The sequence below is a fragment of the Paenibacillus sp. FSL H7-0331 genome, from assembly GCF_001956045.1.
The window spans coordinates 230687-461372 of sequence record NZ_MRTH01000003.1; the positions used below are offsets into that span (position 1 = coordinate 230687).

Sequence of the window (230686 nt, forward strand, 5' to 3'; positions counted from 1 at the left end):
GCTATTTTGAGAGCATCCCGGGAGAAGTGGTGGATTCCGCCCAGATTGACGGCTGCGGTGAGGTCCAACTGCTCATGCGTATCATACTGCCATTGTCTCTTCCGATGTTGGCTACGCTGACGTTATTCTACGGGGTGGGCTACTGGAACATGTTCATGAGCGTTATTCTTTACATCAATAAGACGAATTTACAGAATCTTACTGTTATCGTTCAAGGGATGCTGCAAATTCAGGGGAATTTCAATGTGTCGGCCATGGATATGATGCAGCAGCAGGAAATGGTATCAGAAAAGCTGAAAGCGGTTGGGGTTATGGTTATGGTTGTGCCCATGCTGGTAATATACCCATTCCTGCAGAAGTATTTTGTTAAAGGTATTATGCTTGGTTCTATCAAGGGATAGCGACAAAAATGAAATCAATTATAGATTGAGGGGGATTCCACATGTCTGGACAAACATCCACATTAAGAATGAAGAACACGTTCGTACTGGGACTGTCGGCGGTACTGGCAGCAGGGGCAGTTGGTTGCAGTCAAAATGAAGAGGGGGCAAAGGGACAAGCCGAAGGAAAAGCCACAATTACCGTTTCCAACTATGACAGGGGCAATATTCCCGCAGTGGAGGGAACGGTTGAGGACAACCGTTGGACCAAGTGGATCAATGAGCATTCTCCTGTTACGGCCATGTATGTGCCGGTGTCCCGGGCAGAGGCAGTTAAGAAGCTGAATGTGTTGTTCGCATCAGGCAGTGCACCGGATATTGTCAATGATTATGATACGGGGTTCCGGAATTCTTTGTACCAACAGAAGCAATTGATGCCTCTGGACGATTACTTGAAATATGCGCCTGAATACCAGAAGCTGCTGGATAAGTACCCCCAGCTTCGCAAAATAGGCACCAAGCCGGACGGCAAGCTATACGAAATCGGCAAAATTAATGAGCCCCATCTGCAGAGTGTAGCCTTTATTCGGATGGATTGGCTGAAAAAGCTGAAGCTGGAGGTTCCGAAAACCACTGACGAATTGCTTGTCGTACTGAAAGCATTCGTTGAGCAGGACCCTGACGGCAACGGGAAAAAGGATACTTATGGAACCAATATGAGCTACACCTCGGACGGTATGGTGGATTCCATGTTCGGTTCGTACGGCTGGAAAATCTCCAATGATGACAAAATTATTAGGAATTGGGATAATACTCTGGAGTCTCTTAGATTCAAGAAAAGGTTATTTGAGGAAGGACTTATCGATAAGGATTACCTGGCGGACAAGAATGGAGCCAAAGCCAAGCAGGATTATCTGAACGGAAAAATAGGTGTTTATCTTCCTCCTGTTGTCGGCAACTGGTTTGAGAGTACGGTAACGGACCTCAAAACGCTCCGCAAGGTTGTTCCAGAGGCGGAGATTGCGCCGATGGCGCAGCCCAAGTCTCCCATGGGGCAATTCGTTCATCATGTGGTCAATCCGGTTCAAATGACCACGGTGATCAATGCCGCGGCCAAGAATCCCAAGGCCGCTATGGAATATATTAACTTCATCCTCAAGCCGGAGACCAGTCTGATTCTGAAAAAAGGAATTGAGGGAGAGCATTGGAAAAAAGGTGCGGACGGTTTTCCCAAGGTCATAGATCCTGCGAAGAATGCCAAGGAACTGGATTGGGCCATGGACTACTCCATGTTCTACTCGATCCCCGAGAATCCGCTTCTGATTTCAACCACTGCATTCGATGTGAGTGATCCTGACCAGAAGGCCGGTCTGGACATGCTGAAGAAAGCTGATGAGTTCCTGCTTAATCCCGAGGCCCAATATCCCGCGCTGAGTCATTATGAACATATGCCTACCCTGTCGAGCGAGTTGGTAGTGATCAATACCAATGTCGACAAGGAAATGAAGGACATCTATGCCAAGGGCATTATCGGCGGGGCCAATTATACCCCTGAGCAGGCCGTTGCAGATGCCAAAGCTGCCTGGGAAAGAGGAGGCGGCAAACAGATTGAGGAATTCATGAATACCTGGTATAAAGAAAATAAGGACAGAGCCTTCCTGGGTAAGGATATCCTGGAGTTGGTCCGCTCCCAACATAAGTAAGCTCTGAAGGACCTGGAATAGGATGAATGTGGACTTGGTTCGGCAAACGCCGGGCCAAGTTTGTTTTCGGAACATTTTAGGGTCCGGGCCGATACAAGAACAAGGATTGTCTAATAGGATTTCGGAATTGAAGAGTGGGACTGGCCCCAGGGTGTCGGTCTTTATGTCTGTACAAGCTGCAGAAGTATTACAGCGATCACCGCTATTATGAAGCTTATAAATAATACGAGTAGACCGGACCGGAACGAGACACGCTTCTTTCCTACGTAGACAGGTAAAATGAAAACCTTGTTTGCTTGGGAGGAAGCGTTTTATAATACAATATGAAATTCAAGGGGGGGAGCCGACTGCATCCGACAAACTGGCCGGGGTATATAGCCGGAAAAATAAAGGGCAGCTTCAAGATCAAACTGATCGTGCTGCTCTCGTGTATGGTAACACTTGCCTTTGCCTTGGCAGGCTGGATGGTTTACCGGTCAAATATCCAGCTAATGGAGGATGAAATCAGCAAGCAGTTCTCCATCGCCAACGAACAGGCTTTGGCCAGACTGGAGATGTCCTTCCAGGAAATCAACCGGGTATCCCAATCCATTATCCTGAATCCGTCCATCGAACTGTTTCTCAGGCAGAACATCGTTCCCGTAAGCGATTCCTACACCCAATTCAAGAACCGCAAGTATGTGGAAGAGCAGTTGAATATGCTGCTGGTGGATGCGCCGTCCATCCGTTCCGTTTTCCTGTACAATGAGAACGGGGAAATGACGGTTCTTTCCAAAACCGGTGCGTCGGGAGAGCCGGGAACAGATGACTTGAACAGGTTGATGGAAAAGCTTAAGCCCCATCGGGGGAATATGGTCTGGGGCCGGGCTGAGGCGGCCAGCACCATTGATCAGGACGGCCACAGAACGGTTCTGGTTGCTGCCAGACGGATGCTCAATGAGAAGCTGATCCCGTACGGCACCATGGTGATGGTGATGGAGGAAAGCCTGGTTTCCAAGGTGCTGCGGGATCTTACGGAGAACGGCAGCGGCAAGGTGCTACTGCTGGAGCCTATGGGCGGTATGCTCTACTCCAATACCGACCAGAGCGAGATGGAACAACTCTTGCAACTGACAGAGGCAAATTATCCCCGTTATGTCAAAATGAATGGCATCACCTATCTGTTTGTCCGCCACGAGCTGATTCCTGTAGGCTTCACCCTATACGGAGGGGCTTCTTTGCAGGAGATACAGAGGAAAAATAAAGACATCATCCAGGTATTGGCATTTGCCGGAATCGGCGTGATCCTGCTCAGTGCACTGCTTATTACGATTTCCACCCGGACGCTCCTGACTCCTCTGGCCCATCTGATGCAGGGACTGCGTACGCTGCGTTCCGGTGATTTCACGGTCCGTATCAGAGTGGATTCCGGTGATGAGCTAGGCTACATCGGAGACAGCTTCAACAGCATGGCGGAGCAAGTGAGCGAGCTGATCAATAAGGTATATTTGGCCCAGATCAGCCAGAGGGAATCGGAGCTGAAGGCCATCCAGGCACAGCTGAACCCCCATTATTTGCACAACCTGTTCAATGAGCTATATTGGAAGCTGTACAGCAACGACCAGGAGGAGGCGGCGCTTCTGATCAACGCCATCTCGGAGATGTTGAAGTATTCCCTTAAATCTATCCAGACAGATACGACTCTTGGCGAAGAGCTGCATCAGATCCGCAATTACATCAAGATCCAGACAGAGCTGTTCACCGGCGAGATTGAATCCATTATTCAAGCTGAGGAGTCCCTGCTGAATCTGCGGATGATGCGATCCCTCTTGCTGCCGGTGGTGGAAAATGTTTTTGTGCACGCTTTCCGTGATATGGAGAAAGACCGGGTGCTGCGGATTAAAGCGTTCCTGTTAAAAGAGGCGCTGCATATCGAGGTGGCTGACAACGGATGCGGCATGGATAAAGAAACCCTGAGAACCTTGACAGAGGCGGAGGCTGTACTGCCGGACGGCAATAAGACGGGAATCGGCTACAAAAGTGTGCTGCGGCGCATTCAACTGGTATACGGACCCGCATATGGAGTGGAAATTACCAGCAGTAAAGGGAAAGGAACGCTTGTTCACATGACGCTTCCTATTAAATCCGGGACATTGGGGAGTCATGAGGAGGGGAACGGATGAAGGGCAAGCTGTTTATTGCAGAGGATCAGCCCAACTTCCGCAAGGGGCTGCTGAAGCTGGCGGGGAAGCGGTCCGCCGAGTGGGTGGTGACAGGGGAAGCGGCCAATGGCCGGGACGCCTTGTTAATGATGGAGAAATGTGTCCCGGATCTCTTGCTGACCGATATCCGGATGCCCCATATAGATGGTCTGCGGCTGGCAGAAGAAATCAGAAGCCGCGGCTGGCTGACGAAGATTGTGATTGTAACCGGATTCAAGGATTTTTCGTATGCCCAGTCCGCCGTCAAGTTCGGGGTGCTGGACTTTATCACGAAGCCTTGTGTGGAAACGGATATATTAAGCGTACTCGACCGGATTTATGTGCAGCTGATTGAAGAAAGCCAGTCCCAGCTCTTGTTGGAGGGCTGGAAGCGCCAGCATGAAGACAGCGAGCTGCGCTCGGCTATTATGGGTATGCCCTGCAGCGGCGAAGAGGTGGAGGCTCTGCTGAAGCGGATGACGCAATGCGAGCTGCATTTTCTCCGTATTCCTATCTATTTCCCCCCGGAGAAGCATTATTCCGTCCAGGATGTGCCGCTTTTGCAGTTTGCTTTCGCCAATATTGCCGGGGAGCACTTGAATAAATGGTTTCCCGGCGGCTTTCGACTGTTTCCCTTGAACGCATCGGAGTGGGCTTTGTTGGTGGACCGGAGTGCTTCCCGGCCGGATACATCCCCCTCATGGATGCAGATACTCACCGATTCGGTCCATCATTATCTGAGGCTGGCTCTTGAATGCAGCGGACAAGGACTATGCACCAGCACGGAGGAATTGGGCCAGGGCTACAGACGGTATTGCCGGGAAGGGGACAGGGACCACGGTTCTGCCAATGAATCACTGCTCAACCAGACGGCTCTTTACGAGAAGGAGAAGGAAATTGTAACCTGGCTTATGTCGGAGGATAACAGCCGGCTGAGCCGGGAGCTGCAGGAGCAAGCCGTCCGGATCAGCCATTTGCCCCCGCAAACCGCCAAGATCGAAGCACTGCTGCTGGCTGCTGCCATTCTCCGGCTGGTGCAGGTCCAGTTTCCCGAATGGCAAATGGCCGTGCGCCCCATAGAGTGGGATTCTGTCTACAAGTGTGCGACGCCGGAGGATATTGCGGCATGGCTGCAGGGATACATCCATGAATTCCTGCAGTCCCACAATAACTGGCTTGCCAGCAAGAATGATAATCCGGTCAAGCAGGCCATCCGGTTTATTGAAGAATCATACATGGGGGTATGCAGCTTGGCCGAGGTGGCGGCCCATGTCCATCTCAACCCCAGCTACTTCAGCAATTTGTTTAAAAAGGAAACCGGGGAAAGTGTAACCGGCTATATCCAGAACCTGCGCGTACGGAAAGCGAAGCTTCTGCTGAAAAGCACAGATATGAAGATATTCGAAATTTCCGAGGCTACCGGCTTCAACGACTCCAATTATTTCACGCATATGTTCAACAAAATAGCGGGAGTCTCCCCCAAAGAATACCGTAAGCAGATGGCCGGCCAATGACACTCTATGGGTTTCGTTTACGGATACCAGTAATATATGTGTCTTGATGACCACCAAACAAATGTTCAACAATCAAATCTCATGCAAGGCTGCCAATTGACTCGGCAGCCTTTTGGAATGAGGGTAAATCAGCAACTAATTATTTTTAACATGAAAAAAGGGGTTATATAGTGTATGACACCTATAGATCGACATTAAGTCCCCCACTGTGAAAACTCAATACTTATATAAGATTCTTCAAATGACACAAAAGTGCCAACAAAATAGGAGACAAAGTTTGAAATGAGCCTTTCTTTATAAACAAGTGAGGAATATGATAGGAGGACTTCGTGCTATATATGAGCAGAGTCTTTTTATATAAATGTTCAACTTCATTCAGCAATTCAACGTCAACTTGGGCAATGGAGTGCTGCTTTGCCTAGCTACATCAAGGCTTGTTTACCAATGTCATGCTGCGAAGGTTGAGTTAATAACTGATAAATTACGATTATACATAAGATCTATGCTATATTGACATTAAAAGCGAGTAATGATATAAAAATAGAGAATAGCACTCAAAGGCTGAGAGTGCTAATCTATTTTTGTTCGATACTCAAAGGAGAGATTCAAATGGAAAAAAAGCAGTTTCAGGCAGAATCCAAGCGATTATTGGAAATGATGATCAATTCCATTTACACACAAAAAGAGATATTTCTCAGAGAGTTGATTTCCAACGCGAGTGATGCCATCGACAAGATTTATTACAAAGCATTAACAGACGATAAACTGGTCTTCGACAAAGACAGCTACTATATCAAGGTTACGGCCGACAAAGCGAACAGAACACTAACGATCCGCGATACCGGAATTGGCATGACCAAAGAAGATCTTGAAAATAATCTTGGGATCATTGCCAAGAGCGGTTCCCTTGCTTTCAAAAAGGAAAACCAATCCAAAGATGGTCATGATATTATCGGCCAGTTTGGCGTTGGATTTTATTCCGCTTTTATGGTGGCGGATGTAGTTACCGTCATCAGTAAGTCTTTATATGAGGATAGCGCCTATAAGTGGGAGTCGACTGGTGCTGAGGGCTATACAATTGAAGCGTGCGATAAGGATTCCGTCGGTACGGAGGTCATCCTGAAAATCAAAGACAATACAGAGGATGAGAGCTTCGACGAATACTTAGAAGAATACCGCTTAAAAGCAATTATCAAAAAGTACTCCGATTTCATTCGCTACCCGATCAAGATGGACGTGAGTGGCAAAAGACTGAAAGAAGGAAGCGAAAGCGAGTTCGAGGACTACCAGGAAGAGCAGCATGTGAACAGCATGGTTCCGATCTGGAGAAAAAACAAAAGCGAGCTGACACCTGAGGATTACGACAAGTTTTATGCGGAAAAGCATTACGGCTTCGATAAGCCACTCAAGCATATTCATATCAGTGCGGATGGAGCGGTGGTGTACCAGGCTATTTTGTTTATTCCCGAGAGCACGCCTTTTGACTTCTACTCCAAGGAATACGAAAAAGGACTTGAGCTGTATTCCAACGGCGTGCTGATCATGAACAAATGCGCCGATTTGCTTCCAGATTATTTTAGCTTTGTCAAAGGGATGGTTGATTCCGAAAGCTTGTCGCTTAACATTTCCAGAGAAATGCTGCAGCATGACCGCCAGTTAAAGCTGATTGCCAAGAACATTTCGAGCAAAATCAAGAGCCAACTGCAAAGCTTGCTGAAGGACGAAAGAGAGAAGTATGAACAATTCTACAAATCGTTCGGCAGACAGCTCAAATACGGAATTTACAGCGATTATGGCAGCCACAAGGATGTATTGCAGGATTTAGTTATGTTCTACTCGTCGAAAGAGAAAAAGCTGGTAACTCTGGATGAATACGTAGCAAGAATGCCGGAGGAGCAAAAATACATTTATTATGCATCCGGTGAATCGAATGAAAGAATTGAAAAGCTTCCACAGACAGAGCTTGTGTCCGATAAAGGCTATGAAATCTTGTATTTCACTGACGATATCGATGAATTTGCCATTAAAATGATTATGAAATATAAAGACAAGGAATTCAAATCCGTATCCAGCGGCGATCTGGGCATTGAAGTAGATGATAATGAGAAGGATACAGATGCCGAGAAGAACGACAATCAAGCATTGTTCGAGCATATGACAAGCTTGTTGAACGGTAAAGTAACCCATGTCAGAGCATCCAAAAGACTCAGAACGCATCCGGTTTGCTTGTCTACAGAAGGCGAGCTCACGATTGAGATGGAAAAAATATTACAAGCGATGCCGAACAATCCAAATGTAAAAGCAGATAAAGTGTTGGAAATAAATGTGAACCATGCCGTGTTTGAATCCTTGAAGGACTCCTATGAGAAGGATAAGGAGAAGCTGAACCTGTATACGGCATTGTTATACAATCAAGCCTTGCTTATCGAAGGACTACCGATTCAGGATCCGGTGGAGTTCACAAACGATATTTGCAAAATTATGGTTTAATAGGTGTGGAACAATGAAACGGCAGAAATGCCGTTTTTTTATCCAGATTCAGTGGGATAGTATAACTATAAAAGGAAAGGTTATACATAAAGAATCAGGACCAGCGAAAGGCGTGATTACATGTTCAGCAACCATACAGTTTCGGGATTTAACATCAAGAATCTGCTGAAATTCAGAAACAGTCCTTTACATTTTTTAACCGAAATTCGCGAACTGGGTGATATTGTTGAGATTGGTCACAGAGCTAATCGTAAAATGTTTGTTTTGAATCATCCGGATTTGATCAAAGAGGTTCTGGTTAACAAGGCTTCGAGCTTTCGTAAAGGAAAAGGATTGCAGATTGCCGGTAAATTTTTGGGGCAAGGATTATTAACAAGTGAAGGTGACACACATAAACGCCAGCGGCGGTTGATGCAACCTCAGTTTCATGCCAAGCATATATCTACTTTTGCAGGTGTGATGGTCGAGCATACGAAACAAATGCTGGATACCTGGGTCAACCAGGAAGATAGAAATATACATCGGGATATGACGGAATTAGCTCTGGAAATCATAAATAAAACGATGTTTGGTCATAATCTGACTGAAGATGTAGATCAAATAGGGGAAATCATCGAGGCGGGAAGCCGAAGAAATATTCAACAAGCCAAAAGTGTGATCAATGTGCCTAAGTTTTTTACCAAAAAAGCAGACGATAGACTGCAGGAATCACAAGGCTATCTGAATCGAATTATTTATTCAATGATAGAAGCAAGGCGCAAACAACCGGATGAAGAGCATCAGGATCTGTTATCTCTGCTTCTCGCAGCCAAGGATGAAGACGGTACCCGGATGACCGACCAGGAAATTCGCGACCAGCTCATTACGATCTACATAGCAGGGCATGAAACAACGGCGAACACGTTGTCCTGGACCTGGTTTTTGCTAGCTCAGAACGATGCCGTCGAAAAAAAGCTTTGGGCTGAACTGGATGAAGTATTAGGAGGCAACTCACCCAGTTTATCCGATATTCCCAAACTCAAGTACACGAACCAAATCATTCAAGAATCGATGCGACTGTATCCGGCCGCGTGGATGATTGGGCGGGAAGCCACAGATCCCGTGGTGATAGGCGGGATGGATATTGCTCAAGGCGATACGATTTTTATGAGCCAGTATGCGATGCACAGGAACCCTAAATATTTTGCCAATCCAGATCAATTCAGCCCTGAACGCTTTGATCATGATTTTCTGAAAACCATCCCTGCATACGCTTATTTTCCTTTTGGAGGAGGTCCAAGGGTTTGCATAGGAAATAACTTTGCACTCATGGAAGCGGCAATTATTGTGGCTGTAGTAGGTCAAAGATACAAATTACAGCTGTTGGACTCCCATTCGGTTAAACCCGAGCCCTTAATTACTTTGCGAGTACAAGGCGGCTTACCGATGAAGGTTATTGAAAGAACTCCACGTGCTTAAACTACATGGAAAACTCTTTTCCTAAATAAACGTCAGGTGCAGTCAGATAGACTTCGCGCACAACCACATTTTGAGGTTGATTGAGGACATAGAGAACTGCTTTGGCGATATCGTCTGCACTCAAAAATATTTGACCCATGGCAGCATGAATACGTTCGAGCAGTGCATCAGGTAGATGCTCGTCTTTCTTGATTTCCACATCGATGCCAAGCTTGCAAGCAAGCTCTTGAATCCGCGCCGGGTCAACGCTTCGTCCAAAATTTGTCGCAACAGCGCCTGGCATAATATTGCTTACCCGGATGGGTTCGTCCGCCAACTCGTGTGTTAATGCTTCACAAAGGGCATTTACCATATGTTTGGTAGCGCTATAAAAATCTTTGCCTGGTTCTTTAGCATTGCCTGAGGAGATATTGATGATGTGTCCGACAGCGGCATCAGGATGCTGACGCATTGCACGAATAGCTGCTTGTGACCCCGCCAACAGGGCCATAATATTGACATCGATCATCTCACGCCAAATATCGGGATCAGCTTCAGCGATTTCCCCATGCAGGTGCAAACCGGCATTGTTGACCATAACGTCCAATCTTCCTGTTTGCTGTGCAGCTTGCTGAACAAAATGCTGAAGCTTCTCGATATCGCGAATATCAAAAGCGCTGATACTTGCGCGGCCCCCCGTTTTTTCGATTTGATCACGTATAAGCTCCAGCTTTTCCTCGTTCCTTCCTGTCATGTAGACATGCATTCCCGCTTGAGCCAGATGAATTGCTATAGCACGTCCGATTCCGCTTGAGGCACCTGTGACGATGGCTGTTTTTATATTTGACAAGTGGATCACTCCTTTTTGGTATATTAATAATAATCAACACGTTGTTGATTTACTTGATTGATGTTTATTATAATGTAAGTAATTTTGACTTACAATAATCACAATTACGCTGAATGTTCCATAATAGACAGGAACTCCGGTTCTGTTTATTAACAGCGTACATGACTTGGAAGGATTGTGTTTACACATGGAAAAAGCCAATGATCTGAGAGTTATACGAACCAAAAAGCTGATCGAAGATGCCTTTCTGACCATTATGGAAGAGCAAGGGTCCGAGGGTGTGACAGTCAGGAGCTTATCGCAAAAGGCGGGGATCAATAGAGGAACCTTTTATTTGCACTATCAGGATATTTACGATTTGATGGAAAAGTTGGAGGATAGCCTGATCGAGGGAATGAATAGCCTTTCCCATCAAGAAGATCCAAGAGATCTCATGAGTCTTGACACTGATAATGAACCTTTCCCCATGATCATGTCCTTCTTTGATTATTTGAACTCCAACCCACGCATGTTCAAACTCGTGTTTGATCCCCAAGTGCCGAGTTTCGGCCGTAAGCTGACTTCCTTGCTGCATGACCGGATGTATGCCAAGATCCCGCAGGAACTGATTGATTCCCACACACAAACGATGCCGCCTGAATATCTTATTGCTTATTTTAGCTCTGCCTATTTCGGAATTATTCACCATTGGTTTGCATCGGGAATGGAACTTCCCCCACGGGAAATGGCATTGATGATAACTCGGTTGATTCGACATGGCCCCTTGGTAACGGCGCTGCAGGGGTTTGAGAAGTAGAGAACACGATACTTTTGAATTGACAGTTTACTGATTTGAAAATATAATCAATAATAGGAATAACGTTTTAGCAAACTATTAGAAAGAAGGATACTTATATGGAGCAGCCTGCAAATCTTATCGTTGACGGTGTCTGGCCGACTATGGTTACCCCTTTTACGGAGTCAAATGAAATCGATTTCAAAGCGTTGGAAAAGCTTATTGAATGGTATATTGCCAAAGGGGTTGACGGCTTATTCGCCGTGTGTCAGTCAAGTGAAATGTTCAAGCTCTCTCTGGAGGAGAGAGTGCAGCTAGCCGGATTCGTCAAGAAGCAGGCAGCTGGCAGAGTGCCGGTGATCGCTTCCGGTCATATATCCGATTCCATTCAGGATCAGATCGAGGAAATTAAAGCGATTTCCGCGGTGGGAATCGATGCTTTTGTAATGGTGAGCAACCGACTGGCAGCACAGGATGAGTCGGATGACGTATGGAAGCGTAATGCGGAGATTATATTGGCGGCTGTGCCTGATGTAGCGTTTGGCATTTACGAATGTCCGTTTCCTTACAAAAGATTGATGTCGACCGAATTGCTTGCCTGGTGCGCATCAACTGGGAGATTTTTGTTCCTGAAGGATACCTGCTGCGACGTGGAGCAAATTCAAGCTAAATTAGATGCAGTTAAAGGAAGTCAGCTCAAAATTTTCAATGCGAATTCAGCAACTTTGCTGGAAACTCTAAAGATCGGCGCAGCAGGTTTTAGCGGGATTATGGCGAATTTTCATCCGGATCTGTATGCATGGTTGTTTAACAATTGGAACAAGGACACGGACAAAGCGGCTCTGGTTCAGAGCTATCTGGGAGTTTCCTCGATGATTGAGCATCAGTTGTATCCATTGAATGCCAAATACTACTTGCAGCAGCAGGGGCTGGGCTTTACGCTTCAATGCCGTGCGAGGAATCAGGAAGATTTTATAACGAAAGAACGACTTGTTATGGACCAGATGCAGCAGCTGGATCAGTGGTTAGGCTTATTCGTGAACGGGCAGGCTGCTGTTGCGAATTCTATAGCGAAGTAGGCTGAGTAGGGCAGCAATCATTCTTAATCCAAGGAAATCCCATAATCGAAAAAAACAAACAGCAGAACCGTCGATGACGGAACTGCTGTTTTTGTCTTGTAACCAACCATCAGGAACATTTGGCAAGTTGCTTGAGCAGTTGCCTAACGGCTGTTAAATTCTCCACAGGATTGCCTGATGACCAGATGAGGCTCGAACATACGTGCGGCGGGTGGAACAACCTGATGATGCAGGACATCGACGATCATCTGAAAGCAAGCCTTGGCCATCTCCTCGACCGGAAAATGAATCGTGGTTAATGGAGGAACGGTGAAGCGGGCGATTTCATTGTCATCGTGTCCAACAAGCTCCATATCCTCAGGAACGCCTATTCCTGCTTCTCGCAGGGCTGCAAGTACACCAACAGCCATTTGATCACTAAGTACGAATAAAGCTGTAGGTCGATCTTCAGAAGCCTGGAGCAGTGCTTGTGCCGCCTGATAGCCGCCTTCCTCCGAGAACTCCCCTTCCGTAATGTGGACAGGATTAATCGAAAGTCCAAGAGCCGCTGCCTTATCAACAAACCCCTGCTTACGGTACTGGATGGCTCTGGATGATACTCTCGGAACGATGACACCTGCATGAGTGTGACCTCTGCTTGTAAACAAACGGGCAACCTCCTGCCCTGTATGCTCATTATCTACATTAATCGTACAAAATTTATCGGAATACCGCTGATACAGCACAACAGGAACCAGAAGCGGTGTCGTTTGCAGAAAGGCCTCATCCTCATCCGTAGCATTCGCAATAATCGCTCCATTGAAGCGGGTACCGGTGACAAGGCTTTTGACGTCTTGAATCCGGCCTCCGACATAAGGTTGAACTAACAGCTCATACTCGGTTTCCTGCGCGTGCAGACTCTCCTGAATACCTTTTAAATATCGACCGATCAGTGAAGCGCGTGTATCCATGGTCCAAAATAAGGCAATGATCGGAGCGACCGTTTCTCCACCACTGCGCAGACGACGAGCCGAAATATTAGGACTGTAGTTAAGCGCCCGGGCTGCTTCCAAAATCCGTTGTTGGGTTGCTGCCGAGATCCGAAGTGCGGTTCCCTTTCCATTCAAAACGAGTGAAGCCGTGCCTTGGGAAACCTGTGCAAGCTTGGCTATATCTTTAATACTGGACAGTGTGCTCACCTCTATTCACTGTAATACTTATTATTCGTATTATAGCTTAATTTGCTTAGGGATTGAACTCTGTACAGTACCATGATAAAATTTGCTTCATAGACCCGAAAATGAGGGATCCTCGGTATGAATAAGAAGGAAGCAGAATTCAGCAATTTAGTGAAAGCGTTTCGAAAACGACATATGGGTAAAGGACCGCGTGAAATCCGGACCACCTTTTGCAAGCAGTGGGCAATTTGTGAGATGGAAGGCAACTTGTCCCCGGTGGAAAAGTTCATCGCCACAGGAACGGATGGTAAGCAGGTATTGCGCACAGCGCGTACCGAAATGGTGAAAGATATTTATCGCAATCACCCGCCGATAGAAATGGAACAACTGCTAGGGGCCAAATTTGTCGAGCTGTTCGTAGATATCGATCTGGAAAAGGATTTTGGGATGTCGATATTTGTGTTCGATCAGGATATTGAAAGCAAGTTTTCATTAAAATAAATAGTTGAAATCGTCATAATTGCATACATGTGCCGTTGGCACTTGGCAGCGATCCTGCTCAAGACTAACAGCCGCATCAGAACCTTTATTTTTTGTACCAACAAAAAACAGAGGGACTGCTGCGGCTTTTTTTGTGAATGTATTGGCTTTGCTGATCATTCTGAATGAAATCAAGGAGGTAATCAGGTTGGGTAAAACACAACATACGGGACCCATTAAGCTCCCCAAACGACTGGATCCGAAGCTGTGGGTGAGTAAAGTTCCCTTCGGATTAGGGCAAGTCAAACCACATCATATTAAAGAATCATTGAAGATTGCCTGGGAGAATAAAGATCAACTGCCATATGCCTATCGAATATTGACACAAGGTGTGTGTGATGGCTGTGCACTCGGTGTATCCGGACTGTATGACAGGACGCTTGCAGGGCCGCATGTATGTACGACCCGTCTTAACGTTCTGCGTCTTAATACGATGCCGGAGATCAAACCGGAGGTACTGCACCAGGATATTGCAGAGCTGCGGACTATGGACAGTGCAGCCCTACGCAAGCTGGGGCGAATTCCGTATCCGCTGATACGCAGGCCTGGGGAGAACAGATTTTCCAGACTTCCATGGGATGAGGCCCTAGAGCTGATCGCCACAAAAATTCGAGCTATCGATCCTAAGCAGCTTGCTTTTTATTTGACAGGACGAGGCATCACTAATGAGTCCTATTACGCTGCAGGCAAGGTTGCACGCTTGCTGGGAACGAATCATATAGACAACGCCTCCAGAATCTGCCACTCACCTTCCAAAACAGCGCTCAAGCGTTCCGTCGGAATCGGGGCTTCCAGCTGTAATTATAAGGATTGGATTGGTACTGATGTGCTCGTGTTCTGGGGCAGTGTAGCCGCTAACAATCAACCGGTATCGACCAAATATATGTACGCGGCCAAGCGCAAAGGCACCCGGATTATCGTCATTAACCCATATCATGAGCCGTCGATGGATCAATATTGGATCCCTTCTATCCCAGAGTCTGCGTTATTTGGTACCAAGCTGACCGATGACTTTTATCAGGTTCATATTGGTGGGGATATCGCTTTTATGAACGGTGTGATGAAGCACTGGTTTGAGATGGAAGAAGCGAGTCCAGGCTCTGCGGTAGATCATGCCTTCATTCAAGCGCATACGAACGGTTATGAACAGCTGAAGGCTCATGTCAGGGAGCAGGATTGGGAGCTGCTGGAACGCTCATCAGGACTGAGCCGTGAACGCATGCTGGAATTTGCCCGTTTGCTGGCTGCGGCGAAATCAGCTGTATTCGTTTGGAGTATGGGGCTGACGCAGCATCGTTTTGGTACGGACAACATTTCACAGGTGGCGAATTTGGCCTTGCTGCGAGGATTTCTGGGCCGTGAGTTTTGCGGGTTGATGCCCATCCGCGGACACAGCGGGGTACAGGGATCAGGAGAAATGGGTGCAGATCCGTTCAGCCTGCCTGGCGGCGAATTCAGTGCGGATGGTATTGCACGTATGGAACGGGTATGGGGCTTCGAGCTGCCCAAATGGCAGGGGGATATTGTCGGAGTCTCGTTGGAGAATTCGATGCTTCCTGATGACCACGAGCGTAAGCTGAAGCTCTTCTATACGTCAGGAGGAAATTTTCTGGAAACGATGCCTGACCCCGATTTCGTTCGCGAATGTTTGGAAAATGTCGATATTCGGGTGCATCAGGACATTGTGTTGAATACGTCTACGCTTGCTGAAGCGAGGGAGGCCGTGATCGTATTGCCTGCGATGACTCGCTATGAGCAGCCTGGAGGTGGAACCTCGACATCCACAGAGCGGATGGTCTATTATTCACCGGAAATCAAAGGGCCGAGAGTCAGTGAGGCACGTGCGGAGTGGGCCATCTATGCTGAGCTTGCAGCCAGAGTAAATCCAGAGTATGAACGATTGGTCGCTTTTCGCAATGCAGAGGATATTCGACGTGAAATTGCTGCTGCCGCTACGTATTATGATGGTATTCAGCATTTATCCGAGCGTGGCGATGTATTTCAATGGGGCGGCGCCTGGCTTTGCGAGGATGGAGTGTGCCCGACGTCGGATGGCCGCGGCAATCTGATCCCCATCGAACAACCTGAGCTTCGTAAGCCGGAAGGGCATTTCCGTGTCACCACCCGCCGCGGTAAGCAGTTTAATTCGATGATCTATAGTGCCACCGATCCTTTTAATGGAGCCGACCGTTACGATGTGCTGATCAATCCGCAGGATGCCGAAGCGCTGCAGCTTAAAGCGGGTGATGCTATCGTAGTATATAACCAATACGGATTGCTTCATGGGCGGGCGAAGCCGGTTCCGATTCAACAAGGTAATATTGAGGTTCATTGGCCTGAAGGCAACAGCCTGATTCCCAAAGGTGTCTATGAAGCTCACGCAGGCATACCTGAATATAATACAGCTGCGGTTGTAGAAAAGGCGGAAACGTTTCATGCCCTTAAAGACACCAAATACGTGGAAAAACGAGTGATGGAGCTGGAAACGGAAATGGGGTGAAGTCGAATGGGAATGGACTTTATGGATGATTTTCCAATAGAACAACCAGTAACGGCCACATGGCGTATACTGAAGTATTCCGATGGTCAATTTAACGAGCGGGAAGACGTAGTGGCTTCTGAATATCCGCTTACTGTTCGAATAGACGGGGAGGAGTTTGCCACCATCGTATGCAGTCCTTCGGATCTGGAGGATATGGCGATTGGCTTTCTTGCCTCTGAGGGGGTTATTCGCGTCATTGAGGACATCCGAACCTTAAAGCTGAATGTGGAGCGCGGTTTTGTGGATGTTGAGCTCATGGTTAAGCAAAACACCAGCAAGGATTCGTATAACAAGAGATTCATTGGCTCTTGCTGCGGGAAGAGCCGGCAGTTTTATTTTCATAATGATGCGAGAACAGCCAAAACGATTCCATTACGGACCCGTATTAGTGCTGTACGCTGTCTGGAGCTGATGAATCAGCTTCAGCAAGCTTCCGCTGAGTTTCATCATACCGGAGGCGTGCATAATGCGGCTCTATGCAGTGCTGACAGCGCTGGAGCGCCTGTCTCACTTGTTCGTTCAGATATAGGCAGACATAATGCACTGGATAAAATTTTTGGACAATGCATCAGACATCGCATCCCACTTCAGGGGAAGGTTATTGTATTTAGTGGAAGAGTATCTTCCGAGGTGCTGCTCAAGGTAGCCAAGATTGGTGTAGGTATACTGCTGTCCAAGTCGGCACCGACAGGGTTGGCGCTTGAGCTTGCTCATGACCTTGGTATTGCGGTAATCGGTTTTATTCGTGGACAGTCCTTTAACGTGTATACCCATTCGGAACGCTTGGAAATCGATAATTAAATTTCCTTTAGCGAAAAAAATGATGTGTTCGGTGTCAAGGTCAAGATATGTTGATTAATTGAAAAAATCGACAAGAAATGTCCTGAAACGATTATATATTTACTGTAAAATTAAACATAGGCGATGAGCTTTAATCGGATCCTGCATTCTCGGGGGTTCCTTCCGTCTTCTTGTGATAAACATACCCTAAGGAGGTATTGTAATGACCGCATTTGGTTGGTGCATGCAGATCGAGCATGCTGAGGAGCTTCAAAGATATGGTTATGATTATATTGAATGTTCGATTGCTCCCTTGTTGAGTCAGGATGATGAGGCTTTCAAGAAAGCGTTACCTTTGTATATCAATAGCCCACTTCCGGTCAAAGCCTGGAATGTGTTATTTCCCGGAGATATTAAAGTCGTAGGTCCAGAAGCTAATGAAACCATTATCACGAATTATTTGGCCAGAGCCGTAGATACAATGTTTCAAGCAGGATCGTCCATTTTTGTATTTGGAAGTGGAAGATCACGCAGCATTCCAGAGGGGTGGGAGCATGCGCGTGCGGAGGAGCAGTTATTAAGGCTGCTAAGGATCATTGCAGAGCAGGTTAAGGGAACTAATCTTACGCTGGCAATCGAGCCTCTAAACACCAAGGAATCGAATGTGATCACGAGTGTAGCTGAAGGTGTGCATTATGCCAAGCAAATTAATGATCCCGCTATTCGTGTATTGGCTGATTTTTATCATATGGATGAAGAATCTGAGCCATTGGAAACCATTGTCGCTCATAAGGATTGGCTGTCCCATATTCATATTGCCGACACGGGACGTCTGTCTCCCGGAACAGGTCAATATCCGTATGAACGCTTTGTGGCGCAATTGAAGGCTGCAGGCTATAACGGCATGGTGTCGGCAGAATGTACGGTCAAGGATCGCGCCCAAGAGCTGCCGGCTTCCCTAAGCTTTATGAAAGAGCAGTGGTCGAAATAAACGAATCCAAACTTCCATATAATAGCTACAAAAAAGAAGTCATCGTTGTGATCAACGGTGGCTTCTTTTTATATTCTTTTTGATTTTAGGATTTACTTAACCAAACGCGCATAACAGAAAATAATTGCTCTAAATTGATCGGTTTACTAATATAATCGGAGGCGCCAGCTTCCAGACATTTTTCACGATCATATTTCATCGCTTTGGCTGTGAGCGCAATAATAGGCATCTCATTCAGCTGCTCATCCCGACGAATATGTCTCATCGTCTGGTACCCATCCATCTCCGGCATCATAATGTCCATCAAGACAATGTCAATCTCCTTATGGAGATCCAGCATATCCAGACACTGCCTTCCATTATGAGCCGTGAATACACGCATACCCTGCATTTCGAGGGCCTTGGTCAAAGCGAATATATTTCTGACGTCATCGTCCACGACCAGTACCTGCTTACCGCCAAAAATCGATTGATGGATCACGGCAGGCTTGGTCTCAGGAATGATCAGGTTATCGATAGCCGGGGCTTCAGAAGGAGCCTCAGACAGCTCCAAGGCGCTAACGGCAGTAGCCGAGGATTCAGCATACATCGTAACCATCTCCATCGATGAAGGATTGTGAAGGCAAGGTATATAGAGTGTAAATGTACTTCCTTTACCTTCTTCACTTTCCAAAGCGATACGGCCACCAAGTAAATTTGCAAATTCACGGGATATCGACAAGCCGAGTCCGGTTCCCCCATATTTGCGTTCTGTTTTCCCGTCAACCTGCTGGAACGCTTCAAAAATCAGCATACGTTTGTTAACAGGAATACCGATGCCTGTATCCGATACCGAAAAGGCAATGACATTGGCTCTGCTTGCATCCGGCAGCGCAATATTGGCTTCAAGCGGATCTGCCTTTCGAATGGACAAAGTGACAGCTCCACTTTCGGTAAATTTGAAGGCATTTGATAACAAATTTTTCAGTATTTGCTGCAGCCGCTGTTCATCCGAGAAAATCAAAGAAGGAAGTCCAGGATGTTGAATAATACGGAATTGCAGGTTGCGCTGCTTGGCAATTGGTGTGAAATTGCGCTCCATAACATCAGGAAGCTCTGTCAGATTGACAGCTGCAATCTCGATCTCGAGCTTTCCAGCCTCAACCTTGGATAGATCAAGAATATCATTAATCAATGACAAGAGATCATTCCCGGAGGAATTAATAATTCTTGCATATTCCTGTTCATCGGCATTTAGCGTACCATTTGCATTTTCAACTAAAAATTGGGACAAAATAAGCAGACTGTTGAGCGGTGTACGCAGTTCATGAGACATATTAGCCAAAAATTCCGATTTATATTGAGAGCTTTGCTGCAACTGCTCGGCATACAGCTCGAGTTCTTTCCTGGCCTGCTCCACCTCAAACGATTTTTGTTCGGCAAACAGGTTCTGTTCTTCCAGATGCTCATTCGTGGAACGCAGTTCCTCTGTTTGCACCTGTAATTCTTCTGCTTGTGTCTGCAGCTCTTCCGTCTGTGCCTGTAACTCCTCGGCCATGGTCTGAGACTCACTGTATAAATTTTCGATTTCCGTACGACTGGCCGCATTGTGCAGTGTGACTCCAAAAGGCTCGGCAATTTGTTCAAGAAGCTCTCGTTGAAGCTTGGTAAATTCGTTCAAGCTGGCCAGTTCCATGACAGCAAGCACATTTTTTTCGAAAATAATGGGTGCCACTATAATTTGTTTAGGTGCTGTATGGCCCAAGCCTGACGTGACTTTAATATAATCGTCCGGTAATTGATTCAATATCAGAATTCGATTTTCCGATGCGCTTTGACCAACTAGACCTTCACCCATTCGGAAGCTTTCCACACCTACACCATCTGCTTGCCCAGCATAAGAGGCGAATCGGATCAACAGATCTTTTTTATCCGCGATCTTACGTAAATACAAGACTCCATAGTGGGCTTCGACTAAACCGGCGATTCTATTGATGAAGGATTGAGTTAGCAATTTCATTTCGGTCACACCTTGAAAAGTTGTTGCCATGTCCGTAATTTGGGTGTTGATCCAATTTTGTTCTTCAAGCTTGGACAACAGTTCGTTCGTAATCTCAGCGAGATCGCCAACCTCATCCTTTGTTTTCACTTCAACCCGCATGGATAAGTCACCCTTGGAGGTCGCAATATGTTTGATCGAGCCTGTGACTTGCTTGATCGTATTAACGATGGAACTGGATGTGATTAGAGCGATTAGCACAGCGATAGCGGATACTACAATCCATATGGTGTTTAATATCGAAAGAAGTACTTCATTATCACGGATGAGTTGTTGACTCCGCGCCTCGGTAAAGGAGAGCTCAGTGCTTCGAAAGGCTGCAAGCTGGGAGCGCAGCTGATCCGTATATTTTTTACCGATATCTAATTTGTAAAATTCAATGATTCCCGAGTTATTATTATCCTTTTTCATCGATAATACAGGATCTCCCGCTTCAGCGATCCAAAGCTCAATGTTGGTTTTTATCTTTTCCAGATTTTGCACCTGTCTGGGATTATCCATAATCAACTGACGAAGCTTATTATAGTTTTCTTTCCAACTGCTATACCCATTATTATAAGGGATCAAATACTTGGCATCTCCGGTTATGACATAACCGCGCTGGCTATCTTCCATATCCAGTAAGTTTTTTTCAATATCATTGCTAAGATTATGAACCTGAAAATCGTGTCCCGTGATATATTCTCTATCTACTTTCATCGACATAACACGATCATTAATTAAAATTATGGATATGCTAAGGCCAATAAGTACGATAAGATAGCCCAGTATAATTTTTGTTCTTAAATTGAATCTTACTTTGCTGAACAAACTGTAAATACCTCCCCTTGAAGCCTGCATCGAACTGAACAACATATTTAAACCGTTTAATAGTTAGAATTTCAAGCTTAACTCTATCATAAAAGCGATGGGTATAAAAGCTGAATTTCAAAGTTTCCAATGGCAGGATATAATCAAATACTCCGATATAATAAGTAAATGGAACCATCTCTGCTGTCCAGGGAATGGTTCCATTTATGTTTGCGCTGTAACTTTTCTTTATGTTCTCTCAGAGTTGGTGTTATACGTGCTGCAGGGTCAAGTCCATTCCAGCTTAAGCGATTAAGCTCGGGATTGTATTTCCCTTCGCGTGCCTGCTTTTGACGAATTTTTTTGGCTTTACTAAGTGCCATTATGGCACCTCCTTCATTAAGAATGATTCTTCTACTAGTATACTAAATTTGAAGATATTTTGTAACGAAAGAGTTTGACATTTTTGCAACGTTACGGTGAATCGGTTGTGTTCGACAATTCGTTTTGGTAATCTAATGAAAGATTGCTGCAAACAATAGACCCATTCGGGAGTGAGTACGTTGTCCTACGATTTTTACTATTGGCTGATTATGGGTATCGGATTTATTATTCCAAATTTGGCAGGGGTGGGGCTGATGTGGAAGACACAGAAGCTGCTCATGTCTTCAGTGGTTTCACTAGCTATCAATTTGATTATATTCGCAGCAGCTAGTTTATGGTGGGCTTCTTTATTTGTCGGATTTCCACGTACTTTTGGATTGGCAGGCTATGGTATTGCATTTGTGAACATTGAAGTGCTGCTGCTGTTCACTTTGATTATTATGAGAAAGAAAAGTACTTGAGTCGTCTTTGCATCTGTTAAAAGTATACGAAAAACTCCCACATCCCTAACTATATAGGTGTGTGGGAGTTTTTAGGTTCATGATATGTTGATTCTTCGTTAAGCTCTTAGAAAGAAGCGGCAGCAGCTTTAGCTTTTTCCAGACCTTCTTCAATAATGGCTTGACCACGATCCGGGAACTGGTTATGTCCTTCGACAACAACAGTAGTAGGATTTTGAACTCCGAAGAAATTAAAGATCGTTTTAACATAGTTCAGGGACATTTCGATTGCAGCGGCAGGACCTTCGCTGTAAACTCCGCCACGTGCGTTCAGCAATGCAACTTTTTTGTCGCTAATCAAGCCTTTAGGGCCTTCAGCTGTGTAGGCAAATGTTTTGCCTGCTTGTGCAACATACGTCAAATACGTCAATAATTGTGCAGGAACCGTGAAGTTCCATAGTGGGAAAGCAACAACGATTTTGTCAGCTGCAAGGAACTGCTCCAAATATTTATTAACATTGTCGGCTTTTTCCTGCTCGGTTCCTGTTAATTCGTAACCCTTGCCAAGCTTGAAGAGGCCAGTCAATGTATCTACATCGTAGTATGGCAATGTTTCATTAAAAAGATCCAGTTCTTCAATATCGTCATTGGGGTTAGCTGCTTTGTAGCTTTCCAAAAATGCATAATATAATTTGACGCTTACTGCTTGATCAACCGGACGTCCATTAGCTTTAATAAATAATACTTTTGACATAAGTATGATGCCTCCTGAAATTAAATTAACTTACTTTACTTTAGTATGATATTAAATTAGCTTACGTTTGTCAAGTGACTAATAATTAATAATTTGCGAAGGATTTTTGAAATAATCATTGGAAACAATAAAAAAAGCTCCTGATCGGAGCCTATTCGTCGAAGATACATCCGTGGTTTACATGTAGCTTTTCTTATCTCTAAAAAAAGAGCTGATCGGATTACTCCGAAGCTCCTTTTTTGGTCAGGTAAGACTTGAATTTTCTTTCGCGGGCCTCCCAGCGAAGCACGGATATAAAAAATCCGATTGAAGCAAACACGATTAGCCGAATGTATAACCAGGACATTTGAAAGGTATGCTGTGTCAGCCATTCCATTCCTGTAATTATGGCAGTTACTGCGATTCCCCAGGTTAATATACCAAAATACATGACATACTTGCCTTTGCCCATGGTTCTTCTTTTGCGCCACTGAGTGGCTTGTTGTTCGTTCATTTCGTTCATAAAGCTGCTCCTCCTGAGTCGGTCTCGATCCATTCATTTCGTTACTTGGAGTTATTCGCTATTGAGCGCTCGAAGTCCTCCTGCATGTAAGTTGTTCACAGAGGTTGGTCTGCGTTAGACAGCTCTCGCGCGGTCGGGTGAGAATGGGGTCAGATCGATTGTGGTTTGCTCTCCCAGAATCAGTTGTTTAATTAGCTTGCCTGTAGCAGGGGCTAATAAGATCCCATTGCGGTAGTGTCCCATTGCAACCGTTAAGCCAGGAGCTTGAGTAGATGTTCCCATAAACGGCAGTCCATCTCTTGTACCCGGACGCAGACCTGCCCAGGTGCTGACAAGCTCAGCTTGTTCTAACGACGGCAGCAGCTTGACGGCTTTGCCGAATAAATCACTTACCACATTCACATGACAGCGTTTGTTAAAGCCTGCTTCTTCTTGGGTAGCTCCAATAATCATGCTTCCATCGAGCTTCGGTACGATATAACAGCCTTGTGTAAATACGGTGCCTTGTAGGACAGGCGCTTCGGTTCTCACCGATATACACTGCCCTTTAACTGGAAATATCGGAAGCTCCAGGCCAAGTGGATCAGTTAGAGATGATCCCCAGGCTCCCGCGCATATAATGACATGATCGGCGTATAAGGAGCCCTCGGCTGTTCGCACACCTTCGATGCGACCCTGACGTTCTATCAGCCCAAGTACAGGTGTCCATTCACGAATTTCGCAGCCAAGCTTGTGAAGGCCTGCTTGCAGCGCTTTGGCGAGCTGTACGGGATGAATTTGATGGTCCTGAGCAAAGCGAAGGCCACCCAGAATGTGTGGGGAAATACCTGGTTCCATAGCAAGCATCTCCGATGTGCTTAACCACTCGGCATTCTGAATCCATGGGAGGCGGCTTTTCAATTCCTGCTCGTCGTCGGTGTGAAGTGCGGCACGCAAAATTCCTTGAGCTATGTACTGTGGCGAAATCGCGCTGATTTGATGAATTTCCTCGCTCCAATCACGATATAATTGTTGGCTCAGACGGCACAGCTCGTAGAAGGCACCAGGATGATGTGTCTCTACCTGTGCTCCCAGCATGCCTGCGGCAGCTGTTGAGGCTTCCTGATTCAATGCCCCTTTATCCACTAGGGTACAGCGTATTCCGCTGCGGGCAAGCTCCCATGCTATCGTGCAACCTATAATACCGCCGCCGATAATGATTGCGGATGTAGACCTGGTGTTCAATATTAACCTCTCCTTGGGCTGTATTGGGAAACATTCAATGCTTCTCGATAACGGATGATTTGTTGAGCGGGCTCGGGATGCAGCAGGATGGATGACAGCAGGGCAATACCACTGCATCCTGTCGACAGCACTTCCTCAACTCGGGACACCTCAATGCCGCCAATTGCAATAACAGGGATCGGACTAGCAGCAACAACAGCAGCCAGGGTGGCAACACCACGGGGTGCGAGTCCGGCCTTGGAGTTCGATTCATAGACATGGCCATAGAACACATAGTCGGCTCCATGCTTGGCTGCGTGTACCGCCTCCTCGGCTGAATGGACAGAGCAGCCTATACGGACGGCCGCGGGCATAATCTGGCGGCTTTGCTGAATGGTCAGACTATTATATCCAAGCTGGACGCCAGGGGCTTGTACGGCGAGAGCCGCATCCAGCCGATCATTGATATAAATGGCAGATTGGGCGAATAACGGCTTAAGAGTTGTGTACCATACTGTCAGCTCGTGAGCGCTGCGTTGTTTTTCCCGTAAATGAAACATATCAATAAGCTCAGTCGGGCACCTGGAAGCAATGGCTGCTACTTCGTCAAGTTCCTGCTGAGCTGTAGTCAGGACATGAAGCTCATGCTTTCTTATGGGAAGCACTTCCTTTGGCGGCAATCGATTTAGGACCATCATAACGCAGCCTATGCAGACCGTCAAAGCGTTTGAGAAAGTTGTCATAAAATGCTCAATAAGCTGCTGACTTGACGGTGGGAAAACAGACCTATACACTTTATGATAAGAGTAAGACATGTTAACCTGTAATAGAAGTTATTGGTTGTGAAAACAGACCTTATGAGCACGCACTAGAAGGAGAGAATAAATGTGGACCAAGTCTTTAAAGCACTAACCATTGCAGGCTCGGACAGCGGTGGTGGAGCGGGCATTCAGGCTGATTTGAAAACTTTTCAAATGCTTGAGGTTTATGGAATGTCAGCGATTACAGCTGTAACCGCACAAAATACACTCGGAGTTCATGGTATTTATGATATTCCTATTGAAGGTATAGCGAAGCAAATTGAGTCGGTTATATCGGATATTGGCGTTGATGCGCTCAAGACCGGCATGCTGTCGCAGCCTGAAGTCATTGAACTGGTCGCGGATCTGGTGACTAAGCATAAGCTGAGTAAGCTCGTTGTTGATCCGGTGATGATTGCCAAGGGCGGTGCTGCGCTGTTGGCTGAGCATGCACAGGATGCGATGCGCAAGCGATTACTGCCGTTAGCGGCGCTGGTGACGCCGAACATTCCGGAGGCAGAGGTCATTATCGGGATGGAGATATCCTCATTGGATACCATGAAGGAAGCAGCGGTTCGAATTGTTGAACAATTTGGTTCAGCAGCTGCGATTATTAAAGGAGGGCATCGAATTGGCGATCCCACCGATGTCTTATATGACGGAAAGCAGTTTCATTTTTTCACCGCAGAACGTTATGAGACACGCCATACCCATGGAACAGGCTGTACATTCTCAGCTGCGATTACGGCTGAGCTTGCCAAAGGCAAGACCTTGACTGAAGCGGTACAAACAGCCAAAACCTTCATCACACTGGCAATTCGACACGAGCTTGGTATTGGTGGCGGACACGGACCTACGAATCATTGGGCTTATTGGCGTGAAGCACAGACTCATTCGGGTTTGCAGGCAAAGGAGCAAGGGAAATCATGAGCTATGAATATTTGATGCAAGCAGCCATGTTAATCATTCTGATGCTGGCCAGTTTTCCGGCTATCATGCTGTGGTCCAAATGGAGAAATAAGAAACGGAGATAAAACCCATGTATTATGTCAATCATGAACAAATTGATTTGCGACTGAAGTTTATTCCCACACTGATCGCGGCATGTGAGCAGCTGGAGAAAGTCTGGGAGCTGACACCATCATCCGAAAGGCTGCTGCTGCATCTGGCCCAGGAACGTATTCTGCATTTATCGATTGAGACCATTACCGACGTCGGCAGCTTGTTAATTGATGCGTTCATGATGCGGGATGCCAGCAGCTACGAGGATATTATTGAGATTCTAAGGGATGAGCGTGTATTTGAAGCAGATACAGCCGCTGTTTTTCGCGAGTTGGTACAGCTTCGGAAGTCGCTAGCGCAGGAGTATGCCAGCTATCCCCGAGAAACTCTTCACCCACTGATCGGTGCGCTCCCATCTGCACTTGCCATTTTTGAAGCTGTGGTTCCCGCGTTTATTAGCCGTGAGCTGGTATAAGAATCCTTAGGAACTGCTGCCGCTGATCTTGTGAGAAAACTGGAAAGTTATGATACTTTTTAGTATAATAATTTACTTATAGCTGATTTTCATATACAATCTATTTATGAGCAGGATTGTCAGGTGAACACGACAGTAAACAATAAGGCGGTGAGACTAAGTGACCCAGGAATTTGATATGTCGACACGTAGAGTCGTACTGACCATGTTGAAAACCAAAGGACCTTTGGCTGTCAGCGAAATAGCCAAGCAGCTCGGAATTACGGAAATGGCTGTACGCCGGCATTTGAATACACTGGAACGCGATGGTCTGATCGAATCGAAGCTGGTACGCCAAGCGATGGGAAGACCGACGAATTTATATTCGCTGACGGAAAGTGCAGATGAATTATTTCCGAAGAATTACTATAATTTGACATTAGATCTGTTAGGTGAGCTTGTGGAAGAAGCAGGCGAAGCCAAGGTACAGCTGTTATTTGAACGTCGTAAGGAAAAGATGATTGATCGCTATGAAGAGCAAATGCAAGGCAAAGAGCTCGGGGATCGGGTTAAGGCGCTGGCGGAAATTCAGAATGCAAATGGTTACATGGTAAATTGGTCTGCTGACGAGGATGGTACCTTTGTCATCAATGAGCACAATTGTCCGATTTCTCAGGTAGCCAATCAGTATAATCATGCTTGCCATTGTGAACTGATGATGTTTGAGACTTTGCTTGGTGCCGATGTCAAGCGTACGGAATGCTTGGTCAAAGGCGGACTCAAATGCTCGTATTCGATACAAGCCAAATAAAAACGATCTCCCGCACATAATTAGCGCAGGAGATCGTTTTTATTTTAAGGTATGATGACGGTCTGGTTACTTCACCCACACATTAGCTGTCAACGCTGCTGCTTTGTCACGAATCCATGAGAAATTACCAGCGGCAATTTCCTGCAAATTGATCAAAGACCCGCCAATTCCCAGACCATAGCAGCCCGCTTGTATAAATTGCCCAATGTTGGCCTCATTAACCCCGCCTACGGCTACCATCGGGATGTGATTAAGTGGTCCTTGAAGCTCTTTGATATAGGCTAATCCAAGGCTCGCTCCCGGGAATATTTTCACTGCGGTTGCGCCTGCTTTCCATGCCTTGACGATTTCAGTTGGCGTCATGGCTCCCGGGAAAATTGGAACCCCTTGCTCTACAGCATAACGAATAACATCCTCATCCGTGTTTGGGGTGACTATGTAGGAGGCACCTGCCTCAATCGCTTGCTTCGCGTCTTCCATATCGAGTACGGTTCCCGCACCTATGTACATGTGATCGCCGAACTGCGCTTGCAGCTTGGTAATCATCGATAAGGCCCCAGACGTATTCAATGTTATTTCCATAGCTCGGATCCCGCCATCCAGCAGCGCTTGAGACAGATCGTTAATATGACGTTCCTCCACCCCACGAACTATCGCTATAATCCGCGTTTTTTCAATCCATTGTAAACCTTGTTCACGATTCATGCTACCATCCACCTCATCCACAAGTTATGAGTCTATTATGCCACCTTTTGCACGAACAGGCTATTGCTCCACTAAACAAATTTGAGAAATGTGTGTCAAATCGCTGGGCTGCTACCTATAATGTAGTATTCCATAGGCATTCGTCCTGGGAAGCTGCTTGGAAGGGAGGTCCGGATACATGGATTGGCCATTAATCGTTAGCTTAGCAGTGCTCACAAGCGTGATGGTGATTGGAATTGCCCTACTCTTATGGATTGAAGTTCGTCGAGCCATCCGCAGGTCGTTAGCGATGATGGAGCGGATGGAGGCACAGATGAAGGGTACGCTGGAAGACACCCAACAGCTGATCCAAACCACGCAAAGCCTGACAGTTGATATCCAGCGCCGTTTACATGCAGCAGATGGAATTATGCAGGCCATTCAGAGCACGGGTGAAGCCTCTGCGAGTCTATCCAAGTCTATTAAGGGGATATCGGGGGTGTTGTCCAATTCGATAACAGAGGCCCATGCTACTCTTCAAAATGAGCAAGATACGGTGCGTAATCTTATCGCCATGACGACTATGGGTGTGGAGCTGTGGCACAAATGGCAGTCTCGGAAACCTTCCAAACCAAGCTCACCTACGAATGAACAACAGTGAAGGAGATGATCAGTTTGACAACCAATAACAGAAACAAGGATTTGTTGATCGGAGCGGTAGTAGGTACTGTATTGGGAGCAGTGACTGCACTGCTCTTTGCTCCCAAATCAGGCAAGGAGTTGAGAACGGATATTGCGGATGGTGTGCAGCAGGTTTCTACCAAGACCCAGCAGGCTGCAGAGTCGATTGCCGATAAAACGAAGCAACTGGCTGGTACCTTAAATGAAAAAACACAGCTAGCCGCGCAAACAGTGAGCCGCCATACATCGGAATGGTCCGAAAAAGCAAAGGAAACGGCATTGTCCTGGAAAAATAAAGCTTCATTGTCCATCACGGAAGGGACAACGGAATCCACGGAGAACGAGTTAACGACTCAGGACGAGTCTAAAGTAAGCTAGGTACACAAACCCGTTAGCAAAGCCTGGTTGGCCCCCACAACAAAAAGACATGGTTCCAGCAGCGCCACTTCGTTGCCGTATCCGTGTCTTTTTATTGTAAGGCTCAAAATCACCATTTGGAGGCATCAATCTTGCTAGGGTCTAGACCTTCCCAAATATTACGTATCGGGGCCGAATTGGGGTTATCAAAAACGAGCCATGCCGTAGGCAAATACCGTTCGCCATATTCACTGGAAGGACGGTTTACAATCTTATTGTCATGGACTAGAACTGTAGAGGAGCCACCATCCAGATTAGCAGCTGTCACCGCACCTTTTTCCAGAAATATTTGTTGAATATCATAGAGCGTGGCACCGATACTGTAGCCGGGCTGTCTGCCATCAATAATGGCAAACATGATCGTGCCATCTGCTTTTTGTGCCATCGCGGTCCGTGGTGCAACGCCCCAGCCGTCCGCCTGACTCTTGATCTGGCCCACACCGTTAACGATAAACCGCGGTGCAAACGTAACCGCCTCCTGAACGCCCATTTGCAGCAGCTCACTTGGCTTGTATTTACCAGCAATCATCCGACCTTCCTTATCGATCGCCACGATATGATTCGCTGTATTCATGTCGCCATCGTTATAAAAAATCTTACCGCCTGAAATGACAATCCCGGTTGGCTGAAAGCCATTTCCTTTCCATTCCGGATCGACGAAGCCGCCTGCATTCACACCAGCAACCGCACCGAGACGCTGAACCATGGAGGATACCTTCTCGCCTTTGCCTGCTTTACCGGGAACACCTATTCTAAGCTTTTTGGCGTCGTTGACAATCAACAGCTTGCCTTTGAAATTTTTCCCTTCGATCGGTTCGATTTGGACAAGCGGCTTTTTTTCGACAACTTTGGTTTCCACGGGCTTGTTCACCTGGACAAGCTTTTGATCCTTGATTTCGGCAAATTTATCAAATTGCTTCCAATAACTGTCGACACGTTTGTTAAGCTCTTCCTGACCAATCAAATAGACGGCCCAATGCCGATGCTGAGTAGAAATTAGTGTGTCAGCCATCATATAACGAAGATTGGAGCCCGACTCTGTCAAAAAGAACCATAAACTGAACATCATCCCAAACATCATTAGCACGATAGAGGTATACAAGGTTAATGTGAGGATAACAGAGTTGCTTTTCTTTTTTACCTTCTTTTTGACGCCCCTTAATGCAGTTGTTGCTGCCATGTTCGATTCCTTTCCTTATCTCTATACTATGATCACTAATTAGTAGACGAAAAAAAATAGAAAAAAGTTTCAGTACAAGACCGCACACTTTTTTCTATGATTCAGATGATAGACAGTTGTTTATTTTCTCTAAGCAAAATTTCAAATTCATCAGCCGAAATCGGCTTACTGAACACATAGCCCTGAATTTCATCACAGCCTCGCATAATTAAAAAATCGAGCTGTTCCTTTGTTTCGACACCCTCTGCAAGGGATTTGATTTTTAATTGCTGAGCCATGGCAATAAGTGCCGTAACGATAGCGGCATTTTCCTCATCAAAGGTCACATCTCGGATGAACGATTGATCGATTTTGAGCGTATGTACTCGAAATCGCTTCAGATAGCTGAATGATGAGTAGCCGGTGCCAAAATCATCGATAGAAATAAAGACACCCATGGATCGCAGCTTTTGCATCGTTTCAATAATATAAGGGACGTTCGTCATAGCGACATTTTCTGTAATTTCCAGGCAGAGCAATGATGGATCAAGGCCCGTTTCCTCCAGAGTGTCCTCAATGATTTGAACAAACTGAGGCTGATGGAATTGTATGGCTGAAATGTTGACAGAAACACGAAGCGGGTGGTTACCAAGCGATTGCCACTTTTTATTTTGAATGCAAGCTTGCCTCAGCACCCAATTGCCTATCGGAATAATAAGGCCGGTTTCCTCGGCCAGCGGTATAAATTCAGCAGGAGAGACCATTCCCCATTCCGGATGAAACCAGCGGATGAGCGCCTCCATACCGAATATTTCACCATGGCTCAAATCGACAAAGGGCTGGTAATATACGTGGAATTCGTTACGCTCCAGTGCTTTACGCAAATTAATTTCCAGACTCAATCTGTGCATAGAGCGTTTGTTCATTTCCGGATGATAGTAATGGTATGAATTCCCACCTTTCTCTTTGGAACGATACATCGCAATATCCGCATTTTTCAATAAGGTTTCTGCATCCGTACCGTCGTTCGGATAAAGACTGATTCCGATGCTGGCTGTCACAAACAGTTCCTGCTCTTCGAAAATAAAAGGTTCCTTGAGCAGCTCCGGAATCCCTTTGGCAAATTGAGCGGCTTCATCCATGCTGGCAATATTAGATAATAATACAATAAACTCGTCTCCGCCGAAGCGTGCAACAAGATCTTTATCCAGAACGTAATCTTTAAGCTTATTGGATAAAGCATGAAGGAGCAGATCGCCAACATGGTGCCCAAGTGTATCGTTAATCACTTTGAAACGGTCCAAATCGAAGAAAATAATAGCCATTTTACCGTTGGTTCGTTCTGCTTCGGCGAAGCTCCTTTTAAGTCGCTGATCAAAATGCAATCGGTTTGGTAAATTGGTGAGAGCGTCGTGGTAAGCCATATGTACGATCTTTTCTTCTGCACGCTTGCGTTCGTTCACGGCACGGATCGTTGCATAAGAACGAAGCAGTTGACCATCCTGAGTCTCGCTGATGATTTTTTCAAACAATTGATCATGTTTTTTGGGATTGTGTTCAGCAGAGCTCGGATCCGATGTACGAATGAGCTGGATCACATTCTCCACATGTTCGCGGTGAATACGGGCCGTAGAAGCTACTTTGTACTTATTACGGTCCTGCTTGTTGAGATAGACGATGCCTTTCTTATTGTCATATTCCGCCACATGATTCATATTGACGATATTGGCATTATCCAATAATCGAAAGCCATCCTCAAACAGCCATTCCTCCAAATTGTCGAATGAGAAGTCAAGGTAATACTGATGTTCTTGGGTATGAATAATAATTTCACGATCACGAATTTTGTCGATTTTGACAACTTCGCTGGAATCAATAATCAGTATTTCTGACCCTCTCTTGCCATCTCGCGTGACGGGAATTTTCTGCATAAAGACTCAGCTCCATAAGAGAAGGATTTGATAGCACAATAGGGGCCGCGGCAAAGCGCAGCCCCTACATGTTACAATAACACATTATTTTTTCAAAAGCTCTTGTGGAGTTTCAGGACGGTGCCCAATCCAGGAGTTTGTTGTTACAAATACAGCAGCCAATGCCATCAGAATCATATTTGCAACAATAGCCAATTTTATTTTCATATTATGTACACCTCCTTTCTATAATATCTCTTAACTTGTATGCAGGCTGCGTTGTCAATATGGCTTGTATAAAAAAAGCTGAAGTTAATACTGTAGATTGAAATATAAGATTGCTTAGAACCAACATAATAGCAACCCCTTTCAACAAAGGGTAAAATTTGGGGTCAAGACTGCTCATATTTTGTATATCATTAGGTGCAGTTCTGTAATAAATAAGAATCGATATCAAGTCTATGAATAAGTAATAGTAATTAAAAGTAAATGTCGAAAATCCGACACAGATAAAAATGAAGACTGAAAAGATACAACAAGATAACGAAGATGAAAGGTGAAGACCGCCAGTAATAGATCGTATAGCTACAAAAGCAATAATTCCCACCAGGCAAGCAGTGAAATGTCCAGCGAATGCAGAGATTAACAAAGAGATAATTACTGCCGTTGTTGTATTTATAAGCAAGCTCAATGCATATTTTAACACTGCCTCAGAGCCTGCATTAGCATTGTACTTACGAATTGACTTGGCAATAGATTCAGAATAATAGTCGATAAAGTTCATCTATTGGACAACCTTTCACGTCGATTCTTCCAAAGCTTTCTATTATGTTTGTAAGCCAGATATATTCCTATTAAGAAAATGAAGCCAATAAAAATTGGAATGGCAATGTATACATAGGATACTTTAAAAGCTAAAACTTCCACCTGTAAGGCAATGACAGCAACAACCAAAACGCCGGAAAGATAAAAATTGTAGCCCTTCAAGGCATCATTACTAGTTGTGTGAAAGCCGAGCTTGTATCTCTGTAGCGGATATACGAGTAATAGTATAATTACAGTAACAATTAAATCAAACATAACGAACTGAGTAATAGAGGTTTTGAGCATTTGTTCAGAAAACAGGTTGAAATTGGACCCAATGGAAAGTACGAAACCTTCAATTGTAACAACAGCTGCAGTACCTATTACACAAAGTAATAAAGAAAAAATTAAAGGCAATCTGAAAAGGAGAGTAATCAGAATAATTTCTGTTATTAGTACAGGTAAGGTAGCAAACAAAGTTTCGTCAATAACATCTCTGATAAACACGGATAGTAAAGCCATAACAAAAGCAATAAAAAAAACTTTGTAAAGTGAATATCGGAAATAAATTCTAAACATGGATAGACAAAGTAATACCGTAGCAGAGAACTCTACAGTAGAGAAAATGATCTTCATTAGCAGCAGCATTTACTAGCACCTCTATCACTATTTTGATATTCATGATTGTAATGGCATAAGAGATTTGGCGTAATAGGAAACATTTCTCAATAATTAAGTTTAGTTTAATATACTCTTGTTAACTTAACAAGTAGAATTTTGTCGAATAAAACGTTTTCATAAGACTTAACCTTTCAAAGTTCTTACTAACAAAGATATATAATTTAAAGCAGCATGAATAAGCATCGCGGTGACAATTGTGCCGCTCTTTTTGTAGACGTAACAAAGTACCATACCTGTAATAAAATAAGCACCTAATCTTTCGATACTAAAATGTCCCATAGCAAAGATAGATGAAGATACAATTGAGCCTATCCAAAAAAGATTTTTGTTGTTAAAATAACCGAAAATGATTTTTCTGTAGGCAATTTCTTCAATAATAGGAGCAACAACAACGACATAAAATGGCATGACAAGATAATTTTGGATAAGATCATCAGTTATGATTTGTGAATTCCCAATAAGCAAAGCGTTGGCTGCATGAGCAAACATACAATATTTAAGACCATTAAATGCCCATTTATACATCTCATGATTTCGTAATAGTGTATTGAAATCGGTGTTTTGAACTTCTTTTCTCAGCATAAATAGAAACACGATGCAACTGCTTATAGGAAGTAGGGAAACCGTATATTTATTAAGAAAAAAGACGACTGGACCTGGACCGACAAATATGAAAAAGATAGCAAGTATTAGAATATATTCTTTTTTCAATCCAATGCTCCTTATGTATGTAAGTAGGGGAAGCAATATTGAAGTCGAGACATCAGAAGTTAATCCATTAATTCACTTTTATAACTGTAATGCAGTACAAAAGCAAGCAAGGTTACAACTGCAATCGCAATAACAAAAAACATTTCATTCCAGAAAAAAATAGAAAGACTAACCAGGCTTAAACATATGATGCCTGTCATGGCGCTGAAATGAAGCTTGCTTAGCACTTCTGCTGTTTTAGGCTTTTGTATAGCAGACCTTGAGGAAATAAAGGTAAATCCCCACCTAAACTTCACCATAATACAAGCTAACAGAATATTAAAAGCAGCAACCCAGGCGCCTTGGACAACATATTCATTTTGAGTTACTGTTAAAAACTCATTGTAGTCAAATTGTACCATGATAGCGTTATAACTGAACTCTATAAACAAACCGTAAACAAACGTAATACCGATCATGAGGATACTTTGCAGAAATCGTACCTTGAAAAATAGCAGCAGGCACAGCAAGAAAAACAGCGGTTGGATTATAGTGATTAAATAAACAATTTTCCAGCTTTGTAATAAGGCTCCTACATTCACCATAACGAAAGTTCCTGCTGCAATCGGGATTAAATAGGAACGTAAACGCATTCGGAAAATTACAAGAGAAAGAATATACAATGAAGGCCAAACCAGAAAATGGATCATATATTCCGGTATGTGGTCAGTAGTAAACATATAATTCCCCCTTTTAAAGTTGCTGATTTGCTTTTGTTACTAAATAATTAGTTGACTAGTCATGAAACTCTCTTTTATAACTGTAATGAAGAACAAAAGCAAGAATTGTAGACGTAGATGTAAAGATGAACAAAAACATGTCTTTCCACAAATACACAGATAAACTGATCATGCTAAACGAAGCAAGGAAAATTAAAACACTTAAGTAAAGCTTGTTTTGTATGATCATGGCACTTGAATGAATTTTACTGTTTCTAGTTGATATAAAGGTAAAGCCCCACCTACTTCGTATAATCAAGTAGGTTGTCATGTAATTGATAAACGACACCCAGAACCCTTGCATGATATATTCATCTCGCAGTATATGCAAAAAATGTTGGTAGTTGAATTGAGCTACGATCATATTGTAAACAAACTCTGCAGATATAGAGTAAACAAATACCAAACCGATCATCATAATGCTGTGGAAAAATTTGAAACGAAACACAACCATCAGGCAAAATAAAAAAGCTAACGGCTGAATGATTGTTAGTAGGTAAATTATTTCCGAAGACTGCAGCAAAGCGGCAACAGGCGTCATAATGCAGGTACTTACAATAATTGGAATTATATATTGTTTTAACTGCACACGAAACAATGCGAGGGCCAGTACAAAAAAGGAAGGCCAAACCAGAAAATAAATCAAATATTCCAGTATTTTTTCAATAGCCAATATTCGGTTCCCCCGTATGAATAATTTTTTTGGTTTCATTTTGTTAGCAAGAATGAAGTACCGAGCTTCTGGACTAATCAAGGAGTTCTCTCTTATAACTAAAATGTATAACAACGGCGAGTATTATAGAAGTAGCAGAAAGTACTACTACAAGCAGTTCGCTCCACAAATAAAGGCTTAAACCAATCATGCTAAGAGGAAAAATAATGACCATCGCACTTAAATACAGCTTATTTTGAATATTCAATGTCCCAGAACGGATTTTACTGATTCGTGGGGAAATAAAAGTAAACCCCCATCGAGCTTTTATTATGATATAGATGGTCAAATAATTGATAATGGCCATGAAAATACCCTGCATAATGTATTCATCTTTGGATATTTGTAGAAACTTTTCGTAATCGAATTGAGCTACGACAACATTGTAGCTGACTTCTAAGAAAATATTGTAGATGTATACAAGACCAAGCATAATGATGCTGTGAAAAAACTTGAAACGAAATACGACCATCAGGCACAATAAAAAAACCAATGGTTGAATAATGGTTATTAAATAAATCAATTTTGAAGCCTGCAGCAAGGTGGCAGTAGGGGCCAAAATACAAGTAGACACTACAATTGGCAATACATATTGCTGTAATCGTATACGGAATAATGCAAGGGCTAACATAAAAAAGGTAGGCCAGACCAGAAAATGGACAAGGTACTCCAGCGCTTGTTCAATAGGAAACATATAGATCCTCCGACTCATTATTTTGGACCTTGTTGCTATCTATTCCATAGCTTCCCTACGATAAGCCTCCCTGATCACGACAAACCACAAAATAATAACCACTATTTGCAGAGTCATAGCGATGTGGGTATTGAAATAAAAGAGAGAAAAGCTGGACAGCATCAGGATGACAAGTGTAACGAAAAAGGTCGGCATCATCCGTTTGTTTTTTCGTACAAAAGCTTCTGGTTTGATCGAGTGGCGCGGAATAAACGTAAAGCCCAACCGATATTTGATGACCATCCAACAAAGGAACAGGTCAATAAAAATGATCAGAATGGCCAATGCAATATCTGTACTCTGTATAGCGACTAAAAAATCGATCGATTGCAGCCTGGCTGAGGCAAAATTCAAGACAGCCTCAAGGCTGAAATTGATTAAATAGGAGGTTATGGTAATGATGATTGCATAGAACCAATGAAGTCTGAATATAAGCCAGTAGCACAATATAGCGCTAATGGGCTGCACCGTTGTAATTAAATATATTTTATGATGAATTTGCAAGAGGACTGATATGTAATCCAACAGTATGGATGATGTAATAATTTGCGCCCAATAGGACCGCAGCTTTAAACGAAATAATACCAAGCCAAGAGCCAGCAGGGATGCCCAGCCGAAGAAGAAAAAGATTGCCAGCTCAACAATCATTATGCTTAGCCTTTATTACGGGCAGGAGAGATCGATGCTTCTTTGCCGCTTGTTTTGCCAAATGAGAATTCAAGGCTGGACTGATTGTTGTTGGCTACATGCCGTACAATAAGATCGTGGTATTTGCGCTGACGGGTAGCTGATATCGTGACACAAACCCCTTCACCTGAGGCATCAAAATATAAGAAACCGTTGCGTTCGTCGTATTTGCGGATATTATGAAAATTCACATAGAGATCAGAATCAATCTTTTTGAATCCACTCTCTTCCAAGGTATCCAGGAAATCGCTGAAGTCTCTTAATGAATCAATGCTTTTCTTTAATCGGGCTTGCTGATCCGCATATATAATATCTCTCATACCAATTTCGATGTAGTACACATGGCTCAGATCGACCTCAATATCAGGGGTAGCCGCGTCAGGCATCAAATCGTGCTCTTCAAGATGCCCGGCTTTAATCATCAGTTCCTTATAGGGGTAGCCGTATGCGTTGGATAGCTTTTGTAAGGTATCGGGGGATGGCGTTATTTTTTCATTGGTGGAACGGTTTTTTTCTAATTCCAAATCACGTATATACGCATGCGATAATCCGCTTTTTTTGGCTGCCTCTCTCAGGGAGATGGAACCGCGCAAACTTTCAAGAAATTTGCCAAAATTAGGGATAGCTTGTCCCATTAAAATCACCTCTTAATCGTTATTGTAAGGGAGCCTGTATAGAAATGAAATAGGTTGATGCGAAAATGTCGGAAGTTATTTTTATTTTCTCACATACTGCCAGTAAATTAAAGTAAACCTTGACGTAATGTAGTATAAATACTACATTTATCACAGGGGGAGCAATACCTGAATCGGGAGGGGGATACATATTGAAAGACAAAAGCATGAAGCGTTGGAGCACCTATGAGCCCTTTTTTATTGAGTTTAACGGATACAAAATTGCTGATATTGTCGTTACCAGTCATGCCCTGTCCCGATGGTCGGAACGAGTGGATAGCGACCAAGGCAATATCGACTATATATGCACCTTCTTATGGGAGGTATTGAAAAACAATCGAATCCAGCCCTATTACGATAATGAAAAAGAAGTATATTTGATCGATGATGATTTGGCCGTGGTATCCGAATTTATGGTGCTCAAGGATGAAACGGATATCACGGGCAAACCTTTGCATAAAATGATTATTGTTACCTTTTTGGGACGTTTGTCGGAAGATATTCAGCTTCGCGATTTGAAAGCGTATTACTCCTGGCTGCGGCATTCAAGGCGGATGACACTGGTGAAGCATGGCAGAAAACGAAAATGAACAAAAGGGTTGTACTTTGTGGGAATGCCGATCGATTATTCATTGCAATCATAAGGGTTGGTGGTTTGGTCCTGCCGGTATTCAGACGGTGAGCGGCCAAACCACTTTTTAAATTGCTTGGAAAAGTACAGTGCATCTCCGAAGCCGACGGATGAAGCGACCTGCTCCACAGTCAATGTATCCTGCAGCAGCAGTCGTGCACGCTCCATCCGTATTTTCAGCAGGAAATTCATGGGTGACATTCCTGTGTGCTGCTTGAACATTTTTGATAAATGAGTGCGGTGATACCCAAGGCTTTGTGCCATTTGTTCGATGGATATTGGCTGATTGTGCTGGAGAGTCAGCCAACGGATCGCCTGTTCAATTTGCTGCTGAATCCCTGACGCCTCTTCCTTCGGAACGTTGGTCTCATGATGGGATTGAGCATATTCGGCAAGGATCAGCCGCAGATAGCCTTGGGACTGCAAATCACTATTGGGAAGCCGCGCCTGCAGCTTGTGATCCAATTGATGAAATAAAGCATTGAGCTTTCGGTGCTGCTTGGTCATATTCACGGGTCGGTGTTGTGAAAGACCCAGCATATTCAAGTATTCATCAGCCCGATTGCCCTTGAAGCCTATCCAACGATAGCTCCACGGATTCAATTCATCCGATTCATAGCTGACTAATTCCCCGGGAAATATAAAAAAGCTGCCCCCACGCTCCAGATGATAGTCCTGCCCCATACAGCGAAAGGTTCCTTCACCCGATACCACATAATGCACCAAGTAGTAGTCAAGCACCTGTGGCCCTACCTTGTGCAGTGGATTCGTCTGAGCATGCCCGCTAAAAAGCACGGATAACTCCCCTTTACTGGGATGCGGATTGAATGAGACATGATGATGATGTGAACTCATGTGGAACACCTCGATTGATTTTGATATGATGAAGTGTACATACCTATATTAGAAGGAAACAAGGAGCGCTGAACGATGGGCTGGAATCGGTTTATTAAAGAAAATGGACTACATATGTCTTGGATTGTTGCAGTAATGGCTATGTTTGGAAGCTTGTACTTTTCAGAGGTTCTGAACTACCTGCCCTGCAAGCTGTGCTGGTATCAACGAATATTGATGTACCCATTGGCGATTATACTTGGGATTGCTGCCGTTCGCAAGGATACGAAGCAGTTTATCTATGTACTTCCTTTAAGTATATGGGGGATGGGGATTTCGCTGTATCATATCTTGATGCAAAAGACTTCCTGGTTCAAGGAAGCAGCAACTACGTGTGGGCCTGTTCCGTGTGATGTTGACTATATTAATTGGCTTGGTTTTATTACAATTCCTGTGCTGGCTTTTATGGCTTTTACATTAATTACAATTATTCAACTTGCTCTATGGTCTGCAGTTCGTAAAGGCTAACGACAAACGCACTACATTTATCCATGTAAAAATGGTTTGTCTCCATATGCATTCCCGGTTTCTTGACGTATAGTTCTAGTTAAGGTTATGAACTTATTCAATGAACTGGGAGGCTGTTACGATGTCCAAGATTACATTTTTAGGTGCAGGTAGTACCGTATTTGCCAAAAACGTGTTGGGTGACTGTATGATGACCCCTGCTTTGCAAGGCTTCGAATTGGCTTTGTTCGATATTGATGCCGAGCGTCTGAAGGATTCCGAGAACATGCTGAATAATTTGAAGCAATCGATCGGTAGTACATGCAACGTGAAAGCGTATTCGGATCGCAAGGAAGCGCTGCGCGGAGCCAAATATGTAGTTAATGCCATCCAGGTTGGCGGTTACGATCCTTGCACAATTACAGATTTTGAAATTCCGAAGAAATATGGTCTGCGTCAGACGATTGCGGATACGCTTGGGATAGGCGGGATTTTCCGTAATCTGCGGACACTACCCGTGATGCTGGATTTTGCCAAGGACATTCAGGAGGTTTGCCCGGATGCCTGGTTCTTAAACTATACGAACCCGATGGCAGTTCTGACGAACGGGATGAATACGTATGGCGGTGTCAAAACCGTAGGTTTGTGTCACAGTGTTCAGGCGTGTATGCCGCATTTGTTCAAGACGCTTGAGATCGATACGGAAGGCGTGCAAACCAAAATCGCCGGAATCAACCATATGGCCTGGCTTTTGGAAGTGACCAAGGACGGTAAGGATCTGTATCCGGAAATTAAACGCCGTGCCAAAGAAAAACAAAAAGAGCAGCATACGGATATGGTGCGTTATGAGCTGATGTTCCGTTTTGGCTATTATGTAACTGAATCCTCCGAGCATAATGCCGAATACCACCCTTATTTTATTAAGAAAAATTATCCGGAGCTGATCGAACGCTTCAATATTCCACTCGATGAGTATCCACGTCGTTGTATCCGTCAGATCGAAAAATGGAAAACGATGCGTGAAGAGCTCGTTAACAACAAAAATTTGGAGCATAATCGTTCCAAAGAGTACGCTTCCTTCATGCTCGAGGCTATGGAAACCAACAATCCGTTCAAAATTGGCGGTAATGTGATGAACACGGGCTTAATCACGAACTTACCTCGTGAGGCTTGCGTTGAGGTGCCTTGTCTGGTCGATTCAAGTGGTGTAACTCCGACTTATGTAGGCGATCTGCCTCCACAGCTGGCTGCCTTGAACCGTACGAACATCAACACTCAATTGTTGACATTGGAAGCGGCGATTACCGGTAAAAAAGAGCATATTTATCATGCGGCTATGCTGGACCCGCATACGGCTGCCGAGCTGTCGATGGATGATATCGTAGCGATGTGTGACGATCTGATTGAAGCGCATGGTAATTGGTTGCCGAAATTCGTGTGAAGAGATGAAGTGCGGTGAATATGGGGTGCTGCGCGGCCGTGCTCAAAAAGGCAGTTCGCTGCAGAGAAAGGGGATGCCTCCGGTCGCTGTTGAAATCGTGAATTTTGAATTTAGGGTTACGGTATATTCACGATTTCAAAGGCGAACGCTACGCTCCTACAGCATACCCCTTTCCCTTCCGCTATCCTTTTTGAACACTACGGCTGCTTCGCTGTATATTCACCGCACTTCGGGTGAGGGAAGTAGGAAGAGAAAAGATTAAAAACCAAAAAGGACCCTCCGAGAGAAATATCGGAAGGTCCTTTTGGCACATTAAAGGGCATGACAAAAGAGCAGAAAATGACTTGCTATCGCAGAAAAATGAAAGCAGCTATCACAACTATAACGAGGCAGACGATCAAAATAATCAGCTTGCTTTTTTGAGGCTTGGTCGTGCTGTCCTTGACTAAAGCATTTCCTTCAGTACGACTGGCGAACGTTCCGCAATACTTGCAAGGAAGGTGTTCCTCAACGATCTTCTCATTACATTTTGAACAATATAGCGCCTCCATTTGCATCACTCGCAATCTGATGGGATTTTGTCAAATGACATTAGTCCTCTATATGTATGGAGCCACATTTGATTTAATAAATACTAAGAACGGAACAATGGAGCGGGGACATATACCGAATTTCGATGGAACGTGAGCCTCTAAGCTGTTTTTCACAACAATTTCTTTATGCCTTACTCTTGGAATGTTATGATGAATGAAAGCGAATAACCTACGAATGGAGCGAACCTACATGATGAAGAAACGAAGCCGCGCAGGCGCTGCAGCTTTGACGATAATCCTGTGCGGTACTTTGCTTGCAGCTTGCACAGGGACAAGCGGTTCGAATGAGTCGGCGCAGCAAACCGAAACCGGCAAGCCAACACCTTCCGGGGCTGAAGCGATTAAAGATACGAAGCCTACGCCTGCCCCGGAGCCGGTACAAGCTCCCATGGAGCCGTCACCTATACAGCCGCCGGTGGAATCACCAACTGCTCCAGTTGAAGCACCTGCGCAGCCACCGCTCAAGCAGCCGAGTAATCCTGCAGCCGCCATTGTAGGCAATGGGGGAGACAGCGGATACGGAGCCTCTGGCAGTACTACCGTAGCTGCGAATACATATAAACCGCGGCAGCCAATCACGAATGATCGTAAGGATTATTCATGGTACTATATGAAGCAGCCGAAGGGGAAGGTCCCGAATTTTCCTAATGAAATCAATCAGTACACGGATAACATGAAGGCATTATGGGTCGGAACCGGTAAGAAAGTATACTTAACGATTGATACGGGCGGTCCGATGGGCGATACAGAGCTCTTGATCAAATCGCTGAAAGATAATAATGCCAAAGCCAACTTTTTCATTGCTGGATATAACGTCAAAAAAGATCCGGATTTCGTCCGTAGACTGGTCGAGGATGGACATCTGGTTGCCAACCATACGATGACGCACACGGATATGAATTTACAGACAGACGAGCAGGTCAAGAAGGAAATTCATGATTATGAAAAGCTGTATAAAGAAGTGACGGGCCAAGAGATCCAGCCGTACTTCCGTTTTCCTTACGGTCGCTATAATATGCATTTGTTAAGTATGGTGTCGGATATGGGCTATACCTCAGTATTTTGGTCAACGGCAATGAAGGACTGGGTACCGCGTGCTAATGGAGCAGATGATCCATATAATGATATTATGGGAAATCTCCATGATGGCAATATTGTGTTGATTCATCAAGGCTCCCCTGAAAATATTGAAGCGTTGGATCGGATTATTAAAGGGATACGTAAAGCTGGCTACGAGCTTGCCTTATTGACCGATATTCAGCCTCCAGGTAGATAATTGGAGCGGACAGGGTCATCCTTGCGGTACGTTTTGACTTCCTGCAACATACTTTATTTAGAGGTATGCGGTATATATTCATATACAAAGGAAGCGAATATTCGTGCAGCAAGCGATAGCCATACTGGATTCCGGAGTGGGTGGGCTTACCGTAGCCAGAGAAGTAATGCGTCAGCTCCCCAAAGAGCGAATCTGCTATTTTGGCGATACCGCCCGCACACCTTATGGACCCAGATCTTCAGCGGAAGTTATTCAGTTTACACATCAGATTGTCGATTATCTTATGCTCTTTAATCCGAAAATGGTCGTAATCGCATGCAATACAGCGACAGCCGTAGCATTGGACGAAATCCGTTCCCGCCTATCGATTCCCGTAGTGGGCGTTATTCATCCCGGTGCCCGTGCTGCAATCAAAAACACGAAAAGCGGTAAGATCGGCGTTATTGGAACTGAAGGCACGATTAAAAGTAAAGCCTATGAGCTGGCTCTGCGCCAACTATCACCGCATATTCAGGTGTCGAGCCAAGCCTGTCCCTTGTTTGTGCCTTTAGTGGAAAAGGGATTGTTCGAGGCCGAGCAGACGGCAGCTGTAGTTAAAAGCTCATTGCAGGAGCTAAGTAATGTACCGATGGATTGTCTGATTCTTGGCTGTACGCACTACCCCTTTTTGATTAAACCGATCTCGGAAGCGATGGGGCCACAGGTAGCACTTATCAGCTCCGCAGATGAAACGGCGAGGGAGATCAGCGCGATTTTGTACCATAAAGGGATGTTGGCGACGACAGAAGAAATGCCAGTACATCAATTTTTTTGCAGTGGAGATCCATGGATGTTCAAAAAAATAGCACAAATTTGGTTGAATGATCAAATTGGAGTCATGCCCGTCATTTGGCGATCTCCAACAATTTTATGAGACAGCGATTCGGGAGCCATAAGCTTTCGGATCGTTTCTTAATGAGAGGGTGCATATGGATGAACGAATTTGGTAAAGGTCTTGATTATGCGGGGATGGTTATGGACATTCTACAGCTGAAAGAGCACTATCCTTTTCTTGAGATCGGATCGATCGGCCGCAGTGTCGAAGACAGGGACATCCCGGTACTAAGAATCGGCTGCGGTACCAGGCACATTCATTTTAATGGGGCCTTTCATGCGAATGAATGGATTACCACATCGCTGCTCATTCGGTTTATTCGTGAATATGCAGAAGCTTATGCGCATGGTAATTCGGTGCAGGGAGTTGATGCCAAGCAAATGTTTGATCAAACCTCATTATGGGTCGTGCCGATGGTTAATCCAGATGGGGTGGAGCTTGTCTTAACCAAGCCGGAGGATCAGCAGCGACACGAATTGTTGGAATGGAACGGCGGGTCTACCGATTTCTCAGGCTGGAAGGCCAATATTCATGGCGTTGATCTGAATGATCAGTTTCCTGCTAACTGGGAGTTGGAGCGGACGCGTCGCCAAGTAGCCAATCCGGCATCCCGGGACTATAGTGGGAGCTCTCCCTTATCCGAGCCGGAAGCGAGAGCTATCGAGGCATTTACAAGAGAACGGGACTTTGCGATGGTGATAGCCTTTCATACGCAAGGCGAGGAAATTTACTGGAATTACAATGATTATGAGCCTGTTGAATCGGAAGCAATCGCTGAGCGTTTTGCCCAGGTAAGCGGTTATAGGGCAGTGAAGCTGACGGGCAGTGACGCCGGGTATAAGGATTGGTTCATTCAGGAATTTCGCAGGCCGGGCTTCACGGTAGAAACGGGCCTCGGAATCAACCCACTGCCTTACTCACAATTGGACGATATGTACGGGAAAGCTTCAAAAATTATGGTAGAGGCACTCAAACTGTAATTCCTGCAACCCCGATTCGGCTGCTGCGTATATGAAGTATACAGGCTGGCAAGCCTACAGTAGTTGAAGCCAGCAGCCTGGATTATATCAAAGGGGGACCATACCATGTGGAGACGTTTGCTTTCATTTCGAAATTGGGGTCATGTATTCCAGAGAATCATACCACTCCTATTTTCCAGTAAAGTACCGCTGAGAGAAAAGCTGCTCTTTGTCATACCCGCTGTCGTATACTGGGTTGCCCCTGATTTGCTTCCTTTCCTGCCGGTTGATGATATTGCAGTTTCCTTGCTGCTGATGAATTTTTTCACGGATCGCGTTGAACGCAAGTACGCTGTGAAGTAGCTTGTAGTATAATGGAATAAGCTAATGCAGGCGTTATCGCCTTAGTGATTCACAGCCAATAGGGAGGATTTAAAGCTATGAATGAGAAAATCGTCATTCGCAAAACGGGCAAACAATTATTAGAGCAAATGGATACAACTGAGGTTCCACAGGATGGAATCGCGATATGGCAGTTAGGACAGGAAAGCCTGGTTATAAAAAAATCGGGATTCATCATCTACTTTGATCCCTATCTGTCAGCTTCACCCGCGCGATCCTTTGCACCTCCAATTCAGCCGGAGGAGATTTACAACGCGGACTATGTCATTATCACTCATCATCATTCGGATCATCTGGATCCGTTAACCTTAAAAGATCTTGCGATCCGCTCCCCGCAGGCGATGTTTATTTGTCCGGCACCTCATATGGAGCGAATTGTGGACGCGGGTATTGGTCGTGAACGGATTATACCGGCACAAGCAGGAATCAAGTTCGAGCTGGCTTCCGGCATCACCGTTATACCTGTAGCTTGCAAGCACGAGCAGTACATAACCGACGCTGATGGCAACCATTTCTTTTTGGGGTATGTGATTGATTTTAATGGACTTGTATTTTATCATGCAGGGGATGCAATTGCGGATCAGGAGCTGGAGGATGCGCTGAAGCCGCATCAGATCGAAATCGCTTGTATGCCCATAAACGGTCATGACTGGCGGCGTCTGCGCAATCATATTTACGGTAATATGACGTTTCGTGAAGCTGCAGATATGGCGGCTGAGATCGGAGCGGAGATGATCATTCCGATGCATTATGATATGTTCGCCAGCAACACGGAAAACCCGGCTTATTTTGTCGATTACCTGCTGCGTTATTACCCGATGTTAAAATTCAAGATGCTGGCCCCGGGTGAGCGGATGCTGTATTTGACAGAGCGGTAAGAAATGGATATACATAGAGCCCAGCGATTTATGCTCACTGGGCTCTTTATTTATTGATTTATTCACCTTCAGGCCAGCGAATCCAGCGCTGCAGATATCCCTGCTCGTACAAAGCTTTGATGGTGATGATGAGGATAGGAGAAAGTATCAGGCCGGATATGCCAAACAAGGAGAGAGAAATGATCATGAAGGACAGCATCGTAAAGGCAGATACACCAAGCGAGTCTCCTGTGATTTTGGGTTCCATAATTTGTCTGACCATGATGACGACACCAAGTATGATGCATAACCAGATCGCAAGCGTCGTCTGTCCGACAATGAACAAATAAATGATCCACGGGATGAACAGGGTAGACACGCCGAGCAGCGGCAGCACATCAAATACGGCCGACAGCAGAGCAATCGAAAAGGCATTGTCTACTCCGAGCAGCAGCAGCGAAACAAAAATAACGATAAACGTTAAGCTGATGAGCTTGCTCTGAGCTTTCAGGTAGCCGATGATTCCGAGCAGTACGTTTTCACGCAAAAAGGTGAACGCGGCTTTGAATGTTTTGGGTGTTTTATCACGGGCCATTCTTTTCCAGGTTTCAATCTCTATGCTTAAAAAGTAAGCCAATATAATCGCAATCACGAAATTGACGACAAAGGTGGAAAAGCTGGTCAGCATGGAGAACGTACTGGTGAGTAATTGCCCTGCCAGCTGAGAAGCCTTATCTGCAATCTCTGTCGAGTACTGCGTTATTTTATGTATCACATCATCCGGGAGTGCGTCCATCCTGTTGCGCAGAAATTCTGTTTTCAGGATCAGCTGCTTTTGCATAATAGCTGAATATTCGGGCAAGCTGGCTTTAAGGCTCAGAATTTGGCTCGTAAAAATAACTCCGACACCGGCGATAACACCGAGAATGACGAGAATAAACAATCCCGTTGAAATGGCGGAGGCAATACTTTTGCTTAAACCACGTCTATGTAAAAAGCGAGCCAAAGGCTCAATAATCAGGTAAATCACAAGAGCAAGAAAAATCGGTGTGGCAATCTGATACAAATAACTGAACAGCAGCATGAACAAATAAATGGTTATGAGCAGCAAAGCAATATCAAACACGGTTTTCCAATATTTTTGGTAAAACGCTATCATCCGGTCACCTCGTCATACAGGGGAATAGGGGGACTAAGTCCATTTGGCGGACCAAAGCTTCATTTCTTTCAAAATCTGGTGGAGATCGTGGCCTTTCGGTGTCAAGGTGTATTCAACAGTGACAGGCACAGTAGGGTAAGCTGTTCGTTCCAACACGCCTTGCTCCTCCAGATGACGCAAGGTTTCGGTTAGCGATTTGGGGCTGACGCCATTGATTTTCTTTTGGAGTACACCAAAGCGTTTGGTTCCGCCGAACAATTCGCGCAGCACGAGAAAGGACCATTTGCCACCGATGGCATCCAAGGTTCTTTCAATGGAGCAATCAATGTACACGGGTTGTTTAGGGACATAATTACTTCCAGCTTCTGCGAGTTTATTATTGGTTTCATTTTCTAAGAGAGACATATGTACCATCCTTCCTGTTATTAAGGGATTACCTCAAGGTTACTAGGTATATTTCCTGTAATAATATGAATAAAAATTCACTACTTCCCATTTTAAAGAACTATGGATAAAATAGCAATAGCAGCCAGGTTCCTATGGATCCGAATCTGTAAACTATCAAAGGAGTGTCACATTGTGAGCAAAAAAACGATTATTATTACCGGAGGCAGCGGCAAAGCTGGCGTTTGGCTGGTAAAGCATTTTATAGAGCAGGGCTATGAGGTTATCAATCTGGACTGGAAGCTTCCTGATGAGCCTTTGTGCCGTACGATTATTATAGATTTGAATGATTTGGGTCAGGTTCATAATGCACTGGCACCATTCAGTGGCACCAACCGCAGTCAAGTCGAAGGTATTGTCCATTTTGCAGCTATTCCACAGGCTTATACGCATACGAATGATGTTTGTTTCCGCAATAACGTCATGAATACGTATAATGTGCTGGAAGCAGCAGCGAACCTCGGCATTCAGAAGGTTGTACTTGCCTCAAGCGAGTCTTCTTACGGTATGGTATTTGCCAGTGAATATTTTGCGCCGCAGTATTTGCCTGTTGATGAAGCGCATCCACAGCTTCCTGAGGACAGCTACGGCTTGTCCAAAGTTGTGAATGAGGTAACGGCCGAAGCTTTCCATCGCCGTACAGGTATGCAAGTAATTTCGTTTCGCTTGGGCAATATTCTTATTCCTGAAAGCTATGCAACGATTCAGGCCAAATTCGCGGATACGGAAGGCAGAAAACGGATTTTGTGGTCGTATATTGATGCCCGTGATGTCGCCAGTGCTTGTCGCCTTGCGATAGAAAAAGACGGACTTGGCGTGCAAGCGCTTATTCTGGCTGCTGACGATACCTCTTCGGATCGGGATACACAGGAGCTGGTAGCCGCACATCTGGCACAGGTTACGGATATTCGTGTTCCTTTGGAGGGTCGTATAAGCTTGCTGTCCAATGCCAAAATCAAGCAAGTGCTCGGCTGGGAGCAGCAGATTTATTTTATGGATCAGTTGTAAAAGGAACTGCTGCCGTATCTCCATTGGAGCAGAAATCTGGTCCATTTGCAAGTTAACCGGTGAACACAATCAGATGAAGGGTCTTCCCAATAGGGTGGCCCTTTTGCTGATCTGATCAGATACGAAAGGAGAAGTGGATGACATCAAGCTGAGTGTGTTGGATCTTGTTCCAGTAATTGGTGAGGTCAGTGCATCCTTTGCTCTGCAGAAGGCGCTGCAGCTGGCTCAAACCGCTGAACGCTTGGACTACCATCGCTATTGGGTGGCTGAGCATCACGATATGGTCGGCTTGGCCTGTACATCCCCGGAGGTGCTGCTTGCTCATATTGGTGCATTGACGAAGCGAATCCGGCTTGGCTCAGGTGCGCTGCTGCTGCCGCATTACAAGCCAATTAAGGTGGCAGAGAGCTTTCATCTGCTGGCAACCTTGTACCCCGAACGCATTGATCTGGGGATTGGGCGGGCACCTGGGGGTTCTGCACATGTGACCATGGCTTTAAGTGGCAATTTTTTGGACAATCTTAGACAGCTGCCTGACTCGCTGCAAGCCTTAATGGAGCTGCTGACCCACACCTATCGGCAAGACGGTGAACCCGTATTGGCACGGCCAATTCCAACAGAAGCTCCCGAGGTATGGATGCTCGGTACGAACCATAAGAGTGCCACTTACGCAGCACAATATGGTACGGGATATGTATTCGGGCAGTTTATGAGCGACAATGATGGGGTCGAGATGCTCTCAGTCTATCGTCAGCAATATGTGCCATCCGCTCTTTCTTCGAGACCACGTGCAATTGTTGCCATAGGCGTAATCTGTGCAGAGACCGAAGAACAGGCCGGACAGCTCGCCCTTCAGTCGGCAAAAGCATTCAACCAGGCTGAGCAGCGGGAGGAAGTGAGTGCTGCATCCAAGCGCAAGCTGTTGGTCGGAACGCCTCAGCAGATCAAAATCGAGCTGGAGCAGCTTGGACAATTAAACGGTGTGGACGAGTTTCTGATCGTTACCCCTATACCTGACTATCAACATCGGCTGCGTTCTTTTGAGCTGCTGGCCGAAGCTATGTTATAGATGAACAATCATTTTATGAATTGACGCTATCAGACTCTCCGCATTACAATAGTTACAATTCATGCTCGGGCAGCTGTTAACGGGAACCTGCATCGGGCATGATGTGTAATAAGAAGCGAGAGAGGGTGCGAGATGGCGCAAGTGCTGAACCGGATACAGAACTACCTGCTCGGAACAAGTCTCCAACAGAAGCTGATTCTGCTGATTCTTCCGCTATCCATTATCCCGTTATCCATTCTGGGAACCTTCTCCTACTATAAATCCTCGCAGGTCGTTCAAAAGCAAGTGTGCCAGACGATTTTGGAAAGCTTATCCCAAGTCAATTACAGCCTCAACTATTTTGTCAAAGATATCGAGCAGCTTACCATGTACATTTACAGTAACCGCGAAATTCAGGATGTGCTCTCCAAAGACGGTGGGCGCTCCTTGGTGGAAAAGCATCAGGACGAGAAACGGATCAATGATATTCTGGACACGTTCCTGGGCTTTAAAAGCTGGAATATTGCGATATATTTGCTGGGCTCCAATGGAGATCGCTATTTTACCGGCAAGCTATTGCCGAACCAATATGATGATTACAATGTAAATTGGGGATTGTTTCGCAAGATGCGGCTAGCGGGCGGGAATATCATTTGGGACACGCACTATAGTATGAAAAAGCTCGAGGATTTCGGTATTGTACTGAGCAGCGGCAGACTGTTAAAAAAGATCGAGACGAGCCAGCCGCTTGGTTACATGGTCGTCGATATTATGGAGGACGCCCTGGCGGACAAATACAATAAGGCTCAGCTCCAGCCCGGTGGACAAATGCTGCTGCTGGATCGCAACGGCTACGTGATCTCCAGCAGTCCGTCCAAGCATATCGTTGGGACGAAGCTGAACGAGCCTTATTTGGAAAATGTGCTTGCCGGAAACAAAGGTTTTTTTGAGCTGGACAGCAAGAATGCTCCTGCGACCATGGTCATTTATGATACCTCGGAAATTACCGGATTCAAGATGGTTAGTGTCGTTCCTGTAGCTGTTCTGACCAAGGAGAGCAGCAGCATCCGTAATCTGACGTATTTTATTGTCATTATGCTCGGTGTTGTCTCATGCTGGCTCGCTTATGTGCTATCTGTCACCATTACCCATCCGCTCCGGAAGCTGAGATCCCTGATGTATCTGGTGGAGAATGGCAATATGGAGGTGTCCTTTCGGTCCAGGTACAGAGATGAAGTCGGACAGCTCGGAATCAGCTTTAACAAAATGGTACAGCGGATCAAACAGTTGATCGATGAGGTGTATACCAAGCAGCTCATGGTGCAGGAGGCTGAAATCAAGGCGATTCAGGCTCAATTTAACCCGCATTTTTTGTATAATGCACTGGATTCGATTAATTGGATGGCCCGTATTCACAAGATCAACGATATTAGTCAGACCGTGGTTTCACTTGGCGAGCTGCTGCGGTTCAGTATACGCAAGGGACAGCCTTTCATTCAGGTACAAGAGGATATGCAGCAGATTCGTAATTATTTGGTCATTCAAAAAATGCGCTACGGCGAAAAGCTGGAAGCGGAATTAATTATCGATCAAGACATTGAAGCGCTCTATACCCTGAAGCTGCTCATTCAGCCGCTGGTGGAGAATGCGATTACCCATGGGCTTGAGCTTAAGCCGGGCAAGGGGCATCTGCGGATTCATGGTTCACGTGTGGGAGAGCGTGTTCGCCTTGAAGTGAGCGACGATGGAGTAGGTATAACACCGGAAACGGTGGAGCTGCTTCTACACGGCAAGTTCGAATCCAATGATGAGCATAATACGGGAATCGGACTTCATAATCTGAAGCGACGGCTGGAGCTTTATTTCCATTCCAACTATCGTTTTGACATCGAAAGTAAGGCGTTGCAGGGGACCAAGGTCATTATTGAAATTCCTGTAATGCGCACAGCAGGGGAGGATTGTCATGTATAAAGTGGTCATTGTCGAGGATGAATGGCTTGTTCTGCAAGGATTGAAGCTGACGATTCCGTGGGAGGACATGCATTGCTCGATCATCGGTGAGGCAAGTGACGGGGTGACGGGTCTGGAGGTTATACAGCAGGAGCAGCCCGATATATTATTGACGGACATTCGGATGCCAGCGATGGACGGGATTCAGTTAGCTGAAAAAGCAGCCCTGCTGTGGCCAAAAATGAAAATCGTGTTTCTTACGGGATTTGATGATTTTACTTATGCCCAAAAAGCAGTAAAGCTGGGAGCCGCTGACTTCGTGCTTAAACCAACCAATGCAGATGAACTGATTCGTGTCATCGGACGCATCACCTCCAAGCTGGATGAGGAGAAGCAGCGGCAATCGCTGCAGGAACGTATGGAGCTGCGCTACAGCTGGGAGCATCCGCTAATTTTGGAGAAAATGCTCTATGATTTGCTGCTGGATTATGCCGGAACGATGGAGAAGGAGTGGCTGTTGGAGTACGGGGGATCCTCATCGGAGGAATTTTGCTCCTATCGGGTATTGCTGCTGCAGCTTGATGGTTTGCATACGAGCGGGGCGGCTGGAGAACAGCTGAAACAGGGGATTAAAGAGCAAATGGCCGTGCTGTCGACCTTGCCTGCGGTGAGAATACACGAAAACCGTTATGCTTTAGTCGTTAACCGAATTATAGACCGAGCTCCGCTAACCGAATTGCTGGATCAGTTGTCTCCGCTCCTGCCCATTATTGCAGAAAGCCATGTACTGGGCGCAAGCGAACCCTGTATCAGTATCGATCAGCTTCCGACTGCTTATCAACAGGCGATGAGCGCCTTGTATCAAACGGTATTTGTCGGTCAGGAGCGCATGATCTGGTTTGAGGATATGGATCGGCAGCAGGATCATCTTCGTGCCAATTATACGAGACTGGAGGAACTGATCGATCTGGTCAAATGGGGAAATCCTGCATCCATCAAGGAAATGACAGAGCTCTGGTACAGCCAGCTTATTCATCGTCATACGGATGGCTTGGAAGCTAGAAGGCGTTTTTTTGAATATACGGTGACGCTGTATTCGCTGCTGCTGCGAGATTCAGAGCTTCGTGGCATCGTACTGGACAGCAGCTTTACGCTGGCTTCGGCTGAACGGGTGGAGGAGACACTGGATTTGTCACTGAAACGGCTGAATACTTCACTATTCGAATGGAACCGCAAGTATACCGAGCAGTCGGACACTCAAAAGAAAAGTGGATTCGAGGAAATTGAAGCTTTCATTCAAGCTCATTATGCCGAAGATATTACCCTTCAGAGCATCGCAGAACGCCATCATATGAGTGAAAGCTATTTTAGCCGATTGTTTAAAAAACAGGTGGGTACCAGCTTTCTTGAATATATAACCCAGATTCGGATGCGGCATGCAAAGGAGCTGCTAACGAATCCGAGATTGAAAATATACGAGGTCTCCGTTCAGGTAGGCTATCAGGATTCACGTTACTTCAGTCAAATTTTTCGTAAATATACCGGAGAAACACCGACAGAGTTCCGCAAGCGGCTCGGGATTGAGAGTTTACCGTTGTAATAACCGCCTATATAGGCTATGTCCGGCCCTTGGGCCGGTTATTTGCGTTTTTTTGTGTTTTATAAGGGGAACGCTAGACGGAAAGAGTGGATTTACTGCGAATGAAGTGGGCAAAAATTTCAACAACTGAGCAATTTCATCACATTGAAAGCACTTTCATCAGTCGATATAGTAGTACTAGAAGTAAAACGCTTTCAAACTAATAGGGGGTTATACACAATGAGAAAAATGGTAACCAGTATTTTGGCATCACTGCTTTTGGTCGGTTCATTAGCGGGCTGTGGCACAACGGAAACACCAAGCGCCAAACCGGCTGAGGGGGCAGCGCCTCAACCTGCCGCACAGCAGCCAGCAGCCAAAACAGGCGGTAAGCTGACGTTGTATTCACCCAATGCAGCAGAGGTTAACAACCCGATCGTAAAGGAATTTCAGGACCGTACGGGGATTGAAGTGCAGCTGATTGCTGGAGGCACGGGAGATTTGCTGAAACGTGTTCAGGCAGAAGCGGCTAATCCACTCGGGGATGTATTCTGGGCAGGCGGTGCTGATTCGCTGGAAGCCTACAAGAAATATTTTGAACCGTACAAAACGAAGGAATTCGATAATTTATCTCCGCAATATGTGGATAAAACGAATGTGTGGACACCGTTTGCAGCCTTGCCGATGATCATTATGTACAACAAGGAATTGGTGAAAGCGGGCGAGGAACCGAAGGGCTGGACGGATCTGACAGATCCGAAATGGAAGGGCAAAATTGCATTTGCCGATCCGGCCAAATCCGGCTCCTCCTACACACAGCTTATTACGATGCTTACAGCAAACGGGAAAGACAACGGCTGGGGCTTTATTAAGAAATTTGTGACCAACCTGGATGGAAAAGTGTTATCCGGCTCCGGTCTTGTGTACAAAGGTGTAGCGGATAAGGAGTTTGCACTCGGCGTGACTCTGGAAGAAGCGGCGCTGCGGTATGTTGAAGGTGGAGCAAAGGTCGGAATCATTTATCCGGTTGAAGGCACCTCGTCAGTACCTGATGGCGCAGCGGTGATCAAAGGCGCCAAAAATATGGAGCAAGCCAAGCAATTTATCGACTTTCTGGTAGGCAAGGATGTACAGGCGCTGATTCAAAAAGAATTTAAACGCCGTTCTGTCCGTAAAGATGCAGAAGCTGTGAAGGGAATTGCTGAGGCAAAAGATATCAAGCTCGTCGATTATGATTTTGACTGGGCGGCAACCAAGAAAGACGACAACATTAAACGTTTTGGTAAAATTGTTACTGGACAGGAATAACAGTCATTATAATTAACATTTATATAACATTAAATGAAACATTCTTCTAAAATACTAACGAATCATGACCGTTAAAGGTTGAAATGTCTATATTCGTGGACGTTTCGACAATAATTTAAACAATTTAGAAATTTTATCTCATTTAAAGTTAGTATATCTGACATTATAGTATGAAGTAGAAATCAAATCTGCTTTTACTAACTGGAGGATACACAATGAGAAAAATGTTTACAAGTGTTCTTGCCTCACTGTTGCTTGTAGGAACTTTGGCGGGCTGTGGAACGTCGGAAACCCCGAAATCGAAGGAGGGAGCTGCGCCTCAGCCTGCGTCTCCATCGACAGCTTCCAAGGCGGGCGGCAAGCTGAATCTGTATTCTCCTAATGGAGCCGAGGTGAACAACCCGATTCTAAAAGAGTTTCAGGATCGTACGGGCATTGAGGTACAGCTGATTTCAGGAGGTACAGGAGACTTGCTGAAGCGTGTGCAGGCTGAAGCAGCTAATCCGCTTGGTGATGTATTCTGGGCAGGCGGTGCTGATTCCTTGGAGGCCTACAATAAATACTTCGAGCCTTACCAAACAAAAGAGTTCGACAATCTCGCACCGCAATATTTGAATAAAAGCAATGTCTGGACACCGTTTGCGGCCTTGCCGATGATTTTTATGTATAACAAAGAGCTGGTGAAGGTCGGGGAAGAGCCGAAGAGCTGGAACGATCTGCTGGATCCGAAGTGGAAAGGCAAAATTGCTTACGCGGATCCGGCCAAATCCGGCTCTTCCTATACACAGCTGGTCACGATGCTAACAGTGAACGGCAAAGATAACGGATGGGATTACGTTAAAAAGTTTGTTAAAAACCTCGATGGCAAAGTATTGTCCGGCTCGGCTTTAGTATATAAAGGTGTGGCGGATAAGGAATTTCCAATCGGTGTTACGCTGGAGGATGCAGCTCTCCGTTATGTCGAGGGTGGTGCACAGGTAGGCATTATTTATCCTACGGATGGAACCTCGGCTGTTCCTGATGCCGCCGCAGTAATCAAAGGCGCCAAAAATATGGAGCAGGCGAAGCAGTTTATTGATTTTCTGGTAGGCAAGGATGTACAGTCGTTGATCCAAAAGGAATTCAAGCGTCGATCCGTCCGTAAGGATGCTGAAGTGGTGAAGGGCATTGCAGAAGCGAAGGATATCAAGCTGGTTGACTACGATTTTGACTGGGCAGCTACCAAGAAAGACGACAATATCAGACATTTTGGAAGAATCGTAACTGGGCAGGAATAAGACATTTTGAAAATTAACGGTGCCTTGCTTGAACGGTGGAGGCACCTTTCTTTTAGATAATGGAGGGTTATAGCTATGCAAAAAATTGTATTCGATCATGTGACCAAATATTTTGGGGACTCCAAGGCAGTCAATGACGCTCATCTGACCATCCAGGAAGGTGAATTTTTTACCTTGCTTGGTCCGAGTGGATGCGGGAAAACGACCCTGCTGCGCACGATAGCCGGTTTTTATCGTCAGGAAGAAGGGGATATTTACTTCGGTGAGCGCAAAATCAATGATATTCCTACGCATGAGCGAAACATTGGGATGGTATTTCAAAATTACGCGATTTTCCCTCATATGACGGTTTTTGAGAACGTCGCCTATGGGCTGAAAGCACGTAAAGTGAACAAGAAAGAAACGGAACAGCGCGTCATGGAAGCATTGGAGATGGTGCAGCTTCAGCATTTGCGTGATCGTGTTCCTTCCGATATGAGCGGCGGTCAGCAGCAGCGGATTGCATTGGCTCGGGCCATTGTCATTCGTCCTGGTTTACTGCTGATGGATGAGCCGTTGTCCAACCTGGATGCCAAACTACGAATCAAGATGAGATCGGATATCCGCATGCTGCAAAAGGAATTGAATATCACGACGATTTACGTAACCCATGATCAGGAGGAGGCACTGGCCGTATCCGATCGAATTGCAGTTATGAGTGAAGGAAAAATACAGCAAATCGCTCCTCCAGAAGATATATACGCTTATCCCGCGAATCAGTTCGTAGCCAATTTCATCGGCACCTCCAATTTTATCGAAGCTCATTGTCATGGAGGTATGGATAGCTCAGGGCTCGCAAAGATCGATTTACTCGGTGCCTCGTATCAGCTGCCGCTTGCTAAATCGTATGAAGGCAAGGTCGTTATGTCGCTGCGTCCGGAGCGCATCCGCTTGGAGACAGCGGGTCATGGACTACCTCTAATACCGGGAACGATAGAAAATGTCACGTATTTGGGGGAAAAGGTAAGCTACCTTGTCCGCCTTCAGAACGGGCCCGTGATCGATGTGCAGGAGCATGCGGTAGAGCCTCATCAATTACGTAAGGTGAAGCAAGCCGTACAGGTGAATCTGCAGCTGGAAAAATCTACGATGTTCGACAAAGGCGGCAAGGAGGTAGTTTATCGTGCAACCTACTAAGAAGGGCCGACTATTTTCTTTTAAAAAATGGGACTTCTGGTCCTGGGTCACCTTGATTGTGTATGTATTCTTGTTTGCCTTTATTGTGTATCCCTTATTTACCTTGTTGTTAAACAGCTTTTATAACGATGAGGGAAGCCTCACGCTGGACAATTATGCGAACTTCGTGAAGCTGAAATACTTTTACGGAGCGCTATGGAACAGCTTGAAGGTATCCGCCTTTGCCACATTGTTTTCCATTCTGCTCGGTGTTCCACTTGCTTATGTGACGGCACGCTATAATGTGAAATGTAAAGGACTTATTCAAATTCTGGTCATTATGTCCTTGCTTTCCCCTCCCTTTATTGGTGCGTATTCCTGGATTCTGATGCTCGGAAACAACGGTTTTTTGACCCGTTTTCTGCATGACCTTGGCATTCCGTTCTCTTCAGTTTACGGTTGGAAGGGAATTGTCTTCGTCTTTACCCTTCAGTTCTATCCGCATATCTATTTGTATGTCTCGGGTGCGCTCAAAACGATCGATACTTCACTGGAGGAGGCTGCGGAAAGTCTGGGACGCTCCAGCTTTCATCGGCTTCGCACGGTTACACTGCCGCTGATTTTTCCGACGTTATCGGCTGGAGCTCTGATGGTCTTCATGGCATCCTTTGCCGACTTCGGTACACCTATGCTGCTGGGGCAAGGCTTTAAAGTATTGCCAATTCTGGCCTACGAGCAATTTATTAGTGAAATGGGCGGCAATCCGGCTATGGCCAGTACGCTCAGCGTTATCCTGATCATATGCTCGACAAGTATTTTGTTCCTGCAGCGCTTCTTTGTCGCCCGTAAAAATTACACCATGACGGGGATGCGTACACCGAAGATTCAGACGCTAAGGCCGCTTGCCAAATGGTTGTTAACTGCTGGAGCTTTGCTGGTGGCTTGTGTATCGATTATTCCGCAAGCGACGGTTATTGTCACTTCCTTTATTAAAACGAAGGGGCCTGTATTTCATCCAGGCTTCAGCTTGAACAGCTACAAGGAGATATTGTTTCGTGTGCCCAAAGCTATCTTGAATACGTACAGCTTTTCATTGATCTCGATAGTGATCATGGTTGTCATGGGAATGCTGATTGCTTACGTGCTCGTCCGTAGAAAATCGAAGCTGACCGCGATGCTGGACGGGTTGATCATGATTCCTTATGTTATGCCGGGTACGGTGCTCGGGATCAGTATGATCATTGCGTTCAATAAACCGCCGGTCGTGCTGACAGGCACGTGGGTTATTCTTGTCATTGCTTATGTGGTGCGCAAGCTGCCCTATACCATTCGTTCGAGCACAGCGATTTTATATCAATTGGATCGCAGTGTGGAGGAGGCTTCTATCAGTCTTGGAGTACCACCGATGAAAACCTTTTTCAAAACAACAGGGCGCCTGATGGGTCCCGGTGTGCTGTCCGGTGCGATTCTAAGCTGGATTACGACCATTAATGAGTTAAGCTCCACCATTGTCCTCTACTACGGCTCCACAGCGACGATCTCGGTTACGATATACAGCGAAGTATTTACGGCCAACTACGGTACGGGCGCAGCACTTGCTTCCATTTTGTCGATTACCACACTGATCTCTTTGATAGTTGCCAACAAACTGAGTAAAAAGGGACTTCAGCTGTAACAGCTTAAGGAGGATGCTTGATAAGTTCCTCTCTTAATCTCGGTCGGCTGCCGCGCCACTCTGCTATATAGGAAAAGCCATGCTGCAATGTTAGTATAGGAATATATAGATATGGCGAGGCAGACCTGTCGGGAGGATATATGGGATTAAAGCAATGGACATTATGGGGCATAGCCGCTCTGTTAATATTTACGGTTGGGGCTTTTTATAGCATGAATATGAATCAAGCCAGCGGTGTGAACAGCGAGTCTGATCGTACAACAGCGATCTCGATCTGGCTGTACAGCGAAGGCTGGGAAACGTATGTAAATGAATTCAAACAGCTTCATCCTAATATAGATGTAGATGTACGCAACTTTCGTTCAAGCGAGCAGTTATTTACGGAACTGACAGCCTCTATTTCTGCCAACGCGGCACCGCAAATAGCCGAGCTGCACAGCTATTATGGCCTGTCACAGCTCGTGGATACCAAAGCTGTTATTCCCGTTGAACACGCCCTGATAGAGGGTGGGAACCAACTGCATCCAACATTCACTGCTCCCTTTCATTACGAAGGTAACGACTGGGCTGTTCCTTTCGGCGGCGGATTACCGTTGATTTATTACCGTCAGGAGCTGTTAAAGCATCCGCAGGAAAAGGCCTTTACCAGCTGGGATCAGATCGTTCAAGCGGCCCAACAACCGTTATCCGAAGGCTCCGAGCTCGGTGGCAATGGACACTGGGGTCTGGCTATTGATAATGAGCTGCCCTGGTTTGTCGATAATCTTTCATTCACATCTGACTCTGCTGGTGAAAAGGATTCCTCTGTTAAAAGCAGCCGCGTATATTCAGCATTGTCTGCATGGAGTGACTGGATTCATCTCTCAGGGATTATGAAGCCGCTTGTTCACCGTAGGGCTGCCAGTGATTTCATTAATGGAAAAATCGGCGTATTCCTCAGCTCCTCCGAAATGCTGCCTACTGTGGAAAGATATATAGGAGGCAAGTTTCAATTTGATGCAGGACGTATACCGACCCTCGCACAGCAGGGGATCGTTCCCGAAATTCATGGCATGGCTCTTATGCAAGCAGCTCCGGCCAAGGTGCAGGCTGCCCAAAGCTTTATAGCTTATTTGCTTCTTGAGCAGACACAAGCATCATTATGGCGCAGCAAAGGTCTCATTCCGTCACGATCTGATGTGATGGTTAAGCTGCAGGAAGAGGATGTATGGAGTCAACGGCAAAAAATGATTCTGGATTCGGCCCGTATGCTGGCAGTGAAGCCACCTTCAGCAGATGACTATGAACGATGGGTAAGCATGACAACCCTTGTTGAACAATTGGAGCAAAATAAGGACGTTAATCTGAATAAGAAAATAGAGGAGATTTATGGAAGCCATAACGGAAAATAAAGCAGGATACGTGCCGTATATAGATGCAGATGAGTTGAGAAGGAGGAAGGGAAACATGAAGTTGGAGATGTTATCGCGGCAGGGGACTACGGAGTGGAATGAGGATGCACTGATTATCAATGAGCCTTTACAGCTATTCGGAGTTTTGGACGGAGCTACCTCCTTGCATCCTTACCGCGGTCCAAATAACGAAACCGGAGGTTATCTGGCCTCACAAATTATTAAACAATATTTTGAATCATTGGCAGAGGAGGATGTCAGAGACACTAATTTGAAGCAGTTGGTCATTCAGGCGAATATTCGATTGCGTGACAAAATGGTTGAGGCCGGAATTCAGCTTTCAGACAAGACGGCATTATGGACCAGTGCATTGGCTCTCATTCGTATTACAGACCATTATGTGGACTACGCCCAGGTAGGAGACTGCATGATCGCGGCTGTGTATAAGGATGATACGATCCGTACCGTTTCCCGTGATCAGGTGGCTCATATCGATCAGCAATCCAAGGCGATCTGGGAAGAGGCCATTGGCCGCGGAATCTCCAAACGCGAGGAGCTATGGGAGCTTGTGAAGCCGGTGATTTTGGGTAATAAATCCAAAATGAACACGATGGAAGGTTACTCGATTTTGAGCGGTGAACCGGAGCTGGCTGATTTTATTGAGTATGGTAGAATAAACCGAATCCAATTAATGTCGCTGCTGCTTGTCACGGACGGATTGTTCCCGCATACGGAGAGCGGCAGAGAACCAGAGGATATGATTCATCAGTTAACTGCGCGGATTCAAAGTGATTCTTTAACCGCCTATGCGGATTGGCTGTTTAAACTGGAGTCGGAGGATAAGGACTGCCAAAGGTATCCGCGGTTTAAAATATCCGATGACAAGACAGGGATATCGATTCATTTTGAATAAGCGTTCCCTACATGAATAATGACACTGTATTCGCTGCTGCTGCAGGATACGGAGCTGTGAGGCTTCGTTTCTTGACAGCAGTTTTTTTTGCGTTAATTCGCCGCGCAGTGAGACTGATTTACCGGACTTCTAAAAATTATATCTGTTTTTCAATGATTTATAGATGTTGGATAAGTACGGATGGTTTACACTGGCTGTGTGAGGATTCGAGCCGGTCGCTGCTGAGTGATTAAAAAATGGAGCGAAAAGGTTGGAAATATTGTATATTATGGAGGAAATCTTCGATGTCAATGAGTGGAATTCTTAAATCCAGTCCAATAATTACGCGTCACCCGAATAATCCGGTTCTGACTGCAAGCGATGTGCCTTATAAGCCTGCTCTTGTTTTTAATGCGGGTGTTACTAAATATGAAGAACAGTATGTCATGATGTTCCGCAACGATTATGGCGACATCGAGAATGAAACGCTGCTGCCTATTCATACGACCAATTTGGGGCTTGCGTACAGTCAGGATGGCATTCATTGGAATGTGCAGGATAAGCCCTGCTTTGGCATGGAGAGCGAGGAGATTATTCGCACCTACGACCCGCGGCTGACCGTCATTGATGGACGCTGTTATGTTTGTTTTGCTGTTGATACAAAGCATGGCGTAAGGGGCGGTGTAGCCGTTACGGACGATTTCTCAAGCTTCGAAGTTCTAAGCATGTCCGCACCGGATAATCGCAACATGGTGTTGTTCCCTGAGCGAATCGGAGGCAAATATATACGGTTGGAGCGGCCTTTTCCCGTCTACGGTAAAGGGGGCAAAGACAGCTTTGATATTTGGATTTCTGATTCTCCTGATTTGAAATATTGGGGGAATACGGAATTACTGTTGGGTTTGGAGCAGGTACCGTACGCCAATGATAAGCTTGGACCGGCAGCGCCTCCGATAAAAACCTCCAAGGGTTGGCTGACTCTGTTTCATGCGGTAGATATAGATCCTTCCCGTGGTCGAAACGGATGGGAGCCGTATTGGAAGAAGCGTTATTCAGCCGGGATCATGCTGTTGGATTTGGATAATCCGTACAAGATCATCGGTATGTGTCAAGAGCCCTTGCTGGCTCCGGAAGTGAGCTACGAAACGGATGGCGGCTTCCGTAACGATGTCATTTTCCCCGGGGGAATGATATTGGAGGACGATGGTGAGGTGAAAATCTATTATGGGGCGGCAGATACGGTGGAATGTTTGGCGACTGCTCATGTTGACGATTTAATTCAGTTGTGCTTAAACAAGTAACTATAGGCATTCATTGTTTACGTATGATTCGTATGGTGTAGGGAGGCTCTGTGTAACAGCAGCTTCTCTACTTTATTTGTATTTACTTATAGTGGCAGCATTGAATACAGAAGGAGTTCATCGCGATGAAGCATAGACATGTTCTCCAATACATTAATCAACATTTTAAAGTGAAATTAATATTGATCCTTTCCGTGATCATCATTGTGTGTTCCATGGTTACCGGCTATGTTTCCTACAGAATTTATTTGAACCTGTTTGAGAGCGAAATCAGCAAGCAGTACCTCAATACGAGCGAACAAACGATTGAGCAGATTGGCTTCAAAATTCAGGATATGTACCGGATCACTGACTTTATTTTTTTTCATCCGCTTGTAGAGCAAATCGTCCAAAACATGCATGCCGAGCCTGCGGAAGGAGAAAGCACGGAGTATCGCAGTTTTATACTGGAAAGGGATTTGGCAGATATTTTGCTTCCTGTAAAAAATGAAACACCGCAAATTCGCGCCTTGTATATCGTTGATTTGCAGGGTACTAACAACTACTTCAGTCATATGAGCCCTTCGCTGCAGATCGAATTTCCGGAATTCTATAATAGGGTCAAAGGTGGTTTGAAAAGCGAGTCCGCTGAGCTGGTGTGGCAGCGGATGCTTATTCAGGATTCTTCGGATCCTTCCGGTGAGAAGAGCCATCTTGTAGCCGCGAGGCTGCTGAAATCAACCAAACAGCAAACGGTATATGGCATGATTATTATGATCATTGACGAATCGTTTCTGGCTACCCCTCTCGAATCGTTGATGGCAGGTCGAACTACAGGGGCCTATCTCTACGATCAATATAACCGTATCCTTTATAGCCGGGAGCCAGAAGGCAGTATCGGATTCGTACCGGATTGGGAAAAGAAAAAGGGGATTTTTACCCAGCGTACGGAGGACGGCAATGATTATTTATTTGTCAAAAGTGTCTTTGAGCCGCGATCGTTCACCCTGGTAAGCGGCATTTCACTGGTGGATATCGAGGCAAAAGGACGGCGTGTTTACCAGGTAGCCTTAATTTCCGGTCTGGTCAGTGTGATGCTTATGGCGGTTTGTGTTTCCTTCTTCAGCGGCAGACTGCTTCAGCCACTGCAAGGATTGGTAGCGGCTATGCAGCAGCTACGAAAGGGAAATTTGCGTGTGAAAATCGCCAAAACGTCGAATGATGAATTTGCTTTTTTGGCGGAGAGCTTCAATACGATGGCAGCCGATATTCAATCCTTGATTCAGGAAGTGTATGTAAGCAAGCTGAGTGAGAAGGAGGCTGAATTGAAGGCGCTTCAGGCGCAGCTGAATCCCCACTTCTTGCATAATGCGCTTAACTCTATTTATTGGAAAATCATGCTGCTTTACGAGGATGAGGAAACGGCTTCTCTCGTAACGAGCTTGTCGGAGCTGCTCCGGTATTCCTTGGCACCCGTGTCGACCCCAAGCACCTTACAGGATGAGCTTGCGCAAATCCGTAATTATATTACGATACAGGAAGCACGGCATGGCGAAGATCTGCATGTCAGTATTGAAGCCGAGGAGGAACTGAAAGGCTGTGGCATGCAAAGGCTGCTGCTGCAGCCTTTGGTTGAAAACGTATTTGTTCATGCGTTTCGCGATCAGACTTCTAATAAGCGCCTGTCCATTCGAGCTTTTCGACAGCATACGGAAATGCATATTGAAATCGAGGATAACGGGTGCGGGATGGATGCAGATACAATCCGTCACATTATGAAGGATCGCTCCGTCCACGATCAGCATGGAGAACGGGAGAGCCTCGGTGTTCGCAACGTTACACGACGTATTTACCTTGTGCATGGCGAGCCGTACAGGCTGGATATCCAGCGGCTGCAGCAGGGAACGATGATGCGTTTAATTTTGCCGTGTGAAGCTTACCAGCCTATGAAAGGAGGTGCAGCAGATGAATCGGCTGCTTCTGGTTGAGGATGAACCTTTATTCAGGAAAGGTCTTGCGAAAATGATCACCGGTTCCACGACCAACTGGAGCGTATGTGGGGAAGCGGAGAATGGACAAGAGGCGGAGAGCTTGATAGCGGAACTGCTGCCTGACCTCGTGATCACGGATATTCGAATGCCGTTATTGAATGGCCTTGAGCTGTTGAAGCGTGTAAAAAGCAGGTTCCCGGATATTGAGTTTATCGTTATAACGGGCTTTCAGGACTTCCAATATGCTCAGACTGCACTTCGTTATGGTGCACTCGATTTGCTTATCAAGCCCTGCAGTAAACAGGATGTATATGACGCGCTGGATAAAGTGAATGAGCTTGTTCTGGACAAACAGGCTAGGCTCAGAAAAGAGGAAACAGAGCATCAGCTGCTGCTGGAAAATACATTAAGGGCGATTTTTCTGAGGTTTCCTTATCATACGGAGGCAGTAGCAGAACTGGAGCAAGGGCTACATGGGTGCAAGCTCATCTTGTTTCGAATTACTAATTATTACCCTGCTCATAAGCAATATACGAGGAGAGATGTTCCGTTACTGCAGTTTGCCGTTTTAAACATTATTAGTGAATTGCTGGATACACACGGGATAGCAGGCAAGCTGCTGCTTATTGAATACGGCCGGTATGCTCTGCTCGTGGATGATGCTGCCGAGGTACAGGCTTTATGTGTTGCGGTATGTGAAACGGTTCCTCGTCTGCTGGGCTTATCGGTTTCAACGCATCATGCCGGCCTGGCCCACAGCCTGACGCAGCTCGCCGATCTCTATGAAACCGGTATGGAAGGAGCAAGAATAGCTGAGCGTACGGATAAAGGGACGGAAACGGAGGGCACGCTGCCAATGAATCGGGCGCGTCAGCAGCTGATCAGTGCGCAGACGGTCGCTTTTATCGTATCTGGCCAGATGGAAGCTTTGAAGCAGTATCTGGAGCATTTCATGAAAGAAGCTAGCGGAAGGTCTCTGGAAAACGGGAAAATGGAGGCATTATCGCTGAGTTTTGCGCTTCAGGATACGGCTCGTAAACAGTTTGAGCAGATATATGAGCCTCGAACCTTGACGGATCGCATCAGCAAGCTGCATGAATGCAGCAACAAGGACGAGATCTATAGCTGGATGCAGACGGAAAAGGAGCGTTTTTTCCATAACTTCACGAAATGGCAGGAAAAATACAGCGAGAATGCGATTTTAAAGGCGGCACGCTACATGGAGGAGCATTACTCCGAGCCGCTGCCGTTACAGCAGGTAGCCTCGCAGGTGCATTTGAATGCGGCCTATTTCAGCCATTTGTTCAAGAAAGAAACAGGACGCAGCTTTATCGATTATTTAATCGAGCTGCGTATGGAGAAAGCCAAGCAGCTGCTGTGCAATACGGATATGAAAATTACGGAGGTATCCGGCACAATCGGCTACGATTTACCGAATTATTTTGCCAAGCTGTTCAAGCAATCCACGGGACTATCCCCTAAAGATTACCGCAAGCTTTATCAGAGTTAAAATAACGTGTGCTCCTTGATCTGTAATGGTTATAATAATTGAATGGTTAGGGGAGTTAGGGACGTGCGTTATACACGTCTCCTTTCAGCACTGTTAGCCACTTGGTTAAAGTTGTTAAAGCAGCAGAGCCAGCATATGGACGCAGAGATTGCTGTTATGACTCAATCGGATCTTTATCAGACTGGGTCATGCTTTCCCCTCACTTTTTTGCATTTAAACACCCAAGCTGGTGGTACGTTCATCCATGTATGCCCCGTTTCGATAGATGGGAAGTGAGTCTGAAAGTCTTTTTTGAGCAGCAGTGTATATTGGAACGCAATAAACGTTCCATTGCTTGCCAATGCGTTCTCAATGGATAGAAATAGTCTTTCTTTCAGTTCGGAAGAAAAATTAGCAAAAGGAAGACCCGAAACGATCAAGTCGAACGGTCTGCCCGTTTCATTAACGATTTCCCCCAATCTCAATGCATCGTTCAGAATGGGGAGATCAGGGAATTGAATATTCAAATTTTCACGAAAAGAATCATTTTGTTCGAACAAAAATAACCGGCTTCGAGGATCCATATGTCGTTTGATATACCGGGTAAATACACCGGTGCCGGGGCCCAACTCCGCGATTTGGGCCATCTTGTGCCATGGCAAGGAGGGCGGAAGCATTTTGCGGGTTAAAAAAACCGAGCTGGGAACCAAACTGCCTACCTGACCGGAATGGCGTATAAACTGTCCGAAAATCGACGGCTGTTTCATTCGATTCCTACTTTCTTATCCAGCAAATAGCAGCTTGCTGAAAAATATGCCAGACAAAAGATGAGCAATGTGAGAAAGGACGGGAAATTGGCAAAGGCTACGATCCAAACGAGCAGTCCCGCAGTAAAGCTTAAAAAAGTGATCAGCATAAAATGACTACGGCTGCATTTTCCAAGAAATATGCTCGTAAAACATAGAAATATAAGCCCAGTCGCAGAGAAAAGCCATTTCACGATGAGCAACACTTTCGACCAATCGAATAAAAGCAAAGGTTCGACTCGAAACAATTGTCCGTTGCTCATCCCCAGTTGTACCCACATACCCACAATCATAACCACCGTTATCAGCAGTGCCTCCAATAAAATCACAATATATTTGGACATCAGCATATAAGTTCTAGGTACCGGAAGGGATAACAAATGGGTAATCGCTTGTTGCTTCCACTCCTCTTGCCATGTAGAGAAGCAGTGAAGAAACGTCATCAACAGCAGGCCGGCAAAAATTATGACATCAAGCATCGTAATCAGACCAAGTCCTTCCTGAGGCAGGTGCAAATAAAAGATGAGGATGGAAAGCGCCGCATTCAAAAGAACGGTTGTTGCCAACGTAGCGAGCAGTGTATTCCTTCGATTTCGCAGATCGGTCAAGAATAATCGCCTAAACGCGTGCATGATCATACACCTCTTTCAACATTTCCATCAAAGATTGGTTTCGTTCCAGTTTTAGCATCTCGACATTACCAGCCAGCAGAAGCTTTCCCTCGTGAATAAAACGTATCTCATCCAGCATCACTTCGACCTCCGATATTTCATGCGTCGTAACGAGGATCGTCTGCCCTTCTTCCATGAAATCTTCTATGATCGCTTGGGCAATCTGTTGTCTTGCGAAAGGATCTATGCCGGAAAAAGGTTCGTCCAGCAGCATATACTTTGCCTGCCGGCTTAGAGCGAGCAGTAATTTCATCTTGGCCCGCGTTCCTTTCGATGCCTGATGAATCAACGAATCTGCCGATAATTCGAAAAAATCGAGCAAATGCCGTGCTTTATTATCGTCCCAGTCCCAGTACATGTCTTTCATATACCTCATGCTGTCGGATAGTTTCATCCAAGGGTACCAAACGTTCACATCAGGAAGGAAGGTCATCATGCCCCTGGTCGATAGGCATGGCGATTTCCCGTCAATCATGATTTGGCCGCCATCCAATCGTAAAAGGCCTGCTATCGCCTTAAGGACCGTCGACTTCCCTGCTCCGTTCGTTCCCAACAATCCGATAATTTGTCCCTCATCCGCAGTAAACGTAATATCGTCCAACGCCTTTTTACGGCCAAACGTTTTTACGGCATGCTCCACATTGATCATGGCGTTTTTCCCCTTTCCAAATACTTTTTCACCGTGTCCAAAATGTCTTGGTCGGATTTACCGAAAGACCGCAGCAATTCTACGCTTTGCCCGACTGTCTCGTTCAACGCCTCTTTCCGAATCGACTCCAGCATATCCCGATCGCTCGTCATAAAGCTTCCCTGACCCCTGACGGTAATAATCAAATTCATGTCCTCCATTTCCCTGTATGCCCTTTGAATGGTATTGGGATTGACTCCCAACGTTTTGGCAAGCTCACGCCGCGAAGGGATCTCTTGCCCCAGTGTATAGGTGCCTTGGATGAATTTCATACGAAATTCGTCGATAATTTGGGAGTAAATCGGTTCTTTCTGATTAAATTCCATCGCTTCCTCCATCGACCAAAATCTGTATTACTGTATTATTTAATTAATACAGTAACACATAGAAAAGCTTCATGTCAATGATGGACACGAAAATGGGCTGAGCAGGAAGTTATGGCTACCCAACCTGGTATTGGCATTTTGCGGTGGTTCGTTCATTTATCGATTTCCAATTGATCTAAAAATTTTATCTTTTTCCCCATAAATCGTAGATGTTGCCCTCTCCCTATTTCCCTACAATTAGGTATATAGACAAACAACAAGATATAGAAGGTGCGGTGAGATGAAGATGGTATGATAGACATTGTAAATGAACAGGGGGAACAACAATGTCTAATCCAATAGCAAGAGTAGTCCTTCCGATGCTGGCTTCCGCAGCTTGGATATTCGTGATAACAGGCTGTACGACCGTGATCGACGGGAATGGTGATAGTAGTGTGTCTAAGTCCGATCAGCGTAGGATGATTACGGCAACCATCTATGACCGTGGCAATATTCCATCCAGTGAAGGCACGATTGAAAACAATAAAATCACCAAATGGATTAACGAAACAGGTCCGGTACAAGTCAAATTCATAGCTGTACCCCGGACACAATCAGAGCAAAAGCTGAACACGTTATTCGCAGGCGGGGGAGCACCAGACCTGATTTTGGAATATGCGCCGCAGATCAAAAATCCGCTGATCGACCAAAAGCAGCTTCGTCCGATTGACGACATGATCGACAAGTATAGTAAGGAATATAAAGCGCTTTTGCAGAAATATCCATCGCTCAGGAAAGCAGGAACAGGAACTGATGGCAAGCTGTATCAGTTCGGGCGTATCAATGAAACGATTCCGCAGCGCGGATTGTTTATCCGTACCGATTGGCTGCAAAAGCTGAACCTGAACATCCCGAAAACGACTGAGGAGCTGTATCAGGTAGCCAAAGCTTTCACGGAGCAGGACCCGGACGGAAACGGCAGGAAGGACACTTACGGTATCGCGATGTCCTATAGCTCCGGAGCTATTCTGGATGAAATGTTTGGCGTCACCTACCCGGGCTTCATTGTGCAAAACAACGAGCTTATTCATGGCTGGGATCACATTAAGGCGGTTACGGCGTTTAAAAAAAGGCTCTATAGTGAAGGTCTGGTTGATAAGGACTATTTGAACGACAAGAATGGCTCAAAAGCGAAGCAGGATTTCCTGAACGGTAAAATCGGGATATATATGGAGCAATTTAACGTTCCGATTGTTTTTTATAACGATTATTATGTGAAATTGAAAAAAAATGTTCCGAGTGCTGAAGTTACAGTCATTCCGTATCCGGTAACTCCGGTGGGGCAATTTAATCCGATTTTTGTTAATCCGATCCAGATGACGGCCGTTGTCAATGCTCAAGTCAAAGATCCGGAAGCGGTGATGAAATACGTTGATTTTGCCGCATCCGATACTTTTATGAAAACGATGTATTACGGCTTTGAAGGCGTGCACAGCAAGTCGGAGCCGGGTACATGTCCGCAGGTGATCAATCTGGATAAATGGAAAACCGAATTTAATTTCGGTTCCGGCGATTTTGCTATGCTGGCTTCTCCGACATTAGCGGGTAAATGCTATTTTGGTACGGAAAAGCTTGATGCCCGGGATGTCCTTCAAAATCAGGTGAAAAAGATGTTTGAAGCGAATTCGTCCTTTATTCGTTTTGATCTACCGGTAGCGGGACCGACTCATTCAGAACAGATGCCTCAGCTGCCGAAGGAGCTTCAGCAGATTCTGACCAACACGACGAAGCAGGTCGGTGTCGGCGAGGGCGATATCTGGATAAAGTCGATATTGACGCCTGGCTATAGCCCGGAGATGGCCAAACAGGATGCAATCGCAGCATGGCAAAAAGCCGGAGGCAAGCAGGTTGACGATTGGTACAGGAGCTTCTATGCCAATGATAAGGACAAAACGATTTGGACTAACGATATTTACGATATTTTCAAAGAGCAGCGTGCGCTTCAAACCAAATAAGAGTCAGAATTTGATAATCAGGTGGTGAATAAATCGGATGGGGACCGTACGGGCCAAAACTACAAAGGATGCCTTGCGCTATTTGAACAAGAAAAAATATTTGTATATCTTGTTAATCCCTTGTGTGATCTATTTTTTAATATTTAATTATTTTCCGATGTATGGCGTCATCATAGCTTTTAAGGATTTTAATTTTGCCAAAGGTATTGTAGGGAGTCCCTGGATCGGTTTAGACAATTTCAGATACATGTTTGGGCTAAGTGATTTCTACACGGTGTTCTGGAACTCGCTTTACCTAAGTATGTTGAGGCTGGTTTTCGGATTTCCTTTTCCGATCCTGTTGGCCCTGCTTTTAAATGAAATGCGAAACCGCACATACCAAAGGGTAACGCAGACCATTATCTACCTGCCTCACTTTATATCCTGGGTTGTCATTGGAGGTATTCTGGTCAATTTCCTGTCACCCTCCTGGGGGATTGTAAATATTTTCCTTAAACAAATCGGAATGGACCCTATTTTCTTTCTTGCGGACAATAATTATTTCCGACCCTTGGTTATTATTAGCAGTATCTGGAAGGAATCCGGATGGGAAAGCATTCTTTACCTGGCCGCCATGGTTAGCATCAATACCGAATTATACGAGGCTGCTAGTATCGATGGCGCCAACCGATTACAGAAAATGCGGTACGTGACGATGCCTGGTATCAAATCAACGATCGTGATTTTACTTATTTTGCGACTCGGTCAAATTATGGGCAACGGCTTTGAACAAATTTTTGTGCTCCAGAATCCTTTGAATCTGGGTGTTTCCGAGGTGTTTGAAACCTACGTATACCGTGTCGGTTTGATTGGTGGCCGGTTTTCCTTCGGAACTACGGTTGGATTGTTCACCTCAGTGATCGGATTGATTTTCCTGCTGGCAAGCAATCAGATTGCCAAATGGATGAAAGAGGACGGGATATGGTAAAGGGAGGCAGCAGAGCTTGAGTATCAGATCATTCGGAGATAAATTGTTTGACGTTTTCAATTATACAGTCGTCACCTTGTTCGCACTAGCTTGTTTATTCCCGTTTTTTTATGTGGCATCCTTTTCTGTGACCCCTTATTCGGAATATTTGCAAAATCCATTGAAGCTCATCCCGAGTCAAATCGAGCTGTCTGCCTATAAGCAGATTCTTCAGATGCCGTTGATGTGGACCGGATATAAAAATACGATCATCATCACGGTTGCCGGAGTCGCAATAAATATCTTTTTGCTGATCATTTCGGCTTATCCGCTCTCTAAGAAGGATCTAAAGGGCAGAAATGTGATCATGGTACTAATCACGTTCACGATGTTTTTCAACGGCGGTTTAATACCAAATTTTTATCTTATTAAAACACTGGATATTTATAACACGCTGTGGGCGATGATTTTACCTGGTGCCCTTGGGGCCTATAACCTGATCCTGATGAAAAACTTTGTCAGCGCGATACCCGAAAGTCTGGAAGAATCGGCTTTTATCGATGGGGCCAATGAAATCAAGGTACTGTTTCGGATCATCGTTCCCCTGTGTAAGCCGGCGATAGCCACCTTTGTCATCTTTCATGCGGTAACCCAATGGAACACGTTTTTTTCGGCCATTATCTACACGTCGAAAAGAAGCCTCTGGCCGCTTATGCTGATCTTACGCGAAATGGTTGTTGATGATGGAGGCATTACCAAGGATGCGATGGACATGAACAATACGGGGGTTACCGTGTTTACGATTAAAATGGCGATCATTATTTTTGCAACATTACCTATTCTGCTCGTTTATCCCTTCCTGCAAAAGTATTTTATGAAGGGTGTGCTGGTAGGCTCGGTCAAGGGGTGATGGCTGGTTGCTTTCATCCGTACGATTAAAATCTGCAGTTGTTTGCAGTTTTAATAAATGGTAATTAAAAAGGAGATGTTTATATTGAAAGGGTCCGTCAAAACGCTGGTCAGTTCCTCAGTGAGCATTGCGCTGCTTTCCTCCATCGTGGTGGGATGCAGTCCGAATACTGACAACAAAGAAGCAGCCACCACCAAGCCAACACCCGGTACCACGGCGCCAGCCCCAGCCAAAGCAGCACCTGCCACAATCAAGATGTTTAACAGAGTGAATGCAGCGGTCGTTGTAGAAAATAATCCGGTTATTGCAGAGGTTGAAAAGCTGGCCAATGTTAAGCTATCGGTTGAAGCTCCTCCCATCAATAACTATGTGGATAAGCTCCAGGTGCTTATGGCCTCGGGAGACCTGCCAGACCTCATCTACAATTGGGGTGGCGCAGATGCCAATATGGAAAAGTGGGCGCAGAATGATCTGATTGCCCCATTGGACGACAAAATTAAAAATTATCCGAATCTGACAAAAAATATTACGAAAGAAATGTGGGATGGGGTCAAATCTGTTAATGATGGAAAGACCTATATCATTCCAAGAACGAATGTAGTCAACCACTGGGGCTATATGATCAACCAGCAATGGCTGAACAAGCTTAATCTCAAAGCGCCTACAACCCTGGACGAGTTCACGAATGTATGCAAAGCCTTTACTAATAACGATCCTGACGGAAACGGAAAGCCGGATACGTATTGCCTAAGCTTTTCCAATCCGACGCTGGGTGCCAATACAATCTGGAATGCCTCCAATTTTCTTGCCTCCGCATTTGATCTTCCTATCGTAAATGGAGCCAAGGATACAGACGGAACGTATAAAATAAGAGAAAAAATGTCGGGCTATATTCCTTACTTGACCTATCTGAAGCAGTTAAATGATGAGAAGCTGATTGATCCCGAGTTCCTGATTAACAAGATCTATGTAGATCAGGAAAAAATGAACCAGAACCGGATCGGTATCATCTACGCACATCAATACGCGGTTATGGCCAATCTGGCAAAGGATAAGGAATCGGATAAAAAGTACACCTATCAGGCTGTGTTAAAAAACGGCAAGGGCGTTGCCTCTGATTGGGTGACACCTGCAACGTGGGGCGGCTGGATGATTGCCAAAAATTCTAAAAATATCGACAGCGTGCTGAAATTTCTGGATTGGGGCAATACAACGGAAGCGAATACCTTGTTCCAGCTTGGCATCAAAGGCGTGACTTACGACAATTATGATCCGGCTACGAAAAATATAACCCGAACTGCAGATCAGGCTACCAAGCTTGCATCCGTAACAAGCACATACATGACGCTTGCTAATGCGATAGATGGAAACGCTGCCATCATTGAAGGTGCAGATACCCTGGATAGACTTAATGCTTACAAGTCTCAGCTGGATGGCGCATTAAAGCAGATGACCGTTACTAATGTTCCTGCTGTCAGGTCCCCCAAAATTCTGAATTTGAACAGTACGATTCCCGATATGGTCAAGAAAAAGGACGACCAGGAATTGAAGTTTATTCTGGGCAGCATAACCCTGCAGCAGTTCAAGGACTTCCTGGAGAAGGAATGGAATCCGGCTACAGCCGATGCCGAAAAGGAATATGTAGACTACATGAATAAGGCAGGTAAATAAAACCGGATAAGTGAAGGGTGTAGAGGTGATATGGGAATTTTCCGAATATCACCTTTTTACATACATATTTAAAGGATGGTGATTAATAATGGGTAAAGGTAAAGCTCGCAGTATGGCTCGGGGGATCGTGTGTTTCGTCCTCGTACTCGGTATGTTGTTTTCAAGCATTCCGTTTATTCCAACAAGTGGCATTCAGACAGCGTATGCGGCTAATTCGAGCGTAGTCAGAAGTGGCGATGTGTGGACACTGGAAAATGATGTGATGAAGTCAGTCGTGTCCTTTGCAAGTGGAAGTATTCAAATGACAAGCTATTACAACAAAGAGGCCGGAAAGGAGTATCTCACCGGGAGTGGAAGCCAATATTTGTTTTACTATAACTATGGTGGAAGCGACATCTATGCGAATGATGGAGGATGGACGCTGGGCACCGCCACGATTACCGACATTACCAAATTCGGCACCAATTGGGGTAAGCAGCTTACCATCCCGGTAACCCGAACTTCCCCGCAAAATGTAACTATTAATCTGAAATTTGAAATTTATAACGGGAAATCCGGATTGAAGTATAGCAACTCCATTAAAAATAATACGGCTGCCCAGAAGACGATTACGAACTCGGACATCATCTCGCTGAACCTGCCCAATGATGCACATACGCTGTATTATGTGCCGAATATGGCCTGGTACAGTACCTCGGGCTCGCTGGCTCCGAATGCAGGGAAAAATGCGATAACGGTCTATAATACGGGTGATGGATGGGGCCTGCAGCCGGAAATGAACTGGAAGACCGAGGGAACCTCTGGCATGCTGCCGCCCTTTGCCAGCATTAATGCCTGGAGCGGTATCACGAATGTCAAAGTATCCACCAATACCGATGCACTGCAATTGGTGTTGTTCCCTAATGAGGAATTCGAGTATATTTCAGTGAATATGACGGTATTCAAGGGGGATATCCTTGATGGAAAAATGGCAGTCGAGGAGCATTTTAGAAAGCGCTTCAAATATCATGACGTGACTTCCCTGTTTCTTACCAACGACTGGGACTATATAGGGAAACGCACGGATGCATTTTTCAGAAATACAGTCGTACCGAAGGCTGTACAGGCAGGTCTGGATATGGTAATGATCGACGATTTATGGAATACGACCCGAGATACCACGACTGCGAAGACCAGCTTTACAAGTAATATGGCATCCCTGACCGATTATATTGTAGGACAAGGCCTACGCTTCGGATTATGGTTCAGCATGACAGGCGACAACCATAATGTAGGAAGGGATTTGGCTGATCCTGCCAACATTGAGTTCAAAAGAAGTCAGGTTGAGGATACGATGATTCCTCAATATCATTTATCGCATCAAATGATTGATTTGACCGAATTTTGGCCCAATACGGCGGCGACCTCAACCTCGCATCCAAGCGACAGCGTTTATCGAAAAAACGTATTGGTGAAAAACTATATGAACGATCTGACGTCACGACACCCGGACTTCATTGGCAAGCTGACCAGCGAAGTGGATATATATCCTACTCAGGGTGACAGAAACAACGGACTGCTGCATATCTCTGATAACGGATTTCTATCCGCTAACGGCGGAGTGGGCACCAGCATGAAAATCGGCATGGACAGCTTTGGCTATTTGCCTATGAATTCCGTTTATTACGGCGGTAACCCGTCAGGCAAAGTCGAGGACTACTATTCCTATATGCTGGCAAGAGTGATCAAATTCAATACAGACCCTTCCGGTTGGACGAATGCAGGTATGGATTCTCTGAAAAAATTCAACAACTGGCGGAAGAGTCCGAGAATCAAGGCATTAACGGAGCAAACGACAAGGCCGCTTTATGCCGGTCCGGATTTTGATACGTCAGGCTCCTACGCATGGATGTATGCGTCTGAAGATAAAAGCAAGGCGCTGGTCATCGCCACAGCTGCGAATGTAACGGCTGTTCCAGACGATCTGACGCTAAATCTCAGATGGCTTGACAGTAATAAGACTTATCTGGTTGAGGATATCACGATGAACGATAGCGGTGTCAGCTCCTACAGCTATAAAGGCAAATTCACAGGCAGTCAGCTGAAATCACCAGGGCTACCGGTGAACCTGGCCGATAACACATCCAAGGGCAAGGCGTTCTGGATTCAGGAGGATAATGCGGCAGCCATGCAGGTGCTATATGCAGATGAGAAGATTGCATCCTTCACGCAAACTTCCGGCACATCGAGCCTGACGGTCAATGTTACCGGAACTGCAGGAACCACGGGTAAGGTGGTTGTATTTGACCGGACCGCCAATAAATCCATTACCAGCGACGTCGTCATTGGCACAGGCGGTACAGGCAGCGTTACGCTCGGTTCCGGCATTTTGCTTGAAGCAGAGAGTCTGACAGCAGCGGCATCATCAGGTTCGAACGTTGCGAATGGAGCCGACACAGCAGCCAGCAATGGCTCGCTCAGCTACGGGAATCTGAATGGAGTGGGCGACTGGGTCCAATACACGGCAAACGTGGCAAGCCCGGGCACCTACAATGTAAAGGTTCAGGTTAAGAAGCACCCAAGCAGAGGTACGGCACAACTGTATATAGACGGCGTAGCACAAGGCTCGCCTATTGACGAGTATCAGAGTGCTCAAGGTTATGTCGAGGTCGATCTTGGCAATATCGCTTTTACAACAGCTGGCAATAAACTATTCAAATTCCAGATCACAGGGAAAAATGCCAGCAGCAGCTCTTATATCTTGGCTACGGATACGATAAGGCTTACCTATAAATCACCTGATGTTATCCTTCCGCCAGCGGTACCGGAAGCAGTCAAATATGAAGCAGAGAGCTTGACCACGACGGCATCAACCGGTGCAACGGTTACTTATGGAGCAGATTCGGCAGCCAGCAATGGCGGATTGAGCTATGCGAATGCCAATGCAGTGGGAGGTTGGGTACAGTATACGGTGAATGTTCCTGCATCCGGAACATACAGGGTGAGAGTGCAGGTCAAAAAACATCCCGACAGGGGTACGGCACAGCTGTACATCGACGGTACTGCACAGGGTACGCCGATTGATGAATACCAGAGTGCGCAGGGCTATGTCACAGTGGATCTGGGCAATGTGACGTTCAGCTCAGCAGGAAACAAGCAGTTCAAATTTCAGGTCACAGGCAAGAACGCCAGCAGTGCCAGCTATACCCTGGCAACCGACTATATTTCGCTTACCAAGGAACCGCTTAATTATGAATTCGAGAGCTTGACCACAACCGTATCAGCAGGAGATACCACGGCAATTGGCAGCGATTCCGCCGCCAGCGGGGGTGCATTAAGCTACGGCAACTTTAACGCAGTGGGAGACTGGGTGGAATACACGGTCAATGTTCCAACAGCTGGAACCTACACAGTTAGTGCGCGGGTTAAAAAGCATCCCGACCGCGGCACCGCGCAATTGTATATCGACGGTACCGCACAGGGCAATCCTGTAGATCAGTATCAAAGTGTTCCGGGCTATTCGGTCGTTGGATTAGGCAATGTGACGTTCAGCTCAGCAGGAAACAAGCAGTTTAAATTTCAAGTTACAGGTAAAGATCCAAGCAGCGGTAATTATACTTTGGCTAATGATAAAATCATGCTAACCAGAGTCAATTGATTATGTATTTCTGACGTTAAGTTATCAAGGACCAGTGTTTCCCCTTTATTGAGGTGGAACGCTGGTTCTTTTTAATGTGATGTCCGAATCCCTATTTCCCATCATCTTAATTTCAACCTAAGATCGAAGGATTGCCACCTCGGCAAATAATCGCGCATCCCTTACGATAAAGAGGTCAAGATGATCACTAGATTGAAAGGGGAATATTCGAATGAAATTAGCAACAAAAATGTCAACAGCAGGGGTAGCGCTGCTTCTTGCCGCTTCGATGGCCGCCTGCAGCAGCGGTGTTACGCCTGCCGCCGAGCCAGCCAAATCCACAGGTGCCACAGACGCCAAGACCGAAGCCAAAACAGACAAACCTGTGGAGCTTACATTTTGGTCTTTGGGCACTAACGGCTACGAGAAGCTGGCTGAGGAGTATAAGGCAGTTAAGCCTAACGTCACGATCAAAATTCAAAACACAGCCGACCAAACGGCTCATCACAATAATATGTTAACGGCGCTGTCTGCGAATAAGGGTGCACCGGATATTTTCATGGTCGAAATTGCTTTCCTGGAAAAATTCATGGAGGCGAAGGATAAGTTCAATAATTTGAATGATCTTGGCGCAAGCAGCCTGAAAGGAAATTATCTGGATTGGAAATGGAAGCAGGCTTCCTCCACGGACGGTAAATTCCAGCTTGGCTTGCCAACGGACGTAGGTCCAACTGTCGTTTATTATCGTACCGACTTGCTGGAGCAAGCGGGTATTGCGAGCAAACCCGAAGAATTTTATAAAGAGATTGCAACCTGGGATAAATTCGCTGAAACTGCAAACAAGTTTAAGCAAAAAACAGGAAAAACGTTTGTAGATATACCTGGATTGCTGTTTAATGGTCTGCGGGATCAAGGCAACGAAATCTTTTACAACAATAATGATGAATTCATTGGCGATAAAAACCCGCAAGTGAAAAAAGCCTATGACTTTACGGTAAAAGGGATTAAAGAAGGCTGGGTTGGCAAAAACGTGCTCTGGACACCGGAATGGGCGAAAGAAACGAATGATGGTGGATTTGCTGTCATGCTGGCTCCGGCATGGATGAGTGGCGTTATTAAAGGAAATGCCAAGGATGCAACGGGTAAATGGATGATTACGCAAATGCCTGAAGGCGCTGGCAACTGGGGCGGTTCGTTCCTGAGTATTCCCAAGGAATCGAAAAATGCCAAGGAAGCCTACGAATTCATATCATGGATGGACAGTAAGGATGGACAGCTTAAATCGTATATCTCGAATGGTCTGATGCCATCGATTCCTGCAGTTTATGAAGAGGCCAAGTTTAAAGAGCTTACAGATTCCTTCTACAACAATCAAGCGATTTCCGTTGAATTTGCCAAAGCTACGAAAAGTGTCAAACCGATCCGCTATGGCAAGCTGCATGATGCAACAGACAGCATTTTCAAAGAAAGTTTGAGCAATGTCCAGCAAAAAGGCAGCGATCCGCAAGCAGAGTGGGATAGTGCGATTAAGAAGATCAAAGAATTGAATAAACGCAGTTAATTGCTGGACGAATATCTGGAGGGTGCAGGTTCATCGTGTATGGTGAATTTGCTCCCTTATAGGAGTGATCAAATGAACATCCATGCTGTTGCACCCACCGCCGGAGCTGCGGCGCGTCCTTGGCTCACCGAGCGGCGAAGAAGCCGATTGGCGGCTTATCTGTTTATATCACCATTTTTTGTGCTGTTCGCTATATTTGGGATTTATCCGATCTTTTTTACTTTTTATTTGTCGATGTACAAATGGAACGGTATGGGGGATATGAAGTTTGTCGGCTTGAAAAATTTTGAGCTTGTTTTGACCGACCCGACCTTTTGGACCTCAGTCGGCAATACGTTTATTATGGGTGGCATGGGTACGATTCCACAGCTCATTCTGGCACTCATTCTTGCTGTGGCCTTGAATTCCGCTTTTATTAAAGGAACGAAGCTGCTGAGAGCTATTTATTTTTTACCAAATGTGACTTCCATTGTTGCGGTTACGATGATTTTTAGCGCAGCATTTGCCAATAAAGGCATGGCCAATTATTTGGTTTCTTTTCTGGAAATGGGACCTTATGCATGGAATATTCAGAACTGGCCGCTGAAGACGGCGATCGCGACGATGGTCATATGGCGCTGGACCGGCTATAACGCAATTATATTTCTAGCGGGCTTGCAAAGTATCCCCGGCGATTTATACGAAGCCGCACGTATCGATGGAGCCAACCGTCGTCAACTGTTTACACATATCACAGTCCCGCTGCTCAAACCGTTTATTTTATTTACCGTGCTGATTTCAACGATTGGCAGTATTCAGCTATTCACCGAGCCCTATGTGTTCTTAAGTCAGGGAGGCTCAGGATCTACCCGCGCGGAGGGCATTACGATGGTGATTTATTTGTATACAGAAGCATTCCGTAATTCGTTCTTTGGCACTGCCGCTGCAACGGCTGTCATCTTATTCATGTTCACCGTGATTTTTTCATTGCTGAACACTTGGCTGTCCAAAAGAATGGGAGGGGAAGCGTAATGCCGGTAGGAGAAAAACAAAACGTCATTTCACGAATCATTATTTATATCCTGCTGGCTGCAGGAGCGTTTGCTTCGGCTTATCCCTTTTATTGGATGCTGGTGATCTCAACCCGGACGAGAGATGCAGTGTACCAAATCCCGCCCGCTATTATACCCGGACCGGAGCTTATCGCCAATTTCACACATGCGCTGGAGCGGATTATATTTTTCAGGGCGCTCTGGAACTCGTTTATCGTATCAGGTGCGACAACCGTTTCCGTACTGTTCTTTTGTTCACTGGCGGGCTTTGCATTTGCCAAATTTGAATTTCCAGGTAAAAAGCTGCTGTTTGTGCTCGTCCTTGGGACTCTGCTTGTCCCTCAGCAGCTGAGTGTGCTGCCGAACTATATTTTGATGGCGAAGCTGTCGTGGATTGATTCGTATAAAGCAATTATTGTGCCAAGTATGGTTTCAGCATTTGGTATTTTCTGGATGCGACAATATATTATATCGAGTATTCACACGGAGCTTCTGGAAGCAAGCCGGATCGATGGCAGCGGATATTTCAATACGTATTGGCGGATCGTGCTGCCGATCATCGTACCCGCGTTGGCGACACTTGGTATTTTCACTTTTTTAAATACGTGGAATGACTTTTTCTGGCCGTTGGTTGTACTCAAGAACAATGAGAATTTTACGATTCAGATTGCGCTGCAGCAGCTGTTCAGCCGCAACGATTCGATCGACTATGGCATGATTATGTCAGCTACTTTCTTCGCAACACTTCCTTTATTAATCGTATTTGCGCTATTTAGCCGCTGGTTTATATCGGGGTTAACCTCAGGAGCTGTAAAAAGCTGAAATGTTCACAAGCGGCGCAGCAGGATAATCCCCCCTCCGGTGAGAATGTGTAAGTACGGTATGCTACAACTCTGGAGGACTCGTTATGTCGCTGCGCCATAAAATTATGCTGGGTGTTATATTGCTTGTGTTTATTCCGATTGTGTTGATGGGCAGCATTACCTACAAGCTGTTTAACGGTGCTATCGAAAAGCAAACGGAGAATTTTTACGCTAACAGCCTGCTGGAAACGGACCGCAAAATCCAGTATGCGCTGAACGAAATGAATGTGATCTCGGACTTGAGTATTACCCAACCGGTTATTCAGCAATTTTTGAAGCGCAAGTATTCGGGAGAGCTTCGGGAGAGTGAAGGAGCTGCCAGTCGTCAATTGCTTACTGAGTTGAACAATCTGCTTTTATCCCATCCGAAAATAACGTCTTTGACCTTATATAATCAAAATGAGCTGGTTCACAGCTCCAGAGCGGCTCCGGCGGCAACCTATGAGATGCTGAAGCAGCAGCCGTGGTATGGGCAGATGAGAGCTTTGAATGGACGGCCTTTATGGCTCGGTCCTTTTGAAAATTCAACAGCCTCCGATCAGCAGCTTACCCATGTACGTACGATTAAGGATTATTATTCGCTGGATGACATCGGAACCCTCGTATTGACGGTGAAGACGGATGCAGTCGATCATGTTTTCTGGGAAGCGGGGACGATTAAGGAAGGCGAGATGATGGTTGTGAACCATCAGGGCTTGGTGCTGTTCAGTAAGTCGGGCCAGCATCTGGGGAAACAGCTTTCTTTTCCATTTCTACAGTCTCATGAGGAGCGCCATGCTTATGTGGACACTTATGAAGGAGAGCAAACCTTTATCACCTATTATCCCTCACAAATTTCCGGGTGGTATTTGGTTGCGCTGACACCACTTAATCAAATGTACGCGGAAACCGCTGGGATCCGTAATTTGGCGCTCGGTCTGCTCGTCTTTGCCCTGCTCAGTGTGATATTGTTTGATGTCCTGTTCATTCGCAAGCTGGTGCATTCGATAATTTCAGTTGTGAAAGCGCTGCGATTGGCAGAATCGGGCAAATTTACGGAGGTCAGGCAAGGCAGTGAGGTGTACCGTGACGAATCAGGGCTATTGGTGCGGGGCTTTAACCGGATGAGCGGTCAAATTCAGGAGCTGATCCGGCGGGTCGAAGTAGAGCAGGAGAGGAAGAAGGAAGCGGAGATGCAAGCGCTTGTGGCACAGATCAATCCGCATTTTATATATAATTCGCTGGAAACGATCAATTCAATGGCCGTGCTTCAAGGTAATAAGGAAATCAGCAGACTGGTGATTTCACTCGGCAAGCTGCTGCGGATCAGTATCAGTGAAACCCAGGAGCTGGTTCCGATTGCTACCGAGCTGGAGCATGTCAAGCATTACTTGTTTATCCAGATGTGCCGCTTTGGCGATAAGCTGAATTATGAAATGGAGCTGCCGGACACATGGAAAAGACACCTGACGCTGAAGCTGATCGTCCAGCCCATTGTGGAAAATGCGCTCTATCACGGAATCGAACCGATGCAGGAGCAAGGGCTTATTCGTATCCGTGTCATGGAGGTGGGAACCGATCTTGTTGTGGAAGTGGCGGATAACGGACACGGGATTGAACCAAGCAGGCTGGAGGAGCTGTTTGCCGGACGGCAGCAGAGCACGAACAAGACCAGACATCGTGGCGTAGGCATGAAAAATGTGCATGATCGACTGCGGATTCGCTTTGGCGGCAGCTATGGGATTATGGTCTGCTCGACTCGTGGTGAAGGCACGATTGTAAGGATTCGGATGCCGCGGATATTAGCGGACAGCCAGGGAGGTGCAGGCCAATGAACAAGTCCCTTGACAACAAGCGTTGTGGGCTGTGGAACGGCTCTTCTAAGAGAGGAAGGACGCGCTCGCTGCTGGCTGGAATACTTATTAGCATACTGGTCGCTCTAGGTGCGGGCTGTTCCTCTGAATCACAGCCTCAGGCGACAGAGAAGATCAAGCTGAGCTTTCGTCATGTCTGGATTCAGGAGCACAACGCCCAGATGTTAAAGATCGTATCTGAAGTCATCAAGCAATTCGAGCTGGACCATCCGAACGTGCGTGTTGACTTTGAAGGATTGGATCAAACCGTTCACCGCGAGCAGCGCTTGAAGAGTGAGATGGTGACAGGCAACCCACCGGATATTTTCGTGTTGTTTAGCGGCGCTGAAATCGAACCTTACGCACGTGCAGGGCGGCTGCTGGATTTGTCGGGTTTTCTGAAAGAGAACAGCATGGACGATGGCTTTTACGATCTGAGCCTTTGGAAGTTCGGCAGTGGGGTGTACGGTCTCCCGATCGAAGGTTTTGTTGAGCCCGTTTATTATAACAAGCAGTTGTTTGCCGAGCTTGGCCTGTCTGTTCCCACCAATTGGGACCAGCTCGTGCAGGTGATCACCAAACTCAAAGCAGCAGGGTTGGTTCCATTCTCGTTAGGAAATCAGGAGCGCTGGCCGGGGGCCATGCATTATCATTATTTCCTGCAGCGATTTGCAGGTTCTGCAGTGATAGACCAGATTGTGAAAGGAAAAGGCAGCTTCATGAATGCCGACTATGAGCAGGCGACAGAGCGTTTTCTTGAATTCGCCAAGCTGAATCCATTCCCGACGATGTCGGATACACGAAGTATTGCTTATGCCGAGAACCTGTTTTTGGATGGCAAGGCCGGAATGTTCCTGAGCGGCAGCTGGGAGCTTAATTTATTTCAGGGTGAAAATTCCACACCAGGGTTTGCCGACAAGGTAGGGGTATTCAATTTCCCTGTATTGTCGGGACCGAAGGAGGCATCGATTGGTCTGGCCAGAGGCTACACCTTCGGTCTGGGCTTGTCGGCCAATCTTGAGGGTGAACGACGCCGAGCTGCACTCGATTTGGTGAAGGCCATTTATGCTCCGGATGTGCAGAGGCGAATTGTATATGAAAGCTTCCGGCTGCCAGCTATGAAAATAGCGGTTGATTATCACCGGACAGGACCGGTATTCAAACAAATTGTCGATTTGCTGGAGGCATCGCCTACAGCCTTTGTTCCGTATGATAATGCGCTGCCACCTGCTTTGCAGGAGCCGTTCTTTCAGGTCGCCGAGCAGCTGATTGCAGGCAATGTATCGGCACGGGAAGCGCTGCAAAGTCTGGAAGCCCATCTGCAGCAGTACTATGAGCTGATTGGCAAATAACGATCATTTGCGTCTAACCTGCGATAAGCCATTAGGAAGCATGCAGCGATACGGAGTCCATAACAAGAGTGTGTCCAAAGGAGGTGTTTTCCATTGTCCAGCATCTATAAGGTAGTTCTTGTCGATGACGAGCCGATTATTCTGCGCAGCTTGAAGGTAGCTTTGCCTTGGGAGGAAATGCAGATGCAAATCGTGGGAGAAGCAGCAAATGGTGAGCAGGGATTGCAGCTGATTCAAGCTCACAAGCCGGACATTGTGATCAGCGACATTCGAATGCCGGTTATGGATGGGATTTCGATGATGAAAGAAGCATTGCATCAGCAGCCCTCATTAGTTTTCGTCCTGCTTAGTGGATATGGGGAATTCGAATATGCTAGAGAAGCGCTTCGATATGGTGCATCAGATTATTTGCTTAAGCCTGTCGATCATGAAGAGCTTGAGACCGTTATGCGTGAGGCCAGGAGCAGGCTGGAGCAGGAGGCTGAACGCCAATCGGAGAAAGATTACTTGACCCGCTCTGCACAGGCTTTATCCAGCTTGCTCAGGGAACGGCTGATCAGCAGCATGCTGGAGGGAAACAACAAGCCGTATAATCCGTCTTACTGGCTGCAGGGCTGGGATTTGGAGCATCCGTATGTGATGCTTGTAGTTGGCTTTGATGATACACTGGAAGTGAACCGCTGGAGCCAGGAGGACCGCAGATTGTGGTTTTTTGCAGTTGGCAATGTGCTGAGCGAATACGGAGGCAAGCGTGGTGCCTTGACTGTATTTCCGTTTCGAAGCGGAGAATGGGTCCTGCTGCTGCAAAACAGCAATATGCAGGAAACCGAGCAAACCGCGGGAGAAATCATCACGCTGGTGAAAATATGCACGAAGCTGTCCTGCTCGGTCGGAATCAGCAGACAGCATTCGGGACTGGATGCGTTGTTTGCTTGTTATCGCAGCGCACAGCAGGCGCTGTTAGCCCGATTTACCGGAGGCCGGGAGCGGGTGTATGTGGACGCCGACATGGCATCGGCCTCCGCATGGTTACAGGAAGCGGAGGCCGGGGGGACCTCTGCTGATCGGTCAGCCTCCGCTGCGTTATTGCATTGGGAGCAGCGTTTGACCGAAGCGGTTGCCGGCTTTGATCGCAGCAGAATTTCCATGCTGCTGGAGAAGCTGATTAACGAGCTTCGTAATAAGAGCAAAGGTCAGGAGGATGCCGCAGCAATGATGATAGAGCTCGTTGTTGGCATCTCCCGGCGATTGAGCGATTTGAGCGAGGAGCCCTTGATGAGTATCAAGGAATTGATTTCACATATTCCTCTTTGTGGGACACTCGATGAATTGGAGCTGCTGCTCAAACAATCATTGCTGGAGCATACGGGTCGAACCCTGAGGGTGTCCGCTCGTGAGGATGAAGTTCGTACTATCCAGAAAGCCATCGAATATATATCCGGACGGTTTCATCATGATCTGAGTATTGATGAGGTTTCCGAGTTCATCGGACTCAGCTGCAGCCACTTTTGCGTGTTATTTAAGAAGGAGAGTGGAGTTACGTTTCTCGAATATGTGACCAAGCTGCGAATTGAACGGGCCTGCTCGATCCTGCGTAATACGGATGTCAAGGTATACCAGATAGCGCCCCTGGTAGGTTATCAGGACGCCAAATATTTTACACAGGTGTTTCGTAAAATGATTGGTATGACGCCATCTGAATATCGTACGATCCAGATGGAAGTAGAGCATTAAGAAAATTTACTACACTGCTTATTCAAGTGAAGGGAATATCGATTCATGTCCCAATCCGATCATATGCTGTCCATATTGTGGATGCTCAAAGCAGGCGAACGAATAACCGCCAGGCAGCTGGCCGATACCCTGGAGATTCATATTCGGACGGTATACCGTTATATTGATGCCTTGTGTGCGAGCGGTGTACCGATTATTGCCGATTCCGGACATAACGGTGGCTACAGCTTGCTCACTGAATTCACGGAAGCGCCGCTGATGTTCGATATCCATGAACAAAAAGCCCTGACACAGGCGGCCATGTTCGCGCAGCAGGCAGTGTATACGTTTGATGATGTTTAAAGCGGGCGATTGCCAAGCTCAAGCTGTATACCAATGAAGATCAATTACGCACGATTACTCGTCACGAAGATGGCTTTGACGTCATTGCCTCGATCTCTCATCCCGCCTTGAAGCCAGTTCTGCAAGAGCTTGAGGTGTCCGTTGCCCATGAATATCGACTGCTAATGGACTATCGTACAGGGAATAATACCTCCTCCCAGTCGCGTCAGCTTGATCCGTACGGACTTGTGTACTGGTTAGGCAAATGGTATATCGTCGGGTACTGTCATCTGAGGACAGAGGTCCGCTGTTTTCGGGTGGATCGCATCCAGAGCTTGACACGCACAACAGCCGTATTTAAAAGGCATTTCAGTTCTCAGCCAGCCAGTTTTCCTGAAAAGCCTGCTGCCTGACACCGAACAAAAGGACAAGCTCATTTCGATAAGAATCCATGGAACGCCACAGGCCATTAACGATGTATGTACACATTGGCTGCTTGGACATATGCTTGTCGAGCGTTCCGACAATCTGGTACATCTGAAGCTTCATGAGCAGGCGATATTAACGTATGCGGCCCACTTTTGCTTCCTTTCGGGAAATCGTTACAGGTACTGGAGCCCCCGATTCTTAAAGAAAGATTGGCGGCGATCGCAGCGGATTTGCTGAACTATTATCAAAGCTAGCATAGCTGGTTACAAATTCAACATTTTTTGGAGTACAACAATATCCAATTTTCTGTCAAATTTAATGCCCACCTCTTTGAAATAGGCAGCCTGAGTATACCCATGCTTGTTAAATAAGCCTGCGCTGCTGACATTCTCGGAGCAGATAGTAGCGACCAAGCTGTGAAACCGTTCGGTACGTGCAATCTCTTCAATAAAATACAGCGCTTTACTGCCAATGCCTTGACCTACAAATGCCGGATTCAAATAAATCGTAACTTCACCGGTTATATCATAGGCTTGCTTGCTTTTGTGCTGGGTGATGAGCACATAGCCTTTGACAAGCTGATCCTCCAAAATGGCAAAGGAGCGAAAACGCGGGTTGGAGTGGACTACCGCAGCTCTCATTTGATCGAGTGTCTGCAGCTCCGTATGGAAGGAGACGGTCGTATTGGCGACAAAATGATTGTAAATTTCCATGATTTCCTGCAAATGCTCTTCGGCAATCGGTGTGAAGATGAGTTCTTGCATGATGGGCGCTCCTCCAGATTCTGTAACCCTTCTTGGGTATGCCAGCAAGCAGCTGAATTGGTTTTTATATGGAATAATCCTGACTTCACTGACCGTAAATGTCAGTCAAGATCGGGTATACTTGTCATAAGAAGCATTGAAAATGGTAGCTGATAGGGAGACTGCTGTAAATTCGAATAGAGGTCAATGATTCAAACGAATGATGAGAGGGTGCTAACAAATGACACATCATGCCATACAATTATATGACTATCATGTTTGGGCGAATACATTCTTAATAAACCATCTGCAAAGTCTACCAGATGAGGTGTACAGTGTACAACACCGTAGTACAAAGTGTATTTCCTTCGATCTCTGAAGTGGTCGGCCATATTTATTTGATGGATACAACCTGGCTGGGCGTTATTCGCAATGACAGCTTTCAGGAAATCGTGGGCGTTATCACCCCGCTCCGGAAAGCCATCAAGAACAGAAGCATCGAGGATATGGAAGCTATGTATCTCAATATGACTGAACAATACCGTGCTTTTTTTGCCGGGCAGGAGGATTTGGACAAGCTGATTTCCTGTGAGCATCCTGCATACGGTAAGCTGAATGTCCCGCTTGTAGAGCTGATTCAGCATGTTGTCAATCATGGAACGTATCATCGTGGCAATATAACGGCGATGCTGCGCCAGTTAGGTCATAAGGGCGTACCCACTGACTATATTTTTTACTTGTATGCTGATCAAATGAACAAGTAATTTGGGCACATGAGCTGCCTTATTTCTTGGCATAGGCCCTATTGTGAAAATGTGAGATATGCTCGAATAGTATCTCTCCGTCTTGGGGAACCTGGCTGTCTGGCTGCCAAATCAGGTACAAGGCCTGATATTTCTCCGGAACCCAAATGTAGGTGTGAACATAGCTGGTTAGTGTAAACCCGTATTGCTGCCAGAAGTGAAGACGTTGTAAATTGGTAGCATTATCTTCGGACTCGATTTCAATAACAGCACCTGTACTTTGCAGCGCAGACCTGGACCACCCGATGATATAATCCAAAAACATTTTGCCTATGCCCTGGCCTCGCGAATCCTCACGAACGGCCATATAATCGATAAGCAGTCCGTTGATGCCTTCCAGCTTGCCCGTTAACGCCATAGCGATGATATCAGACTGATTGCTGGCGATATGCAGCTGGCACAGCTTTCTCTCGAGGGAGCGGCGAATAATTGTTGTCGGTTTGCTGTTGTCGGGGTCAAAGCCTTGTCTGTAAATCGGTGCCGCCTGGTTCCAAATTTGTTCGTCCCAATAATCGATTGTTTGATATTCCATCCGTATGTCGACCTCCGACATCTATCATATCAGAAATACGGGATGGAACCCAAGTTCGTATGCGTATGGATATATGAATCTACCATCACAGTATTCGGGACGCTGACAGGTTGTCTCGGGAATGGTGGGGAGATGAGCCAAGTCCGTACTATTTTTCTTGAAATAAACTTGTGGATAAATAGCGCTCTCCGGAATCCGGGAGTAAGGCTACAATCGTTTTGCCTGTATGCTCAGGACGTCTGGCAATCTGGGTAGCCGCGTAAACCGCAGCTCCGGAGGAAATTCCGACAACGAGTCCTTCTGCTTTGGCCAATAAACGTGCTGTTTGGAAGGCATCTTCACTTTTGATTGTCATGATCTCATCAATGACCGATGGATTGTATATCGAAGGGACAAAACCAGCTCCAAGCCCTTGGAGCTTATGCGCGCCTTTGGTACCGCCAGATAGAACAGGGGAATCAAAAGGCTCGACTGCGATGATTTGCACGGATGGCTTTTTGGATTTCAGCACCTCGCCAACACCTGTAATCGTACCTCCTGTCCCCACCCCACAGACAAAAATATCTACAGAGCCTTCGGTATCCCGCCAAATTTCCTCTGCTGTTGTTACACGATGAATTTGTGGATTAGCCGGATTATCAAATTGCTGAGGCATGAAGGAATCCGGTGTTTGGGCAGCCAATTCTGCAGCTTTTCGCATCGCTCCTGGCATACCCTCCGATCCTGAAGTCAACACCAGTTCCGCACCCAGAGCCGTCAATAGCTTCCTTCGCTCCAGACTGAACGTTTCCGGCAAAGCAATAATTAACCTGTATCCCTTGGCAGCAGCTACGAAGGCGAGTGCAATTCCCGCATTGCCGCTGGTTGCTTCGATGATGACTGAATTTTTATTTAGAAGGCCTTGCTCCTCTGCAGCCTGAATCATCGCATAGCCGATCCGGTCTTTGACACTGCCTGCTGGATTGAGATACTCCAACTTGGCTATAAGTATCGCCTTAAGCTGTTGATGTTTGTTATAATTCGACAGCTCAAGCAAAGGGGTGTTACCAATCAAGTCCGTTAAGTTTTTAGCAATTCGAGACATAGGTAGACTTCCTCCTTGTATATATTCCTTATTTTCCACTGTGCATAGTAGGATAATATTAGTAAACCTTATCATTAGCCTTACCTGTCTGACAAATCAGTTATTTTGATGTGAATAACGATTTCTTTTAATAGGATAAGGCAAATATAAGTAGGTTCCTTTATAATGAACTTAATCGAACAGCAGCAGCTGAAGTAAGAGCGGGGGCATGATTTGTGCACACGGAAACTTTCACTTTTAAGGATATCGATCAGTTGGAGATATTCGTCTATCATTGGAGCCTTGAAGATCGACAAGAGCCCCGGGCCATTATTCAAATTGCTCATGGCATGGCGGAGACGGCAGCACGTTACGAGAGATTTGCTCGATCATTAGTACAAGCGGGCTACGAAGTATATGCCAATGATCATAGGGGACATGGGCTTACAGCGGGACATCCGAATCAGGTGGGCATTACGGGTACCGAGGGATTTGCCAAAATGACGGAGGCGATGGCGCAGCTGACTGACATTATTGCAAAAAGGCATCCAGGTGTGCCTGTCTATTTGCTTGGTCACAGTATGGGCTCGTTTCTGGCGCAGCAATATATGTATACATACAGCGATAAGGTTAGGGGCGTTATCCTGTCAGGAACAAACGGCAAGCATCCACCGACCCTTAGAGTAGGGATCATGCTTGCACAATTGCTGGCTTCCCTGCAAGGCAGTGACCATCGAAGTCCACTTTTGATGAAGCTGTCGCTGGGCAGCTATAACAAGCCATTTCGCCCCAACCGGACGGGTTGCGATTGGCTGAGCCGCGATGAAGCGGAGGTTGATCGTTATATAGCAGATCCATATTGTGGAGGTATTTTTACCGCAGGGTTTTTCAGGGACTTCTTCCGTGGATTAGTTGATATTCACCTTCTGAGCAACATGGAACGCATCCCCAAGCAGCTGCCAATTTACATATTTGCCGGTGATCGGGATCCGGTTGGAGGTATGGGCAAAGGAATTCCTCAACTGATGGGGATGTATGACCAACTTGGCATCAAGCGGGTTACCTGCAAGCTGTATCCGGATGGCAGGCATGAAATGCTGAATGAAATTAACCGTGAAGAGGTTACCTGCGATGTGCTGAAGTGGCTGGAGCAGCAGCCGTCTTTAGTCGCTCAAATGGAATGAATTCCAGCTTGACAGGCAATTCTATTTACATATAGGGTGAGGCTCTCGGGGCCTCATCCTATTTTTTGTTCAGGGTCACGTATGACCAACCTGATATTATTCTACCCCTGTGCTTATGATATTCCCCTTACCGAATGAGATTGGAGCTTGTAGAATGAACAATAGAACGAGAGGGGAGAATCACACAAATGAAAAAAATAACCAAGATTGCTCTAACTACGATGGTATCAGCGTCCATGCTTGCCGGATGTGCAGGGGGACAAACAACTGAAGATAAAGGTGCGGCGGCCGGTGGGGCTAATAAAGAAAAAGTAAAGCTGTCGATTTGGCATAACTGGACAGGCCAGGACGCCAAAGGTATTGCCATGCGTAAAATCCTCGATGATTTCAAAACGCAGCATCCCGAGATTGAGCTCGAAGCAGAGGGATTGCCGACAGACGGCTTGAAAACCCGTTTGCGTACAGTAGCGGCTGCTGATGAAATGCCGGACTTGTTCGTAATGTGGCCGGATGCGATGACCAAGGAATTCGTGAATGGCAAGCTGCTGCAGCCTGTCGATGAATTTTTGAACAGCAAACCGGAATGGAAAAACAATTTCATCCCGAATGCTCTGGATGGCTACACGGTGGATAGCAAGATTTACTCTGTTCCTATGAACCTGGCTCCGAGCTCATTCATTTACTACAATCAGGCTATCTTCGACAAATACAACGTTAAGGTACCAAAAACGTGGGATGAATTGAAAACAGCGATTGATACATTTAATAAAAATAACATTATTCCTATGGCATTAGGTAACAAAGCAAATTGGGTAGTTCAATCGACCATTTTCAGTACAATCGGTGATCGTGTAACGGGTACGGACTGGTTCTTAAAAGCCTCCGCTCAAAATGGCGCCAAGTTTACCGATCCTGAATTTATTAAAGCTTTGACGGTTCTTCAGGATTTGGGCAAATCCAAGGCGTTCCAGGATGGCTTTAATGGTATTGATGAGAATCAAATGATGCAATTATTCTTCCAAGGCAAGTCCGCAATGTTTATGGACGGCGGTTGGGCAGCAGCGAACCTGGTGAACAATGCACCTAAGGAAGTTTTGGACACAACACATATTACGATTTTGCCTGCGATTGATGGTGGTAAAGGCGATGCGCAATCCACAGCGGGTGTAGTTGGAACAGGCCTCGGCGTAAGCAAGAAGCTGACTGGAGCCAGAAAAGATGCAGCTATGCAGTTATTCTACGCTTTGTCCGGTCCTGAAGGTCAAAAAGCGACGCTGGGCAGCAGCACATTGGTCAGCTACAAAATTGATGTAGATAAAAGCAAAGCACATCCATTATTCGTTGAGCTGAATGAATTGATGAAAAATGTGAAGATCAGCCCGGTTTATGATTCCAAATTAAGCTCTGCTGCAGTTGAAGTAATCAACAACGGACTTCAGGAATTGCTGATGGGTACAAGCCCAGAAGTCGTTGCCAAAAAAGTACAGGATGCGCAAGCAGGCGCACTTGGTAAATAAGGACAATAAGTACAATCAAGCACAATAAGTTCATCAAACCAATCAGATATTTGAGCACAACGAACATCGGTACGAATCAGCCCTCCCTTGTGGAGGGCTGATTATTTGGAAAGGAAGTGAGAGAGATGAAGACACTAAACATGCGTAGATTTATCGTAATGGGCTTACTGCCATCGATACTTATTTATACCTTATTCGTATTTGTACCTGTGATTTGGTCTGCCTATTACGGTTTCTTTGAATGGAAGGGCATTGGCGAAGCCAAATTTATCGGCTTGAAAAACTACGTGGAAGTTATTCACGATACTATATTTTGGCGTGCACTCAAAAACAATATTATATTTGTACTTGCCTCGGTATTCGGTCAGCTGCCGCTCGCTTTGATTTTGGCGATTGTGCTGTTCAAAAACAATGCGCTGCAGCGGTTTTTGCGATCCGCCGTGTTTATGCCCATGGTCATGTCCTCGGTCGTTATCGGGATGATCTGGCAATATATTTACCACCCGCAAATCGGTATTCTTAACTTCCTGCTCGATTATTTGGGATTAAGCAGCTGGAAAATGCAGTGGCTTTCCGACAGCAATATTGCGATCTACGCGCTAATTCCTCCGCTCACCTGGAGCTTTGTCGGTTTATACTTAATTATTTTCATTTCGGCTTTGCAAAATATACCCGGTGAAATTCATGACGCAGCCCTCATAGACGGTGCCACAGGCGCTCGCAAAATGATTTCCGTTACGCTGCCAATGGTTTGGACAACGATACAGGTTGCTATCGTGCTATGTATCTCAGGAAGCCTGAAGTCGTTTGACCTTGTGTATGTGATGACCAAAGGCGGACCGGCACATGCCACGGAGCTGCTGGCTACTTATATGTATAACTCGACCTTTTCCTCCTATCGTTATGGATACGGAAGTGCAATCTCCACCTCGATTATTATTCTGAGTCTGCTCTTTATCGGAACCAGCCAATGGCTGACAAGCAGAAAGTCAAAGAACGCATAGAAAGGAGGTCCATTCATATGAACAAAACTATGGCTCCATACTCACAAGCAGCTCCAGCCAAGTCCGGATTTTCCGCGAAAAAATGGAGGCCCGCTATTTTTTGGACTCTCATGACGGTTTATGGTATTTTAACGTTGTACCCTTTATTCTGGCTGTTCATCAGTGCCTTCAAAACGAACGCCGAGTTTCTGAACCGTCCTTTTAGCTTGCCGTTAACGTGGCAGATCGATAACTTTGTCAAAGCCTGGAGTACGTCCAAGATGGGTACGGCTTTTGTGAATTCGGTGATCGTATCCTTGGCTTCATTGGCCATCACCTTATTCGTGTCTGCTTTGTCCTCCTTCGTATTGGCCAGATTGCAGTTCAGGTTCAAGGGCTGGATACTAGGCTTCTTCGTAGTTGGCATGCTCATTCCGATTCATAGCACCTTGGTGCCGTTATTTATTTTAATGAAGCAGCTTTCCTTATTAAATACGTACTGGGCACTTATTTTGCCTTACACGGCTTTTGCTCTGCCTACAGCTATATTCGTATTGGTTGCTTATTTATCTTCGGTACCCAAGGAAATAGAGGAAGCGGCTTTTATTGATGGAACAGGGCTTTGGGGTGTATTTCTGAAAATTATGCTGCCCATCTCGACACCAGCTCTGTCAACAGTAACGATTTTAAGCTTTTTGCACTTCTGGAACGATTTTTCCTTTGCTCTCGTGTTTATTAGCAAATCAACACTCAAAACCTTGCCGCTCAGTATCGCTACCTTCGCGGACGGCTTTCAAACGGATTATAGTCTGACGCTGGCTGCCATGACGATCGCTGTAGTTCCCACGATCCTCGTATATTTGGTGTTTCAGGAGCAGGTAATGAAGGGCATGACGGCCGGTGCAGTCAAAGGCTAAGCCGTTTCTCGCTAGTGTTCTTAGGACGATGCAGCAGGGGGTGTGATCAATGCCGGTGTGGCGATGGATGGGAAATTCTTTAGGGCGCAAGCTGACTGTTATTATGCTCATAACCACACTGATTCCCCTTATGCTGCTAGGGGGATTTGCCTATGTCATTTCATCAAAAATTACGGAAGAAAAAACCGAACAGGCGGGCATTGATACCCTTCGTCAGATGGATGGGAATTTGCGCTTTATTATTAAGGACGTGGAGAACATGTCCATTTTTTTGATTGGTCAGAGCAATGTTCAGCAATATGTTAACAGTCTGGATGATGATGTAGGGTCGCAGACACGTATTCGCAGCTTTATGACCAATTTAATCAGCTCCAAGGAATACATTTCGAATGTTGAGATTATTCCGGCCAACTCCAATCCGCCGTTGTCTACGACCAACCTGTATCAATCTGATCTGGACCGTCTTGTTAATGTGCGTGAGGTGACAGGCAAGATGTGGACCACCCTGTATAATGTGCAGAATTATGCCGGCAACCAGAGAGTGATCTCGTTCATTCGTCCTTTGCGCAGCATTGATAATTATCGGAATCTCGGCTGGCTGACGATTTCATTGGATGAGAAGGTAATCTCCAGGTATTGGTCAGAGCCTAACCTTGGTGATGGGAAGGGGAGCGTCGCGCTTCTTAACGAACAGGGGATCGTTCTATCAGCCACGGATAAAAGCTGGCTTTCCCAGTCCTTAGATGTCCTGATGCCAGGTCTGTTGCCTGAATTAAATCCTGCTTTGTTTGGCGTTGTGAATCATGGCGAAGGTCGGGTCAAAAAGACGATCTTGTATTTCCGCGAACCACTAGTCGGATGGGTGCTTGTAGGCGTGATTCCGTTTGATCTGTACAGTGCGCAAAACCGATATATTTTACAGCTCACCGGTGTCGCGGTCGCACTCTCCATTGTGGCTACAGCAGGTCTGATTCTGTTCCTCATTCAACGGATCACGAATCCGCTGCGTGTGTTGACCCGGTTAATCGCCAAGGTCAATCCGGAAGAACCGCTGCCGCTGTATTCAGTTGCTTCATCAGACGAGATTGGCAAGCTCGCGGAGAGCTATAACATGCTGGGCAAGCATATCGAGAAGCTGAAGAAACAAGTGATTCGCAACGAAGCACATAAGAAGGAAGCGGATATGAGGGCGCTCCAGGCCCAGATTAATCCGCATTTTCTGTATAATACCCTCTCCTCGATTCATTGGATTGCACTGATGAATGAGGAGAAACGGATTGCGGATATGGTTGGGGCCTTGAGCGATTTCCTGCGATTCAGTCTGAATAAAGGCAAGGAATTTTGCCCGGTTCATCAGGAGCTTGCCCATATCAAAAACTATGCGCAGGTTCAATCGATTCGTTATCCGGACAAATTTGATATGGATATCGTGGTAGATCCTGAGCTGCAGGACCGTTATATGCTCAAGCTGCTGCTGCAGCCGCTGGTCGAGAACGCAATGCTTCATGGTATCCAAAAAAAAGAGGGAAAGGGGATGATATCGGTGTACGTAGAGCACAAGGCCAATCGGATGAGCTTTCTGGTGCTTGATGACGGAGTAGGCATGACTGAGGAGCAATTGGAGTTGATCACAAACAATCTGAATCCGCCGGATGGGGAGCTATATCCGGATGTAAGCTACGGATTAAGAAACGTGAATGAACGGCTGCAGCTTCATTATGGGCTGGATGCAGGTCTGATTATTGAAAGTCGACTGAACGCGGGTACACGCATTTCATTCTCGATCCCGGTTTTGGAGGGACAACATGAAAATTATGATCGTCGATGACGAGGTCATCATCAGAACCGGACTGGCTAAAGTGATTAAATGGGACGAGCTCGGCATGGAGCTGCTGGAGCCAGCATCCTCAGCAGAGGAAGCGCTTGAACGAATCCCGCTTGAGCGTCCCAATGTGCTGCTGACCGATATCCGGATGACGGGCAAGACAGGGCTCCAGCTTGCTGAAGAAGCGATTCAGATCATCCCGGATCTGGAAGTCATTGTACTCTCGGGGTACGACGATTTTGCCTATACGCAGCAGGCCATCCGGCAAGGCGTAAGCGATTATTTGTTGAAAACGAGCAGGCCGGAGGAAATCATCAAGACCGTGTTAAAGGCCAGACAACGAATTGAAGATAAATGGGCTGCGCATAGTCAAGATCATTACAAGAATAAGGAAGCGCGTAATCGTACCTTTGAACGTTGGATTAGGAGTGGGGAAGCGGGACCGATTGACCGTCATTTACTCCATACCTACTTACCCGGACTGTTCGGTGAAAGTGATACGCCCGGAAGCGAGCTTCAGGTGTTCATTGTAACGGCAGAGGGCTGGGAGGATTCACCTTCATCAGCGTCTCTGCTTTTGTTTGCAGTTGACAATATGCTGCAGGATTTGTTGAACTGCGAGTCACTGCTGGAGAAAAAAAGGGTGATTGCAGCGATCCGTTTGGGTAATGGCAGTGATAACGGGATGCAGCACCTCCGGTTTATTTTTCAAAAGATAGAGCGGCTGTTGAAATGCAAGCTGTATGCGGCTTTTGGTACCCCCGTTCAGCAGCCTGAGCATATGCATGAATCGTATACAACGGCTAGCGATGCTTTTAACTATAAAACTTTAATTAATGAGAGCATTTGGCTGTACGAGGATATTGTCAAACGCAAGGGGGGTAAAACGGTCTGTACTCACGAGGAGGAGCTGGAGCTGTCTTCTATTTTGCTGGAAGATGATTCGGTGGCCCTGAAGGGCTGGGTGCAGCGGTTTATTCAGGTACAGCTGGAGGATCCGCAGGTGACACTCGAATCGCTGGAGGCTCTGGTTCATTCGGTTGCGATTTCGGCTCATCGCTGGCTGGAGCGGGTTAAGACGGCAACCGGACGCGAGAGTACAATGGAGGAGAGCCCGAAGCATTTTCAGCTTAAGCTTAGTGTTACGCCAAAGGACACGCTGTTTCAATATTTGAATTCCGTGATGAAGCTGTATCACAACCGTCTGGGTGAGGGACAAGCGACGCATGCGCAGAAGGCAATGGCTTACATAGAGGAGCATCTGGGCAGTGATGTGGGATTGCAGCAGGTTGCGAGGCACGTGCATTTGCATCCGAACCACCTGAGCGAGGTATTTAAGAAGGAGACCGGAATTACCTTCGGTGATTACGTGACCAGGCAAAAGATACAACGGGCGATGGAAATATTAACGATTTCACCAGCCAAAATCAGCGAGGTTGCGGCTCGGGTCGGTTACGAGGATGTTAAGTATTTTAGCCAAATTTTCAAAAAGTACACGGGCAAAACACCGAGCGAATTTCGTGAGACAGCTGTCAATAATGGATAGAGGAAAAGAGGAACCTTGTCATGGAAATAAACGGCGTATGGAGAATTCAGCATTTTGATGTGGGGCAGAAGAGACCGATGGAGATGGCTTCGCCTAATCTGGACGATCGGTTCTGGATTACGGCTCAAGTGCCGGGCGACGTGCATTCGGCATTAATTGAAAGAAATATTATCGATAATCCCTATTTCGGACATAACGATGCCAAGAGCTTGTGGATTGAGCAAAAGGAATGGTGGTACCGCACGCAGTTCGATTATGTGAAGCAAGCAAACAGTGATGAACGGCACCAATTGATATTTGAAGGCTTGGATACATTTGCAACAGTTTATGTGAATGGGCTTGAGATCGGTACGACAGACAATATGCTGATGGCGCATACGTTTGATGTCACGAAAATATTGCGTGATGGAAGAAACAGCATTGCCGTCAAGTTCGATCCGCTCTATTTGCACAATCGGGACAAAGAGCAGTTTCAATGGTCATCCTATACAAAGGAACGTCCATGGCTTCGCAAAGCAGCGATGAATTTCGGCTGGGATTGGGGTCCGCGAATGGTGACGGTCGGAATCTGGGGCAAGGTACGTCTGGAGAGCAATCGCATGGCGAAGCTGGAAAGTGTATATGCGCGTACGATATCCGTTGATGAGGGAGAAGCCATCATTCGTATTGATGCGGAAGTGACGCCTTATGCGAAGGACCAGGACTTGTTGTGTGAAGTGAAGCTGTTGACGAAGGATGGGCATACGGCGGTATCCGAGCAGCTTGAAATTAAGCAAAATAAAGGCTCTGTGGAACTGGTTGTCTTATCCCCAGAGCTATGGTGGACGCATGACTTGGGCGAGCCTTATTTGTACGAGCTGGAGGTTGTTCTGATAGCCAATGATGAGCGGGTAGACCGTTATCGCAAGCCTTTCGGTATTCGTACCATTGAGCTGCAGCTGAAGGATGAAGCCGATCAGCATGCTTTTGCTTTTATCATCAATGGAGTCAAGCTGTTCGCCAAAGGCTCGAACTGGATACCAGCGGATAATTTCATTGGTGCGATTCCGGATCAGCGCTATCGCGACTTGATCGCTCTTTCTGTGGATTCGAATATGAATATGCTGCGTGTCTGGGCTGGCGGTATTTATGAAAAAGATGTGTTTTATGAGGAATGTGACCGCCGCGGCGTGCTGGTGTGGCAGGATTTTGCTTTTGCCAATGCGCTGTTCCCTGAATTCAACAAGAACTTTATGAATAACGTGCGCGAGGAAGTCATGTATAACGTCAAAAGACTTCGTAACCACGCATCGCTAGCACTCTGGTGCGGTAATAATGAAATCGACTGGCTGTATGATATGAAATCCGCTGCCGGTGACATTACTTCACCATTTTACGGTGAACAGATTTATCATGAGCTGATTCCTGAAGTGTTGGAGGCATTGGATGACAATCGTCCTTACTGGCCTTCATCACCTTATGGCGGTAATGATGCCAATGATCCAGATGTCGGGGATCGGCACAACTGGCAGGTATGGCATGGCTCGGTATATCCGCGTAAGTTTGGAGACGTGCCGCTGCTTGATTACAGCATCGAAGGCGTTACGTTCAAGAATTACAAAAAGGACTTCACTTTATTCAGCAGTGAATTTGGTATGCATGCGTCAGCCAACCGTTACACATTGGAGAAAAATATCCCGGCTGGACAGTTCTACTGGGGCAGCGTGGAAATGGCTTACCGCAACAAGGATACGAATCATCAAAAAGGCATCCTGCTGATGGAAGGCTACACAGGCATTCCGCAAAATATTGAGGAATATATGAATTTCTCGATGCTGACGCAAGCCGAGGGCTTGAAATACGGGATTGAGCATTATCGCCGCAACAAGAAGCGGATCAGCGGTTCGCTCGTATGGCAGCACAACGACAGCTGGCCGGGTACAAGCTGGTCGCTGATTGATTATGAATTGCTTCCTAAGGCATCCTTCTATTATGCGAAGAAATTTTATCATCCACTACTGCTCTCGGTTGATCATGAGCCTGGACAATCGTTGCATATATGGGTTGTAAATGACCGTGTTGAAGCCTTTAAAGGACAAGTTCGGGTAGCTGTCTATGATTTCAACGGTAGTGAAGTGTACAGCACCTTATTACAAGCTGATGTGCCAAGCAACGGGGCTGTCCAATTGGGAAATTTGACCGAGGCTGAGATATTGAACGGCAGAGCTGCAGAAGAGGTTGTCGTCAAGCTTACAGCAGTAGACTTCGAGGCTCCAGACAATCTGCACTATCTGCGTGACCAAAAGGATCTGAATCTGTCCGCGGCTGTGCTTAAGGTTGAAGTCGACGCGAAGGAGCAGACCGTGACAATTACAGCAGAAGGCTCACTGGCCCGAATGGTGAAGCTCGATCTGCCGCAGGGCAACGTCCGCTTCAGCGACAATTTCTTTGACCTGCTGCCTGGTGAGCAGGCAACGGTTCATATTAGTGATCCACGAGGTGACAAGGTGTCACTGGATGCTTTAAAGGTATCGGCGATAAACGTTTAACGCCAGTTGTTGTAGGGATTATGTCAACCGCTAATTTGAGGTTGGGCCTGAAATTCATTCTGAAGAAGGACATGGAATTTGTCATTTTCCATGTCCTCTTTTTGCGTTGTGTGTAAATTCCCGTACGGATGGTACCACAGTTCCCTATACGAGCTATCGCATGAGCAGTTGTCTGAAGTCTCTGGGTGAAAATCCGGTGTAGCTCTTGAACATCGTCGAAAAGTTATGCTGCTCGATACCTACCGCACGGGCGATGCTTCCAATGGTCATGTCGGTAGATAGCATTTGCCTGGCCTTGTCAAGCCTCATCCGGTTGATGTATTGGATGGGAGAGCAGCCCATCACGGAATGAAATGCCCGTATGAAATAATTCGGATGATAATGGACCAAGCTGGCAAGCTGCTCGATCGTTATTTTATGTTCCAGATTTTGTTCGATAAATTGAAACACGCGGCTCAACTTTTGCGTGGTCGATGAAGGGATTGCCGTTTGTTCAAAGCCATGATCAATGAACAAACCTATCAATTGAAGCATCGAAGCCTGGATATTAAGAATAGATGAGGGCGTCTGTTTCTTCATTTCGTTGATCATTCGGCTGAACCAGCTCTCAACCTCGGAGCTTGAGAGGACGTCAATGCACACGGGAAAACGGTACATCTCCAATAAATCCCTGTTGCCTACACGCGCTGTGAAATGGCACCAATATTTATGAAACGGATGGTCATTAATAGTCGAATAGGACTGCAAAACATGGCAAGGCATAACAACAATCTGGCCAGGCTTAGGATAGTAGACAATACCATCGACCTCAATCTGGCCCTCCCCTTCGATAATGAAATACAATCGGTTAAAACTGTGCACATAGTTTTCCCGCTTCCAGTCCATATCCACCGTTTGAACATTTGCGATAATGACATCTACCTGGAGGTTGGATAGTAAAGTCCGTAGGGAATCATTTGATGGATTGTGCATGGATTGTACCTACCTTTAGTGAAATGATAGTTACTATTTACTACAAATAGGTTAACAAACAAGATGTTCATTGTAAATGGAACGATTATGATAAAGGTGAACGGAGCTACTATTTCGATTTGAGGAGGATGGACGATGATCTCAAGATTTAACGATGCACGCGACAGATTTTTCGATATGCGCTTTGGTTTATTCATCCACTGGGGCTTATATGCTATTCCTGCCTGGCACGAACAAATATTGTGGAGAGGTAATGTGAAGCGGAATGATTATGAAAAGCTGATTCATGAATTCAACCCAATCGAGTTTGATCCAGAGGCATGGCTTGATCTGGCCCAAGAGGCAGGGATGCAGTACCTGTGCTTTACCACCAAACATCATGATGGCTTCTGCATGTGGGACACCTCACATACGGATTATAAGATTACCCATACACCTTATGGTAAGGATGTATTAGCGATGCTGGCAGAAGCCTGCCGAAAACGTAATTTTCCGTTAAGTCTTTACTATTCTTGCCCGGACTGGCATCATCCCAATTATCCGAATATGGGCAGACATCACGAGATGTTCGGTCCCCGTCCGGGAGATGAGCCCGATATCAATCAATATTACGAATATGTGACCAAGCAATTACGGGAGCTTTTAACGAACTATGGGCCTATATACCAGCTGTTCTGGGACGTTAACGTCGCTGAATACCATAATCCTTCACTGAATGAGCTGGTTCGATCTCTACAGCCGGGTATTTTGATTAATAACCGCGGTCCTGATGAAGGCGATTACAGTACTCCTGAGCGTCATGTTCCCAAAGGAGGTTCTTTCCTTACTCCTACCGAAGCTTGCCAATCGATTGGACGAGAAAGCTGGGGTTATCGCGAGAACGAGGACTATTACTCTGACAAATTTCTGATGCAGAGTGTTGACAAAATTTTGGCTATGGGAGGCAATTATTTACTGAACGTGGGACCCATGCCAGACGGTACGATCACTAGTGAGAACGCAAACACGCTTCGACGAATCGGGCGATGGTACAAGAAGATTCGGGAATCCTTTGAGGGAACTATATCGGCTTCGTATATGGGAGGCAAGGATGAAATCGAGTCAGCTAATGAAGTGAAGAACCGTGTGTTCCGGGATCACGTCTTGTTGACGCGCAAGGGCAATACCGTTTATGTTCATGCTTATCGCGATCTTCAGAGCAATACGGTGATCTTGAAGCCGCTCGATGTGCTTCCTAAGCGGGCTATACTGCTCAATAATGGTCAAGAACTCGAGTCGAGCGTGGAGCTGCTACCATGGTATTGGCAGGAACGTGCTTATTTGCGTATCTGTAATCTGCCAATTAACGAGATCACAGATGAAGTGTTGGTTATCAAGCTGGAATTCGGTGAGGATGTGACTGAATAAAGGACGAATCCGACCCTCTGGCAAGTCGATCCAAAGATTGATATACTGGGTCTGCATTTGTTTGATCAATTTACAACAGTAAAGGGAGCAGATGTATGAGAGAAGGGAAGATGTCTATGGAATCATGGCACAAGGTCGGTTTTATATATGCACATCCGGATGATGAAACTTTTTTGAGTGCTTGTCTAATCCAAGAGCTGGCAGATCGTGGAGAGGAGCCTGTACTGCTGCTGGCAACCAAAGGGGATGCAGGTAAGAAAAACGGGGCCTTCGAACATTCGACGAATGAAGAGCTTGCGGAAATAAGAACGCAGGAAATGGAGCGTGCCGCACAAATTCTTGGGTTGGCTGTTGTCGAGCATTTGGGTTATCCGGATGGGAAGCTAAAGGAAGTGGAGACCGCTCCATTCGTTGACGCGGTTGTTGATTTTATTAACAAGCATCAGCTAAAGGTCGTTGTCAGCTTTCCTGAGGACGGTGGTAACTACCACCCGGATCATGTCGCTATTTCCCAAATAACGACTGCGGCAGTATTAAGCGGAAGATGTCCTTCCGTGGAACAGCTGTATTATTATTTTACGGCAAAATTGGCCGAGGATGGCTATAAGCCTTCTTTGATTATCGATACTTTGCCTCATTGGGCAATGAAGGCTGAAGCGCTGCGGGCGCATCAATCGCAAATTCTGGCTATACATCGTCATTTTGGCGATTTGACCGTTTGTCCTGAGCCACGAAGATACGAATCGTTTGTGCTGGCTTATGATCAAGGGGCGCTCTTGTAGCTTAACGGCAAACTCTCATTGCATATTCAGTCCACATTCAGAAGGCTTTCAGTTAAGGAAGCTATGATTATACACAAGAGATGGAAAGTTTACTTTCATCGAAATGTATAAAGGAGTGCGGGAGATGAGCAATCCTATCGCCTACAAGCTGAAGGCAACCCTGTCTGCACAATCACTGCTATTCATCGGCCTGAGTTTATGTTCTATTTGGAGTTATTATAACGATAGTTTATGGGGAGAGACAGGACGACATTCGTCCTCAACCTACACGATACCCTTTGCTGTGCTGGCTGTTCTATTATATGGGTTTGGTTCTGCAGCTTATTACAGATTTGTTCGTAAACCAGCTGAGATTACAGAGGCCAACCAAGTTCTGCTGGTTTGGCTCATGTTGGGTTCTGGCTTAATCTTGCAGATCGCAGCGGCTCCATGGCTCGTAGGACACCCTTTTGACAGCCATCTGTTCCACAGCTGGGCAGGTGTAGCCGTGAATAGAGTGTCAGGGTTTTATGTGTATAGCACGGATGATTACTCGTCATAACAAGGCGCACGTGATACATAAAGCCTTTACTTACAGCCGTATAACTTGATAATAAGCTTACTCTCAGAGGGTACATGATAGGGTACTCTCTTTTTGTTATGCCCTCTAGGCAAGAAACGTGTGGTGTGCAAAATAGGTGATTATGCGCTCCATAAGGCTTCAGTAAAGATATGTGTGGCATATGGAAAATGGTGAATTGAATAAATGAAGCTGTTCCGCTAACTTGAAGATAGGCTGCAGCCGATTCAACACGATCCCACAGGAAGGAGTGTGGAAGTCATCCAATCACAAGTACAATCAGAATCGATCAAAGTGCGTTCCAGCTCAAGGAAATGGGATAAAAAGAGATTCCGGCAAAATATACCGATCCTGCTTATGTTTGCACCGGTTGTCCTTTATTTTCTCATCTTTCGTTATGCACCTATGGCAGGGCTTGTTATAGCCTTCAAGAACTATAACTTTCATGATGGCATTTGGGGAAGCCCCTGGGTAGGACTGGATAACTTCCGACTGTTATTTACCCAACCGAAGATGATTGAGATCATTCGCAATACATTTGTATTAAGCTTTCTGCAGGTGATTGTCGGATTTCCGTTTCCGATCCTGCTCGCTATTTTTCTGAATGAAGCCAGAAAGATGTGGTTCAAACGTATCGTTCAAACGGTTGTGTATTTACCTCATTTTTTGCATTGGGTTATTATCGGGGGCTTGATTATCCTTATTTTTTCACAGGAAAAAGGGATTGTGAATCACTGGCTAGCGCCGCTGCTTGGAAGTGCATTTCCATTTCTGTATAACCCAACTTCATGGATCACGATCTTTGTAGGTTCAGGTATTTGGAAAAGCGCAGGCTGGAACGCAATCATTTATTTAGCTGCTCTAGCTGCAATTGATCCGGCGCTATACGAATCGGCTTCTATGGATGGAGCAGGGAAAATGCGAAAGATATGGCATATTACGCTTCCATCAATCAGACCGACCATTATCATTATGTTTATTCTATCTGTAGGTCATGTCATGGAGGTTGGGTTTGACCAAGTGTATGTGCTGCAAAATTCAGTGGTTTCCAACGTGTCCGAGGTTATTTCCACATGGAATTTCAAGGTCGGCATCAATGGTGGACGTTTCAGCTTAGCTGCGGCGATGGGTTTTTTTGAATCCTTTGTAGGCTTGTTCCTCGTGGTTATGGCCAACCGTATTGCTAGACGATTCGATCAAGGACTGTGGTAAAGGGGTGGTATCGTGAAGGATACTTTAGGTGAAAAGTGGTTTTACGCGTTTAACTATGTCATTTTGTCTATAATCGGGTTAAGCTGCTTGCTGCCTTTGGTGCACTTGTTCGCATTATCGCTCAGCAACAACGCGGCTATTGTGTCCGGCAGTGTGACGCTTTGGCCCATTGGCTGGAACATTGAATCTTATGATAAGCTTTTTTTCGGTACCCGGATCTTGAGCGGCTTTCAGAACAGCTTGGTTATCACCATTGTCGGTACGGTACTCAACATGATTTTTACGATTTGCTGTGCTTATCCGTTGTCCAGAAAATTTATGTATGGCCGCAAGTTTTTCACGCTGGCGATCATCTTCACGATGCTGTTTAGTGGAGGCTTGATTCCTTCATATCTGGTCGTTAAATCGCTGGGGTTAATTGATACCTACGGGGCGCTCTGGCTTCCGGCACTGGTCAGTGTGTACAATATGCTCGTTATGCGTTCGTTTTTTATGGGCTTGCCGGAGGAAATTGAGGAAGCGGCGCGGATGGATGGCTGCAGCGAGGTGGGCCTGCTGCTGCGGATTATATTGCCATTATCGATGCCGGTCATGGCAGCGTTAGTCTTATTTTATGCGGTATCGCATTGGAATTCGTTCTTTAACGTGATGATTTATATTAATTCGACCGCCAAATACAACGTTGCCGTATTGGTGCAGCAAATGATACAAAGCCAGACGGTGCTTCAGGATGTAGCGAATCAATCGCCTGAGGATTTGAATTCGGTTACAGAAGAATCGATCAAAGCGGCCGGTGTATTCGTAATGACCGTACCCATGTTAATTGTGTATCCGTTTTTGCAAAAATATTTCGTTAAAGGGGTATTGATCGGATCGGTGAAAGGGTAGATCACAGGCATCAGAAAAATGAGGAGGCAACTATTCATGAACAAAAAAACCATCTATGTCGCTTCGATTATCAGCTTATCTCTGACTACGGCGTTAGCCGGCTGTTCCGAGAGCAAGCCATCAGCGGGTACGGCAAGCGGAGACGCGTCCAAAGCCAAAAAAACCGTCAGCCTGTCCATGTATGATCGTGGTAATATACCACCTGATGTGGGAACGATTGAAAATAACCTGTGGACCAAATGGATACAGGAAAAAACGAACATGAACATTACGTTCTCGCCCGTGCCGCGGGGGGAATCCGTGCAAAAATTTAATACGTTGTTTGCATCGGGCTCCGCTCCCAATCTGATTCAGGAGTATGATGGTGTGTTCCGAAATCAGCTCTATAATCAAAAGCAAATTATGCCGATTGATGATATGATCAATAAATACAGCACCGTATATAAGGAACAATTGACCAAGTTTCCACTGCTCAAGAAATTGGGCATGAAGGAAGACGGAAAGCTGTATGAGTTCGGCCGCGTGCTCGGTTATGTACCTTATCATTATGTGCTTGTACGCGAGGATTGGCTGAAAAAACTGAATCTGAAGGCGCCAGAAACGACCGAGGATCTGTATCAAATCGCCAAAGCATTCGCTAATCAGGACCCGGACGGCAACGGCAAAAAAGATACATACGGCTTGAACTTAAGCACAACGAATCCCGGCAATGATCTGTGGGTTGATTATATATTCCAGAATACAACATGGATTTTGCAGGATGGCAAATGGGTCAAGGATTGGGACCGTCTTAAGGCAGCAACCGAGTTTAAGAAAAAGCTGTTCGATGAGGGGATCATTGACAAAGACTTTTTAACCGATAAAAACGGCAAAAAGGCACAACAGGACTTTGTACAAGGTAAAACAGGCATTTATGGCACCGGTGGAGGTATTCGTGGCTTTTACAGCAGTGCTTACGAAACGTTGAAAAAAAATGTGCCTGACGCGAAGCTGATCGTTATTCCGCTCCCGAAAAGCTCATTTGGCCAATTCACTCCGCCGTTTAATCCTCCCGTGCAAATGACCTCGGTCGTCAACACCGATACGAAGGATCAGGAGGGTGTGATGAAGCTGGTTGATTTCCTGAGCTCGCCTGAGATGATTAAGGCTTCTTATTTTGGTCAGGAGGGTGTGCATTATAAGGTTGAGAACGGTAAAGAAACGATCATCAATGCCGATAAAAATAAAAAAGAAGTTGATTGGCTCAGCGATTTGCGGATGATCGGTGGACAATATTTGTATAACGAGTTTGATACGCAAATCAAATCCTTCGATACAAGCAAGCCTATGGAAAAAGAATTTGTTGATCTGATGAATGAGATGTACAAGATTAATATTACTAAAGATCGTCCTCTAGCCAACATCACCTTGGGGAGCTACATGCCGCAGCTGCCTTCCGATATGGATTTTATTAATAAAACGTTAAACGACACGACGAATCCGATTAAGGACTTATACAATAAAGCGATTGTCAGCGGAAGCGGATACAGCGTTGAACAGGCCGATCAGGAAGCCAAATCGCTGTGGAAAAAATCAGATGGCGATAAGCTGGAGAAATGGTATCAGGATTGGTACAGCAAAAATAAAGATCAATTGGTTACGCCAAAGGATTTGCTGGATATGAATTTCAAATGATTCGTTTGGAAAACGCTCTTTAGTTTATTGAAGCGTTACGAAGTCACATGGCTGTCGACAGGATATACGGTCGGCAGCTTCTGTTCGCTTTTTTCGGTTTTCTCCGAAAACAAAGCTTATGCTTACGAAGTAAGTTTTCTTCGAAAACAAAGCCTACGCTTACGAAGTAAGTTTTCTACGAAAACTTTTAGGAGGCACCCCATGAGGACAAAAAATCCTTGGTTTTTTAAGCTGATCACGACTTACCTGCCGATCCTTTATGTGGTTGTGCTCACACTTAGCTTCCTGTTTTTCATGACGCTTAGCGATCTGTCCAATAAACAAACCGTAAAGTCCAACGAGGCTTTCACGAAGTACGTAACCCAGCGGCTGGATTCCTTACTTGAAAATATTGACCAAATTACCATCACCGAGATTAACAGCGATAAAGAACTGCAAAACTATATGTTTCAAAAGTACGACGATGCGAGTCCTTACTTATTGAATAGCGCGATCTCCAATCGCTTCAGTAAAATCAAAATGAGCTTTCCGATGATTCATTCGATTTATTTTTACCGGATATCTGATCAAAGCATATTAAGTCTCGAATCGATGCATACGCTGGATCGTTTTCCCGATCGCGATTTTATTACTAAGGAACTCGAAAAGCCTTTTTCCAGCTACTGGACAGATAAGAGACAATATAAGGAATTTGAAACTCAAGCCTCGGCAGTTCCCGTGCTTTCACTGGTCAAAAAGCTGCCCATGTTCACCAATCCTTACGGCATGTTAGTCATTAATATCGATATCAATGCGTTCCAAGCGCTTTTGCAGGATATGTCCAAGCAAACTGTCAGCTACGTGAAGCTGTTTGATAAGCAAGAAAATCTGTTGGCTTCAAGCAATGAGGCAAGGGGACGAGATTTGTATTCGCTTCGTTCAAGCGTCTCCAATCTGGAGATCCGCAGCGGGTTGAAGGACGGCTACGAATATGGGCTGCTATCTGAGTTGTATTCAAATTGGATCATTGCTGGCATGATTCTCGTGCTGCTGGCGACAATTAGCACCATCTATTTATCCAAAAGATACGCCAGACCGATTGATGCCAGCGTTAACCGAATTTCGGACTTTTTCAGTAAACAGCAAATCGATAATACGAGCCGGGAGCTTTTGCATTTTGTAGATTCCGCTGTGGATCAAATCATCGATTATGCGAATCGATATCAGAGTCAAAGCGACACCAATCTGCTGTACAGGAAGAAGCATTTTTTTCATGAGCTGTTGGATGGGGATCGGGAAATTGACAAGGTTGAATATCGTGAGGAAATGAAGAGCTTCGGCCTGCAGACGGATGGTGTGGATTTTGCCGTTATCCTTGTGGAAATTGATCGTATGAGCGATTTTTCGCAAAACTACACGTACAGAGACCAATATTTATTGAAGTTTGTCATTACGAATGTATGGGATGAGCTGGCTGCCGAGCAGGATTTGAAGGTATGGAGTGAATGGATGTCTGCGGAAACGCTGGGAGTCATGTTTAGCTCGGAGAGCCGTTTCGAGGAGGCTCAGTCGGCGCAAATGATCGCGATTGGGGAGCAACTGAGGGCATGGGTGGAGACCAATCTGAAATTCACGGTAACGATCGGCGTCGGTACAACTCTTGAGCAGCTGTCGGGTATTCGTAAATCATTTCAGCAGGCCAAGGAGGCGCTGCAGCTTAAAACATCAATTGGGAACAACCGTGTCATCATCTATAAAGAAACAGTTCGTCAAACGGAAGCTGAGCTATTTGATCTATTGGAGCTTACGAGGTCCATCACGCAGCTGTATAAAAGTGGGAATGAGGATTGGCGCAAGCAGTTCGATTATTTTTTTTCGGTACTGGGCAAAGGCGGACATACCTCGAAGGAAATCATTAATTTAATCAATTATATGTGTTTTACCTTTACGAAGGAGCTTTCCGATTTTCCGGCAGAATATGTGGAGATGTGGAAACAAACAGCGCTTGGCCCGATGACCGAAGCGCTCCAAATTTATGAAACGGCAGAAGAAATCAAACAAACCTATTTGGCTGTATTGATTCAGGTGGAGGAGAACTGGAAAGGGATTCGTGAGAGCCGAAATAACCGTCATCTTATTTATCAGGTGAGGCAGTATATTGAGGATAATTATGCGAACTCCGATATGTCACTGCAATTGTTAAGCGAACAATTTGGAATGAACAAAAGCTATGTAAGCCGAATTTTCAAGGATGAATTTGGTGAGAACTTCGTGGATTATTTGGCTGGTATCCGCATTCAGCACGCCAAGAAAATGCTTGAGGATACACAGCTGCCCATTCAGGATATCGCTGTTCAAATTGGCTATGTGCATTATTTTACCTTTATTCGTGCCTTTAAGAAATTGATCGGGATTTCTCCAAGCGATTATCGAAAAAAATAAGAAAATGATTAAGAATTGAAATTCAGCAGATGTGTGCATGCACATGCGCCAGAAACTGCTCACATGCAGGGGAGAGATCTTCATCAGACCTGCGGTAAACGGCAATCGGATTGGGCGCATGGATACCTTCTACATATACTCTTGCCAATGCTTGCTGATGGATGTATTCAGCTGCTTCCAGAGCGGATATGAAGCTGGCTCCGTAGCCTGACATAACCGCACGCATCGTTTCGTGTTGGCCATTGAATTGTAAGCCAATCTGTGGGAACTGAACTTGATATTGCCGACAAATTGCGAACAACGTTTCCCGTGAGGAACTGCCTTCCTCACGCAGCACGAATGGCTGCTGCAGCATCTCAGCCAAAGCAACCGTCTTGCCTGCAAGCGGGTGATGGCCCGGAACGACGAACCATAGCTCATCCATCAGAAGCTCCTCGCGCAGCAAGCCTGCGGGAGCTTCTTTGCTGCCTCCAATGAAGGCCAAATCCGCCTCATAGTGAAGCAGCTTGTTAAACGCAGCGCGCGAGTTTGAGGTAGTTAAGGACAGCTCTATTTGCTCGTGACTGCTCTTGAAAGCTGCCATCCAGGCTGGCAATAAATGATTGGCAGGAAGATAGGTTGCGGCTAATCGCAGCTTACCCAGTGAACCGTCCCGATACGCGGTAAACTGTCGGGTCATTTCCAGCTCTAAAGCAAATAGTTTTGCTGCGTGAGTATATACGAGCTCTCCGGCTTCACTCAAACAAACACCTCTCCCTTGTGGTGACAATAGGGTAAGGGCAAGCTCCTGCTCCAGATTGCGGATTTGTGCAGTTACGGCTGGTTGGCTGATATGCATAGCTTCAGCAGCCTTGGTGACACTGCCTCGGGAAGCAACCTCATAAAAAAGCCTTAATGCATGCAGATTCATCCTGGGTGGGTCCTCCCTTCCTACCATTACATGCGATTCATCAATATAATTGATATATTCATCAAAATTAAATATTTTATTTATGAGTTGTTTTTTTCTATTGTAAGAGATAAGCAGCCGTGCTGCAAGGGCTGGCATCACTTCATAGAAGGGGACGGTGTATCCGATGAAATTTGTTTGTTTGGATTGCGAAAGGGCTTATAGGCTGGAGGAAAGAAGGAACCCTTTTTTATGTGATTGCGGGGGCTTGCTGGAGGTCAGGCAAGATTATCGGGGTGTAGATGGGGAAAGGTTAAAGCTGGAGTTCGACAAAAGATTGGCCGATCGAATGTCATCATGGGCAAGTGGTGTGTGGAGGTATAAGGAATTGATTGTTCCAGATTTGCCGGATGAGTATATAACGAGCAGATATGAAGGGAATACAGGCCTATATCCGTCAGCGACCTTGGCTGAATTTGCCGGTGTACGCGGGCTGATGTTGAAGGCACAGAGCGAGAATCCGAGCGGCTCGTTTAAGGATAACGGCATGGCGGTTGCGGTTTCCCATGGCCGTTCGTTGGGCTATACACGGTTTACCTGCACATCTACGGGAAATACGTCGTCCTCACTCGCTATGTATGCTGCATGGGCGGGCTGCTCTTCGTATGTTTTTCTTCCCAAACACCATATTTCGATGAATAAAGTTTTGCAGACGCTCGCCTATGGCGCACAGGTGATATCGTTTGAGGGTACTTATGATGATGGAATCTGTTTTAGCGAGCTTCATAGTGAGCAGCTCGGCTTATATGTATGCAATTCGATCAATCCGTTCCGAATCGAAGGTCAGAAGAGCATTGTATTTGAAATTGCCCAGCAGCTGCGTTGGCAAATGCCGGATTGGATCGTAGTTCCGGGAGGCGCATTAAGCAATGCAACTGCATTGGGCAAGGGTTTGTACGAGCTGAAGGAGCTCGGAATGATTGATAAGCTGCCACGCGTTGCCGTTGTTCAGGCGGAGGGGGCCAGTCCGTTTCACCGGATGGTTGTTCAAGGAGATGCCCAGCTTAAGCCTGTACGGAATCCTTATACACGGGCAACGGCAATGAATATCGGGAATCCGCCCAGCTGGAAGAAGGCACTGCAGTATGCCATCAAGTATACGAAAGGTGTGACCGTATCGGTGACTGACGAGGAAATCATGCTGGCCAAAGGTCGAATCGACCGCAGCGGTATCGGCTGTGAGCCTGCATCTGCAGCTTCAGTAGCAGGGCTGAAAAAGCTTGCTGCTGCCGGTATTATCGATAAGGAATGCACAGTGGTGTGTCTGCTTACCGGACATATTTTGAAGGATACGGAGGCGATAGAGGCATTGTATAAAGGTACCTTGGTATCTTCAGAAGCAGCTCCTTCCATCCTGCATACACCCGATCTGAGTCTGGACGAGGTGCGCCGATATATTACAGAACTGTAATAACCGTCAAATAGCTATATAATGGGTTGATTTCCGAGAGTGGTTTCTTTACAATAGGGAGAAAAGCATACAGGGAGTGGGCAGAGGAAATGAACGTTAAAATTTCACGTAATGCAGCGAAAGTCTTATTGGCTGAGCTGGAAAAAGAAGAAGACAAAGATTTAAAGGTTCGCATCTATATTACGCATAGCCATGGTGACCATGCGCATTATGGTATGGGGATGGACAAGCCGACTGAAGATGACGTTGTAGTTAGCACCGATAAAGGAATTGATGTGGTTTTAAAGAAGGACGAGCCTTTACTGGATGGAATCCGCATCGATTATTTCTACACACCGGAGGAAGGCTTTGCAGTCACCAATCCGGGTAAAGGGAATCACGGCGATCACTAGGCTGTGCATTCATGGGATATGAGAGGATTTGTAAGTTATGGCAAACGATATTCGCGTCTGTGATAAGTGCAAGCATATGAAGATGAAGACGGCCGTTTCCAAGCTGCAAAAGCTGGCCCCGGACGCTGACATCAAAGTAGCCTGCAAATCTTATTGCGGTCCCTGCTCACGATTTGCTTTTATATATATTAATGGGCGTTATGTGACTGGGGCTACTGAGGACGAGGCAATTGAAAAGGTTAAGAAATATGTAAAATAATTATATGTGGTTTTACATGAAGGGGGCGAAAGCCCTCTTTTGTGTTAGGAAAATGTATATTTTCATGTTCAGTTACTTCTCAGGATGACAACAAAGGGTACGATAGTGACCTTGTAATATCATAGTGTCATTTATAATTAATGAAAGTTTAGGTAATTAGACTTGTATAATATGATTAATTGGGTCTACAGATTCATTTATAATGTTCTTCTTATCTTATATGCTAAAGTTGTCGAATAATGATAGCTCAATTCTCGATAATAGCAAAGCAAGTGAAAGCTTGTGACGCAAAACTATAGGGGCTTACGGTGCAAAGCAAGATGCACCCAGCCAGCCAGCTGCCGAAGGTACTGTGATGCGCATATAACTGCGACTCCCGACCAATGGATCAGGAGTCTTTTTGTTTGAGATAAGAGAGGTGGATCATAGATGAACGAAAATAGAAATCTGATGACAAGAACCGGGTTTTATACCAAGGTTGGCCCTGACATGATCGGCATTTATTTGTCGAATGATGGCCCCAAGATGTTTATTAACCGTGAGATATTTGATTTGCGGAATCCATGGTGGGATGTAGAAATGGTGATGGGGAAAACCGGACATCTGATAACATTCTACTGGCGCGGAGAGGTCAAGCTGTCGATTCGCTGTGATCTGGAAAATGACTTATTTGTCAGCTTATATCACTATTTAAGCTTTCGTACTAATGAGCAGAGTCTCGCCTAAGTAGAGAATGGAAATAATATTGACATGCGATGTAGATAAATAAAATGGAATCTGGTTATATTTAGGAGATTATGCAGGTATATCTTGGAGCTGACACGGCCAAAGGTATGCTTTTTTCTGCTTCCAGCTATTGTCTCTATTAGGTCCATTGTTTATAATAATAGATAGATTACTATAGTTCAACGGGACTATATAGGAGGAAAGACCATGCGTTTAATTACACGATCCGACTTTGATGGCTTGGTATGTGCAATGCTCTTTAAAAAAATGGGAATGATCGACGAAATGAAATTCGTTCATCCGAAGGATATGCAGGATGGATTGGTTGAAGTCAATGAAAATGATATTTTGGCGAATGTCCCGTATGTACCCGGCTGCGGTTTATGGTTTGACCACCATTCGAGTGAGTTGGAGCGGACAGGCCCAGAAATCGTATATAAAGGCGAGACCCGTGTCGCACCAAGCGCTGCCCGTGTTGTATATGATTACTATGGCGGCAAGGAACGTTTTGGTGATATCGATAACATTATGCAGGGTGTGGATAAAGCGGATTCCGCGCAGTTTTCTGCAGATGATATTTTGAATCCTTCAGGCTGGGATTTATTGTCCTTTATCATGGATGCCCGCACTGGATTAGGACGCTACCGGGATTATAGAATCAGCAATTATCAGCTGATGGAGGATTTGGTCGATCACTGTGCGACGATGACGGTTGACGAGATTATGCAGCTGCCGGATGTTGTAGAGCGGACAAAGCGTTATTTTGAATTGGACGTCGACTATAAAGCGATGTTAAAGCAGCATACATATGCAGACGGCAATGTGATTGTCACCGATCTGCGCAACGTGGAAACGATTTATCCGGGCAATCGATTTATGGTGTACGCCTTGTATCCGGAACAAAATATTTCGATCTGGATCGTCGATGGCCGAAACAAGCAAAATTGTGTGTTTGCCTGCGGTCACAGCATTATCAATCGTACCTCCAACACCGACGTAGGCGCTTTGATGCTTGCGAATGGCGGCGGCGGGCATAAGGCGGCAGGAACGTGCCAAGTCCCTTATGATGATGCCGGCAAGGTGCTGCATGAGCTGGTTGAAACGATGAAGCAGAACGGATAATGTAGTTAGAATTAGCATTAAACGCATAAAGAATCAGGTACCGGAGCTGCGCCGTTTGGTTGCGCTGTTCCGTGAGCCTGATTCTTTTTTTGCTGCGTTTATCCAATTGTGATTTTACCTTCAGGATAGTGGTACAGTTCCTTTTTGTTTTTGGGCTGCAAGGCGTAGGAGAGCGTGACGGGTCCTAATCTTCCGGCATACATCATCAGAATTATCACTATTTTTCCAGTGAATGTTAAATGCGGAGTGAGTCCCATACTCAGTCCAACCGTTCCAAAAGCAGAGGTGGTTTCAAACAAGATCATTAAAAAAGAATAGTCGTGTGTAGCAAGCAGCAGCATGGTAACAATGAAGATGAGCAGCAGGGAAAGGAAGGTTACGGTAAGAGCACGATGTGTGTACTCTTGCGCCAAACGGTATCGAAACAGCACGACATCTTCTTTTCGCCGGATCATCGTAATCATGGCTCCAATCAGTATGGCAAAGGTAGTTACTTTAATTCCACCGCCCGTTGATCCAGGAGCTGCACCGATAAACATCAGGAGGATCATGAAAAACTGGGTAGCCTGCCTCAAGCTCGTTATGTCTACCGTGTTGGTTCCTGAGGATCTTGTACTGACTGATTGAAAAAAAGCAGCGAGAATTTTATCAAATAAAGGTAAGGGACCCAGCGTATGGGTGTTGGAAAATTCAAAAATAAATATGACAAGCGCCCCAAAAACGACCAAAAAGCCTGAAACGGAAAGCACAATTTTACTATGAAGGGAAAGCTGCCGTGTTTTGGGGTAATCAATGAGCTCGGACATCACGATAAAGCCGATTCCGCCCAAAATGACGAGGATCATCGATACCGCATTAATCACAAAATCGTCAACATATGGCGTCAGGTTCCTGTAACCACCAACTAGCTCGAATCCGGCGTTATTGAACAATGACACAGCATGGAACACTCCATAGTATATGGCTTTGCCCAAGGGCATTTCAAAGGACCAGCGGATCGCAAAAATGCAGGCGGCTATACTTTCTACAACTAAGGAATAGACCACCACATTTTTGATGAGTCGGACGATGCCTTCGATCGATATTTGGTTCAACGATTCCTTCAGGACAAGTCGTTCCCTCAAGGAGATTCGTTTTCTGACGACGATCGCGAACCAGGTGGTCATGGTCATGAATCCCAATCCGCCCAGCTGCACCATGACTAGCAGGACAATTTGTCCGAAATGAGTGAAATGGGTTGCCGTATCGACCAGAATCAAACCGGTTACACAGGTTGCCGAGGTCGCCATAAATAACGCATCAATATAGCTGAGCGAACTTCCTTCGACAGAAGCAGCTGGCATCCACAGCAAGAACGAGCCCAGGATGATTATGACCGCAAACCCCAAGGCAAGTGTTTGTTGAGGGCTTAGCTTGATAGGTTTCCAATGGATACGACTCAGATCAATCACCTCATAATAAAACCCTGATGTCAAAGCATCAGGGTGATTGTATTCTTAAGATTCCCGACGTGGCCCGTACAATCCACCCGGAGCAAAATACTGAAACAAATGGCACTCAATCCGTCCATTATACAACTTGCGCTTTTTGTCAGCAGGTCGGCTCATGAAGTGCTCAACCTGCTTGTTCGGATTCAAAATAAAGCTGGACCATGTTGGCAGATGAAGGGCGAGCAAGCCAAGGTCACGGAGAACCTTGTCCACTTCTTTCAGATCTCCCAGACGCTCTCCATATGGAGGATTGGTAATGATACAGCCGTAATCCCCTTGTGGTTTGGCTTTGGCCACTGGAAGCACCTGGAATCTTAATTCACGCGCAAGTCCGGCTGACTTGGCCGCGGCGAGTGCGATGTCAATCGCATCCTTATCAATATCCGAGCCGATAATTTCGAGCGGCACATCGTCTTTTACCAGATCATAAGCCTCATCCCTGGCTTGGTCCCATAGTGATGCGGGAATTATCGGCCACGCCTCAGCAGCAAAAGAGCGTCGTTGCCCCGGAGCGATGTTCCAGCCGATCATAGCAGCCTCGATAGGGATGGTTCCCGAGCCGCAGAATGGATCGTACAGTGGACGCTCCACTCGCCAACGGCTGAGCAGTACGATAGCTGCGGCCATCGTTTCTTTTAGCGGCGCTTCAGTTGCGATTTTGCGATAGCCACGCTTGTGTAAGCTTGGACCCGTTGTATCAAGCGTCAGCGTAGCGATATCGTTCAATAGCGAGACTTCCATTACGAAGCGAGCTCCCGTCTCGGGAAACCATTCGGTATGATAGTGCTGCTTCAGGCTTTCGACGACGGCTTTTTTTACGATACCTTGACAGGCAGGGACGCTGGATAGCTGAGACTTGTGAGAGCGTCCTTGCGCAGGGAATTCGGCATCTTCGGGAATCCAGTCTGCCCATGGCAGCGCCTTGGTGCCCTCGAATAGCTCATCGAAGGTGCGGGCTTCAAACTGGCCCATTTTGACAAGCACGCGATCCGCTGTGCGCAGCCATAAATTGGCACGACATATCGCCAGCTCGTCACCTGTGAAGTTAACCCGACCATTTTCGACAGTTGTATTTTCATAGCCCAAATCGCGTATCTCGCGAGCTAGAATAGCCTCAAGACCCATAGGACAAGTGGCGATTAATTGAATTTCAGACATCTTACACACTCCAGTTGAACTCTTATTGGAAAAGCCATACAATGTTGTTATAAACACCATCGGTTAAAACATATGCTTCTGATATTATAAGTAAACAAGGATCGAAGTCAATCAAGGGTGGGCGACCGCGTTACAAAGGTATGTTTCCTTGAAATATCAGTCCGCTTAACCTCCGGTTAAAACATATGCTTCTGATATTATAGGTGATAAGGTTGGTTTATACAATATAAGGGGGAATTATAGGATGACGCAGTTATCTGCTGAGGAATATGTGGAATCATTGTTGACTCGCGACGAGCAATTGGAACAAGTAAAGGAAGGGATACGGAGCCGCAGCATGCCGGAGATTTCCATAGCTCCCGGTTATGGCAAGCTGTTGACTTTACTGGTCAAAATGACTGGAGCTCAGCGTATTTTGGAAATTGGTGCTCTGGGCGGATATAGTGGAATTTGTTTAACTCGTGGCTTGGGTGATCAAGGTAAGCTGATTTCGCTGGAGCTTAAGCAGGAATATGCCGATGTTGCTCAGCAGCATCTCAATGAGGCTGGACTTGGGGACAAGGTCGAGTATCGGGTGGGAGAGGCTCTGCATCATTTACAGCAGCTTGCAGATGAAGGACAGAAGTTTGATGTTTTTTTTATCGATGCGGATAAGGGGAACTATCCGAACTACCTGGAATGGGCGATCAAGTTGGCCAACCCAGGAGCCATTATTATGGGGGACAATGCGCTGATGCATGGTCGAGCTATGGATCCTGAGCAGAACGGGAATGCAGTGACCAAGATGCGTCAGTTCAATCAAAGCATGGCAAGTGATCCACGACTGGAGGGCGTTGTTCTACCGGCATATGACGGATTGGCTATTGCTCGTGTACGCTAGCAGACAGCTCCATTAAAAAAGACCATGTCCTCACAAGCCATCATTATTGGCTGTCGAGAGCATGGTCTTTTTGTTGGGGACTTAAAATGATGGAAGCTATTATTACGACACTTCTTTAAGCTTATGGATAAGGAGAAGTGAACGATCAGGGCAACAAGATTACTGTGGTGAAAATCGGTAGCCCTTTATTTTGCTGACAGAAAGGGATAACGAAACAAATGCATTGCTTTTTACGTTTAACATATGGAGTTATTTGTAAATGAGACAGAAAACAGGATGGCAGAATGTTTAGATATGTCTACAAGAAGTGAGGGATTACATATTGACGAACACAATCCAGCGTGCAGGCATAATGATGCTGATACTGCTTAGCACTCTCGCGTGCAGTAATGATCAAGTCATGCAATACAACGGTATGTCGACAACAATGTCTGAACAAAGTGATCAACATCCGGTCTATAGTCCTGACCTGTTTCCTGAGCATGTAGTTATTCCCTTTGAAGAAAGTTTGGGACAACCCTTAGAGAAGGGCATTCCTCCAATCGGGTCGAAGCTTATCCAAAGCTTTGTTCTTCCGGGGTCTGAGGCGGAAGTTCTTGTATATACAAATGAGGATGCCTCCTTAGGTTTAACCGGATATCTCAAGGGTAGGAATTCGAAATGGAAGTTGGGCGACATGTCCAATTTTGATGAGAATCAAGCCTGGATCCATCCTTTAAGCTTTTTGACTGGGGAAGTTTCCGGTGCCGTTATTGAAATCCCTTTTGGCTCGATTGGTGCAAAAAAGGGGCTGCTGACTTATCACCACGATACCGATTCTTGGAATGTAGTCGATTTTCAAGGGCATACCGTGATTCCAATGGATCTTGACAGCGATGGTGTCCCTGAATGGATCGGCAACCAGACGGACTGGGTGCCTCCCGCTCTGGAGATCCATCGGTGGGTCACAGAGCATGAGCGCTTCGAATCGACCGTTCTGCAATCGAGCAGTCTGTTCCCGGATATGGCTGACGAGACACCTTCTTACTCATCCCTTTTTATTGAGAATGGACAGCACCTGATTCAAATCGGCAATAACGATGCCTATGCTTTTTTCATATATGAACAAGGTGATTTGAAGCAGTACCGTCCAGCAGATACTCGGGATCGCGTTCTTGACATGCAAATGGCCCGACGTCACTAAAGTGATTTTTAATTGTGAAAAGTAAATGCGCTAGAATAAAATGACACTTACCACATCATATTTCCATCAATTGAACCTAAATAGATGTAGAAGTTTAAGAAAAATTTTATTTTTAACCCCATTTCTTTTTAAATAGTTTTTTTTATCCTAAAAGTGTACGAATGGTTAGGAGGAAACTAAGGATGAAGAAATGGTTTTTTTTTGGGGATCAGGAGACTCAAGAAGGTGAGATGGGAATGAAACGTAAGAGAACGTTGAATAATTTGAAAATCCATGCACTGTTTGTCTTATATGTGTACGCATTATTCAAATTTATTCTGTTTAAGTTCGGTGCGATCGATATGACATTTCTCAGGCAGCAACTTAAGCAGAGTCTGGGAAACCCGGATGATATCACCGTGCGATTGCAAAAAGGTAATCTGATCCCCTTTAAAGAAATATCCAGATCGATTCATGTTTTATCGATTCATGATCTAATTAACATGATTGGGAATATTGCGATATTCATGCCATTCGGTATTTTTCTTGGTTTCATGTTAAGAAACAAAAAAATATCTTTGATAGGCGCGTTCACACTTTCTTTAGGTTTAAGTCTAATCTTGGAAAGTGCGCAGGCCTTATTCTCTATTGGAAGTTTTGACGTCGATGATCTTATACTAAATTCCAGTGGAGGCTTGATTGGCTTCATCGCTTGCAAAGTATGCGCTAAGTTTATGGCAACTACACTCCAAACAAAAGGGAGGCCCATATGATATATGCTTTTAATGGCTATAATGACCCGGAGCTTTCGCTTTAAAATGATTCAACTGTTTGGTTCAAGTATGCTTTTTTCCGCTGTTATTACCTATATCATCTATAAGATTCTCCAACTCTTTTATTATACGACCATGTTCGAAAATCCATTGACAAAATTTCGTTATTTTGTGAGAGATATTGGTGATGTTAACTTCTTTTTGCTTATTTTCATTCCTCTCTCGATTTTGTTTTTCTTTCTCCTCACCAAAAGATATGTTGGTTATTTTCAAGAAATATCCAGCGGCATTAATCAGCTTGCGAATGGTGATTTCAACAGTCGTATACGTATTCCATCCAAAGATGAATTCGGGGATATTGCGAGAGACATCAATCTAGCCAGTCAAAAATTGCAGCAAGCTTTGGAGAGAGGAGACCTTGCAGAAAACAGCAAGGAACAATTGGTCCTCAATTTGGCTCACGATTTGCGTACGCCGCTGACTTCGATTTTAGGTTATTTGGATTTCATTCTTCAGGACGATCAGCTGACTGCCGAACAAATCAAGCACTATACGAGCATTGCTTATACCAAATCTCAACGCTTAGAAAAGCTCATTGACGAGCTATTCGAAATAACACGAATGAACTATGGCAAGCTTACCCTTGAAAAACAACCAATCGATCTGAGCGAGCTTCTCATCCAGTTAAATGAGGAGCTATACCCTGCCTTTGAGAAAAACAACCTAACAACTCGATTGAATGTGAATCCGCATTTGACTATTTGGGGTGACGGAGAGCTATTGGCACGTGTTTTTGAAAATCTGCTGACGAATGCCATTCGCTATGGAAAAGATGGTCAGTTTATTGATATTAATTGCCATATTGACGCAGAAGATATGGTGATTCAAGTGGTCAATTATGGGGATTGCATACCTCCGGAAGAGCTACCGCATATCTTCGATATGTTTTTTACCGGCGATCAAGCACGGATTCATCGTGAGGGGAGTACCGGTCTTGGCTTGTCTATTGCGAAAAACATTGTAGCGCAGCATCAAGGCACAATTTCGGCCCAAAGCAGTTTAATTCGTACGCTTTTTGAGGTCCGTTTCCCGAAAAAAATGGCATCTGAGGCACTCGACTAACTTTTGTGCCAATCATTTAAGGAAAATTTTATATTTACCCCACTTTTTTATTTAACAGCCTGCCCTATTCTAAATATATGAATGGGGAGGAGGAAACTGTGAATGAACAAGTGGGGTTTTTGGCATGGCTTCATTATGAAGAAAATAAAAAAAAGGATTCACAAGGATTCAGCGGCTGCATGGATATTTCTCGCACCAAGCGGTGTTGGATTTGCATTGTTCTACCTTATTCCGTTTGTCATGGGGTTGTTCTACTCCTTCATGGATAGAACGATCGACGGCCAATTCGTTGGCTTGGATAATTATCGCGAGCTGCTTGCGAGCAATTCCTTCCGAAAAGCGTCATCCAATACATTTTATTTTAGCGCGGTTTGTGTTCCGCTTTTACTTGCGCTGTCGTTAGGTCTAGCGATGCTATTGAGTAAAAATATATATCTGCGCAAATGGCTGCGGACTGCATATGTGCTGCCGCTTGTCGTTCCCGTCGCCTCGATTATTCTGATCTGGCAAATGCTGTTCGATTGGAACGGCTCCTTGAACGCCTGGCTGAACGGCTTCGGAATCGAACGTGTGGATTGGATGAAGACCGATGCGGCCCGAAATGTAATCATTGTCGTTTATGTATGGAAGAACATCGGCTATAACGTAATTTTATTTTTGGCGGGACTACAGCAAATCCCGAAGGATTATTACGAAACCGCCCAAATTGAAGGGGCAGGGCGTTTACGCCAGTTTGGCAGTATTACACTTGTTTATTTAACGTCCACGATGTTCTTTGTCGTCATCATGTCGATCATTAATTCGTTTAAAGTTTTTCGGGAAACGTATTTGATCGCAGGCGATTATCCGCATGACAGTATCTACATGATGCAGCACTATATGAACAACATGTTCACGTCGCTCAATATTCAGAAGCTGACTGCCGCGGCGACCTTGATGGTCATCTGTATTCTTCTGATTGTCATGGGCTTGTTTGCTCTTGAACGCCGATATCGGCAGTTCATGGAATAGGGGGAAGGAAGAACGTGCAAGTTGCCAAACTATTACAAAAAAGTGCGTTAACGGTCTTCATGGGTGCAATAGGAGTCCTGTTATTATTCCCGATTGCGATCACCTTCACCAATTCGCTCATGACAGAACTAGAAATTGGCATCAATTATGGACCCATTGGGCAGATGAACCAAGCGACTGCAGGAAAAGCAAATCCTTTTGTGAATTTAAAATTGCTGCCGGATCAAGTGTCCTTGGAGCAGTATGGCAAGGTGTTGGTGGGCAGTCCGAGATATCTGACGATGTTTTGGAATTCGGTATATATGGTAGTGCCGATCATCGCAGGACAAAGCCTCGTAGCAGCACTTGCTGCGTACGCCTTTTCGAAGCTGCAATTTCGCGGTCGGGAACACTTGTTTCTCGTTTATGTCTTGACGATGCTCATGCCATTCCAAGTAACGCTAATTCCTAATTATATTATGTCGGATAAGCTTGGTCTGCTGAATAGTTCCAACGCTATTATATTGCCTGGAATATTCGCAGCTTTCGGTGTGTTTATGCTTAGGCAGTTCATGCTGGATATTCCATATGCCTACATCGAGGCGGCCAAGATGGATGGAGCCGGACATCTACGAATCTTCTACAAGATTATTATTCCGATGATCAAACCGGGTTTGGCTGCACTCGTTATTTTATTGTTCGTCGATTATTGGAACATGGTGGAGCAGCCGCTTATTTTTCTGGACGATCCATTCAAGCAGCCGTTATCCGTTTATTTATCGAAGATCAATGGCGAGCTGGGGATTGCTTTCGCTGCATCCGTACTCTACATGGCTCCGATGGTGCTGCTGTTTCTGTATGCGGAAACGTATTTCATTGAAGGCATTCAATTGTCTGGCATCAAGGGGTAATTTTTGTAAAGCTAATGCTTACCATGCAAGTTTTGCCAATGTAAAACTCAGACAATGCTTAAGAAGAAAACTTTCCAACGGAAAGTTTCTTAGGAGGAGAAAGACGGAATATGGAGTTAGAAAAAGAACTGGGTGATCGTAGGCGCAAACGGAGCATTCAAGTCGTGTTCATTGTTTTTATGGGATTGTTAATATTTTTTACGTTGTTCAGCAACACGCTGCAGTCACTGACCTTACCGAAAGTGAGAACAGAAAAGCTGGTTAACGGAAGTCTTTTATTTACGCTTGAAGGCAACGGTATGGTGCAACCGTTCGTCGAAACGAGATTATCGAACCCTGCTGGTTGGAAGGTCCAAACGATTCTTGTAAAAGAAGGAGATCGTGTGAAGAAGGGGCAAAAGCTAATCATCTATGACAGCAAATCTGCTGAACGTGAATTGGAGAATGAAATAACAAACTTGGACAAGCAGAAAGTCGAGCTGCAGAATGTTCAAGATCAGTTCATTCTGTCAACGACGGAAGGGGACGAATTCAAGATTCGGGCTGCAAGCCGCAATATTGAAACACGTAAACTTGATCTCGGCATGCAGGAACGTAAAATTAACGAGCTGAGAGACCGTCTGACAAGCCAACAGGAAATGAACGCTCCGTTCGATGGCATTATTAATAAATTGAATGCCATTGAAGGGGTAATAACAGCGGGGGAACCGGACGTTCTTATCTCGAATAGCAGCTTGGGCTATCGTTTGGATATTTCTGTTGATTCAACGATACTTTCCAGCTTGGGGATTTCGATCGGAGAGAAGATAGAGGTCAAGGTACATACAGTAGCAGAAAGAGACCAACAACAAATCCGTATGATCGACGGCACGATTGATGAAGTGGCGAATACACAACCTCGTACCCAGAGCACATCTGTAGAAGAAGCAGGGCCTACCCAAACGATTGCACAGAAGACACTTCGCATAAAGGTCATTGATTCCGATCTGAGAGGGGGTGAGAAGGCAGAGTTCAAATTGGAGAAACGCTCAAACCAAGAAGGGCTAGTCATATCCAATGCGGCGATTCATCAAGACCGCGACGGCCTGTTCGTTTACAAAATTGACGAGCAGAGGGGGGCATTAGGCAATATCTTTGTTACTCATAAAGTCCGAATTCAGTCCAGTGAAACGAATGGAAAAGAAACAATGATTAAAGCGGAAAGCCTCTATAAGGACGACCTGATTATTATGGAAAGCAGTGAGCCTTTACAAGAAGGAAATCGTGTTCGTTTTTGACAAAAAACTCCAGGAGGTATTCGTTCGATGAAAAAGTGGCAGTGTATCATGTCTATTGGTATTTTAACAACGTCTATGGCCGCATGCAGTTCTGAAGGCAGCAAGGAACTGACAAATACGGAGAAGCCGGTAATCAATGAAGGGAAAAAGGTCGTTACTTTGGCGATGCAAGTATGGCCTACGGCTATGCAAGAATCGAACGCATTTTTTAAGACGGTAGAGAAAAAGTTTGAAGAAAAGAATCCAGACATCGATCTGCAAATTCAAATTTCAGAGGATTATGAAAAGTACAAAAAAACGATGAATACAGCCTTGCTTTCAGGGAAAGGCCCGGATATCTTCGAAATAAGCAGTTTACCTATCGACGATTATGTGAGCAAAAAGCTTCTCCTGAACTTGGATGAGACCATGATGAAAGACAAATCGCTGAATACAAACGATTTGCAAACGAACATTTTGGATGTTTTGAAGCAGAATGGCGGTTTATATGCTATGCCTTTAGGATTCTCCCTCCGTGCGTTCATAGGCGATGGCGACATACTTAAGAACACGAATGTCGACGATAAGAAATGGACCTGGAAGGAGTTTGAAAAGATTTCGAAAAAACTGGGAGAGAGCGGCAAGGAGCGCCGCTACGCTTTAGCGAATGACCCACCGGAACTCCTCCTTCAAGAATTGGTTGTAGATAAATACGCAGAGTTCGTTGATCATTCAACGAAAAAGGCAAAGTTCGACTCTCCCTTTTTCGTGGGAATGATGCAACAAATTAAGAAAATGTACGATGATAAAGTCATGACTTCAGAACCAGCGGATATAGGCAAGCAGATGTTCTATTCTGCCCTGTTGCAATCACCAGCAGACTTAATTAATGGTCAGCACCAATTTTTCTCAAATCCGAAGTTGCTGCAAAAACCAGAACAAGCAGGAGGAGCGAGGATTATCACCGATTCCCAGTTCGCCATTCAAGCCAAATCTTCGGTTAAAGAGGAGGCTTGGAAGGTTATTGCCTTCTTGTTATCCGAAGAAGGACAATCCCTGCAAGGAAGGCAAGGATTTTCACTGCTTAAATCTGTGAATGAGAAGCAGCTGAACGACATTCAGAATCAAGTTAAAAGCGGAAAGTACAAACTTCCAGACGGAAAAGCCCCCAAGGTGTCTGACGAAGAATTTACCCAGTTCAAACAGTTCATTAGTACAGCGAATAACTATTCGAACGCGGATGGTAAAGTGATTTCCATAATAGGAGATGAGTCCAGATCATTCTTTAGCGAACAAAAGTCTGCGGAGGAAGTAGCCAAGCTAATTCAGAACAAGGCGACAACCTTTTTAAACGAGTAAAAAAATTGTAAGTGAGGGTTCTTGAGCATTGCTCGGCCGTTGTGAATGGGAAGGGTTCTAAACATATGGGGGGCAACCCTTTACAGTTTTTAGTAATAAAATGTAAAGGGTCCGCTTCATTGTTGAACTGCAAATTTGATTATGTACTTCTTAGTAGATCATCGTATTATTTATAAAATAAGCCGTCTTTGAAGTAAAGATAGCGGGAATACTCGATTCCTCCAATACCCTTGTAATACCATTGTTCAAGATCCCCGATTGTAGTTCTTTTATCAGGGTACCCTGTTTATCCACAGTACAGGATTATTCTTCCAAAACTGTTCGGCATCCGTTCGAACTTCAGCTTTTTTATACCCTCATTGATGATATCTTGCCCCAAGAAGCATTTTTTCTGAATTCCCCGGCTGTAATATCAATCCGCTGCTGTTCCCCCAAACTATTTTCATGTCACCAATAGAACATTAATGGAAACCTTTTCTAATATTCGTCCGTCTATAGATTTTGGAGGTGTATGATGAAAAGAATTGTAACTGCCCTGGTATTGGTTACTGCCTTGTTTTTCTTAAGTATTGTTATTTTATATCATGTTACTGATGATGGAAGCGGCTCGTTTAATGTACACGATATTTCTGCGGACGAATCGGAGATCCAAATCGCCACCGATTTGAGCATAGGCAAGGGGACTAGTGTTTTGAAGACATTGACCCAAGAACAGCAAATCTATACTTTATTTGAAGTGCACCCATATGAAGGGGAATTTGGGATCGCTGCATTTTCACCTATTGCAAAGAAAGATAGGTACAAATTTAATTCAGCTAGCCATTCCAAAAACCTGATTCAAGTGAAAACATTCGTTGGGAACAAGGAGGTTATAGTTGGAGTAAGAAAAGGTTCTCAGATTCATAAGTTGATTATAAAGAATGCGCAAGAATCTGTAGAAAAAATAGTGGCTGAGGGACAGGATTTCCTTGGAATAGTTAGTTTAAACTCTTCCCTCGCTGCTGATGAAATAACGGTCGTTGGCTACGACAAACTGGGGCAAGAGCAAGCCAGAACAACAAATTGAGGCTGGAAGCCGTGAGATAGTTAATTGGACTAACGAATAAGGTAATGCAAAGCGTTACTTCGGCATCCGGTTTTAGTTCACCTGTGAAGGGGCAGCTATGCGTCACATGTTACCGTATACGCACTGACTGAACACTTAGCTTCGTTGTATAATTGCCTCAATTTGGTACCCGAAAATAGCAATTAAAAAGAATCCATCACATTTGTTATATGCTAGAATAAACACGAAAGATTTCTTAGGCACGGCTGCGAAGCATCGCGCCGCTAAATTATACTTGTTGCTATCTTGTTGTAGCATAACAAAAGGAGTGTTAAAAATTGGCTATGCATCAAAACACCGACAAAGCCCCGAGCCTTTTCGGTAACCGTTTCCTCCAGACTGTACTATTGTCTAACGTCTTGCTGCAAATCGGTATCTGGGTGAGGAATTTTTCCATTCTGCTCTATATCGCGGATAAAACAAATAACAATCCGTATGCCATATCATTGATTAGCGTCGCCGAATTCGCGCCGATTTTCGTGTTCTCGTTTATAGGCGGAACATTCGCCGATCGTTGGCGGCCGAAGCGAACAATGATCTGGTGTGACTTGTTGTCTGCAGTTTCGGTGTTCGTCGTGTTGCTGATGATTCAGTTCGGCTCATGGCAGTCCGTCTTCCTAGTCACTTTCATTTCAGCAATTCTCTCACAGTTCTCACAGCCTTCGAGTATGCGGTTGTTCAAGCAGCATGTTGCAGAAGAACAATTGCAACAGGGGATGGCGCTGTTCCAGTCGTTGATGGCGATCTTCATGGTGCTTGGGCCGATGCTTGGTACATTCACTTACAGCACGTTCGGTCTAAAGACATCAATTGCAGTTATGGGGGTTGCGTTCCTGCTGTCCGCGCTCATACTGGTACGACTGCCCAAGGATAAGGAGGAGCAGCGGCCGGAAGTAATGAAAGGCCAATTCCGTAAGGAGTTCAACGAGGGCTTCCGTTACGTCTGGCAAAGTCCAGTGCTTCGGACACTGGGGGCGGTATTCATTTTGGCAGGACTCGCCGTGGGCATCGCCCAAGCGCTCGGCCTGTTCATCGTAACTGAGCGACTCGGCCAGCCGAAGGAATTCCTGCAGTACATCCTCATGGTAAATGGTGCCGCAATGCTGATCGGAGGCGGCATCGTTGCCGTGTTTGCAAAGAAGGTCGCACCACAATTGTTGCTGGCTGTCGGTATGCTGGTGGGGGCCATATGTACGGTCATCGTTGGTTACTCAACGAGTGTACCATTAACGTTGATTGTGCAGTTTGTGAACGGACTCGTGTTCCCGTGCATCCATATCGGGATCAGTACGATGATCCTGAAATGGTCACACCAATCTATCGTGGGCCGGGTCAATGGTGTTCTGTCCCCGATGTTCATTGGCACGATGGTCATCTCCATGTCATTCGCCGGCACGCTGAAAGACGCCTACCCGCTCGTAACGATCTATACTGGCGCAGGTATCCTGTTCATTCTCGGAGCGTTTGTAATGATTCCGATCATGAGACAGAAAGAGCCGGATATGTCGGAGGGCACCAGCCAGTCGTAGACACTATATTTTTAAAAAATAACCCTCCTATTATTTCCTATAGGAGGGTTATACCAATAATATGCTCTTTGAATCCATATTAACTATAACGTCAACCTTAATGTGCTAAACGGGCTTTTTGAACAACCTCTACCAGCTGACTTATGATGCTTGTTTTAAGGATACGGCCGGATTGCTTGCAGGTTGGGGTGTCTTCCAATGATAAGCTTCATTATTATGGTACACAATCTCATAGTGCGTATTCCTTACCTCGATCACAGAACGATACCAGAGCAGTAGCTCGGCACAAACGATAATAAACAGGATTTTTTTAATGTCCAGCTTCATGCAGGGCGAGAACCTCCTAATAGCTTGCTGTGGCAAGCTGTTGTTGTAGGTATTGCATAGGTTGGGTTATTCCGTATGACAGAAAACAGTTTGCTTGTAAGTGCACTAAATCTGCTTTACTTAGTAAGGATATGTCGGTTTGAGCTAAGTCATGCGGGCCGTATTAGGTATCGTCTCCAGAGTGAGAGGCGCTTCCGGCTTTTTGGATTGTCTGTTTTGGAAGCTGTGGATCACTCAAAGTCCGACGAACCCACAGTGCGTTGCCGAGCAGCATAATACAGGACATGATGAAAATCCCACGAATGCTCACCCAACCGGACAAAGCTCCACCAATAATCGGTCCCATCATGTTACCAAGACTGAGCGCGCTGGAGTTGAAGCCGTAGGAGCGACTCTCCATACCATTAGGGGTGTAGCTGCGAATTAGTGTTTGTACCGAGGGAAGCATACCGCCCATAAACACACCAAGCATAAACCTCGCAGCAAACAGCTGCCATATGTTCGTTACGAGTGCTTGTGGAATATAGCATAGCCCTGCTCCAATCAAGCAAACCGCCAAGATCTTAACAGATCCGATTCGATCACTCCATCTGCCGAGCAGTGGAGACGCTATCATATTGGAGAAGCCGGTCACCGATCCGACAAGCCCCGCGTAAAAAGCAAGCAGCTCGCCTTTCCCATGCAGATCCTGAACGAAGAGGGGGATAAGGGGCATGGCAGCAAGCATCGAGAACTGAATAACAAAAGTGACTCCATACAGCGCTGGCAGCTGCTTCACCTTCATTAACACGCGGAAGCCTTCTACAATCGTAATATTCGTTTTCTTCTTGGCCTCGGCCAAATCGAATTTTTCTTTAACGAGAAACAGCGCCACCATTGAGGCACCGAATAACAAAGCACCGGTCACATAAAAAATAGAACGAAATCCGAGCCATTCCGCCATCAAGCCACCAATGAATGGACCGAGAATCGAGCCTGCAACTCCACCCGATTGCAGCATACCCATGGCGAAGCCACTTTTCTCGCGGGGTGTATTGGTTGAGATCAAGGCCACCGCTGCCGGCATGAATCCAGAGATGACACCATTGAGAATCCTGAGCAGCAGCAGCTGTGTCGGATCGTGGGCAAAACCCATTAATGTCATGACGACGGCCATTCCGAATGAGGAGCGAAGCAGCATCACCTTGCGTCCATATCGATCCGACAAACGTCCCCAGAGCGGCTGGAAAAAAAATGAGGTAACAAAATTTCCTGCAAAAATAAATCCTGACCAAAGTGCAATGTGATGAGGATCCGTAACACCCATTTCTTGTATGTATAACGGTAAAAAGGGGGTAATCATCGTCATTCCACTCATTACCAAAAACTGGCCTATACATAATACAGCTAGATTAACCTTCCAACGTGCCACGGCCGTTCTCCTCTTTTCCTGCTATGTACGTTGAAGTATAACATAATCAGACTCGATTGCTCCAACTCATCAAGCAGCTTAAAGAGATACTCAGACTCGAGTATCTCCCGTATAGGCATGAAATTCTAATAGATTCGATGAATGACTTCCTCGAAATCGGGCTCCTCCATATGAACATCGGAGATCGTACCCCACTCCTCGATTTGCCTCAATACATCCATTGCCTGAATAGTCCTACGATTGCACTGAACAGTGAGCTCATTATCGGTTTGGCCGACAATCAGAAAAGCACCGCTCCATTCAGGAGGCACGTGGATTGGTTCGGCAAAGCTGATTCTCATTAATGTGGGCAATCCGATTTTCTCTCTCAAACCATCAATGGTTCCGTCATAAGCAAGGTGCCCGTGGTTAATGACCATTACACGTTCACATAGCTGCTCGATATCATCCATATCATGAGTGGTCAGCAGCACCGTTTTTCCAAAATCCCGGTTCATGGCTTTAAGCAGCTTGCGAATTGATTTTTTGGCTACGACATCCAGTCCAATGGTGGGCTCATCCAAAAACAAAATATCCGGGTTATGCAGCATCGATGCAGCCAGATCGGCGCGCATACGCTGCCCAAGCGATAGCTTACGTACAGGCGTATCGATAAATTCCTTAAGCTGGAGCAGCTCGCTTAGCTCAGCCAGTGTACGTTCCTTTTGCGTTCTTTCGATTCCGTACATCGCAGCCAATATATCATAGGAATCCTTCACGGGCAGATCCCACCATAGCTGGCTGCGCTGTCCGAACACGACTCCAAGCTTGCGTACGACCTGCCGCCTGAATTTGTGTGGGCTGTACCCACCGATTAACACCTCACCTGAGGAGGGGTGCAGAATGCCGGTCAGCATTTTGATCGTGGTCGATTTGCCAGCACCATTCGGGCCGATATAGCCGACAAACTCGCCGCGTTCGACGATAAAACTAATGTCGTTGACCGCGATTTTTTCCTGATGAGCCCCGCTAATATAAGATCGAATCCGCTGCCAGCGTCCTTGACCAACAAGCGGAATCCGAAATGATTTACTTAAACCTGATACCTCAATCATGGAACAGCTCCTTTGATAGATCGTTTATTTATATAGGGTTCAGCTTCCCGTGCTTTGATATCTAGACATACCGAGCTTCCAGAACTGCAGCATAGCGAACAGGAATAGAGCGGCGAACAAGCCGATAGCCGGGATCAGCCAAAACCCGAATTCATGGCGAAGCACGTACAGGGCGGGTAAATAATTGGCAGCTCCGACAGGAATCACGGTCAGTAAAATACCTTGAAGCCACTTTGGATATAAACTCATCGGATACTGTACAGCTGTGCGAGCCGCGTCTTCAGTTACATTTTGCAAATCGCTGACCCTTGTAATCCAAAAGCCGAAGGTGGCCGTACCAAGCCCGATTGCGAACAAAATGACGGCTCCGATTATAATAACGACAGCTGTTTGCGGAATGGCCCAAAGCTCAATCTGTCCAGATTGCAACATCTCGTGTACACAAACCGTCAGGATGATGCCGCCTTGAATGTATTCCGCCATCATAATTCGGAAATTTTGAGTCATGAGCGCCAGCAGCAGCGGGATGGGACGGATAAGCAGCTGGTCGAGATCACCGGAAACCAGGTATTTTTCCAGATGATGGACATCACTGGCCAATGTTCGGTAAATCGCTTTGGACAGCAGAATAGTGCCATACAAGTATCCCACTTCATATAAGCTCCAGCCCTTGATACTACCGAATTTCCATAAAATGATGGAGATTAGCAAAAATTCCATCGTATTGACCACAAAAGCAAGCACCGTCGAGAACCAAAAATTAAATTTGTACTGCATCTTACTGACGATACTGGCACGGATCAGAAGGGCGTACATACGAAACGCATTCATCCTCCTTGCACCTCCACTTTATGGCGAACGATCGCTGTAGCGGCAAAGCATAGCAAGGTCAGAAATAAGGACCAGATCAGGCTTCCCAGGAGAATGGGTGCACCTTCCATACCGAGATAAAGCTTGGTAGGCACATACTGCAAATACGGATAAGGAGTCATTCTCGCTATACCTTGCAGCCAGACGGGCAGCCAGTCATTCGGGATCAGGAAGCCGGATAAAACGGAGGAGAGTGAGATATGTACCCAGAACAGCCATTGCGATTCAGTCGTCCATAACGCAGCTACACCTATCATATAGTTGATGCAAATGCTCATATAGGCGGCCAAAATGAGTGCTGTGATAGTTAAAGCCCATGTGGAAGCGCTTCGCGGAACCGGTAAGTCCAATGTCCACACATAGAGCAGATAGATAGGTAATGATTTATAGAGAAGCTGGTAGGCGATTTGCCCCCATTCCCGGCACATTAAATGATAAAAAAGGTGAACAGGCCGCATGAGATCAAGCGCGATTTGTCCGGTACGTACGGATTGGTCAATACCGAGTCCTTTGGTCATAAAAACTGTAATCCATAAACAGACCTGATTAAATGCTACATAATGAATGACAGTTTCCAGTGTATAACCGCTTGCACCACCAGTTGTCCCTACGCCTTTCCAAATAGAGACGTAAATAAGCCCGAAGATCGCACTGGCAACCGTATTGATTGCATGCGAGGCTCGGTACTGCAAGTTGCGGTCATACGCTTTTTTTATTAAAACGGTAAAAAGCATACACACCTCCTGTAATGAAGTTGTCGCACCTGCTGGTAACGGCAGCAAGCACATCGATGACTTTCTGTTTGAAAAGGGTAGTTCTGAGACACGTGCGTAAAGGGTGAGTACAGCTGTTGAAGATACTAACAAGAGGGTTGTTATGTAAGGGTGCAAAGAGGACGGACAACCATAATAGCAAATTTGGGTTGACTTTGGCAACTGTTTTTTTGTGAGTTTTGATTCATGCTCTATGAATGAAAATTTGGTATACTAGCAAGGTGTTTCTGTTTGCAAACTCAATGAACCGGTTACAGAAGGAGAAGATCGTCATAGAAACTCGAGCTGTCAAACATCGCGATGTCAATAAGATCAAGAGAAATACGTGGATAACTCTCGGAATCATAGGATTAGTAACGATAGCATGTTTTAGTTATTTGTTAATTTGGTTGTTTGGCAAGGATTCTGATAAGGCGCTGCCAGCTCCGGCAGCGTCAACGGCACCTGCAGTGGCATCAGGTGGCACTACAAGTAAAACGGAAGTCGCTAAGCCATCAAATGCTGCAGCGAGTGGTAACGCTGGGAATGGCACAAGCAGCAATGGAACGACGGACAAGCCAAGCGATAGCAGCAATCTCAACGGTCAAGTACCTGGTACCAAGCCTGCGGCTAATTCGAGCGGCAGTACGAGTACGAATCGTTCAAGCGTTAAGCTTACGTTTGTCGGCGATGTGATGTTTGCAGGCAATGTAGAACAATTATTAATCAAGAACGGTTGGGATTATCCTTATCGGTACATGAAGGAATATCTTGAGAAAGCTGATATTACCGTAGCCAATCTGGAAACACCGATCTCGTCACGGGGAACGGCACAAAGCAAGGATTACATATATCGTTCATCACCTGAAGCATTGCCTGCACTAAAAGATGCCGGTATCGATCTCGTCAATACAGCTAACAACCATATTCTTGATTATGGAACGGATGCGCTGTTGGACACAATGGATGCGTTGGACAAAGTGGATATCAAGCGGGTAGGTACGGGGCGCAATATTGACGAAGCCTACAAGCCGGTTATTATGGAGCGTAATGGCATCAAGATTGCTTTTCTCGGATTCAGCCGTAATGCGCCTGATGCCGGATGGTATGCAGGCAAGCAGAAACCTGGCGTAGCCGAAACTTATTCAACGAAGCTCCCCTTGGAGGCCATTGCGAATGCTCGCGAGGTGGCTGATCTCGTTGTAGTCATCACTCATTGGGGTATTGAACGTCAGGACGTTGCAGCCAAGGAACAGACCGATCTCGCGCACAAATATATTGATCAGGGTGCCGATTTGGTTGTAGCCAGCCATCCGCATGTGCTTCAGGGCTTTGAGCAGTATAATGGAAAATGGATTGCCTACAGCCTGGGTAACTTCATCTTCACGACCAATGCGGAGCCGATGACCTGGGAGACGATGGTGCTTGATGCGGAATGTACGAAGGATCGCAAGTGCAATTTGCAGATGCTGCCTGTACTGACCAAAGGCGCCCAGCCCGTCCGTATGCCGGAGGCAGAAGGATTAAAGCTGTTTGAACGGATGTCGCGTATATCCTTTAATGCTGTCGTAGCGAACGATGGCAAAATTACTGCAGGCCCAACCAAGCAGCCGATATCAGATATTGTGGCTCCAGCCAAACCACCTGCTGCAGATAAACCGGCAGACAAGAAGACAGGAGAGACTAAACCTGTACAGCCGGCCAAGCCATCGACACAGCAGCCTGCACAGACTCCCAAACCAAATACCGCTCCAGGAACGACCAAGCCGTCGCAATCTGGAGCGGTGAATCCTTAGCCTTAAAACCTCTAATCTAACTAACTATACAATCCGAATTCTGTCGCAAGAAGTCTGTAAGATTTTAACCGGGCTTCGAAATCATGTGTTGGAGTGACTACAAGCAATTCATCGGTTTTATACAGCTCACTAATTTCCAGCAGCTTGCTCTTTACCTGCCCTGGAGTGCCTACGATGCGCCGCTGACGACGTATCCGTATGCGCTCCAGATCTGCTTCGGTGTACGGATAATCCATGGCGCTTTCGACGGAAGGAAAAGTATTGAGCTCCAAACCCAACTCCAGGCGAAGGAAAAACAAGTCTGTACTGGTTGCCAGCATATTGGCTTCTTCCTCGCTATCTGCACATATGGCCAGAACAGCGGCAAGAGTTCGTGGGCGATCGTTTAAGATGGACGGCTGAAAATGCTCATGATAATATTGCATCGCAGACTCACCTCCGGGTACACCAAAAAACTGAGCAAATGCATAAGCAGCACCTTGTCTTGCAGCAATCTTGGCGCTCTCATCACTGGAACCCAGCAGCCATAGCTCGGGTGCGGTCGGAATAGAAGGGGACGCATGCAGTCTGGCAAACGGATGCTCAGGAGGCATTGCTTGATGCAAATAGCCCGTCAAATCTCTAACCTGCTGCGGGTATTGGTTAATATCCACAAATTTATTTTCCTGAAGAGCTCTTGTAGCGAGTGGCATGCCGCCAGGAGCGCGCCCCAAACCCAGATCGATCCGCCCTGGATGCAGAGCTTCGAGCAGTCTGAAATTTTCCGCGACCTTATAGGCGCTGTAATGCGGAAGCATAATGCCCCCGGAACCCAGCCGAATCTTTGCCGTTGCTGCAGCAAGATGTGCGATCAGAATTTCCGGGCTTGAATGCGCGAGTGCCTTGGACGCATGATGCTCCGATACCCAGTAACGGGAGTAGCCGAGCTTATCAGCCTCTTGAGCCAGCAGCGTTGTTTCTCTCAGTGCGTCTGAAGCAGTTTTACCTTCACCTATATGGGACTGATCCAAAATACCAAGCTTGATCATTTTCTTCACCTCTAGGTTAAACTGTAACAGAAAATGTTCAGTTGGTCAAAGCGTTCAATTTGGTCTCAAGCTAACACCCTCAGGAAGTATAAGCTTCGAATGCCCGAGTTTGTGCTCGAATCGAATCGTACCCGCAGGCACTTCAAACGAAATATGGAGCCATTCCAGCGTATCCGGTATGTGAGGGTTAAAGCTGACTTCCTTCCATCCCGGAGCAGCAGGCTTAAGCCCGATAATCTCTTCAATCAGCAGAGGTATAGGCGCACTAGCCCATGGATGGCATAAGCTGGTATTCCATTTCAAATCCTTCGACCATGCCTCGAAGCAGGTTGTTGCGCCTTCTTTGACCATATTGCCCCACGAATGCAGCTCCTCCGAGCGGATCAGGTCATACACAAGCGCATGCTCTCCGGCAGCAGCCAAAGCTTTTAATAAAAAATATGCCATATATACGCCGCAGTTCAAACGCTTGCTCCGCAGTAATTCGACTACAGCCTGATTCTCCTCAGTATCGACCAGACCGAACAATAACGGCAGTGCATTCGCATGCAGGGAAGAATGCTTCGATCCCTCTGCATCCACGAACAGCCTCGTCTGCTCATTCCAGAACACCTGTCGGAACGACTGTTTGAAGCTGTCTAAATCGTCAGTCTCCTCCACTTGTAGGATACTGCGAATTTGCCTCACGGCAACCCGTGCTCCATAAAAAAATGCATTAACTACATTATGGCAGCCTTCACCAACCGGTCTAGTCAATGGAAAGTCATATTCGTCACGCATACCCTCCGGCCAATCCACCAGATTCCACTTGTCGGTTACATGGGCGAGCAATCCGTCTTCCCGCTGGTAAGCTACAAAATGCCGCAGCATCCCCTCAGCTACAGGATACATTTCACGCAAAAAGGCTTCGTCACCGCTCTGCTTATAATATTCAAGCAGTTGAATCGGCCATTGGAACGAAAAATCGGCTATCTCCTGCATAAAGTGGCCCGGAGCTACAGCCATAATACCCGGACACACATGCGAGGACAATAAGGCAAAATCCACAAGTGATTTTCGGAACAGCCGTAAATCGCCGGATACATAAGTATGGGCGTGAGTAATGACCGTATTGTCACCGAGATATTGTCCCTTTTCCCGGGAAGGGCAATCCACATAATTTTCCTGTGAGCCAAATTTCAGACCATTTGTGCAAATCTCCCAAATTGCGTTCAGCATGGAATCTGACGATTCAAAAAGACAAGCTTCCTCATCGAGCGGGTAGTGCCTGACAACAGCTGCAAAGCTATCTGTATCAATGTGAACACCGGATTCGGCGAGTACCTCAACATACCGAAAAGCTTTGTAGTCATACATATCTAACACATCATTACCGCCTGACAAGGTCCAATGCTCCTGATAGGTACAGTTGCATCGCATCTCGTAACGAACACGCTCATTGTCCAGCAACTCCTCACCACAGCGAAGCTCGATCTGCTGTCCTTCCTTGCCCTGAGCGCGCATCTGGAACTGTCCGGTTAATTCCCCGCCAAAATCGAGTACATAACTTCCCTCTGCAAGCGAGGTTATCTTTACTGGCTTGACCGTGTAGACAGCAAGTGGTGGAGTAGGCTGCCGCTGCAGCTGGTGATCATCTGCAGCATGGACAGAAGCGTGAGTCCAGTCTGCTGCCTGATAGTCGAGCTCCTGCCATCCAACAGGTTGAAGGCGATTATCGATATGCTCCAGGTACTGGGTGTTATAGCCAATAATATCGTCGCTAACGTAAGCTTTATTTCGGGTTACCTTCCAGGTCTCATCGGTTTTCGCTACAAGCTGTCCATCGACCGACACTTCGGCTATTAAGCCTTGACGATAATCCCCGCTGTTATAGGAACGACAGATCAAGCCCTGATAATAGACATGAACGGCAATAACATTGTTACCTTTTTGCAAATAGGGCGTGATATCGAAGCGATTATAATAATAATGAAAATAATTACCTTGAGCAGGGCCCTGTCCTACGAATTGTCCGTTTATATATACTTTATAGTAATCGTCAGCTGTAATATCAAGTATGGCATCCGTGAAAGTCTCCTCCAGCCTCCAAGTCTTTCTCGCCAGCATATGCAGATTTTTGAGATCCTCTCGATGATCGGGCAGATCCTTCAGCTCCATTTCTTTATGAAACAAATCGATCGGCTGCAGACCGATAAAAGCAGCATCCGCAATCCACTCAGCTTCCCATTGCTTGTTCATACCTAGACTCCTTTGCGTATTCGATTTGTAGAGATTATGACTCCGTATCTCCCCCTATAAGTATAGGAAACTTTAGTGAGAATTTCTTGGAATATCTACCTATAAACCCGGAGAATTGACCGCTTGTGATCTCTTTTGGCAAAAGGAGGACTTGTTATGCCCAGGCCGCTCGTCTACAATAATGAGCAAAGCGGACAAATAATTTTGTGAAAGCATATTCCGGTACAATGATTAGTCGGATAGCGGACTAATTCGCCGGATTTTTAAGGAGGATCGCACATGCTCTATCCGAAGGAAAAATACCTGGAGAGCGAGGAATTTCCATTCGCAGCATTCCCTTATCCAACCTTGCCAGAGAGAGTGATGAATCCGCACACCCACGATTTTATTGAGCTGGTCTATGTGGCCGATGGCTTTGGCGAGCACTTGTACAAGGGGCACTCCTATCCGATATCCAAAGGGGATATTTTCGTCATACCGCCGGATGTGGAGCATGACTACCGAGTCATCGGAACGGCTCCGCTCAAGGTTTATAATATTTTATTCATCTCGTCGTTTCTTGAGGCTGAGCTGCAGGCTTTGTCGAAGGTCTCCTCGTTTATGAACTTTTTTTATGTGGAGCCCTTCCTCAGGCAAAAGGCCGATTTCGAATCCCATCTGAAACTGTCACTTCCCGAAGCTCAGGAGGTTCAACTGCGTCTGGAGCGGATCATTGAGGAATTTGACCATAAGGCACTGGGCTATCGGATTTCGATAAAAGCGTTGCTGATAGAGCTGCTGGTTTGGCTGAGTCGCTGCTACGAAGAGCGGTTGGTACAGACCTGGTTTCGCCCTGAGCATTCAGGGATACGCGAGCTTTGTGCATTTCTGGAGCTGCATTATGCGGAGCCGTTTCAATTGGAGGAAATTTGTCAGATGTGCGGAATGAGTAAAACCAGCTTTACTCATAAGTTCAAGCAGACTATCGGCAAAACATTTACCGAATACCGCAATGAGGTTCGCATTCAAGCTTCTTTAAAATGGTTGAGGGAGACGGATGAACCTGTTATTCGCGTAGCGGAGCGGGTAGGTGTGGGGGATGTGAGCTATTATAATAAGTTGTTCAAGCAGCAGATCGGGATGCCGCCAAGGGAGTTTCGCCACAAATATCGCAGTGGTAACCCCAGGGCGGCTGCTCCTTATTGAATCAGAGCAATCACAAAAGGCAATACGAGGAATGAAGCTAATGTAGTCCACAGAATGCAGCGTGCAACGAACTGGGGGGAAGCGTCGAATTGCTCAGCCAGCATAAAGGCATTAACGGCAGCAGGCATTGAAGCCAGGATGAAGAGCACCGAAAATAAAGTTCCGTCGATATGCAGTATGGCCAACACGAGCAGCGCCAGAAGAGGCGAGAGCAGAAGCCGAATCGAGATGCCGGTCCACAGTGCCTTCTGCAGGCCTGGCTTCCAGGCTGCCGAGCGGCTGTTCACCATTTGTGCGCCCAGGACGGTCAGTACGACTGGAGCGTACGCAGTGGATAGCATCATGATCCCCTTATCCAAACCTTCGGGAATACCGATGTGAAGGCTGCGAACGATCACGGCCAGCGCAGCTGCATAGATGGAGGGAAGGGTAAGAATAGACTTCATGGCCTGACGAACGGAAAAGTGGGACCGAGCAGCGAAATATACACCAATGGTATTCACGATAAAAATTTGCCCGATTACATACACAGAAGCCTTTTCCAGACCAAGCTGACCAAATGCCAGCAGCACCAGCGGCAAGCCATAATTAACACTGTTCGTGAACGTGGAGACCATGGTTAAACCTGCACGTTCTGCTGGCGGAAGCTTGAGCACACGTCCGAGTATACTTGCAATTCCCCATAGCAGCAGCAAGTTGAGGACACTGAAGGCGACTGTTTTGTAGACATCATCAAATGACAGCTGTGCCTTTGTCAGCGTATCGAAGATTAATGCCGGGCTCAGCACATACAAGGAGAGCGTGGATATGGCCTTCGTGTCCAGTCCACGGTAGCGTCTGAGCAGCATACCGCCAATCACAGGTAATGAAATCGGTAGAAATACATGATATATGGTAGAAAAAAATGTTTGCAGCATGATGAAAGCCCCTTCACATACAGACTGTACTTTTTACTTTACGCTACAAGTAAACAGCTGTCCAAGAGATAAAGCCTATAATTGCGATAGGTATTTGTGAAGAGCCGATAGATTATGATATCTATTTGAGTATTGGGGGCGTCTGTTCTATAATTTGAGTCGTAGGTATCCGATTAGATAAGAGCGAAGGAAGTGTTGGATCATGGAGTTGATTCGCAATATTTATTGTGTTGGACGCAATTATGGCTTACATGCTGCGGAGCTTGGGAATGACATCCCTGATGAACCGATGATTTTCATGAAACCGACCCATGCACTTACCCCAATCCATGGGCAGACGATCACGCTTCCCGGGGATAAAGGAGAGGTCCATTTTGAAACCGAGCTGGTTGTGCATATTGGACACAATTACGAGGCTGGTATGTCCATAGACAGCTTGATCGATACGATGGCGCTTGGAATTGATTTTACACTGCGTGATGTACAGTCTGTGATTAAGAAAAAGGGCCAACCATGGCTTCCGGCCAAAGGTTTTTTGAATTCGGCTGCCTTAACGGTATTCCGTCCGTTCAAAGGTTATGAGGAAGTAAGACAAACGGAGTTTTCATTGCGAATTAATGGTACTGAGGCTCAACGGGGTAATGTGAATGATATGATTTTTAATCTTCAGGTCATTGTTGATTATATTGCCGAGCATTATGGTTTAGGTAAAGGAGATATTATTTATACGGGTACTCCTGCTGGTGTCGGTGCTGTCAGCTCTGGTGACAAATTCGAGCTGCTGTGGGGATCAGAGGCTATGGGCGAGTTTACAATCGGATTAACGTAATAAGACCAATAAGGAGGATCGCTCTGTTAAGCGATTCCTCCTTTGTCCTTTTCAGCCAAGGCAGCATCCGAATACAGCTCACGTACCTTGAGAATCTCTGGCAGCTGTGCCATAAAGGCATCGACGACCATTGGATCGAAATGCTGGCCTCGTTCTTCCTTGAACAGATTGAGAATACGATCCAACTCCCAAGCCTGCTTATACACCCGCTCACTGCCAAGTGCATCAAATACGTCGGCAATAGCGGTAATACGTCCATAGATATGGATTTCCTCACCTTGGATTCCTTGTGGGTAGCCACGGCCATTCCATTTCTCGTGATGCTGATGAGCGACGATAGCAGCTGTTTTCAAGATGCGGCGACTTGAATTTTTCAATAACCCATACCCGATATTGGTGTGCGCTTTCATGATATCGAATTCTTCATCTGTCAGCTTGCCGGGCTTCTTTAGTACGGAGTCGGGAATGGCGACCTTGCCGATGTCGTGCATAGGCGAAGCGATTTTCAATAACTCGGCTTCCTCGTGGCTCATACCTAGTTGTTTGGCCAGGATGTAAGAGTATTCAGCTACACGTTTGACATGATTGCCAGTTTCCTTGGAACGGCTCTCGCCGATCTCTCCCATTGTGAAGATGATTTCTTTTTGGGTTTCTTCAATTTCATTGGAGAGCAGGGCGGATTCCAGAGATTTTCCTGCATAGGAGGCGGCCAAGGTGAGATGCTCTAAATCCTTTTTGGAAAATTGCTCCTCGGCGGTGAGCTTATTTACAGCCTGATAAGCTCCCATTATTTCGCCCTCATTATTACGGAACGGAATGACCATCAATGCTTTGGTGCGATAACCGGTTTTGAGATCCATGGCAATTGCGCCACTTTCCAATACATCCTTGAACTCGGTATTTACGTAGGCATCCTCTATGAAAATAGGTTGTCCTGTCGTTATTGAGTGCCCGACCAAGCCTGCATCTCGGGGAAGTCTGAGTTGGGGAACGCCATGCGCAACTGTGGAATATAATTCATTATTTTGTTTATCTATAAGCCATACCGTACATCGATCTGAAACAACCATCTCGCGGCCCATATCAGCCATTAGCATAATCAAATGATCCAGTCGTCGCTCGTTCGCTATTTTGGCTGCATAATCAAAAATAACGAGAAGCATTTCTTCGGGCTCGAGATTTTTCTTTATTTTGAGTGTCCCAAACGGATCAGCTTCATGCACGTTAATACCCTCCCTGGGGTTTTGCGTTTTTTCAACTAAGAAAATCATATTATAATGCAATAGTTCTGTAAATATATATTGTAGAATTTTATCGAATAATGGAGGAAAACAATTCATGTTGGACTGGTTGATCGGTTTGGCGTGCAGTTCATTCATTGCATGGGCAGCTTGGCGCAAACAATCTTTATCTGTCTCTGGAGCTATCGCTGCGGTAATCGTAGGGACCTTGTTGTATGCGCTTGGAGGACTGCCGTGGTATGGGACTCTTATGGTCTTTTTCCTTACCTCCACCTTGCTCACGAAGTGGAAGCATAAGCGTAAAGCCGTCGTTGAGAGCAACTATGCAAAGTCTGGCAGGAGGGATGCCGGACAGGTAGCAGCCAACGGAGGCTTGGGAACGCTGCTTTGCTTGGGTAACAGCATATGGCCGCACTCGCTGTGGTGGGCTGCTTTCATGGGCATTATGGCTGCAGTCAATGCAGATACATGGGCAACAGAAATCGGCGGTTTAAGCCGTTCGCTGCCACGTTCCATAGTGAGCGGGCGAAGAGTTCCAACTGGCACCTCCGGCGGAATAACAGCTGCGGGACTTGCCGCATCTTTATCCGGTGGGCTGCTGATCGGTGTGGCGGGCTGGGCTTTCACAAGTACGGGTTGGGGACAGCCTATCAGTGGGGCCGATGCTGCTTCTTCCATCGTCGTTACTTCGGCTGTAGGTGTTATAGGACTGCTCTTATCAGGTGCTCTTGGTGGTATGGCAGGCTCGCTGTCGGACTCCTGGCTGGGAGCGGTATGGCAGGTCATGTATCGCTGTCCGGTCTGCGGTAAGGAAATAGAAAAAAAACGTCATTGCAACGATACACAGGCAATTCGTATTCGCGGAGCTTCATGGATGACGAATGATACGGTCAATATTATCAGCTCAGGAATTGGCGGTGCTGTAAGTGCAGGATTCCTTTACTTGTATATCTGAAAATGGATGAGTTCCCTAAATGAAAACCGTTCTTCCATCAGCGAATATATGTAATTCGCCAGATGGGAAGAACGGTTTTTTTTGCACTAACTAAGGTAAAGTAATTGACTTTAAGTCATTCATGGAAGAGATATCGGTTGCTTTTAATATTTGCTCTGATGATGTATACAGCGCATCTCCAATATATAGAATCCGTTGGATATTGCGTTTGCCATTGTAAGCGACATGTCCGGCTTTCAAGTAATCGTCACTGGTTAAATGGGTGATTTTTCCTTTGAGCTTAAAGCCGGCTGCCACATCAACTTGGTATACATAAGCACCTTGAAACGCAAATTCGCCGTAGCTTGGAACCGTATTTATGGCCGCTGCCGGGTTTGAGCTTGAAGATGCATTGCTTTTGGTCTCCATCAGCGTGACGGGGAAAGCGAGCAGGTTCTTCTCCTTGGAGAACAACAGCGCCTTATGGTTACGAAGCAGCTCGGAATCCGTACCGCGGTCTCCGATGTTTTCCGAGAACAGCTCCTTTGGATTAGCCACATCACTTACATCAAACATCGCCATCTTCATTCCCTGATAATAAGCAGTCGTTTGTGTAGAGCCAATAGATCCATTATTGCTTGAGACCTCGACCGCGTCCTTACCGAAGCCGATCAGATGGGTATCATCATAAGGATGCAGGTAGTTGCTGTAGCCCGGTATCTTGAGCTTGCCAAGAATTTTGGGTGCCTGCGGCTCCTGCAGATCAATGACAAATAAAGGATCAACGGTCTTGAAAGTAACCATATAGGCACGATTGCCTGCATAGCGGACCGAATAAATCTGTTCACCGGGTGCAATATCATTAATTTGTCCAATCACATTCATCGATTCGTTCAGCACATACATATGATTTTTGGATGTCATATCATCATCACGTCCTGCAAAACCGGTTGTCGTAGCGATTCGAAAGCTGCCATTCATTTCATCCATCGCAAACTGGTTGATGGCCCGCCCTGGAACCTTGCCGCGGCCCGTATATCGGATGGAGCCTTGATCCATAGCAAATTTGTAAATAACGCTGTTTGTTTCTCCCGCTACTATGCGTCGTTTTGCCAGTGGGTCCTCACCTGTATTGGGCTGTACGGCAGCAGGTGTGTATTCATTGGTCGTAACGAACAAATTGGCTTCTGATGCATATACTTGCTGACCGGAGCCGAGGTAGCTTGAGACGTTCAGCTTTTGCTCGGGCTGGTTCAGGTTGAAGCCGCCGATTAACAAATAGTTTGGCTGCACCGAGTTGGGAAAGTAACGAACGTCCTCATAGCCAATGCTAATGAAGGCGTCACCCGCAGCAGAGTCCCTGTAAGAAGGAGCTGAGTTTTTCAATGCTACTGCTTTATCAGTTGATGACACATCGCCGCGCAGCAGCGGATATACATTGAAGCCTTTATTGGAGACGAGATATAGTGAGGAGCCAACCTTGCGCGAAGAAACATAATTGCCATCGAGCTCGACCTCACGAAGCTTCTTCACCTGAGTGCGATCCCCTAGTTCGTAAACGATTGCTTTGGTTGTATTTCGTGAAAGATTAACACCAGGTAAGGATACGATCTTTATATTTTCTGCTGAAACAGGAGCAGGTACAGGTGAAACGGAAAGGGGCGGAGCTGCCGACTTTGAAGAAGAAGACTGCTGGACCGCAGGTCCGGATACGGGCATGGCAGGAGCCGTTTGACCCTCCATAGGTACAACGGGATCGATAGTTCTGTAGAATGTCGTACCGATGACCACCATATGCTTATCATCGATGTATAGCTCCTTGGCTCTGAAGTTTTGATCTTCAAATGTCAAGGTTTGTGTGACCTTCATTTGGTCAGCAGGGTAAGCTGCAGCAATGATGACACGGTTACGATTAACCTGATAAATATAAGAGCCGTCTGTTTTAATAATATCAGCTTCGTCAACGCCTTCAACCTGAACGTTGGTACCTGAATAATCCGGTTTGGATTCCGCCGCTGCTGCTTGAGGAGCGGGGGCTGCTGCAGGAGCACTGCTCGATGATTTTTCTTTGGAGGTCGATTGTTCCTGTATCACGGCCGTTGTAGCCATATCTGATTTCGTCATCAGGCTCACGCTGCCTCCGTAGCCGCCACCTGCACCTGAATAATCTTTGAACAGCTCCAGCATATGGTCTGCAGAGCCGATTGTAGGCAGGCTTTTATCAGCATCGACAATAGCGACTGACTTATTCATTCCATCCCAATATACATTAAAGTCGAACGATTCACTAAAAAAACGCAATGGAACGAACAGCTTGCCATTGTGCATACGAGGCGCTGCTTCCAGATTTACGGGTGTTTCCCCGCGAAAGGCTTGTTTGTTATCGATTGTCAATTTAATACTGTGTAATCCCTTAACAGCTGCTGCAGTCTGGGAGCTTTCATCCCATTCTAGCTGCACACCCAGAGATTCAGATAAATCTCGTAAAGGGACCATGAGAGTATTGTCGATCAAAAGCGGCATAGAGCTGAAGGAGACATTGCTCCCGTTTACTTGTAAGCCGATAGCTGTGCCACTTTCTGTAGCTGCAGGTGGTGCCGCGACCCCGTACGAGAAAACTGTAGTTGCCAGAAGGCACACCAACGTTAATGCTTTTTTCATTTTTTTCCCTCCTCGTAAATGCTTTCATTCCTGTACTTCTTACAAGCTCTAACGTAACCAAGAGGGAATATGTTCCAATGACCATCAATTAAAATTTGCCCAAATCAAAAAAACCGTCCCATGGTAGGGAACGGCTCAAGTGACCAGAATTGACGCGACTACTTTAGGCACATATTTATATTTCCGAAGAAGGCAATTTCTCCGATGCTGCATAGGTTAAAGGAAGAGGGGCAGTATCAGTGGGAGTTGCTGACGATGGAATCGCATGTGCCATTTGTGCCTCATTGAGCTGCTTCTCGAGCTGCTTGATGGTCCGTTTTAATTTGTACTGCTTGCTCATGCCAATCAATCCGAGGATCAATCCGCCGAGTAGTGTTGAGCTGAGAATGATAATAATCAGGGGCAGCTGCATATCAGTAAAAATGAGATGCACATTAACCGGTTCCGTATTGATTGCAGCAAAAATGGCAGTCAGCAATCCAAAAAATAAAATACTGATAAATATCCATTGGGTCTTCATGCTAAGCTATCCTCCTTAGGTGCCAAATAACCAACAAGACTGCGAACATGGTGAACGTTAGCAGCCTTGTTGATTCTACTACTTGGTTAATTGCTCCATTTGGTCCAGGAGGCTTTTGAATACATCCATCGCTTGCTTGATAGGTTCCGGTGTCGACATATCCACACCTGCGCGCTGCAATATATTGATCGAATAGTCGCTTCCGCCGCTTTTCAGGAAACCAAGATAGCGGTCGACGGCAGGCTGACCTTCTTCAAGAATTTGTTTGGCAAAGCTGGTTGCCGCGGAGAACCCAGTCGCATATTTATAAACATAGAAGCTGTTATAAAAATGTGGAATGCGCGCCCATTCGATTTCGATATCCTGATCCACAACCATATCCTTACCGTAGTACTTCAGGTTCAAATCGTAATAAATTTTGCTGAGCTCCTGAGGAGTGAGTGCTTCGCCTTGTTCTGCTTTTTCATGAGTGATTTTTTCGAATTCGGCGAACATCGTTTGGCGGAACACTGTCGTACGGAACTGATCCATGTAGTAGGTCAACAAATACATTTTTTCCTTAGGATCTGTTGATTTTTTGAGCATGTAGTCCATAAGCAACGCTTCATTCAATGTGGAGGCTACTTCTGCCAGGAAGATCGTATACTGCGCATAGCGATATTCCTGATTTTCATCCGATAAATAGGAATGAATAGCGTGGCCCATCTCGTGAGTGAGGGTGAACATGCTGTTCAAATTATCTTTGTGGTTCAGCAGCACGTAAGGATGTGTTCCATAAGCGCCCCAGCTATAGGCACCGCTCCGTTTGCCTTCATTTTCATAAATGTCAATCCAGTGCTTGTCAAAGCCTTCTTGCAAAATGTTCAAATAATCCTGACCGAGTGGCTTCAAGCTTTCCTTGACCATTCCCTGAGCCTGCTCATACGTAATATCCATCTTGTATTCATCTACAAGCGGTGCGAACAGATCATACATATGAAGCTCATCGACTTTCAGCAGCTTTTTGCGGAGCTCCATATAACGATGCATCAACGGCAATGACTCATGGATCGTATCGATCAGATTGGTATACACTTCTTTATTAATATTGTCCCCATACAGGGATGCTTCCAGGGCTGAAGGGTATTTACGAACCTTGGAATAAAAAATATCTTTTGAAATATTAGCAGATAGTGTAGCGCCGATCGTATTTTTATTTTTGGAATAAGTGTCATACATCGTCTTGAATGCATTTTTACGAACTTCCCGGTTACGGCTTTCAAGGAATTGAATATAACGCCCTTGTGTCAGCTCAATTTCTTCACCGTGCTCATTTTTCACCTTGGGGAATTTCAGATCGGCATTGTTCAGCATACTGAAAATAGTACTCGGAGCTTGTGAGAGATTGCCTACCTGAGCTAGCAGTGCTTCTTCCGATTTGGAAAGGATATGCTGTTTTTCACGAATCATTTCGGTCAAGGTACGCTTATAAAAGCTAAGTTCGGGATGACTCACCAGCTTTTGCAGTTCGTCGTCCGACAGACTTAAGATTTCCGGAGAAATGAAGGATAAGGCTTCGCCTGATTCCACGCTGAGCTTCTTGGCTTTATCGGACAATGCCTGGTAAGTTGGTTCGGCTGTATCTTCATGATGCTTCATGTTGGCGTATACGTATAGACGTTCCATATGTACAGAAATTTTGTCTTCCAATTCAAAACATTGCTTGATCGCAGCAGGCTTGTTCAGCTTGCCTTGAAATTCGCTGATTTGCTGCAAAGCTTCTTTAACTTCCTTGTATTCCGTGTCCCATGCTTGCTGATTAGGAAAAAGATCTTCCAGCTTCCAGCGCTGTTCTACAGGAACATCCGTACGTTTAACAACTTGACTCATGGGAGCCCTCCTCGATAATTTGGATGGTTTGGTATTGCCGTCCGCCGTTACGGGGGATGAAAGAATCGTACCTGTAAGCAGAATACCTGTCATGACTATGGGGAAAAAACGCATTATGCTCACGCTCCCTGCAATTTTCCCCTAGTATGACCCGATTGTAAGTTAATTATAAGAGAATTTATTATCGAAGTAAAACTTGGGTGAGCGACCGCGGTTTAGCGGTAAATTCTCTTGCTGATACACGAAGCCATAACTGGAAGTAACGCTCCTATCATAAAGAGAAGCCTGTATCGAAGTAAAACAAAGGTGAGCGACCGCGACACTCTCATCACTTCTTCTCACTGCAATGAGAAGAAACTGTACACGATCAAGGTGAAAGCAAAGGCGACCATGACCAGAGCCATAATGGCAAGAGGGCGCTTGACGCCGCTTGGTAACGAATCTTTTTTTAATATCAGGATCAAGGCGAAACAAAATGCAACAATAATAAAAGTAAGGATGGAAGCGGAATTGCTCACCTAAAAAAACACCTCTTCTTACGATGGAATCGCATGCACCGTCTGTGATATCGGCTGATGCTCTCCTAATGGTTTCGCCGTGCTGTCCCAAACTCCTTGTTTTTAGCTGTTCATTTTGATAAGCACCAGCTTGCCGTTTTCATCACGACTAGCTTTGAAGCTATCATCCTGAGCTATCCCAGCTTCCACAACGAGCTCCTGTGGGATGGCTAAATGTCCGCTTTCATTGATGGAAACAAAAGCTCTTTGCATTTTTTTGAACATACCAGCAAGTAGTACGCCACCAGTAATCACAAGGAGAACCGTCCATTTCATGACAGGGTTGTCGGCGAACCATACGCTTACCAACGGATCTCCTGTCAACATTTTACCTGCTGTAAACGCAAGCACGCCTGCACCGATATACATGATCCAAGGAAATTTGTCCATCCAGTAGATGAATAAAGTGCTTCCCCAGACCACAATAGGGATGGAGATCAGGAGTCCCAGGACGACCAGCAGAAAATTACCATGGGAGGCACCGGCTACGGCGATCACATTATCGAATCCCATGACCGCATCAGCAACCACGATGGTTTGAATCGCTGGCCACAGTCGAGATTTAGCCTGGATATTGTGATCTTTTTTATCTGTTAACAGCTTATATGCTATCCACACGAGAACAAGACCACCGAATAATAAGAGGGCAGGCAGCTCCAGCAGCCAAACGACCACCAAGGTAGCAGCGATACGAATGCCAATCGCCCCGACAGTCCCCCAGAGAATAGCCTTCTTTTGATGTTCTTTGGGTAAATTCCTCGCGGCCATTCCAATCACGATTGCATTGTCACCTGCAAGCACCAAATCAATAAGGATAATACTTAGTAGTGCCGTGAAAAAAGCTGCATCCAACCATTCCATTCGAATCATCTCCTCAATAAGGTTTGATTACATAAAAAATGACCTCTACCGTAATGGTAAAGGTCATTTCAAACATAAAAGACCTTTACCTAATAGGCAAAGGTCTTGCTAACAACGTTACGTTGCCAATAAAGCCGGGGTTTACACCCGTAATGACGACTTTACTGTGACAGCTACTCCCCTTTGGAGGAAATCCTTATGTAATTGACTTTAGTATAATAGAAGGACAAGCACCAAGTCAAGTCCAGCTTATGGCAGCTTAGATTTCCTTGAAGGCAGCGAGTATCGCTTCCCGTTCTTCTGAACGATCTGCATATTTCTCCTCGGAGAAACGATTCTCGGCCCAATGCATCATCTCAGGTCGGCTTAAAAAGGTATGGCTTTCCTCGCCCCATTGATCGGATATTTCTCGCAAAATCAATGTTTTCCCTTGTACCTCAACCGTCATCATGTTCCATTTATCCGTTTTGTATATCGTATGCTTCTTGAATCCGTGGTTAGACAAGTCTTTTCCCTCACTTCAATTTTTTTGGGTACGAACTGGGGACAGACGAAACATATCATCGAATGTTTTCACTGCCTTGATGGCCAATTCTTTTTTCGTTGTTTTAGTGTATATCAAAGCTTGCTCGATTTCAATTGCCCTTCATCAAAATTAACAGGTTTCCATTCTAAACTGTAAATTCCCTGGTAGCTGACAGAATCCTCAAAGAAGGTATACGCTTAATAGAGCTTCTAATAACCTGCATTCTCCTGCTCGTCCAAGGAAAATTCCGGCTCATGCCTAACACAAATTCTTCCCATTTATACATAGTATACACTGAATTTATAGTCAAGAGGAGGCAAAGCTCGTATGAATAAGCAGAAATCGGTAAAAAGATTAGTGAAAAGGTCGAGACAGACACATGTCCATGAATTTGAAGGAAGTACCAAACTAGCAGAACAAGGTGCGGATAGACATAATCATCGTTTTGCAGGAGTTACGGGGCAAGTGATTCGCGTAGGTAACAGTCATGTTCATGAAATAGATCTCACTCATACCGATTTCTTGAACCATTTTCATAATCTCAAAAGAATCAGAACCGGACTTGCAATTCCTGTTGGCAACGGTAAACATGTTCACTTCGTAAAAGGAATGACTACACTTAACGATGGTCATTTACATCAATTGAATTTCGCTACTCTAATCCAGCAACCTCTAGTTTAAGCATACACCAGCACTATAACGAGCTGAGCCCCATTCCCGAAGGAGTGAGGGCTTGCTGTATAAAATGGTATTGTTTGTATGAATTAGGTGTGTTAAAATCTCCATTAAGCTCGCATAGGCGGGCTGTGGCTTTAAAGCCAAGCCAAGTTGAGTATAGCTGAGGAGAGATGAGAAATGAGTAATCAGAGGTATGAACAAATCGGTGTAGCCATGACGTGCAGATCGTTTGCGGAGTATGAGAGCATGTTTGTGCTCAGGCAATTATCCCTGCAGGATGGTCCTGTGCTGGATGTTGCTGGAGGCGCGTCATCCTTTGTTGCAGAGGCATGCGCGAGGGGCATACAGGCGCAGGCCGTAGACCCGCTGTATGATATGAACCCTGAATCGATCTACGAGCACGGAACACAGGAAATTGCAGCCTCGACCGAGAAGCTGTCACGCTTGGAAGGCTCCTTTGACTGGACTTATTATGGTAGTCTGGACAATCATAGGAAACAGAGGGAGCAATCTCTTCAGAAATTCATAGATGATTACCGCTTGCAGGAAGGAACAGGGCGTTATAACTCGGCGCGACTTCCGCAGCTGCCTTTTGATGATGAGGCATTTTCAGTTGTGCTGTGCAGCCACTTTTTATTTCTATATCACGAACAGTTCGATTACGAATTCCACCTCAGTGCTGTTGAAGAATTGCTGCGTGTGTGCCGTGTTGGCGGACAGGTTCGGATTTATCCGCTTCGTTCGCTGCAATGGGATGTATACCCGCACTTGGAGCAGTTAAGGGCAGCGCTTGAAAAACAAGGCTTCCTCACTGAGCTTGTACCGTCTGAGCTTCCGTTTATCCCCGGCTCCTCGGAGCTGTTATGCATAACGAAATAAGCTGTAAAGAGGCGTGGGGAGCTACTTTACAGATTGATTTATGCCATTTACGATGCTATAATTATCCTATTCGCTCTCGAATGGCGATATTTCTAGGAGGTAGTTTTTGATGACAGGTACAGTTAAATGGTTTAACGCAGAAAAGGGTTACGGATTCCTTCAGGTTGATGGCGGCGAAGACGTATTTGTTCATTTTTCCGCAATTCAAGGCGAAGGCTTTAAAACACTTGATGAAGGCCAATCCGTTGAGTTCGAAATCACTCAAGGTAACCGTGGTCCTCAAGCAGCTAACGTCGTTAAATTATAAGATCCAGGCTTTTCTCGATAGCTAGTAAACCTCAAACAGCTGATGAAAACTTCGGTTTTCTCCAGCTGTTTTTATCATTTTCTTTGACCCGTACCCTTGCAAAATGGTAAGATACCTTTGATACTTTTTCCATAGGGAGCGCTATATTATGAAATTTAAGTTATTTAAAGATCGCAAAGGTAAAGCAGACCAAGCGAAAAATAATCAGTTTGTTCGATTAGGAAGGGAAATTTTCGTGGCGGCTCGTGCAGGTGGTCCGAATCCTGATAGCAATTTTGCTTTGAAGGTAGCCATCGAGAGCGCACGACGGATCGATATGCCCAAGGACAACATCGAGCGTGCCATCAAGAAGGCGACAGGCGATGGCGACAACGTGGAGTATGAAGTCATCATGTACGAAGGCTACGGACCCGGTGGGGTCGCTATTATGGTTAAATGCCTAACAGACAATCGTAATCGGACTGCTGCTGATGTTCGTGCGGTTTTCAACAAACGCGGTGGTAATATGGGAGAGTCCGGTTGTGTATCGTATATGTTTGACGAGAAGGGGCTGCTTACCATTGACCGCGAGGAGCATCCGCTGGATGAGGACGAGCTGTTAATGCAAGCATTGGAAGCTGGAGCTGAAGATGTGAGGACCGAGGAAGAAAGCTTCGAGATCATAACGCATCCACATGAGTTTGAAAAGGTGAAAACCGAGCTGGAAAAGCAAGGGCTGGCATTCACCGAGGCTTCGGTAAGCTGGACACCGCAAAATACGATCAAGGTCGAAGGCGAAAATGCTGAGAAGCTGATCAAAATGATGGATTCGTTCGATGATCTGGATGATGTACAGGATGTGTACTCCAACTACGAAATCGAAGAGGAAGAAATGTCCCGTATCGGTTAACCTTATCGAATTTTCAGGCTGGATAGCAGATGCCTATCACACAAGTACAAGTACGAAGCAAAAAGGATGTACGGACAAGCTCAACTCAGGAGCTGCTCCGTACATCCTTTTTTAAGATTATATATGCTTAATTTTACTGACTTCTGATTTGTTATCCCGGTCTAGTCAACAATTCTTAAGATATCGTCTACTTCCTTACGCGCCATCAGTCCTGGCCGATCGATGGGATAGCCCAAGGAAATGACCATATTGATCTGGCACTCCGCAGGGATGTCCAGATAAGTACGCATCTGCTCGGCAGCAAGCAGGACCGGGCCTGTCATCGGACAGGTGGCCAAACCACGCGCATGAGCAGCGAGCATCAAATTTTGTGCAGCGAGACAGCTGCTTTTAATTCCTTCCTCATCCCATACGGAGTCAGGGACAAGCTGGATGGGATCGAAGATTTTATCACGGAATTTCGATGCATACGGTGTTGCCAAACAGATGATCAACACAGGTGCATCGGCGAATGCGGTAGCATAAGGACCGAATGACTTTACCAGCATACGAGCTTCACGGCTCAATCCGCGCGTCTCGGCCTCAGCCGCTTTTTTATGCAGCTGGTCCCAAGTCATTTGCTCGATTTCTTTAATTTTTTCGCGATTGACAACGGCAATGAATTGCCATGTTTGCGAATTTGTATCACTTGGGGCATAACGCGCGCAGTCGATTAATTCCTTGATATCCTGAATAGAGACATCCTGCTCTGTAAAACGGCGAATGCTTCTTCGTTCCATGAGTATTGTTTTGAAATCTTCATATTGCATGATTGGTTCATCCCCTTAAACTTTCCTGCATTAATTATGACTTGGTACTAAGATCTACCGATGATTATAACGGTTTTCATGCTGGAAGACAACCAAGAAGAATGGCAAGCATGGCTGTACCTGTAGGTTACTCCAGTACGACGGTATCTCCTTCATTCAACCCGCTCAGAATTTCTGTCTTCTCTGGTGTTTCCAAGCCGATCGTGATGTCTTGCCGAACCGGTGCGCCTTGTCCATTATCCTTCATCACATAATACTTATCCTTGTCGCGTTGAACAGCAAGTGTATGGACTAACAAGGTATTGGGCTTTTTATCTGCGTGTATGGTTGCCGTCAGGCTGAGATCGGCTATTAATTGATCATTGGGCTCCAGGGAAATGATAACCTCGAATTGTGCGGCTGCGGTGCTGCTTGAATTGGAGGTGCTGCTCTTTGCAAATTTGGAAAGTTTTTCGACCTTACCCTGCAGCACGGTATTTCTAAGGGCATCGACCTTGATTTCTGCTGGCATGCCTACTTTAATGCGAAATAGATCGTATTCGCCGACGAGGCAGATTAGTTGCAGCTTGGTGAGGTCAACGATTTTGCCGACACGTTCATTTTCTTTTAATGACTGCGGCTCCTTGGTGCTTTCGAACAAAAAGATGCCATTCTCGGGAGAGGTAAATTGTGCAGCTTTGCGCTTTTCCTGTTTTTGAGCTAATTGCGTTTGCATATGCTCCAGATTAAGCCGATGGATGTCCTCCTGCATTTTTCTGCTTTGAGTTTGCGCATACTTTTGTTTCGCTTCTGTTTCGGAGATACCGGCAGTTTGAAGGTCCACTCCATTAAGGTTCTCCTGTTGAAACTGACTTAAACGGATATCCATCTCGGTTTTCTTTTGATTGGATTCGATCTGTGCGATTTCATCACTTAGTAAGGAATCGTCCAGTTGAAACAAAAGGTCTCCTTTGGCTACCTGCAAGCCTTCGTTTACTTTCCATACCTTCACATCGGCTGAAAAGGGTGCATTGACATAGGTTTCCTTTTGATAGGATGATTTCCCTTTGACTTCTACGGAGCTGACCAAATCCTCACGGGTCACCTTAAAGGTCAGGCTGGACATACCTTTTGATCCATTTTGCTGAGTTTGCTTGGGAGTGTGACTCAGAACATACAACGCAACGGTTGTCCCTATTATGAATACTCCGGCTGCTGCGAGCAGCCATGTTTTCTTTTTCATGCTCAGATTCTCCTAGTCTCGTTTGATTGCGGTTAAGGCATCGGTTCGGGATGCTTTAATAGCCGGATAAATGCCTGAAAGTACTCCGGTCATGACGGCAAAAAATAAACCGACAGGTAAAATCCACGTGCTGATAAATAAAATTTCCAGATCGCTGCCTGACTGGGAAGGGGAAAATTGAATGACAGCCAGATTAATGCCCCAGATGACCCAATACGATAATAAAATGCCGCAGGCGCCTCCTAAGAGCCCCAGCATCGCGGATTCTGCAATAAACATATTCCGAATCTGACTGAGGTTGGCTCCGAGCACCTTCATAATACCAATCTGTCTGCGTCGCTGGTGGGTGGACATGGTCATGGCAACGATAATAGATATCGAGGCCACGAACAGGATGAATAAGCCGACGCCGCCAAATATAAACCGTAAAATAACTAACTGTCCCTGCATTTGCTCTTCATAATGAAGGTTGGTTTGGGACGAGAGCTTCAGCTTCTTGACCCCATCTTCGATATTCTTCACATGCGTACTATCCGTTACTTTAATTTTGACTTCGTTGAACTCAGGTACTGGCTGTTGTTCCTGATTGCTTCCATTAACATTGGCATTAGCTGCATTCGTGATCGCTTCCTGTAGTTTCTTCCCTAAAGACGGGGAGATGAATGCCGTTTTCATATTACTTGCATTTTGGTCAGACATGCCTTCCGGCTTTTTTAATATTCCGATCACGCGAAGTGGAAATTGAATATTAGTTGACGTCATTCCACTTGGACCATAGAGATTAGGCTTCAATATCACCTGTTTTTGATACAAAGGATAAGCGATTAAACGCGTTTGGATATTTCTGTCGCCACTGCCTCCATCATAATCCGAGTTATTGCGAATGGCCTGCTGATTGGAGCGTGAGAGCTGTTCATCAAAAAGTCCCATCGTCGCTCCATAGCTCAAAATAATTGTGTTTTCTTGATCCGTAGGCCCGCCCTGCTGAAATTCGAAGCCGAAGTCGCTCAATGTATCCAGTTCCGTAGCAAATAAGTTGTTAATGTAACCGGATTTGTGATCAACCTCAAATTGCATTGAATTCAGTGTTTGGTAAGTCGCAATGGCTTTGACATTAGGAAAGGTTCGCATGATATCAATTTTGGACTTGGTTATCTCATAAGCCTTGGTTTCATTCGGATCTCTGCTGCTTGTGCTTGATGGTGGGTTTCCGCTATGTATAGTGATTTCGTCTGTCTTCATAAATTGGCTCATCTGCACACGGCTGTAATGGTTAATGGACTCGCCGAACGACAGCGCAACGATAATAGAGGCCGATCCGATTGCGATTCCCATCGTACATAACGCCGTAACCACGACCCGCCGTTTCAGCTGGTCCCAGGCGAGTCGCAAATAATCAAATATATTCATTCGTCTTCACCGACCCAGGGCTCCCCTTCAACCAAAAAACCATCGCGCAGCTGAATCACTCTTTGTGTGCGTCTGGCCACTTCCAGCTCGTGAGTCACAATGACAAAGGTGATGGACAAGGTTTCATTTAATTCGATCAGCAGATCGATAATTTCCTTTTCGGTTTTCGTATCGAGATTACCAGTCGGTTCATCTGCAAAAACGATAGCGGGGGAGGTGATCAGAGACCGTGCGATACTGACTCGCTGCTGCTGTCCGCCTGATAGCTGGGAGGGAAACATATCGCCTTTTTCTTCCAATCCTACCTTTGTTAATAAAGCGATTGCTTTTTCCTTGCGGATCTTGGCTTTGATACCTTGAAATATCAAGGGCAGCTCTACATTCTCGCGAACAGTGAGGTGGGGGATAAGCTCATAGGATTGGAAAATAAAACCGATTTGTGTTCTACGGAACTCGGCGAGCTGATTTTCCGACATTTTCTCAATAGGATGACCATTAATGAGGATGCTTCCTTGGGTAGGCTTCATGAGCCCCGCCATCAAATTGAGCAGGGTAGACTTACCGGAGCCCGAGCTGCCAAGCAGTGCTACTATTTCTCCTTTATTAATGACAAAATGAATATCGTTGAGTACTGGCGTTTCTTCAGCGCCATTATTGAAACGGTGAGACAGATTTTCTACTGCAAGCACGTGATTCCTCCTAAAAGCTTCCGTAGGAAGCTAACTTCGTAAGCCTAAGCTCTGAGTTTTGCGTAGCAAAACTACTTCGTAAGCATTGACTAAGCTTCCGTAGGAAGCCAATTCCGTTACTATCGACTTTGTATGTACAATAGTAAGACGAACGAATCGGCCATTGTGTTGCAGAAATTGTTGTTTTTTGAAAAAAACAGGTTTATTCGACATCCCGGGAACGTAAATGCAGCACGAAAAAGCTGGCCATCGCTACGGCTGACAGGCAAGCGCCCACTCCATACATGACATGAGGTCCCCAATCACGGAACAACCAACCGCCCAAGGCACCGCTGAATAAGCCGGCAAGCCCTGACCAGGTCACCGCGAACAAGGCTTGTCCGGTTGCCCGATATTCATCAGGAATCATACCCTGAATATAGCGGATAACGGTGAACAGGAAGATGCCGAAGGAAATACTGTGCATAGCTTGAATCGCGATGACCCACAACGGATTTTCCACCTGACTCATGAATAGGAAACGAATCACATAAACAAAGGAGCTAACGACGAGCAGTGGCAGCTCCTTGTAGCGATGCCCATATTTGCTGAGCAGAAAAAATATAGGAACCTCGCTTAACGCCGATACCAACCAGGACCAGCCGATAATGGTTTGATCCGCGCCCAATTGCTGCAGAAACAAAGCCAGAAATCCATCGTTAAAGCGGTGGGCCACTGAGGCGATCAGCACAATAAACATGAACATCAGGAAACCATTGGAGCGAATGACCTTGGCCAAATCGGCAAATACGAGCTTTTTGTGTGATGTTCTTCGACCGTCTGTCAGACCTGTCGATATGATTAGTGACAAGCCAATGGTCCCCAAGCACAAATAAATCGTCAGATCCGCACCATACTGCTTCAACACCATACCGAATGCCAGGGAAGCTACAGCAAAACCGATAGAACCCCATACCCGAAAGGATGCGAAGCTTTTGGTAGAGCCCTGAATCGTCAATAGCGTCAAGCTGTCACACAGCGAATTGATCGGGGACTGGAAAAAGAAAAAAAACGGCCATGAGCAGCAGCAGCACGCCGAATTGAGAACTTTGAAATACACATAGCGCCATAATCCACTGCCCGATCAGAACGACGATTAATATCTTTTTAACCGTTCGGTATTTGTCACTGATCAAGCCCCAGAACAAATTGGAAAAAATGCCGATCATCGGTCCAATTGAGTACAGCAAACCGATCTGCACTGTGGAATAGCCCATGGATTTGAAGTACAAAGGAAAGTAAGAGACGATGACCGCCATGGTCATGTAAGAAGAAAAGCTGAAGCCACGCAGGATGGCATACCTCGGCTGCTGGTGCGGTAAAGCTTCGTTCAAACCTATCACTCGTTTCTCGAATTAAGTTTCATATGGAAGGGAGAGCGGTCTCCCGATTTGCGTATATTTCTCAGTACGAGCCCCACGACGACAGCCTCGGCTACCATACCGAGCGACTGGGCAAAGGCCCCGATCATTCCGTTCATTCCTGGACTTACAGCAATGCACAAGGTCAACGTGATTAGCGTAATGAGCACATTTGCCGATTGCGACCATACCATGACCTTCGTTTCACCACGCAGCATGATCAGTCCATTACCATAATCGAGCCAAGGAAAGACCAACACCATAATCATAAACATCTTCAATGTATTTAAGCTTGCATGCATCAATCGTTCGTTTACACCCATGACGTGCTCCATAAACCACATGCCAAGAGGGGTGTAGCACAAGATTGTCAGCAGCAGAACGGGTATACAGGACAACACAATCGTAAATCGAAGGACAGCCTTGGCATCCTTGTTATAGAAGTTCAACACTATCTGGTGAATATACGAGAAAAAGCTTTGTACAAGCTGAGTCAAACCTGCAGCGATCGTAAACGATGCGACAGATAGCTGAAAGTCGGACGTTTTGCCCATAAAGGAATTGATCGCCGGGCCAATAATGACCGCAATAATGGAAGAGTAGAGCAAGGGCTTGTAAAATTGAAAAATTTGACCTGGACGCTCAATCGTATGCTCAGGAGCTTTCTCGGGAATTTTTTTCAGAAGCACGCGTCCTTCGAGGAAGCTCATCAGCGCTTCAACCATCATTCCCGATAAGAAAATAATCGCACCTACCTGCCCGCTGGTTACGCCATTGGTCTTAATGAAATATAAAGAAACCAGATACATCACGAGCAGACGCACGATCATGCCTATGGTCAGCCATTTCGTACGCATGTTAAATATAATGACACCTTGAAATAAACAGCGCAGGCCGGAAAAAATGCTCACAAACATCAATACCCGGTACACATCAATCATCGGTCCAAGCATGTCGTCATCAACACCGAACAAATAGAAAAAAACCCATTTGCCAATAGGCGTATAGGAGATGAGAGCGCCCATGAGCAGGATACTGGAGAAGATATATAGGCTCACGATGGATACGGCCCTGAACGAGACACGATCCCTGACGAGAGCAGAGCAGGTTTGTCTTAGCAAAATCGCAGGTCGCTCGGTAATAGCCAAAATACTGAAGGGTAGCGCATAGCTGGCAATAATAATTTCAGGATGTGCGGACCTTGCTAGCGTACTGTTAATGATCAAATGAGAGATTGTTATCAAACTTGCGGAAATACCAAGCGGGATAAAAAAAGATAATAGCTGTCGAAAGGACACTTTAGTTTCTGGATCGTTACTCATATAAGGATCTCCTACTTGAACCCATTCTCAAAATCATTCCTCCCAGTATAGCACACTTTACGATAACTCAATGCGAAAATTTGTCTATTGCCTCTGGCAGAAGGAAAGGGGTTCATGGTACATTAGTGTACATACAAAACATCTCTATTGCATGGAAAGGTGTTGTGCCGTATGGCTTGGAGCTTCGTAACCGATGAACGTCTCGGCATCCCGCTGCCACACTTTGATAACGATTGGGAAGACTATTCGGAAGAAGAACGTTCGATTATTTTACTGCGCTGGGAAGAAATTCGCGGTACGATACCTGATCATATAAAAAAGCTGGAGCAAATCATCATTAAGAAGCAAAATCAACTGAATGTAGAGGATAACTTTAAGCTGTCATGTCAGCTAAACTCCGAAATTGCCGAGTTGGCGGGTACAATTAATGAATTGAACCTATGGTTTAGAGTCAATCAGGACGTTGCGACCTCCGCTGTGCATCATTGAAGGCAGGTAAATAGGATTCATTTTGCCGATTCGGTTTATTTATGGTGGGCATTGCCGATTCTTTATATTATAATGTAGGGTATGGGTTTCGACTGGAATCAAGTTAAGGAAGGTGGAAATGTTTTGTCGTGGACAGAAGGAGTAAGTAGATTGTGGCTTGTGTTAAAAGAACATCGGCCTTCGCTCTATCCTACGGAGGAGTGGGATGATCTGCTGGATATCAAAATTGCGAAGCTGTCGAAGGAAGGCACGAACACGGATCAATTAACTTACGTACATGCCGTTCAGTCGGGTTTGCACTTGTTGAATGAAAGCTTGGACAAGTCACACACGCTCTCGCAGGATATTCACAATACCACAGGGAGCTATTGGCATGGGATCATGCATCGGATGGAGGGCGACTACAGCAACTCGAAATATTGGTTTCGTCAGGTAGGGGATCACCCTGTATTTACTCTATTACTTCAACAAGTGAAAGAGATTTACCGACAATCCCATGCAGAGTATGAATCCATTAGCAGCGATAACCTGAAGGGCCGACTGGACAAACTCGTTTCGAGCTCGTCATGGGACCCTTACGGTTTCGTCGATCTGGTTCAGCAGCAGGTAACGGTTGCAAGGGATGACAATGCTGAACAGCTTTTGCAGCATATCCAATGGATTGAAATCAAGCTCCTGCTGCAATATTGCTATGATAAGAGTGGAGGAACAGCTTTTGATTTTTGAAGCTGGCCGCACACGGCTCGCCCCACGCCATCCCATGCAGTTGATGCTGCGTATGTATCGCTATGTGCTTCCGGAGGTTCAGGAGCAGCTTCGGTATTGGCGTAATAAGGCGGAAGCTATGCCAGACCAAGAGTTAAAGAAGCAAGCACTTGACAGCTTGACAAGTAAACAATTTCATTGTCAAGGCGGAGCGGTATATGCGACTGCTAATTTGCCTATGCGTCATGTATTAATTCCGTTGATTATTGCGTTTCAGACGATCAGTGACTATCTGGATAATTTGTGTGATCGAAGCACCTCGCTGGACCCTCAGGATTTTCGCAGGCTCCATCAATCGATGCTTGATGCTATTAATCCGGCTCAGCCACTCCATGACTATTATGCATATCGAACGGAACAAGAAGATGGCGGTTATTTAAATGAGCTTGTCAAAACATGCCAGGCAAGTATTCGCATGCTTCCCTCCTATGCGCTGGTCACTGATTCGGTGCTGAAATGGGTTGGATTGTATTGTGATTTACAGGTGTACAAGCATATTCGGCAGGACCTCAGGGAGCAAGCGCTGGCGGAATGGTGGGAGCAGTATGAGAGCAGCCATAAGGACATTAGCTGGAATGAGTTTGCTGCGGCAACAGGTTCCACTTTAGGTGTGTTTATGATGTTTGTGGCAGCCTCAGAATCATCCTTAACGCTCCGGTTCGTTGACATTATCCAGGAAGTCTATTTTCCTTATATTTGCGGCTTACACATTTTACTTGATTATTTGATTGACCAGCAGGAGGATCAGCTTGGAGGCGATCTGAACTTTTGCAGCTATTATACGGATATGGAGCAAACCGTAGAACGTATAGCTTCGTTTGTTATTGAAGCCAGAATGAGAACTAAACGGCTGGTCAACCCGGCCTTTCATCAGATGATTATTGAGGGACTGCTCGCGCTCTATTTGTCAGATCCGAAGGTTAGTAAACAGAGACAGGTGAAGGCAATATCGCGAAAATTAATGAAGGGAAGTCCTTGGACGAGGCTCTTCTTCTTTGCAAACAGCATACTGGTTCGTAAAAGATACTAATTGTTCATTTCCTAGGGAGGAAACCATACATGACAGTCAAAAAAATAGCAGTGCTTACAAGCGGTGGAGATTCACAAGGTATGAATGCAGCGGTCCGTGCGGTCGTGCGCAGCGGGCTTTATCATGGATTGGAGGTATATGCAGTCCAACGGGGTTATGCCGGCTTGATCAATGATGATATTCGTCAAATGGATCTTAGAAGCGTAGGAGATATTATTCAACGCGGCGGAACAATACTGCAAACGGCTCGATGTAAAGAGTTTATAACACCTGAAGGTCAGCAGATGGGTGCCGACAACCTAATGAAAAGAGGAATTGACGGTCTTGTCGTCATTGGCGGCGATGGCTCTTATCAAGGTGCGAATAAGCTGAGCAAGCTTGGAATTAAAACAATGGGTCTTCCAGGAACGATTGATAACGATATTCCTTTTACCGATTATACAATCGGATTCGATACAGCGGTTAGTATTGTCGTAGATGCGATTAACAAGCTGCGTGATACGATGAGCTCTCATGAACGTTCTTCGATAGTCGAGGTTATGGGACGTTATTGTGGAGATATTGCTTTGTATGCCGGTCTGGCAAGCGGTGCAGAAACGATACTGGTGCCGGAAGTTCCATTTGATTTGGATGAAATCTCGGATCGGATGGAAACGAACTTCAAATTGGGCAAACGTCACAGTATCATTATTGTTGCCGAAGGCGTATGTAAAGGCGAAGATATTGCTAATGAGATTTCCAGGCGCAAGGATTCGATTGAACCGCGTGTAACCGTACTTGGCCATATTCAACGTGGGGGAGCGCCTACGCATAATGACCGTATCCTGGCTAGTAGCCTTGGAGATTTTGCAGTAAGAATGTTAATCGAGGGTGAGTCCGGCAAAGGCTGCGGAATTATCAAGGGTGAGCTTACGATTACTGATATCGAAAAAGTCGTTAATACCAAAAAACAGTTCAATATGGAGCTGTACGAGCTGGCTAAGCGCTTGTCCCAATAATCTATACGTCAAACAAGGCAGTTCTCTTCAAAAGAAGAGGACTGCCTTGTTTGTTTGATGAACGATATGTCAATTTGTGTTATCTATTTGGTTTGCTGCAGCTTCAGCGCATTCAAAATTTCCGCTGTCGGCCGATTTCCTTTTTTGGCATACACAATGATTCCATCCTTATCGATTACAAAAACACAGCGCTGCTGGCCAAGAAGAAACATTTTACCGACATCATACAAATGACGCACTTGGTCTCCCTGATCGCTAATTAACGGAAAATCATATCGAAACTTTTGAGAAAATTGTTTGTGCTCAGCTAGTGAACCGGGGTTTACGCCCACTACCAATGCATTGTACACGGCATACTCGGTTTTGGAATCGCGAACAGCACACAATTGTTTGGTGCAAATCGGTGTCTCATCCTTAGGGTAAAAAATCAGCACGACAGGCTGTTTGCCAAAATAATCGCTCAGGTGCAACGGACCTTGTGTACTCTCAGCGTTAAAAGACGGTGCTTGTTGTCCAATTGCCAGCATGGAGCTTCATCTCCTTTAAGTAGATCTTCTGCTATTGTAACGATAAACAGAAATGACATGCAAGTTTTGAGCCCGAATAAGCATCCAAAGATTGACCTCGTTATTTGAGTGTACTAAAATGTATGAAAACTAGATGATTAAGGGAGATATCATAACATGACAAAAATTGCTATCATTTGCGGAAGTAATCGTAAACAGGCAACAACTGCACAGCTATGCCGACATTTGGAACAAGTGTTAGTGAATAAAGGATGTCAGGTTATTTTTCTGGATTTGTACAGCTTACCGTTACCGCTCTATTCACCGGATGTCGAATGCGATGATGCGAATCTTGCCATATTCAAGAATGGTCTGAATGAAGCGGACGGCATTATTTTGGCAACACCTGAATACCACGGTGCACCATCCGGTGTGTTAAAAAATGCGTTGGATTATACAGGGTTTGCCCAATTTGACGGGAAAGTGGTGCTATCGGCGAGCTCGACTGGTGGTCCGGTAGGAGTAAGCTCCTTGCAGCAACTGCAAACGATCGTTCGTAATGTACATGGTATCAACTGCCCGGAATGGATTTCGATTGGTGGAGAGAACCGGATCTTTACGCCTGAAGGTGAACCGGCCAATCAGAAAACGCGTGAACGTGTATTACATACGCTCCAATATTTTGTGAAAATGGTCGAGACTTTCAGTTCGATCAAGCAATAACTCAAGCTTGGGGTGAAATCAGCTAATGACAATTTTAAACAATGACTGGGCCGAGCAGCTTGCAATTGAATTTGAACAACCGTATTACCTGGAGCTGCGCCAATTTTTGAAGCAGGAGTACAGCACACGAACGATTTATCCGAATATGCATGATATTTTTAATGCGTTGCACTATACGCCTTATGCGAAAGCCAAGGTAGTTATTCTCGGCCAAGACCCTTACCATGGACCTGGACAGGCTCACGGGCTAAGCTTCTCAGTGAAACCGGGGGTGAGACAACCGCCATCGCTGCAAAATATGCTTAAAGAGCTGCGTGACGATATTGGCTGCACGATACCGAACAATGGATATTTAGTGCCTTGGGCCGAGCAGGGGGTATTGCTGCTTAACACGGTGTTGACTGTACGGGAGGGAGAGGCCAATTCGCATAAAGGCAAAGGCTGGGAACGCTTCACGGATCAAATTATACGCAAGCTTAACGAGCGTGAGCAGCCGCTGGTATTTATCCTGTGGGGCAGTAATGCTCAGCAAAAGACTCAGCTCATTACCAATGAGCATCATTGCATACTGCGTTCGGTACACCCAAGTCCTTTGTCCGTACACAGAGGTTTTTATGGAAGCAAGCCCTATTCGCAAACCAATGATTTTCTGCGAAGTATAGGTCAGAGTGAAATCAATTGGCAGCTGCCGAACTTATAATTTTATTAAAATATAATCCACCATAACCTCATCTACAAAAGAAAAGAAGGCCTTGCGTCGGCAAGGCCTTCTTTTGCATACTTTTCAATCCGAACTAAAACCATCCCACCCAAAGTCAAGCTTGTCCCGGAGGGGCCAAAGCGCCCCGAAAACACCAAAGTCCGCGCTCCAGCCATAGCACCCAAAGTCAAGCGCGCCCCGAGAACACCAAAGTCAGCGCTCCAGCCATCGCATCCCAAAGTCAAGCTTGTCCCGGAGGGGCCAAAGCGCCCCGAGAACACCAAAGTCAGCGCCCCATCCATCGCACCCAAAGTCAAGCGTGTCCCACAGGGACGATAAGCGCCCCGAGAACACAAAACTCCGCGTCCCACCCATGGGAGTCCAGAGGGCAACGCCCTTTGGGGCCCTCCCTAGCAGGGAGGGTTTGGGAGGGTTATCCACCCAAGTAGTTGACATCTCCCGTATACGTATTGACTGCATTCCATAATAAATATTCTTCCACGCCGTTATCCTTTAACGCTCTAATTTGATCATCCAGCTCATGCTTGCCGTATTTTACATAACCTTTTACCCAAGACGCTGTGAAGTCCTGAATCCATGGTCTGACAATAGGCTTTAAATTCAATGACTGGATCGGCTCCAATTTCTTGGTTGTATCCTTCATGGCTCCATTAATCGTTTGGTAAGGTGCAGCATCAGGCACATTGGAGCCGTACCATCCGGTACTGTAATGACTTGGATAAATCATCGGACTTATCACGTCTACATTTTCCGAGATTTTCTCAAAATCCTGACCGATACCTTCAGCGGCTGGAACGGCTGCCGCGTAGCCAAAAATATCAACGGATACTCTCACGCCAAGAGGAGATAGCTGTTCTCTGGCATATTTAACGAATTCGGATACAGCATCGATTCTTGAACGCTCATCCTTATCATACTTTAAGATGTCGGCACGTTTTTCGAAGCCCTCGGGGAAACGTACGTAATCAAATTGAATTTCTTTAAAACCCGCTTTAGCCGCTTCTTTGGCAATGTTAATATTATAATCCCAGACTTCTTTGCTATACGGGTTAACAAAGCTTTCCTTACCATTACTCCATAGGGTGCCGTCAGGGTTTACAAATGAAAGCTCAGGTCGTTTTTTGGCGAGTACCGTGTCCTTGAATACTACGATTCTAGCAATTGGATAGATTTGATGCTCTTGCAGTGTGCTCATGAGCTTCGGCATATCCGCAATAATTTTTTGAGTGGATTCCAAAGCTTCAAGTTCGGGATTTCCTGTCGGATAGGTAATATATCCCCAATCGTCTTTAATATCTATGACCATCGAGTTCAGTTCAGTGTCATCCATCAGCTTCAGAAGTGTGCTCATCCGCGCACCGGCAGCACTATGAGCTGTAACATATACGCCTTTTACCTTCGGGGCTTCCTTTTGCGGGTCTATCTTGTTCACAGGGCGCAAACGGTCAGCTGTCGTGTTTGCATTTGCTGATGCCTGTGGTGAAACTTGCTGCACAACCGCATTTTTCGAGTCTAGTGATGCCTGAACGAGCTGATCAAAGCTTACATCCGGATGATCTGCACCAGTTTGACTCATCATCATTAATAATGAAGCTAGTAATAATTCCATAGTTGCCTAATCTCTCCTTGCCAGAATGATATTTTCTATTATAATAGAGAAGCTTGGTGCATCATAGGGAAAAATAACGGATTGTGTTGAATTTTCGGATATAGTGACATATTACCCAAAGGATAGGTGTTATGAATAAACAAATTTGGACACTGCGCGGCCTTAACTTAACCTACTATGCAACTTCAGCTGTCCTGATGCCTTTTCTCCCTCTTTATTTTGGCTTAAAAGGTTATTCTTCATCACAAATCGGTTTGCTTATGATGGTAGGTCCTTTCGTGGCCATATTCGCGCAGCCGTTGTGGGGTTATTTAAGTGACCGCTATAACACACTCAAATTTATTATTTTCGGGTTATGGGCCTTGACCGTTGCTTCTAGTGTAGGGATTTTTCAGACGGACGCTTATGTTTGGGCGTTTGTTTTTATGTTGATGCTTTATTTCTTTATGCTGTCAGCAGTGCCGCTGCTCGACAGTATTACAATCAAGGGGGCTGCCCAAAGTGGGAAGTCGTACGGATCAGTAAGACTGTGGGGCTCTATTGGTTTTACGGCAGCGGCAGTTATATCCGGCTTTATTCTTGAAGCACTGGGTGGGGTGCAGCATATCGCCTGGCTTTATTGGACTGCCTGGATATTACCGTTGATTTTGCTGTTGTTTTTGAAAGACGACAAAACAAGCGGCAAAAAAATTTCGTTAAAAGAAGTCGGCAGCATCGTGAATAATCGTCCCTTTCTCTGGTTTTTACTGCTGATTTTCATATTGATGGTTCCTCACCGGATGAATGACGGACTATTTGTGCTTTATTTGAAGGATCTTGGGGGGAGCGACTCGATGGCGGGGTGGGGATGGGCTATAGCTGCTGTTGGCGAGATACCCGCATTTGCCCTGCTGAGCAGATATATGAATCGCTATCACGAAATGGCGCTGCTCGGCGTTGTATCCATTCTGTATACCATACGCTGGCTGCTGTACGGCTGGATTACAGATCCAACAGCTCTGATGTTTATGCAGATGATGCATTCCTTTACTTTCGCGATTTTTTGGATCGTGGCGCTGCAGTATGCAGTTCGATTGGTACCGGAAGAGATGCGTTCCACGGGATTAGCCCTTTTTTCAGCAGTTTTTTTAGGATTGGCGGGTATTACGGGAGGTTTCGTAGGTGGTTATATCAAGGATCTGTGGGGTGGACAGTGGATGTATTTACTGGGTGCTTGTATGACGGCATTAGCTGCAGTACTTTTCCTTGGGACTCACATTCTTACGCTGAGAGCAAAAAAAACCAACTGATTCCTTGAAATCAGCTGGTCGTATAAGTTTTCGTTGAACGTTCAACGAAGCTTTTTCTAATTCAATTCGTAATTATTTGGTATGCTGATTGCTAGAATCCTGGGTAACCTCATGCAGTTCTTTTTTCGGGGTTGGTGTCGTTTCATCTGAGGAAGACCCGTTACCGGAAGTTGCCTCTTTGAATTCGCGAAACATCTTTCCGAAGCCGCGACCTAATTCAGGCAATTTATTGGGTCCGAACAGCAGCAGTGCAACAAGTGCGATTAATATGATATGCCATGGAGATAAAGCTCCCACGTAATACACCTCCGATTTTGTTTAACAAACCTATCATAACATGTTTTTATTATAGCATAGCAGTCATTTATTACGAAACCATAACAATTTTTGCATGGTCCCAAATAAAGACGCCCCCTTAATGGAGAAAGGCGTCTTTTTGTTGTTCCGAAATACTGTGTTGAATGATTTCCATAGCATCTCCCGCTTCCAACGCTTCAATCCCGTTCCTAAGTACAATCTCAAATTCGAGCTCGGACCTTGTCAGGAAAGGATACAACTCGGGAGTCAATCTCATCACGATCGTCGATAACTTCACTGTTTCCACAAGCAACACCCTTCCTCGTCTTATTTGAGAAGATCAGGTTTGACTTACGATGAACAAAGGTAAAGCTGAAGATATGAATGAGATTACTCTTTTATTATAGCACAAGGAGACTAAATAGAAATGGTTAAAATTACTTCTTTTTAAAAGACCCCGAGCGTGTGCTCGTACTGGGTTTTGAGCTGCTTGAAGATTTGTTGGACGAAGTAGAGCCGTCATTTTTCCTGATATTGCTGGATGAGCTGCTACTATTCGATGATGTAGACGGTTTTGTTGATGTCGAACCAGATGGCTTCGATGAAGATGATGGGCTTGTAAAGCTGCCCTTGCTATCCGATACAGATGGTGTAGCCGATTTACCCGGTTCAGGCGTTGTTGGCTTCGAGCTGCTGTTCGAGCTATTGTTGGAAGATGGAGCCGGCGTCGCAGGTGTAGTTCCAAAGCTTCCTTTGCGATCTGTCGTCGTTGGTGCAGGTGTCGATTTGGCTGGTGCCTGCGGCTTGGCTGCTGGTTGTTGATATTTGCCATAATCATCATAACGCTGGGTCGTTCGGTAACCCTTGTAATCAGAACCTGAGCGATTTCCGTTAAACCAACTGCTTCCAAGTAATGATTGCAGCACCGAAGCCGCTACGTACCCCTGAAGAAAGGATGAATCATAGTTTTCTTTGGCGTATTCAATGCTGTCGATTTCAACTAAAGTATTATTTTCTTTGTCAGGATCCTTTTGTACATTGATAATTCTACTATTATAAACAAGGAACATTTGATCTAATGATTCCTTGCTCATTTCCTTTGGTTTTTCATTGGCTGCTATCTCGTTAGATACCGTAGGAACGTCCTTGCCTTCTACGGAATAAACCTTGGCTGTAGTTTTTCCTTGTCCTTGAACATCAACAAGCGAATAATTATCTTTTACATAATTACCCGCATCGCTACAACCTGCAATCATAGAAAATATAAGTACAAAAACGATAGTGACGGCTATCCACGAAACCATCTTTTTATTCAAATTGAATCACCTCCATACGGCATTTAACCGTATTGTGAACTGTATACTAACGGCCGCCTTTCATAAATTTAATTTGACCTGCAGGTGTCTTGGTGCCTTCCATCGCAACAAATTTACCATCCTGCCATTGCAGGAAGAAATATTGTCCATCCGGACCAAAGTATCGCCAGAGCATAACATCTTCACTGCCGCGGAAATCAGTGTTCCCCTCAATTCGAACCATATCACTGCGCTGGCTTTCCAGAGTATAAGTAATACCCCCATTAACTTCCAAGGAGGTTGGAACATCATTCGGACTGTCCAGAGCTCCTTCAACGAATTCGCAAATAAAGCATTCATACGTGCGGCCTTTCTCGACCAACAGGCAGGAAATGGTGTTACCATTTTGCAAATAATAAGCTATCCGATGGGGAGGGAAGCCGCGGTCAAAATAAATTTGCTTTCCTGATACAATATACTCCTCAAGGTCAACATTCACAATGTCACCAACCACAGTGTCCTCCATCGGATTGGATGCCTGCACAGGAGGTTGTTCCTTTTGGCTCTTCAGAATAGAGCCGACTCTTTTCCAAATCGACATGGGCAATTTCTCCTTTATACAACCTTGAATAAATAACGACTTAACAAACATTATAACTAATATATACGACTAAGAGGTAGTGCAGGTTTCAAACGGGTTATTATTATTCTTAGTCATCTGAAATTTCTGGAATATTTTTAGAGTTTATGGTACAATACTAAAGATATTCTTAAGTACGGCCTTGCGTATGTAATTACGAATGCTTCGGACGCATTTTATAGATACAAAAAAGGATATAGGAGTCGCACTTAAGGGTATATACAAACAACACCCTAAAAGGAGAATGAAAACATTTGAAAAATTTTAGTGAATTCGGCTTGGACCCAACGGTATTGCGTGCCATTACAGAGATGGGCTTTGAGGAATCGACACCGATTCAAGAAAAAGCTATGCCTATCGCAATGGACAATCGCGATTTAATCGGCCAAGCGCAAACCGGTACAGGGAAAACGGCGGCATTCGGTATTCCATTAGTAAACAAAATCGACGTTAAAGAAGACAGAATCGTCGCTTTGATTATGTGCCCGACTCGTGAGCTGGCCATACAGGTTGCAGAAGAAATCGAAAAGCTCGGCAGATTTAAGGGCATTCGCTCTTTGCCAATCTATGGCGGTCAAGATATCGTGAAGCAAATTCGTGCTTTGAAAAAAAGACCGCAAATCATTATCGGTACACCTGGACGGTTACTTGATCACATCAACAGAAAAACAATCAAGCTGGATGACGTACAAACGGTTATCCTTGATGAAGCAGACGAAATGCTGGACATGGGTTTCATGGAGGACATCCAGTCCATCTTGAAGCTGGTTCCTTCGGAACGTCAAACGATGCTGTTCTCAGCAACAATGCCAACCAACATCCAAAGATTGGCACAACAATTTTTACGCAATCCAGAGCATGTATCTGTAATTCCTAAGCAAATGAGTGCACCTTTGATCGATCAATCGTACATTGAATTGCAGGAAAGACAAAAATTCGATACTTTGTGTCGTTTGATTGACATGGACTCACCGGAATTGGCCATCATATTTGGACGTACAAAACGCCGGGTTGACGAATTGGCAGAAGGCTTGCAAAAACGCGGCTATACAGCAGAAGGTTTACACGGTGACTTGTCACAAAATCAGCGCGATAACGTAATGCGTAAATTCCGTGACGGAAGTATTGATGTATTGGTAGCTACCGACGTTGCAGCTCGTGGTCTGGACGTTTCCGGTGTTACTCATGTAATCAACTTCGATTTGCCGCAGGATCCTGAAAGCTATGTTCACCGTATCGGTCGTACAGGCCGTGCAGGTAAAGAAGGCGCAGCTTACACCTTCGTTACACCAAGAGAAATCGATCACCTGAATTTTATCGAGAAGTTGACTCGTCAAAAGATCGCCAAGAAGCCAATGCCAAGTATTGCTGAAGCCATCGAAGGCAAGCAAAAAATGACAGCTGAGCGTATCCTGGATCTGTTGGACAAAGACGATCACAATGAATATAAAGGCCTGGCTATTCAATTGCTGGAGCAGCATGATTCCGTTCACCTGTTGGCTGCAGCATTGAAATTGTTAACTGGCGACAAGAAAGAAGTTAATATTGAATTGACTCCTGAAGAGCCGTTACGTGCCAAGAAGAGAAGACAAGATGTACGCAGCTCCGGACGCAAGCCGACTGGCAGCTACGGTACAGCAGCAGGCGCTCGCAGCGGTGGCAGCGGCAGACCTTATGATCGTTCTTCTGGTTCCAGTAGTGGTGGTTCGAGACCTCCACGCAGTGGCAGCAGCGGCGGTGGAAGCCGTGACTACTCCTCACGTGAAGGTCGCGACAACCGTGGCAGCAGCAATCGCAATGAAGGCCGTGATTACGGTCGGGATCGTGGTTTTAACCGCACCACATCTGCTCGTCCCAATGAAGATCTTGTGAAAAACTAATGCTCTCGAGGTGAAGCTTGCGTTTCAAGCTTCACCTTTTGTTTTGCTACCTTCCAATGCTAAAATAAGCTATAATATACGATATACGAATTTTTCAGTTACGCATATGAACGAGGAGGGCATTGTTTTGGAATTTAGAGGTATCATGGGAGGGTTTTACCGTATATCGGAATGGATTATGCGGTTATCTGTTATTAACGTATTATGGGTAATATGTGCGCTTCCCTTCTTCCTGTTAGGTCTGCTTTTATTGCAAACGGAATCGTTGGATCAGTTGATGTCGACTTTGATTCTAATTGCCATTGTATCGCCGTTTACCTTGTTTCCTTCGACCGCTGCGATGTTTGCCGTTGCTCGGAAATGGTTGACTGGTGAAGAGGATGCACCTTTATTAAAAACCTTTTTCAGAGGTTACAAAGATAACTTCGTACAGAGCATGCTTGGTGGTATTGTGTATGCTTTAATCGCTGTCATCCTGTATACGAACTTTAAATTTTACGGGAGTCAAACAGGAACCTTTGGTGTTTTAAAGTTTTTAGTGTTGACGCTTACAGCTTTAATTGGAGTTTCGTTCTTCCATTTCTTTTCGATCATTAGCCATTTGCACATGAAATTTTTTCAAGTCCTGAAAAATGCGATATTGATTTCGATCGGGCATCCGATTCGTTCCTTGTCGATGATCATTTGTAACGGATTTGTGGTGTATATCAGCTTTACACAATTTACTTTTTTAATCCCATTCTTTATGGGAAGTCTAATCGCGGTTATTTCGTTTTGGCACTTTAATCTCATATTCGGCAAGCTGCAGACCAAGCAGCAGGCCATGGAGGAGAAAGCTGCTGAGGAGGCCGAGGAGGCTGCTCGTAAAGCGAAAGCTGAGTCGGGTGTTGAATCACTGGGAACATCAGAAAATGATCAGGATAGCCGTTTACTGCCGACGATAAACCTGGACAAAAAAGATTCGGAAGAAGAAAACAAAACGGATAAACCATAACTACCCTGACCTGGATATAATCAATGCGAGCGCTGAGGTTTACAATTATGCCTCAAAATCATATAATAAGGGTACAAAAAAATCCTGCGATGTTCGTTACGGTTTTAAGTTGTTTTGAACCAATGACTGTTTCTTGGGAGACCTACATCAAACCATGGCTGACATGCCCTCGAAAAGGGACCTCAAAAGTGGTTTTGCGGACACCCACCTGCGAGAGCGGGTTTGAAGCGCTAAACCGGACGGCATTTGCGGGTTTTTTTGCGTCCTATTAATGGAGACATATAATTCAGCCATATATTCCAAGTGCATATTATTTCCTCGGAAATTATTGCTAGCTTTAAACGCAAGATTCGATATCCTGGTATTTTAAAATGACAGAGCAAACAAAAACCAGTCCAACACTGAATTCTCGTGTTGTGACTGGTTTTTGTTTGTTTGGAAATGGAGTAACAGTAAGAATGTTGAGATTATGAGGAAACGAGATCATTGAGTTGATGCATCGTGTTTTTTAATGTGGGATACAACGTCTGATAAACCTCATAATATTTCTCGTATTGAGCCTGCCGCTGCGGATTTGGATCAACCCGTTCTACGGTCTCGATCCAACGTTCGCAGAGGTCGCTAATCTCTTGTTGAAGCACGCCTGAGGCGGCCATGACTGCAGCGCCATAAGCGGGTCCGTCCGTTGAATTAACTGTAATCACTGGATAACCAAATATATCAGCAATCATCTGTCTCCAAAATAAGCTGCGCGCACCACCGCCGCTTACACGCAGCTCCTTGATCTCAATGCCTGAGGCTTTGATGAGCTCCATAGAATCTCTCAGCCCAAATGTAATGCCTTCGAGCACAGCTCTTGTTAAATGAGCCTTACCATGTCGAAGATTCAGGCCTATGAAGCCTCCACGGGCCTTAGGATCGGGATGAGGTGTGCGCTCTCCCGTCAAATATGGCATAAAGAGCAGTCCCTCGCTACCCAAAGGAGCACTTTCGGCAAGTGCTGTTAAAAACTCATAAACATCGCGTCCTTCAGCCTCTGCCTGCTGCAGCTCTTCAAATGCAAAATGGTTTTTCCACCATTGAAATGATCCTCCGGCAGCAAGCATGACACCCATCCGATGCCATTTTCCTGGAACCCCATGGCAAAAGGAGTGAAGCCTGCAAGCGGGATCCATCTGATAGCTGTCATCATGAACGAACACAACACCGGAAGTACCGAGAGCTACGGAAGCTATTCCTTCGCGTACAACACCAACACCTACCGCACCGCATGCTTGGTCTCCACCACCCGCCACGACGGGTGTACCGGTCTTGAGCCCTGTCAGCTGGGCAATCTCAGCGAGTAGATAGCCTGCTACTTCATTGCTCTCGAATAAGGGAGGCAACCACTCCATCGGAATATCGAGACGATTGACGACATCCTCAGACCACTTGCGCTCGGCAACATCCAGCAATAAAGTACCACTGGCATCGGCTACGTCCATACCAAGAGCCCCTGTCAGCTGTAAACGTACATAGTCTTTTGGCAGCAATAAATGTTGAGTTTGACGATAGTGCTCAGGCTCATGATTTCGAAGCCAAATCACCTTGGGTGCTGTGAAGCCGGTTAGTGCCTTGTTGCCTGTTAATCGGCCTAACTCAGCCTGACCTCCGACTGCCTGCTCGATGAAGTCGCATTCTGCTGCTGTACGCTGGTCGCACCATAATAAGGCAGGACGTACGACCTGCAGCTCGGAATCAAGGAATACGGAGCCATGCATTTGGCCTGATAATCCGATGCCTGCGACCTCGTCGCCCGCAACCGATGCCTTTGCTAGTAAGGCCACTACACTTGCCACTGTACCTTTCCACCAATCCTCGGGGTGCTGCTCGGCCCAGCCGGGTTCAGGCTGCAGAAGTGGATATTCCTCGCTATGGCTTGCTTTGACCTTTCCCTGATCATCAACCAAAATACATTTGACTGCTGATGTTCCTAAATCAATACCTAAAAAGTAAGTCAATGGGGTTCACCTCGAAATGTAATATAGGAACTTTGTTTATTTAATAAACAAATGATTCTATACATATATTCGCAATGAATTTATGAAATCCTGCTCCATGTGCCATACAAATAGAATAACTGTCATAAAATTGTAAAGAATTTTAATATGAATCACATAGTTTGTCTAAAGTGTGAAATAATACTTTCTCAACCGAACAAACAATGGTATGATTAAAGATAGTGTTTACAGATTATATTTTGCACTTCTCATGAGGGGGGAAAGCTTTGTTAAAGCGAACCTTAATCGGCCTAATTCGCAGTCACGATGGGACAGGAGAGAAAGCCAAGGATCCGGCATTAAAGACCCGGTATTATAAGCTTTCTATGGATCAAGTTTGGGATGAAGTTACCAATATGTTTAAGAAAATGAATGGGTACAAGCTTCTCCATGAGGTAAGAAATGTAGGGGAAATCGTTGTAGAGAAAAAGACAGTTACAGGTCGGACGCAAGATATTACATTAACCTTATTCGGGATAAACCCACTAAAAACAGCTATCGATATTTATTCGGCTTCTCGAGGGTCGCTCGGGGACCTTGGATCCAATTACCGCACCATCCTGGAAATATACAAACAGCTAGACAAAAGGCTTGCCGCTTACAAAGAGGATTAATTGAAAAAGTAGGCAAGTTGATTGCAAGGTTTGTAAGGCTATCTAATGTAGGTTTACATAAAAACAGCGGGGGAAGCTTGGCTTCTCCCGCTGTTTTTATGTCATGGAATGTTAGACTTTCCACTAAATTGAATTATACGAGCTTTTTAACAGCTTCGATGGCATTTTCATAATTAGGATGTTCTGTCATTTCGCCTAAGTATTCAACATATTGTACGTTATCGTTCGCATCAAGAACAAAGATAGATCTCATCAATAAATGAATCTCCTTGATCAATACGCCATATGCTAATCCGAAGGAATGGTTTTTGTAATCGGAAAGTGTAATAACTTTATCGATACCGGCTGCTCCGCACCAGCGGGCTTGTGCAAAAGGAAGGTCAACGCTGATTGTCAATACGACTACATTATCGCCCAATTTAGCTGCTTCTTCATTGAATCGGCGAGTTTGAGCGTCACAAACGCCTGTGTCAAGAGAAGGGACCACGCTGATCAGCTTGACTTTGCCTGCATAGTCAGCCAGTGTTGCTTGCTCCAACAAATTTTTGTTAACAGTGAAATCTGGAGCTTTGTCGCCTACCTTAACTTCATTGCCAACTAAAGTTATCGGATTGCCTTTCAGGGTTGCTACACCTGTACGCTCTTGTGCCATGTTAATTGGGCCTCCTTATTATCTTATGAGAATGATTGGTATTTCACCAAGTTTTATTATAAACTTTTTAAAAGGAATTTGTCCAATCGAAGGGAGATCAATCGTGTGGAGTTAAGGCAGCTTCAATATTTTGTGAAAGTGGCAAGAAAACAGCATGTAACCAATGCCGCAGAAGAGCTACACGTTGCACAATCAGCGATTAGCCGACAAATTCATCAGCTTGAGGAAGAATTGGGGGTCCCTCTGTTTGTACGTAAAGGACGCAATCTGCAGCTCACTTCAGTGGGTAAGCTGTTTCTTGAACGCATCGAAGTGGTCTTGGCTGATATGGAGCGTGCGGTCAGTGAGGTTAGGGAATTTCTGGACCCTGAGGCGGGGGAGATTCGTATTGGTTTCCCGCATAGCCTGGGGATCTACTTGCTACCGACTGTAGTTGCGAGCTTTCGTCAATCGCATCCCAATGTGAAATTCAGGCTGCGACAGGGAACGTATAACAGTCTCATTCGTGATGTGATGAAGGGAGAGATTGATTTATCTTTTATTTCTCCTTTTCCTGAAAAGCATCTTTATGTAAGCGGCAGACTGCTTTTGCAGGAGGAGTTGTATGCTATATTGCCGCAAGGACATAAACTGGCAGACAATGAGACCATCAGGCTTGAGCAGCTCAGGGAAGAATCGTTTGTTATGTTTAGTGATGAGTATTCACTTCGAAATATTGTATTGGAAGCTTGTGCAAAGGCGGGTTTTGTCCCGCGGATCGGTTTTGAGGGCGAAGAGACGGATACGATCCGTGGATTAGTGGCTGCGGGTGTGGGGGTAAGTCTGCTGCCAGAGATGGCCTTGACTGAAATTAGCCAGTTGCAGCCGGCCAAGGTGAGGGTTATTGAACCGCTGGTGACTCGTAGTGTAGGATTAATTCAAAGAACCGGGGACAAGCTGCCGCTTGTTGCTGAAATGTTTCAGCATTTTTTATTTGATCATTTTCAAGAGAACTAGAAAACTGAAAAAGCTGGCCTTCCTGCTCGTTTGAGCGTTGGAGGACCAGCTTTTTTTTAATCCCTGCGGTTGTTGAAAATCATGATGTACTTGAGAAGCTGAAGTAGAGAAATCAGTGCAGCGGCTACATAAGTAAGTGCAGCAGCGTTGAGTACCTTGGAAACCCCTTTTTTCTCGTCATTACGAATAAAGCCTTGGGAAATCATGAGCTCTTTGGCACGATTGCTTGCATTGAACTCCACCGGAAGCGTTACGAGTTGAAAGGCAACTGCTGCGGAAAAGAAAATGATGCCAATACCGAGCAGGAAATTAAATTGCTGAAAAAACAATCCTGCCATGATGAGAAATGGAGCAATGCCAGATGCGAAGTTAACGGCGGGAAACATAAAGTGCCGGAATGAAAGCATGGGATAGCTCAGTTTGTGCTGAATGGCATGACCGACCTCGTGACAAGCGACCGATATGGCTGAAATGGACGTTTCATAATACACCGGCTCCGATAAACGCACGACACGATGGCTTGGATCGTAGTGGTCGGTAAGACTGCCTTGAACGGGCTCGACAGGTATATCATACAAACCGTTGGCATCGAGCATGCGGCGGGCTGCTTCGGCTCCTGTGAGCCCTGCAGATGCATGAACCTGAGACCATTTATTGAAAGTTCCTTTTACTCTAAATTGGGCCCATAAGGAAAGGATGAAAGCAACGATGATCAAATAATCCAAAGGGTGAAAAAACATGCTGCTAGACCTCCAGTATCTTTAAGATAGGGGACTTTTACCCAGAAGTAAGAGCAAGGCTTCGATGCAGGCCACCGTGTGAGGAGTGAGTACCTTGTTCATTTTTTTCATCTGCGCAGGCTTCATCTTATCTATAATAGGACGAATCTCTTGAACTTCCCGCTGCAGCTGTTGAAGATGAACCTGGATAGAAGTTAGCTTATCCGTTACAAGCTCATTGTGGCTCACCTTGGTCCAGGATAATAAGCTTGCCTTGATTTCTTCCAAAGTATATTTGTCCTTTTTCATAATTTCAATACGTTTAAGACGCATTAACGTTTCATCGCTATACAAGCGATAGTTGGTATCGGATCTCGTCTCAGGATCGATCAACCCGATTTTGGTGTAATAGTCGATTGTTCTGGGGCTGACTTCAGATAAGCGTGCCAGCTCACCGATTCTATACAATTTCATATCCCCATTCACATCACCCCTAATGAAATTCAATAACGGCAAGCCCCTCTATAATAGAAGGACTTACATTAAAGTATGTAATCATGTCGTTCTTTAGTATTTATGATACCTGAAAGCAAACCATACAGTCAAACGTTATGCTATTTTGGAAAAAGAAAGAGCTGATGATGAACAAACCTGACATCAAGTGAGCTAAACAAATACAAAATATCCGATAAATTAATGGGTTCGTGTCATATATAAAGCTGATTTTGCTTGGAATTTGCTATCATATTACTAGAAAAACCGAATTATGCTTAATTCATGTCAGGTTATTTTTCGTTTTTAACTATTTATTCAATAAAATCCTATTGTCAAATCCAACAAAGCTGGTTATAATGGCAATAAGAGTTGCAGAACATGTTATATAAACTAACATTAAAAAGGAAGTGTCGACCATGTTAAAGAAGTTAATATTCTCCACTGGCGCCATGTCGCTGCTAGTACCCACCCTCGCTTTTGCTGCAGATGATAAAACACCTGCACAGCTAGCGGCTGCGATTGACTCCGTTTGGGTCATGTTAGGTGCCATACTGGTTATCTTCATGCAAGCAGGTTTTGCATTGCTGGAAGCAGGTTCGACACGAATGAAAAATGCTGGTCATGTCGCCGGTAAAACAATTTTAACCTTCGGTCTTTGTGCGATCGCGTTCTGGGCGGTAGGGTTCGGTTTAGCTTTCGGAGATGGTAACGCCTTTGTAGGTACTGGCGGGTTCTTCCTGGATGGAACGGCTGAGCAAACAGCAGCTTCAATCAGTGTGTTTGCTGGATCTCCGATTCCAATCAGTATTCTGTTCTTGTTCCAATTAGCTTTTGCTGGAGTGTCACTTGCAATTGCTTGGGGTGGCTTTGCAGAACGTGGTAAGCTTCCTGTTTACTTCATTTTCGGTATATTGTTCACTGTGCTGATTTATCCTGTGGTTGCTCACTGGGTATGGGGCGGCGGCTGGCTTGGCGCGTTGGGTATGCAGGACTTTGCAGGCTCGACAGTTGTTCACTTACAAGGCGCTACAGCAGCATTGGTAGCCACTATCCTGCTTAAACCACGGATTGGCAAGTATAATAAAGATAAAACGCCTAATCTGATTCCCGGACATAACCAAGTATTATCGGTCCTTGGTGTTATTATTCTCTGGATCGGCTGGTTTGGATTTAACGCTGGCTCTACGCTAAGTGCAACTGGCGATGGTTTCTTCGGTTATGTAGCCTTGACGACGAACCTTGCAGCAGCAGCTGGTGCAGTAGCAGCGCTGGTGGTATCATGGATGTACTTTGGTAAAGCGGACATTCCTAGCATGTTGAACGGTGTACTTGCCGCGCTTGTAGCGATTACAGCAGCTTGCGCATTCGTAACTCCTCGTGATGCTATCATCATCGGTGCGATTTCCGGTATTATTACATTCTTTACGGCTCAATGGTTTGAAAAGATGGGTGTCGATGATCCGATCTATGCTTTCTCGGTTCATGGTATCGCAGGGATTTGGGGAACATTGTCAACAGGAATTTTTGCTACACCACAATTGGCGGAATCAGTTGGTGTAGGTGGAGCTGGATTGTTGTACGGCGGTGGATTCCACCAATTAGGTATTCAAGCTCTCGGCGTATTCGGTGCTTTCTTGTTCGTACTTGTACTTTCCTTCATTATTCTTGGTATTTTGAAAGCAACTATCGGCTTGCGAGTTACTGAAGAAGAAGAAATTATTGGTCTGGATCTATCCGAGCATGGGACTTATGGCTATCCGGAGCAAATGAAAAAAGCGGTTCAAGCGGGTACAACGTCTGCATAAAGCTTGAATTTGTGAAACACTTAATTAAATAACTTGTGGATTGAAGGAGACGCGCATGAAACCTCTCTCATTGGATATGATTCGTATTGAAATCGAGAAAGCTGGCGATATGGTGCAGCTTCGACATTTACGGGATCAGCTGCATGAGGAATTCGAGCAACGTCTCCTTCTTTCTCATTCACTGGATTGGAACCGTGAATTGAATCAGGTCCATGACTGGTTGATCCATCATACGATTGAGCTTGCACAAGCCGTTGTTCATGCTGAGCATGGCGCTTCTCCGGAGCCTTATGCCTTTGTGCTTTTTGGCAGTGGAGGCCGACGTGAGCAGACGTTGTGGAGTGATCAGGATAATGGTTTGATCTATGCAGAGCCTGCAGACGAAACAGCCTCGAAGCAGGCAGATTTATATTTTAAAATATTGACGCAGCGCATTAGCAGCATGCTGATTGAGTTGGGTTATCCTCCTTGCTCGGGCGATGTGATCTGTACGAATGATCGATGGAGAAATACCTACAGCGGCTATCAAGCGATGCTTCATGAATGGCTGCAAGACCCACATTGGGAAAATGTTCGTTACTTGCTTATTTTGGCGGACATGCGATTTATTTATGGAGACGAAGGTTTGGTTAATGATCTCATGGATGAGTTGTTTGCTTATATCGACAAGCATCCTATTATGCTGGAACACATGCTGCACAATACGCTTCATCATAAAATTTCACTTGGTTTGTTCGGACAATTGATTAAAGAGAGATATGGTGAGGATGCAGGAGGCGTGGATATCAAGTACGGTGCTTACATCCCTATTGTTAATGGAGTCCGTTTATTAGCTATACAGGCTGACGTGAATGAATCTTCAACTGAGCAAAGAATTTTAAAGCTGCAGCAGTATGGGCATGTAGAAGAGGAAATAGCCTATGATTGGCTTGAGGCATTATCGATTGCTTTGAAGCTGCGTTCTTTAACTCCTTTTCAATTAGAGGAAAACCAATACACGTCCAGAGGCAAGCTGACCGCGGAAGGACTTACCAAACAACGGATTAATGAATTAAAGCTGTGCTTGCGAATTGGCAATGATTTGCAAAAATATGTGAAAAAGATGATATCCAAAGAGCTGGATAAAGGTTAGGTGAACCTCACTATGAAGGATATGAGACCTGCAGGCAGGATGTGGCATTTATATAAAATGGGGGGGATTACACCTGCCCTTACTTCAATGTTTGATGTCCAGAGTGCTCAACAGATGGCTTTCATGCGGTCGATGATGAAGGAACAGAGGAAAAATTCACTTTATGATATCCCTCTGGATACGGTAGAATTGGTCGTGTTTGATCTGGAAACGACTGGATTTTCGCCTTACAATGGTGATGAGATTATCTCTGTAGGTGCAGTGGCTGTCAACGGTGACGCCATAATGGAGGATCAGAGCTTTTATAGTCTTGTCAATCCGAAACGGTTGATTCCCGAACAGGTGATCGAGCTGACAGGAATTACGAACGAGATGGTTGATCAAGCGCCAGATTTGTACCAGGGACTGAGAGCTTTTCTGGAATTTGTACAGCAGAAGGTGCTGGTAGCTCATGGAACGGGTCATGATAAGCATTTCTTAAACTCGGCATTATGGAAAACATCAAAGGTAAGTCTGTCACACCGGATGATTGATACGATGATGATCGGTAAGTGGTTGAATCCGAAGCTGGGTAAATATGATTTGGATACGCTGCTGCAATTTTACGGTATTGATATTTCGTTGCGTCACCATGCTTTAGAGGATGCTTTAATGACCGCTAAGCTATGGAGCAGCTACATGAATGAGATCAGGTCCAGAGACATTCATTCACTGGGTGATTTATATACGCATCTTGGTAACCATTAAACATCTTCCACGGGTCTTGTATAGACCGGATGGGGGGTGTTTTATTGCTTGAAACGCAGCTCGTCATTCATCTTCTATTAAAATGATCGGGATAGGATGATATTGAGCCTGCTTCTTGGGAAATTTGGTAGTTTGTGTTTCTGTAAAGCTATTTGGGCTTAGATAATTGTGCGTGTACTGGTAGGCGGCGATTTCGATCGTGGACTGCTGCAGCGATACGATCCAATGAGACGGGATATCATACCAGGTTGTTGACAGATCCTCTGAAGAGGGAGTGGCCGCGGCGTTTGGATGGGAATGAAGAATCCCCACAATAGTGAAGGTGTTATTTAATATAACGGGGATCATATCCGAAGCGTGCATGGAAAATTGTCTCTCAGGACTCCTGGAAGCATTAGCAACAGGTACAAAAGAGGTAATACGGATCTGAGTGACATCGATACATCCCAACAGAAAGCCGCATGCTTCCATCGGCTTATTTGCTATACAATGACTGATGACTGTCTCCCGGACGGAGCTTGTTAATTGGATTGATGTATACATGAGAGTCAACATCCTTAGGCAGTGACGTATGACTCTCAGTATAACTGAATGAGTTAAGGTTAGAAAGAAAACTGTTAGCTAATGGTGCCTTCCGGCTTAACAAGAAAAAAGACAAAGGCTAGAGCTATCAGGCATAGTGAGGTCACAGATATAAATATAATTCGGTGTGAAATATCCATCATCCAGCTGAACAAGGGCGGTCCCATAGCGACTCCAAGAAAACGCAAGCTGCTATAGATCGATGTGATCATACCGCGCTGCTCCCGCTCGACAGAGCCGGTAATCATGGTGTTCAGACAAGGCAGCAAAAGGCCAGTACCAACACTGCTGAGGGTAAGCAATCCGATCAGGAGCGGTAAATTTTTATCGTGCAGCAGAATGCAGGCACCAAGTGAAAGGGTCATTAAGGAAAGGCCGATGTTCATCAGCCAGCGCATAAGGGTTCCGTTTTTCTTGATCAACGTTCCTGTTGTATAGGAAGTAATGACCAGACCCAATAAAGGAATGGCTAACACAAACCCTTTTTTGACGCCATCGATCAGATAGGGTGGTTTCTCAAGCAAGTCGGATAAATAAAAAAGCACGCCAAATAAGACGAACAAGGCAAGTGATCCTGCAAAAAATGAAGTGATGAGCCAGCGTCCCTTTTCGTGTAAAATAGCGCCAATGCTTTTCAAATAAGGCTTGAGCTTCGGTGGCTGCTTTTCTTTGGCCGGTTCTTTCAGAAAAAAAATAACAGCCAACAAGGACAGCAAGCAAAATACTGGAAAGGCAAAAAATGCTGCATACCAAACGATTAGTGCCAACAGTGAGCCGAGAATAGGGCTAACCACTTTACCAAATCCATTGGAAGCTTCGGTTAAGCCAAGCACCTTGCTTTCTGTGGCTCCTTTGAATAAATCACCTGCCAAGGCCATGGCTATGGGGGCTGTCCCCGCAGCTCCCAAACCCTGAATTGCTCTTGCTATAATGAGAATGCTGTAAGAGTTCCAGACGGCTCCCAAACCTGCCAAGACACCAGCGGCGCCGTATATAATCAAAGATGGGATCATAATCGCTTTCCTGGAGAAACGATCCGATAAATATCCCGAGATCGGGATGATGAGTCCAGCCGTTACCGAAAATAAGGAAATCACAAGACTGCTTTGAAATTGGCTCACCCCAAGCTTTTCCTGTAAATCAGGTAATATAGGAACGAGCATGGAATTGCCAAGTACAAGCACGATAGGAACACTTGCAATGGCTGTGAACTCCCGACCGTGGCCTTTGGAGCTTTGGGAGTCAGGCGTCTTGCTGTTTTCGAAGGATATGCCAAGCTTTCTTTTTTTTGTTTGTTCCATCCGTCAATCTCCCTTATAAGGTTTGATACCACTAAAGTACCCCATTACCTATAAAGTCATTCTTTTCGCGGTTTTGGGCCATAATAACGGTATATCCTGATTTCGGAAAGGGAGTAGGGCAGTGAAGCTAACAACAATTGCAGTGATGATTGCTTTGATGCTGATGGGGGAAATGGTGAGTTTGGACAAGCTGAATGCCCACAAATCTTTGGCAGCAGCAAGGTTCGTTCCGGCCGCAGCACGTAATCAGCCGGCCCCCGAATTTGATTTACAAGGCTTGGACGGTAAGAGTTATCATGTAGGAGGGGCAAGGGATAAGCCGCTTATAATCAATTTCTGGGCCTCATGGTGTGGTCCTTGTCATGAAGAAGCCCCTGATTTAAAACGTATGTATGAAGCCTATAAGGATGAGTTAGATATTTATGCGGTTAATGTGACGAAGGGAGATCGTTTACAGGATGTGCAAGGTTTTGTGAAGCAATACGGGCTGACTTTTCCGGTGCTATTGGATTCGAAGGGACTTACAGCAGAACGCTATCGGTTACAGGTTGTGCCTACGAGCTTTCTAATAAATAAAGAGGGTGTTCTGGTCGATGTCATTCATGTACTACCAGCAAAAGCATTAGAGGCCAAAATCAGACTACTGCTCGATAAAGACCAAAAACCGCCCTTGTGATGGAACGCATCACAAGGGCGGTTCTTTGAATACATATGAATGGCTGCAACTTAGTGATTAACGAGTCCCAAACGTTCTTTTTGTTCCTCTGGCTGTACTTGTGTTCTTGGTTTACCGATTAATGCGTAACGAATACTGTCGGTTAATGCCTGCCAGCTGGCTTCGATAATATTGGCAGAAACACCAATCGTGCTCCAGGTGTTGTCAAAGTCAGAAGATTCTATCAGGACGCGGACTTTACCCGCTGTATTATCTTTTTCATCCAGAACGCGGACCTTGTAGTCGCTTAGATGAATATTCTCCAGAGCAGGATAATATTGCAACAAACATTTGCGCAATGCGTTATCCAGAGCATTCACGGGACCATTGCCCTCTGCGGCATTATAGACGGACTCGCCATTGACCTTCAGCTTCACGATAGCTTCAGTCACAACCGGCTGGTTGATCGTCTTCACAACCATAATCTTGAATGATTCGAGCACAAAAACTTCCTCGGAATTTCCGTAGGCATCACGAATCAGAAGCTCCAGAGAAGCATCGGCACCTTCGAATTGGTAGCCTTGATGCTCCATTTCTTTGATTTGCTCAATAAGCTGACGGGACTCCTGATTGCTGCTGTTAAAGTCAATGCCAAGCTCTTGTGCCTTGAACATCAGATTACTCTGACCTGCCAATTCGGATACAAGAACACGCTGTTTGTTTCCGACGAGCTCAGGTGTGATGTGTTCATAGGTGCTTGCGTTGCGCATAATCGCTGAGACGTGAATACCGCCTTTATGGGCAAAAGCTGCAGAGCCGATATAAGCTTGATTGACAGGCAAATGCATGTTAGCAATCTCACTGACATATTTGGCTACGCTTGTCAGGCTTTCAAGCTGTGAAGCGCTGATACAGGAATAGTTCAGCTTTAACTGCAGATTGGGAATGATCGAGCACAAATTAGCGTTGCCGCAGCGCTCACCAAAGCCATTGATTGTACCTTGTACTTGCGTTGCTCCTGCCATCACAGCAGCCAGGCTGTTGGCTACGCCAACCTCACAATCATTATGGGCATGAATCCCGATTGGGATTGAAAGAGCTTTTCTGACCTCTGTGACAATTTCCGTGACCTCATGGGGCAGTGAGCCGCCGTTGGTATCGCACAATACAATCCAATCAGCTCCGGCTTTCTCAGCCTGCTTGATGGTTTGTAGCGCGTATTCGGTATTATTTTTATAGCCGTCAAAGAAGTGCTCGGCGTCATAGATGACTTCAAGGCCTTTGCTTTTTAAGTAGTGAACGGAATCGTAAATCATCGCAAGATTTTCTTCAAGTGTCGTTTGGATGGCATGATGAACATGGAAGTCCCATGATTTCCCGAAAATCGTCGCGACAGGAACACCGACCTCTAAAATTCTATTCAGGTTCACATCATCTTCGGGAAGGATACCTTTACGACGTGTGCTTCCGAACGCGGTGATTTTGGCATTTTTTAATTCAAGCTCATGCACGCGCATAAAAAACTCAATGTCCTTGTTGTTGCTGCCTGGCCATCCACCCTCTATATAGTGAACACCGAGCGAGTCCAGTTTACGGGCGATTTTCATCTTGTCCTCGACCGATAAGCTAATCCCTTCACCTTGGGTGCCATCTCTTAAAGTAGTATCAAAAATTTTCACGAAATTAGCCATAAATAGTCCTCCTGATCCTGGAACGCTTTCACGAAATATAATGTAGTATTATACCACAACAAATATCGATAAGGTATTGTTTTCACAAAATAGGTGGTTTAGGGAGTTGACCTCATAACCTTGGAAAGGTATGCTTGTGAGTGAAACGCTTTTTAATTTTAATAAGTAATGCTGACTCATGGGGGTGCATGACTGTTGTCTACTCAAGCAACCAGAGCGATCATATTTAAACATATTCAAAGCTCGTCCCTTGTAGAATTTAAATTGTTGAACCGTTCGTACAGAATATGAATAAGGCAAATCATGAAGCTTACCCGATCAACGGGAGAGTTATTTTGCATATCGATATGAATGCTTTCTACTGCTCGGTACACGAGGCTGTAGACCCTGAGCTTTATCGTAATAAGCCTACAGCAGTAGCCGGGAGTGTAGAGCTTCGGAAAGGTATTGTCGTAACCTGCTCCTATGCTGCTCGGGCCAAAGGTGTCAAGACTGGTATGCAGGTGGGGCAAGCGCTTAAGCAATGTCCTGACCTGATACTTATTCGTCCTGACTTTGATTTGTACCGTGAATTTTCGAGACGGTTTATGAAAATGGCCTATGACTATTCTCCTCTGATTGAGGCGATGTCCATTGATGAGTGCTATATCGATATTACCGGCTCCAAGCAATTTGGGACACCGATTGAAATTGCAGAGCAGCTCCAGTCCCGGATTCGTAGGGAATTATTACTCCCTTGTTCAATTGGAATAGCGCCCAACAAACTGCTGGCCAAAATGGCCTCGGATATGAAAAAGCCCAATGGAATTACAATTCTGCGTAAAAGGGATGTTTCCAAAATATTGTGGGACAAGCCCTGCAATCAGCTTTACGGGATTGGAAGTAAAACTGCGGACAAGCTGAGGCAGTTGAATATTCAGACTTTAGGCCAGCTCGCCAAGGCTGATGATCACTTGCTTTCTGAGCACTTTGGTATTATGGGAGCCATATTGAAGAACGCTGCCAATGGAGAGGATGCTTCAGAGGTTCACTCAGAGCGAGAGCAGAGCAAATCCATTGGACATACAACGACATTGCCAACTAATTTTACAGACCGAACGGCAATTTTTAGAGTATTTCTTAATTTGGCGGATCAGGTGGGACGTCGATTGCGCAGGCAGCAGCTGTTGTCTCAAACGATTTCAATCACGATTCGTGATCCGGATATGCGAACGATAACAAGGGCTGCCACGCTGTCAACCCCTACCGAAATTCGTGAAGATATTTACAGGACAGCGTGTAAGCTGTTCGATGAGCATTGGCAACAAGGAAAGCCGGTTCGCTTACTGGGTATTACCCTACAAAACTTGCTGGACAAAAAAGAAGCTGCTGTTCAATTGGATTTGTTCGACTACCAGAAGCAGCCGATGAAGGATAAGCTGGTCCAAACCCTGGACGCCCTGCGCGACAAGTTCGGAGAAAATGCAGTTTTAACTGCGGGAATGCTGGGTGACGATCCATCTGCTTTAATTCGTAATCACAAGCTGAGAGGGACTTCCTTGCAGATGGACCACTTAAAGCAGCGGCATTTCGAGGAGGAATAATAGGTATGGCGGCAGTGATTGGTTTCGCAGGTTTTTCCAACAGCGGCAAAACAAGGCTGATTTCAGGACTCGTCAGCTACTATACTCACTTGAACATTCGATGTGCAGTAGTGAAGCATGATGCTCATGGACATTATACAGAAGCGTCTGGAGCTGATTCCGCTCAATTTATAGAGGCTGGCGCAGCTGCAACGGCTATTATTTCCCCTGATTCTTATGTTATGATTCAAAGAGAGCCCATCACGCTGGAGGCCATGCTGACAAGGCTGCAAGCAGAAGGATTTGACCTGATCCTAATAGAAGGGTTCAAAAAGGGGAATCATGATCAAGTCGCATTGTTTCGCGATAAGGAGCAGGCAGATATTCTCACTGAATTGAATCATGTGCCTATTGCTGTTGTAGCTCCTGAGGTTCTTAAAGCATATAGTATTGAAGGAGTGCCTTTTTTTGATCCTGATGATTTGGCTTCCATAGCAGGTTGGATTCAAGGTCGTATGTGAGCTTAATTTACTTTTTTAATTGAACTTTTGCTTGTTTTATATTATATTCTAGGATGAGCTTACAATTTAGGAGGGAAACTAGCAATGGCAAAATATACGTGGGTAGAAAAAGACACCTGTATCGCCTGTGGCGCTTGTGGTGCTACAGCACCAGACATTTATGATTACGATGATGAAGGATTGGCGGAAGTCATTTTCGACAATGATGGCAACAAAGGTGTAACCGAAATTCCGGATGATTTGTATGATGATTTGCAGGATGCTCAAGATGGCTGCCCTACAGATTCAATCAAAGTTGCAGATACACCATTCAACTAAGTAGAACGTGTTCAAGAGAGATTTTTGAACATCTCACATTAGTTTTTACCAAAGCCTTTTTCTACAGGGAGCTAAGCCCTGGGAGAAAGGTCTTTTTTTTTGTGAAGTTATGCGAAATTTATGTGTTTAGGGAAAAAAGTATGGTAATATTAGAGCGAATCTTTGGGTAGGGGGGCTAAAAATGAAAAAAGGTGTCAGCAAATCTGCCGTCATAATTATAGGTAATGCACTTGTTGTATTTATTTGTCTAGTTTTTCTCGTATTCGGACTGTGGAAGGTACTGTCTGACCAAGTTTTCGACATCAATATGAAACAATCGATGTCCGGGGCTCCACATGAAGATATTCTGGTAATCGGGATCGACACCACCTCTATTAAAGAAGTCGGCCCATATCCGTGGGATCGTAAAGTGTATGCTCAGTTGATCAGTCGGCTTGAAGCGGCTGGTGCCAAAGCGATCGGCTTTGATATTGAGCTCTATACCGAGAGCAACTTCCCGGAAAGCGATATTCTGCTTGCAGATGAGCTGACCAAGCACAAAAATATTATTTTTCCTTCCCACGCCGATTTGGAGGGTGACTTTGACCGATCAAGCAAGGTTAAGGAAGGCGAGCTGATTATGGCCCGCAAAACAGATCAACCGATTCCGATGATTCAAAAATCAGTTAACAAGGCACACATCAATGCGGCCTTTGACACGGACGGAGTTATTCGCACTAACTGGATGCAAATCAATACACCTGATGGCATTTTTCCGACGCTCGGTCTGGCATTGGCACAGGTGGCTGGAGTTGATGTAACGAAGTATTTGAACCTCCCCGTGCTTCAAAATCGCCCCAAGTCAGAAATGCTGATCAAATGGGAAGGGAAGGAGTTTGATTTTGAGACCATTCCATTCGCCAAGGTACTGAAGGGGGAAATTCCTCCACAGGTGTTCAAGGATCGTATTATTCTGGTTGGGTATACGGCACCTGGTTCCGATGAAGGGATCACGCCTATTGAACGTCACATGCATCTGGTTTATGCGCATGCGAACATCCTGAATCAAGTTTTGAATCAAAAGGTCATAGTTCCTGTCAGTGGTGCGATTACGTTGGCGATGTCCGCTCTGATGATCTTGCTGTTCGGTTTCCTCACATGGAGACTTAAACCGATTACAAGCATCGTATTGGTATTTGGTGTATCCTTGGGTCTTTTGGCACTGCAATACATAACTTTCACATACAACGATCAATATCTGGACACTATTGGAGCTGTTTTAAGCGGATTAATTTCCTACATTGGCAATATCGCGATGAAAACCTATTTTGAGACGAAGCAAAAAAATTACATCACCAAGCAATTTGGACGCTATATTTCGCCTGATCTGGTTAAAGAAATTGCTAAAAGTGACTCGGAAATTCAGCTTGGCGGTATCAAAAGGGAATTGTCCTTGTTGTTTCTGGATGTCAGCGGGTTTACACCGCTATCAGAGAAGCTGAAGCCGGAAGAGGTCGTCGACTTTCTGAATATGATGTTTAACCTGATTACCGAGGTTACCCTGCAGAACCGGGGGACTATTGACAAGTTTATCGGTGATGCTGCAATGATCCTATACAATGCACCGTTGGATGTGCCCGATCATGCTTACTACGCAGTCAAAACCGGCTTTGAAATTCAGGAGGGGATGGAGCAGATCCGCAGAGATGTTGAAGCCAAATATGGTGTTACCTTGAGCATTCGGATCGGGATCAATACCGGTGATGTTGTTGTTGGCAATATCGGTTCTTATCTTCGTGTGGACTACACGGCCATCGGAGACAATGTAAATACAGCCGCGAGAATTGAATCCAATGCGCGTCCAAACAAGGTTTGGGTTTCTGAATCTACCTACGATTTAACGAAGGATTATTTCGAATATGAATTCGCTGGGGAGAAGCTGATGAAGGGGAAAAGTACTCCACTCAAACTGTTTGAAGTAGTCCGTATAACAGGGACTCCTGTAGAGGGGAAAAAGCAGGACAAGGTCTCATAATGTGTCAAATTTTGCATTGCCATTTGAAGTCTCTCAAATTACAATTGGTAGAGAGAGTCAGATTATTCAAACATAGTCAGATAGAAGATGAGAGGAGATTCATTGTGGGATATTGGAACAGGATAAGGATGGGTAGCAGCAAATCATTTTTGTCTTTATTTGTAGCATTTAGTATGATATTTTCCCTGCTGTCTGTCGTATTATCTGAGCCCATCCAGGCCAAGAGCACACGGACCGCTATAATTGTTAATGTTAAAGGTAATGTAACCGTTAAAAAATCAGGAGGCTCCAAGTCTTACACGGCCTATGGTGACATGACTTTGAATCAAGGGGATGTTATTTCTACGGGAGCAAGCTCTTCAGCTGTTGTAAGAATAGCTGACCATGATGATGAAATTACTATTGGAGATAATGCCGAGGTGAGTGTTACTGACTTGGCTAACGAGGGCAGCGGCAAGCAGTCCAAGGTATCCTCTTGGGCGGGTTCCATGTGGGTAAAGGTTAAATCATTGGTTGGTGCAGAGGATGAGTTCGAAGTTGAGACACCTACGGCAACGATGGGGGTCAAAGGTACGCAATTTTACACAGGTGTTAATCCGGTAACGGGTGAGACTTTTGTCGTGGTTGGAGCGGGTGCCGTTCTGACGACAACAACTACGTACCAACAACCGGATACCAGCAATCCGCAGAATACCAATACGACATTGCTATTGCCTACACAGCAAATCAACTTAACAGGTCGTGACGAAATTACAGATGTGGCTACGAAGACGGAGATTATTGATATTTTTCAATTGGTAGAAAGATCCTCTCCTGAATTATTGGAAGCTATCATCAAGAACAAAGCGGAAATCGATAAAGAAAACGCGGAGTTTATTGAAAAGAAAAAAGCTGAAATTGCTGAAAAAAATAAAGCGGACACAGGCAATTCGGCATTGACGATCAACGACATTGAGACTTTGAACAAGATTAGCAAAAACTTGGATAACATTATTGGCAACATTGTCAAGACAGCGTTAGATCAAAAGAAAATCGATCCAGATAAAATGAATCAAATCGTGGCTGATGCTAATGCCAAGATTATTGATATTGACAAAAAGATCGATTTGAATAAAGTTGAACCTCTTGACCGCACTGCAGGCTTGGATCCGGAAAAAGAAAAACAAAAACAGGCCGAGTTAGAAAAGTTGAAAGCAGAAAAAGAGCGTAAGCTTGCTGAACAGAAAAGGCTTGAACAGGAGAAGCTTGATAAATATAAAGCGATTCTGGACGCGCTAGCCAAAGAGAAGCAACGTTTGCAAGAAGCTAACAAAAAAGCAGAAGAAGAGGCTGCAAAGCTCGCGGAAGCAGAATACCTCAAGCAGTTGTCTGCTGCTGAGAGGGCAGCGTACGAACAGAACAAATCAAACAATACGTCTACCACACCTCCACAAACAGGAAGCGGAACAAGTGGAAATACAGGAGGGGGCACAGGCGGAAGTACCGGAGGAAGCACGGGTGGAAGTACTAACAATAACAACAGCAACTCGGTTCCGCAGGTCCCTGCACTGATCAGTCCTACGCAAGCGATAACGAGTGCGAATGGCAATATCGAGCTGAAATTGAGGGCTGCCACGACATCAACGATTCAAATCATGAATGGTACTACCCTACTTGCAAGTGCACCTGGACAAGGGGAAACGGATGTCGTTTTCAATATTTCTTTAGCAAAAGGGATATACAACTTAACGGCTCAAACTGAGCGTGCAGGTAAAGTTAGTATGGCAGTACCGATTCCACAAATTACAGTTGGCAGCAGTCCTGCTAGTCCTGCTAATATCACGATTTCTCAGGCAGGTGGACCGAGCGGCAATATCATCAATCTTAACCTGAACTTAAATGACTTTGTGGATGCCAGCCAATTTTATGCGGTGGAAGCACATCTGGTTTATAACAATTCCTTGAGCTATACGGGTACATCGGCTATAGCTGACGTTCAAGGCACCGTTTTCGATGGTTCGAATATGGCAGAAACGTTAACACAGCATGCAGGTTCCACACAAAACGAACTCATTTATGCAGCTTCACAATTCGAAACAACTGCAACGACCGGAACCATCAATAATCTTTCTGTAAGTGGGCAGAAGCTGCTAGTAACGATTCCGTTGACCGTAAACAGCACTGCTTCCAATACGGCTGTGGTAGATCTGGTTTATGTGAAAATTGTTAATAAAACAGGAGCTACGGTGTATGAATTGGGATCAAGCTTGCCGAACGCACCCAAATCTATAAGTGTTACTACAAGGTAAGGAATGATCCGGGAAGGGGAAAACTATGAAAAAAGTTAGCAAAATCGTTGCCACGGCCTTTATATCATCCTTATTGATGGGCACATCGACTGTATGGGGCGCTTCATTCTCGGTGGATAGCTTAAAAGGAAGCAACGATCAAATATTAACCGATGTTACATCCTTGGCCGGTATCGGTGATTTCGGAAATGAGAATGGAGCCTCGGCTTCAACCTCGTTTCGAAACCCGTCCGGCGTGATTACTTTGTCGGATGGTTCGATCCTTATCTCTGATACTCGTAATCATGTCATTCGGAAGCTGAAAGACGGACAGGTTACTACATTTGCCGGACTGAATCTTCTCAAAGACGCAAAGGGCTTTCCGGTCGGCGGACGTTATGATGGAAAGACAGATGCTTCCTTTTTTCAAGAACCGATGGGACTTTCCTTGGACAGCAAAGGAAACCTCCTTATAGCAGATGCAGGAAATCATGCGATACGGAAAATAGACAGCGAAGGTAACGTGACTACAATTGCTGGTAACGGTGAGGTTGGAATGAAGGACGGAACGGGTAGCACTGCTACCTTCAATCGTCCGTCAGATGTCGTAGCTGCTGCAGATGGAACCCTGTATGTAGCGGATACGCTTAATCATCTGATTCGGAGTATCAGCCCAAGCGGCGAGGTCAAGTCATTGAATGCTTTATCAGGACGTTTAATTGAAGTGACACCTGGTCAGGTCGTTCAAGCAGGCGATTATTTGGATGGATCCCTGCAAATGGCAAAGTTCAACGAGCCAACAGGACTGGCCCTAGACAGCAAGGGGAACTTGTATGTAAGTGACACAGGGAACCAAAGAATTCGTTATATTGACCTCAAACAGAACACGGTAACAACGGTTGCAGGCAGCAGTACGATTGATGATAAAGGCACTGTGTATTCGAAAACGGCTCTTTACGCGCCTGGTGATTATGCGGATGGTCCGGCCAATAAAGCTCTATTCAATTCTCCAAGAGGACTTGCTGTTACTGCAGATGGCGGCTTGGTCATTGCAGATTCGTTGAATCACTCCATCCGTTATTTGGATAAAGGCCAAGTCACAACACTAGCTGGGGCTGCCAGTTTACGCGGTGGCGAAACTGACGGTGTTGAACGCAGTGCTGCATTCAAAAACCCTGTTGATGTTGCGATCACATCCGATGGCAATATCATCATCGCAGATGCCTACAACAATAAAATACGTAAAATAAGCGCCTACCAGCTCCCAGCTAATTTGCCCAAGGATGCTAACGTAAAAGTAGTGTATGGACCTCAGTGGATTCAGTTCGATGTACAACCGGAAATTGACAACGGAAGAACGATGGTACCGGTTCGTGCCATAACGGAAGCACTTGGTTATACTGTTACCTTTAACGATGCGAACCGAAGTGTACAATTGGCCAAAGATGGTGTTACCATCGAATTGTACATTGATAAGACAGGCGTTAAACGTATCGTGCAGGGTAAGGATTCGGCTGTAAAGGAAACGGATGTCGCACCTTACATCAAAGAAGATCACACATATGTTCCAGTTCGTTTTTTTGCAGAGGAAATTGGTTTGGATGTTCAGTGGAATGATGCAGCCCGAACAGCGATTTTAAGAACTAAATCAACGATTACCCGTTAAAAGCTTCATTCCAAAGACCTATTGTGTGCAGAGAAGATGCATTCTTCACTTCACATAGTAGGTCTTTTCGATTATGATGAGAAAAAGCGATTCAGTTGGAGGCATAACCGTGTCCGATATTCAGCAGCTCAAAGACAAACTGGAACAGTTGGAACAACGTAATCGAGATCTTACCCTGTTGCTGGAGTCGGCATTAGAATTAAAAAGCGGTTTGACATCGATGGACCACCCTTTTCCGATAAGTGTGATACATTCATTGGTTTTTGCCTTGGATTCCAGAGATCCCTACACGTCGGGACATTCATCGCGTGTAGCCCTTTATTCTTTGTGGATAGCAAGGGAGCTTGGTATATCTGAAGAAGAATGCAAACATTTTTATCGTTCTGCCTTGATGCATGATATTGGCAAGATTGGCGTGCCAGATCGGGTGTTATTGAAAGCAGAAAGCCTGAATGACGAAGAGTTTCAAAGTATGATTTCTCATACCCTGATAGGTGCACGTATTCTGTCGAAGGTAGAGCCTGTGGAACGGATGATTCAAGCGACGGAGGTTGCGAAGTACCATCATGAAAAAATGGATGGAAGCGGCTATCCGGAAGGACTCAAGGGTGAAAGTATTCCCTTTTATGCGCGTATTGTCGCAGTTGCCGATGCTTTTGATGCAATGACTACCGATCGTCCTTATTCCAAAGGAATCAGCTGCCAGGAAGGTGTGGAAGAAATTGTGCGCTGCAAGGGCTCGCATTTTGACCCTGTGGCCGTTGAGGCTTTTAAAAATGTGATGCAAACGCGGAATTACTTAAAGGGTGGGGAAATCGATCCCCCTTATATATTTGAATAACAACCGCAAGCACCTCACTTCAACTATGGAGCGGAGGTGTTTTTTTCAAAATATAAGAATTTATATGATTCACTCTATAAAATGCATATATTTCTGGGTAAACGCACTCGTCCATGAAGGACGGCGTAGCCGTTTATCCTCGACTCTTTACAAAATGAAGGATGGTGCCGATATTACAGTGAGAAGGTTGCAGTAAGTAGGTTGAAAGAAGGGATACCGTGAAACCAAAGGATCATGAGGAACAGCTGAGGCAATTTTTCAATAACAATACCTTGGATGATCAAATGCTGCTGAAAAAATACGTGCGTGAGCATCCTACTAATAAAATGGCCTGGTACCTGCTGGGAAGGGAATATGATGGACAGGGCAAACGCGGAAAAGCCTTGTACTGTTATGGACAAGCTGGTGAGATTTATGAGGCCTTTGAAAACCAAACGATTACAGTATCTCTTGAATCCCAGGAGGCACTGGAGCAATTGGATCGGCGGGGCAAACGGAGACGATGGCTGAGTCGTGCGCGGCTGGCAGTTTTGCTGGCCATGATAGTATTCGGGATCGCGTACCTTCCTGCATTTGCCCCTGCACCTGAGCCCGAGACGCAGACTGCTCTTCCGGCATTACCAAAGGATGTAAGCCTGGAACAGGTGCAGCAAACCAAGGTGTATTACATAGCGGGTGCGAAAACGAAGGAGCGGGTAGGGGCGGCTTTACAGGAGATGCTGATTAAGGAACGGATAAACAGCTACGCTATACTGGCATCGGGTAAACTGACAGAAGACGGCAAATGGATATCCTGGCTGCAGCCTCCCGACATTCTGCTTTCCGTCGAAGGCAAGCAGGATGCTGCCCAGCAGCAAATCCAATATCACGACGCAGAAAGCTGTCAATGCGTGCCGACAGAGGATTCGAAGCCCAAATCTATCTATCAGTCCTGGATGGGGCAGCGTGAGCAGGAAGTCGTACTTCGTTCAGCTATAGATGCATACCGTCGTATGAATGGAAAGCTTCCTGAGAATCTGCAGGCTTTGAACCAGCCGCATCCGCAAAATATACTTCCCGGGGTTACTCCCTTCATGGAGCAGCTATATGAGCAGGATAAAGCCCAATTAACGGACACGGTTACTCCTCAGGGGAGCCCATCAGCATCAGGAACGCCAACAACGGTACCGCCAAGTCAAGGTTCTGGCTCTTCCGGGAATGGTCAAGAGGCGTCAGCGTCTGGACTTCAGAAGCCTCTTAAAGATCCACTGCGGATTATTGTGGATAAGACTAACCATCGACTGGCTTTGGTTAGTGGAACGATTATCGTCAGGAGTTATCCCGTTGGTTTGGGTGCAGATCGTACCCCTGAGGGAACTTTTGAAATAGCAGAGAAAGTAAGAAATCCGAATGGAAAATCGAACGGTGATTTTGGCAGCAGAGGCATGGGGCTTTCCAACCCTTTATACGCTATTCACGGAACGAATAAACCTAACAGCATAGGCAAGGATGAGTCATTGGGCTGCGTACGTATGTTGAAGGAAGATATCGAGGAATTGTTCGATATGGCACCGATCGGGACACCGGTTACGATTGGCAAGGGCTTGCTGCCTTCAGAGATAAAGCGTGGGGAGCCCGTCTTTACACTTCCCCTGACCAGCAATGAAACCAATCCGGGGAAAGTGTACAAATGGCTTGATTAGCTTGATGTAGATAAAAATAAAACGCTTTCCTAACGCAATAGAAGTAATAGAGCCATGGCAATGATCAGGGCAGCAAAAACGGAGCATACTATTATGATTCGTTTTTTGTTGACGGTATCCTGAGGTTTACGTTGTCGTAAATAAGTTGGTTTTTTTCGTTGCATAGGAGTCGCCCTGCCTTTTTGATGGATTTATGAATATTTTATCATACTGTAGCAGCGAACAAACAAGATTTTGTATAGCCTCTGCTCTTTATTTTTCTTGCATAAAACGATAAACTGTTCAAAGAGAATAAGTTATCGTTTGTTTAAGGGAGAGACAATAGGAATGTTATACAGAAATATGTTAAAACCGCTGCTTTTTCGAATGGATGCGGAGAAGGCACATCATCTTACTATAGATGGGCTTCATACGGCTTCGACGATTCCAGGAGTTAATAGCTTGCTTGAAGGATTGTATGGGGTCAAGCAAACGGCAGCATTGGAATCAACGTTATGGGGAATTCATTTTGCCAATCCGATAGGACTGGCCGCAGGGCTCGACAAGAATGCGAAAGCAGTCGCCGGGTTTTCTAATCTTGGTTTTGGATTTATGGAAGTTGGCACCGTTACACCCAAACCTCAGGCTGGGAATGAGCTGCCGCGGTTGTTCAGACTTCCTGAGGACACCGCATTAATTAACCGCATGGGGTTTAATAATGTAGGAATTGATGTGATGGCCAAGCATTTGGAGCAGACTGCCAAACGTACGATCCCGGTTGCAGTGAATATCGGCAAAAATAAGCTGACACCAAACGAACACGCAGAAGACGACTATCGTGCTTGTATTACCAGATTGTATACGTACGGAGATTTTTTTGTAGTGAATATCAGTTCGCCCAATACACCGGATTTGCGCAGCCTTCAGCATGGTGACGATTTATCTCGATTGCTGGCTGCCGTTCAAGACGAGATGAAGCTCCAGCATCAAAAGCATGGAGGAGCCGCGAAGCCGGTTTTGGTCAAAATAGCACCGGATCTTGGGACTGATGAAATTACTTATATGGTGCAAACGATTGTAGCAAGCGGGGTATCCGGGATCATTGCCTCGAACACGACGATTTCCAGAGAAGGTCTGACCCATCGTCATAAGGGAGAAGCTGGTGGACTCAGCGGTAAGCCGTTAACCGAACGTTCCACACAGCTTATTCATACTTTATATGAGCTTACGGAAGGCAAAATGCCGATTATTGGCTCTGGTGGTGTATTTACAGCCCAACATGCGTATGACAAAATATGTGCGGGAGCCAGTCTGGTAGAAATCTATACGGCTTTGATTTATGAGGGCCCCTCACTGGTAAGGCGATTGAATGAGGGTTTGCAACAATTGCTGCATAGGGACGGATTTGCTAACATTACGGAAGCGGTCGGTTCAGCACATCGGCATCGGTAAAATGGAGGGGTATGGATGGATGGACGTGATTGGAAAAAGTTTCTCATGCCTTATGACCAGGCTGTTGAAGAATTAAAGGTCAAATTCAAAACGTTACGCGGTGAATTAAAAAGCCGTGATGAATATTCACCAATCGAATTTGTGACCGGCAGAGTCAAGAAAATATCAAGCATCCTAGACAAGGCCAAGCGATTGAATGTTCCTATGGAGCAGCTGGAAACTGGGATTGAAGACATTGCCGGCATTCGCATCATGTGCCAGTTTGTGGAGGATATCGAGCGGCTGGCTAATTTGATTCGCGTCCGGCAGGATATGACGTTATTGTATGAAAAGGATTATGTACTGAACAAGAAACCAAGCGGCTATCGCAGCTACCATATGATATTGGAATATCCCGTACAAACGGCGCTTGGGATGAAAAGGGTGCTGGCTGAGGTTCAGATCCGTACATTGGCTATGAATTTCTGGGCCACTATCGAGCATTCTCTGAACTATAAATACCGGGAGAGTTTGCCACCGGAGGTTATCAAACGACTCAGTAAAGCTGCCGAGGCAGCCTATTTGCTGGATCAGGAGATGAGCAGCATCCGTGATGAGATTATGGAAGCGCAGCAGCTGTTCGAGGATAATTCGAATATTGTATCGCGAATACTCAACGGGATACAGGAGCTGTATTTTTACCATCGGGTTCGTGAAGCCGTACAATTTCAATTTCGGTTTAACGAGCATTGGGAGACTGAGGATATCAGATATTTGAGGGAGCTGTCCATGGAGATTGATGATGCTATCACTCGTGCCAAAAAAGGATAGCAGCTTCATAAGAAATGGAGGTGCTTCCATTGACTGCGAGGCCGGAATATGACCGATTGTACGTGAAATTCATCTATTATTTTAATGTGGAACGCGATTATTTTGAGTGTCATGAGGTGATGGAAGAGCTCTGGCTTGAGGAAGGAAGGGCTCCTTTATATCAAGGACTGCTTCAGGTAGCCGTTGGTTTGTATCATCATCGGAATGGAAATGTGAGTGGAGCGATCAAGCTATTCACAGCGGCACTGGAGAAGCTGGCAGGTCGCCAAGCGGAGGTAATGGGGATCGACCTGGCTCTGTTGGTCGCGGATAGTCAGCGTTACTTGCAGCAGCTGGAACGAATGGCTGAACAGCCGTTCACATTCTATGACTTGAACATTAGGGTCATCGATCCGAATTTGGACGAAGCGGTAGGGGTTCTTATAGCCAATCCGCCAATACCTGGTGTTGAGGAAGAAGAGCATTGATGCTGTCCATAGCGTACTGTCCAGACCTAATTATAAAAAAATAGAGCAGGAGCTTTCGCTCATCTGCTCTATTTGGCTTTGTACTTTTGCAAAAATTGTTTGAAGGAGTCCGAATTGTAACCCTGCTGACCGGCTTCAGCGATACCGCCAACCATCCGTTCCACTTCTTTACCTGCTTTATAATAGATCAGAGTAGGTGTAGATTGAATATTGTATTTGCTCCAGCCATCTTTGAATTCTTCAAGATTAAACTGTTTGACATCGATTCCTAATTCCTTGCTCAGCGGGGCCAGAACAGGAGTTGTTCTTTTGCAGTGCGGGCAGGTAGAGGCAAAGTAATATACAAAAAAGTCTTCTTTGGCGTTCATCTTTTTATCTAGCTCTGCCGGCAAAATGATATTCTGATAATTGGGATCATCAAGCTGCTTGACGGTTTCAGGATTCATTTTGTCGGGTGCCATGCCGTATACATTGTTGGCGAATTTGCTATTCTTGGCTTTGTCCGATTGTTGGTTCACGACATATAACCCTGCGAAAAGTACAACAATGATGGATAAGTAAATCGCAATCTTTTTCATTCAGGTATAATCCTCTCTACTTGTGAATTCTATCATTATATGATAAATCATTTGGCTATCCAAGGATTTCGATAAAAGGATCGTGATTTCCTGCTGCTGTTTCCTTCAAAAATGAATGAATTATGACATGTTGCAGCATCCAGCTATAAGAAATATAATAGGTACAGTTCACGAGCTCGGCTGCATTCATCTATGATACTAAGGAAAGTTGGACACCTATTGACAGAAAGTGATGGAATACAAGGCAGGTATTTACCTGCGGAATTTGTGGCTAGAATGAGCTCGCTGTTGGGAGAGCAGTACCCGGCGTTCATTGCTTCCTATGACAAACCCAGAGTGTATGGACTCAGGATTAATACCTTGAAGTGTACTACGGAGCTGTTCTTAAAGCTGACTTCATTACAGCTAAGATCGATTTCGTGGGCATCCAGTGGTTTTTATTATGAAGAGGACAGCAGACCGGGCAAGCATCCCCACTACCACACTGGTTTATATTATATTCAGGAACCCAGTGCAATGGCGCCAGTAGAGCTTCTGGACGTTCAGCCTGGTGAACGGGTACTTGATTTATGCGCAGCGCCTGGAGGGAAGTCTACACAAATCGCAACTAAGCTTGCGGGTCAAGGTATGCTGGTGACGAACGATATTCATTCGGATCGTGTGAAGGCACTGGTCAAAAATATTGAGCTGTCCGGAGTACGGAACGCCGTCGTATTGAACGAGCAGCCAGAAAAGCTTAAGCATAGCTTTGCGCATTTTTTTGATAAAATATTAATTGATGCACCCTGCTCTGGTGAGGGGATGTTCCGTAAGGAAGCGGATATGGCCAAAGCCTGGGAGCCTGATTGGGTAGAACGTTACGCCGTTATGCAGAGAGAGCTGTTGGACCAAGCGGCTTCTATGCTGCGATCGGGAGGTCGTATGGTCTATTCTACCTGTACGTTTTCATTGGAGGAAAATGAGGCGATGATCGCTGAATTTCTGGATAAGCACCCCGAATTCATGGTAGTGCCTGTGGCGGCTGTGGATGGATTATCTCAGGGATATGACACAGAACTATCCGGACAGCTTAATAGCTTCTCAGATCGTGCGAGAGAGGCTGTAAAAGGGACGGTAAGACTGTGGCCTCATCAGCTGGAAGGCGAAGGGCATTTTGTGGCTGTACTGCTGCATAATGGAATTGCCAGCGCCACTGCTCAACCAGAAGCGAATCTCCAGTCCGCGGCGGCTCGTCCGACCATGAAACCGAACAAGTCTGCCAGGTCGTTAAAGGGAAAGCATTCTCCAAGCTTACAGTCAGCTGGCAAGCAGCAGCCTGAGGTTGATTTGCAGCTGTTGTATCGTTTCATGACTGAACATGCTCCGGAAGTAGGGATTTCACAAGTAACGCTGCATGGCGAGCATGTTTATGCATCACCGATCGGATTACCAGATCTAAGTGGCATTCGCATCATTCGTCCTGGATGGTACATCGGTACCTTAAAAAAACAGCGATTTGAACCCTCCCATGCGATGGCTATGGGACTCAGTAAAGAGGATGCCGTTCGTACGATTGAACTGGAAGCCACATCTGCTGCCGCAGCCCGATATTTGAGGGGAGAGACGCTGGAGGTGGCCGAATCTGCCATTCAGAGGCGTAATCATGACATTGCATTCAAAGGTTATTGCCTCGTTCTTATCGATGGTTTTCCTGTAGGCTGGGGCAAATGGCAGGATGGTATATTGAAGAATGAATATCCCCCAGGTTGGAGGTGGACATAGTTGAAGCAAACAATGCGTCTGGAAAAGCTGTTGGCTCATGCTGGCCATGGCACACGAAGTGAAATCAAACGAATGGTCAAGAATGGTCTTATTCAAGTCAATGACCGTCCGATCAAGGATGGAGGGATGCAGGTTCATCCGGAGCAGGATCGGATCACTGTGGACGGACAAATCGTACGTTACCGTGAGTTTATGTATCTGATGCTGAACAAGCCGCAAGGCGTCATATCAGCGACAGAGGATAGCCGCGAGCGAACCGTACTGGATCTGCTGGATGAATCGTATGCCCATTATGAGTTATTTCCTGTTGGGCGCCTGGACAAGGATACAGAGGGCTTGCTGCTGCTGACCAATGATGGTAAGCTTGCGCATAATTTACTTTCACCCCGCAAGCATGTGGCCAAAATGTATTTTGCCGAGGTGGATGGTTTGGTAACGGTGAAGGACCAGGAGATTTTCCAAAGCGGAGTGACTCTGGATGATGGATACCTCACCATGCCGGCCCAGTTGAATATTTTGGAAGCCGGTGATCCTGATAAAGGTGCCGTTGCCAAAATCGAGCTGACGATTCAGGAAGGTAAATTTCATCAAGTGAAACGGATGTTTGAAGCTGTTGGCAAACGGGTAGTGTTTCTCAAAAGAATTTCCATGGGAACGCTGCTGCTGGATGAGTACTTGGCGCCCGGCGCTTATCGCGAATTGACGGAGATCGAGCTTGCCCAATTACAGCTTGCCCACGTATAAAGGCAAAAAGACCGAATGACTGTGATTGCACAGCATATCGGTCTTTTTTTGAGCGGGCTTACAGCCAACCAGCGCTGAGAATGATGACTAACAAGATGTATAATACAAGAATAGCACCAGTACTCGTGTGCAAACCTCCGATTGCAGACATGCTGATTCCTCCCATACTCCATATTGACCAGTCAACAATTGGGTACATTATAAATATGACAAAGATCATGCTTGGCATGGACATTTATCCTGATGATTCATATTTTGGGCGGGATGGGACACGCTAATCATTGATGGTTTCTGACATCTGGCAACCACACATATCAAGTCCATTGGAGGCGAGCTTGGATGACCGATGTTTGGCTTAGAACCGATTTGAAGACAGCGAGTGGAGAAGTAAACGACATTATGTGGAAACATCAATGTATCGGAATTATGACGCTCGTTTATCGTGAGGCAGACCGGATTACCGGGGCCGTCCAATTGGAGCAAGCGGTATATCCCGAACATGCCAGACAGCAGGTAATTACCTTTGTACAAGCGCACCTGGAGTCCTTAACCTATGCATTAGGTGCCCGAACTTGTGAGGTAACTGTATCTTACAGCGAGCTTGATCCACTCTTTTTTGCAAGCATGGAGAAATCAGACTGGGTCGACGTTGAAGAAGATTATGACTACGACTATGATTGGATGGAATACGAACGCTTTGAGGATGAAAATGCCGAAGAACAAAATGAATATGTGATGGGCTTAGAAGGTTCAATTCATGACGAAGAAGCTGCTGTTGAACGATATTCGGCACCTTCGGCTTCGGCAGCGTTAGTCGATGAGGAAGAACGAGATTATACGGTGGTTCGTACCAAAGGCAATGGCGACACGTATATCTTCGAAATTTACCAGCAGTCACACGGGGGTTTGCCAATCGGGAGAGCTACGATTGATGCCAGCTATCGTCAGCTGCAAGGATTTATCGATTTTCGTGAGCCGGGAGATTCCGTGGATCGCGAGTCGATTGCGAAGCTGATGATGCAGGAAATGGACAAGGAAAAAGATTTTGAATCCTTCAATCTCATTATGCTGTATCAAAATCAACCATTTGAAGAAATCAATTATTAAGCAGATTGGGTTCACTAGTTTGCAAAATTACAACCAGCCCGAGGGTTCCGGATTAAGGACTGTAAGAGCCTTAATCTGCGCCTTCGGGCTGGTTTGCTTAATTGATAATCAAAGGGGAACGACTGCTTAGACTTCAGTTTTCTCATCTTTCTTTTTGTCTTTCCAAAACAAGACGGTCAACATCCGTTCTATCCATTCCTTATCCTGCTCGGTGAGTTCAACACCATCAAAGCTCAATTCATTATCACGTAAAAATCGTCTCAGGTTCACACGAGGTTTTACATAATCCTTGCTGCGCTCACTATCTTGGGGCTGCTCCAGATAACCGGCGATCTCCATCAAATTGGAGTAGGGGGTATTCAAACCCTCTGATAGCTTCATCAATACATCCGGAGAAGGCACTCCACGATTGCCATTTTCCATTTGGGAAATGTATGCTGAAGACACGCCGGAGCGATCCGCCAATTCGCGAATAGTAAAACCTTTCAATTTGCGCATATCGCGCAGCTGCTCATAAAAATTCATAAGGGACACCTGCATTTTCATAAGTAAACAATGGTTAACATTGATATAATATCAGTAAACTTCTGTAATTTCAACGCTCACACAAATGTATTCAAAAGTAAATAAAATATTTCCAAAAGTAAAATATAATGATAAAATGGGGAATAGAAGGAAAAGAGGGGGAGTGACTACTTACAGATGAAAAGAATTCGTACCAATACCAATGCTTTTGTGAGAGCCCGAGTATTCAAAGGCTTGTCCCAACGAGAGCTGGCCAAGCAGTCGGGTCTGAGTCCTTCTTATATTAGCCTTTTGGAGCGTTCTGTGAAGTCAGTTGGTCCCGGTACGGCCAAGAAGCTCAGTGAGCTGCTGGAGCAGCCACTCGATGCATTGTTTGTCATTGAACAGTAAATCAATGAGCTGGCATAGTGAAGCGGCTGGTGGAATTCGCATCTCTAATCATATTGCGTTATAATAGGTACGAGGTTTGAAAAATATAACCTCTGGGAATCATATTCCTGACAACTTAGAAGAAAGGGAGGAGATATTCTTTGCGCCAACTTATTATACTAGTCGCTGCTTTGACCATCATCCTTTCCGGATGCACGAAAGACACGACACCAGCAGCAAAACCAGGAGAGGTTACGACACCTACTACACCAGTGCCCGCACCGACACCGGCTCCTACAACGACGACACCAGCACCAAGCACAGCAACGCCACCTGCGGCAGGTACAACGACACCTCCTGCTACAACTCCACCAGCTGGAACTACGCCAGCTGCACCTGAGGTTCCGAGACCAGATGGGGCAAAGGAGCAGCCCACTGCTACATTGAGTCAATTAGAAAAAGTCGAATTTGGAATGACATATGATGAGGCAGCTAAAGTCATGGGTCAAATGGGGAAATTGATTAGCGAATCGCAGGACGATGGCGGCGTTAACAAAATACAAACCTATGAGTACAAGACTAAAGAAGGAACTTCTATTAAAGTAACGTTCCGTAACGGCAAGGTATCCAGTACATCCGGATAATTGTAAATAAACAAAAGGGCGAAGGTGCATGACCATGCATCCTCGCCCTTTTGTTTGTTGTCATGCGTAAGCAATGACTTTGTTTTTACCGGTCGTTTTGGCTTTATACATCGCCTCATCCGCTTGCTTGATGAGCTCGTCAGCACCGATGCCCTTACTGTAACAGCTAAAGCCTACACTCACGGTTACGATCGTCTCAGCTTCCACCCGCGCCCGAATTTTTTCAGCTATTTCAGACGTTTCATCTTTGTCGCCAATAACCATCACCACAATTTCTTCACCGCCATAACGGCCGCAAATTCCATCGGGTTCAGCAACCTCCTTGGCGATCTGAGCCACCTGCTTGAGCACCTGATCGCCCATATGGTGCCCCTTGGTATCATTAAGCTTTTTGAAGTTATCGATATCACTGAAAATGACGGATACCTTAATATGCTGCGCCAGATGCTGGTTCACACGATTGTAATAAAATTTGCGATTATAAAGTCCCGTCAATCCATCACGGATCGAAGAATTATAAATCGCCTGCATCATTTCAATAATACGTTCGAAAATAAACAGGAACAGCACAATATGAAAGGCCATGGGAAACAATTGTTCAAGCTTGGTGAGAACCCCCTGGGTCCCGTTAAACAAATACTTGTTCGTCATGTAAATCATATGTGAGCAAAAGTAAAGAGTCAGCATAAGCTGGAACTTGCCATTTTGCCCAATTCGTGGATTAACGAGCATGAAGCTGACAAAAATGATCACGAACATGAATAGTTCCAGACCGAGCGGCTGAAGCTGTTTAATCTGCTCTGGACTGCCCTCAAAGCTGCCAGGAATATACCAGTAAGTAGCTGCAACAAGTGCCATGATACCACAGATGACTCCAATGATGATTCCATCTTTGGCCTTTGTAGGATTGTAAAGCTGAAAAATACCGATATTGACCAATAAAAAAGCCGATGCTTTCAAAATGAGTGCAATGAATACCGCCGTCTCATTCGGGGTCGGATACAATTGAAACTGAATTAGCTGCCCATACTGTGCGATCAGAATAACTAATGACAACATCATGGAAAGATAACCGATCTTTCTGCGATTGACCAGCAACCGAAAGGAAACGAGCAGGGTCAGCAGCAGGATAACGACAATAATCGTGTAAGAAATAATGGTTCCCAAAGTCCCGATCCACAAATCTGATAAATTTAGCGCATTCATTAGTGATATAAGCCTCGCATTCATGGAGAGATATCCTTTATTATAGAAACGTACATTCGTTTTGGTCAACATTCTTCTTTTCGCGAATACGCTTGTAGTGGTCATACATACCTGATACGATATCATTGATGCAGGCATATGTCATAAAATTTAAAATTAAGATGTGATACTACGGAGGGCACTCATGAATATATTACAAGCATTATTTTTTCCGCCAGAGCAGCCGGGTGGCGTATCTTCCATGATTCCTTTCATTCTGGACCGATTTAACAAGCGTGGTTGGGAGATGGAGCTCTTTTCACTTCCGAAACGGGTACGAGGCAAGGGAACTGAGCCGGTAAAATTTGCAACCTTCGATTGGGAAATGTACGCGGGCAATCCGATTGTCGATAAATATATTCAAACCTATAAGGATTATGTATGGTGGACGAAGCTTCGGATTACCAAATCCTATGATGTGATTCATGCTCACCATCCTATTGTAGGACTCGTGATGAAGCAGCTGTATCCGGACACTCCGGTCATTATGACGGTGCATTCCAGTTATGAGAAGGAGCTTATCCTTAATGGTAAAATAGAGCCAAATGGAGTTGAGCATGCATTCCTGACCTCGATCTACTGTGAGCTGGAAGATAGGGTGGATCAACTGCTCACCGTGTCGAATTCCTTCAAGCAATATTTGGGTGAATTTGTACAGGAACCCGAGCGTATAGGTGTCATACCTAACGGATTTGACGAAAAACGGTTTCGTCCGGTTCCTCATGAAAACAAAATCCCCCAGCTGATTACGGTATGCCGTTTAGTTCCGGCCAAAGGCATAGATATATTGCTGCTTGCCTGTGCAGAACTGAAAAAGAGCGGGCAAGCTTTTGTTCTGCATCTCATTGGCGATGGACCGATTCGACCTGAGCTTGAACAGATGGCCATTGAACTGAATATTTACGAGGAAATTATTTTTTATGGCTATATGCTGCATCCCGAGGACTTTATGCCGTTTTTTGACGTGTTCGTCCTGCCCTCCCGTGCGGAGTCCTTCGGTTCGGTTTTTGCCGAGGCTGCGTTGTGCGGGCTTGCCTTAATCGGGACCGATGTTGGCGGTATTCCTGAGCAAATCAATCACGGGCAAAATGGTCTGCTTGTACCTGTCGACGATGTGGCTGCACTAACGAATGCTCTGGAAAAGGTGACAGGTGATCCAACATATCGCTACAATCTAAGCCGTATCGCATGGGATAAAGCCAAAAATACGTATTCCATGTCTCGTGTGGTTCAACAGCTGAAGACGGTTTACAGGAGCTACCGAAAAGAAGAATAGTCGCTTACTATCGACATGACAAATAAACTGCCATCACCAGGATGCAGTTTATTTGTCGTGTCGATAACGTTAGCCCTGGATAAATGAATTCACTGTCCCTTGTACCATTAGCCAGCCAAACGGAGCACGATAATGCCGATCAGAGCAAGAGATAGACCGCATGTCTCCAACGGACTAAAACGTTCCTTAAGTCCAAATCGAGCGTATAACAATACGAGAATGACGTTCATCGCAATTACTGCAGATACAAGTCCGGTTACCCCCAGCTTAAAGGCAGGCATGACCAGCATCATGCCGGATATATTGGTCAGGCCAATGACAAGGCCCCACAATAAGGTCTTGGCTGTGCTCCACAAGACTGGAGTGTTAAGCTCCGCTGCTGCTTGACTGAAATGTGAGACCTCAGCCGGGTCCTTACCTGAAGGATTCGCTTCAACAGCCGCCGCCGTTTCTCTCTGGATAACCGACAGCCTTCGCTTGTTAAGCAGCCATGCAATACCGAACAGGATTGTGCCGGTTACATACATGGCGATCAGGGTGGGCAGAATTTCTGCGCCGAGCAGGGTAGCTTGCTTGGAAAATAAATCGGTTAACCCGAAGCCAAGCATGGCTAGAGCTCCCCAGCCAGCACCTTTGAGATTTCTCCACGATATATCATTGGAATAACGGATTAATAACAGACCCAAAACGATAATAACAAAGGAGAGCGATTGCCAAAGACTCAGCTTTTCCCCCCATACCAGGTAGGCTGCTATCACGACTACAACGGGGGGGAGTCCGGTAAACATGGCCACCAGCGATGCCTTGCCTACAGCAAAGCCGCGGTACATGGAGGCATTGGATATAAAGGAGAACAAGCCCATAAGGACGCCTACCCAAGCTCCTAATGACCCAGGCTGCCCTACGATCAGGTTAGCGGTGAATGCGATGATCGATCCAGACAAATAAACGCCCAGCAGCAGTAAATTACGGTCAATGGGACGCTGCGATGTCCATTGATACAAGATGCCTCTCAAACCGAAGCAGACCGCTGAAGCGGCTGCAAACACAAACCACATGACACAACGCTCCTCGTAAATTGAAAACTTTCTCATAAACTGATTGCTTTTTTGGGTGTAACTAAATACTATAGTATATAGGAATTCGAACGGGGGCGCAATGATGGAGCCGAAGCAGCACAGAGAAAGGGAAATCACCTACCACATTGGCTGGAAACGGGGAGTTATTACTTCGTATACAAGGCATGCGGCTGAGCCATCAGCGGAAATCCCGTGGGTGCACCGCTTTAATAAAGCATTTGTGTGGGGTCACGCCGGCACATACCCTATGGGTATCATGCTGGCGCTATTATGGATATTTCCAATTTTAACTTTTACTTGCACCTTATGGCTTATACATGTATTATCTATGCAGTCACAGTGAATGAAGATAGAGAGGTGTTTAGGAAATGAACCAGACATTGGCCATAATAGCCGGGTTGATTGGGCTATTGGTAACCGGATCTGCGGTGCTGATGGCTTGGCTCACCATGAATCAGCTTCAGGAAAGACGCAAGCAAGAGACGGTGAATGGCAAACTTCTGGATGGCAGCTTTCGGCATTTACTGAGGTGGACTTATTTTGATTACGCTTTAATTGGTGTTTTTACGATTGGAAGCTTGTTTCTTTTAGCTGATGTGCTGGCCGTGATACGTGATGCCCAGAGCTACCCTTTGTACCATTACGGATATCTGGTATGCGGCTTTGTATTCATGCTTTTTGGGATGCTGTTTATGGTGCTGAGGTTATCCCTTGTCCTCTCATTAGTTCGTGTGGAATCCACGCTTTCTGGGCCAGAGAAGCATGAACATCCAGGCAAGGCTGAACAGCCCGAAGAGCGGATACAAGGTGGCGAGGAGCGATTTAAACCCAAACTGACTGATTATATAGGTAAATAATAATAGAGAAAGCACGATCCATACGCGTGGAATTTGGAGATGCTGCTCCATTTGTCTGGATATACCAAACAAATCAGCAATATAGGTAGTGAAGATTTCACCGTAGATGACGCATGCAAAAAGCAGCTGCCATACCCACCCTATACTGGAAATGAGCTGTCCCATCGGTATATCGAATTGAGCAATGCCAGGCATTTGAGCTGATAAGGCGAAGTGTCCAGCCAAGAGCATCAGTCCGATGATCAGTCCTCCCGTTACTCCGCCCCAATATAGCGTATGACGATCCTGAATTTGGCCACCGAGAGGGACGAGCACTCCCTGTGCCATCGATAGATTAAAAGCAGCGTACAGCAGGGGAGAAAGGCCGGTTTGTCCGAGGCTGAAGTCAGAGGTAAGCTCCAGCCAGTTACCAGAGCCGGGTAAGCTCCAAGTGTGCCAAACCACCATTCCGATAAAACAGAGCATGAGCGGTACGACAACAGAGTTCACGGCCATAATGGCTTGCATACCTTTAGTCAAAATCAAATAGGATAAACACAACGTAATGAACAACCCCCACTGATAAGGCAAATGGAACTGTTCTTCAAATACCGAGCCGGCACCCGCAAGCATGACAGAGGAGACGCCCAGCATCGTAAAAAGTGTAAACAGATTGGTCCACCTGCCGATAGAACGCCCGAATAAGAAGGTATTCATATCCTCATAGGAACGGGCTTTAAGGTCATGTGCAAGCAGCATCAGCTTGATCCCGAGAGTAACAAACAATAAAGTAGACAGGCAGATACTTAGGGTAGCAGGCCAACCGTATCTGGTGAAAAACTGCAATATTTCCTGCCCCGTTGCAAATCCGGCACCCACAACTGTACCGGCGTAAGTAAAACCAACTTGTATGATGCGTCCAAGCTTTCTCATGCAATGATGTCCACCCTTCATACAGCTTGTTCTATGCAGAACAGTACAAGGTATGAATGACCGGATGATATCATGACATGAATTTGGGTAATTGGCGCACTTCTGTTAAAATAGATGATGTCCACTTGATTATGAATGCCAATTTATTCGTTATACCATATCTTATGCTGGAGCGTGTCCTGGTGCTGGATGAAATCTTACTACTAATTGAAAGTTATGGGTATATCGCTCTATTTGGTTTACTGGCTGTTGGGATTGTGGGTATACCTATTCCTGATGAAATTCTTATGACGACTGTGGGTTCTTTGACTACGATTGACGGGCCGCTTTCTTTTGGAAAATCACTTTTGGCCAGCTTTGCGGGTACGATGGTTGGAATGATAGTCAGCTACTACTTGGGAAATACTGTTGGCAAGCCCTTTTTATATAAATACGGAAAATGGGTGAAGTTGACGCCTGAAAGGCTGGATCTTGTCGAAAGCTGGTTTAAAAAATACGGTCTGTGGACGGTTGTGTTCGGTTACTATATACCGGGTATACGGCACTTTACTTGCTATTGGGCAGGTGTAAGTGGTGTAAAATTATGGCGTTATCTGTTGTTTGCCGGATGCGGAGCGCTCATATGGTGTATGACATTTTTGACCTTGGGGCATTTTATTGGTGTGAACGCGCCGAGAATTATGGGGGTCGTTCATCATTATTTGGGGATTACCGGTATTATCATTGCCGTAGTAGTCGTTGTGGGGCTAATTATTTATTGGCGTGTCCGGAAAACCAAATCTCTCACCAAGTAACATAAAGAAAAAGCCTAGACCGGAGAAACCCGATTAAGGCTTTTTCTTTGTGTTACTCTTGAAGGGTGAACAACTTGATCGAGTTCACTTTATCAGTTTTGGGATCGATATCAAGCTTGAGAACGGCACCTGTCGATTTGTAGGTTAAAACAAAGCTAGTATTGGTATCGGGCTTACCTAAAGCTTCATAGACCTGGCTTGTCGATTGCCCTAATTTCAGCCCATTCAATCCAGGATTGATTTCGGCGCTACGAATGTCGATGAAGGTTAGTTGATTCTTTTTGTTAAATCCGACTAGAAAGTCCTTGTAATCAAGTACAGTTATCGGATCCGTATCCTCATCCATCACGAATTGCTCAGAGGGTTTGCCATAACGAGTCGTGACGCCTTCCTTCGAGCTATTCAAGGTTAATCCGAGCAGCGTTGGCTTTGCCTGATTGTAGGGGTCACGAATGTCGATCTTAGGCTTAGCAGGTGCAGGTTTGACCTCGCTAACCGATGGCTCCGACTTGACCGCAGGCTCCACGCTTGCCAAGGATACTTTGTCACTGGCGTTGGCCGCTGCAGGAGGCGTAGCAGGTGCTGGTTCGTAAATAGCCGCAGGCGACGATGGAGAAGTAGGTGTAGGCTCTGCAAGTGTTAAGGGCTGAGGTGTCATATCCTGCGTACCGGGTTGATGCTGATTTGCGGACTCGGATGTCGGATAGGTGCAGCCTGATAATAGTAAGATGAGGACGATAGTAGCTGGCGACAAGGTATGTAATTTGGATTTCGTTGTCATCTGCATCCTGCCTTCCATTAAGATGTAAAACCAATCTAATCATACTCTGTACAGGGGACCAGAACAAAGCGTAAATTTGACCAATTCCAGACAATTTGGAAAAAAACTGCTGTTTTGTGGCACTATATACTGTATCTGACGTATTACCCCCTCAGAAAGTTTCGAAACTTACAAAAGTTTATTGATGTGGGACTTGAAACGCGGAATATCATTATGATAAGTTAACGAGTAAGGATTTTTCGGATGGAGGATATGAGATGGAATTATTAAAGCAGCGTATACGAGAGGTTGGCCAAGTTCTTTCCAATGAAGTGATCAAGCTGGATGCCATATTGAATCATGCGGTGGACCCTGTGCTCACAACAGCGATGGGTAAGGAATTTGCCACTATATTTGCCGAAGAGGGTGTAACGAAAATATTGACGATTGAATCGTCAGGGATTCCCATTGCTTTTGCGGCAGCACAGATTTTGAATGTACCTATGGTGTTTGCCCGTCGTAAAAAACCGGTCAGCTCAGACACGACCGAAATTTACAGTGAGCGTGTTCCGTCTTTTACCAAAGGCTTTGTTACCGATATTATGGTAGCTCGCGAGTTTTTATCTGCAGAGGATCGTATCCTGTTGATCGATGATTTTATTGCGAATGGAGACGCGGCGAGAGGGCTGATCCGTATTATTCGCAGATCAGGAGCCCATTTGGTAGGGGTAGGTATTGCTGTTGAGAAAACGTTCCAGGCTGGCGGACGAACAATCAGGGAGTCGGGAATCAGAGTTGAATCGCTGGTAAGCATCTCTTCAATGGAGCATGGAAACATTATTTTTGAATAATTTTCGTGTTGGGATGAATAATTTTCAAAGTTGGAAAGCCTTCCATCTGAACGCATTTTCATTTATAATACTATTATGCATAAGAGAGGAGGCATTTGCTATGGGGAATGAAATTCCAAACGATTTTTTCATGACCAAGTTAAGCGAAGCGAAAATTCACTTTGAACGTGCCCTCGATTGTAAACATACAGAATTTGATGATCTGTATCCCTATATGATTGAACATCCTCAATTTTTTTGGTACAAAAGATATGTGGCATGGTCCGAGCTGTTGACCATCGTGAAGTTGTGCAATGAGCTTGGGGTAGAGTGGCAGCAGAATTTTTCCGAACAGCAAGTTGATTACATCAGCAAGCGCGTAATGTCGAGCAAGGTATTGGATTACTGGTTTGAAACCAATGATTCCAAAGAACATGTCAGCTAATCGTATTTGGGTACGATCCATAGTAGGGAAACCTATTCTCCTTGGTGGGAATAGGTTTTTTGTTGTATCAGCATACTGGTTATTGTAGAGGCAGAATGTTCATGTTCTTGATATGGGCTTTGGTTTCATCTGTACCGAGCTCATACAGCTTGCTGTAGATCTGAGAGAGATAATAATCAGCCGCGTCATTTTCTTTGTCATTATGGTACAACCGGATAGGGATGTGTGCCCTGAAAAAAGTATCGTCTTGTGCGTCCTCGGATTCTTCGAATAGCTCTTGCAGTTGGTCGATCTCCTCTTCGGTGGCCAATATCTCAAAATCAAAATTACCGATGGTTTCTTGTGGTTCTAATATCTCGCTGGAGCCAACGGTCACATAATAGTTTTTTTTGTCCAAGTCAACAATCTCCTTTGATGGGTTCATGTAGCGTGTCCTGTTTATTGTGTGCTCGGATTGGTGTATTCTATACTTAATGACGGATGTAAGGGAGGCGTACAAATCATGATTAGTGAAGAGCAGTTGGATCAATACCGCATAGACGGCACAAAGCTTCGCGTGGTCAGGGATGCTGATCCGAAGAATGATGTTCGGGGGATCGTGGTCGCCTGGGATGACGAAACTGTGGCCATCCGTAAGCAGAATCGTAATGTCGTGAAGCTGAATCGTAAATATCATTATCAGCCCTACACGGAGGATCGCTATAACGAATGGCTTTAGATACGTCGTCTAATCTGAGTCATAACGGTCCGATGTTCTAATTCTTAAAGGACCCGATAATAAACAGCACACCTAGCGCGGCCAGCATGCCGATGAAAATGAGCAAAATTCCGCTAATGAAGGCAAAAGCTCCGGGTATTAGCAAGCTAACTACCAAAGTAATACCGATGACCCATAACAAACTGTGAAACGACATCCGAATAAAGCCCCATATAAATAAAGCAGCAGTAATGCCGATCATCAGTTGAAGCAGTACCATATATATTCGCCCCCTTCTTGACTATTATATGGAGCCTGTATGCAAACATGATGAATGTGTCATACGAAATTAAAAGCCTGCATAGGATACATCAACAATGTATGGAATGCGGTATGATGCTCTATATGGAAACAGGGAGGTGGGGGGCATGTCGGACAATGGCTCAGCGTTAAAAGGAACCATATTCGGACTTTTGTTCACGCTTCCTATCTGGATTGTTGCTGGATGGTTAGTGTGGATTTGGTGTAAATGAACCTGTTTACAAAAAAAATAAAAACAACGTTGACATCAGTAATATATCGTGATATATTATCTCTTGTCGCTACAAGCGGTCATGGCGGAATTGGCAGACGCGCACGGTTCAGGTCCGTGTGGGCTAACCCCCCGTGGAGGTTCGAGTCCTCTTGACCGCATCATATGTACTGAAAAACCTTCAATTCATTTTGAAGGTTTTTTTGTTGTTTCAGCATGCACATACTTCACTTGATTCATATTCGAAATTAAAAAGGCAGACGAATGAGTACATTCGATCTGTCCTTTTTACATTGTTATACAACAAAAAAATATATGTAAAACAGTATTGTACAGTTCGAGCTTTTGTTATACAATAAAAAAATAAAATATAAACTGTGTTAATACAGTATTAGCTTGTAGGATCAATGACTATTTATTAGGGAGATGGGATGGATGTTGGTTAGTTCAAGCACTTTTTATGAATCGCTTCCTGATAAATGCTGCTCGAAATGCGGGGAGAAGCTGGAAGAGCTCGCTGACTGTTATTACACCGTATGTTATGCGTGCACAGAAACTACCTTTTATCCGTTATCACCGGTCTATTTGACCCTTAATTACCCAGCAGTGAAGGAATAATGAAGGGACGGTCATGATTGATGTTGAAGGCAGTTCTTTTTCCGAATGTGGAAAGGAACTGTTTTTTTGTGCTGTTATCGTATAATATAAAAACAGAGTGATACAGCGGTAGCGTGAGGTGAAAAAGCATGAACGAGGATAATCAGGAGTTTCTCACTAAACATCAACAAATTGTTCAATATATAGAAGAATTAAGTGTTGGCACGCGCATTTCGGTTAGAAAGGTCGCTCAAACGCTTGAAGTAAGCGAGGGAACTGCATATCGGGCTATTAAAGAAGCGGAAAGCTTAGGTATCGTCAGCACGAAGGATCGGATCGGTACGGTTCGCGTGGAGAAAAAAGAGTATTTGAAGATCGATAAACTGACGTTTGCCGAGGTCGTGAATATTGTGGATGGCGAAGTCATTGGTGGAGCCAAGGGACTGCATAAATCGTTACATAAGTTCGTCATTGGAGCGATGCAGCTCGAAGCGATGAAACGCTATATCGATCCGGATAATTTGTTGATTGTCGGTAACAGAACGCAGGCTCATGTGTATGCATTGGGGCAGGGGGCAGGCGTGCTGATTACGGGGGGGTTCCATCCCTTGGATGAAGCCAAAGAGCTGGCAGATGAGCTGGAACTTCCTATAATCGTTACTAGTTATGATACTTTTACAGTGGCTACCATGATCAATCGGGCCATTGACGATAGAATGATTAAAAAGAAAATCATGCTGGTTCAAGACATACTCAGAACGGATCCAGATACTCAAGTGTATGTCCTCCATGCCAAAGATAAGGTATCGGATGTGCAGCAATTAATAGAAGAGTCGGGTCATACCCGTTTCCCGGTAGTTGACGAGCAATATAGACCCATTGGGATGATTACGACGAGAGATGTCTGGGGCTCAGAGCCAGATCAAACGGTCGATCAATTCATGACTAAAAATCCGCTGACGATCGAGTCGCAAGCCTCTGTTGCTTATGTCAGCCACACGATGGTGTGGGAAGGGATAGAGCTGCTGCCAGTAGTTGGAAAAGACCGTAGAATGATTGGTGTCATCAGCCGTAAAGATGTATTAAAGGCGCTTCAGTTTGCACAGACGCAACCGCAAAACGGGGAAACCTTTGAAGATCAGCTCTGGTCCAGTGTGGAGAAAATGCGTGACAAGAACGGACAATTGTTCTATCGCCGAACGATATCAGCACAAATGACCAATCATGTCGGTATGGTATCAGAAGGATTAATGACAACTTTGATGAGTCAGGCTGCCATGCGTATAGTTAAAGAAGAGAAGAGGGGAAACCTGATATTGGACAGCTCATCGAACTTTTTTCTGTTGCCTATCCCCATCGATAGTGTAATCGATCTGGTTCCTAACATTATTGAGCTTAGTCGAAGATACTGCAAGATCGAGGTTGAAATCTACTGTGATGGATCCCGTATGGCCAAATCGATGTTCACTGCTCGTTTGGCCGATTAAGGCTTAAAGGGTTCTTGTTACTTTGCTGCTTGACTCGATTTTTGCGGATAGCTATAATGTTCATAGACAATTAACGGTATTTTGGGACTGAAGTCTAACAAGCACCCCGTCCCGGGGTGCTTTATTGCATACAAGGCAGTTTCATCGTTGGACAAGCAGTTGTTGTAGAGAGGGGCATATCATTCATGGATTATAAGCATTTGTTAGCAACACAATTAGGCTCACAATTAGAGGGCGTAGATGAAGCGACGATCATGGAACTGATCGAATACCCACCGAATCCTCAAATGGGGGATTTGTCGATGCCATGCTTCAAGTTCAGCAAGCTGCTGCGCAGAGCGCCGCAAGCGATAGCTGAAGAGCTGGCAACAAGCTGGAAGGAGCATCCGGCCGTTCAGCGGGTAGAAGCGGTTGCAGGGTACTTCAATGTATTTTTACAGCCTGGGCATCTGGCATCCAGTGTAATTGGTGAGATTCTGGAGCAGCAGGATCGCTACGGATCGCAAAATATCGGACAGGGCCGTAATATCGTCATCGATTTTTCATCACCTAATATTGCAAAGACGTTTCATATTGGACATCTGCGTTCAACGATGATCGGCAATGCAATCTATAAGATTCATGAATTTCTTGGTTATCATTGTGTGGGAATTAATCATTTGGGTGATTGGGGTACGCAGTTCGGCAAGCTGATTGTCGCGTACAAGCTATGGGGAGAACAGGCTACCGTTGAAGCAGAAGGCATTGGAGAGCTTCAGCGTTTGTACATCAAGTTCCATGATGAAGCGGAGCAGAATCCTGAGCTGGAAAATGAGGCGCGTCTGTGCTTTGTTCGGTTGGAGCAAGGTGATGAGGAAGCGATTAAGCTATGGAAATGGTTTGTGGAGATCAGTCTTAAGGAATTCGAAAAAATGTATGAGCTGCTCGGCGTGAAGTTTGATGCGTACACGGGCGAAAGCTTTTATAATGATAAAATGGCTGCTATTGTTGAGGAGCTGAAGGTTAAGAACTTGCTTGAAGAGGATGAAGGCGCGCAATTGGTGCGTTTGGATGACTACAATATGCCACCAGCCTTGATGATCAAAAAAGATGGCGGTACCTTGTATCATACTCGTGATGTGACCGCGGCTGTCTATCGCCAGGCCACCTATGATTTTGAAAAATGTATTTATGTGACTGACGCCGGGCAAAGTCTTCACTTCCAGCAGTGGTTCAAGGTCATCGAGCTGATGGGCTACGATTGGCATAATCGTCTTGTGCATGTGCCTTTCGGCAAGGTTAGTCTTGAAGGTGCGAAGCTCTCTACGCGTAAGGGCAATGTGATTCGACTGGAAGAGCTGCTTACGCAGGCTATTGAAAAAACGAGTGAAATCATTGAGCAAAAGAACCCGGATCTGGACAATAAAGCTGCGATCGCCCAGGAAGTAGGCGTGGGTGCCATTATTTTTAGCGATTTAAGTAATAACCGGATCAAGGATATTGTCTTCTCATGGGAGGAAGCATTGAATTTTGAGGGTGAGACTGGACCCTATGTCCAGTATACCCATGCCAGAGCGAGCAGTGTGCTGCGCAAAGCTGGAGAGCGAGCAGTTGGCGAGGAGCTTCCATTGAAGCTGGAGAATCATGCTGCCGACCTGCTGGTTAACGCCTCCGAGCAAGCCCTGTTGAAACAGTTGTATGTATTCAAGGAACGTCTGGAGCAATCGGCGCAGAAGCTGGAGCCTTCTGTAGTCAGCCGTTATTTGGTTGATTTGGCGCAAAGCTTTAACCGATTCTACCATGATAGCCCGATACTGATTGAGGATGCAGCTCTTCGACAAGCAAGATTGGCTTTGGTAAGATGCACACAAATTACGATTCGCAACGGGCTAACTTTAATTGGGTTGAAAGCACCGGAAAAAATGTAATTCAGTACGCAGTAATGAAAAAGTAGATGGATACATGTGTTGGTGAGAGCCTGCAGAGGGATAAGATGATGAAGTAAACGTCATTGTCACTCCTTGCAGGCTCTTTATTCTGGCAGCTTTAGGATGTCAGCAAATCCATGCAGTGATGGAGACTTATATCAGGATGTTCCCTTTCTTGAGAGGTTTGTAAACAGACGATCCCGGTTACACTTGAAATACGGGGGTGACTGAGGTTTGGCACAGGGTGAAGAATGGGTCACATACGTTACAGAGAAGCTGCTGGATTATGTGGAAACCCCAAGAAAAATTCGCAAGCAAACAAGAGCTATTCACCGAAAGGTACGTGAGCCTTGGCCGTATCGTTGGTTTGGAATGGTACCTTATGCAATAGCAATGTGGCTTAAAGGGCTGCTTAATAAGAAAAGCTTCTGATCGAAGCCTATTCGAGGAAGATACATCCGTGTTTTAAATGTAGCTTTTCTTGCAATATCAGAATATTCAGCTCTGCTGAAAACTTATACATTCTGATATTATAAAAAATGAAAAGCTTCTTGCCATCCTGATCGACTGGGAAGTCGATTACAGCAGGTAGGAAGCTTTTCTATATAAGGAGGAGAACAACCTAAGGGGAGGATCGGAAAAGGTTTCCAGATTGGGATAAGAAGGAGTAGGGAATCGCACGATGCCCATCCTGTTCCAGCAGTAGAAATGCTTCATCATTGGACCATTGATGGAAGCCGATAACTGCGACTACCATGCGTGTTTTGGTTTGGTAAAGCTCTGCCGTGTAGATTAACCTTCGCTGCTGCTGAAGCTCACCTTGAAGCTCAGTAAAGGATGTGAAGCTGGCAGGTACACCTTGTATCCACGGAAGCTTCTCATAAGGGTCAAAGGAAGGAATTGCCTGTCTCTGCTTTATCGTATGTTCGGAAAGTAAGGAAGTGTCAGCAGCGTTTGCTTGATCGGTATTTTTCTGAAGCAGGTCAAGCTGACCAATGGGCAAGGATTCTCCGGTGATGGCATCCAGATAATAATAAGTACCACCAGATTCTACAATCCACAGGGCATATAGAGGATTCACGTACCAAGGCTGAACTGTATAAGAGCTATGTATAAGTTCGAGCTGTACCAGTGAACGGTACAGAGTTTGCAGGCTGAACAGCGGCTTCCCGCCGCTGCCGTATTCGGTAAGCTGGTACTTGTTGGGATTAGCTGGATCGGCAGCGTGAATGACCATATAGCCAGCATCACGACCATCAGATTGTATGAGGACAATCCAGCCGTGTGTTCCGGGTCCGAGTGAGTAGCCCGACCAGGTTGCTTGCTTCCACGCGCTGTAGCCTGGTTCAGCTGACAACTGCTTCATCCATTGCTGGACAGCTTCCATGAAGGAAGGTGCCTGCACAATACTATTGGAATCAGGCGGGGTCTGCATGGCAGCGGGTACAGGCACGGTCTGGGCAGCTAGCGGCAATGCGGCCGAAGAGAGTGAAGATGGGAGTGAAAGGCTTGTCCATAGCAGTAACGAAATGACCCATAGTTTTGCTTTATCCATAAATTCACCTGCTTTCTAGATGTCCACGTGATATTCGACATCTCCTGTTGCTTCGCTATGCATCTATTGTACTGAATATGTGTTAATTATTTTGTTACAACCTGTATCTCAAATAAACAAAGTTTGTTACTTATTTTGCTGTCACGTAGCACAATACGTCATCTACTGTGTATACCCACTGTTTGTAAATGAAAAAGACCGCAGTTGATGACGGATATCATGATGCGCGGCCGATACTGCCATTCGATTTCCTGTCTCCGGTTCGTATACTGCTGTTCAATATCTGACTTGTGCTCCAGCTCAGTACTCTGTATTAAGGGCTTGTAGTAGCTGTCAATCCGGTCTATTTCCTCCTGCAAGCGGCTGCCTGCTTCTTCTGCCCATCGATGATCATATCCTCGCAGCAGCTGTTCCAGGTGCTGCTCCAGATACAGGACAGCGCGTGCCAATGTAATGGTATCCGGATTCAGAAATACGTGTGCAGGCAAACGAGGTGTTAGCTGCCTGGTTAGCAGCAGCTCTTGAAATTGTCTGCGAATTTCGCCAGTACCCAAATGAATGCCCAGTGAATGGATCTCGCTTCGCTTCATATCACAGGCCAATTCTACCTTGAAATTAACTTGCAGCCAGTTCTCATAGGCGGAGGTGGTACGTGATTTGGGTTGATCCGGTATGAACTGCTCATACAAGTGAACAAATTTACCTTTACTGCGGACAACATCAAAAAGCTGCAGCAAGCGACGGCTCCCGAAGGTGACCTCATCCTTAGGAATCCTTGCGGTGATCTGTGTGGGGACAAATCCAAAATATCGTCCAAGGATGCTGTCCGGCTGCGGTTGTGGTGATACGGGATTGCCAGTTGATGGTACCGCAGCTGCGGCGGGTAGGGATACCCCACCAGAAGTAACATATCCGGCAACGGCCTGCGGTTGTTGATTCGCAGCTGGTTGTGCAGACTGGGTTACTGCGTTGTGCGCATCGGGTTCAAAGATAAAGGTGCAAGTCATGGTCTCTGGTACAACTCCGGTTCGCTCCACAAAGCTCCAATAATAAGGGCGGAAGGTAAGCTCCTTATCGGCCGAAGGGGAAAGCTTGGCGGTGACATAAGCTGGATGCTTTTCGATAATATCGCACTTCTCGGCTTGCAGGAAACGCATAACGAACCGTTCAATCTGCTCAGGTTTCATGGGAGCACCTCCGTGTCGTGGATGATCGGTTGTCCTAAGGCATCTAGGATCAAGGTGAGCGGAGCTGCATCCTGCACCTGCTGAAGGGCTTCATTACGAATAGACGAGATCGAGTGTCCCAGTTCGTCTATGTTACGACGAATCTCCTCATCGCTGCGGGAGGTTAATATCATTTTGGCTAGATGGGTTTCTAGCGTTTGCGTTTTGTCAAAGCGTTCCAATATCGTATCCAGCTCACCGATTACGAGCTCGAACATGTTGATTTTTTCATGAAGCAGCGACAAAATATATTGTTCTATCGTTCCTTCTGTGGCCAAATTGTAGATATGCACATCATGTGTCTGCCCAAGCCGATGCACACGTCCAATTCGCTGCTCCACCCGCATTGGATTCCATGGCAAATCAAAGTTGATCATGTTGTGGCAAAACTGTAGATTGATCCCTTCACCGCCAGCCTCCGTAGCAACAAGCACCTGTGCCCGATTGCGAAACAGATCCATCATCCAATCCTTTTTGCCGCGATTCATGCCGCCTCTGTAAGGTACTGCAGAGAATCCGTGCTCCTTTAAATAGTGCATCAAATATTCTTGTGAAGCGCGATACTCGGTGAAAATAATGACCTTATCGTTGATCTCCTTGATGAGCTCGATAACGGCCTCTGCCTTCGTATTTGCCTTGATGCTGCGGATCAGCTCGATCAGCTCCCAAATGCGGGGCCGTGATGGGGAATCCTCAGGTGTTTTTTTGAACATGTTCACAAGTGTAAGGAATACGGCATCACGACTGCTGCACACTTCCCTTTGAAGCGTTACCAGTGATAAAGCACTGCTGAAGTCGCCGCCTGAATCCTCAAACCGCCCTTTTACGAATGCAGTCACGCCCTCGTAAAGCGCTTGCTCCTGCGGTGACAGCTTTAATGTCAGGTTCCGGACAACTCGTTTTGTAAAATGAATATTGCCGTCACTGCGGCGATTGCGGATCATTACCTTGGACAGCTCATGCTGAAGCTGATCTTCGTTTTTGGGAATGCGTTTATCGACTACGTAATTGCTCTGAAAGCTGCTTTGTCCGCCTAATTGACCTGGCTTTAGCAGGGTGATGAGGTTGTAGAGCTCCTTCAGATCGTTTTGCACGGGAGTTGCCGTCAGCAGCAGACAATATTTTTTGCGCAGCTCGGTAACGAACTGGTAATTGGTCGTCTTTTTGTTCTTAAGCTTGTGAGCTTCATCAATTATGAGCATGTCGTATTCGAGACCGAGTACGATGTCCCGATGCGGGTCCCGTTTGGCGGTGTCCATCGATGCGACGACAATGTCGGCCTGCTCCCACATGTAGGCTTTTTTGTGGGCAACCGCAGGGATTGCAAATTTCTGGTTCAGTTCACGAACCCATTGCAGTACGAGAGAGGCTGGTACCAGAATGAGCACTTTTTTGACGAGACCTCTGATGATATACTCTTTTAAAATGAGACCAGCTTCGATGGTTTTACCCAATCCGACCTCATCGGCAAGAATCGCACGGCCACGCATCTCGGTCAGTACTTTTTTTGCGGTATCGATTTGATGGCTCATTGGAGTCACATTCTGAATGTGCACAAGGCATTGCAGCTCGTCAAAGCTCGAAATCAGGCTGGCCTGTTCAGCTTCATAGGCAAGCTGGTACAGAGTCCAATCATCCCATGGCCCGTTGCGCATCGCTTTCGTGTGCAGTTCTTCAAACCAGTCACGTCCAAAATGCAGCTGGACATGGTCGTTAAAGGGACGTATATATTCGTTAGGGCCGGATGGTTGCACAGGTAGTGTCTCCTTTCATGCTTCTCGTTCGGAAGAACCTTGGTAGAAGGCTAGCATTACGTAGTAGTATGGACGAAAAGAAGCACTTTCATAACTAGTTCGGATGCATTATGATAGTGGGTAGCACTAAATAAAGCTCAAGAGGAGGCAGGAATATGACTAAGCAATGGCGGTTTCTTTCATCAGGCAGGCAGCATCCTGCTTATAATATGGCAGTGGATGAAGCAATATTGACGGCTCATAGTGAAGGTAAGGTGCCGCCAACGGTACGATTCTATGGCTGGGATCCGGCTACGCTGTCGATTGGTTACTTCCAACGGGCAGCCGAGGAAATCAATTTTGAGCAATTAAAGCAGGAAGGTTTGGGATTCGTTAGACGTCCGACGGGAGGGCGCGCGGTGCTGCATGATCAGGAGTTGACTTATAGTATTATTGTGGCTGAGAATTACCCGGGAATTCCACGGAGTGTGACTGAGGCCTACCGGGTTCTGAGTGAAGGGCTTGTGCTTGGTTTTCGCAAGCTGGGACTGGATGCCGAAATGGTACAGCTGGCAAGTGAAGACGATAAGCGCAAATATGAGTCGATGGGGTCAGCGGCTTGTTTTGATTCTCCATCCTGGTACGAGCTGGTTGTCGAGGGACGTAAAATCGCAGGCAGCGCGCAAACGAGGCAAAAGCAGGTGGTGCTGCAGCATGGGTCTATTTTGCTGGATATGGATGTGGATCAGCTATTTCGGGTGCTGTTATTCAGAAGCGAGCGATTGCAGGAGCGGCTGCGGCAGCAATTTGTACATAAAGCGGTAGCGATCAATGATCTGTGTCGCGATCTTGGAAGGGCTGTTGTAGCATTGCCTGAAGTGGAGGATGCTTTTCGAATCGGTTTGGCCGAAGGCTTGGGAGTTGAGCTGGTGGAAGAGGGGTTAACGGATTACGAGATAGCATTGGCCGAGCAGCTAATGGCAGATAAATACGCTAATGAAACATGGAACCTCCGGAGATAATATGCTTCGGAGGTTTTTTTGTGTTTTTTCTAGCAAAAGCTGTTTTAAATATACAAAGTTCAGGGTAAATACAAGATTAGAAGTTATTAAAATCCTAAGCCAGTCCGATGTGCTTTCTGAAAGCTTGCTGCAGTTGACGCGTGATCGGTCCAGGAAAGCCTTGAGCAATAGGGACATTATCAATGGATATCACAGGGGTGATTTCAACGGTGGTTCCGGTTATGAAAGCTTCCTCTGCGAGCTTTAATTCATCTAATAGGAATGGAGTTTCGTGTACCTCCAGTTGAAGCTGTCGGGCCAGCTTAAGGACGACATCGCGTGTAATCCCATGCAGGATCAGGTTGTTCGCCGGATGGGTCCACAGCTCTCCATTCTTAATGAGCATGAAGTTGGAGGCGCTGCATTCCGTAATGGTTCCATTCCGATGCCAAATAACATCGTCGGCTCCACGGTCCAGTGCATCCTGCTTGGCCATTACATTGGGTAGTAAATTCAACGTCTTCAGATCACAGCGAAGCCAGCGAATATCGTCAGCAGTTACGGCGGTTATCCCTTGATCCATCTTATGTATAGGGCGCTGCATCTCAGTGGTGAACGCCATCAGGACAGGCTCGGGTTGACTCGGAAAAGGATGTGAGCGCAGGGCACTGCCTCGTGTTACTTGTATATAGACAGTACCTTCCTGCAGATGGTTAAGTTGAATGAGCTCGATCAGCCTTTCATGAAGCTCCTTGATGCTGTATGGCAGGCAAATACGGACATCTGCTGCGCTTTTTTCCAGTCTGCGGTAATGCCCCTCGGCTTCAAACAACTCTCCGTTATATACGCGGAATACCTCATAGATTCCATCTCCAAAGTAGTATCCGCGATCATCAGGCGATATGGCTACTTCTTCTTTTGGTACAAATTGATGTTGATATAAATACAATTGAATGCCTCCTAGCAAATGGGAACATGTGTTTGATTATCTGGGCGTAATATGTTAAATTAGAAATAACCCTTACCGCAACGGAATAACCGAAATTATCCTTATGAATAGGGTATCAAGGAGATAGGCAGAAGTCAACGAATGAAAAACCTCGATAGAAAGAGAAAAATTAAGCAAAAGCCGCCGCATCTTGTCCTAACTGCTGTATTTCGTCATCACCCTATTAGAAAAACTACATATAGTGAACTATAATGATTCATACATACTACATATTGTGTTTTAATTGCATCTAATTCCTCGGGAGGTTATTACTTTGAATAAAATCGAAAGCTCCAGACTCCATGGTTTAAGTGAAAAAATCTTTCTTGACCGCTATGCCTTGAAAAATGCGGATACGAGTATGACTCAAGTCGGTGATACCGTGCTGGTTCTGACCAAGGACGATCCCAAATTTCCAGCAAAGGAAGTTGGTGAGATCGTTAGCAGGAATGGTAGCCAGGTAAAAGTGAAGCTCCGTAATGGAGAACTGGTCGATTCGACTGTAGAAAAGCTTACCTTAACTATTGAGAAAACGCCGGAGCAAATGTGGGACCGTCTCGCATCGGCAATGGCTTCTGTAGAAGCAACTCCCGAAAAAAAGACTGAGTGGACAGAGAAATTCAGAGCTTTATTGGACGATTGGAAGCTAGTTCCCGGTGGACGTATTGCTGCCGGTGCTGATGCCAGTGATGAGCTTACCTTGTTTAATTGCTATGTCATACCTTCTCCCCATGACAGCCGGGGCGGTATTATGGCTACGTTATCGGAGATGACTGAAATCATGGCACGAGGCGGGGGGGTCGGAATTAATTTGTCGTCATTGCGTCCACGACGTGCGATCGTCAAAGGTGTCAACGGATCATCGAGCGGAGCCGTCTCTTGGGGAGGATTATTTAGTTATGCTACGGGTCTCATCGAGCAGGGAGGCAGTCGTAGAGGGGCTTTAATGCTGATGATGAATGATTGGCATCCGGATGTAGTCGATTTTATTACGGTGAAACAGACGATGGGGCAGATTACGAACGCCAATCTATCCGTATGCGTCAGCAACGGTTTTATGAAGGCCGTTAAGGAGGATCTGGATTGGCAGTTGGTTTACCCAGACACGAATGACCCTGATTACGATACCGTCTGGAATGGCGATCTGGATAAATGGAAAAAGCTCGGTAAGCAGGTTCATGTGCAGCGTACGGTCAAAGCGCGTGAAATATGGCACACTATCATGGAATCCGCCTGGAAGTCGGCAGAGCCAGGTGTTGTTTTCATGGAATATTACAACCAGATGTCGAACAGCTGGTATTTTAATCCGATCATTTGTACAAATCCATGCGGTGAGCAAGGGCTGCCAGCCTGGGGTGTATGCAATCTGTCAGCAATCAATCTTTCCAAGTTTTATGATGAGCAGAAGCAGGATGTCGATTGGGCTGACCTGGGTAGAGTCGTGCGTCATTCCACACGATTCCTCGACAATGTCATCGATAAGACCCCTTATCACTTTGAAGAAAATCGAATTAATCAGCAGGGAGAACGTCGTGTAGGTTTGGGTACGATGGGTTTAGCTGAATTGATGATCAAGCTGCAAATTCGTTATGGAAGTCCGGAATCATTGCTGTTTCTGGATCAGCTGTACGGTTTTATGGCCAAGGAAGCCTATTTGGCTTCAGCCGACATTGCTGCGGAAAAGGGTAGCTTCGAGCGCTTCGAGGCCGAGCCCTTTCTGCAAAGCGGGTTCATGAAGACGATGACGAGCGTTTACCCCGAGGTGGGAGCGGCGATTCAACAAAAAGGGATGCGCAATGTGACCGTGATTACGCAGGCCCCAACAGGAAGTACAGGTACAATGGTTGGCACTTCGACCGGAATCGAGCCCTATTTTGCATTCGAATACTACAGGCAAAGCCGGCTTGGCTTTGACAAGCAATTGGTACCGATAGCACAGGATTGGAAAGATGCGCATGCCGAAGAGGATCTTCCGGATTATTTTGTAACCTCCATGGATTTGTCAGCTGAAGATCATATAAGGGTACAGGCCGCGATTCAGAAGTGGGTGGACAGCTCGATTTCCAAAACAGCAAATTGTCCGGCGGACTTTACGCTAGAGGAAACGAAACGACTTTATGAGCTGGCCTTTGATTTGGGCTGCAAGGGTGTAACGATATATCGTGATGGAAGTCGTGACGTACAGGTGCTTTCAACAGATAAGAAAGAAGAGAGCAAGGTAGCGCAGGGAGAGAAGGAAGCGGTTGTGCAGGGAGAACAAGCAAATGCAGAACAAGCGCAGCCAGATAAAGTTCAACCAGAACCAACAAGACAGCAAGAGAAAGACAAAGCGGCGGCGGCTGGAGGTTCTATCGAGGTTGAGAAGTCCCAAGTGACATACGCACCAATCACGAGCAGTGGGGTTGTGGATAAGCAGTATAAAAGCCGTCCGCAGGTGCTGCGCGGCGCAACCTATAAGTTCAATACTCCATTCGGCATGGCTTACATTACGATTAACGAGATGAATGGCTCACCGAGCGAGGTATTCCTGAACGTTGGGAAGGCGGGGTCCGACGTATTTGCGATGTCCGAGGCTCTTGGACGAGTCTGCTCGCTATTCCTGCGCTATGGTGATCACGGAAATAAAGTGCAGTTGTTAACGAAGCATCTGAAGGGTATAGGTGGATCAGGTGCAATCGGCTTTGGCCCTAATCGAGTGGAATCTATTGCTGATGCAGTGGCTCAGGCATTGGAAATACACGGAAGTGCCCCGAACGAAGCCGATGCTTATGTAACGGCAACGCAGGAAGTCATTATGGAGACAACCGCACAGTATGCAGTCAATCGGAACTCAGCAATCTCGCTGGATTTATGTCCATCATGCGGCTCAGCTTCACTGATTAATAGTGAAGGCTGCAAAAATTGCAGCAACTGCGGGTATGGGAGATGTAATTGAGTATATAGGTTTGTATTAGGATAAAAGGTGTGGTAGTGTAAGCTGTAATTAATTATGTCGGTAGTTGGAAGATCATATGTCGTGTGCTTTGAACATGATATGTCGCTTTAGATAAGCCTGAACCTACGAGGTTCAGGCTTTTTGCTTATTGTATTTGTTTTTTGATTAGTTTAAACCTTTTCATTTAGTGGAATAATTGGAATATGTATGTAAATCAATTTTTGACGATAATTTGACGCTTTTAAGGAGGAAGTTATTTGGATTGGAAAAGTAAGAGGTCTTGGGTTCAAGAAGATGCAATGTACTCGCCCAAACGGAAAGTAAATAACAAAGGAAGTAGGGAGCATAAACACATTATTGGTTCAATTCCCAGTCGTAAAATGAATCGTAGTATTAGCTATGAATCTTTATGGGGAGAGTGTTTGTTTTATTACTTTCTTGAGATTGATCCGCTCACAGTTAGGTACTACGAGCAGCCTGTTGTAGTAACTTTTAGGGAGTTGAATGCTCAATTTGTACTAGTTGAAAAAGAACATGTTCCTGATACGTTGGCATTCCGTCAACATTATCCAGATCGTATCGGCCAACATCTACGCTGAATTTTTTTCTCCCCTCGGGGAGAAGTCTTTTAAAATGAGTTTACACAAAAGATTTGACAGACCCCTATTATTTGTAAGTTTTCCTATGAAAGCCGCCTTTAAGACATTATTGACTCAAAAAAATTACTATTTGAAATATTTCTTTTGTTTGCTCTAACTTTTCTAAGTCTCGAATATGATGGAATTGCTTGAAAAATTTCTCTTCAATTGCTTGAAATACGACCCAACGTTGACTGCTTGTTCATTCCATTTGACCAACCCCCTTTCTTTTAAAATGCATCTTTTAATATGAAAATATAATTGCTGTAATTTAATTTCCATGGTAATATCTACTGGGTAATTTGAATCATACTAGGAGGTCGTACCATTTGATTTTCAAAAAGACAATTCTTACTATTGCACTACTCAGTCTATCTTTTGCATCATTTTCAAGTGCCCATCCGGGAAAGACTGATTCTAAAGGTGGTCATACTTGCTGGACTAATTGTGCAAAATGGGGTTTAAAGGATGGTGAGTATCACTATCATAAAGGTGGCTTTTTCATAGGCGAAATCCCAACGAATAAACCTACGCCTTCCACATCTGATGTTGAAGAAGTTATTCCAGCTGGACATGTTAAAGTTACTCTTCCGTCATTTAAGGTTTATATTAACTATAAAACTGGAGCTTCAGACGCTCAAAACTCTACTTTAAAATACCCACTTTTTTTGTATAATGATATCATCTACGCACCGTTGAATTATGATATGTGTTCAACTCTTACGATTGAAAACAATTGGTCAAGTGAAGTGGGTTTATCATTAAAAAAAACTGACACAGAGATTGGGGAGGGTGTGCGTTTCCAACGCATTGAGGGATCCTCTACTCAGCCTACAAACATGTATGCACACCTTCCAACATTCAATATTTTTA

Annotated in this window: 215 protein-coding genes, 1 tRNA gene, 1 other RNA gene, 1 pseudogene and 1 riboswitch (2 of these 219 cut by a window edge); of the genes and pseudogenes, 135 read left to right on the forward strand and 83 right to left on the reverse strand. The window is 45.6% G+C overall.

The window, feature by feature from the left end; translation table 11 throughout:
• The 6 genes from BK127_RS05860 to BK127_RS05885 all read left to right on the forward strand — a co-directional run.
• Positions 1–401, forward strand: partial view of a carbohydrate ABC transporter permease gene (locus BK127_RS05860; RefSeq protein WP_076229065.1) — the 3' portion only. Its footprint begins 472 nt before the window's first position; only the last 401 of its 873 coding nucleotides appear in the window; its start codon lies off the left edge, out of view; its stop codon occupies positions 399–401.
• Between the two features lie 41 nt (positions 402–442).
• On the forward strand, positions 443–2083 hold the full coding sequence (locus BK127_RS05865) for an extracellular solute-binding protein (RefSeq protein ID WP_083689096.1): 1641 nt from the start codon (positions 443–445) through the stop codon (positions 2081–2083).
• 323 nt (positions 2084–2406) lie between these two features.
• Positions 2407–4245 (forward strand): cache domain-containing sensor histidine kinase, encoded by a 1839-nt coding sequence (locus BK127_RS05870; RefSeq protein ID WP_256711182.1) that lies wholly within the window; start codon positions 2407–2409, stop codon positions 4243–4245.
• Entirely contained in the window at positions 4242–5777 is a 1536-nt protein-coding gene (locus BK127_RS05875; RefSeq protein ID WP_076229066.1) for a response regulator transcription factor, read from the forward strand. Before BK127_RS05870 ends, BK127_RS05875 begins: the two co-directional genes overlap by 4 nt.
• Positions 5778–6386: 609 nt before the next feature.
• Complete coding sequence (gene htpG, locus BK127_RS05880; protein WP_076229067.1) at positions 6387–8267, forward strand: molecular chaperone HtpG; 1881 nt, start codon at positions 6387–6389, stop codon at positions 8265–8267.
• 120 nt (positions 8268–8387) lie between these two features.
• Entirely contained in the window at positions 8388–9725 is a 1338-nt protein-coding gene (locus BK127_RS05885) for a cytochrome P450 (protein WP_076229068.1), read from the forward strand.
• A gap of 1 nt (position 9726) precedes the next feature.
• Here the strand turns inward: BK127_RS05885 and BK127_RS05890 are convergent, their stop codons facing one another.
• Entirely contained in the window at positions 9727–10554 is an 828-nt protein-coding gene (locus BK127_RS05890; RefSeq protein WP_179097395.1) for an SDR family oxidoreductase, read from the reverse strand.
• A 187-nt stretch (positions 10555–10741) separates the two neighbouring features.
• Here BK127_RS05890 and BK127_RS05895 point away from each other — a divergent pair, with 187 nt between their 5' ends.
• Both BK127_RS05895 and BK127_RS05900 read left to right on the forward strand, forming a co-directional pair.
• Positions 10742–11350: a TetR/AcrR family transcriptional regulator gene (locus tag BK127_RS05895; protein WP_076229070.1), complete on the forward strand. Its 609-nt coding sequence runs from the start codon at positions 10742–10744 to the stop codon at positions 11348–11350.
• 98 nt (positions 11351–11448) lie between these two features.
• Entirely contained in the window at positions 11449–12408 is a 960-nt protein-coding gene (locus BK127_RS05900) for a dihydrodipicolinate synthase family protein (RefSeq protein WP_076229071.1), read from the forward strand.
• A gap of 143 nt (positions 12409–12551) precedes the next feature.
• On the opposite strand, the gene BK127_RS05905 is transcribed toward BK127_RS05900, so the two are convergent.
• Positions 12552–13586 (reverse strand): LacI family DNA-binding transcriptional regulator, encoded by a 1035-nt coding sequence (locus BK127_RS05905; RefSeq protein ID WP_256711183.1) that lies wholly within the window; start codon positions 13584–13586, stop codon positions 12552–12554.
• A gap of 117 nt (positions 13587–13703) precedes the next feature.
• Between BK127_RS05905 and BK127_RS05910 the strand changes: the two genes are divergently transcribed.
• Positions 13704–14066: a Na-translocating system protein MpsC family protein gene (locus BK127_RS05910; protein ID WP_076229072.1), complete on the forward strand. Its 363-nt coding sequence runs from the start codon at positions 13704–13706 to the stop codon at positions 14064–14066.
• Here BK127_RS05910 and BK127_RS44475 read toward each other — a convergent pair.
• Entirely contained in the window at positions 14058–14225 is a 168-nt protein-coding gene (locus BK127_RS44475) for a hypothetical protein (RefSeq protein ID WP_218639000.1), read from the reverse strand. The genes BK127_RS05910 and BK127_RS44475 overlap by 9 nt on opposite strands.
• 28 nt (positions 14226–14253) lie before the next feature.
• Here BK127_RS44475 and BK127_RS05915 point away from each other — a divergent pair, with 28 nt between their 5' ends.
• The 3 genes from BK127_RS05915 to BK127_RS05925 all read left to right on the forward strand — a co-directional run bounded on the left by BK127_RS05915 (position 14254) and on the right by BK127_RS05925 (position 18418).
• Positions 14254–16605, forward strand: a complete 2352-nt coding sequence (locus BK127_RS05915; protein WP_076229073.1) for an FdhF/YdeP family oxidoreductase — start codon at positions 14254–14256, stop codon at positions 16603–16605.
• A 21-nt stretch (positions 16606–16626) separates the two neighbouring features.
• Positions 16627–17448 (forward strand): formate dehydrogenase accessory sulfurtransferase FdhD, encoded by an 822-nt coding sequence (gene fdhD / locus BK127_RS05920; protein ID WP_076229287.1) that lies wholly within the window; start codon positions 16627–16629, stop codon positions 17446–17448.
• Positions 17449–17650: 202 nt separating this feature from the next.
• Entirely contained in the window at positions 17651–18418 is a 768-nt protein-coding gene (locus tag BK127_RS05925) for a sugar phosphate isomerase/epimerase family protein (RefSeq protein WP_076229074.1), read from the forward strand.
• An 85-nt stretch (positions 18419–18503) separates the two neighbouring features.
• Here the strand turns inward: BK127_RS05925 and BK127_RS05930 are convergent, their stop codons facing one another.
• Positions 18504–21266 (reverse strand): CHASE3 domain-containing protein, encoded by a 2763-nt coding sequence (locus BK127_RS05930; protein WP_179097396.1) that lies wholly within the window; start codon positions 21264–21266, stop codon positions 18504–18506.
• A 143-nt stretch (positions 21267–21409) separates the two neighbouring features.
• Positions 21410–21628: a hypothetical protein gene (locus BK127_RS05935; protein ID WP_076229075.1), complete on the reverse strand. Its 219-nt coding sequence runs from the start codon at positions 21626–21628 to the stop codon at positions 21410–21412.
• Positions 21629–21808: 180 nt separating this feature from the next.
• On the opposite strand from BK127_RS05935, the gene BK127_RS05940 reads away from it, so the two are divergent.
• Positions 21809–22090 (forward strand): hypothetical protein, encoded by a 282-nt coding sequence (locus BK127_RS05940; RefSeq protein ID WP_076229076.1) that lies wholly within the window; start codon positions 21809–21811, stop codon positions 22088–22090.
• Between the two features lie 106 nt (positions 22091–22196).
• Here the strand turns inward: BK127_RS05940 and BK127_RS05945 are convergent, their stop codons facing one another.
• From BK127_RS05945 to BK127_RS05960, 4 genes are all read right to left on the reverse strand, one after another.
• Complete coding sequence (locus tag BK127_RS05945; RefSeq protein ID WP_076229077.1) at positions 22197–22823, reverse strand: FMN-dependent NADH-azoreductase; 627 nt, start codon at positions 22821–22823, stop codon at positions 22197–22199.
• 220 nt (positions 22824–23043) lie between these two features.
• Positions 23044–23325, reverse strand: a complete 282-nt coding sequence (locus BK127_RS05950; protein ID WP_256711184.1) for a hypothetical protein — start codon at positions 23323–23325, stop codon at positions 23044–23046.
• A gap of 114 nt (positions 23326–23439) precedes the next feature.
• Complete coding sequence (thiO, locus tag BK127_RS05955) at positions 23440–24549, reverse strand: glycine oxidase ThiO (RefSeq protein ID WP_076229078.1); 1110 nt, start codon at positions 24547–24549, stop codon at positions 23440–23442.
• Between the two features lie 2 nt (positions 24550–24551).
• Positions 24552–25193, reverse strand: a complete 642-nt coding sequence (locus BK127_RS05960; RefSeq protein ID WP_256711185.1) for a thiamine phosphate synthase — start codon at positions 25191–25193, stop codon at positions 24552–24554.
• Between the two features lie 222 nt (positions 25194–25415).
• Between BK127_RS05960 and thiD the strand changes: the two genes are divergently transcribed.
• The 3 genes from thiD (at position 25416) to BK127_RS05975 (ending at position 27595) form a co-directional block, all read left to right on the forward strand.
• The gene (gene thiD / locus BK127_RS05965) at positions 25416–26258 is read left to right on the forward strand and encodes a bifunctional hydroxymethylpyrimidine kinase/phosphomethylpyrimidine kinase (protein ID WP_076229080.1); all 843 of its coding nucleotides are present in this window, start codon (positions 25416–25418) and stop codon (positions 26256–26258) included.
• Positions 26259–26367: 109 nt separating this feature from the next.
• Entirely contained in the window at positions 26368–26805 is a 438-nt protein-coding gene (locus BK127_RS05970; RefSeq protein ID WP_076229081.1) for a DUF86 domain-containing protein, read from the forward strand.
• 160 nt (positions 26806–26965) lie between these two features.
• On the forward strand, positions 26966–27595 hold the full coding sequence (locus BK127_RS05975; protein ID WP_076229082.1) for a helix-turn-helix transcriptional regulator: 630 nt from the start codon (positions 26966–26968) through the stop codon (positions 27593–27595).
• Between the two features lie 66 nt (positions 27596–27661).
• Here the strand turns inward: BK127_RS05975 and BK127_RS05980 are convergent, their stop codons facing one another.
• Positions 27662–28300, reverse strand: a complete 639-nt coding sequence (locus BK127_RS05980; RefSeq protein WP_076229083.1) for a bifunctional 4-hydroxy-2-oxoglutarate aldolase/2-dehydro-3-deoxy-phosphogluconate aldolase — start codon at positions 28298–28300, stop codon at positions 27662–27664.
• A 178-nt stretch (positions 28301–28478) separates the two neighbouring features.
• Here BK127_RS05980 and BK127_RS05985 point away from each other — a divergent pair, with 178 nt between their 5' ends.
• Together BK127_RS05985 and BK127_RS05990 are read left to right on the forward strand one after the other, a co-directional pair.
• Complete coding sequence (locus tag BK127_RS05985; protein WP_076229084.1) at positions 28479–28940, forward strand: DUF948 domain-containing protein; 462 nt, start codon at positions 28479–28481, stop codon at positions 28938–28940.
• Positions 28941–28954: 14 nt separating this feature from the next.
• Positions 28955–29338, forward strand: a complete 384-nt coding sequence (locus tag BK127_RS05990; RefSeq protein WP_083689099.1) for a YtxH domain-containing protein — start codon at positions 28955–28957, stop codon at positions 29336–29338.
• A gap of 109 nt (positions 29339–29447) precedes the next feature.
• Here BK127_RS05990 and BK127_RS05995 read toward each other — a convergent pair whose 3' ends face one another.
• From BK127_RS05995 to BK127_RS06040, 10 genes are all read right to left on the reverse strand, one after another.
• Positions 29448–30557 carry a phosphodiester glycosidase family protein gene (locus tag BK127_RS05995; RefSeq protein ID WP_076229086.1) on the reverse strand — a complete coding sequence of 370 codons (1110 nt, stop codon included), beginning with the start codon at positions 30555–30557 and terminating at the stop codon, positions 29448–29450.
• Positions 30558–30658: 101 nt separating this feature from the next.
• Positions 30659–32467 (reverse strand): EAL domain-containing protein, encoded by a 1809-nt coding sequence (locus BK127_RS06000; RefSeq protein ID WP_076229087.1) that lies wholly within the window; start codon positions 32465–32467, stop codon positions 30659–30661.
• An 84-nt stretch (positions 32468–32551) separates the two neighbouring features.
• Positions 32552–32674: an AgrD family cyclic lactone autoinducer peptide gene (locus BK127_RS42935; protein ID WP_144026382.1), complete on the reverse strand. Its 123-nt coding sequence runs from the start codon at positions 32672–32674 to the stop codon at positions 32552–32554.
• Position 32675: 1 nt separating this feature from the next.
• On the reverse strand, positions 32676–33230 hold the full coding sequence (locus BK127_RS06005; RefSeq protein ID WP_076229088.1) for an accessory gene regulator B family protein: 555 nt from the start codon (positions 33228–33230) through the stop codon (positions 32676–32678).
• A complete protein-coding gene (locus tag BK127_RS06010; RefSeq protein WP_076229089.1) occupies positions 33227–33898 on the reverse strand; it encodes a hypothetical protein in 672 nt (223 codons plus the stop codon). Before BK127_RS06010 ends, BK127_RS06005 begins: the two co-directional genes overlap by 4 nt.
• Positions 33899–34054: 156 nt before the next feature.
• The gene (locus BK127_RS06015; RefSeq protein ID WP_076229090.1) at positions 34055–34642 is read right to left on the reverse strand and encodes a CPBP family intramembrane glutamic endopeptidase; all 588 of its coding nucleotides are present in this window, start codon (positions 34640–34642) and stop codon (positions 34055–34057) included.
• A gap of 59 nt (positions 34643–34701) precedes the next feature.
• Positions 34702–35226, reverse strand: a complete 525-nt coding sequence (locus BK127_RS06020; protein ID WP_144026383.1) for a hypothetical protein — start codon at positions 35224–35226, stop codon at positions 34702–34704.
• Positions 35227–36146: 920 nt separating this feature from the next.
• Positions 36147–36806 carry a hypothetical protein gene (locus BK127_RS06030; RefSeq protein ID WP_076229093.1) on the reverse strand — a complete coding sequence of 220 codons (660 nt, stop codon included), beginning with the start codon at positions 36804–36806 and terminating at the stop codon, positions 36147–36149.
• A gap of 39 nt (positions 36807–36845) precedes the next feature.
• Positions 36846–37493, reverse strand: a complete 648-nt coding sequence (locus BK127_RS06035) for a hypothetical protein (RefSeq protein ID WP_076229094.1) — start codon at positions 37491–37493, stop codon at positions 36846–36848.
• Between the two features lie 5 nt (positions 37494–37498).
• The gene (locus tag BK127_RS06040; protein ID WP_076229095.1) at positions 37499–38167 is read right to left on the reverse strand and encodes a helix-turn-helix domain-containing protein; all 669 of its coding nucleotides are present in this window, start codon (positions 38165–38167) and stop codon (positions 37499–37501) included.
• Positions 38168–38358: 191 nt separating this feature from the next.
• On the opposite strand from BK127_RS06040, the gene BK127_RS06045 reads away from it, so the two are divergent.
• The gene (locus BK127_RS06045; protein ID WP_076229096.1) at positions 38359–38796 is read left to right on the forward strand and encodes a hypothetical protein; all 438 of its coding nucleotides are present in this window, start codon (positions 38359–38361) and stop codon (positions 38794–38796) included.
• Positions 38797–38831: 35 nt separating this feature from the next.
• On the opposite strand, the gene BK127_RS06050 is transcribed toward BK127_RS06045, so the two are convergent.
• Complete coding sequence (locus BK127_RS06050; protein WP_076229097.1) at positions 38832–39692, reverse strand: AraC family transcriptional regulator; 861 nt, start codon at positions 39690–39692, stop codon at positions 38832–38834.
• Between the two features lie 75 nt (positions 39693–39767).
• On the opposite strand from BK127_RS06050, the gene BK127_RS06055 reads away from it, so the two are divergent.
• From BK127_RS06055 to BK127_RS06085, 7 genes are all read left to right on the forward strand, one after another.
• Entirely contained in the window at positions 39768–40199 is a 432-nt protein-coding gene (locus BK127_RS06055) for a disulfide oxidoreductase (protein WP_076229098.1), read from the forward strand.
• Between the two features lie 121 nt (positions 40200–40320).
• A complete protein-coding gene (gene melA, locus BK127_RS06060) occupies positions 40321–41619 on the forward strand; it encodes an alpha-glucosidase/alpha-galactosidase (RefSeq protein ID WP_076229099.1) in 1299 nt (432 codons plus the stop codon).
• Positions 41620–42402: 783 nt separating this feature from the next.
• On the forward strand, positions 42403–43488 hold the full coding sequence (locus tag BK127_RS06065; RefSeq protein ID WP_256711186.1) for a polysaccharide deacetylase family protein: 1086 nt from the start codon (positions 42403–42405) through the stop codon (positions 43486–43488).
• A gap of 103 nt (positions 43489–43591) precedes the next feature.
• Positions 43592–44401 carry a glutamate racemase gene (gene racE, locus BK127_RS06070; protein ID WP_076229100.1) on the forward strand — a complete coding sequence of 270 codons (810 nt, stop codon included), beginning with the start codon at positions 43592–43594 and terminating at the stop codon, positions 44399–44401.
• Positions 44402–44460: 59 nt separating this feature from the next.
• Positions 44461–45342, forward strand: coding sequence for a M14 family metallopeptidase (locus tag BK127_RS06075; RefSeq protein ID WP_076229101.1), 882 nt, complete (start codon positions 44461–44463; stop codon positions 45340–45342).
• Positions 45343–45447: 105 nt separating this feature from the next.
• The gene (locus BK127_RS06080; RefSeq protein WP_076229102.1) at positions 45448–45684 is read left to right on the forward strand and encodes a hypothetical protein; all 237 of its coding nucleotides are present in this window, start codon (positions 45448–45450) and stop codon (positions 45682–45684) included.
• A gap of 77 nt (positions 45685–45761) precedes the next feature.
• On the forward strand, positions 45762–46601 hold the full coding sequence (locus BK127_RS06085) for an MBL fold metallo-hydrolase (protein WP_076229103.1): 840 nt from the start codon (positions 45762–45764) through the stop codon (positions 46599–46601).
• Between the two features lie 58 nt (positions 46602–46659).
• Here BK127_RS06085 and ytvI read toward each other — a convergent pair whose 3' ends face one another.
• On the reverse strand, positions 46660–47739 hold the full coding sequence (gene ytvI / locus BK127_RS06090) for a sporulation integral membrane protein YtvI (RefSeq protein ID WP_076229104.1): 1080 nt from the start codon (positions 47737–47739) through the stop codon (positions 46660–46662).
• Between the two features lie 33 nt (positions 47740–47772).
• On the reverse strand, positions 47773–48144 hold the full coding sequence (locus BK127_RS06095; protein ID WP_076229105.1) for a winged helix-turn-helix transcriptional regulator: 372 nt from the start codon (positions 48142–48144) through the stop codon (positions 47773–47775).
• Between the two features lie 174 nt (positions 48145–48318).
• Between BK127_RS06095 and BK127_RS06100 the strand changes: the two genes are divergently transcribed.
• The 13 genes from BK127_RS06100 (at position 48319) to BK127_RS06160 (ending at position 66247) form a co-directional block, all read left to right on the forward strand.
• Positions 48319–49191, forward strand: a complete 873-nt coding sequence (locus BK127_RS06100) for an NAD-dependent epimerase/dehydratase family protein (RefSeq protein ID WP_076229106.1) — start codon at positions 48319–48321, stop codon at positions 49189–49191.
• A 142-nt stretch (positions 49192–49333) separates the two neighbouring features.
• Complete coding sequence (locus tag BK127_RS06105; protein WP_083689121.1) at positions 49334–50260, forward strand: MsnO8 family LLM class oxidoreductase; 927 nt, start codon at positions 49334–49336, stop codon at positions 50258–50260.
• Between the two features lie 132 nt (positions 50261–50392).
• Positions 50393–52210 (forward strand): sensor histidine kinase, encoded by a 1818-nt coding sequence (locus BK127_RS06110; RefSeq protein WP_076229108.1) that lies wholly within the window; start codon positions 50393–50395, stop codon positions 52208–52210.
• Positions 52203–53789: a response regulator transcription factor gene (locus BK127_RS06115; RefSeq protein ID WP_076229109.1), complete on the forward strand. Its 1587-nt coding sequence runs from the start codon at positions 52203–52205 to the stop codon at positions 53787–53789. The genes BK127_RS06110 and BK127_RS06115 overlap by 8 nt, the downstream gene beginning before the upstream one ends.
• A 219-nt stretch (positions 53790–54008) precedes the next feature.
• Positions 54009–55076, forward strand: coding sequence for an ABC transporter substrate-binding protein (locus BK127_RS06120; protein WP_076229110.1), 1068 nt, complete (start codon positions 54009–54011; stop codon positions 55074–55076).
• A gap of 215 nt (positions 55077–55291) precedes the next feature.
• The gene (locus tag BK127_RS06125; protein WP_076229111.1) at positions 55292–56353 is read left to right on the forward strand and encodes an extracellular solute-binding protein; all 1062 of its coding nucleotides are present in this window, start codon (positions 55292–55294) and stop codon (positions 56351–56353) included.
• A 75-nt stretch (positions 56354–56428) separates the two neighbouring features.
• Positions 56429–57529 (forward strand): ABC transporter ATP-binding protein, encoded by a 1101-nt coding sequence (locus tag BK127_RS06130; protein ID WP_076229112.1) that lies wholly within the window; start codon positions 56429–56431, stop codon positions 57527–57529.
• Complete coding sequence (locus BK127_RS06135) at positions 57516–59183, forward strand: ABC transporter permease (protein WP_179097397.1); 1668 nt, start codon at positions 57516–57518, stop codon at positions 59181–59183. Before BK127_RS06130 ends, BK127_RS06135 begins: the two co-directional genes overlap by 14 nt.
• Positions 59184–59323: 140 nt before the next feature.
• Positions 59324–60574: an extracellular solute-binding protein gene (locus BK127_RS06140; RefSeq protein ID WP_076229114.1), complete on the forward strand. Its 1251-nt coding sequence runs from the start codon at positions 59324–59326 to the stop codon at positions 60572–60574.
• A 55-nt stretch (positions 60575–60629) separates the two neighbouring features.
• Positions 60630–61487, forward strand: coding sequence for a protein phosphatase 2C domain-containing protein (locus BK127_RS06145; protein ID WP_076229115.1), 858 nt, complete (start codon positions 60630–60632; stop codon positions 61485–61487).
• Between the two features lie 284 nt (positions 61488–61771).
• Positions 61772–62767, forward strand: a complete 996-nt coding sequence (locus BK127_RS06150; protein ID WP_305954282.1) for a glycoside hydrolase family 130 protein — start codon at positions 61772–61774, stop codon at positions 62765–62767.
• Positions 62768–62892: 125 nt separating this feature from the next.
• Positions 62893–64734: a cache domain-containing sensor histidine kinase gene (locus BK127_RS06155; RefSeq protein WP_076229117.1), complete on the forward strand. Its 1842-nt coding sequence runs from the start codon at positions 62893–62895 to the stop codon at positions 64732–64734.
• Positions 64712–66247, forward strand: coding sequence for a response regulator transcription factor (locus BK127_RS06160; protein WP_076229118.1), 1536 nt, complete (start codon positions 64712–64714; stop codon positions 66245–66247). The genes BK127_RS06155 and BK127_RS06160 overlap by 23 nt, the downstream gene beginning before the upstream one ends.
• 176 nt (positions 66248–66423) lie before the next feature.
• Here BK127_RS06160 and BK127_RS06165 read toward each other — a convergent pair whose 3' ends face one another.
• The 4 genes from BK127_RS06165 to BK127_RS06180 are packed head-to-tail and all read right to left on the reverse strand — an operon-like array spanning position 66424 to position 68717.
• The gene (locus BK127_RS06165; RefSeq protein WP_076229119.1) at positions 66424–66993 is read right to left on the reverse strand and encodes a class I SAM-dependent methyltransferase; all 570 of its coding nucleotides are present in this window, start codon (positions 66991–66993) and stop codon (positions 66424–66426) included.
• Positions 66990–67664 carry an ABC-2 transporter permease gene (locus BK127_RS06170; protein ID WP_076229120.1) on the reverse strand — a complete coding sequence of 225 codons (675 nt, stop codon included), beginning with the start codon at positions 67662–67664 and terminating at the stop codon, positions 66990–66992. Before BK127_RS06170 ends, BK127_RS06165 begins: the two co-directional genes overlap by 4 nt.
• Positions 67651–68352 (reverse strand): ABC transporter ATP-binding protein, encoded by a 702-nt coding sequence (locus BK127_RS06175; RefSeq protein WP_076229121.1) that lies wholly within the window; start codon positions 68350–68352, stop codon positions 67651–67653. The genes BK127_RS06170 and BK127_RS06175 overlap by 14 nt, the downstream gene beginning before the upstream one ends.
• A complete protein-coding gene (locus BK127_RS06180; protein WP_076229122.1) occupies positions 68349–68717 on the reverse strand; it encodes a GntR family transcriptional regulator in 369 nt (122 codons plus the stop codon). Before BK127_RS06180 ends, BK127_RS06175 begins: the two co-directional genes overlap by 4 nt.
• A gap of 326 nt (positions 68718–69043) precedes the next feature.
• Here BK127_RS06180 and BK127_RS06185 point away from each other — a divergent pair, with 326 nt between their 5' ends.
• The 12 genes and pseudogenes from BK127_RS06185 (at position 69044) to BK127_RS06240 (ending at position 87231) form a co-directional block, all read left to right on the forward strand.
• Positions 69044–70711 (forward strand): extracellular solute-binding protein, encoded by a 1668-nt coding sequence (locus BK127_RS06185; RefSeq protein WP_076229123.1) that lies wholly within the window; start codon positions 69044–69046, stop codon positions 70709–70711.
• Between the two features lie 37 nt (positions 70712–70748).
• Entirely contained in the window at positions 70749–71678 is a 930-nt protein-coding gene (locus BK127_RS06190; RefSeq protein ID WP_076229124.1) for an ABC transporter permease, read from the forward strand.
• A 16-nt stretch (positions 71679–71694) separates the two neighbouring features.
• Positions 71695–72567, forward strand: a complete 873-nt coding sequence (locus tag BK127_RS06195; protein ID WP_076229125.1) for a carbohydrate ABC transporter permease — start codon at positions 71695–71697, stop codon at positions 72565–72567.
• 84 nt (positions 72568–72651) lie between these two features.
• Entirely contained in the window at positions 72652–74238 is a 1587-nt protein-coding gene (locus tag BK127_RS06200) for an extracellular solute-binding protein (RefSeq protein WP_076229126.1), read from the forward strand.
• An 88-nt stretch (positions 74239–74326) separates the two neighbouring features.
• The gene (locus BK127_RS06205; protein WP_076229127.1) at positions 74327–77875 is read left to right on the forward strand and encodes a carbohydrate-binding domain-containing protein; all 3549 of its coding nucleotides are present in this window, start codon (positions 74327–74329) and stop codon (positions 77873–77875) included.
• A gap of 211 nt (positions 77876–78086) precedes the next feature.
• The gene (locus BK127_RS06210) at positions 78087–79415 is read left to right on the forward strand and encodes an ABC transporter substrate-binding protein (RefSeq protein WP_076229128.1); all 1329 of its coding nucleotides are present in this window, start codon (positions 78087–78089) and stop codon (positions 79413–79415) included.
• 72 nt (positions 79416–79487) lie between these two features.
• Positions 79488–80426 carry a carbohydrate ABC transporter permease gene (locus BK127_RS06215; RefSeq protein WP_076229129.1) on the forward strand — a complete coding sequence of 313 codons (939 nt, stop codon included), beginning with the start codon at positions 79488–79490 and terminating at the stop codon, positions 80424–80426.
• Positions 80426–81268: a carbohydrate ABC transporter permease gene (locus BK127_RS06220; RefSeq protein WP_076229130.1), complete on the forward strand. Its 843-nt coding sequence runs from the start codon at positions 80426–80428 to the stop codon at positions 81266–81268. The genes BK127_RS06215 and BK127_RS06220 overlap by 1 nt, the downstream gene beginning before the upstream one ends.
• Before the next feature lie 85 nt (positions 81269–81353).
• Positions 81354–83123, forward strand: coding sequence for a cache domain-containing sensor histidine kinase (locus BK127_RS06225; protein WP_076229131.1), 1770 nt, complete (start codon positions 81354–81356; stop codon positions 83121–83123).
• Complete coding sequence (locus tag BK127_RS06230) at positions 83120–84493, forward strand: ABC transporter substrate-binding protein (RefSeq protein WP_083689104.1); 1374 nt, start codon at positions 83120–83122, stop codon at positions 84491–84493. The genes BK127_RS06225 and BK127_RS06230 overlap by 4 nt, the downstream gene beginning before the upstream one ends.
• Positions 84494–84586: 93 nt before the next feature.
• Positions 84587–86227 carry a response regulator gene (locus BK127_RS06235; protein ID WP_076229132.1) on the forward strand — a complete coding sequence of 547 codons (1641 nt, stop codon included), beginning with the start codon at positions 84587–84589 and terminating at the stop codon, positions 86225–86227.
• A 45-nt stretch (positions 86228–86272) separates the two neighbouring features.
• Positions 86273–87231: pseudogene (locus BK127_RS06240) on the forward strand (helix-turn-helix transcriptional regulator).
• 9 nt (positions 87232–87240) lie between these two features.
• Here the strand turns inward: BK127_RS06240 and BK127_RS06245 are convergent.
• Positions 87241–87741: a GNAT family N-acetyltransferase gene (locus BK127_RS06245; protein ID WP_076229133.1), complete on the reverse strand. Its 501-nt coding sequence runs from the start codon at positions 87739–87741 to the stop codon at positions 87241–87243.
• Positions 87742–88055: 314 nt separating this feature from the next.
• Here BK127_RS06245 and BK127_RS06250 point away from each other — a divergent pair, with 314 nt between their 5' ends.
• Positions 88056–88484, forward strand: a complete 429-nt coding sequence (locus BK127_RS06250; RefSeq protein WP_256711187.1) for a DinB family protein — start codon at positions 88056–88058, stop codon at positions 88482–88484.
• Between the two features lie 19 nt (positions 88485–88503).
• Here the strand turns inward: BK127_RS06250 and BK127_RS06255 are convergent, their stop codons facing one another.
• Positions 88504–89055: a GNAT family N-acetyltransferase gene (locus BK127_RS06255; protein WP_076229134.1), complete on the reverse strand. Its 552-nt coding sequence runs from the start codon at positions 89053–89055 to the stop codon at positions 88504–88506.
• A 148-nt stretch (positions 89056–89203) separates the two neighbouring features.
• Positions 89204–90139: a cysteine synthase A gene (cysK, locus tag BK127_RS06260; RefSeq protein ID WP_076229135.1), complete on the reverse strand. Its 936-nt coding sequence runs from the start codon at positions 90137–90139 to the stop codon at positions 89204–89206.
• A 215-nt stretch (positions 90140–90354) separates the two neighbouring features.
• On the opposite strand from cysK, the gene BK127_RS06265 reads away from it, so the two are divergent.
• From BK127_RS06265 to BK127_RS06295, 7 genes are all read left to right on the forward strand, one after another.
• The gene (locus BK127_RS06265; protein ID WP_076229136.1) at positions 90355–91302 is read left to right on the forward strand and encodes an alpha/beta hydrolase; all 948 of its coding nucleotides are present in this window, start codon (positions 90355–90357) and stop codon (positions 91300–91302) included.
• A 188-nt stretch (positions 91303–91490) separates the two neighbouring features.
• Positions 91491–92819 carry an extracellular solute-binding protein gene (locus tag BK127_RS06270; RefSeq protein ID WP_076229137.1) on the forward strand — a complete coding sequence of 443 codons (1329 nt, stop codon included), beginning with the start codon at positions 91491–91493 and terminating at the stop codon, positions 92817–92819.
• A gap of 125 nt (positions 92820–92944) precedes the next feature.
• On the forward strand, positions 92945–93823 hold the full coding sequence (locus BK127_RS06275) for a carbohydrate ABC transporter permease (RefSeq protein WP_076229138.1): 879 nt from the start codon (positions 92945–92947) through the stop codon (positions 93821–93823).
• Between the two features lie 17 nt (positions 93824–93840).
• Complete coding sequence (locus BK127_RS06280; RefSeq protein ID WP_076229139.1) at positions 93841–94719, forward strand: carbohydrate ABC transporter permease; 879 nt, start codon at positions 93841–93843, stop codon at positions 94717–94719.
• A gap of 49 nt (positions 94720–94768) precedes the next feature.
• A complete protein-coding gene (locus tag BK127_RS06285) occupies positions 94769–96547 on the forward strand; it encodes a sensor histidine kinase (protein ID WP_305954283.1) in 1779 nt (592 codons plus the stop codon).
• The gene (locus BK127_RS06290; protein ID WP_076229140.1) at positions 96525–98090 is read left to right on the forward strand and encodes a helix-turn-helix domain-containing protein; all 1566 of its coding nucleotides are present in this window, start codon (positions 96525–96527) and stop codon (positions 98088–98090) included. The genes BK127_RS06285 and BK127_RS06290 overlap by 23 nt, the downstream gene beginning before the upstream one ends.
• 20 nt (positions 98091–98110) lie before the next feature.
• Complete coding sequence (locus tag BK127_RS06295; protein WP_076229141.1) at positions 98111–100618, forward strand: beta-mannosidase; 2508 nt, start codon at positions 98111–98113, stop codon at positions 100616–100618.
• A 153-nt stretch (positions 100619–100771) separates the two neighbouring features.
• On the opposite strand, the gene BK127_RS06300 is transcribed toward BK127_RS06295, so the two are convergent.
• Positions 100772–101590, reverse strand: a complete 819-nt coding sequence (locus tag BK127_RS06300; protein ID WP_076229142.1) for a helix-turn-helix transcriptional regulator — start codon at positions 101588–101590, stop codon at positions 100772–100774.
• Between the two features lie 135 nt (positions 101591–101725).
• On the opposite strand from BK127_RS06300, the gene BK127_RS06305 reads away from it, so the two are divergent.
• The 7 genes from BK127_RS06305 to BK127_RS06335 all read left to right on the forward strand — a co-directional run bounded on the left by BK127_RS06305 (position 101726) and on the right by BK127_RS06335 (position 110533).
• Positions 101726–102997: an alpha-L-fucosidase gene (locus tag BK127_RS06305; protein WP_076229143.1), complete on the forward strand. Its 1272-nt coding sequence runs from the start codon at positions 101726–101728 to the stop codon at positions 102995–102997.
• 110 nt (positions 102998–103107) lie between these two features.
• Positions 103108–103779, forward strand: a complete 672-nt coding sequence (locus tag BK127_RS06310) for a PIG-L deacetylase family protein (protein WP_256711188.1) — start codon at positions 103108–103110, stop codon at positions 103777–103779.
• Between the two features lie 124 nt (positions 103780–103903).
• Positions 103904–104320, forward strand: coding sequence for a hypothetical protein (locus BK127_RS06315; protein ID WP_076229145.1), 417 nt, complete (start codon positions 103904–103906; stop codon positions 104318–104320).
• Positions 104321–104695: 375 nt separating this feature from the next.
• Complete coding sequence (locus BK127_RS06320) at positions 104696–105550, forward strand: ABC transporter permease (RefSeq protein ID WP_083689123.1); 855 nt, start codon at positions 104696–104698, stop codon at positions 105548–105550.
• Between the two features lie 12 nt (positions 105551–105562).
• Positions 105563–106438, forward strand: a complete 876-nt coding sequence (locus BK127_RS06325; RefSeq protein WP_076229146.1) for a carbohydrate ABC transporter permease — start codon at positions 105563–105565, stop codon at positions 106436–106438.
• 36 nt (positions 106439–106474) lie between these two features.
• Positions 106475–108112 carry an extracellular solute-binding protein gene (locus tag BK127_RS06330; RefSeq protein WP_076229147.1) on the forward strand — a complete coding sequence of 546 codons (1638 nt, stop codon included), beginning with the start codon at positions 106475–106477 and terminating at the stop codon, positions 108110–108112.
• 201 nt (positions 108113–108313) lie between these two features.
• Positions 108314–110533: a helix-turn-helix domain-containing protein gene (locus BK127_RS06335; protein ID WP_076229148.1), complete on the forward strand. Its 2220-nt coding sequence runs from the start codon at positions 108314–108316 to the stop codon at positions 110531–110533.
• A 22-nt stretch (positions 110534–110555) separates the two neighbouring features.
• Here BK127_RS06335 and BK127_RS06340 read toward each other — a convergent pair whose 3' ends face one another.
• Positions 110556–111443, reverse strand: coding sequence for a LysR family transcriptional regulator (locus tag BK127_RS06340; protein ID WP_076229149.1), 888 nt, complete (start codon positions 111441–111443; stop codon positions 110556–110558).
• A gap of 166 nt (positions 111444–111609) precedes the next feature.
• Here BK127_RS06340 and thrC point away from each other — a divergent pair, with 166 nt between their 5' ends.
• The 5 genes from thrC to BK127_RS06365 all read left to right on the forward strand — a co-directional run bounded on the left by thrC (position 111610) and on the right by BK127_RS06365 (position 115392).
• Positions 111610–112893: a threonine synthase gene (thrC, locus tag BK127_RS06345; RefSeq protein WP_076229150.1), complete on the forward strand. Its 1284-nt coding sequence runs from the start codon at positions 111610–111612 to the stop codon at positions 112891–112893.
• 89 nt (positions 112894–112982) lie between these two features.
• On the forward strand, positions 112983–113285 hold the full coding sequence (locus BK127_RS06350; RefSeq protein ID WP_076229151.1) for a heme biosynthesis protein HemY: 303 nt from the start codon (positions 112983–112985) through the stop codon (positions 113283–113285).
• 37 nt (positions 113286–113322) lie between these two features.
• Complete coding sequence (locus tag BK127_RS06355) at positions 113323–113544, forward strand: YuzB family protein (protein WP_076229152.1); 222 nt, start codon at positions 113323–113325, stop codon at positions 113542–113544.
• 252 nt (positions 113545–113796) lie between these two features.
• Positions 113797–113890, forward strand: a riboswitch (cyclic di-GMP riboswitch).
• Between the two features lie 83 nt (positions 113891–113973).
• The gene (locus BK127_RS06360) at positions 113974–114270 is read left to right on the forward strand and encodes a hypothetical protein (protein WP_076229153.1); all 297 of its coding nucleotides are present in this window, start codon (positions 113974–113976) and stop codon (positions 114268–114270) included.
• Positions 114271–114477: 207 nt separating this feature from the next.
• Positions 114478–115392, forward strand: a complete 915-nt coding sequence (locus BK127_RS06365; RefSeq protein ID WP_076229154.1) for a DHH family phosphoesterase — start codon at positions 114478–114480, stop codon at positions 115390–115392.
• Positions 115393–115490: 98 nt separating this feature from the next.
• On the opposite strand, the gene BK127_RS06370 is transcribed toward BK127_RS06365, so the two are convergent.
• Both BK127_RS06370 and BK127_RS06375 read right to left on the reverse strand, forming a co-directional pair.
• Positions 115491–116867, reverse strand: a complete 1377-nt coding sequence (locus BK127_RS06370; protein ID WP_256711189.1) for a TrkH family potassium uptake protein — start codon at positions 116865–116867, stop codon at positions 115491–115493.
• A gap of 21 nt (positions 116868–116888) precedes the next feature.
• The gene (locus BK127_RS06375) at positions 116889–118040 is read right to left on the reverse strand and encodes a THUMP domain-containing class I SAM-dependent RNA methyltransferase (RefSeq protein ID WP_076229155.1); all 1152 of its coding nucleotides are present in this window, start codon (positions 118038–118040) and stop codon (positions 116889–116891) included.
• Between the two features lie 244 nt (positions 118041–118284).
• On the opposite strand from BK127_RS06375, the gene BK127_RS06380 reads away from it, so the two are divergent.
• The 10 genes from BK127_RS06380 (at position 118285) to BK127_RS06425 (ending at position 129127) form a co-directional block, all read left to right on the forward strand.
• Positions 118285–118920 (forward strand): O-methyltransferase, encoded by a 636-nt coding sequence (locus BK127_RS06380; RefSeq protein ID WP_076229156.1) that lies wholly within the window; start codon positions 118285–118287, stop codon positions 118918–118920.
• 322 nt (positions 118921–119242) lie between these two features.
• The gene (locus BK127_RS06385; protein ID WP_076229157.1) at positions 119243–120103 is read left to right on the forward strand and encodes a hypothetical protein; all 861 of its coding nucleotides are present in this window, start codon (positions 119243–119245) and stop codon (positions 120101–120103) included.
• A 182-nt stretch (positions 120104–120285) separates the two neighbouring features.
• Positions 120286–120855 (forward strand): VanZ family protein, encoded by a 570-nt coding sequence (locus tag BK127_RS06390; RefSeq protein ID WP_076229158.1) that lies wholly within the window; start codon positions 120286–120288, stop codon positions 120853–120855.
• 12 nt (positions 120856–120867) lie between these two features.
• Positions 120868–121977, forward strand: a complete 1110-nt coding sequence (locus tag BK127_RS06395) for a sensor histidine kinase (RefSeq protein ID WP_076229295.1) — start codon at positions 120868–120870, stop codon at positions 121975–121977.
• A 102-nt stretch (positions 121978–122079) separates the two neighbouring features.
• Complete coding sequence (locus BK127_RS06400; RefSeq protein WP_179097398.1) at positions 122080–122988, forward strand: carbohydrate ABC transporter permease; 909 nt, start codon at positions 122080–122082, stop codon at positions 122986–122988.
• Positions 122989–123047: 59 nt separating this feature from the next.
• Positions 123048–123878: a carbohydrate ABC transporter permease gene (locus BK127_RS06405; RefSeq protein ID WP_179097404.1), complete on the forward strand. Its 831-nt coding sequence runs from the start codon at positions 123048–123050 to the stop codon at positions 123876–123878.
• 110 nt (positions 123879–123988) lie between these two features.
• On the forward strand, positions 123989–125155 hold the full coding sequence (locus BK127_RS06410) for an efflux RND transporter periplasmic adaptor subunit (RefSeq protein ID WP_076229160.1): 1167 nt from the start codon (positions 123989–123991) through the stop codon (positions 125153–125155).
• Between the two features lie 27 nt (positions 125156–125182).
• Entirely contained in the window at positions 125183–126493 is a 1311-nt protein-coding gene (locus BK127_RS06415) for an ABC transporter substrate-binding protein (protein WP_076229161.1), read from the forward strand.
• A gap of 514 nt (positions 126494–127007) precedes the next feature.
• Positions 127008–127559: a hypothetical protein gene (locus BK127_RS06420; RefSeq protein ID WP_076229162.1), complete on the forward strand. Its 552-nt coding sequence runs from the start codon at positions 127008–127010 to the stop codon at positions 127557–127559.
• A gap of 323 nt (positions 127560–127882) precedes the next feature.
• Positions 127883–129127 (forward strand): MFS transporter, encoded by a 1245-nt coding sequence (locus tag BK127_RS06425; protein WP_076229297.1) that lies wholly within the window; start codon positions 127883–127885, stop codon positions 129125–129127.
• A gap of 141 nt (positions 129128–129268) precedes the next feature.
• Here the strand turns inward: BK127_RS06425 and BK127_RS06430 are convergent, their stop codons facing one another.
• The 5 genes from BK127_RS06430 to BK127_RS06450 form a co-directional block, all read right to left on the reverse strand.
• Positions 129269–129454: a hypothetical protein gene (locus BK127_RS06430; protein WP_076229163.1), complete on the reverse strand. Its 186-nt coding sequence runs from the start codon at positions 129452–129454 to the stop codon at positions 129269–129271.
• 163 nt (positions 129455–129617) lie between these two features.
• Entirely contained in the window at positions 129618–130865 is a 1248-nt protein-coding gene (locus BK127_RS06435; protein WP_076229164.1) for an MFS transporter, read from the reverse strand.
• Positions 130866–130990: 125 nt separating this feature from the next.
• Positions 130991–131959 (reverse strand): ABC transporter ATP-binding protein, encoded by a 969-nt coding sequence (locus BK127_RS06440; RefSeq protein WP_076229165.1) that lies wholly within the window; start codon positions 131957–131959, stop codon positions 130991–130993.
• A gap of 39 nt (positions 131960–131998) precedes the next feature.
• Positions 131999–132790 (reverse strand): ABC transporter permease, encoded by a 792-nt coding sequence (locus tag BK127_RS06445; protein WP_076229166.1) that lies wholly within the window; start codon positions 132788–132790, stop codon positions 131999–132001.
• Complete coding sequence (locus tag BK127_RS06450; RefSeq protein WP_076229167.1) at positions 132787–133563, reverse strand: ABC transporter permease; 777 nt, start codon at positions 133561–133563, stop codon at positions 132787–132789. Before BK127_RS06450 ends, BK127_RS06445 begins: the two co-directional genes overlap by 4 nt.
• 236 nt (positions 133564–133799) lie before the next feature.
• Here BK127_RS06450 and BK127_RS06455 point away from each other — a divergent pair, with 236 nt between their 5' ends.
• On the forward strand, positions 133800–135377 hold the full coding sequence (locus BK127_RS06455) for a CapA family protein (protein ID WP_256711190.1): 1578 nt from the start codon (positions 133800–133802) through the stop codon (positions 135375–135377).
• A 20-nt stretch (positions 135378–135397) separates the two neighbouring features.
• On the opposite strand, the gene BK127_RS06460 is transcribed toward BK127_RS06455, so the two are convergent.
• Positions 135398–136405 (reverse strand): LLM class flavin-dependent oxidoreductase, encoded by a 1008-nt coding sequence (locus BK127_RS06460; RefSeq protein ID WP_076229168.1) that lies wholly within the window; start codon positions 136403–136405, stop codon positions 135398–135400.
• A gap of 54 nt (positions 136406–136459) precedes the next feature.
• On the reverse strand, positions 136460–138643 hold the full coding sequence (locus tag BK127_RS06465) for a family 78 glycoside hydrolase catalytic domain (RefSeq protein WP_076229169.1): 2184 nt from the start codon (positions 138641–138643) through the stop codon (positions 136460–136462).
• Between the two features lie 279 nt (positions 138644–138922).
• On the opposite strand from BK127_RS06465, the gene BK127_RS06470 reads away from it, so the two are divergent.
• Positions 138923–139828 (forward strand): AraC family transcriptional regulator, encoded by a 906-nt coding sequence (locus tag BK127_RS06470; RefSeq protein WP_076229170.1) that lies wholly within the window; start codon positions 138923–138925, stop codon positions 139826–139828.
• On the opposite strand, the gene BK127_RS06475 is transcribed toward BK127_RS06470, so the two are convergent.
• Entirely contained in the window at positions 139822–140745 is a 924-nt protein-coding gene (locus BK127_RS06475; protein ID WP_076229171.1) for an AEC family transporter, read from the reverse strand. The genes BK127_RS06470 and BK127_RS06475 overlap by 7 nt on opposite strands.
• Before the next feature lie 199 nt (positions 140746–140944).
• On the opposite strand from BK127_RS06475, the gene BK127_RS06480 reads away from it, so the two are divergent.
• Complete coding sequence (locus tag BK127_RS06480) at positions 140945–141574, forward strand: fumarylacetoacetate hydrolase family protein (protein ID WP_083689109.1); 630 nt, start codon at positions 140945–140947, stop codon at positions 141572–141574.
• 26 nt (positions 141575–141600) lie between these two features.
• Here the strand turns inward: BK127_RS06480 and BK127_RS06485 are convergent, their stop codons facing one another.
• Positions 141601–142797 carry an HD domain-containing phosphohydrolase gene (locus BK127_RS06485; RefSeq protein WP_076229173.1) on the reverse strand — a complete coding sequence of 399 codons (1197 nt, stop codon included), beginning with the start codon at positions 142795–142797 and terminating at the stop codon, positions 141601–141603.
• 115 nt (positions 142798–142912) lie between these two features.
• On the opposite strand from BK127_RS06485, the gene BK127_RS06490 reads away from it, so the two are divergent.
• On the forward strand, positions 142913–143770 hold the full coding sequence (locus BK127_RS06490) for a DUF92 domain-containing protein (RefSeq protein ID WP_076229174.1): 858 nt from the start codon (positions 142913–142915) through the stop codon (positions 143768–143770).
• A gap of 90 nt (positions 143771–143860) precedes the next feature.
• Here BK127_RS06490 and BK127_RS06495 read toward each other — a convergent pair whose 3' ends face one another.
• The 6 genes from BK127_RS06495 to BK127_RS06520 all read right to left on the reverse strand — a co-directional run bounded on the left by BK127_RS06495 (position 143861) and on the right by BK127_RS06520 (position 150668).
• The gene (locus tag BK127_RS06495) at positions 143861–146410 is read right to left on the reverse strand and encodes a beta-propeller domain-containing protein (RefSeq protein WP_076229175.1); all 2550 of its coding nucleotides are present in this window, start codon (positions 146408–146410) and stop codon (positions 143861–143863) included.
• A gap of 175 nt (positions 146411–146585) precedes the next feature.
• Positions 146586–146930 (reverse strand): LapA family protein, encoded by a 345-nt coding sequence (locus BK127_RS06500; protein ID WP_076229176.1) that lies wholly within the window; start codon positions 146928–146930, stop codon positions 146586–146588.
• Between the two features lie 78 nt (positions 146931–147008).
• Positions 147009–148799 carry an oligoendopeptidase F gene (gene pepF, locus BK127_RS06505; protein ID WP_256711191.1) on the reverse strand — a complete coding sequence of 597 codons (1791 nt, stop codon included), beginning with the start codon at positions 148797–148799 and terminating at the stop codon, positions 147009–147011.
• A 338-nt stretch (positions 148800–149137) separates the two neighbouring features.
• Positions 149138–149317: a hypothetical protein gene (locus tag BK127_RS06510; RefSeq protein WP_076229178.1), complete on the reverse strand. Its 180-nt coding sequence runs from the start codon at positions 149315–149317 to the stop codon at positions 149138–149140.
• Positions 149318–149419: 102 nt separating this feature from the next.
• Entirely contained in the window at positions 149420–150217 is a 798-nt protein-coding gene (locus BK127_RS06515) for a TerC family protein (RefSeq protein WP_076229179.1), read from the reverse strand.
• Positions 150218–150476: 259 nt separating this feature from the next.
• Positions 150477–150668: a hypothetical protein gene (locus tag BK127_RS06520; RefSeq protein WP_076229299.1), complete on the reverse strand. Its 192-nt coding sequence runs from the start codon at positions 150666–150668 to the stop codon at positions 150477–150479.
• A gap of 402 nt (positions 150669–151070) precedes the next feature.
• Here BK127_RS06520 and BK127_RS06525 point away from each other — a divergent pair, with 402 nt between their 5' ends.
• The 4 genes from BK127_RS06525 (at position 151071) to BK127_RS06540 (ending at position 153496) form a co-directional block, all read left to right on the forward strand.
• Complete coding sequence (locus tag BK127_RS06525) at positions 151071–151424, forward strand: YmaF family protein (protein WP_076229180.1); 354 nt, start codon at positions 151071–151073, stop codon at positions 151422–151424.
• A gap of 174 nt (positions 151425–151598) precedes the next feature.
• On the forward strand, positions 151599–152300 hold the full coding sequence (locus BK127_RS06530; protein ID WP_076229181.1) for a class I SAM-dependent methyltransferase: 702 nt from the start codon (positions 151599–151601) through the stop codon (positions 152298–152300).
• 109 nt (positions 152301–152409) lie between these two features.
• Complete coding sequence (locus BK127_RS06535; RefSeq protein ID WP_076229182.1) at positions 152410–152607, forward strand: cold shock domain-containing protein; 198 nt, start codon at positions 152410–152412, stop codon at positions 152605–152607.
• Between the two features lie 148 nt (positions 152608–152755).
• Positions 152756–153496 (forward strand): YebC/PmpR family DNA-binding transcriptional regulator, encoded by a 741-nt coding sequence (locus tag BK127_RS06540; RefSeq protein WP_076229183.1) that lies wholly within the window; start codon positions 152756–152758, stop codon positions 153494–153496.
• Between the two features lie 161 nt (positions 153497–153657).
• Here BK127_RS06540 and BK127_RS06545 read toward each other — a convergent pair whose 3' ends face one another.
• From BK127_RS06545 to BK127_RS06570, 7 genes are all read right to left on the reverse strand, one after another.
• Positions 153658–154305: a nitroreductase family protein gene (locus tag BK127_RS06545; RefSeq protein WP_076229184.1), complete on the reverse strand. Its 648-nt coding sequence runs from the start codon at positions 154303–154305 to the stop codon at positions 153658–153660.
• A 127-nt stretch (positions 154306–154432) separates the two neighbouring features.
• Complete coding sequence (locus BK127_RS06550; protein WP_076229185.1) at positions 154433–155527, reverse strand: efflux RND transporter periplasmic adaptor subunit; 1095 nt, start codon at positions 155525–155527, stop codon at positions 154433–154435.
• 12 nt (positions 155528–155539) lie between these two features.
• Positions 155540–156937, reverse strand: a complete 1398-nt coding sequence (locus BK127_RS06555; protein ID WP_076229186.1) for an ABC transporter permease — start codon at positions 156935–156937, stop codon at positions 155540–155542.
• Positions 156934–157626 carry an ABC transporter ATP-binding protein gene (locus BK127_RS06560; RefSeq protein WP_076229187.1) on the reverse strand — a complete coding sequence of 231 codons (693 nt, stop codon included), beginning with the start codon at positions 157624–157626 and terminating at the stop codon, positions 156934–156936. The genes BK127_RS06555 and BK127_RS06560 overlap by 4 nt, the downstream gene beginning before the upstream one ends.
• A 202-nt stretch (positions 157627–157828) precedes the next feature.
• Entirely contained in the window at positions 157829–158632 is an 804-nt protein-coding gene (locus tag BK127_RS06565) for an MFS transporter (protein WP_256711192.1), read from the reverse strand.
• A gap of 4 nt (positions 158633–158636) precedes the next feature.
• Positions 158637–158999 carry an MFS transporter gene (locus BK127_RS44690; RefSeq protein WP_256711193.1) on the reverse strand — a complete coding sequence of 121 codons (363 nt, stop codon included), beginning with the start codon at positions 158997–158999 and terminating at the stop codon, positions 158637–158639.
• Between the two features lie 5 nt (positions 159000–159004).
• Positions 159005–160348, reverse strand: coding sequence for a multi antimicrobial extrusion protein MatE (locus BK127_RS06570; RefSeq protein WP_076229188.1), 1344 nt, complete (start codon positions 160346–160348; stop codon positions 159005–159007).
• 171 nt (positions 160349–160519) lie between these two features.
• On the opposite strand from BK127_RS06570, the gene BK127_RS06575 reads away from it, so the two are divergent.
• The 4 genes from BK127_RS06575 (at position 160520) to pfkA (ending at position 163630) form a co-directional block, all read left to right on the forward strand.
• The gene (locus tag BK127_RS06575; protein WP_076229189.1) at positions 160520–160837 is read left to right on the forward strand and encodes a hypothetical protein; all 318 of its coding nucleotides are present in this window, start codon (positions 160520–160522) and stop codon (positions 160835–160837) included.
• A 159-nt stretch (positions 160838–160996) separates the two neighbouring features.
• Entirely contained in the window at positions 160997–161563 is a 567-nt protein-coding gene (locus BK127_RS06580; protein ID WP_256711209.1) for a hypothetical protein, read from the forward strand.
• Positions 161564–161606: 43 nt separating this feature from the next.
• Entirely contained in the window at positions 161607–162632 is a 1026-nt protein-coding gene (locus BK127_RS06585) for a tetraprenyl-beta-curcumene synthase family protein (RefSeq protein ID WP_083689126.1), read from the forward strand.
• A gap of 29 nt (positions 162633–162661) precedes the next feature.
• Positions 162662–163630 carry a 6-phosphofructokinase gene (gene pfkA, locus BK127_RS06590; protein WP_076229191.1) on the forward strand — a complete coding sequence of 323 codons (969 nt, stop codon included), beginning with the start codon at positions 162662–162664 and terminating at the stop codon, positions 163628–163630.
• Between the two features lie 83 nt (positions 163631–163713).
• On the opposite strand, the gene BK127_RS06595 is transcribed toward pfkA, so the two are convergent.
• Positions 163714–164157, reverse strand: coding sequence for a peroxiredoxin (locus tag BK127_RS06595; protein ID WP_076229192.1), 444 nt, complete (start codon positions 164155–164157; stop codon positions 163714–163716).
• A 156-nt stretch (positions 164158–164313) separates the two neighbouring features.
• On the opposite strand from BK127_RS06595, the gene BK127_RS06600 reads away from it, so the two are divergent.
• Positions 164314–164859, forward strand: coding sequence for an NADPH-dependent FMN reductase (locus BK127_RS06600; protein WP_076229193.1), 546 nt, complete (start codon positions 164314–164316; stop codon positions 164857–164859).
• 25 nt (positions 164860–164884) lie between these two features.
• Positions 164885–165559: a uracil-DNA glycosylase gene (locus tag BK127_RS06605; protein ID WP_076229194.1), complete on the forward strand. Its 675-nt coding sequence runs from the start codon at positions 164885–164887 to the stop codon at positions 165557–165559.
• A gap of 32 nt (positions 165560–165591) precedes the next feature.
• Here BK127_RS06605 and BK127_RS42940 read toward each other — a convergent pair whose 3' ends face one another.
• Both BK127_RS42940 and BK127_RS06615 read right to left on the reverse strand, forming a co-directional pair.
• Positions 165592–165930: a hypothetical protein gene (locus BK127_RS42940; protein WP_179097399.1), complete on the reverse strand. Its 339-nt coding sequence runs from the start codon at positions 165928–165930 to the stop codon at positions 165592–165594.
• A gap of 62 nt (positions 165931–165992) precedes the next feature.
• Positions 165993–167189, reverse strand: a complete 1197-nt coding sequence (locus BK127_RS06615) for a putative glycoside hydrolase (RefSeq protein WP_076229196.1) — start codon at positions 167187–167189, stop codon at positions 165993–165995.
• Positions 167190–167320: 131 nt separating this feature from the next.
• On the opposite strand from BK127_RS06615, the gene BK127_RS06620 reads away from it, so the two are divergent.
• Positions 167321–168478, forward strand: a complete 1158-nt coding sequence (locus BK127_RS06620; protein ID WP_076229197.1) for an MFS transporter — start codon at positions 167321–167323, stop codon at positions 168476–168478.
• A gap of 72 nt (positions 168479–168550) precedes the next feature.
• On the opposite strand, the gene tatA is transcribed toward BK127_RS06620, so the two are convergent.
• The 4 genes from tatA to BK127_RS06640 form a co-directional block, all read right to left on the reverse strand.
• Positions 168551–168775 carry a twin-arginine translocase TatA/TatE family subunit gene (tatA, locus tag BK127_RS06625; RefSeq protein ID WP_076229198.1) on the reverse strand — a complete coding sequence of 75 codons (225 nt, stop codon included), beginning with the start codon at positions 168773–168775 and terminating at the stop codon, positions 168551–168553.
• Positions 168776–168893: 118 nt separating this feature from the next.
• A complete protein-coding gene (locus tag BK127_RS06630) occupies positions 168894–169088 on the reverse strand; it encodes a hypothetical protein (protein ID WP_076229199.1) in 195 nt (64 codons plus the stop codon).
• Positions 169089–169212: 124 nt separating this feature from the next.
• The gene (locus tag BK127_RS06635) at positions 169213–170091 is read right to left on the reverse strand and encodes a DUF4247 domain-containing protein (RefSeq protein WP_256711194.1); all 879 of its coding nucleotides are present in this window, start codon (positions 170089–170091) and stop codon (positions 169213–169215) included.
• Between the two features lie 46 nt (positions 170092–170137).
• Complete coding sequence (locus BK127_RS06640; RefSeq protein WP_076229200.1) at positions 170138–170671, reverse strand: DUF4178 domain-containing protein; 534 nt, start codon at positions 170669–170671, stop codon at positions 170138–170140.
• Positions 170672–170964: 293 nt separating this feature from the next.
• Between BK127_RS06640 and cshA the strand changes: the two genes are divergently transcribed.
• The 3 genes from cshA (at position 170965) to ssrS (ending at position 173843) form a co-directional block, all read left to right on the forward strand.
• On the forward strand, positions 170965–172590 hold the full coding sequence (gene cshA, locus BK127_RS06645) for a degradosome RNA helicase CshA (RefSeq protein WP_076229201.1): 1626 nt from the start codon (positions 170965–170967) through the stop codon (positions 172588–172590).
• Positions 172591–172717: 127 nt separating this feature from the next.
• On the forward strand, positions 172718–173584 hold the full coding sequence (locus BK127_RS06650) for a YesL family protein (RefSeq protein ID WP_083689110.1): 867 nt from the start codon (positions 172718–172720) through the stop codon (positions 173582–173584).
• A gap of 78 nt (positions 173585–173662) precedes the next feature.
• A non-coding RNA gene (gene ssrS, locus BK127_RS06655) (6S RNA) lies at positions 173663–173843 on the forward strand.
• A 208-nt stretch (positions 173844–174051) separates the two neighbouring features.
• On the opposite strand, the gene xylB is transcribed toward ssrS, so the two are convergent.
• Positions 174052–175584 carry a xylulokinase gene (xylB, locus tag BK127_RS06660; RefSeq protein WP_076229202.1) on the reverse strand — a complete coding sequence of 511 codons (1533 nt, stop codon included), beginning with the start codon at positions 175582–175584 and terminating at the stop codon, positions 174052–174054.
• Between the two features lie 266 nt (positions 175585–175850).
• Here xylB and BK127_RS06665 point away from each other — a divergent pair, with 266 nt between their 5' ends.
• A complete protein-coding gene (locus tag BK127_RS06665) occupies positions 175851–176237 on the forward strand; it encodes a DUF1499 domain-containing protein (protein ID WP_076229203.1) in 387 nt (128 codons plus the stop codon).
• Positions 176238–176370: 133 nt separating this feature from the next.
• Here BK127_RS06665 and tpx read toward each other — a convergent pair whose 3' ends face one another.
• Positions 176371–176889 carry a thiol peroxidase gene (tpx, locus tag BK127_RS06670; RefSeq protein ID WP_076229204.1) on the reverse strand — a complete coding sequence of 173 codons (519 nt, stop codon included), beginning with the start codon at positions 176887–176889 and terminating at the stop codon, positions 176371–176373.
• A 105-nt stretch (positions 176890–176994) separates the two neighbouring features.
• On the opposite strand from tpx, the gene gltC reads away from it, so the two are divergent.
• The gene (gene gltC / locus BK127_RS06675; RefSeq protein WP_076229205.1) at positions 176995–177885 is read left to right on the forward strand and encodes a glutamate biosynthesis transcriptional regulator GltC; all 891 of its coding nucleotides are present in this window, start codon (positions 176995–176997) and stop codon (positions 177883–177885) included.
• A 56-nt stretch (positions 177886–177941) separates the two neighbouring features.
• Here gltC and BK127_RS06680 read toward each other — a convergent pair whose 3' ends face one another.
• Positions 177942–178625 (reverse strand): zinc metallopeptidase, encoded by a 684-nt coding sequence (locus BK127_RS06680; protein WP_076229206.1) that lies wholly within the window; start codon positions 178623–178625, stop codon positions 177942–177944.
• Between the two features lie 21 nt (positions 178626–178646).
• A complete protein-coding gene (locus BK127_RS06685; RefSeq protein ID WP_076229302.1) occupies positions 178647–179078 on the reverse strand; it encodes a MerR family transcriptional regulator in 432 nt (143 codons plus the stop codon).
• A gap of 437 nt (positions 179079–179515) precedes the next feature.
• Here BK127_RS06685 and BK127_RS06690 point away from each other — a divergent pair, with 437 nt between their 5' ends.
• The 3 genes from BK127_RS06690 (at position 179516) to BK127_RS06700 (ending at position 182783) form a co-directional block, all read left to right on the forward strand.
• On the forward strand, positions 179516–180904 hold the full coding sequence (locus BK127_RS06690; protein ID WP_076229207.1) for an ammonium transporter: 1389 nt from the start codon (positions 179516–179518) through the stop codon (positions 180902–180904).
• Between the two features lie 76 nt (positions 180905–180980).
• Positions 180981–182036 carry a DUF294 nucleotidyltransferase-like domain-containing protein gene (locus tag BK127_RS06695; protein WP_256711195.1) on the forward strand — a complete coding sequence of 352 codons (1056 nt, stop codon included), beginning with the start codon at positions 180981–180983 and terminating at the stop codon, positions 182034–182036.
• Between the two features lie 12 nt (positions 182037–182048).
• Positions 182049–182783, forward strand: a complete 735-nt coding sequence (locus BK127_RS06700) for an exonuclease domain-containing protein (RefSeq protein ID WP_076229209.1) — start codon at positions 182049–182051, stop codon at positions 182781–182783.
• 63 nt (positions 182784–182846) lie between these two features.
• On the opposite strand, the gene BK127_RS06705 is transcribed toward BK127_RS06700, so the two are convergent.
• On the reverse strand, positions 182847–183326 hold the full coding sequence (locus tag BK127_RS06705; protein ID WP_076229210.1) for a M67 family metallopeptidase: 480 nt from the start codon (positions 183324–183326) through the stop codon (positions 182847–182849).
• Between the two features lie 74 nt (positions 183327–183400).
• Complete coding sequence (locus BK127_RS06710) at positions 183401–184666, reverse strand: MFS transporter (RefSeq protein ID WP_076229211.1); 1266 nt, start codon at positions 184664–184666, stop codon at positions 183401–183403.
• 121 nt (positions 184667–184787) lie between these two features.
• On the opposite strand from BK127_RS06710, the gene BK127_RS06715 reads away from it, so the two are divergent.
• Positions 184788–185342, forward strand: coding sequence for a TlpA disulfide reductase family protein (locus BK127_RS06715; protein ID WP_256711196.1), 555 nt, complete (start codon positions 184788–184790; stop codon positions 185340–185342).
• A gap of 50 nt (positions 185343–185392) precedes the next feature.
• On the opposite strand, the gene cimA is transcribed toward BK127_RS06715, so the two are convergent.
• Positions 185393–187012 (reverse strand): citramalate synthase, encoded by a 1620-nt coding sequence (cimA, locus tag BK127_RS06720; RefSeq protein ID WP_076229212.1) that lies wholly within the window; start codon positions 187010–187012, stop codon positions 185393–185395.
• A 287-nt stretch (positions 187013–187299) separates the two neighbouring features.
• Here cimA and BK127_RS06725 point away from each other — a divergent pair, with 287 nt between their 5' ends.
• The 11 genes from BK127_RS06725 (at position 187300) to BK127_RS06775 (ending at position 200591) form a co-directional block, all read left to right on the forward strand.
• Complete coding sequence (locus BK127_RS06725) at positions 187300–188595, forward strand: DNA polymerase IV (RefSeq protein ID WP_076229213.1); 1296 nt, start codon at positions 187300–187302, stop codon at positions 188593–188595.
• Positions 188596–188600: 5 nt separating this feature from the next.
• Positions 188601–189095, forward strand: a complete 495-nt coding sequence (gene mobB / locus BK127_RS06730) for a molybdopterin-guanine dinucleotide biosynthesis protein B (RefSeq protein WP_076229214.1) — start codon at positions 188601–188603, stop codon at positions 189093–189095.
• Positions 189096–189179: 84 nt separating this feature from the next.
• Positions 189180–189413, forward strand: coding sequence for a ferredoxin (locus BK127_RS06735; protein WP_076229215.1), 234 nt, complete (start codon positions 189180–189182; stop codon positions 189411–189413).
• A 181-nt stretch (positions 189414–189594) separates the two neighbouring features.
• Positions 189595–191427, forward strand: a complete 1833-nt coding sequence (locus tag BK127_RS06740; RefSeq protein ID WP_076229216.1) for a CHASE2 domain-containing protein — start codon at positions 189595–189597, stop codon at positions 191425–191427.
• A gap of 149 nt (positions 191428–191576) precedes the next feature.
• The gene (locus BK127_RS06745; protein ID WP_179097400.1) at positions 191577–193715 is read left to right on the forward strand and encodes a FecR family protein; all 2139 of its coding nucleotides are present in this window, start codon (positions 191577–191579) and stop codon (positions 193713–193715) included.
• A gap of 25 nt (positions 193716–193740) precedes the next feature.
• On the forward strand, positions 193741–195360 hold the full coding sequence (locus BK127_RS06750) for a stalk domain-containing protein (protein WP_076229218.1): 1620 nt from the start codon (positions 193741–193743) through the stop codon (positions 195358–195360).
• A gap of 109 nt (positions 195361–195469) precedes the next feature.
• Positions 195470–196201 carry an HD-GYP domain-containing protein gene (locus BK127_RS06755; protein ID WP_076229219.1) on the forward strand — a complete coding sequence of 244 codons (732 nt, stop codon included), beginning with the start codon at positions 195470–195472 and terminating at the stop codon, positions 196199–196201.
• Between the two features lie 218 nt (positions 196202–196419).
• Positions 196420–197883, forward strand: coding sequence for a L,D-transpeptidase (locus BK127_RS06760; RefSeq protein WP_256711197.1), 1464 nt, complete (start codon positions 196420–196422; stop codon positions 197881–197883).
• Between the two features lie 327 nt (positions 197884–198210).
• On the forward strand, positions 198211–199314 hold the full coding sequence (locus BK127_RS06765) for a quinone-dependent dihydroorotate dehydrogenase (RefSeq protein ID WP_076229220.1): 1104 nt from the start codon (positions 198211–198213) through the stop codon (positions 199312–199314).
• A 15-nt stretch (positions 199315–199329) separates the two neighbouring features.
• Positions 199330–200124 carry a GTP diphosphokinase gene (yjbM, locus tag BK127_RS06770; protein ID WP_076229221.1) on the forward strand — a complete coding sequence of 265 codons (795 nt, stop codon included), beginning with the start codon at positions 199330–199332 and terminating at the stop codon, positions 200122–200124.
• A 29-nt stretch (positions 200125–200153) separates the two neighbouring features.
• A complete protein-coding gene (locus BK127_RS06775; RefSeq protein ID WP_256711198.1) occupies positions 200154–200591 on the forward strand; it encodes a DUF309 domain-containing protein in 438 nt (145 codons plus the stop codon).
• A gap of 68 nt (positions 200592–200659) precedes the next feature.
• Here the strand turns inward: BK127_RS06775 and BK127_RS06780 are convergent, their stop codons facing one another.
• Complete coding sequence (locus BK127_RS06780; protein ID WP_076229223.1) at positions 200660–201169, reverse strand: thioredoxin family protein; 510 nt, start codon at positions 201167–201169, stop codon at positions 200660–200662.
• Positions 201170–201388: 219 nt separating this feature from the next.
• Here BK127_RS06780 and BK127_RS06785 point away from each other — a divergent pair, with 219 nt between their 5' ends.
• Positions 201389–202930 (forward strand): RsmF rRNA methyltransferase first C-terminal domain-containing protein, encoded by a 1542-nt coding sequence (locus BK127_RS06785; RefSeq protein ID WP_256711199.1) that lies wholly within the window; start codon positions 201389–201391, stop codon positions 202928–202930.
• Positions 202931–203674, forward strand: coding sequence for a pseudouridine synthase (locus BK127_RS06790; RefSeq protein WP_256711200.1), 744 nt, complete (start codon positions 202931–202933; stop codon positions 203672–203674).
• Between the two features lie 58 nt (positions 203675–203732).
• Here BK127_RS06790 and BK127_RS42385 read toward each other — a convergent pair whose 3' ends face one another.
• Positions 203733–203825, reverse strand: a complete 93-nt coding sequence (locus BK127_RS42385) for a sporulation protein YjcZ (protein ID WP_083689114.1) — start codon at positions 203823–203825, stop codon at positions 203733–203735.
• A 188-nt stretch (positions 203826–204013) separates the two neighbouring features.
• Here BK127_RS42385 and BK127_RS06795 point away from each other — a divergent pair, with 188 nt between their 5' ends.
• Positions 204014–204781, forward strand: a complete 768-nt coding sequence (locus tag BK127_RS06795) for a hypothetical protein (protein ID WP_076229225.1) — start codon at positions 204014–204016, stop codon at positions 204779–204781.
• 126 nt (positions 204782–204907) lie between these two features.
• Here the strand turns inward: BK127_RS06795 and BK127_RS06800 are convergent, their stop codons facing one another.
• Entirely contained in the window at positions 204908–205306 is a 399-nt protein-coding gene (locus BK127_RS06800; RefSeq protein ID WP_076229226.1) for a helix-turn-helix domain-containing protein, read from the reverse strand.
• A gap of 177 nt (positions 205307–205483) precedes the next feature.
• Here BK127_RS06800 and BK127_RS06805 point away from each other — a divergent pair, with 177 nt between their 5' ends.
• Complete coding sequence (locus tag BK127_RS06805) at positions 205484–205696, forward strand: helix-turn-helix domain-containing protein (RefSeq protein ID WP_076229227.1); 213 nt, start codon at positions 205484–205486, stop codon at positions 205694–205696.
• Between the two features lie 140 nt (positions 205697–205836).
• Positions 205837–206319 (forward strand): hypothetical protein, encoded by a 483-nt coding sequence (locus tag BK127_RS43590; RefSeq protein ID WP_076229228.1) that lies wholly within the window; start codon positions 205837–205839, stop codon positions 206317–206319.
• Positions 206320–206379: 60 nt separating this feature from the next.
• Here BK127_RS43590 and BK127_RS06815 read toward each other — a convergent pair whose 3' ends face one another.
• Positions 206380–207525 (reverse strand): GGDEF domain-containing protein, encoded by a 1146-nt coding sequence (locus BK127_RS06815; RefSeq protein WP_144026391.1) that lies wholly within the window; start codon positions 207523–207525, stop codon positions 206380–206382.
• A gap of 184 nt (positions 207526–207709) precedes the next feature.
• On the opposite strand from BK127_RS06815, the gene BK127_RS06820 reads away from it, so the two are divergent.
• Complete coding sequence (locus tag BK127_RS06820; protein ID WP_076229230.1) at positions 207710–208840, forward strand: glycosyltransferase family 4 protein; 1131 nt, start codon at positions 207710–207712, stop codon at positions 208838–208840.
• 107 nt (positions 208841–208947) lie between these two features.
• On the opposite strand, the gene BK127_RS06825 is transcribed toward BK127_RS06820, so the two are convergent.
• On the reverse strand, positions 208948–209898 hold the full coding sequence (locus BK127_RS06825) for a DMT family transporter (RefSeq protein WP_076229231.1): 951 nt from the start codon (positions 209896–209898) through the stop codon (positions 208948–208950).
• A gap of 743 nt (positions 209899–210641) precedes the next feature.
• Positions 210642–211688, reverse strand: a complete 1047-nt coding sequence (locus BK127_RS06840; RefSeq protein WP_076229234.1) for a YkvI family membrane protein — start codon at positions 211686–211688, stop codon at positions 210642–210644.
• A gap of 77 nt (positions 211689–211765) precedes the next feature.
• Here BK127_RS06840 and BK127_RS06845 point away from each other — a divergent pair, with 77 nt between their 5' ends.
• The gene (locus BK127_RS06845) at positions 211766–212482 is read left to right on the forward strand and encodes a DedA family protein (protein WP_305954284.1); all 717 of its coding nucleotides are present in this window, start codon (positions 211766–211768) and stop codon (positions 212480–212482) included.
• Between the two features lie 52 nt (positions 212483–212534).
• Here BK127_RS06845 and BK127_RS06850 read toward each other — a convergent pair whose 3' ends face one another.
• Positions 212535–213236 (reverse strand): DUF4309 domain-containing protein, encoded by a 702-nt coding sequence (locus BK127_RS06850; RefSeq protein ID WP_256711201.1) that lies wholly within the window; start codon positions 213234–213236, stop codon positions 212535–212537.
• A 284-nt stretch (positions 213237–213520) separates the two neighbouring features.
• On the opposite strand from BK127_RS06850, the gene BK127_RS06855 reads away from it, so the two are divergent.
• Positions 213521–214093 carry a xanthine phosphoribosyltransferase gene (locus tag BK127_RS06855; protein WP_076229235.1) on the forward strand — a complete coding sequence of 191 codons (573 nt, stop codon included), beginning with the start codon at positions 213521–213523 and terminating at the stop codon, positions 214091–214093.
• A 100-nt stretch (positions 214094–214193) separates the two neighbouring features.
• The gene (locus tag BK127_RS06860) at positions 214194–214517 is read left to right on the forward strand and encodes a hypothetical protein (RefSeq protein ID WP_076229236.1); all 324 of its coding nucleotides are present in this window, start codon (positions 214194–214196) and stop codon (positions 214515–214517) included.
• A gap of 79 nt (positions 214518–214596) precedes the next feature.
• Here the strand turns inward: BK127_RS06860 and BK127_RS06865 are convergent, their stop codons facing one another.
• Positions 214597–214914: a hypothetical protein gene (locus BK127_RS06865; RefSeq protein ID WP_076229237.1), complete on the reverse strand. Its 318-nt coding sequence runs from the start codon at positions 214912–214914 to the stop codon at positions 214597–214599.
• A gap of 105 nt (positions 214915–215019) precedes the next feature.
• Between BK127_RS06865 and BK127_RS06870 the strand changes: the two genes are divergently transcribed.
• The gene (locus tag BK127_RS06870; RefSeq protein WP_076229238.1) at positions 215020–215235 is read left to right on the forward strand and encodes a hypothetical protein; all 216 of its coding nucleotides are present in this window, start codon (positions 215020–215022) and stop codon (positions 215233–215235) included.
• Positions 215236–215272: 37 nt separating this feature from the next.
• Here the strand turns inward: BK127_RS06870 and BK127_RS06875 are convergent, their stop codons facing one another.
• The gene (locus BK127_RS06875; RefSeq protein ID WP_076229239.1) at positions 215273–215494 is read right to left on the reverse strand and encodes a hypothetical protein; all 222 of its coding nucleotides are present in this window, start codon (positions 215492–215494) and stop codon (positions 215273–215275) included.
• A gap of 328 nt (positions 215495–215822) precedes the next feature.
• Here BK127_RS06875 and BK127_RS06880 point away from each other — a divergent pair.
• The 5 genes from BK127_RS06880 to BK127_RS06900 all read left to right on the forward strand — a co-directional run bounded on the left by BK127_RS06880 (position 215823) and on the right by BK127_RS06900 (position 220169).
• Positions 215823–215907, forward strand: a tRNA-Leu gene (locus tag BK127_RS06880).
• 274 nt (positions 215908–216181) lie between these two features.
• A complete protein-coding gene (yhfH, locus tag BK127_RS06885) occupies positions 216182–216364 on the forward strand; it encodes a protein YhfH (RefSeq protein ID WP_076229240.1) in 183 nt (60 codons plus the stop codon).
• Positions 216365–216492: 128 nt separating this feature from the next.
• Complete coding sequence (locus BK127_RS06890) at positions 216493–217830, forward strand: DRTGG domain-containing protein (RefSeq protein WP_076229241.1); 1338 nt, start codon at positions 216493–216495, stop codon at positions 217828–217830.
• A gap of 185 nt (positions 217831–218015) precedes the next feature.
• The gene (argS, locus tag BK127_RS06895; RefSeq protein WP_076229242.1) at positions 218016–219737 is read left to right on the forward strand and encodes an arginine--tRNA ligase; all 1722 of its coding nucleotides are present in this window, start codon (positions 218016–218018) and stop codon (positions 219735–219737) included.
• A 234-nt stretch (positions 219738–219971) separates the two neighbouring features.
• Positions 219972–220169 (forward strand): YqzE family protein, encoded by a 198-nt coding sequence (locus tag BK127_RS06900; protein ID WP_076229243.1) that lies wholly within the window; start codon positions 219972–219974, stop codon positions 220167–220169.
• Between the two features lie 190 nt (positions 220170–220359).
• Here the strand turns inward: BK127_RS06900 and BK127_RS06905 are convergent, their stop codons facing one another.
• The 3 genes from BK127_RS06905 to BK127_RS06915 form a co-directional block, all read right to left on the reverse strand.
• Positions 220360–221292 (reverse strand): hypothetical protein, encoded by a 933-nt coding sequence (locus BK127_RS06905; protein WP_076229244.1) that lies wholly within the window; start codon positions 221290–221292, stop codon positions 220360–220362.
• Positions 221293–221450: 158 nt separating this feature from the next.
• The gene (locus BK127_RS06910) at positions 221451–222479 is read right to left on the reverse strand and encodes a YqhG family protein (protein WP_076229245.1); all 1029 of its coding nucleotides are present in this window, start codon (positions 222477–222479) and stop codon (positions 221451–221453) included.
• Complete coding sequence (locus tag BK127_RS06915) at positions 222476–224272, reverse strand: DEAD/DEAH box helicase (RefSeq protein WP_076229246.1); 1797 nt, start codon at positions 224270–224272, stop codon at positions 222476–222478. Before BK127_RS06915 ends, BK127_RS06910 begins: the two co-directional genes overlap by 4 nt.
• Before the next feature lie 155 nt (positions 224273–224427).
• Between BK127_RS06915 and BK127_RS06920 the strand changes: the two genes are divergently transcribed.
• Complete coding sequence (locus BK127_RS06920; protein WP_076229247.1) at positions 224428–225273, forward strand: lipoate--protein ligase family protein; 846 nt, start codon at positions 224428–224430, stop codon at positions 225271–225273.
• A gap of 94 nt (positions 225274–225367) precedes the next feature.
• Here the strand turns inward: BK127_RS06920 and dat are convergent, their stop codons facing one another.
• Positions 225368–226201, reverse strand: a complete 834-nt coding sequence (gene dat / locus BK127_RS06925; RefSeq protein WP_076229248.1) for a D-amino-acid transaminase — start codon at positions 226199–226201, stop codon at positions 225368–225370.
• A gap of 313 nt (positions 226202–226514) precedes the next feature.
• On the opposite strand from dat, the gene BK127_RS06930 reads away from it, so the two are divergent.
• The 3 genes from BK127_RS06930 to BK127_RS06940 form a co-directional block, all read left to right on the forward strand.
• Positions 226515–229175 (forward strand): adenosylcobalamin-dependent ribonucleoside-diphosphate reductase, encoded by a 2661-nt coding sequence (locus BK127_RS06930; protein ID WP_076229249.1) that lies wholly within the window; start codon positions 226515–226517, stop codon positions 229173–229175.
• A 257-nt stretch (positions 229176–229432) separates the two neighbouring features.
• Positions 229433–229774: a hypothetical protein gene (locus BK127_RS06935; protein ID WP_076229250.1), complete on the forward strand. Its 342-nt coding sequence runs from the start codon at positions 229433–229435 to the stop codon at positions 229772–229774.
• Between the two features lie 368 nt (positions 229775–230142).
• On the forward strand, positions 230143–230686 hold the 5' portion of the coding sequence (locus tag BK127_RS06940; RefSeq protein WP_076229251.1) for a YHYH domain-containing protein. 155 nt of this gene lie beyond the right edge of the window; only the first 544 of its 699 coding nucleotides appear in the window; the start codon lies at positions 230143–230145; the stop codon falls past the right edge of the window.

What these genes read in the sequence shown, in the direction of transcription:
- BK127_RS06170 (WP_076229120.1), bottom strand. Translation starts at nt 67,664, where the DNA reads ATGCACGCGTTTAGGCGATTATTCTTGACCGATCTGCGAAATCGAAGG.
- BK127_RS06055 (WP_076229098.1), top strand. Translation starts at nt 39,768, where the DNA reads ATGGGCTGGAATCGGTTTATTAAAGAAAATGGACTACATATGTCTTGG.
- BK127_RS06585 (WP_083689126.1), top strand. Translation starts at nt 161,607, where the DNA reads ATGCTGCGTATGTATCGCTATGTGCTTCCGGAGGTTCAGGAGCAGCTT.
- BK127_RS06445 (WP_076229166.1), bottom strand. Translation starts at nt 132,790, where the DNA reads ATGAATGCGTTTCGTATGTACGCCCTTCTGATCCGTGCCAGTATCGTC.
- BK127_RS06300 (WP_076229142.1), bottom strand. Translation starts at nt 101,590, where the DNA reads ATGCACAATCCATCAAATGATTCCCTACGGACTTTACTATCCAACCTC.
- BK127_RS06230 (WP_083689104.1), top strand. Translation starts at nt 83,120, where the DNA reads ATGAACAAGTCCCTTGACAACAAGCGTTGTGGGCTGTGGAACGGCTCT.
- ytvI (WP_076229104.1), bottom strand. Translation starts at nt 47,739, where the DNA reads ATGATAGCGTTTTACCAAAAATATTGGAAAACCGTGTTTGATATTGCT.
- BK127_RS06640 (WP_076229200.1), bottom strand. Translation starts at nt 170,671, where the DNA reads ATGTCGATTTGGAAAAGAGTCGGCTCTATTCTGAAGAGCCAAAAGGAA.
- BK127_RS06750 (WP_076229218.1), top strand. Translation starts at nt 193,741, where the DNA reads ATGAAAAAAGTTAGCAAAATCGTTGCCACGGCCTTTATATCATCCTTA.
- BK127_RS06225 (WP_076229131.1), top strand. Translation starts at nt 81,354, where the DNA reads ATGTCGCTGCGCCATAAAATTATGCTGGGTGTTATATTGCTTGTGTTT.
- BK127_RS06460 (WP_076229168.1), bottom strand. Translation starts at nt 136,405, where the DNA reads ATGATCAAGCTTGGTATTTTGGATCAGTCCCATATAGGTGAAGGTAAA.
- BK127_RS06815 (WP_144026391.1), bottom strand. Translation starts at nt 207,525, where the DNA reads ATGAATGCGCTAAATTTATCAGATTTGTGGATCGGGACTTTGGGAACC.
- BK127_RS06330 (WP_076229147.1), top strand. Translation starts at nt 106,475, where the DNA reads ATGAACAAAAAAACCATCTATGTCGCTTCGATTATCAGCTTATCTCTG.
- BK127_RS06315 (WP_076229145.1), top strand. Translation starts at nt 103,904, where the DNA reads ATGAGCAATCCTATCGCCTACAAGCTGAAGGCAACCCTGTCTGCACAA.
- BK127_RS06245 (WP_076229133.1), bottom strand. Translation starts at nt 87,741, where the DNA reads ATGCAAGAACTCATCTTCACACCGATTGCCGAAGAGCATTTGCAGGAA.
- BK127_RS06555 (WP_076229186.1), bottom strand. Translation starts at nt 156,937, where the DNA reads ATGAATATATTTGATTATTTGCGACTCGCCTGGGACCAGCTGAAACGG.
- BK127_RS05970 (WP_076229081.1), top strand. Translation starts at nt 26,368, where the DNA reads ATGTATTATGTCAATCATGAACAAATTGATTTGCGACTGAAGTTTATT.
- BK127_RS06805 (WP_076229227.1), top strand. Translation starts at nt 205,484, where the DNA reads ATGAAAAGAATTCGTACCAATACCAATGCTTTTGTGAGAGCCCGAGTA.
- BK127_RS06465 (WP_076229169.1), bottom strand. Translation starts at nt 138,643, where the DNA reads ATGAACAAGCAATGGGAAGCTGAGTGGATTGCGGATGCTGCTTTTATC.
- BK127_RS06605 (WP_076229194.1), top strand. Translation starts at nt 164,885, where the DNA reads ATGACAATTTTAAACAATGACTGGGCCGAGCAGCTTGCAATTGAATTT.
- BK127_RS06695 (WP_256711195.1), top strand. Translation starts at nt 180,981, where the DNA reads ATGATTCGTATTGAAATCGAGAAAGCTGGCGATATGGTGCAGCTTCGA.
- BK127_RS06595 (WP_076229192.1), bottom strand. Translation starts at nt 164,157, where the DNA reads ATGCTGGCAATTGGACAACAAGCACCGTCTTTTAACGCTGAGAGTACA.
- BK127_RS06000 (WP_076229087.1), bottom strand. Translation starts at nt 32,467, where the DNA reads ATGCAGAAAATTCCCGTCACGCGAGATGGCAAGAGAGGGTCAGAAATA.
- BK127_RS06525 (WP_076229180.1), top strand. Translation starts at nt 151,071, where the DNA reads ATGAATAAGCAGAAATCGGTAAAAAGATTAGTGAAAAGGTCGAGACAG.
- BK127_RS06890 (WP_076229241.1), top strand. Translation starts at nt 216,493, where the DNA reads ATGAACGAGGATAATCAGGAGTTTCTCACTAAACATCAACAAATTGTT.
- BK127_RS06270 (WP_076229137.1), top strand. Translation starts at nt 91,491, where the DNA reads ATGAAAAAAATAACCAAGATTGCTCTAACTACGATGGTATCAGCGTCC.
- BK127_RS06845 (WP_305954284.1), top strand. Translation starts at nt 211,766, where the DNA reads ATGAATTTGGGTAATTGGCGCACTTCTGTTAAAATAGATGATGTCCAC.
- BK127_RS06470 (WP_076229170.1), top strand. Translation starts at nt 138,923, where the DNA reads ATGCTCTATCCGAAGGAAAAATACCTGGAGAGCGAGGAATTTCCATTC.
- BK127_RS06550 (WP_076229185.1), bottom strand. Translation starts at nt 155,527, where the DNA reads ATGAAAAAGAAAACATGGCTGCTCGCAGCAGCCGGAGTATTCATAATA.
- BK127_RS06280 (WP_076229139.1), top strand. Translation starts at nt 93,841, where the DNA reads ATGAACAAAACTATGGCTCCATACTCACAAGCAGCTCCAGCCAAGTCC.
- fdhD (WP_076229287.1), top strand. Translation starts at nt 16,627, where the DNA reads ATGGATGATTTTCCAATAGAACAACCAGTAACGGCCACATGGCGTATA.
- BK127_RS06320 (WP_083689123.1), top strand. Translation starts at nt 104,696, where the DNA reads ATGTTTGCACCGGTTGTCCTTTATTTTCTCATCTTTCGTTATGCACCT.
- BK127_RS06220 (WP_076229130.1), top strand. Translation starts at nt 80,426, where the DNA reads ATGCCGGTAGGAGAAAAACAAAACGTCATTTCACGAATCATTATTTAT.
- BK127_RS06040 (WP_076229095.1), bottom strand. Translation starts at nt 38,167, where the DNA reads ATGGGACAAGCTATCCCTAATTTTGGCAAATTTCTTGAAAGTTTGCGC.
- BK127_RS05950 (WP_256711184.1), bottom strand. Translation starts at nt 23,325, where the DNA reads ATGAACGAAATGAACGAACAACAAGCCACTCAGTGGCGCAAAAGAAGA.
- BK127_RS06310 (WP_256711188.1), top strand. Translation starts at nt 103,108, where the DNA reads ATGTCTATGGAATCATGGCACAAGGTCGGTTTTATATATGCACATCCG.
- BK127_RS06875 (WP_076229239.1), bottom strand. Translation starts at nt 215,494, where the DNA reads ATGGTACTGCTTCAACTGATGATCGGCATTACTGCTGCTTTATTTATA.
- BK127_RS06215 (WP_076229129.1), top strand. Translation starts at nt 79,488, where the DNA reads ATGAACATCCATGCTGTTGCACCCACCGCCGGAGCTGCGGCGCGTCCT.
- BK127_RS05945 (WP_076229077.1), bottom strand. Translation starts at nt 22,823, where the DNA reads ATGTCAAAAGTATTATTTATTAAAGCTAATGGACGTCCGGTTGATCAA.
- BK127_RS06085 (WP_076229103.1), top strand. Translation starts at nt 45,762, where the DNA reads ATGAATGAGAAAATCGTCATTCGCAAAACGGGCAAACAATTATTAGAG.
- BK127_RS05935 (WP_076229075.1), bottom strand. Translation starts at nt 21,628, where the DNA reads ATGGCACTTAGTAAAGCCAAAAAAATTCGTCAAAAGCAGGCACGCGAA.
- BK127_RS05995 (WP_076229086.1), bottom strand. Translation starts at nt 30,557, where the DNA reads ATGGCAGCAACAACTGCATTAAGGGGCGTCAAAAAGAAGGTAAAAAAG.
- BK127_RS06740 (WP_076229216.1), top strand. Translation starts at nt 189,595, where the DNA reads ATGAAAAAAGGTGTCAGCAAATCTGCCGTCATAATTATAGGTAATGCA.
- BK127_RS06620 (WP_076229197.1), top strand. Translation starts at nt 167,321, where the DNA reads ATGAATAAACAAATTTGGACACTGCGCGGCCTTAACTTAACCTACTAT.
- BK127_RS05985 (WP_076229084.1), top strand. Translation starts at nt 28,479, where the DNA reads ATGGATTGGCCATTAATCGTTAGCTTAGCAGTGCTCACAAGCGTGATG.
- BK127_RS06420 (WP_076229162.1), top strand. Translation starts at nt 127,008, where the DNA reads ATGAAAAGAATTGTAACTGCCCTGGTATTGGTTACTGCCTTGTTTTTC.
- BK127_RS06690 (WP_076229207.1), top strand. Translation starts at nt 179,516, where the DNA reads ATGTTAAAGAAGTTAATATTCTCCACTGGCGCCATGTCGCTGCTAGTA.
- BK127_RS06680 (WP_076229206.1), bottom strand. Translation starts at nt 178,625, where the DNA reads ATGTTTTTTCACCCTTTGGATTATTTGATCATCGTTGCTTTCATCCTT.
- BK127_RS06120 (WP_076229110.1), top strand. Translation starts at nt 54,009, where the DNA reads ATGAGAAAAATGGTAACCAGTATTTTGGCATCACTGCTTTTGGTCGGT.
- BK127_RS06255 (WP_076229134.1), bottom strand. Translation starts at nt 89,055, where the DNA reads ATGGAATATCAAACAATCGATTATTGGGACGAACAAATTTGGAACCAG.
- BK127_RS06130 (WP_076229112.1), top strand. Translation starts at nt 56,429, where the DNA reads ATGCAAAAAATTGTATTCGATCATGTGACCAAATATTTTGGGGACTCC.
- BK127_RS06535 (WP_076229182.1), top strand. Translation starts at nt 152,410, where the DNA reads ATGACAGGTACAGTTAAATGGTTTAACGCAGAAAAGGGTTACGGATTC.
- BK127_RS05865 (WP_083689096.1), top strand. Translation starts at nt 443, where the DNA reads ATGTCTGGACAAACATCCACATTAAGAATGAAGAACACGTTCGTACTG.
- BK127_RS06350 (WP_076229151.1), top strand. Translation starts at nt 112,983, where the DNA reads ATGAACGTTAAAATTTCACGTAATGCAGCGAAAGTCTTATTGGCTGAG.
- BK127_RS05910 (WP_076229072.1), top strand. Translation starts at nt 13,704, where the DNA reads ATGAATAAGAAGGAAGCAGAATTCAGCAATTTAGTGAAAGCGTTTCGA.
- BK127_RS06150 (WP_305954282.1), top strand. Translation starts at nt 61,772, where the DNA reads ATGTCAATGAGTGGAATTCTTAAATCCAGTCCAATAATTACGCGTCAC.
- BK127_RS06545 (WP_076229184.1), bottom strand. Translation starts at nt 154,305, where the DNA reads ATGCAATATGAAGATTTCAAAACAATACTCATGGAACGAAGAAGCATT.
- BK127_RS06175 (WP_076229121.1), bottom strand. Translation starts at nt 68,352, where the DNA reads ATGATCAATGTGGAGCATGCCGTAAAAACGTTTGGCCGTAAAAAGGCG.
- BK127_RS05875 (WP_076229066.1), top strand. Translation starts at nt 4,242, where the DNA reads ATGAAGGGCAAGCTGTTTATTGCAGAGGATCAGCCCAACTTCCGCAAG.
- BK127_RS06285 (WP_305954283.1), top strand. Translation starts at nt 94,769, where the DNA reads ATGCCGGTGTGGCGATGGATGGGAAATTCTTTAGGGCGCAAGCTGACT.
- cysK (WP_076229135.1), bottom strand. Translation starts at nt 90,139, where the DNA reads ATGTCTCGAATTGCTAAAAACTTAACGGACTTGATTGGTAACACCCCT.
- BK127_RS06160 (WP_076229118.1), top strand. Translation starts at nt 64,712, where the DNA reads ATGAATCGGCTGCTTCTGGTTGAGGATGAACCTTTATTCAGGAAAGGT.
- BK127_RS42385 (WP_083689114.1), bottom strand. Translation starts at nt 203,825, where the DNA reads ATGTCTGCAATCGGAGGTTTGCACACGAGTACTGGTGCTATTCTTGTA.
- BK127_RS06335 (WP_076229148.1), top strand. Translation starts at nt 108,314, where the DNA reads ATGAGGACAAAAAATCCTTGGTTTTTTAAGCTGATCACGACTTACCTG.
- BK127_RS06710 (WP_076229211.1), bottom strand. Translation starts at nt 184,666, where the DNA reads ATGGAACAAACAAAAAAAAGAAAGCTTGGCATATCCTTCGAAAACAGC.
- BK127_RS06725 (WP_076229213.1), top strand. Translation starts at nt 187,300, where the DNA reads ATGAATAAGGCAAATCATGAAGCTTACCCGATCAACGGGAGAGTTATT.
- BK127_RS05980 (WP_076229083.1), bottom strand. Translation starts at nt 28,300, where the DNA reads ATGAATCGTGAACAAGGTTTACAATGGATTGAAAAAACGCGGATTATA.
- BK127_RS06400 (WP_179097398.1), top strand. Translation starts at nt 122,080, where the DNA reads ATGAACAAGTGGGGTTTTTGGCATGGCTTCATTATGAAGAAAATAAAA.
- BK127_RS06450 (WP_076229167.1), bottom strand. Translation starts at nt 133,563, where the DNA reads ATGCTTTTTACCGTTTTAATAAAAAAAGCGTATGACCGCAACTTGCAG.
- BK127_RS06405 (WP_179097404.1), top strand. Translation starts at nt 123,048, where the DNA reads ATGGGTGCAATAGGAGTCCTGTTATTATTCCCGATTGCGATCACCTTC.
- BK127_RS06005 (WP_076229088.1), bottom strand. Translation starts at nt 33,230, where the DNA reads ATGAACTTTATCGACTATTATTCTGAATCTATTGCCAAGTCAATTCGT.
- BK127_RS06180 (WP_076229122.1), bottom strand. Translation starts at nt 68,717, where the DNA reads ATGGAATTTAATCAGAAAGAACCGATTTACTCCCAAATTATCGACGAA.
- BK127_RS06155 (WP_076229117.1), top strand. Translation starts at nt 62,893, where the DNA reads ATGAAGCATAGACATGTTCTCCAATACATTAATCAACATTTTAAAGTG.
- BK127_RS06855 (WP_076229235.1), top strand. Translation starts at nt 213,521, where the DNA reads ATGGAATTATTAAAGCAGCGTATACGAGAGGTTGGCCAAGTTCTTTCC.
- BK127_RS06340 (WP_076229149.1), bottom strand. Translation starts at nt 111,443, where the DNA reads ATGAATCTGCATGCATTAAGGCTTTTTTATGAGGTTGCTTCCCGAGGC.
- BK127_RS06365 (WP_076229154.1), top strand. Translation starts at nt 114,478, where the DNA reads ATGCGTTTAATTACACGATCCGACTTTGATGGCTTGGTATGTGCAATG.
- BK127_RS06305 (WP_076229143.1), top strand. Translation starts at nt 101,726, where the DNA reads ATGATCTCAAGATTTAACGATGCACGCGACAGATTTTTCGATATGCGC.
- BK127_RS05895 (WP_076229070.1), top strand. Translation starts at nt 10,742, where the DNA reads ATGGAAAAAGCCAATGATCTGAGAGTTATACGAACCAAAAAGCTGATC.
- BK127_RS05870 (WP_256711182.1), top strand. Translation starts at nt 2,407, where the DNA reads ATGAAATTCAAGGGGGGGAGCCGACTGCATCCGACAAACTGGCCGGGG.
- mobB (WP_076229214.1), top strand. Translation starts at nt 188,601, where the DNA reads ATGGCGGCAGTGATTGGTTTCGCAGGTTTTTCCAACAGCGGCAAAACA.
- BK127_RS06290 (WP_076229140.1), top strand. Translation starts at nt 96,525, where the DNA reads ATGAAAATTATGATCGTCGATGACGAGGTCATCATCAGAACCGGACTG.
- BK127_RS06430 (WP_076229163.1), bottom strand. Translation starts at nt 129,454, where the DNA reads ATGAAGCTGGACATTAAAAAAATCCTGTTTATTATCGTTTGTGCCGAG.
- BK127_RS06185 (WP_076229123.1), top strand. Translation starts at nt 69,044, where the DNA reads ATGTCTAATCCAATAGCAAGAGTAGTCCTTCCGATGCTGGCTTCCGCA.
- BK127_RS06500 (WP_076229176.1), bottom strand. Translation starts at nt 146,930, where the DNA reads ATGAAGACCCAATGGATATTTATCAGTATTTTATTTTTTGGATTGCTG.
- BK127_RS06780 (WP_076229223.1), bottom strand. Translation starts at nt 201,169, where the DNA reads ATGAAAAAGATTGCGATTTACTTATCCATCATTGTTGTACTTTTCGCA.
- BK127_RS06530 (WP_076229181.1), top strand. Translation starts at nt 151,599, where the DNA reads ATGAGTAATCAGAGGTATGAACAAATCGGTGTAGCCATGACGTGCAGA.
- BK127_RS44475 (WP_218639000.1), bottom strand. Translation starts at nt 14,225, where the DNA reads ATGATCAGCAAAGCCAATACATTCACAAAAAAAGCCGCAGCAGTCCCT.
- BK127_RS06210 (WP_076229128.1), top strand. Translation starts at nt 78,087, where the DNA reads ATGAAATTAGCAACAAAAATGTCAACAGCAGGGGTAGCGCTGCTTCTT.
- BK127_RS06115 (WP_076229109.1), top strand. Translation starts at nt 52,203, where the DNA reads ATGTATAAAGTGGTCATTGTCGAGGATGAATGGCTTGTTCTGCAAGGA.
- pfkA (WP_076229191.1), top strand. Translation starts at nt 162,662, where the DNA reads ATGACAGTCAAAAAAATAGCAGTGCTTACAAGCGGTGGAGATTCACAA.
- BK127_RS06380 (WP_076229156.1), top strand. Translation starts at nt 118,285, where the DNA reads ATGACGCAGTTATCTGCTGAGGAATATGTGGAATCATTGTTGACTCGC.
- melA (WP_076229099.1), top strand. Translation starts at nt 40,321, where the DNA reads ATGTCCAAGATTACATTTTTAGGTGCAGGTAGTACCGTATTTGCCAAA.
- BK127_RS06395 (WP_076229295.1), top strand. Translation starts at nt 120,868, where the DNA reads ATGGCTATAATGACCCGGAGCTTTCGCTTTAAAATGATTCAACTGTTT.
- BK127_RS06575 (WP_076229189.1), top strand. Translation starts at nt 160,520, where the DNA reads ATGGCTTGGAGCTTCGTAACCGATGAACGTCTCGGCATCCCGCTGCCA.
- BK127_RS06840 (WP_076229234.1), bottom strand. Translation starts at nt 211,688, where the DNA reads ATGAGAAAGCTTGGACGCATCATACAAGTTGGTTTTACTTACGCCGGT.
- BK127_RS06375 (WP_076229155.1), bottom strand. Translation starts at nt 118,040, where the DNA reads ATGTCTGAAATTCAATTAATCGCCACTTGTCCTATGGGTCTTGAGGCT.
- BK127_RS05900 (WP_076229071.1), top strand. Translation starts at nt 11,449, where the DNA reads ATGGAGCAGCCTGCAAATCTTATCGTTGACGGTGTCTGGCCGACTATG.
- BK127_RS06275 (WP_076229138.1), top strand. Translation starts at nt 92,945, where the DNA reads ATGAAGACACTAAACATGCGTAGATTTATCGTAATGGGCTTACTGCCA.
- BK127_RS06735 (WP_076229215.1), top strand. Translation starts at nt 189,180, where the DNA reads ATGGCAAAATATACGTGGGTAGAAAAAGACACCTGTATCGCCTGTGGC.
- BK127_RS06035 (WP_076229094.1), bottom strand. Translation starts at nt 37,493, where the DNA reads ATGATTGTTGAGCTGGCAATCTTTTTCTTCTTCGGCTGGGCATCCCTG.
- BK127_RS06800 (WP_076229226.1), bottom strand. Translation starts at nt 205,306, where the DNA reads ATGAATTTTTATGAGCAGCTGCGCGATATGCGCAAATTGAAAGGTTTT.
- BK127_RS05885 (WP_076229068.1), top strand. Translation starts at nt 8,388, where the DNA reads ATGTTCAGCAACCATACAGTTTCGGGATTTAACATCAAGAATCTGCTG.
- BK127_RS06360 (WP_076229153.1), top strand. Translation starts at nt 113,974, where the DNA reads ATGAACGAAAATAGAAATCTGATGACAAGAACCGGGTTTTATACCAAG.
- BK127_RS06685 (WP_076229302.1), bottom strand. Translation starts at nt 179,078, where the DNA reads ATGAAATTGTATAGAATCGGTGAGCTGGCACGCTTATCTGAAGTCAGC.
- BK127_RS06410 (WP_076229160.1), top strand. Translation starts at nt 123,989, where the DNA reads ATGGAGTTAGAAAAAGAACTGGGTGATCGTAGGCGCAAACGGAGCATT.
- thrC (WP_076229150.1), top strand. Translation starts at nt 111,610, where the DNA reads ATGAAATTTGTTTGTTTGGATTGCGAAAGGGCTTATAGGCTGGAGGAA.
- BK127_RS06495 (WP_076229175.1), bottom strand. Translation starts at nt 146,410, where the DNA reads ATGAAAAAAGCATTAACGTTGGTGTGCCTTCTGGCAACTACAGTTTTC.
- BK127_RS06910 (WP_076229245.1), bottom strand. Translation starts at nt 222,479, where the DNA reads ATGAAACCTGAGCAGATTGAACGGTTCGTTATGCGTTTCCTGCAAGCC.
- BK127_RS06050 (WP_076229097.1), bottom strand. Translation starts at nt 39,692, where the DNA reads ATGAGTTCACATCATCATCATGTCTCATTCAATCCGCATCCCAGTAAA.
- BK127_RS06520 (WP_076229299.1), bottom strand. Translation starts at nt 150,668, where the DNA reads ATGATGACGGTTGAGGTACAAGGGAAAACATTGATTTTGCGAGAAATA.
- yjbM (WP_076229221.1), top strand. Translation starts at nt 199,330, where the DNA reads ATGGATGGACGTGATTGGAAAAAGTTTCTCATGCCTTATGACCAGGCT.
- BK127_RS06860 (WP_076229236.1), top strand. Translation starts at nt 214,194, where the DNA reads ATGGGGAATGAAATTCCAAACGATTTTTTCATGACCAAGTTAAGCGAA.
- BK127_RS06140 (WP_076229114.1), top strand. Translation starts at nt 59,324, where the DNA reads ATGGGATTAAAGCAATGGACATTATGGGGCATAGCCGCTCTGTTAATA.
- BK127_RS06615 (WP_076229196.1), bottom strand. Translation starts at nt 167,189, where the DNA reads ATGGAATTATTACTAGCTTCATTATTAATGATGATGAGTCAAACTGGT.
- BK127_RS06190 (WP_076229124.1), top strand. Translation starts at nt 70,749, where the DNA reads ATGGGGACCGTACGGGCCAAAACTACAAAGGATGCCTTGCGCTATTTG.
- BK127_RS06390 (WP_076229158.1), top strand. Translation starts at nt 120,286, where the DNA reads ATGAAGAAATGGTTTTTTTTTGGGGATCAGGAGACTCAAGAAGGTGAG.
- BK127_RS06870 (WP_076229238.1), top strand. Translation starts at nt 215,020, where the DNA reads ATGATTAGTGAAGAGCAGTTGGATCAATACCGCATAGACGGCACAAAG.
- BK127_RS06415 (WP_076229161.1), top strand. Translation starts at nt 125,183, where the DNA reads ATGAAAAAGTGGCAGTGTATCATGTCTATTGGTATTTTAACAACGTCT.
- tpx (WP_076229204.1), bottom strand. Translation starts at nt 176,889, where the DNA reads ATGGCACAAGAGCGTACAGGTGTAGCAACCCTGAAAGGCAATCCGATA.
- BK127_RS06095 (WP_076229105.1), bottom strand. Translation starts at nt 48,144, where the DNA reads ATGTCTCTCTTAGAAAATGAAACCAATAATAAACTCGCAGAAGCTGGA.
- htpG (WP_076229067.1), top strand. Translation starts at nt 6,387, where the DNA reads ATGGAAAAAAAGCAGTTTCAGGCAGAATCCAAGCGATTATTGGAAATG.
- BK127_RS06080 (WP_076229102.1), top strand. Translation starts at nt 45,448, where the DNA reads ATGTGGAGACGTTTGCTTTCATTTCGAAATTGGGGTCATGTATTCCAG.
- BK127_RS06075 (WP_076229101.1), top strand. Translation starts at nt 44,461, where the DNA reads ATGAACGAATTTGGTAAAGGTCTTGATTATGCGGGGATGGTTATGGAC.
- BK127_RS06145 (WP_076229115.1), top strand. Translation starts at nt 60,630, where the DNA reads ATGAAGTTGGAGATGTTATCGCGGCAGGGGACTACGGAGTGGAATGAG.
- BK127_RS06355 (WP_076229152.1), top strand. Translation starts at nt 113,323, where the DNA reads ATGGCAAACGATATTCGCGTCTGTGATAAGTGCAAGCATATGAAGATG.
- BK127_RS06920 (WP_076229247.1), top strand. Translation starts at nt 224,428, where the DNA reads ATGACTAAGCAATGGCGGTTTCTTTCATCAGGCAGGCAGCATCCTGCT.
- yhfH (WP_076229240.1), top strand. Translation starts at nt 216,182, where the DNA reads ATGTTGGTTAGTTCAAGCACTTTTTATGAATCGCTTCCTGATAAATGC.
- BK127_RS06295 (WP_076229141.1), top strand. Translation starts at nt 98,111, where the DNA reads ATGGAAATAAACGGCGTATGGAGAATTCAGCATTTTGATGTGGGGCAG.
- BK127_RS06030 (WP_076229093.1), bottom strand. Translation starts at nt 36,806, where the DNA reads ATGTTTCCTATTGAACAAGCGCTGGAGTACCTTGTCCATTTTCTGGTC.
- BK127_RS06125 (WP_076229111.1), top strand. Translation starts at nt 55,292, where the DNA reads ATGAGAAAAATGTTTACAAGTGTTCTTGCCTCACTGTTGCTTGTAGGA.
- BK127_RS42935 (WP_144026382.1), bottom strand. Translation starts at nt 32,674, where the DNA reads ATGAAAATAAAATTGGCTATTGTTGCAAATATGATTCTGATGGCATTG.
- BK127_RS06600 (WP_076229193.1), top strand. Translation starts at nt 164,314, where the DNA reads ATGACAAAAATTGCTATCATTTGCGGAAGTAATCGTAAACAGGCAACA.
- BK127_RS06440 (WP_076229165.1), bottom strand. Translation starts at nt 131,959, where the DNA reads ATGATTGAGGTATCAGGTTTAAGTAAATCATTTCGGATTCCGCTTGTT.
- BK127_RS06795 (WP_076229225.1), top strand. Translation starts at nt 204,014, where the DNA reads ATGACCGATGTTTGGCTTAGAACCGATTTGAAGACAGCGAGTGGAGAA.
- BK127_RS06490 (WP_076229174.1), top strand. Translation starts at nt 142,913, where the DNA reads ATGTTGGACTGGTTGATCGGTTTGGCGTGCAGTTCATTCATTGCATGG.
- BK127_RS06010 (WP_076229089.1), bottom strand. Translation starts at nt 33,898, where the DNA reads ATGCTGCTGCTAATGAAGATCATTTTCTCTACTGTAGAGTTCTCTGCT.
- BK127_RS06205 (WP_076229127.1), top strand. Translation starts at nt 74,327, where the DNA reads ATGGGTAAAGGTAAAGCTCGCAGTATGGCTCGGGGGATCGTGTGTTTC.
- BK127_RS06065 (WP_256711186.1), top strand. Translation starts at nt 42,403, where the DNA reads ATGATGAAGAAACGAAGCCGCGCAGGCGCTGCAGCTTTGACGATAATC.
- BK127_RS06825 (WP_076229231.1), bottom strand. Translation starts at nt 209,898, where the DNA reads ATGTGGTTTGTGTTTGCAGCCGCTTCAGCGGTCTGCTTCGGTTTGAGA.
- BK127_RS06020 (WP_144026383.1), bottom strand. Translation starts at nt 35,226, where the DNA reads ATGGTGAATGTAGGAGCCTTATTACAAAGCTGGAAAATTGTTTATTTA.
- BK127_RS06425 (WP_076229297.1), top strand. Translation starts at nt 127,883, where the DNA reads ATGCATCAAAACACCGACAAAGCCCCGAGCCTTTTCGGTAACCGTTTC.
- argS (WP_076229242.1), top strand. Translation starts at nt 218,016, where the DNA reads ATGGATTATAAGCATTTGTTAGCAACACAATTAGGCTCACAATTAGAG.
- BK127_RS06765 (WP_076229220.1), top strand. Translation starts at nt 198,211, where the DNA reads ATGTTATACAGAAATATGTTAAAACCGCTGCTTTTTCGAATGGATGCG.
- BK127_RS05925 (WP_076229074.1), top strand. Translation starts at nt 17,651, where the DNA reads ATGACCGCATTTGGTTGGTGCATGCAGATCGAGCATGCTGAGGAGCTT.
- BK127_RS06110 (WP_076229108.1), top strand. Translation starts at nt 50,393, where the DNA reads ATGGCGCAAGTGCTGAACCGGATACAGAACTACCTGCTCGGAACAAGT.
- BK127_RS06455 (WP_256711190.1), top strand. Translation starts at nt 133,800, where the DNA reads ATGAAAATTTGGTATACTAGCAAGGTGTTTCTGTTTGCAAACTCAATG.
- BK127_RS06515 (WP_076229179.1), bottom strand. Translation starts at nt 150,217, where the DNA reads ATGGAATGGTTGGATGCAGCTTTTTTCACGGCACTACTAAGTATTATC.
- BK127_RS06570 (WP_076229188.1), bottom strand. Translation starts at nt 160,348, where the DNA reads ATGAGTAACGATCCAGAAACTAAAGTGTCCTTTCGACAGCTATTATCT.
- pepF (WP_256711191.1), bottom strand. Translation starts at nt 148,799, where the DNA reads ATGAGTCAAGTTGTTAAACGTACGGATGTTCCTGTAGAACAGCGCTGG.
- BK127_RS06820 (WP_076229230.1), top strand. Translation starts at nt 207,710, where the DNA reads ATGAATATATTACAAGCATTATTTTTTCCGCCAGAGCAGCCGGGTGGC.
- BK127_RS06165 (WP_076229119.1), bottom strand. Translation starts at nt 66,993, where the DNA reads ATGAAACAGCCGTCGATTTTCGGACAGTTTATACGCCATTCCGGTCAG.
- BK127_RS06700 (WP_076229209.1), top strand. Translation starts at nt 182,049, where the DNA reads ATGAAGGATATGAGACCTGCAGGCAGGATGTGGCATTTATATAAAATG.
- BK127_RS06705 (WP_076229210.1), bottom strand. Translation starts at nt 183,326, where the DNA reads ATGTATACATCAATCCAATTAACAAGCTCCGTCCGGGAGACAGTCATC.
- cimA (WP_076229212.1), bottom strand. Translation starts at nt 187,012, where the DNA reads ATGGCTAATTTCGTGAAAATTTTTGATACTACTTTAAGAGATGGCACC.
- BK127_RS06475 (WP_076229171.1), bottom strand. Translation starts at nt 140,745, where the DNA reads ATGCTGCAAACATTTTTTTCTACCATATATCATGTATTTCTACCGATT.
- BK127_RS06905 (WP_076229244.1), bottom strand. Translation starts at nt 221,292, where the DNA reads ATGGATAAAGCAAAACTATGGGTCATTTCGTTACTGCTATGGACAAGC.
- BK127_RS06540 (WP_076229183.1), top strand. Translation starts at nt 152,756, where the DNA reads ATGAAATTTAAGTTATTTAAAGATCGCAAAGGTAAAGCAGACCAAGCG.